This window comes from Stenotrophomonas sp. ZAC14D2_NAIMI4_7, assembly GCF_003086675.1.
Classification (GTDB): domain Bacteria; phylum Pseudomonadota; class Gammaproteobacteria; order Xanthomonadales; family Xanthomonadaceae; genus Stenotrophomonas.
In genome coordinates, this window is sequence record NZ_CP025995.1 from 2,853,706 (window position 1) to 3,082,257 (window position 228,552).

The 228,552-nt window shown below is 67.2% G+C and carries 206 protein-coding genes, 8 tRNA genes, 2 pseudogenes and 2 riboswitches; of the genes and pseudogenes, 89 read left to right on the forward strand and 127 right to left on the reverse strand.

The annotated features are described in order from the left end of the window. Window positions 1-600 precede the first annotated feature (600 nt). Together C1922_RS13140 and C1922_RS13145 are read right to left on the reverse strand one after the other, a co-directional pair. Window positions 601-1,500, reverse strand: coding sequence for a M48 family metallopeptidase (locus tag C1922_RS13140; protein WP_108750164.1), 900 nt, complete (start codon window positions 1,498-1,500; stop codon window positions 601-603). Window positions 1,501-1,586: 86 nt separating this feature from the next. Beyond that, window positions 1,587-3,464 (reverse strand): formylglycine-generating enzyme family protein, encoded by a 1,878-nt coding sequence (locus C1922_RS13145; protein ID WP_108750165.1) that lies wholly within the window; start codon window positions 3,462-3,464, stop codon window positions 1,587-1,589. Window positions 3,465-3,548: 84 nt separating this feature from the next. Here C1922_RS13145 and rnd point away from each other — a divergent pair, with 84 nt between their 5' ends. Continuing rightward, on the forward strand, window positions 3,549-4,625 hold the full coding sequence (gene rnd / locus C1922_RS13150; protein ID WP_108750166.1) for a ribonuclease D: 1,077 nt from the start codon (window positions 3,549-3,551) through the stop codon (window positions 4,623-4,625). A gap of 36 nt (window positions 4,626-4,661) precedes the next feature. Here rnd and C1922_RS13155 read toward each other — a convergent pair whose 3' ends face one another. Next, window positions 4,662-5,798 (reverse strand): hypothetical protein, encoded by a 1,137-nt coding sequence (locus tag C1922_RS13155; RefSeq protein ID WP_108750167.1) that lies wholly within the window; start codon window positions 5,796-5,798, stop codon window positions 4,662-4,664. Here C1922_RS13155 and C1922_RS13160 point away from each other — a divergent pair. Further along, window positions 5,797-6,975: a hypothetical protein gene (locus C1922_RS13160; RefSeq protein WP_159091970.1), complete on the forward strand. Its 1,179-nt coding sequence runs from the start codon at window positions 5,797-5,799 to the stop codon at window positions 6,973-6,975. The genes C1922_RS13155 and C1922_RS13160 overlap by 2 nt on opposite strands. Before the next feature lie 76 nt (window positions 6,976-7,051). Here the strand turns inward: C1922_RS13160 and C1922_RS13165 are convergent, their stop codons facing one another. The 3 genes from C1922_RS13165 to C1922_RS13175 form a co-directional block, all read right to left on the reverse strand. Continuing rightward, window positions 7,052-9,346 (reverse strand): TonB-dependent receptor, encoded by a 2,295-nt coding sequence (locus C1922_RS13165; RefSeq protein WP_312253308.1) that lies wholly within the window; start codon window positions 9,344-9,346, stop codon window positions 7,052-7,054. A gap of 234 nt (window positions 9,347-9,580) precedes the next feature. Further along, on the reverse strand, window positions 9,581-12,139 hold the full coding sequence (locus C1922_RS13170) for a Cache 3/Cache 2 fusion domain-containing protein (RefSeq protein WP_108750170.1): 2,559 nt from the start codon (window positions 12,137-12,139) through the stop codon (window positions 9,581-9,583). Window positions 12,140-12,259: 120 nt separating this feature from the next. Further along, on the reverse strand, window positions 12,260-12,556 hold the full coding sequence (locus C1922_RS13175) for a Rho-binding antiterminator (RefSeq protein WP_108750171.1): 297 nt from the start codon (window positions 12,554-12,556) through the stop codon (window positions 12,260-12,262). Between the two features lie 97 nt (window positions 12,557-12,653). On the opposite strand from C1922_RS13175, the gene C1922_RS13180 reads away from it, so the two are divergent. Then, a tRNA-Ala gene (locus tag C1922_RS13180) sits at window positions 12,654-12,729 on the forward strand. A gap of 120 nt (window positions 12,730-12,849) precedes the next feature. Next, window positions 12,850-13,410: a hypothetical protein gene (locus tag C1922_RS13185; protein ID WP_108750172.1), complete on the forward strand. Its 561-nt coding sequence runs from the start codon at window positions 12,850-12,852 to the stop codon at window positions 13,408-13,410. Between the two features lie 37 nt (window positions 13,411-13,447). Here C1922_RS13185 and C1922_RS20535 read toward each other — a convergent pair whose 3' ends face one another. Further along, a complete protein-coding gene (locus C1922_RS20535) occupies window positions 13,448-13,624 on the reverse strand; it encodes a hypothetical protein (protein ID WP_199912179.1) in 177 nt (58 codons plus the stop codon). Window positions 13,625-13,837: 213 nt separating this feature from the next. On the opposite strand from C1922_RS20535, the gene C1922_RS13190 reads away from it, so the two are divergent. Then, window positions 13,838-14,356 carry a peroxiredoxin gene (locus tag C1922_RS13190; RefSeq protein ID WP_108751595.1) on the forward strand — a complete coding sequence of 173 codons (519 nt, stop codon included), beginning with the start codon at window positions 13,838-13,840 and terminating at the stop codon, window positions 14,354-14,356. After that, a complete protein-coding gene (locus C1922_RS13195) occupies window positions 14,353-14,871 on the forward strand; it encodes a thioredoxin domain-containing protein (RefSeq protein ID WP_108750173.1) in 519 nt (172 codons plus the stop codon). The genes C1922_RS13190 and C1922_RS13195 overlap by 4 nt, the downstream gene beginning before the upstream one ends. Window positions 14,872-14,915: 44 nt before the next feature. Here the strand turns inward: C1922_RS13195 and C1922_RS13200 are convergent, their stop codons facing one another. Further along, entirely contained in the window at window positions 14,916-15,677 is a 762-nt protein-coding gene (locus C1922_RS13200; RefSeq protein WP_108750174.1) for a hypothetical protein, read from the reverse strand. A gap of 128 nt (window positions 15,678-15,805) precedes the next feature. On the opposite strand from C1922_RS13200, the gene C1922_RS13205 reads away from it, so the two are divergent. The 10 genes from C1922_RS13205 to dxs all read left to right on the forward strand — a co-directional run bounded on the left by C1922_RS13205 (window position 15,806) and on the right by dxs (window position 23,992). Continuing rightward, window positions 15,806-16,270, forward strand: a complete 465-nt coding sequence (locus C1922_RS13205; protein ID WP_108750175.1) for a hypothetical protein — start codon at window positions 15,806-15,808, stop codon at window positions 16,268-16,270. Next, a complete protein-coding gene (locus C1922_RS13210) occupies window positions 16,267-16,734 on the forward strand; it encodes a hypothetical protein (RefSeq protein WP_108750176.1) in 468 nt (155 codons plus the stop codon). The genes C1922_RS13205 and C1922_RS13210 overlap by 4 nt, the downstream gene beginning before the upstream one ends. A gap of 247 nt (window positions 16,735-16,981) precedes the next feature. Beyond that, window positions 16,982-17,057, forward strand: a tRNA-Phe gene (locus C1922_RS13215). A gap of 46 nt (window positions 17,058-17,103) precedes the next feature. Further along, a tRNA-Phe gene (locus C1922_RS13220) sits at window positions 17,104-17,179 on the forward strand. 99 nt (window positions 17,180-17,278) lie between these two features. Beyond that, a complete protein-coding gene (locus C1922_RS13225; protein WP_108750177.1) occupies window positions 17,279-17,854 on the forward strand; it encodes a hypothetical protein in 576 nt (191 codons plus the stop codon). An 83-nt stretch (window positions 17,855-17,937) separates the two neighbouring features. Beyond that, a complete protein-coding gene (locus C1922_RS13230) occupies window positions 17,938-18,492 on the forward strand; it encodes a lipocalin family protein (protein ID WP_108750178.1) in 555 nt (184 codons plus the stop codon). A gap of 140 nt (window positions 18,493-18,632) precedes the next feature. Further along, the gene (locus C1922_RS13235) at window positions 18,633-19,109 is read left to right on the forward strand and encodes an LEA type 2 family protein (protein ID WP_108750179.1); all 477 of its coding nucleotides are present in this window, start codon (window positions 18,633-18,635) and stop codon (window positions 19,107-19,109) included. 58 nt (window positions 19,110-19,167) lie between these two features. Then, window positions 19,168-20,958, forward strand: a complete 1,791-nt coding sequence (locus C1922_RS13240) for an acyl-CoA dehydrogenase C-terminal domain-containing protein (protein ID WP_108750180.1) — start codon at window positions 19,168-19,170, stop codon at window positions 20,956-20,958. A gap of 355 nt (window positions 20,959-21,313) precedes the next feature. Then, window positions 21,314-21,979: an HNH endonuclease gene (locus C1922_RS13245; protein ID WP_108750181.1), complete on the forward strand. Its 666-nt coding sequence runs from the start codon at window positions 21,314-21,316 to the stop codon at window positions 21,977-21,979. Window positions 21,980-22,084: 105 nt separating this feature from the next. Next, the gene (gene dxs, locus C1922_RS13250) at window positions 22,085-23,992 is read left to right on the forward strand and encodes a 1-deoxy-D-xylulose-5-phosphate synthase (protein WP_108750182.1); all 1,908 of its coding nucleotides are present in this window, start codon (window positions 22,085-22,087) and stop codon (window positions 23,990-23,992) included. Between the two features lie 110 nt (window positions 23,993-24,102). Here dxs and C1922_RS13255 read toward each other — a convergent pair whose 3' ends face one another. The 3 genes from C1922_RS13255 to C1922_RS13265 form a co-directional block, all read right to left on the reverse strand. Then, window positions 24,103-24,306 (reverse strand): hypothetical protein, encoded by a 204-nt coding sequence (locus tag C1922_RS13255; RefSeq protein ID WP_108750183.1) that lies wholly within the window; start codon window positions 24,304-24,306, stop codon window positions 24,103-24,105. A 172-nt stretch (window positions 24,307-24,478) separates the two neighbouring features. Beyond that, window positions 24,479-25,009, reverse strand: coding sequence for a DUF3011 domain-containing protein (locus C1922_RS13260; RefSeq protein ID WP_108750184.1), 531 nt, complete (start codon window positions 25,007-25,009; stop codon window positions 24,479-24,481). A 130-nt stretch (window positions 25,010-25,139) separates the two neighbouring features. Then, on the reverse strand, window positions 25,140-25,346 hold the full coding sequence (locus C1922_RS13265) for a hypothetical protein (protein WP_108750185.1): 207 nt from the start codon (window positions 25,344-25,346) through the stop codon (window positions 25,140-25,142). Between the two features lie 401 nt (window positions 25,347-25,747). Between C1922_RS13265 and C1922_RS13270 the strand changes: the two genes are divergently transcribed. The 4 genes from C1922_RS13270 (at window position 25,748) to C1922_RS13285 (ending at window position 27,318) form a co-directional block, all read left to right on the forward strand. Then, window positions 25,748-26,029, forward strand: a complete 282-nt coding sequence (locus C1922_RS13270) for a hypothetical protein (protein ID WP_108750186.1) — start codon at window positions 25,748-25,750, stop codon at window positions 26,027-26,029. A gap of 23 nt (window positions 26,030-26,052) precedes the next feature. Further along, window positions 26,053-26,286 (forward strand): DUF1653 domain-containing protein, encoded by a 234-nt coding sequence (locus tag C1922_RS13275; RefSeq protein WP_108750187.1) that lies wholly within the window; start codon window positions 26,053-26,055, stop codon window positions 26,284-26,286. Window positions 26,287-26,360: 74 nt separating this feature from the next. Further along, a complete protein-coding gene (locus C1922_RS13280) occupies window positions 26,361-27,116 on the forward strand; it encodes a transporter (protein WP_108750188.1) in 756 nt (251 codons plus the stop codon). A gap of 19 nt (window positions 27,117-27,135) precedes the next feature. Further along, on the forward strand, window positions 27,136-27,318 hold the full coding sequence (locus C1922_RS13285; protein WP_159091972.1) for a TetR family transcriptional regulator: 183 nt from the start codon (window positions 27,136-27,138) through the stop codon (window positions 27,316-27,318). On the opposite strand, the gene C1922_RS13290 is transcribed toward C1922_RS13285, so the two are convergent. Both C1922_RS13290 and C1922_RS13295 read right to left on the reverse strand, forming a co-directional pair. Continuing rightward, window positions 27,315-27,488, reverse strand: a complete 174-nt coding sequence (locus C1922_RS13290; RefSeq protein ID WP_108750190.1) for a DUF1328 domain-containing protein — start codon at window positions 27,486-27,488, stop codon at window positions 27,315-27,317. The genes C1922_RS13285 and C1922_RS13290 overlap by 4 nt on opposite strands. A gap of 105 nt (window positions 27,489-27,593) precedes the next feature. Continuing rightward, on the reverse strand, window positions 27,594-28,232 hold the full coding sequence (locus tag C1922_RS13295) for a LysE family translocator (protein ID WP_108750191.1): 639 nt from the start codon (window positions 28,230-28,232) through the stop codon (window positions 27,594-27,596). Between the two features lie 150 nt (window positions 28,233-28,382). On the opposite strand from C1922_RS13295, the gene C1922_RS13300 reads away from it, so the two are divergent. Next, window positions 28,383-29,084 carry an aspartate/glutamate racemase family protein gene (locus tag C1922_RS13300; RefSeq protein WP_108750192.1) on the forward strand — a complete coding sequence of 234 codons (702 nt, stop codon included), beginning with the start codon at window positions 28,383-28,385 and terminating at the stop codon, window positions 29,082-29,084. Between the two features lie 18 nt (window positions 29,085-29,102). Here C1922_RS13300 and C1922_RS13305 read toward each other — a convergent pair whose 3' ends face one another. The 12 genes from C1922_RS13305 to thrS form a co-directional block, all read right to left on the reverse strand. Then, window positions 29,103-29,462 (reverse strand): hypothetical protein, encoded by a 360-nt coding sequence (locus C1922_RS13305; protein ID WP_199912180.1) that lies wholly within the window; start codon window positions 29,460-29,462, stop codon window positions 29,103-29,105. Between the two features lie 185 nt (window positions 29,463-29,647). After that, window positions 29,648-29,992, reverse strand: coding sequence for a phosphotyrosine protein phosphatase (locus tag C1922_RS13310; protein ID WP_108750193.1), 345 nt, complete (start codon window positions 29,990-29,992; stop codon window positions 29,648-29,650). After that, complete coding sequence (locus tag C1922_RS13315; protein WP_108750194.1) at window positions 29,989-30,189, reverse strand: hypothetical protein; 201 nt, start codon at window positions 30,187-30,189, stop codon at window positions 29,989-29,991. The genes C1922_RS13310 and C1922_RS13315 overlap by 4 nt, the downstream gene beginning before the upstream one ends. Window positions 30,190-30,309: 120 nt before the next feature. Beyond that, window positions 30,310-30,386: transfer RNA gene (locus C1922_RS13320), tRNA-Pro, on the reverse strand. A 68-nt stretch (window positions 30,387-30,454) separates the two neighbouring features. Beyond that, entirely contained in the window at window positions 30,455-30,811 is a 357-nt protein-coding gene (locus C1922_RS13325) for a MerR family transcriptional regulator (protein ID WP_005410431.1), read from the reverse strand. Beyond that, window positions 30,792-31,091: an integration host factor subunit alpha gene (locus tag C1922_RS13330; protein WP_108750195.1), complete on the reverse strand. Its 300-nt coding sequence runs from the start codon at window positions 31,089-31,091 to the stop codon at window positions 30,792-30,794. The genes C1922_RS13325 and C1922_RS13330 overlap by 20 nt, the downstream gene beginning before the upstream one ends. 27 nt (window positions 31,092-31,118) lie before the next feature. Then, on the reverse strand, window positions 31,119-33,515 hold the full coding sequence (gene pheT, locus C1922_RS13335; RefSeq protein ID WP_108751597.1) for a phenylalanine--tRNA ligase subunit beta: 2,397 nt from the start codon (window positions 33,513-33,515) through the stop codon (window positions 31,119-31,121). Window positions 33,516-33,615: 100 nt separating this feature from the next. Beyond that, complete coding sequence (gene pheS, locus C1922_RS13340) at window positions 33,616-34,611, reverse strand: phenylalanine--tRNA ligase subunit alpha (RefSeq protein WP_108750196.1); 996 nt, start codon at window positions 34,609-34,611, stop codon at window positions 33,616-33,618. A 196-nt stretch (window positions 34,612-34,807) separates the two neighbouring features. Then, complete coding sequence (gene rplT, locus C1922_RS13345) at window positions 34,808-35,167, reverse strand: 50S ribosomal protein L20 (RefSeq protein ID WP_005410435.1); 360 nt, start codon at window positions 35,165-35,167, stop codon at window positions 34,808-34,810. 11 nt (window positions 35,168-35,178) lie between these two features. Beyond that, the gene (gene rpmI, locus C1922_RS13350; protein WP_002811096.1) at window positions 35,179-35,376 is read right to left on the reverse strand and encodes a 50S ribosomal protein L35; all 198 of its coding nucleotides are present in this window, start codon (window positions 35,374-35,376) and stop codon (window positions 35,179-35,181) included. A gap of 254 nt (window positions 35,377-35,630) precedes the next feature. Then, window positions 35,631-36,173 (reverse strand): translation initiation factor IF-3, encoded by a 543-nt coding sequence (gene infC, locus C1922_RS13355; RefSeq protein WP_108750197.1) that lies wholly within the window; start codon window positions 36,171-36,173, stop codon window positions 35,631-35,633. Window positions 36,174-36,221: 48 nt separating this feature from the next. Then, a complete protein-coding gene (gene thrS / locus C1922_RS13360) occupies window positions 36,222-38,123 on the reverse strand; it encodes a threonine--tRNA ligase (RefSeq protein WP_108750198.1) in 1,902 nt (633 codons plus the stop codon). A 423-nt stretch (window positions 38,124-38,546) separates the two neighbouring features. Here thrS and C1922_RS13365 point away from each other — a divergent pair, with 423 nt between their 5' ends. Genes C1922_RS13365 through C1922_RS13375 form a run of 3 tightly spaced genes read left to right on the forward strand, consistent with a single transcriptional unit; the run spans window position 38,547 to window position 40,676 of the window. Continuing rightward, window positions 38,547-38,843: a hypothetical protein gene (locus tag C1922_RS13365; protein ID WP_108750199.1), complete on the forward strand. Its 297-nt coding sequence runs from the start codon at window positions 38,547-38,549 to the stop codon at window positions 38,841-38,843. Then, window positions 38,843-39,106: a hypothetical protein gene (locus C1922_RS13370; RefSeq protein ID WP_108750200.1), complete on the forward strand. Its 264-nt coding sequence runs from the start codon at window positions 38,843-38,845 to the stop codon at window positions 39,104-39,106. Before C1922_RS13365 ends, C1922_RS13370 begins: the two co-directional genes overlap by 1 nt. Window positions 39,107-39,116: 10 nt before the next feature. Further along, window positions 39,117-40,676, forward strand: a complete 1,560-nt coding sequence (locus C1922_RS13375) for a PepSY-associated TM helix domain-containing protein (protein WP_108750201.1) — start codon at window positions 39,117-39,119, stop codon at window positions 40,674-40,676. Window positions 40,677-40,865: 189 nt separating this feature from the next. Here the strand turns inward: C1922_RS13375 and C1922_RS13380 are convergent, their stop codons facing one another. Continuing rightward, window positions 40,866-41,258 (reverse strand): VOC family protein, encoded by a 393-nt coding sequence (locus C1922_RS13380; RefSeq protein ID WP_108750202.1) that lies wholly within the window; start codon window positions 41,256-41,258, stop codon window positions 40,866-40,868. 230 nt (window positions 41,259-41,488) lie between these two features. Further along, the gene (locus C1922_RS13385) at window positions 41,489-42,679 is read right to left on the reverse strand and encodes a glycoside hydrolase family 18 protein (protein WP_108750203.1); all 1,191 of its coding nucleotides are present in this window, start codon (window positions 42,677-42,679) and stop codon (window positions 41,489-41,491) included. Between the two features lie 199 nt (window positions 42,680-42,878). Here C1922_RS13385 and C1922_RS13390 point away from each other — a divergent pair, with 199 nt between their 5' ends. Both C1922_RS13390 and C1922_RS13395 read left to right on the forward strand, forming a co-directional pair. Further along, window positions 42,879-43,862, forward strand: coding sequence for a hypothetical protein (locus C1922_RS13390; RefSeq protein WP_108750204.1), 984 nt, complete (start codon window positions 42,879-42,881; stop codon window positions 43,860-43,862). A 169-nt stretch (window positions 43,863-44,031) separates the two neighbouring features. Then, window positions 44,032-45,084, forward strand: coding sequence for a serine hydrolase (locus tag C1922_RS13395; protein ID WP_108750205.1), 1,053 nt, complete (start codon window positions 44,032-44,034; stop codon window positions 45,082-45,084). Here the strand turns inward: C1922_RS13395 and C1922_RS13400 are convergent. The 3 genes from C1922_RS13400 to rpsO form a co-directional block, all read right to left on the reverse strand. Further along, a complete protein-coding gene (locus C1922_RS13400) occupies window positions 45,053-46,621 on the reverse strand; it encodes a winged helix-turn-helix transcriptional regulator (protein ID WP_108750206.1) in 1,569 nt (522 codons plus the stop codon). The two genes, C1922_RS13395 and C1922_RS13400, sit on opposite strands and share 32 nt — an antisense overlap. 263 nt (window positions 46,622-46,884) lie before the next feature. Continuing rightward, the gene (pnp, locus tag C1922_RS13405) at window positions 46,885-48,993 is read right to left on the reverse strand and encodes a polyribonucleotide nucleotidyltransferase (RefSeq protein ID WP_108750207.1); all 2,109 of its coding nucleotides are present in this window, start codon (window positions 48,991-48,993) and stop codon (window positions 46,885-46,887) included. Between the two features lie 150 nt (window positions 48,994-49,143). Further along, window positions 49,144-49,404, reverse strand: a complete 261-nt coding sequence (rpsO, locus tag C1922_RS13410; protein ID WP_005410445.1) for a 30S ribosomal protein S15 — start codon at window positions 49,402-49,404, stop codon at window positions 49,144-49,146. Here rpsO and C1922_RS20410 point away from each other — a divergent pair. Beyond that, window positions 49,391-49,561 carry a hypothetical protein gene (locus C1922_RS20410; protein ID WP_159091974.1) on the forward strand — a complete coding sequence of 57 codons (171 nt, stop codon included), beginning with the start codon at window positions 49,391-49,393 and terminating at the stop codon, window positions 49,559-49,561. The genes rpsO and C1922_RS20410 overlap by 14 nt on opposite strands. 16 nt (window positions 49,562-49,577) lie before the next feature. Here C1922_RS20410 and truB read toward each other — a convergent pair whose 3' ends face one another. The 25 genes from truB to C1922_RS13535 form a co-directional block, all read right to left on the reverse strand. Further along, a complete protein-coding gene (gene truB, locus C1922_RS13415) occupies window positions 49,578-50,486 on the reverse strand; it encodes a tRNA pseudouridine(55) synthase TruB (protein ID WP_108750208.1) in 909 nt (302 codons plus the stop codon). A gap of 107 nt (window positions 50,487-50,593) precedes the next feature. After that, window positions 50,594-50,977, reverse strand: coding sequence for a 30S ribosome-binding factor RbfA (gene rbfA, locus C1922_RS13420; RefSeq protein ID WP_108750209.1), 384 nt, complete (start codon window positions 50,975-50,977; stop codon window positions 50,594-50,596). A 159-nt stretch (window positions 50,978-51,136) separates the two neighbouring features. Next, window positions 51,137-53,782 (reverse strand): translation initiation factor IF-2, encoded by a 2,646-nt coding sequence (infB, locus tag C1922_RS13425; protein ID WP_108750210.1) that lies wholly within the window; start codon window positions 53,780-53,782, stop codon window positions 51,137-51,139. 92 nt (window positions 53,783-53,874) lie between these two features. Then, the gene (gene nusA, locus C1922_RS13430) at window positions 53,875-55,386 is read right to left on the reverse strand and encodes a transcription termination factor NusA (RefSeq protein ID WP_108750211.1); all 1,512 of its coding nucleotides are present in this window, start codon (window positions 55,384-55,386) and stop codon (window positions 53,875-53,877) included. 4 nt (window positions 55,387-55,390) lie between these two features. After that, window positions 55,391-55,981 carry a ribosome maturation factor RimP gene (gene rimP / locus C1922_RS13435; protein ID WP_108750212.1) on the reverse strand — a complete coding sequence of 197 codons (591 nt, stop codon included), beginning with the start codon at window positions 55,979-55,981 and terminating at the stop codon, window positions 55,391-55,393. A gap of 365 nt (window positions 55,982-56,346) precedes the next feature. Next, a tRNA-Met gene (locus C1922_RS13440) sits at window positions 56,347-56,423 on the reverse strand. Between the two features lie 82 nt (window positions 56,424-56,505). Next, window positions 56,506-56,582 (reverse strand) — tRNA-Met (locus tag C1922_RS13445). 127 nt (window positions 56,583-56,709) lie between these two features. Continuing rightward, complete coding sequence (gene nuoN / locus C1922_RS13450) at window positions 56,710-58,170, reverse strand: NADH-quinone oxidoreductase subunit NuoN (RefSeq protein ID WP_108750213.1); 1,461 nt, start codon at window positions 58,168-58,170, stop codon at window positions 56,710-56,712. A gap of 15 nt (window positions 58,171-58,185) precedes the next feature. After that, entirely contained in the window at window positions 58,186-59,694 is a 1,509-nt protein-coding gene (locus tag C1922_RS13455) for an NADH-quinone oxidoreductase subunit M (RefSeq protein WP_108750214.1), read from the reverse strand. Window positions 59,695-59,717: 23 nt separating this feature from the next. After that, on the reverse strand, window positions 59,718-61,895 hold the full coding sequence (gene nuoL / locus C1922_RS13460; RefSeq protein WP_108750215.1) for an NADH-quinone oxidoreductase subunit L: 2,178 nt from the start codon (window positions 61,893-61,895) through the stop codon (window positions 59,718-59,720). Between the two features lie 7 nt (window positions 61,896-61,902). Beyond that, on the reverse strand, window positions 61,903-62,208 hold the full coding sequence (gene nuoK / locus C1922_RS13465) for an NADH-quinone oxidoreductase subunit NuoK (protein WP_006381125.1): 306 nt from the start codon (window positions 62,206-62,208) through the stop codon (window positions 61,903-61,905). Next, on the reverse strand, window positions 62,205-62,861 hold the full coding sequence (locus C1922_RS13470) for an NADH-quinone oxidoreductase subunit J (RefSeq protein ID WP_108750216.1): 657 nt from the start codon (window positions 62,859-62,861) through the stop codon (window positions 62,205-62,207). Before C1922_RS13470 ends, nuoK begins: the two co-directional genes overlap by 4 nt. Window positions 62,862-62,870: 9 nt before the next feature. Next, window positions 62,871-63,359, reverse strand: a complete 489-nt coding sequence (nuoI, locus tag C1922_RS13475; RefSeq protein ID WP_108750217.1) for an NADH-quinone oxidoreductase subunit NuoI — start codon at window positions 63,357-63,359, stop codon at window positions 62,871-62,873. 3 nt (window positions 63,360-63,362) lie between these two features. After that, window positions 63,363-64,457, reverse strand: a complete 1,095-nt coding sequence (nuoH, locus tag C1922_RS13480) for an NADH-quinone oxidoreductase subunit NuoH (RefSeq protein WP_108750218.1) — start codon at window positions 64,455-64,457, stop codon at window positions 63,363-63,365. Continuing rightward, complete coding sequence (gene nuoG / locus C1922_RS13485) at window positions 64,454-66,688, reverse strand: NADH-quinone oxidoreductase subunit NuoG (protein WP_108750219.1); 2,235 nt, start codon at window positions 66,686-66,688, stop codon at window positions 64,454-64,456. Before nuoG ends, nuoH begins: the two co-directional genes overlap by 4 nt. Then, a complete protein-coding gene (gene nuoF, locus C1922_RS13490) occupies window positions 66,685-68,025 on the reverse strand; it encodes an NADH-quinone oxidoreductase subunit NuoF (protein ID WP_108750220.1) in 1,341 nt (446 codons plus the stop codon). The genes nuoG and nuoF overlap by 4 nt, the downstream gene beginning before the upstream one ends. 4 nt (window positions 68,026-68,029) lie before the next feature. Continuing rightward, window positions 68,030-68,557, reverse strand: a complete 528-nt coding sequence (gene nuoE / locus C1922_RS13495; RefSeq protein ID WP_108750221.1) for an NADH-quinone oxidoreductase subunit NuoE — start codon at window positions 68,555-68,557, stop codon at window positions 68,030-68,032. Window positions 68,558-68,654: 97 nt separating this feature from the next. Continuing rightward, window positions 68,655-69,962, reverse strand: a complete 1,308-nt coding sequence (locus C1922_RS13500; protein ID WP_108750222.1) for an NADH-quinone oxidoreductase subunit D — start codon at window positions 69,960-69,962, stop codon at window positions 68,655-68,657. Continuing rightward, a complete protein-coding gene (locus tag C1922_RS13505) occupies window positions 69,959-70,708 on the reverse strand; it encodes an NADH-quinone oxidoreductase subunit C (protein ID WP_108750223.1) in 750 nt (249 codons plus the stop codon). The genes C1922_RS13500 and C1922_RS13505 overlap by 4 nt, the downstream gene beginning before the upstream one ends. A 34-nt stretch (window positions 70,709-70,742) precedes the next feature. Further along, window positions 70,743-71,297: an NADH-quinone oxidoreductase subunit B gene (locus tag C1922_RS13510; RefSeq protein ID WP_079222612.1), complete on the reverse strand. Its 555-nt coding sequence runs from the start codon at window positions 71,295-71,297 to the stop codon at window positions 70,743-70,745. Then, the gene (locus C1922_RS13515) at window positions 71,288-71,644 is read right to left on the reverse strand and encodes an NADH-quinone oxidoreductase subunit A (RefSeq protein ID WP_079222613.1); all 357 of its coding nucleotides are present in this window, start codon (window positions 71,642-71,644) and stop codon (window positions 71,288-71,290) included. Before C1922_RS13515 ends, C1922_RS13510 begins: the two co-directional genes overlap by 10 nt. 110 nt (window positions 71,645-71,754) lie before the next feature. Continuing rightward, window positions 71,755-71,839, reverse strand: a tRNA-Leu gene (locus tag C1922_RS13520). Between the two features lie 51 nt (window positions 71,840-71,890). Further along, entirely contained in the window at window positions 71,891-72,328 is a 438-nt protein-coding gene (secG, locus tag C1922_RS13525; RefSeq protein WP_108750224.1) for a preprotein translocase subunit SecG, read from the reverse strand. A 50-nt stretch (window positions 72,329-72,378) separates the two neighbouring features. After that, the gene (gene tpiA / locus C1922_RS13530) at window positions 72,379-73,134 is read right to left on the reverse strand and encodes a triose-phosphate isomerase (protein ID WP_108750225.1); all 756 of its coding nucleotides are present in this window, start codon (window positions 73,132-73,134) and stop codon (window positions 72,379-72,381) included. Between the two features lie 677 nt (window positions 73,135-73,811). Next, window positions 73,812-74,747 carry a 2-oxoglutarate and iron-dependent oxygenase domain-containing protein gene (locus tag C1922_RS13535; protein WP_108750226.1) on the reverse strand — a complete coding sequence of 312 codons (936 nt, stop codon included), beginning with the start codon at window positions 74,745-74,747 and terminating at the stop codon, window positions 73,812-73,814. Window positions 74,748-74,932: 185 nt separating this feature from the next. Here C1922_RS13535 and C1922_RS13540 point away from each other — a divergent pair, with 185 nt between their 5' ends. The 3 genes from C1922_RS13540 to C1922_RS13550 are packed head-to-tail and all read left to right on the forward strand — an operon-like array spanning window position 74,933 to window position 78,832. Further along, window positions 74,933-76,816 carry a sulfatase-like hydrolase/transferase gene (locus C1922_RS13540; protein WP_108751598.1) on the forward strand — a complete coding sequence of 628 codons (1,884 nt, stop codon included), beginning with the start codon at window positions 74,933-74,935 and terminating at the stop codon, window positions 76,814-76,816. Window positions 76,817-76,836: 20 nt separating this feature from the next. Then, window positions 76,837-77,982: a glycosyltransferase family 4 protein gene (locus C1922_RS13545; RefSeq protein WP_108750227.1), complete on the forward strand. Its 1,146-nt coding sequence runs from the start codon at window positions 76,837-76,839 to the stop codon at window positions 77,980-77,982. Then, window positions 77,975-78,832, forward strand: coding sequence for a polysaccharide deacetylase family protein (locus C1922_RS13550; protein ID WP_108750228.1), 858 nt, complete (start codon window positions 77,975-77,977; stop codon window positions 78,830-78,832). The genes C1922_RS13545 and C1922_RS13550 overlap by 8 nt, the downstream gene beginning before the upstream one ends. Window positions 78,833-78,914: 82 nt before the next feature. Here C1922_RS13550 and glmM read toward each other — a convergent pair whose 3' ends face one another. The 5 genes from glmM to trpB all read right to left on the reverse strand — a co-directional run bounded on the left by glmM (window position 78,915) and on the right by trpB (window position 84,050). After that, the gene (gene glmM / locus C1922_RS13555; protein ID WP_108750229.1) at window positions 78,915-80,279 is read right to left on the reverse strand and encodes a phosphoglucosamine mutase; all 1,365 of its coding nucleotides are present in this window, start codon (window positions 80,277-80,279) and stop codon (window positions 78,915-78,917) included. After that, a complete protein-coding gene (gene accD / locus C1922_RS13560) occupies window positions 80,279-81,154 on the reverse strand; it encodes an acetyl-CoA carboxylase, carboxyltransferase subunit beta (protein ID WP_108750230.1) in 876 nt (291 codons plus the stop codon). Before accD ends, glmM begins: the two co-directional genes overlap by 1 nt. A gap of 181 nt (window positions 81,155-81,335) precedes the next feature. Beyond that, window positions 81,336-82,145 carry a tryptophan synthase subunit alpha gene (gene trpA / locus C1922_RS13565; RefSeq protein ID WP_108750231.1) on the reverse strand — a complete coding sequence of 270 codons (810 nt, stop codon included), beginning with the start codon at window positions 82,143-82,145 and terminating at the stop codon, window positions 81,336-81,338. 1 nt (window position 82,146) lies between these two features. Further along, window positions 82,147-82,836 (reverse strand): hypothetical protein, encoded by a 690-nt coding sequence (locus C1922_RS13570; protein WP_108750232.1) that lies wholly within the window; start codon window positions 82,834-82,836, stop codon window positions 82,147-82,149. Continuing rightward, the gene (gene trpB / locus C1922_RS13575) at window positions 82,833-84,050 is read right to left on the reverse strand and encodes a tryptophan synthase subunit beta (RefSeq protein WP_108750233.1); all 1,218 of its coding nucleotides are present in this window, start codon (window positions 84,048-84,050) and stop codon (window positions 82,833-82,835) included. The genes C1922_RS13570 and trpB overlap by 4 nt, the downstream gene beginning before the upstream one ends. Before the next feature lie 97 nt (window positions 84,051-84,147). On the opposite strand from trpB, the gene C1922_RS13580 reads away from it, so the two are divergent. Next, window positions 84,148-85,041, forward strand: a complete 894-nt coding sequence (locus C1922_RS13580) for a LysR family transcriptional regulator (protein ID WP_108750234.1) — start codon at window positions 84,148-84,150, stop codon at window positions 85,039-85,041. 40 nt (window positions 85,042-85,081) lie between these two features. Here C1922_RS13580 and C1922_RS13585 read toward each other — a convergent pair whose 3' ends face one another. The 15 genes from C1922_RS13585 to prmB form a co-directional block, all read right to left on the reverse strand. Continuing rightward, complete coding sequence (locus C1922_RS13585) at window positions 85,082-86,935, reverse strand: peptidoglycan-binding protein (protein ID WP_108750235.1); 1,854 nt, start codon at window positions 86,933-86,935, stop codon at window positions 85,082-85,084. Between the two features lie 48 nt (window positions 86,936-86,983). Further along, window positions 86,984-87,664 (reverse strand): hypothetical protein, encoded by a 681-nt coding sequence (locus C1922_RS13590; RefSeq protein WP_199912259.1) that lies wholly within the window; start codon window positions 87,662-87,664, stop codon window positions 86,984-86,986. 227 nt (window positions 87,665-87,891) lie between these two features. Beyond that, on the reverse strand, window positions 87,892-89,001 hold the full coding sequence (locus tag C1922_RS13595) for a toxic anion resistance protein (protein WP_108750237.1): 1,110 nt from the start codon (window positions 88,999-89,001) through the stop codon (window positions 87,892-87,894). Window positions 89,002-89,045: 44 nt separating this feature from the next. After that, on the reverse strand, window positions 89,046-89,747 hold the full coding sequence (locus C1922_RS20765; RefSeq protein WP_199912181.1) for a hypothetical protein: 702 nt from the start codon (window positions 89,745-89,747) through the stop codon (window positions 89,046-89,048). Then, the gene (locus C1922_RS13605) at window positions 89,744-95,116 is read right to left on the reverse strand and encodes a DNA repair ATPase (protein WP_108750238.1); all 5,373 of its coding nucleotides are present in this window, start codon (window positions 95,114-95,116) and stop codon (window positions 89,744-89,746) included. The genes C1922_RS20765 and C1922_RS13605 overlap by 4 nt, the downstream gene beginning before the upstream one ends. An 85-nt stretch (window positions 95,117-95,201) precedes the next feature. Next, window positions 95,202-97,220, reverse strand: a complete 2,019-nt coding sequence (locus C1922_RS13610; protein WP_108750239.1) for a hypothetical protein — start codon at window positions 97,218-97,220, stop codon at window positions 95,202-95,204. Continuing rightward, complete coding sequence (locus C1922_RS13615) at window positions 97,220-97,891, reverse strand: OB-fold-containig protein (protein ID WP_108750240.1); 672 nt, start codon at window positions 97,889-97,891, stop codon at window positions 97,220-97,222. The genes C1922_RS13610 and C1922_RS13615 overlap by 1 nt, the downstream gene beginning before the upstream one ends. Before the next feature lie 185 nt (window positions 97,892-98,076). After that, window positions 98,077-98,733, reverse strand: coding sequence for a phosphoribosylanthranilate isomerase (locus C1922_RS13620; RefSeq protein WP_108750241.1), 657 nt, complete (start codon window positions 98,731-98,733; stop codon window positions 98,077-98,079). After that, window positions 98,730-99,500, reverse strand: coding sequence for a tRNA pseudouridine(38-40) synthase TruA (gene truA, locus C1922_RS13625; RefSeq protein ID WP_108750242.1), 771 nt, complete (start codon window positions 99,498-99,500; stop codon window positions 98,730-98,732). Before truA ends, C1922_RS13620 begins: the two co-directional genes overlap by 4 nt. A 32-nt stretch (window positions 99,501-99,532) precedes the next feature. Further along, window positions 99,533-99,892 (reverse strand): VOC family protein, encoded by a 360-nt coding sequence (locus C1922_RS13630; protein WP_108751599.1) that lies wholly within the window; start codon window positions 99,890-99,892, stop codon window positions 99,533-99,535. A gap of 21 nt (window positions 99,893-99,913) precedes the next feature. Continuing rightward, a complete protein-coding gene (locus C1922_RS13635; RefSeq protein ID WP_108750243.1) occupies window positions 99,914-101,905 on the reverse strand; it encodes a FimV/HubP family polar landmark protein in 1,992 nt (663 codons plus the stop codon). Between the two features lie 155 nt (window positions 101,906-102,060). Further along, window positions 102,061-103,089, reverse strand: a complete 1,029-nt coding sequence (locus C1922_RS13640) for an aspartate-semialdehyde dehydrogenase (RefSeq protein ID WP_108750244.1) — start codon at window positions 103,087-103,089, stop codon at window positions 102,061-102,063. A 91-nt stretch (window positions 103,090-103,180) separates the two neighbouring features. Next, on the reverse strand, window positions 103,181-104,218 hold the full coding sequence (locus C1922_RS13645) for a D-glycerate dehydrogenase (protein ID WP_108750245.1): 1,038 nt from the start codon (window positions 104,216-104,218) through the stop codon (window positions 103,181-103,183). Beyond that, window positions 104,211-105,314 (reverse strand): chorismate synthase, encoded by a 1,104-nt coding sequence (gene aroC / locus C1922_RS13650; RefSeq protein WP_108750246.1) that lies wholly within the window; start codon window positions 105,312-105,314, stop codon window positions 104,211-104,213. The genes C1922_RS13645 and aroC overlap by 8 nt, the downstream gene beginning before the upstream one ends. After that, window positions 105,311-106,240, reverse strand: coding sequence for a 50S ribosomal protein L3 N(5)-glutamine methyltransferase (gene prmB / locus C1922_RS13655; RefSeq protein WP_108751600.1), 930 nt, complete (start codon window positions 106,238-106,240; stop codon window positions 105,311-105,313). The genes aroC and prmB overlap by 4 nt, the downstream gene beginning before the upstream one ends. Window positions 106,241-106,362: 122 nt before the next feature. Between prmB and C1922_RS13660 the strand changes: the two genes are divergently transcribed. Together C1922_RS13660 and asd are read left to right on the forward strand one after the other, a co-directional pair. Beyond that, on the forward strand, window positions 106,363-107,013 hold the full coding sequence (locus C1922_RS13660; protein WP_108750247.1) for an SCO family protein: 651 nt from the start codon (window positions 106,363-106,365) through the stop codon (window positions 107,011-107,013). Further along, the gene (gene asd, locus C1922_RS13665; protein WP_108750248.1) at window positions 107,010-107,852 is read left to right on the forward strand and encodes an archaetidylserine decarboxylase; all 843 of its coding nucleotides are present in this window, start codon (window positions 107,010-107,012) and stop codon (window positions 107,850-107,852) included. Before C1922_RS13660 ends, asd begins: the two co-directional genes overlap by 4 nt. A gap of 84 nt (window positions 107,853-107,936) precedes the next feature. Here the strand turns inward: asd and C1922_RS13670 are convergent, their stop codons facing one another. Beyond that, on the reverse strand, window positions 107,937-108,284 hold the full coding sequence (locus tag C1922_RS13670; protein WP_108750249.1) for a ribonuclease E inhibitor RraB: 348 nt from the start codon (window positions 108,282-108,284) through the stop codon (window positions 107,937-107,939). Between the two features lie 21 nt (window positions 108,285-108,305). Continuing rightward, window positions 108,306-109,916, reverse strand: coding sequence for a transglycosylase SLT domain-containing protein (locus tag C1922_RS13675; protein ID WP_108750250.1), 1,611 nt, complete (start codon window positions 109,914-109,916; stop codon window positions 108,306-108,308). A gap of 123 nt (window positions 109,917-110,039) precedes the next feature. Here C1922_RS13675 and C1922_RS13680 point away from each other — a divergent pair, with 123 nt between their 5' ends. Both C1922_RS13680 and greB read left to right on the forward strand, forming a co-directional pair. Continuing rightward, window positions 110,040-111,545 carry a helicase HerA-like domain-containing protein gene (locus tag C1922_RS13680; protein ID WP_108750251.1) on the forward strand — a complete coding sequence of 502 codons (1,506 nt, stop codon included), beginning with the start codon at window positions 110,040-110,042 and terminating at the stop codon, window positions 111,543-111,545. Window positions 111,546-111,665: 120 nt separating this feature from the next. Then, the gene (gene greB / locus C1922_RS13685; RefSeq protein WP_108750252.1) at window positions 111,666-112,172 is read left to right on the forward strand and encodes a transcription elongation factor GreB; all 507 of its coding nucleotides are present in this window, start codon (window positions 111,666-111,668) and stop codon (window positions 112,170-112,172) included. A 49-nt stretch (window positions 112,173-112,221) separates the two neighbouring features. On the opposite strand, the gene C1922_RS13690 is transcribed toward greB, so the two are convergent. Beyond that, a complete protein-coding gene (locus C1922_RS13690; protein ID WP_108750253.1) occupies window positions 112,222-113,037 on the reverse strand; it encodes a DUF3025 domain-containing protein in 816 nt (271 codons plus the stop codon). An 8-nt stretch (window positions 113,038-113,045) separates the two neighbouring features. After that, window positions 113,046-114,407 carry a 30S ribosomal protein S12 methylthiotransferase RimO gene (rimO, locus tag C1922_RS13695; RefSeq protein WP_108750254.1) on the reverse strand — a complete coding sequence of 454 codons (1,362 nt, stop codon included), beginning with the start codon at window positions 114,405-114,407 and terminating at the stop codon, window positions 113,046-113,048. Window positions 114,408-114,611: 204 nt separating this feature from the next. Between rimO and C1922_RS13700 the strand changes: the two genes are divergently transcribed. From C1922_RS13700 to C1922_RS20545, 3 genes are read left to right on the forward strand one after another with little or no spacing between them, the layout of a single operon-like run. Next, complete coding sequence (locus C1922_RS13700; protein ID WP_108750255.1) at window positions 114,612-115,283, forward strand: dienelactone hydrolase family protein; 672 nt, start codon at window positions 114,612-114,614, stop codon at window positions 115,281-115,283. After that, on the forward strand, window positions 115,280-115,702 hold the full coding sequence (locus C1922_RS13705) for an HIT family protein (RefSeq protein ID WP_108750256.1): 423 nt from the start codon (window positions 115,280-115,282) through the stop codon (window positions 115,700-115,702). The genes C1922_RS13700 and C1922_RS13705 overlap by 4 nt, the downstream gene beginning before the upstream one ends. 15 nt (window positions 115,703-115,717) lie before the next feature. Beyond that, the gene (locus tag C1922_RS20545) at window positions 115,718-115,885 is read left to right on the forward strand and encodes a DUF5668 domain-containing protein (RefSeq protein WP_005410498.1); all 168 of its coding nucleotides are present in this window, start codon (window positions 115,718-115,720) and stop codon (window positions 115,883-115,885) included. 64 nt (window positions 115,886-115,949) lie between these two features. On the opposite strand, the gene dcd is transcribed toward C1922_RS20545, so the two are convergent. Next, a complete protein-coding gene (gene dcd / locus C1922_RS13710) occupies window positions 115,950-116,522 on the reverse strand; it encodes a dCTP deaminase (protein WP_108750257.1) in 573 nt (190 codons plus the stop codon). Window positions 116,523-116,598: 76 nt separating this feature from the next. Continuing rightward, window positions 116,599-117,453, reverse strand: coding sequence for an iron-sulfur cluster carrier protein ApbC (apbC, locus tag C1922_RS13715; RefSeq protein WP_108750258.1), 855 nt, complete (start codon window positions 117,451-117,453; stop codon window positions 116,599-116,601). Between the two features lie 554 nt (window positions 117,454-118,007). On the opposite strand from apbC, the gene C1922_RS13720 reads away from it, so the two are divergent. The 4 genes from C1922_RS13720 (at window position 118,008) to C1922_RS13735 (ending at window position 128,664) form a co-directional block, all read left to right on the forward strand. Further along, the gene (locus tag C1922_RS13720; RefSeq protein ID WP_108750259.1) at window positions 118,008-120,812 is read left to right on the forward strand and encodes a TonB-dependent receptor; all 2,805 of its coding nucleotides are present in this window, start codon (window positions 118,008-118,010) and stop codon (window positions 120,810-120,812) included. 410 nt (window positions 120,813-121,222) lie between these two features. Next, window positions 121,223-124,150, forward strand: a complete 2,928-nt coding sequence (locus tag C1922_RS13725) for a TonB-dependent receptor (RefSeq protein ID WP_234413519.1) — start codon at window positions 121,223-121,225, stop codon at window positions 124,148-124,150. Window positions 124,151-124,308: 158 nt separating this feature from the next. Next, window positions 124,309-126,456, forward strand: a complete 2,148-nt coding sequence (locus C1922_RS13730; protein ID WP_108750260.1) for a M13-type metalloendopeptidase — start codon at window positions 124,309-124,311, stop codon at window positions 126,454-126,456. A 201-nt stretch (window positions 126,457-126,657) separates the two neighbouring features. Next, entirely contained in the window at window positions 126,658-128,664 is a 2,007-nt protein-coding gene (locus C1922_RS13735; RefSeq protein WP_108750261.1) for a M13 family metallopeptidase, read from the forward strand. A 90-nt stretch (window positions 128,665-128,754) separates the two neighbouring features. On the opposite strand, the gene C1922_RS13740 is transcribed toward C1922_RS13735, so the two are convergent. Continuing rightward, window positions 128,755-130,410 carry an SDR family oxidoreductase gene (locus tag C1922_RS13740; RefSeq protein WP_108750262.1) on the reverse strand — a complete coding sequence of 552 codons (1,656 nt, stop codon included), beginning with the start codon at window positions 130,408-130,410 and terminating at the stop codon, window positions 128,755-128,757. 125 nt (window positions 130,411-130,535) lie between these two features. On the opposite strand from C1922_RS13740, the gene C1922_RS13745 reads away from it, so the two are divergent. After that, the gene (locus C1922_RS13745; RefSeq protein ID WP_108750263.1) at window positions 130,536-131,018 is read left to right on the forward strand and encodes a VOC family protein; all 483 of its coding nucleotides are present in this window, start codon (window positions 130,536-130,538) and stop codon (window positions 131,016-131,018) included. Beyond that, complete coding sequence (locus C1922_RS13750) at window positions 131,015-132,601, forward strand: NAD(P)/FAD-dependent oxidoreductase (protein WP_108750264.1); 1,587 nt, start codon at window positions 131,015-131,017, stop codon at window positions 132,599-132,601. Before C1922_RS13745 ends, C1922_RS13750 begins: the two co-directional genes overlap by 4 nt. Window positions 132,602-132,668: 67 nt before the next feature. Here the strand turns inward: C1922_RS13750 and C1922_RS13755 are convergent, their stop codons facing one another. From C1922_RS13755 to C1922_RS13785, 7 genes are all read right to left on the reverse strand, one after another. Then, window positions 132,669-133,259, reverse strand: coding sequence for a DUF1629 domain-containing protein (locus C1922_RS13755; RefSeq protein WP_108750265.1), 591 nt, complete (start codon window positions 133,257-133,259; stop codon window positions 132,669-132,671). A 238-nt stretch (window positions 133,260-133,497) separates the two neighbouring features. Beyond that, window positions 133,498-134,172, reverse strand: a complete 675-nt coding sequence (locus tag C1922_RS13760) for a rhomboid family intramembrane serine protease (protein ID WP_108750266.1) — start codon at window positions 134,170-134,172, stop codon at window positions 133,498-133,500. A gap of 93 nt (window positions 134,173-134,265) precedes the next feature. Beyond that, entirely contained in the window at window positions 134,266-134,694 is a 429-nt protein-coding gene (locus C1922_RS13765; RefSeq protein WP_234413319.1) for an MGMT family protein, read from the reverse strand. Then, window positions 134,601-135,521, reverse strand: coding sequence for a DMT family transporter (locus tag C1922_RS13770; RefSeq protein ID WP_108750267.1), 921 nt, complete (start codon window positions 135,519-135,521; stop codon window positions 134,601-134,603). The genes C1922_RS13765 and C1922_RS13770 overlap by 94 nt, the downstream gene beginning before the upstream one ends. 123 nt (window positions 135,522-135,644) lie before the next feature. Then, window positions 135,645-137,003, reverse strand: a complete 1,359-nt coding sequence (gorA, locus tag C1922_RS13775; RefSeq protein ID WP_108750268.1) for a glutathione-disulfide reductase — start codon at window positions 137,001-137,003, stop codon at window positions 135,645-135,647. A gap of 108 nt (window positions 137,004-137,111) precedes the next feature. After that, window positions 137,112-138,356 (reverse strand): DUF418 domain-containing protein, encoded by a 1,245-nt coding sequence (locus C1922_RS13780; RefSeq protein WP_108750269.1) that lies wholly within the window; start codon window positions 138,354-138,356, stop codon window positions 137,112-137,114. Between the two features lie 101 nt (window positions 138,357-138,457). Continuing rightward, complete coding sequence (locus C1922_RS13785; RefSeq protein ID WP_108750270.1) at window positions 138,458-138,940, reverse strand: peptidylprolyl isomerase; 483 nt, start codon at window positions 138,938-138,940, stop codon at window positions 138,458-138,460. A 111-nt stretch (window positions 138,941-139,051) separates the two neighbouring features. Between C1922_RS13785 and C1922_RS13790 the strand changes: the two genes are divergently transcribed. From C1922_RS13790 to C1922_RS13800, 3 genes are all read left to right on the forward strand, one after another. Then, window positions 139,052-139,591 carry a C40 family peptidase gene (locus tag C1922_RS13790; protein WP_108751603.1) on the forward strand — a complete coding sequence of 180 codons (540 nt, stop codon included), beginning with the start codon at window positions 139,052-139,054 and terminating at the stop codon, window positions 139,589-139,591. Window positions 139,592-139,791: 200 nt separating this feature from the next. After that, window positions 139,792-140,496: a C40 family peptidase gene (locus tag C1922_RS13795; RefSeq protein WP_233614814.1), complete on the forward strand. Its 705-nt coding sequence runs from the start codon at window positions 139,792-139,794 to the stop codon at window positions 140,494-140,496. A gap of 231 nt (window positions 140,497-140,727) precedes the next feature. Further along, window positions 140,728-142,080, forward strand: coding sequence for a sigma 54-interacting transcriptional regulator (locus C1922_RS13800; RefSeq protein ID WP_108750272.1), 1,353 nt, complete (start codon window positions 140,728-140,730; stop codon window positions 142,078-142,080). A 93-nt stretch (window positions 142,081-142,173) separates the two neighbouring features. Here the strand turns inward: C1922_RS13800 and C1922_RS13805 are convergent, their stop codons facing one another. The 7 genes from C1922_RS13805 to C1922_RS13835 form a co-directional block, all read right to left on the reverse strand. Beyond that, the gene (locus tag C1922_RS13805; RefSeq protein ID WP_108750273.1) at window positions 142,174-143,463 is read right to left on the reverse strand and encodes a transporter; all 1,290 of its coding nucleotides are present in this window, start codon (window positions 143,461-143,463) and stop codon (window positions 142,174-142,176) included. A 45-nt stretch (window positions 143,464-143,508) separates the two neighbouring features. Continuing rightward, window positions 143,509-144,261, reverse strand: coding sequence for a hypothetical protein (locus C1922_RS13810; protein WP_108750274.1), 753 nt, complete (start codon window positions 144,259-144,261; stop codon window positions 143,509-143,511). A 13-nt stretch (window positions 144,262-144,274) separates the two neighbouring features. After that, window positions 144,275-144,979, reverse strand: a complete 705-nt coding sequence (locus C1922_RS13815; RefSeq protein WP_108750275.1) for a C39 family peptidase — start codon at window positions 144,977-144,979, stop codon at window positions 144,275-144,277. A gap of 139 nt (window positions 144,980-145,118) precedes the next feature. Then, window positions 145,119-146,501, reverse strand: a complete 1,383-nt coding sequence (locus C1922_RS13820) for an adhesin (RefSeq protein ID WP_108750276.1) — start codon at window positions 146,499-146,501, stop codon at window positions 145,119-145,121. Window positions 146,502-146,544: 43 nt separating this feature from the next. After that, window positions 146,545-147,162 (reverse strand): hypothetical protein, encoded by a 618-nt coding sequence (locus C1922_RS13825; RefSeq protein ID WP_108750277.1) that lies wholly within the window; start codon window positions 147,160-147,162, stop codon window positions 146,545-146,547. Continuing rightward, complete coding sequence (locus tag C1922_RS13830; protein ID WP_234412145.1) at window positions 147,162-147,659, reverse strand: hypothetical protein; 498 nt, start codon at window positions 147,657-147,659, stop codon at window positions 147,162-147,164. Before C1922_RS13830 ends, C1922_RS13825 begins: the two co-directional genes overlap by 1 nt. Window positions 147,660-147,932: 273 nt before the next feature. Then, window positions 147,933-149,267, reverse strand: coding sequence for a dicarboxylate/amino acid:cation symporter (locus tag C1922_RS13835; RefSeq protein ID WP_108750279.1), 1,335 nt, complete (start codon window positions 149,265-149,267; stop codon window positions 147,933-147,935). 154 nt (window positions 149,268-149,421) lie between these two features. Here C1922_RS13835 and C1922_RS13840 point away from each other — a divergent pair, with 154 nt between their 5' ends. The 3 genes and pseudogenes from C1922_RS13840 to C1922_RS13850 all read left to right on the forward strand — a co-directional run. Next, window positions 149,422-151,128, forward strand: coding sequence for an alkaline phosphatase (locus C1922_RS13840; RefSeq protein WP_108750280.1), 1,707 nt, complete (start codon window positions 149,422-149,424; stop codon window positions 151,126-151,128). Further along, window positions 151,125-151,670, forward strand: coding sequence for a WG repeat-containing protein (locus tag C1922_RS13845; protein ID WP_108750281.1), 546 nt, complete (start codon window positions 151,125-151,127; stop codon window positions 151,668-151,670). The genes C1922_RS13840 and C1922_RS13845 overlap by 4 nt, the downstream gene beginning before the upstream one ends. Before the next feature lie 509 nt (window positions 151,671-152,179). Further along, a pseudogene (locus C1922_RS13850) lies at window positions 152,180-152,296 on the forward strand (IS110 family transposase); the annotation flags it as partial. 223 nt (window positions 152,297-152,519) lie between these two features. Here C1922_RS13850 and C1922_RS13855 read toward each other — a convergent pair. The 4 genes from C1922_RS13855 to C1922_RS13870 all read right to left on the reverse strand — a co-directional run bounded on the left by C1922_RS13855 (window position 152,520) and on the right by C1922_RS13870 (window position 157,654). After that, entirely contained in the window at window positions 152,520-153,077 is a 558-nt protein-coding gene (locus C1922_RS13855; protein WP_108750282.1) for a TlpA disulfide reductase family protein, read from the reverse strand. After that, window positions 153,074-155,449, reverse strand: a complete 2,376-nt coding sequence (locus C1922_RS13860) for a protein-disulfide reductase DsbD domain-containing protein (protein WP_108750283.1) — start codon at window positions 155,447-155,449, stop codon at window positions 153,074-153,076. Before C1922_RS13860 ends, C1922_RS13855 begins: the two co-directional genes overlap by 4 nt. Next, window positions 155,446-155,784: a divalent-cation tolerance protein CutA gene (gene cutA / locus C1922_RS13865; protein ID WP_108750284.1), complete on the reverse strand. Its 339-nt coding sequence runs from the start codon at window positions 155,782-155,784 to the stop codon at window positions 155,446-155,448. The genes C1922_RS13860 and cutA overlap by 4 nt, the downstream gene beginning before the upstream one ends. A 67-nt stretch (window positions 155,785-155,851) precedes the next feature. Further along, entirely contained in the window at window positions 155,852-157,654 is a 1,803-nt protein-coding gene (locus C1922_RS13870) for an endonuclease (protein WP_108750285.1), read from the reverse strand. A gap of 311 nt (window positions 157,655-157,965) precedes the next feature. On the opposite strand from C1922_RS13870, the gene C1922_RS13875 reads away from it, so the two are divergent. From C1922_RS13875 to C1922_RS13885, 3 genes are all read left to right on the forward strand, one after another. Continuing rightward, window positions 157,966-158,253 (forward strand): co-chaperone GroES, encoded by a 288-nt coding sequence (locus C1922_RS13875; RefSeq protein ID WP_006396661.1) that lies wholly within the window; start codon window positions 157,966-157,968, stop codon window positions 158,251-158,253. Between the two features lie 81 nt (window positions 158,254-158,334). Continuing rightward, window positions 158,335-159,984 carry a chaperonin GroEL gene (gene groL, locus C1922_RS13880; RefSeq protein ID WP_108750286.1) on the forward strand — a complete coding sequence of 550 codons (1,650 nt, stop codon included), beginning with the start codon at window positions 158,335-158,337 and terminating at the stop codon, window positions 159,982-159,984. A gap of 161 nt (window positions 159,985-160,145) precedes the next feature. Then, a complete protein-coding gene (locus C1922_RS13885; protein WP_108750287.1) occupies window positions 160,146-160,757 on the forward strand; it encodes a DUF6445 family protein in 612 nt (203 codons plus the stop codon). Window positions 160,758-160,785: 28 nt separating this feature from the next. Here the strand turns inward: C1922_RS13885 and C1922_RS13890 are convergent, their stop codons facing one another. Next, complete coding sequence (locus C1922_RS13890; RefSeq protein WP_108750288.1) at window positions 160,786-161,952, reverse strand: serine hydrolase domain-containing protein; 1,167 nt, start codon at window positions 161,950-161,952, stop codon at window positions 160,786-160,788. Window positions 161,953-162,017: 65 nt separating this feature from the next. Further along, the gene (locus tag C1922_RS13895; RefSeq protein ID WP_108750289.1) at window positions 162,018-162,947 is read right to left on the reverse strand and encodes an aspartyl protease family protein; all 930 of its coding nucleotides are present in this window, start codon (window positions 162,945-162,947) and stop codon (window positions 162,018-162,020) included. 103 nt (window positions 162,948-163,050) lie between these two features. Here C1922_RS13895 and C1922_RS13900 point away from each other — a divergent pair, with 103 nt between their 5' ends. The 6 genes from C1922_RS13900 to C1922_RS13925 all read left to right on the forward strand — a co-directional run bounded on the left by C1922_RS13900 (window position 163,051) and on the right by C1922_RS13925 (window position 168,207). Further along, window positions 163,051-163,758 carry a response regulator transcription factor gene (locus C1922_RS13900; RefSeq protein WP_108750290.1) on the forward strand — a complete coding sequence of 236 codons (708 nt, stop codon included), beginning with the start codon at window positions 163,051-163,053 and terminating at the stop codon, window positions 163,756-163,758. A gap of 32 nt (window positions 163,759-163,790) precedes the next feature. Next, window positions 163,791-165,083: a HAMP domain-containing sensor histidine kinase gene (locus tag C1922_RS13905; RefSeq protein ID WP_108751604.1), complete on the forward strand. Its 1,293-nt coding sequence runs from the start codon at window positions 163,791-163,793 to the stop codon at window positions 165,081-165,083. 138 nt (window positions 165,084-165,221) lie between these two features. Next, complete coding sequence (locus tag C1922_RS13910) at window positions 165,222-165,722, forward strand: MarR family transcriptional regulator (protein WP_108750291.1); 501 nt, start codon at window positions 165,222-165,224, stop codon at window positions 165,720-165,722. Continuing rightward, window positions 165,719-166,462 (forward strand): DNA alkylation repair protein, encoded by a 744-nt coding sequence (locus C1922_RS13915; RefSeq protein WP_108750292.1) that lies wholly within the window; start codon window positions 165,719-165,721, stop codon window positions 166,460-166,462. Before C1922_RS13910 ends, C1922_RS13915 begins: the two co-directional genes overlap by 4 nt. 152 nt (window positions 166,463-166,614) lie before the next feature. Further along, window positions 166,615-166,875 (forward strand): hypothetical protein, encoded by a 261-nt coding sequence (locus C1922_RS13920; RefSeq protein ID WP_108750293.1) that lies wholly within the window; start codon window positions 166,615-166,617, stop codon window positions 166,873-166,875. Between the two features lie 258 nt (window positions 166,876-167,133). Further along, entirely contained in the window at window positions 167,134-168,207 is a 1,074-nt protein-coding gene (locus C1922_RS13925) for a 3-deoxy-7-phosphoheptulonate synthase (RefSeq protein WP_108750294.1), read from the forward strand. 236 nt (window positions 168,208-168,443) lie between these two features. Here the strand turns inward: C1922_RS13925 and C1922_RS13935 are convergent, their stop codons facing one another. The 4 genes from C1922_RS13935 to C1922_RS13950 all read right to left on the reverse strand — a co-directional run bounded on the left by C1922_RS13935 (window position 168,444) and on the right by C1922_RS13950 (window position 176,724). Then, a complete protein-coding gene (locus C1922_RS13935) occupies window positions 168,444-171,509 on the reverse strand; it encodes an efflux RND transporter permease subunit (protein WP_108750296.1) in 3,066 nt (1,021 codons plus the stop codon). Then, window positions 171,506-174,652, reverse strand: a complete 3,147-nt coding sequence (locus C1922_RS13940) for a multidrug efflux RND transporter permease subunit (RefSeq protein ID WP_108750297.1) — start codon at window positions 174,650-174,652, stop codon at window positions 171,506-171,508. The genes C1922_RS13935 and C1922_RS13940 overlap by 4 nt, the downstream gene beginning before the upstream one ends. Beyond that, window positions 174,649-175,836 carry an MdtA/MuxA family multidrug efflux RND transporter periplasmic adaptor subunit gene (locus C1922_RS13945; protein ID WP_108750298.1) on the reverse strand — a complete coding sequence of 396 codons (1,188 nt, stop codon included), beginning with the start codon at window positions 175,834-175,836 and terminating at the stop codon, window positions 174,649-174,651. Before C1922_RS13945 ends, C1922_RS13940 begins: the two co-directional genes overlap by 4 nt. A gap of 270 nt (window positions 175,837-176,106) precedes the next feature. Next, window positions 176,107-176,724 (reverse strand): trimeric intracellular cation channel family protein, encoded by a 618-nt coding sequence (locus C1922_RS13950; RefSeq protein WP_108750299.1) that lies wholly within the window; start codon window positions 176,722-176,724, stop codon window positions 176,107-176,109. An 83-nt stretch (window positions 176,725-176,807) separates the two neighbouring features. After that, window positions 176,808-176,913, reverse strand: a riboswitch (glycine riboswitch). 13 nt (window positions 176,914-176,926) lie between these two features. Further along, window positions 176,927-177,016, reverse strand: a riboswitch (glycine riboswitch). 41 nt (window positions 177,017-177,057) lie between these two features. Between C1922_RS13950 and C1922_RS13955 the strand changes: the two genes are divergently transcribed. Genes C1922_RS13955 through C1922_RS13965 form a run of 3 tightly spaced genes read left to right on the forward strand, consistent with a single transcriptional unit; the run spans window position 177,058 to window position 178,271 of the window. Beyond that, entirely contained in the window at window positions 177,058-177,366 is a 309-nt protein-coding gene (locus C1922_RS13955; protein ID WP_108751605.1) for a GIY-YIG nuclease family protein, read from the forward strand. Then, the gene (locus C1922_RS13960) at window positions 177,363-177,776 is read left to right on the forward strand and encodes a hypothetical protein (RefSeq protein WP_108750300.1); all 414 of its coding nucleotides are present in this window, start codon (window positions 177,363-177,365) and stop codon (window positions 177,774-177,776) included. The genes C1922_RS13955 and C1922_RS13960 overlap by 4 nt, the downstream gene beginning before the upstream one ends. Before the next feature lie 39 nt (window positions 177,777-177,815). Continuing rightward, window positions 177,816-178,271, forward strand: a complete 456-nt coding sequence (locus tag C1922_RS13965) for a hypothetical protein (RefSeq protein WP_108751606.1) — start codon at window positions 177,816-177,818, stop codon at window positions 178,269-178,271. Between the two features lie 74 nt (window positions 178,272-178,345). Here C1922_RS13965 and C1922_RS13970 read toward each other — a convergent pair whose 3' ends face one another. Then, window positions 178,346-179,623: an NAD(P)/FAD-dependent oxidoreductase gene (locus C1922_RS13970; RefSeq protein ID WP_108750301.1), complete on the reverse strand. Its 1,278-nt coding sequence runs from the start codon at window positions 179,621-179,623 to the stop codon at window positions 178,346-178,348. A 111-nt stretch (window positions 179,624-179,734) separates the two neighbouring features. Here C1922_RS13970 and C1922_RS13975 point away from each other — a divergent pair, with 111 nt between their 5' ends. Further along, entirely contained in the window at window positions 179,735-180,514 is a 780-nt protein-coding gene (locus C1922_RS13975) for an NYN domain-containing protein (protein WP_108750302.1), read from the forward strand. An 80-nt stretch (window positions 180,515-180,594) separates the two neighbouring features. Then, window positions 180,595-181,215, forward strand: a complete 621-nt coding sequence (locus tag C1922_RS13980; RefSeq protein WP_108750303.1) for a glutathione S-transferase — start codon at window positions 180,595-180,597, stop codon at window positions 181,213-181,215. A gap of 109 nt (window positions 181,216-181,324) precedes the next feature. On the opposite strand, the gene C1922_RS13985 is transcribed toward C1922_RS13980, so the two are convergent. Further along, the gene (locus C1922_RS13985) at window positions 181,325-183,502 is read right to left on the reverse strand and encodes a primosomal protein N' (protein ID WP_108750304.1); all 2,178 of its coding nucleotides are present in this window, start codon (window positions 183,500-183,502) and stop codon (window positions 181,325-181,327) included. 413 nt (window positions 183,503-183,915) lie between these two features. Between C1922_RS13985 and C1922_RS13990 the strand changes: the two genes are divergently transcribed. From C1922_RS13990 to sppA, 4 genes are all read left to right on the forward strand, one after another. Continuing rightward, window positions 183,916-184,917, forward strand: a complete 1,002-nt coding sequence (locus tag C1922_RS13990) for a hypothetical protein (protein WP_108750305.1) — start codon at window positions 183,916-183,918, stop codon at window positions 184,915-184,917. Next, a complete protein-coding gene (locus C1922_RS13995; protein ID WP_108750306.1) occupies window positions 184,910-185,473 on the forward strand; it encodes a DUF3106 domain-containing protein in 564 nt (187 codons plus the stop codon). The genes C1922_RS13990 and C1922_RS13995 overlap by 8 nt, the downstream gene beginning before the upstream one ends. A 299-nt stretch (window positions 185,474-185,772) precedes the next feature. Further along, entirely contained in the window at window positions 185,773-187,137 is a 1,365-nt protein-coding gene (locus C1922_RS14000) for an MATE family efflux transporter (protein ID WP_108750307.1), read from the forward strand. Window positions 187,138-187,252: 115 nt separating this feature from the next. Next, window positions 187,253-189,175, forward strand: coding sequence for a signal peptide peptidase SppA (gene sppA / locus C1922_RS14005; RefSeq protein ID WP_108750308.1), 1,923 nt, complete (start codon window positions 187,253-187,255; stop codon window positions 189,173-189,175). A gap of 51 nt (window positions 189,176-189,226) precedes the next feature. Here the strand turns inward: sppA and C1922_RS14010 are convergent, their stop codons facing one another. Continuing rightward, window positions 189,227-189,433: a hypothetical protein gene (locus C1922_RS14010; protein ID WP_108750309.1), complete on the reverse strand. Its 207-nt coding sequence runs from the start codon at window positions 189,431-189,433 to the stop codon at window positions 189,227-189,229. A gap of 109 nt (window positions 189,434-189,542) precedes the next feature. Between C1922_RS14010 and C1922_RS14015 the strand changes: the two genes are divergently transcribed. Continuing rightward, window positions 189,543-190,319, forward strand: coding sequence for an SDR family oxidoreductase (locus tag C1922_RS14015; RefSeq protein WP_108750310.1), 777 nt, complete (start codon window positions 189,543-189,545; stop codon window positions 190,317-190,319). 58 nt (window positions 190,320-190,377) lie between these two features. On the opposite strand, the gene C1922_RS14020 is transcribed toward C1922_RS14015, so the two are convergent. From C1922_RS14020 to C1922_RS14060, 9 genes are all read right to left on the reverse strand, one after another. Further along, window positions 190,378-191,103, reverse strand: a complete 726-nt coding sequence (locus C1922_RS14020) for a hypothetical protein (RefSeq protein WP_108750311.1) — start codon at window positions 191,101-191,103, stop codon at window positions 190,378-190,380. 720 nt (window positions 191,104-191,823) lie between these two features. Next, window positions 191,824-192,519, reverse strand: coding sequence for a hypothetical protein (locus C1922_RS14025; protein ID WP_108751607.1), 696 nt, complete (start codon window positions 192,517-192,519; stop codon window positions 191,824-191,826). 43 nt (window positions 192,520-192,562) lie between these two features. Next, on the reverse strand, window positions 192,563-193,153 hold the full coding sequence (locus C1922_RS14030; protein ID WP_108750312.1) for a Sua5/YciO/YrdC/YwlC family protein: 591 nt from the start codon (window positions 193,151-193,153) through the stop codon (window positions 192,563-192,565). A 72-nt stretch (window positions 193,154-193,225) separates the two neighbouring features. After that, window positions 193,226-195,700: a DNA topoisomerase I gene (locus C1922_RS14035; protein WP_108750313.1), complete on the reverse strand. Its 2,475-nt coding sequence runs from the start codon at window positions 195,698-195,700 to the stop codon at window positions 193,226-193,228. Between the two features lie 215 nt (window positions 195,701-195,915). Then, on the reverse strand, window positions 195,916-196,845 hold the full coding sequence (locus tag C1922_RS14040) for an RDD family protein (RefSeq protein WP_108750314.1): 930 nt from the start codon (window positions 196,843-196,845) through the stop codon (window positions 195,916-195,918). Between the two features lie 47 nt (window positions 196,846-196,892). Beyond that, complete coding sequence (locus C1922_RS20820) at window positions 196,893-197,639, reverse strand: GYF domain-containing protein (protein ID WP_108750315.1); 747 nt, start codon at window positions 197,637-197,639, stop codon at window positions 196,893-196,895. A 40-nt stretch (window positions 197,640-197,679) separates the two neighbouring features. Then, complete coding sequence (locus tag C1922_RS14050; protein ID WP_108750316.1) at window positions 197,680-198,153, reverse strand: DUF494 family protein; 474 nt, start codon at window positions 198,151-198,153, stop codon at window positions 197,680-197,682. 43 nt (window positions 198,154-198,196) lie between these two features. Further along, the gene (gene dprA, locus C1922_RS14055) at window positions 198,197-199,318 is read right to left on the reverse strand and encodes a DNA-processing protein DprA (protein ID WP_108750317.1); all 1,122 of its coding nucleotides are present in this window, start codon (window positions 199,316-199,318) and stop codon (window positions 198,197-198,199) included. Between the two features lie 89 nt (window positions 199,319-199,407). Then, window positions 199,408-200,535, reverse strand: a complete 1,128-nt coding sequence (locus tag C1922_RS14060) for a LysM peptidoglycan-binding domain-containing protein (protein WP_108750318.1) — start codon at window positions 200,533-200,535, stop codon at window positions 199,408-199,410. A 129-nt stretch (window positions 200,536-200,664) separates the two neighbouring features. On the opposite strand from C1922_RS14060, the gene def reads away from it, so the two are divergent. The 5 genes from def to C1922_RS14085 all read left to right on the forward strand — a co-directional run bounded on the left by def (window position 200,665) and on the right by C1922_RS14085 (window position 206,700). Next, entirely contained in the window at window positions 200,665-201,177 is a 513-nt protein-coding gene (def, locus tag C1922_RS14065; RefSeq protein ID WP_108750319.1) for a peptide deformylase, read from the forward strand. Between the two features lie 121 nt (window positions 201,178-201,298). Then, complete coding sequence (gene fmt, locus C1922_RS14070; RefSeq protein WP_108750320.1) at window positions 201,299-202,222, forward strand: methionyl-tRNA formyltransferase; 924 nt, start codon at window positions 201,299-201,301, stop codon at window positions 202,220-202,222. 3 nt (window positions 202,223-202,225) lie between these two features. Continuing rightward, a complete protein-coding gene (gene rsmB / locus C1922_RS14075) occupies window positions 202,226-203,557 on the forward strand; it encodes a 16S rRNA (cytosine(967)-C(5))-methyltransferase RsmB (protein ID WP_108750321.1) in 1,332 nt (443 codons plus the stop codon). A gap of 22 nt (window positions 203,558-203,579) precedes the next feature. Beyond that, window positions 203,580-205,292, forward strand: a complete 1,713-nt coding sequence (locus C1922_RS14080; RefSeq protein ID WP_108750322.1) for a glycosyltransferase family 39 protein — start codon at window positions 203,580-203,582, stop codon at window positions 205,290-205,292. 232 nt (window positions 205,293-205,524) lie between these two features. Next, window positions 205,525-206,700 carry an O-antigen ligase gene (locus C1922_RS14085; protein WP_108751608.1) on the forward strand — a complete coding sequence of 392 codons (1,176 nt, stop codon included), beginning with the start codon at window positions 205,525-205,527 and terminating at the stop codon, window positions 206,698-206,700. Window positions 206,701-206,721: 21 nt separating this feature from the next. On the opposite strand, the gene C1922_RS14090 is transcribed toward C1922_RS14085, so the two are convergent. After that, on the reverse strand, window positions 206,722-207,528 hold the full coding sequence (locus C1922_RS14090) for a glycosyltransferase family 2 protein (protein WP_108750323.1): 807 nt from the start codon (window positions 207,526-207,528) through the stop codon (window positions 206,722-206,724). On the opposite strand from C1922_RS14090, the gene C1922_RS14095 reads away from it, so the two are divergent. Continuing rightward, a complete protein-coding gene (locus tag C1922_RS14095) occupies window positions 207,527-208,585 on the forward strand; it encodes a CDP-glycerol glycerophosphotransferase family protein (protein WP_108751609.1) in 1,059 nt (352 codons plus the stop codon). The two genes, C1922_RS14090 and C1922_RS14095, sit on opposite strands and share 2 nt — an antisense overlap. A 138-nt stretch (window positions 208,586-208,723) precedes the next feature. Here C1922_RS14095 and C1922_RS14100 read toward each other — a convergent pair whose 3' ends face one another. From C1922_RS14100 to C1922_RS14115, 4 genes are all read right to left on the reverse strand, one after another. Beyond that, complete coding sequence (locus C1922_RS14100; RefSeq protein WP_108750324.1) at window positions 208,724-210,265, reverse strand: PH domain-containing protein; 1,542 nt, start codon at window positions 210,263-210,265, stop codon at window positions 208,724-208,726. Then, a complete protein-coding gene (locus tag C1922_RS14105; protein WP_108750325.1) occupies window positions 210,262-210,768 on the reverse strand; it encodes a PH domain-containing protein in 507 nt (168 codons plus the stop codon). Before C1922_RS14105 ends, C1922_RS14100 begins: the two co-directional genes overlap by 4 nt. Before the next feature lie 76 nt (window positions 210,769-210,844). After that, window positions 210,845-211,978 carry a GTP cyclohydrolase II RibA gene (gene ribA / locus C1922_RS14110; RefSeq protein WP_108750326.1) on the reverse strand — a complete coding sequence of 378 codons (1,134 nt, stop codon included), beginning with the start codon at window positions 211,976-211,978 and terminating at the stop codon, window positions 210,845-210,847. 62 nt (window positions 211,979-212,040) lie between these two features. Continuing rightward, a complete protein-coding gene (locus C1922_RS14115) occupies window positions 212,041-212,961 on the reverse strand; it encodes a lauroyl acyltransferase (protein WP_108750327.1) in 921 nt (306 codons plus the stop codon). Window positions 212,962-213,023: 62 nt separating this feature from the next. Between C1922_RS14115 and dtd the strand changes: the two genes are divergently transcribed. From dtd to C1922_RS14165, 10 genes and pseudogenes are all read left to right on the forward strand, one after another. Continuing rightward, window positions 213,024-213,464: a D-aminoacyl-tRNA deacylase gene (dtd, locus tag C1922_RS14120; protein ID WP_108750328.1), complete on the forward strand. Its 441-nt coding sequence runs from the start codon at window positions 213,024-213,026 to the stop codon at window positions 213,462-213,464. An 89-nt stretch (window positions 213,465-213,553) separates the two neighbouring features. After that, window positions 213,554-215,410, forward strand: coding sequence for an RNA polymerase sigma factor RpoD (gene rpoD, locus C1922_RS14125; RefSeq protein ID WP_108750329.1), 1,857 nt, complete (start codon window positions 213,554-213,556; stop codon window positions 215,408-215,410). Window positions 215,411-215,656: 246 nt separating this feature from the next. Next, window positions 215,657-217,057, forward strand: coding sequence for a type II toxin-antitoxin system HipA family toxin YjjJ (gene yjjJ / locus C1922_RS14130; protein WP_108750330.1), 1,401 nt, complete (start codon window positions 215,657-215,659; stop codon window positions 217,055-217,057). A 523-nt stretch (window positions 217,058-217,580) separates the two neighbouring features. Continuing rightward, window positions 217,581-217,910, forward strand: coding sequence for a hypothetical protein (locus tag C1922_RS14135; RefSeq protein WP_108751610.1), 330 nt, complete (start codon window positions 217,581-217,583; stop codon window positions 217,908-217,910). Window positions 217,911-217,954: 44 nt separating this feature from the next. After that, window positions 217,955-218,030, forward strand: a tRNA-Ile gene (locus tag C1922_RS14140). A gap of 235 nt (window positions 218,031-218,265) precedes the next feature. Continuing rightward, window positions 218,266-218,936, forward strand: a pseudogene (locus tag C1922_RS14145) (transposase); the annotation flags it as partial. 143 nt (window positions 218,937-219,079) lie between these two features. Further along, the gene (locus C1922_RS14150) at window positions 219,080-219,895 is read left to right on the forward strand and encodes a hypothetical protein (protein WP_108750331.1); all 816 of its coding nucleotides are present in this window, start codon (window positions 219,080-219,082) and stop codon (window positions 219,893-219,895) included. Between the two features lie 217 nt (window positions 219,896-220,112). Then, window positions 220,113-220,562: a GNAT family N-acetyltransferase gene (locus C1922_RS14155; RefSeq protein ID WP_108750332.1), complete on the forward strand. Its 450-nt coding sequence runs from the start codon at window positions 220,113-220,115 to the stop codon at window positions 220,560-220,562. A gap of 72 nt (window positions 220,563-220,634) precedes the next feature. Continuing rightward, the gene (locus C1922_RS14160) at window positions 220,635-221,054 is read left to right on the forward strand and encodes an H-NS histone family protein (protein WP_108750333.1); all 420 of its coding nucleotides are present in this window, start codon (window positions 220,635-220,637) and stop codon (window positions 221,052-221,054) included. 101 nt (window positions 221,055-221,155) lie between these two features. Next, on the forward strand, window positions 221,156-222,142 hold the full coding sequence (locus C1922_RS14165) for a glycoside hydrolase family 43 protein (protein WP_108750334.1): 987 nt from the start codon (window positions 221,156-221,158) through the stop codon (window positions 222,140-222,142). Between the two features lie 21 nt (window positions 222,143-222,163). Here C1922_RS14165 and C1922_RS14170 read toward each other — a convergent pair whose 3' ends face one another. Continuing rightward, the gene (locus tag C1922_RS14170) at window positions 222,164-222,805 is read right to left on the reverse strand and encodes a glutathione S-transferase family protein (RefSeq protein ID WP_108750335.1); all 642 of its coding nucleotides are present in this window, start codon (window positions 222,803-222,805) and stop codon (window positions 222,164-222,166) included. 254 nt (window positions 222,806-223,059) lie between these two features. On the opposite strand from C1922_RS14170, the gene C1922_RS14175 reads away from it, so the two are divergent. Together C1922_RS14175 and C1922_RS14180 are read left to right on the forward strand one after the other, a co-directional pair. Beyond that, a complete protein-coding gene (locus C1922_RS14175; protein WP_108750336.1) occupies window positions 223,060-223,980 on the forward strand; it encodes an MBL fold metallo-hydrolase in 921 nt (306 codons plus the stop codon). 123 nt (window positions 223,981-224,103) lie between these two features. After that, window positions 224,104-225,057 carry an alpha/beta hydrolase gene (locus tag C1922_RS14180; RefSeq protein ID WP_108750337.1) on the forward strand — a complete coding sequence of 318 codons (954 nt, stop codon included), beginning with the start codon at window positions 224,104-224,106 and terminating at the stop codon, window positions 225,055-225,057. 47 nt (window positions 225,058-225,104) lie between these two features. Here the strand turns inward: C1922_RS14180 and C1922_RS14185 are convergent, their stop codons facing one another. From C1922_RS14185 to C1922_RS14195, 3 genes are all read right to left on the reverse strand, one after another. Beyond that, on the reverse strand, window positions 225,105-225,986 hold the full coding sequence (locus C1922_RS14185) for an RNA polymerase sigma-70 factor (protein WP_108750338.1): 882 nt from the start codon (window positions 225,984-225,986) through the stop codon (window positions 225,105-225,107). Window positions 225,987-226,061: 75 nt separating this feature from the next. Then, window positions 226,062-226,484 carry a cupin domain-containing protein gene (locus C1922_RS14190; protein ID WP_108750339.1) on the reverse strand — a complete coding sequence of 141 codons (423 nt, stop codon included), beginning with the start codon at window positions 226,482-226,484 and terminating at the stop codon, window positions 226,062-226,064. Window positions 226,485-226,537: 53 nt separating this feature from the next. Then, entirely contained in the window at window positions 226,538-227,017 is a 480-nt protein-coding gene (locus C1922_RS14195) for a carboxymuconolactone decarboxylase family protein (protein ID WP_108750340.1), read from the reverse strand. A 144-nt stretch (window positions 227,018-227,161) separates the two neighbouring features. Between C1922_RS14195 and C1922_RS20695 the strand changes: the two genes are divergently transcribed. Both C1922_RS20695 and C1922_RS14205 read left to right on the forward strand, forming a co-directional pair. After that, complete coding sequence (locus C1922_RS20695) at window positions 227,162-227,410, forward strand: sigma-70 region 4 domain-containing protein (protein WP_234413321.1); 249 nt, start codon at window positions 227,162-227,164, stop codon at window positions 227,408-227,410. Continuing rightward, window positions 227,407-228,441, forward strand: a complete 1,035-nt coding sequence (locus C1922_RS14205) for a LysR family transcriptional regulator (protein ID WP_108750342.1) — start codon at window positions 227,407-227,409, stop codon at window positions 228,439-228,441. The genes C1922_RS20695 and C1922_RS14205 overlap by 4 nt, the downstream gene beginning before the upstream one ends. The last annotated feature ends 111 nt before the right edge of the window (window positions 228,442-228,552 follow it).

A 228,552-nucleotide genomic window follows, 5' to 3' on the forward strand; every position in this document is an offset into this window, starting at 1 on the left:
CAGGCTCATACGGCGGCCCACGCCGGCTCTCGACACCTACGCTGCCAGATTTCCATCAGATAAGGCTCGTAGGCGCCATCCATGGCGCCTGCGGTCCTGCCCACCCACACCGCCCCGCCTCTGACAGATTCCCGCGGCTGTTGGTAGGTGTCGACCTTGGTCGACACAGTAGATCCACGCCATGCGTGGATGAATCTCTGTGGGAATCAAGAATTTCGAATTGAATTCGAAACGCATCCACGCATGGCTGGCTCTATCCGCGCCCCACCTCTGATAGATCCCCGCAGCTGTCGGTAGGTGTCGACCTTGGTCGACACGCCTGTCAGATGCCGAATGAATCATCCACGCGTGGCGTGGATCTACTGTGTCGACCAAGGTCGACACCTACCAGAGCAGAACACCGCCCTGCCATCCCCAGGAAACCCGCCTTTGACGTTGCCGTTGCGCTGGCTTCCAGCAGGTGCAGGGCTACTGTGTCGACCAAGGTCGACACCTACCAGAGCAGAACACCGCCCTGCCATCCCCAGGAAACCCGCCTTTGACGTTGCCGTTGCGCTGGCTTCCAGCAGGTGCAGGGCTGCAAGCCCTGCCGCACATCCCCTACTGCGCCGGCTCGCAGAATTTCTGCCGGTACTCGAGCGCCTTCGGCATCAATGCCTGCAGGTTCTGGATGCGGGTGCCGGGATTGGGATGGGTCGACGAAAACTCCGGCGGCGACTGGCCACCACTGGCCTGGCCCATGCGCTGCCACAGGGGAATCGCCTCGCGCGGGTCGAAGCACGCCGCCGCCGCCAGCATCAGCCCCACTTCGTCGGCCTGCGTCTCGTGGCTGCGCGCGTACGGCAGCAGATAGCCATAGCCCATCGCCGACATCATCATCTGTTGCTGCTGCGCATCCATGCCGCTGGCCGCACCGGCCATCTGCCCGATCTGGGTCAGTTTCTGCTGGGCCATGCGCTGTGCACCATGGCGCAGCAGCGCATGGGCGATCTCGTGCCCCATCACCACCGCCATGGCATCGGTCGTGCGCGCCACCGGTACCAGCCCGGTGTACACCGCCATCTTGCCGCCGGGCAGACAGAAGGCATTGGCCTGCTCACTGGGAATGACATTCACTTCCCACTCGAAATCGCGGGAGAAGTGTCCCGGCTGCAGCCCGTGTTCCTGCGCCAGCGCGGTTTCCACCACGTCCACCTTGGCGATAAGGCGCTGGGCGATGGCGCGGATATCGCGCGAGATCTGCGCATTGGGGTCCAGCGGCCGCTCCTGCGCCAGGATCTGCTGGTAGGCCTGCAAGCCCAGCGCACGTTCTTCGCTGGCATCCAGGCTGCTGTCGATCAGCACCTTCTCGCCGGTGTACGGGTCCACGGTGCGGTTGGAAAACCAGTAGTACGCGGCATAGCCGGCAGCCAGCAGCAGTACCCACCAGCGGATGTTGCCGAACAGGCCGCGCCGTGGCGAGCCCTGTTGCGGAGAGCGGGAAAAGGGATCGTTGCGCATCGGCAGGTCTTCCGGCGGACCCCGCCGGCCGGCGGGCACGCTGCAATCTTAGTGCGGCGCCGCCTGCGCGGGGTGAAACAGGTGCATCAGATGCCGCGCACCAGGCGGAAGCCGATGCGGGCGTTGGTGGTGTCCGAATCCTGGGACTGCCGCCACGCCGCACGGGTCTGCTCGGGCGCGTTGGCCCAGTTGCCACCACGGATCACCCGCGAGCGGCAGCCCGGGTTGTACCAGGCCACGCCATCAGAGGGGGCGCGGCGGTAGCTGGAATGCCAACAATCGGCCACCCACTCACTCAGGTTGCCGCCCATGTCGTGCAGGCCGAAGGCATTGGCCTGGAAGCTGCCCACCAGCGCCGGCCCCCACCAGCCATCGCCATAGCCCACGAAGGCGTTGTGCCAGTGCCGGCCCGACGGGGAAACATCCTGGCTGCCGGTGTAGTTGCCGCTGCCCGCAGGCGGCAGGCCGGCATCCCCCCACGGGTAGCGGCCACTGCCGCCGGCCCGCAGTGCGTACTCGAACTCGGCTTCGCTGGGCAGGCGGTAGCCGCGACCGGTCTGTTCGGACAGCCAGGTGGCGTAGTTTTCCGCATCGCGCACGCTTACATGCATCACCGGCGAATTGCCCATCGCGCGGCTGCCATCGTAGTCCGAACGCCAGTCCACGCCGCTGCGGCGGATGAAGTTGCCGCTGCGCTCGTCGTACACCACCGAGTGGCCGCGGCGGGTCGCGCGCGGGCGCGCGTTGGTGGCCTTCACGAAACGCTCGAAATCGGCCACGGTCACCTCGGTGATCGCCATGGCAAAACCACGCTCAAACCGCACGTAGTGTGACGGTCGCTCGGCGTCGCTGGCACCCGGTTCGGTGTCACCGGCGCCCATCTGGAAGCCGCCATGCGGGACCACGATCATCTGCGGCCCGCGCCCGCCATCCCGCAGGGGGTCGCTGAACACCTGCCCGGGGCGGAAACTGCCGTAGTGGGTGGCCAGGTCGATGCGTTCGCGCAACTGCGCCACCACGGCATCGCCCGGCAATGCGATGCGCAAGGCCTCGGCCAGCTTTTCGCGGGCCGGCTTCAGGCCCTGCGGCGTCTGCAGGTCGCGCAGCCCGCCGTCACGCAACTGCACCAGGGTCGCGGCACGGATCTGCTCGATGCGTTCGAACGCGTCGGCGATGGTCGGCGAGGAATCCCGCACCTTGCTGGCTTCGGCCAGCCAGGCCCCGGCGGAAGCAAAATCGCGGCTGCGCGCGGCGTCTTCGGCGCGCCGGATCAGCGCGCTTTCGGCGGCGGCCAGGCCTTGCCGGGCGCGGCGGTTGTCCACATCCAGCGCCAGCGCCTCACGGAACGCCGGAATGGCCCCGTCGCCGTCCTCGCCCACCCGACCGGCGCGCAGATCCTCCTCGCCCGAGCGGTTGTAGGCCACCACGCGCTGGGCGGTCTCCACCCGGCTCTGCAGCGCGCGTACCTTGGGGTCATTGGGCGCCAGGGTCAGCAGCACCAACGCCTGCCGCCCTGCCTCGGCCAGTGCCTCGCGCTGCTGCAACGGCCGCGCCAGCAGGGCGTCGGCCTGCTGCTGCAGGCGCTGCCGGGCGCGCTGCAGGCCGGCGCGGGCCGCGCGGTCGTCCGGGGCTTCTTCCTGCACCGCCAACCACAGCGGAATGGCCGCCTCGCCGTCCTCGTACAGCCGCCCGTCGCTGAACGCCTTCTCGGCGGCACGGCGCAACTGCGCCAGCGTCCGCCCCTGCCGATCCACCCGTGCCGGGGTCCAGCGCTGCACGTCCTCGCTGGCATCATCGCCGGCAATGGTCACCGTGCCCTTCGCCGCCGCAGCAGCCGTGTCGTCCACCTTGGGCCGCGGCCGTTCCGGTTCGCCGGCCGAGGGACTTGCAGGCGGCGACGGCGTACACGCGGCCAGGGCCAGGCCCAGGGCGGTACACAGCGCAATCGGCAGGGCAAAACGCAAACGGAGGCTCCTTCGGTACGGGTGCGCACCGACGTTAGGCTATTCTCCCCTGCCTGAGCAAACCCGAGTAGCAGGCCCCCACCCGTGGCAATCTGGATCACCACCCCCGCCGAGCTGGACGCCTATCGCCAGCAGCGCCCAGCCCGTATCGGCCTGGACACCGAATTCATCCGCGAACGCACCTTCTGGCCACAGCTGGCCCTGGTGCAGATGGCCGTGGGCAACGACATCCTGTTGATCGATCCGCTGATTCCCGGCATGCCCGAAGCGCTGGCGCCGTGGCTGACCGATGAATCGATCATCAAGGTGATGCACAGCGCCAGCGAAGATCTGGTGGCCTTCAAGTGGACCTGCGGCGTGCTGCCCCGGCCTTTGTTCGACACCCAGATGGGCGCGGCGCTGGCCGGTATAGGCGGCGGCATGGGCTACCAGAAGCTGGTGCAGGAGATCACCGGCGTAACACTGGCCAAGGGTGAAACGCGCTCGGACTGGATGCGCCGCCCCCTGTCTGAATCGCAATTGCAGTATGCCGCCGACGACGTCGAGCATCTGTTTGCCCTGCACGATGCGATCGAAGCCAAGCTGCAGGCGCTGGGCCGCCGCCAGTGGCTGCAGGACGATGCCGAACGCCTGCTGGCCAACGTTGCCAACGATGAAGACCGTTGGCCGCACCTGGGCATGCGCGCGGCACAGTTCCTCGACGCGGCCGCCCAGCACCGCCTGCTGCGCCTGCTGCGCTGGCGCGACGGCCAGGCCCGCAGCAGCGACCGTCCGCGCAGCTGGATCCTGGACAACGAACTGGCCGCTACCCTGGCACGCACGCCCCCGGCCGACCTGGCCGCGCTGGGCAAGCTGTTCGAGCAGTTCCCGAAAGCCCCGCGCAAGCTCACCGCCGCCGTGTGGCAGGCGCTGGAAACGCCGCTGCCCGATGAGGCCGAAGCACCGCTGGCCGTGCAGGCCACCGACGCCGACAAAAAGACCATCAAGAAGCTGCAGGATGCGGTGGCCGAGCGCAGCCGCGAGCTGGGTCTGGCCGATGGCGTGCTGGCCTCGCGCAAGCACCTGGAAAGTTATCTGGAGCGTCGCCTGTGGCCGGCGGCGCTGGCCGGCTGGCGCCAGCAGGAACTGGAAGCACGCCTGCAGGCCCTGCTGCCGGCATGACACGCCGCCGCGCCTGACCAGCGCGGCACTCCCCTATCACACGTAGCCGGCTGCCTTCAGGCGCGCCCAGCGCTGCGCACCGATCGCCTTGCGCATCGCCGGCAGCGGGTCCACCGCGCCGGTGTTGTCGGCCACCGCCACTACGAAGTCTTCGGTGGTGTGCAGCACGGCGCGCTGTTCCGGCGCATCCAGCCATGCGGCGACCCGCGTGAGCAGGCGCATCGCCGAGGTGGTACTGCCGCGCAGCTCCATCAACCGGCCATGGCGCTTGCAGGCGTCCAGCAGGGCCGGATCGTCGAACCAGCACTCATCCTCGTCGCGCTGGCCGGCACGCATCTCGTCCGGTGCCCACAGGTAGTAGGCAACGTCCTCACCGCGTTCAAGCACCGCCTGCCGGTAGGACTGGCGCCCCCAGGTGATGAACGGTGGCCAGGCCGAACTGAAATCGCCATCGGTGAAGCACAGCAGCAGGCAATACAGCGGCTCGTCGCGAGGAATCAGCGGCAACTGCGTGGCGATGGCCTGCATCAGCCGGCGTTCCACATCGGCAGCGGCGGCGGCCAGGGTTTCGCCGCGGCGCGGGCGCTGGTACTGCAGGCGCTGGCTGCCGGTGGGTGTGCCGTCTTCCTGCAGATACTGCAGTTCGATGCGGTCCAGCGCGTCGGCTTCATCGTAGCTGTAGACATCCTGGCACCACCAGGTCGGGCGCCCGTCCTCCCAGTTGCGCACCACCACGCGCAGCAGCACTTCGCCTTCCCAGTGATAGGTGCTGTCATGACCGCGATGGCCAACGGTCAGCTCACTGCGCTGCAGCCGCCCGCCAGGCTCGTGCCAGGTGCGGGCCGAGGCAATGCGTGCGCCACGGTAGAAGCTCAGGCTGTGCCGCTGCTCGGCGCCGTGCAACCACACGGTGGTGCTGGCCCCGTTGTCAGCCACGGCCATCACGATGCGGTCCTGCGCGTCGAACCCATGGTGCACGTGCGCATCCGGGTCCGCCTTCGCATCCTCCAGCCAGCGACTGCGGCGCACGCCGTACTTTTCGGCCGCGAACGGCGCATCGTGCGCCATGTCACCACTGGCCCAGCGCCAGCTCACCACTTGGGCCCGGCATTGTTCGATCAAGGCCTTGGCGGCGCGGCTGTCGGCGTACTGCTGGTACAGCGTCTGGATCATGGTCGAGGTCCGTTCAACACAGCGCGGCAGCCTAGCATGCAAGGGTGCCCTGCACCGCCGTGCCGCAGGCGCCGTGCTAGGGTTGCGCCGTGCAGACAAGGAGACGTCAATGAATCCCCTGAAGATCGCAGCAGCGTGTGCCCTGCTTCTGGCAGTGCCCGCCATGGCCAGCAGCGCGACGCGGCCAACCTACGGGCAGGAGAAGGAAAACAGGGCCAAGCTGGTGGACATCATTGATGGCGCGACCCGCGACGGTCTGGTTGCCATCCTGGTGCCGGCCCCGTATGTCGTGCATACCGGTGGACCCGGTGTCGGCTCTCCCATCACCGGATTCCATCTGGGGCGCCGCTCGACCGACCTGCCCGGTTTCTCCGCGCGCGTGTCTTGGCAGCACAAGGACATTCCCTCGCAGGGCTATGTGCAGCTGTTCAATACCAACGAACTGGAAAACGGCCCGCAGCGCACGGTGCTGATGGACGTCTTTGAAGTCCATCTGATCCCGCCGGGCACCTACCTGCTCAATGGCGCGGAGAACTATCGGTTGAACACCCGGGTGGCCAAGCTGCAGCCATTGGGCGACAAGGACGAGGTCTCCAAGGACATCGGCGCTACCCGCTTGGCCGACGTGGACTATCGCTTCTATTCGTGGAAGAAGGTCTGGGTGCCGCCCTACACGGCGACCGACCAGCACTCCCGGCAGGTGTGCACCTCCGTGCACGTCGCGTCGGGCAACTGCATGTCCTGGGGCACGCAGAACTACCAGACCTCCGAAGCCAGGGAGGGGTTCTGGGAAGACCGGATCGTCCCCGATACCATCCCGGCCGTGCGCATCCAGGCGGTCATCGCCAAGGCCCATGCGCCGCTGGCCTTCACCGCGCGCGAAGGGCAGATCCTGCTGAGCCCGTTCATCGTTGCCGGCGATGGTGATGTCGATTTCAACGGGAGCGACTGCGCGCCCGTCCAGAACGTAACCGGCTGCGCCCTGCGTCGTTTCACCGTGCACTACCAGCCGGCCCCGCTGGACGCCGCACGCAAGCACATCGCGATCACCTCGCAAGGGCTCAACGCGAAGCAACGCAAGGTATTGGAGCGGATGGAAGCGATGCAACTGCAGGTGCTGGGCCCCAGCGCACCGTCCGATCCGGCCCTGGGACTGGGCGTCAGCGCCACGCCCTGAACGGCTGCCGCCAGCCCCTGCAACAGAAAACGGCGCTCCAAAGAGCGCCGTTTTTCGTTACTGGATCAAACAGGCTTTACCAGTTCATGTTCAACGAAACACCCACGGTGCGCGGCTCGTTGTAGACCGCGGCCATGTAGTTCTCGATCACACCCTTCAGGTTCTTCTCGTTGGTGATGTTGCGCGCGAACAGCGCCACTTCGTAGGCACCGTAGTTGCCGGAGTAACCCAGCTTCAGGCCACCTTCGAAATCACCCTTGGAGTTGAACTCCTGGCTGTCATACAGCACGAAGCTGGTGTAGCCCTGCTTGTTCCAGTCGGTGGACACAAACATCGTGCCCGCATCGCTGACCGGCATGTCGTAACGCGCGGCGAAGTTGATGTTGTACTTCGGCGCGTTCGGCAGCGGGTTGCCATCGATCTGGGCGAAGGTGTTGGCGCCGACCTTGATGGTCGGGTCGTTCACCGTGCACACCACCTGGCCGTTCAGGCCGCAGACCTGCGCATACACGCGCTTGTCCTGGATCTCGCTGTGCAGCAGGCTGACACCGGCGCTCAGGGTCAGGTTCGGAACCGGGCGCAGTTCCATGTCCGCTTCGAAGCCGTAGGCCTTGGCCTTGTCGGCGTTGAACAGCACGCCGTTGCCGTCCGAATCGTTGCCGTTGAGCTGGATGTCGTTGACCGTGTAGGTGAACGCGGTGGCATTCAGGCGCAGGCGGTTGTCCCACAGGCTGCTCTTCACGCCGGCCTCCCAGGAAAGGATGGTCTCCGAGTCGGCGGTGGTGAAATCAGCGTTGAACACCGCCGAACGGCCCTGGATGGTCGGGCCGCGGAAGCCGCGTGCAACCTTGGCGTAGACGCTCACGTTCGGGTTGAACTGGTACATCGCGCTGACGTCCCAGCTCGGGGTGGTATCGGACATCTTCACGTCCGTACGGCCCTTGTAGGTCACCACGCCGGCGGCGGTGTCGGCGGTCTTCAGCAGGCGCGTGTGCTTCTCGTCGCGGGTCTGGCGCAGGCCGGCGGTCACGCTGAACTTGTCGGTGAAGGCGTAGCTGAGCTGGCCGAAACCGGCCCACGAGGTGTTCTTGTTGCGCAGGCGCACCCAGTTGTTCGGGTTGCGCGCCGCGCCCTGCAGGAACCATCCGCGCTGGTAGAAATCGGTGGTATCGCTGCCGTTGAAGTAGAACGCACCGGCCTGCCACTGCAGGGCGCTGTCATCGTGGCTGGCCAGGCGGAATTCCTGGGTCCACTGGTCCAGGTCACGGATCTGCCCCATCGACTGACCGTAGCCATTGGCCACGCCATTGAACGGGAAGTCGGCCGCCGCGCCACCGTCGGTGTCGCCACGGCTGTAGCCGGAGGTGGTTTCGTAGGCGGTGATGGAGGTGAAATCGACCGCGCCGAAATCGTAGATCGCCTTCACCGAACCGCCGTAGGTCTTGTAGGCCTGCGGGTTGTTGTCGGCTTCGTCGTAGGCCACCTTGTCGCGCGGCACGTCGGTCTGGTTCGAACCCTTGGTCAGCGCACCGCGCAGGAACAGGGTCGAGGTGCCGTCGTAATCGCGGGCGTGGGCCGAGGCCAGGATCGAGAACTGGTCGCTGGGCTTGAGCAGCAGCTGCGCACGCACGTTGCGGTCATCGAAGCCGCCCATGGCGTTCTTCTTCGGGCTGACCGTGCCGTCGGCGCTGGGGCCACGGTAGGTGTTGTCCACGTAGTCATCGCGGTGCTGGTACAGCGCCGACACGCGGAACGAGGCGATGTCATTGATCGGGCCACCGAAGCCGCCATCGACCGACACGCTGTTGTAGGTAGCGTAGCTGGCGCTGACCCGGCCGGTGTACTCATCGGTTGGCTTCAGGGTGTCGAACTTGACGATGCCGGCGGTGGTGTTGCGGCCGAACAGCGAGCCCTGCGGGCCGCGCAGCACTTCCACCTGGTCCACGTCGTAGACCGGGTTGGACTTCAGCACCACGTGTTCCAGCACTACGTCGTCCTGGATGATCGATACCGGCTGCGAGGCCCCCAGGTAGAAATCGATATTGCCCAGGCCGCGGATGTAGAAGCGCGGGAAAATGCGACCGGTGGTGGTTTCCGCATACAGGCTGGGCACGCGGCCGGACAGCGCCAGCAGGGTGTCATCGCCGCCGGCGGTGAAATCGCGCATGCGCTCGCCCTGCACCACGCCCACCGACACTGGCACTTCCTGTAGGTTCTGCTCGCGGTGTTCGGCGGTCACGGTGATCGTGTCCAGGCCGGTCGGGGTCGGTGCGCTGTCCTGCGCGGCGGCGCCGAAGCTGGCGGCCAGGGCCAGGCCGGCACAGGCCAGGGCCAGCGGGTGGCGGCGGAAGGAAAGCGAGGAAGACGACATGCCCGTCGAACGACGGGAAGCGATATGGGAAGGCATCGAAAGCTCTTGGGAGACGTCCGGGCGGCCTGCGCAAGCCGGGCGGTAGAGGGGAAACCACTGCGCAAGCGCCCATTATCGCCCGAATTGTTACGATTTCGTTGCGCATCCCGTCGCAGTCCGCGTCCCGCCCGCTGCGGCAAAGTACACCGATGGAAAGCGGCAGCCTGCGCCGCCGCCTTCCTGCCATGCCTCCGCTTACGCCGTGGCCAGTGCCGGGCGCCGCTGCAGCACGAAGCGGCCGGCCGCGTCCTGCAACGCGTGCGCCTGTTCGCTCATGGAACGCGCCGAAGCGGACGCCTCTTCCACCAGCGCGGCATTCTGCTGGGTCACCCCATCCATCTGCACGATGCTCTGGTTGACCAGTTCGATGCCTGCCGCCTGTTCCTGGCAGGCATGGGCGATCTCGCCCACCAGCCCGCCCAGTTCGGTCACCGAGGCGACCACGTCCTGGATGGTGCGCCCGGCATCGCCGGCCAGCACGTTGCCTTCGGCCACGCGCGCCACCGATTCTTCGATCAGCCCCTTGATCTCCGCCGCGGCCAGCGTCGAGCGCTGTGCCAGTGCACGCACCTCGCTGGCGACCACCGCGAAGCCGCGGCCGTCCTCACCGGCGCGTGCCGCTTCGACGGCGGCATTCAGCGCCAGGATGTTGGTCTGGAAGGCGATACCATCGATCACCGAGATGATCTCGGCGATGCGCCGCGAGGCGGCATCGATCTGGCCCATCGTCGCTTCCATCTCGGCCATGGCCGCGCCGCCGCGCCCGGCCACCTGGGCCGCCTCGGTCGCCAGGCGATCTGCGCGGCGCGCGTGATCGGCGTTCTGCCGCACGGCCGAGGTCATTTCCTCGATCGAGGCGGCAGACTCTTCCAGGTTGGCAGCCTGCTGTTCGGTACGGCGGGACAGATCATCGTTGCCGGCAGCGATTTCCGCAGCGGCCGTGCTGACCGCAGCGGCGGCCTGCTGGATGCGGCCGACGATGCCGGCCAGCGCCCCCACCGTTGCATTGGCATCCTCGCGCATGCGCGCGAACACCCCCTGCGACTGCCCGTCGATGCGGTGCCGCAGGTCACCTTCGGCCAGGTTGCGCAGCAGGCCCGACAGCGCCAGCAGGTTGTCATCGGCAGTGGCCATCACGCTGTTCAGGCCCTGCACCATCTGCTGGAAGTCGTTGGCGAAGGCCTGTGCATCGCCGCGCACGCTGAAATCACCGGCCGCCGCCGCCGCAACCAGCCGTTTGATCTCGCCGTTGATGCCCTGCAGCTTGCCGCGCACGCCGTTCAGCGCCTGCGTGATCGCCACCTGTTCGCCGGGCAGCACGTCCATGGTCTGCTGCAGATCGCCTTCGGCGTAGCGCTGGACCAGGGCCACCATGCGCTGCTGGGTCTGCAGGTGCGCCGCCACCAGCGCGTTGGTGCCGGCCACCATGGCGCGGAACTCACCCTCGAAGGCCAGCTCGTCGATCCGATGGCTGACCGCGCCCGCCGCATGGCGTTCGCTCATGGTGGCCTGCGCCTGCAGGATCTCGCGCAGCTTGGCACGCATCTGCTGCAACGACCCCAGCAGACGGCCGACCTCATCATCGCGGCCGCTATCGATTTCCCGGTCCAGGCGCCCGCTGGCCACATCGCGGGCGACCTGCGCCGCTGCGGCCAGCGGACGACCCAGCAGGCGCCGCACCACCAGCACGATCAGCACGACCACGGTGGTCAGCGCCAGCATGGAAATCAGCGCGATGCGCAACATCAGGCCGTTCAGCACCTCTGCCAGCACCGATTCCGGTTCCAGGCCGATCACCAGCCATTGCCAGGCGCCGTAGCGCTGCGCCGCCGCGAACCAGGCCTGCTCGGGGCCACCATCGGCCGGGCGCAGATGCAGACGCGCCTGCGTGCTGCGGCCATCCAGCAGGGCCTGCAACGCCGGCAGATCGGCCGCGGCCACGCGTTCCTGCAGCAGGCCACCTTCGCCCTCGGCGGCGGCCAGCACGCGGCCGTGGTCCTTGCCCTGGCGCGTGTCGACCACGATGAAGCGGCCCTCGCGGCCCAGCGTCGCCTCGCGCAGGCGCGTCTTCAGTGCGGCCAGGCCCTGCGAGTAATCCTGCCCCACGAACGCGATGCCCGCCACGCTGCCGTCGGCCGCCGGGATCGGCATGTAATGGGTCATGTAATCGGTGCCGAACAGGTGTGCCGGCCCCGTGTAGCCCTGCCCCGCGCGCACTTGCGCATAGGCCGGGTTGGCGTGGTCGAGCACGGTGCCCAGCACGCGTTCTCCCTGCGCGTTGCGCAACGAAGTCGCCACGCGGACGAAGTCTTCGCCGTCACGCACGAACACGGTGGCAACGCCGCCGGTCGCCTCGGCGAAGCGATCAAGCTCGGTCGATGCCGGGCCGATCGCCTGCGTGCCCAGGCGCAGGGACGGCGCACTGCGGCCGGCCACGTCGATGGGCGCGGTGGCATCGGCCAGCGCCTCGCCCTGCGGCAGCATTGCGCGGAAGGTACCGGCGATGCGCTGGGTGCTTTCGCCCAGGCTGCGGTCATACAGCTGCACCGAATCGCGCATCAGCACCGTGCTGGTATCCAGGCCAGCCGCCACGCGCTGCTGGTAGCTGTCGGCCGTATCGCGGTAGATCAGGATTGCCAACGCGGCGAAGGCCACGGTGGTGATCGCCACCATCAGCAGCGCCAGGCGGGTTGCGATGGTCAGGGTCCGCTTAGGCGGCGAGGCGGAAAATCGGGAGGCAGCCGGGGTCATCATCAGAGGAAATGTCCGTGGAAGGGAGCGCGCGAAACGCTCCCTCTTAACGGCACCGTTCTGGTCCTCTTTACGCCACCTGGGCTAGCCGCTTCAGGTTATTGACAGCGCCAAGCCCTTGATTCACAAACCCTGTTCAGCTTCGCCGGGGCCCGGCACGGCCAGCACGGTACGCGGTCCGGGCAGGCCGTCTGCGCCCAACGTGGTCACCGCCAGCAGATGGTCCAGGCGGATGCACTGCTCCCCGTCATCGGCGTCCAGTAGCAGGAATTCCTCTTTGTCCGCAGTGCTGACGGTGGTCCGCGCGCGGGCCACGAAGGTGCGGCCTTCGGTCAGTTCCACCTGCAGCAGGGCGCGGTGCAGGCAGGCGATTTCCAGTACGTCGTGCAGGTCGCACGCGATGGGACGGTAGTCGGTCATGGGGCGTCTTCCGGCAGTCAAGGCGCCCAGCCTGCCACGACTGCCGCCCACGCGGCTTGGCAAGTCCCCGGCGGCGGCGCTACACTGGCTTCGCCGTGGGGCCATAGCTCAGCTGGGAGAGCGCGTCGTTCGCAATGACGAGGTCAGGAGTTCGATCCTCCTTGGCTCCACCACTTTTCAGGAAAGCCCGCAGATCCCAGTGATCTGCGGGCTTTTTCTTTGGGCACGGGCTTCCGGGACCGATAGGATGAGGGTACCCGCGGCGCGGAGCGCCACATGCAGGAAGGGGTCCCATGGACCATGCCTCGCTATCCGATCCACATCTGATCCCGCTTTCAACCCTCATTCCCGGCTGGAAGGGCCAGTACATTCCCAGCTACGTCGCTGACGTCACTCATGGGCTGGGTCTTGAACAAGCGCGGTTGCAGGGAAGTCAGTTGCTCGTCGTTCTGCGCTTTCGCGAACTGTTTTACGACGGCATCCGGGAGAAGATCAGGATCGTGTCCGGGCATCGGGAGCTGGAAGACGCCGCGCGCGTGGCCAAGGACGCGGCACTCCGCTGGCTTGCACAGCGCAGCAGCGAGGTGCGCCCCTACGGTCGCTGGCGCCCGATGCAAGATCAGCAATCATGGCCGTCAGCAGCTCCGCTGTGGAAAGGCGTCCCGCTCCCCTCCTACCTGGCGGGCCTCTGCGACGGTACGGGGTACTGCGCGATCGAGGTCGCGGGCGCCCTCCTGCCGACTGCACCCGTCGATCCCATCAATCCTGCGCTGATCCAGCAGATCGACATGCACGAACTTGCCGACTGGTTCGCCGAAGTGGCCCGCGCCGCGCAGACGCCGCCACCAGGATGACCCTGGCCAGCGGAGCCTCGACCCGCCCTTTACCGACTCAACCCGGCTCCTGGCCCCCATCCTTGCGTTGTGGTCGCCGCGTGTTCTCGTCATGCACCTTCTGATCGTTCTGGCCAGGGCGGCGCTTGGCCACGTCGTCCTGGTGCTGGTCCTGGCGGCTTTCCTGGGTACCGGCATCCTTTTCGGCGGGTGAAGGCGTGCGGGGAGTAGTCATGGCGGGCTCCGCACCGGCACCGTGCCGGGCTTGCACGACCACGCTAGCGGCGCGGCCGTGAGTCCGTGGTCGCGCTGCCGCGAGCGGCGCGTGCATACCCTGGTATGAGCGGCGGAAACCAAGGCGCAATGGGCAACCCGTCGCTACCGGCCGACGATGGCGCTGCCGATGCAGAACCCACCGCGCGCCATCCCATCCCGCCAGGAGCCCGCCATGTCCTCCCTGCCCCGCCCCGAACCTGCGCACGCCCCGCTGCCGCCGGGAACGCCCGCCCCCGACTTCCGCCTGCCCGCCACGCCCGACCAGACCGTCACCCTGGCAGAGCTGCGTGGCCGCCCAGTCATCCTTGCCTTCTACCCCGCTGACTGGAGCCCGGTCTGCGGCGACCAGATGGCCCTGTACAACCAGTTGCTGCCCGAGTTCCAGCGACAGGGCGCGCAGTTGATCGGTATCTCAGTCGATGGCGTCTGGTGCCACGCCGCGTTCGCCGAACAGCGCCACCTGCACTTCCCGCTGCTGGCCGATTTCGAACCCAAGGGCGCCGTCGCCCGGCAGTTCGGTGCCTATCGCGAGCACGATGGGGTCTGCGAACGTGCGCTGTTCGTGATCGATGCGCAGGGCATCGTGCGCTGGAGCTACCTGTCGCCGCTGGGCATCAATCCCGGTGCCGATGGCATTCTGGATGCGCTGTCACGCCTGCCGCGCACGGCGGCAGCGGAGGTGACCCCATGAGCCGCCTGCACGTTCCCGTCAGCGCCAGCGACCATGCCAGTGGCCTGGCCGATGCGGCGGTCACCCTGGTCGAATATGGCGACTACCAGTGCCCGTACTGCGGCCAGGCCTACCCCATCGTGAAGGCCCTGCAGCAGGCATTGGGCGATTCGCTGCGCCTGGTGTTCCGCAACTTCCCGCTCAGCGAAATGCACCCGGATGCCCTGAATGCCGCGCGCCTGGCCGAAGCCGCGGCCGACGCCGGACACTTCTGGAGCGCCCATGACCTGCTGTACGAACGCCAGGGTGCGCTGGCACCGCATGACCTGCAGCGCTATGGCGAACTGCTGCAGTTGCCGCCGGAACGCGTGCGCGCCGCATTGGCCGGCGCGGACGATGCACGCATCGAGGCCGACTTCATGGGCGGCGTGCGCAGCGGCGTGAATGGCACGCCCTGTTTCTTCATCAACGGCGTGCGCCACGATGACAGCTGGGACTACGACACCCTGCTGCAGGCGCTGCAGCGCGCGATGTGATTCTGCAACAACGGCCCGCCCGCCGCGTGCAGGGCGCCTGCGGCTCAGGCCTGCACGCACTCGCGCACCGCGAACGGATGCCCGCACGCACTGCATACGGAATGACCGAAGGCCAGTTCCAGCAGCTGTTCGGCGCGGATATCGCCATCGCCGCGCACCTGCTGCATCAGCCACTCCTCGGCCACGCCGAGCGGTTCACCGGGCAGCAGCGCAGACGTCGCCGACGGGGCACCGAACACCGGATCCTCATGGCAGACATACGGGCTTTCAACATCCAGCGTGCAGTACAGGTCGGCCGAACAGGCCACGCACTCACCCACGAGCTCGCCCTCGGCAAGCCGGTCCAGGTGCTGCGACCAGGCTTTTTCACCACTCAGCCCCAGCCACGCCTGGCGCAGCCAGCCACGCGGGCCATGTCCATCCCCGGACAGCGGCACTGCCTCCCGGCCACTGCCCTGCAGGCGCTTGAGCACCTTGCTGCGCAGCGCCTGGATGACATCGCCGTGCGGCGCCAGGCCTGGGTCGCCCACGTCCGAGCCGGCAACGATCGCACCGGCCAGCAGCAGCGCATCATCGCCGTCGCTGCGCCCGGTCTGCCGCGCGATTGACAGCAGCACCGGCAGCGCGGCGTGGCTGGCAGGGTAGACCGTGCCCTGGTGGCATAGATGCGACCAGATGTCGTTCCAGTCCTGCTCGTGCTGCGGGTCCATCAGCGCGGCCAGCAGTGCACCCGCTTCAGAGGCGTCGCCATAGGCACACTGCAGCGCGCCCCAATCGATGGCATGAACGTCGGCGGTCCTCGGCATGTCCTTCCCTGGTCAATGTGGTACGCGGGCCAGCATGCCCGATCATCGGGCCGATTGGACAGCGCGCTTGCAGCTGCAATCTACGCGCGGCCACAATCGGCACACCCACCGACGCACAAGGAAGCGCCATGAATCGCCCCGCCCCGTTGGCCTCACTGCTGGTCCCACTGCTGCTGGCGACCGGCTGCGCCCATCGCCTGGCTGCCGCGCCGCCGCCGGTGCCCGGCTACATCGGCAACTACGAAGCCGTGCGTGCCGCGCAGGACGATCCAGCGCGCGGCATTTCCGGCACCTTCGCCATGAGCGTGCAGGCCGTCGGCAGCGACGATGGCCGCATCTACCTCAACAGCGAACGCGACTACCGGCACCCGCTGAACATCACCCTCAGCATGGATGCCGCGCTGCGCCCCGCACTGGAACAAGCGCTGGGCCTGAAGCTGGACTACCTGCAGAACCGCCGCCTGCTGGTGGGCGGCACCGCGCGCCGGGTCCGCATCGACTTCATCAATGCCAGCGGGCAGCCCAGCGGCAAGTACTACTACCAGACGCAGATCAACGTCAGCGATCCACGACAGGTGCGCTTCGCACCGTGAGTGCGCCTGGCAGCGCACCGCGGGCGCTTGATTTCGACGCCGCCGACGGCAGCATCGGCCTGGGTGAGCTGCCGCTGAGGATCGGGCCGACGCTCACGCTGGCAGAGGCATGCGCGGGTTTTGCCCCGCTGCTGCAGCATAGCCGCGACCTCGGCAACGGCTACCGGTGGCTGCACCTGCACGCCCTTCAGCTGCAGGGCGTGCCGGCGGCAGTCGCCCTGTGCTTCCACGGGCAGGCGCTGTCGATGCTGTCCATCGGCGTGCAGCTGCCCGGCGCGCCGATGGAAGACGGCTGGCCCACCCAGGCCGCCATCGATGCCGAAGTCGCGTTCATGCGCCGCGCCTTGGCCAAGGCGCTGGGACGCCCGCTCAACGCCGGTCGCGCCCGTTTCGACTGGGGCGAGGCCTGGGCGGTGTTCGACCCGAAGGGCTTCATGGCCAGCAGTGGGTTGTCCTACCGCTAGTGCATCGCCCTGCCCGGCCGCATCGCCTTGGCAGGCTCAATCAAGCTTCACCACCCCGCCCCTGCAGCAGGCCGAAGCCGGCATCCCCCGCCCACCGGCGGCTTGCATTCCGCCGCGCACGCAGGATCAAGCACTTGCGCGCGCGCAGACGGCAATGTGAAGGTTTTTTGCCAAAACGCTTGCCGAATGCGGTCTACCTCCGTAACATGCGCGTCCTCGGCAGCGACCTCGCTGCAACGAAACAAGTGGCCGAGTAGCTCAGTTGGTAGAGCAGGGGATTGAAAATCCCCGTGTCGGCGGTTCGATTCCGTCCTCGGCCACCACTTTCGAAGGCCTGCAGAAATGCAGGTCTTTTTTTTCCAGATACAGGGCCGAGTAGCTCAGTTGGTAGAGCAGGGGATTGAAAATCCCCGTGTCGGCGGTTCGATTCCGTCCTCGGCCACCATGTATGAAGACCTGCAGAAATGCAGGTCTTTTTTTTGCCCGCGTCGCTGTCGTCGATCTGTAGTAGGTTCATTGACTCACCGCATGGAGCGAGGACGACATGGACGACAGCCCCACCCTGCCCCAGCTGCATCGGGCGCTGCGACGCCTGCATTGGCTGGTCGCCAGCCTGGCACTCCTGCTGGTGCCCATGGCAGCCACCATCGCCTGGCTGGTCATGCAGGGCCATACGCCTATGCACATCGATGAATTGACCACACGCAGACTGCAGGTGCTGGACGATCGCGGCACCGTGCGCGTGGAGATCAGCCAGGACGACATGGATGACGGCAGGCGCAGCCGATCGGCTGGATTGCTCATCTTCGATGCCACCGGAGCTGAACGCGGCGGCATTGCAACGTTCGACGACGGCGCTGCGAGTCTTGCCCTGGACGCGCCGATAGGCCGGGGCGAAGCCCCTGTCCGTGACCGTATTGGCCTGATGGTCGATGCCGAGGGCGCGTCGCAGATTCTGTTGACGGACAACCAGACTCGCGGCGTGGTGCGCCTGCGCGCCAACGGCGAGGGCGGCGGTGGCGTGGACCTGTTCAAGTGGGACATGGGCAAGGGCATGCTGCATACCCGCACCCTGACCCACGACGGCGAGGAATCCAGCCACGCCCCGTTCGGAAAGTAGCCACGAATTGCGTGCCGGGGGTGCCATTCACATCCCGCCTCAGCGACTCGCCTACGCTCGGGGTTCCCTGCCGGAGCCCGCCGATGCACCTTCGCCCTGCCCTGCTTGCCTGCCTGCTGCTGCTCACCACGCCCGCTGTCCTTGCGGCCGAACCGGTGCGCGCGGTCGATGCCCTGGATATCGACCGCTATGCTGGCCAGTGGCACGAAATCGCCCACCTGCCGGTGTCGTTCCAGAAGAAGTGCGTGGCCGACATCACCGCCACCTACGGCCTGCGCCAGGATGGCCGCATCAGCGTGCGCAACCGCTGCCGCACCAGCGACGGCGACTACCTGCAGGCCGATGGCGTTGCACGCCCGGTGGCCGGCCAGCCCGGGCAGCTGGAAGTGCGTTTCGCTCCGGACTGGTTGAGCTGGGTGCCGCTGGTCTGGGCCGATTACTGGGTGATCGCCCTGGACCCGGAGTATCAGTGGGCCGTGGTCGGCGAACCGGACCGCAAGTACCTCTGGATACTGTCGCGCGAGCCGCGCATGGACCGCGCCCTGTTCGAGCAGTTGAAGGCGCGGGCCGAGCAGATGGGCTACGAGTTGGCGCCGCTGCGGACGATGGCGCCGCTGGTCGAGACTGCCTCGCCCTGAGCCACGCAGTGACCGCTGCGCGATGACCGCAGCGCGCCATCTTCACACGCTACCCTTGCGAAGGTCGCCAGCGGCGATCCATTCAACCATACGCCGTAGTATGCTTACTCCACGCACTGCTCTCCAGAGGACCTGCGCCCATGCTCCACCGCTTCCGTACCGCCTTGATCATCCTGTGTACCCTGGCCCTGGCTGCTTGCAGCGATGGCATCGTCAAGCGCGTTTCGGAACCGGCGGCCAGCCTGCAGCAGTTGACCGTGCGCGCCGATGGCGGCTGGACCGTGGCCCTGCGCCTGCAGAACTTCAGCTCCATGCCCATGACCTTCGATGACGTGGCTCTGGCCCTGACCGTCGGCGACACCGAGGCGGGCACCCTGCAGGCCCGCCCGGCCATTTCCATCGGCGGGGTGTCGGCCGATGTGGTCACCCTTGAATTCACCCCCAGCGCCGCCGCGCGCCTGGTGGTGGCCGACGCGCTGGCCGGCAACCGCACCCTGGCCTACGGCCTGAAGGGCACGGTCGCGGCCACGCCCGAAGACAAGAAGCAGCGCAGTTTCGATATTTCCGGCCGCAGCACCCTGAACCAGGCCCCCGGCCTGCCCGGCGTGCTGCGCTGAGTCCTTCTCTGCCGCGGCGCCCGTCGCCGCTCCCCGTTCCCTGATCGAGACGTACCCGATGAGCAGCTATACCGCACCGCTTTCCGACCTCCGTTTCGCCCTGCACGACGTGCTCAAGGTGGAACCGCTGTTCGCCCGCCTGGGCTTCACCGACGCCACCGCCGACGTGGTCGATGCCGTGCTGGAAGAAGCCGGCCGTTTCAGTGCCAGCGTGCTGGCGCCGCTGAACAGCGTGGGCGATGAGATCGGCTGCGTGCTCGACCAGGCCAGCGGCGAAGTGACCACCCCGCCCGGCTTCAAGCAGGCCTATGACCAGTTCGTGGACGGGGGCTGGACCGGCCTGACCGCCGCCCCGGAACTGGGCGGTCAGGGCCTGCCGCACACCCTGAGCGTGCCACTGAACGAAATGATCAATGCTGCCAACCTGGCCTGGGGCAACTTCCCCCTGCTTTCGCACGGCGCCATCGAGGCCCTGAAGCAGCACGGCGAGGCCTGGCAGCACGACGCCTTCCTCAAACCCCTGATCGAAGGCCGCTGGACCGGCACCATGTGCCTGACCGAACCGCATTGCGGCACCGATCTGGGCCTGCTGAAGACCAAGGCCGAGCCGAACGCCGACGGCAGCTACGCGATCACCGGCACCAAGATCTTCATCACCGCCGGCGAGCACGACCTGACCGAGAACATCGTGCATCTGGTGCTGGCCAAGCTGCCCGGCGCACCGGCCGGTGCCAAGGGCATTTCGCTGTTCGTCACCCCCAAGTTCAAGGTCGACCGCGACGGCAACCTCGGCGAGCGCAATGCCCTGCGCTGCGGCTCGATCGAGCACAAGATGGGCATCAAGGGTTCGGTCACCTGCGTGATGAATTTCGACGGCGCGCAGGGCTATCTGGTCGGCCAGCCGCACAAGGGCCTGCAGGCCATGTTCACCATGATGAATACCGCGCGTCTGGGCGTCGGCCTGCAGGGCATCGGCCTGTCCGAGCGCGCCTACCAGAATGCGCTGAAGTACAGCCGCGAGCGCCTGCAATCACGCGCCCTGAGCGGGGCGAAGTTCCCGGACAAGGCCGCCGATCCGATCCTGGTGCACCCGGACGTGCGTCGCATGCTGCTGACCATCAAGTCGCTGGTGGAAGGCAGCCGCCTGCTGGCCCTGCATGCGGCCACCCTGATCGACGTGGCGCACAGCGCCGACGATGCGGCCGAGCGCGAGCGCGCCGACACCCTGGTCAGCTTCCTCACCCCGATCTCGAAGGCCTGCCAGACCGAATGGGGCATCGAGAACACCTACAACGCGCTGCAGTGCTTCGGTGGCCACGGCTACATCCGCGAACACGGCATGGAGCAGCTGGCGCGCGACGCCCGCATCACCACGCTGTATGAAGGCACCACCGGCATCCAGGCGCTGGACCTGATCGGCCGCAAGACCGCCTCCAGCCAGGGCGCCGGCCTGAAGCTGATGCTGGCCGAGATCGAAGCCTTCGCCAAGGAACACGAGGGCAACGAGGCCCTGGCCGAATTCATCGGCCCGCTGCGCGCCAAGGCCGCCGAATGGGGCAAGCTGACGATGGACGTACTGCAGCGCGCGGCCGGCAACCCGGACGAACTGGGCGCGGCCAGCTACGACTACCTGTTCTATTCCGGCTACGTGGTGCTGGCCTACTGGTGGGCGCGCAGCGTAGCGGCCGCCGATGCCAGCGCACACGGCGCCGCCTTCGCCCAGGGCAAGCGCGAAACCGCGCGCTTCTACTTCGCCCGCGTGCTGCCGCGCACCCTCAGCCACGCCGCCGCCATCCAGGCCGGCGCCGCCCCGCTGATGGCCATGGACGACGAACGCTTCGGCGCCTGAGCCCTTGGGGTCAGAGCCCTTTCCCTGCGGGAAAGGGATCCGACCCCGACCGCGCCGCGCGGCGGTTGGAACGGGGTCAGCGCCCTTTCCTGCGGAAAGGGATCCGACCTCCACCTGCCCCCCCCAACCCTGTGTATGGAGGAGAGCCCCCCTTTGTTAAGGGGGGCGCGCCGCTGGGAATCGCAGGAGCGATTCCCAACGCTGCTATGCAACGGCCCGAAGGGCGCATGCCATGGATGGCATGCGTAACGGCGCGGGGGATAGGAGGAATGCGCGGACCCGAATCCTGCGATCTGGATATCGCCCACAGGGCGATATCCAAATCGCAATGATTCGGGTATAAGCTGTTTTCCCGATGGAGACAGACACTACACGCTTGGGTCTGATCGAAACCGGAGCCTCGTTTTCTGCTCCGGGCGCCGAAGCATCGCCCAACGCAGGCACCCTGCACCGCCCCGGAACGGTCCGGCTGCTGTCCCTGGACGCCCACGGCCGTGTACTGGACTGGATCACCTGGCAGGACGCGGCCTGTCTCTACGCCCGCGACGCCGTGGCCTGGACCCTGGGCGATCCCTGCCTGCATATCCACGGTGGCACCAACCGGCTCAGCGGCACGCAGAGCGGCATGGACCTGCACCCGATCATCGCCGCACGTGGCCACGCCCGTTCGCGCGCCATCGACCCCACGCCGAACCTGACCAACCCGGCCCTGTTCGCCCGCGATGCACACCTGTGCCTGTACTGCGGCCAGCAGTTCAACCGCCCCACGCTCACCCGCGACCACGTCATTCCGCTGTCCAAGGGCGGCCTTGATTGCTGGGAAAACGTGGTCACCGCCTGCTTCCACTGCAATTCGCGCAAGAGCGACCGCACCCCGCAGCAGGCCGGCATGCCGCTGCTGGCAGTACCGTACCGGCCCAGCTGGATCGAGCACCTGATCCTGTCCAACCGCAACATCCTGGCCGACCAGATGGCCTTCCTGAAGGCGCAGTTGCCCAAGCGTTCCAAGCTCAGCACCTGAACACCGCCACCGGCAGCCGTCACTGTCCTGTCACGGATAGCGGCGTTTGCTTGCCCCACCCCCGATTGAGGGCGAAAATGGCCGTTCAGAACAAGTGCGAACACGATGATCGACTCTGCCCGCTATCCCCGCCTCGCGCGCATCCGCACCCCGGATGACCTGCGCACGTTCGACGAATCCGAGATGCGCGCGGTCGCCGATGAACTGCGCGCCTACCTGATCGAATCGGTGGGCAAGAGCGGTGGCCACTTCGCCGCCGGCCTGGGCGTGATCGAACTTACCGTGGCGCTGCATTACCTGTACCAGACCCCGCACGACCAGCTGGTCTGGGACGTCGGCCACCAGACCTACCCGCACAAGATCCTCACCGGCCGCCGCGACGACATCCACACGGTCAAGCAGAAGGACGGCGTCGCGCCGTTCCCCAAGCGCGAGGAAAGCGAGTACGACACCTTCGGGGTCGGCCATTCGTCCACCTCCATTTCCGCGGCGCTGGGCATGGCCATCGCGCGCCAGGCCGCCGGCGATGAACGCCAGGTGGTGGCGGTGATCGGCGATGGCGCCATGACCGCCGGCATGGCCTTCGAAGCGCTGATGCACGCCGGTGGCATGGACCCCGAACCGAACCTGCTGGTGATCCTCAACGACAACAACATGTCGATTTCCGAGGCCGTCGGCGGGCTGACCAAGATGCTCGGCCGCGCCACCGGCAGCCGCACCTTGAACGCGCTGCGCGAAGGCGGCAAGAAGATCCTGGGCGACAAGAAAAACAATCCCGCGCGCTTCGTCAAGCGCTGGGAAGAACACTGGAAGGGCATGTTCGTGCCCTCCACGATGTTCGAGGAAATGGGCTTCCACTACACCGGCCCGATCGACGGCCACGACATGCCGGCCCTGCTGTCCACGCTGAAGACGCTGCGCGCCTCCAAGGGGCCGAAGCTGCTGCACGTGATGACCACCAAGGGCAAGGGCTACGAGCCCGCCGAAGGCGACCAGATCGGCTATCACGCCGTGGGGCCATTCGATCCGGACAAGGGCCTGGTGGCCAAGGCCGGCGCCAAGAAGCCCACCTACACCGATGTGTTCAGCGACTGGCTGTGCGATGCCGCCGCCGCCGAACCGCGCCTGTACGGCATCACCCCGGCCATGCGCGAGGGCTCGGGCCTGGTGCGCTTCAGCAAGGAATACCCGCAGCGCTACTTCGACGTGGCCATCGCCGAGCAGCACGCGGTCACCCTGGCCGCTGGCATGGCCACCCAGGGCGGCAAGCCGGTCGTGGCGATCTATTCCACGTTCCTGCAGCGCGCCTACGACCAGTTGGTGCACGACGTGGCCATCCAGGACCTGGACGTGCTGTTCGCCATTGACCGCGCCGGCGTGGTCGGCCCGGACGGTGCCACCCACGCCGGCAACCTGGACCTGAGCTTCCTGCGCTGCGTGCCGAACATGGTGGTGATGGCCCCGTCTGACGAGGCCGAATGCCGGCAGATGCTCAGCACCGGCCTGCAGCACCCGGGCCCGGCCGCGGTGCGCTACCCGCGCGGCAGCGGCACCGGCGTTGCCGCCGGCACCGATCTGTCCACCTTGCCGATCGGCAAGGGCGAACTGCGCGTGCAGGGCAGCCGTATCGCCCTGCTCGCCTTTGGCAGCACGGTGCCAGCCGCCGAGCAGGTGGGCCGCGAACTGGGCCTGAGCGTGGTCAACATGCGCTTCATCAAGCCGCTCGACCGCGAGCTGGTGCTGGCCATCGCCGCCCAGCATGAGGGGCTGGTGACGATTGAGGACAATGTGGTGGCCGGCGGCGCCGGCTCGGCCGTGGGCGAACTGCTGAATGCAGAAGACGTGCTGCGCCCGATCCTGCACCTGGGCCTGCCCGATGCCTTCCAGCACCATGCCAGCCGCGAAGACCTGCTGGCCGAGGCCGGGATCGACGCGGCCGGCATCCGAGCGGCGGTGCTCAAGCGCTGGCCGCAGTTGGCCAATGGCGCAGCGCCGTTGAGCGCGGCCAGCTGAGTAGATCCGCGCCATGCGTGGATAAGGGGTCGGATCCCTTTCCGCAGGAAAGGGCTCTGACCCTAACCTCGACGCCCCGGTAGATCCACGCCATGCGTGGATGGCCGCCCTCAGCCGTAGCTGATCGCCTCGACAAATGCGCCGCTGGCTTCCACGCGCACGGCGGCGCGCTGGCCGGTGTCGGTGAAATGCAGGCGTGCCAGTGTTTCTGCGAAATCGAAGGCGCGTACGCCATCGCGGAACCCGATCGGTTCGGGCCTGTCCGGGTGCAGCACGCGCCACTGGCGCTGCTCGCATTGCAGTCGGATCAACATGCGTTGCTCACTCCTTGGAACAGCGTATGAAACCGCGACGGAGGCGGGCCCTTCCTGGGCCGGGCAGCGACGCGGGCCGGGGCGTCCACGACGCCCCGGTTGCCGACGATACGATGAAAAAACTGTGATCGCTATCAGATTTTTCTGATTCGCACGTGATCCGACACGTGCGTCAGTTCACCTGGAACTGCGCCCGGCAGCCATCGCTCACCCAGACCCCACGACGGTCCCAGCCCCAGCTGCGGCCTTCGATGCAGGCACTGCGCGATTCCTGCCGCACCAGGCGTACGCCACGGCGCACCCGCGCATCGCAGTACTGCTGGCGATGATCGTTGGAATGGCAGGCAATTACCTGGCCGCCGCCGTTACCACCGCCCCAGCCGTGGCCGCCGCCCCATCCCCCCCGTGATTCACCGACGAACTCGGCGCGGCAGCCGCGGGTCACCCACACGCCCGACCGCGACTGGCCCCAGGTATCACCTTCCACGCAGGGCGAGCCGGACAGCTGGCGGATCAAGCGCGCCCGCCCGTCCAGACGGCATTCGTTGCTGCGCCCCTTCACCGACTCGCAGCGCACGATGCCACTGCTGCCGCGATCGTCGTAACGCTCGTCGTAGCCATAGCGCTGGGCCTGCGCCGTGCCGGCCAGCGCCAGCAAGGGCAGCAGAGCGCCCAGCGTCCAACCACGCAGTTCCTTGGCCATCCACCTGTCTCCACCTGAATACGATGGTGCCAAGCATCGGGGATTCGGCCCGGCGCGCACAGAGGGGGATACGGCAGCGGTTCCCGATGCGTTCAAACAACCGAACGCGACCTGACCGCCCGCCCCCTGCTCAGTGCCCGAAGCGCAGAGCGTCCACCGCACTGCCCAGCGCGGCAACGCGCACCGTGCTGCGCTGTCCGGTCTGGTGGTGGTGCTCGCTGGCGTGGGCGGCGGCCGTATCGAAGGCGTCCGCGCCGCTGTCGAAGGCCTGCACTTCCTGCGAGCGGGGATCGATGAACGACCAGCGCTGGGCGTGGCATTGGACGGTGATGACCATCTCGAGCTCCTGCAGTTGGAAAATCCAGGTCGGAGAAGCCCGACCGGTGCTATGGGGGATACGGTAGCCATCGGTTCCGGGGACGCCTATCAGATTTGTCCGAAAAATCCGTACGCAAAGCGCGGGACGGCGGCCTCCTCACATCCCTGAGGACGTTTAGTGAAGAAAATTCGTGACCCTTGTCACGAAGTCGCAGTCGTTTCACACTATCCTCACCAACGGGGGCCCCTTCCACATGCGCACCTTGCTTTCCACCCAGCGTTCCACGCTGCTGAAGTTCTATTTCGTTGCCTGCTACGTCGTGCTGATTGAAGAAGTGCTGCGCGCTTCGTTGACGTAAGCGCTTGCCGATTGGCTTGAAAGCGCCTGAAAATGACGCTTTCAAGCTTAGGGCCATCACCATGCGTCTCGCCTTGCTGATGCCAGTGCTGTGCGCGCTGCTGGCGGCCTGTGCGCCGCCATCGACCACCCCGGCCGAAAGCGCCGCCTCGCCGCCGGCGCCCGCGCAGGTAGGTGGCGATCGCGACGAACACGGCTGCATCGGCTCGGCCGGCTACCAGTGGTGCGCGCGCAGCCAGCGCTGCGAACGCCCGTGGGAACTGGCACAGGCACAGGGTCTGGCCAATACGGCCGACGCCATCGATGCGTGGTGTGCCGCGCCGCCGCGCCCGGCCCGCCCCTGACAGCAGCCCCCACGAGATTCCCGATGGCCGAATTGTCCCCCCTTCCCGCCTTGACCCCGGGCCGCTACCGCCACTTCAAGGGCGGCCTGTACCAGGTCGTGGATATCGTGCGCAGCAGCGAAACCCTGGAACCGATGGTGCTGTACCGCGCGCTGTACGGCGAAGGCGGGCTGTGGGTGCGGCCCTACCCGATGTTCGTCGAGCAGGTACCCGGCGCCGACGGCCCGCAGCCGCGCTTCGCCCGCATCGGCGACTGATCGCACGACCTCACGCGCTGCGCACGGCCCCGCCGCGCATGCTGCAGGCGACTTCCTGCCGGATTGCCCTGCCCATGCGCCGCCTCCTGATTCCGTGCCTGTGGCTGCTGGCCACGCCGGCCGTGGCCGACGAACTGCCGGCCTTTGATCGTCCCGGCCTCGGCTTCGGCACCGATACGGTGCCGCGCGGCGCGTTGGCACTGGAACTGGGCCTGCCCACCTGGCAGCGCGACCGTGACCGCGACGGCGTGCGCACCCGCTCGCTGGCGGGCGACGTACTGTTGCGCACCGGGCTTTCAGAGCAACTGGAACTGCAGCTGTCGACCAGCCCGTGGCAGCGCCAGAGCGTACGCAGCGCAGACCTGCCGACCCAGCGCCAGCACGGCAGCGGCGACACCCAGCTTGCTCTGAAGTGGGCTGGCCCGGGCAGCACCGAGCGCACCGCGTGGGCGTTGCTGGCCAGTGCCGTGGTGGCACGTGGCGATGCCGATTTCAGCGAAGGACGCCAGTACGCGCTCGCGCTCAGCGTGGAACAGGCGCTGGGCGAGCGCTGGACCGCCGCGCTGTATGCCAGCCACCAGCGCGGCGACGGCGAGCGCAGCACCGCCTGGTCACCCAGCCTGTCACTGGCGGCCAGCGACCGCCTTAGCGTGTTCGTCGAAGCCGGGATGACCCACAGCCGCGGCGCGCCCGACCAGCGCGTGGCCGGTGCGGGGATCACCTGGATGCTGCGACCACGCGTGCAGCTGGACGCCTCCTTCGACGCCGGTCTGGATGCCGACAGCCCGGACCTGCAGGTCGGCACCGGCCTGGCGGTCTACTTCGACTGACCGGCACGGCAACGCGGCGATGCGCCAAGCGCTGTTGCTGTGCACCGCCCGCCTGATCGCCCAGCACGGCCTGGCTGCGCTGACCGTGCAGGAGGTGGCAGACGCCGCAGGCGTCAGCATGGGCGCGTTGGCCCTGGCCATGGCGCAGGAAGCACTGAAGCTGTGCCGCTCGCCGTCGGAGACCCTGCCGGCGGCAGCCTAGGCGACCTTCTTGGCCACCTTCATGCCCAGCACGAACAGGATGACGGCGATGATGATGCCGGCCCAGAACAGGAACTTGGCAATACCCACGGCAGCGCCGGCAATGCCGCCAAAGCCAAGCACGCCGGCAATCAGGCCGATGATGGCGAAAATGATGGCCCACTTGATCATGTCAAACCTTTCCCCTGCGGGGCGTTCATTGGTGTGATCAGGCTAGGCAAACGCCGATGCCAGGTACGTGAACAGGCCGCACCTGCAGCGTGAAATAGCTGCTGCTCAGCGCGGCCGGAAACGCAGCAGGGCGACGGCGAACGCCAGGAACACGGTGCCCACCAGGCGCTCGAACCAGCGCTGCGCGAACGGCCTGGCCAGCCAGCGGCGCAGGCCATGGCCACCGGCGGCGTACATCACATACCAGAACAGTTCGCAGCCGGCGAAGGTGGCCACCAGCACCGCGTACTGCATGCCCTGCGCACGTGTGGGATCGATGAACTGCGGCAGGAACGCCGCGGCGAACAGCAGCAGCTTCGGATTGCTCAGGCCTACCAGCAGGCCGCCGCGGAACACCGCCGCGTGGCCGTGCTCCAGCGCCGGCAACGGCGCGTCGCCGGTGCTTTCGGCACTCACCTGCAGGCTGTCACGCCAGGCCCTGATACCCAGCCAGGCCAGGTAGGCCACGCCCAGGTAACGCAGCACATCGAACACCCGCGGCGACGACCGCAGCACCGCACTCAGGCCTGCTGCCGACGCGGCCAGCACCAGAAGCATGGCCAACAGGCAACCGGCCATGGCCGGCACGCTGCGGCGGAAGCCCAGCCCGACACTGCGGCCGAGGATGTGTAGCATGTTCGGACCGGGTGTGCCACACAGCACGAATACGGTGGCCAGGAACCACCACCAGGTTTGCAGGGCCATTGCCGTTCTCGACGCGGGAAGCCCACCAGCTTACGGGTTGTCGCCGCGCGGCAGTACGTACAGCCCGGAGCCTGATCGACGGTTACAGAAGGCAGCCGGCATGCGAGGGCCGGTCTGTGCTGCAATGCGGCCTCACGCACGGAGACACGCATGAAGACCTTGGGCCTGATTGGCGGCATGAGCTGGGAAAGCTCGGCGCAGTACTACCGCCTCATCAACGAGGATGTCCGCCAGCGGCTGGGCGGCGCGCACTCGGCGCAGCTGCTGCTATGGTCAGTGGATTTCGCCCGCATCAAGCAGCTGCAGCACGACGGCGACTGGGACGCGCTGGGCGCGGAGATGATCGATGCCGGCCGCCGGCTGCAGGCAGGGGGCGCCGACCTGCTGGTGGTCTGCACCAACACCATGCACAAGCTGGCCCCACAACTGGAAGCGGCCTGCCAGCTGCCGCTGCTGCATATCGCCGATCCGACCGCCAACGCCATCCGACGCGCCGACCTGCGCACGGTCGGACTGCTGGGCACCGCCTTCACCATGGAAGAAGACTTCTACCGCAAGCGGCTGAGCGAGCGCTTCGGGTTGCAGGTGCTGGTGCCGGACGCCGACGACCGCCGCGATGTGCACGACATCATCTACCGCGAGCTGATTGCCGGTGTGGTGAATGAAGCCTCGCGGCAGCGCTATGTGGACGTGATCGCACGCCTGGTGGCGCGCGGCGCCGAAGCCATCATCCTCGGATGCACCGAGATCATGTTGCTGGTAAGGGAACAGGACAGCCCGGTACCGCTGTTCGATACCACCACCCTGCACGCCCGTGCCGCGGTGGACGCCGCGCTGGCCGACGCTTTGTAGAGTCGAGCGAGCTCGACGCTACGGCGCCTGGATCTCCAGCGCCGTTTCCAGCCAGTCCATCACGGCGGGTGAATCGCACAGGAAGAACAGCGCATCGCCGCTGCGCGCTTCGGTCAACAAGCGATACACGCTGATGGCCACGCCGGACTGGCTGGCAATGAACACTTCGCCGCTGCGCGGGCCTTCCACCTGCCGTGACAGGTGCTGCAGCGCCCGGCGCGCGGCCACGGTGTCGGCCGGCTCTGCCTCTCGGCTCAGCTCGACGCCGCGCAGGCCCCAGGACACGAACACGCGTTTGCCCTTGAACGTGGTGTCCAGAACCTGCACGCCGGCCTTGCCCTCGCCGGCCGAGCGATGAATGACGATACTGCTGATCAACGCAACCCCCTGTGGTCGTCGTGGTCCGCACACCGCCTGCACGCCACTACGCCGCAACCCGGGGCTGGAAGCTCCAGCCCACTGGTGCGGCGAAGAACGCGAAGGACTACCGATGCGATCGGATGTGCGGATGATGATACGGGAAGTACCCGGGCGTATGGGTCTGCACGCTGAACAGCAGGCGGTTACGCGCGCGTGCCTGCGCCCTCGGCCAGGCACGCGCCCACGCGCGTTTCCAGCAGCGCCATCAGTGCCGGGTCCATGCAGGCGTAATCGTCGGGAATGTCCAGGCAGTGCAGCGGCGTGTGCAGCAGCAGACGCGCGAACTGCGCCTGCAGGCGATGCTGGTGCTTGGCTTCCATCACGAAGATCACATCGGCCCAGCGCAGATCCTGCACGCTGATGGGCCGCCGTGCATGCGGGCTGGTGCCGGCCGAGCGCGCATTGAAGCCCGGCCGCCGTCGCCAGATGGCTTCGGCGGTGGGGCTGCGCAACTGGTTGCGGCTGCAGACGAAGAGCAGGTTGATCATGGCTGCTCCAGCTGCTGGCGCACGCTCCGGATGGGATAGACGAAGCCCAGTTGCCGTGCACGCGCCAGCTTTGCGCTGCGCAGGTACATCAGCTTCCAGTTCTTTTCGGGCTTGATCAGCGCCACGCGCGTTGCGCGATCGCCGCCATGCAGGCGCGCCGTGGCACGACGCCAGGCGCGGTTTCGGTGGTGGTACATGCAGTGTTCTCGTAAGGACCGGGGTCAGCAGCCGCGGTGATACGAGTGGCGCGCAGCATACACCGGCGCAACAAAAAAGCCCACGCTGTGATGCGCGGGCTTTTCGGTTCATTGCACTAATGGTCGGGACGGCCGGATTCGAACCGACGACCCTCTGCCCCCCAGGCAGATGCGCTACCAGGCTGCGCTACGCCCCGACTGATGCTGCAATGTTCCCGCCTGTGTGGCGGGCCGTGAAGTATAGCGGATTACTTGGAAAAAAGGTTCAGCGTCGCAGCAGTTGCAGCACTTCTTCCAGTTCCATCCGCACCTGCTTGATGATCTGGTTGCTCAGCGCCGATTCCTCGCGCGCATCCGGACCATCCAGGCGCAGGCGCGCGCCGCCGATGGTGTAACCCTGTTCGTACAGCAGGCTGCGGATCTGCCGCACCATCAGCACGTCGTGGCGCTGGTAGTAGCGGCGGTTGCCGCGGCGCTTGGCCGGCTCAAGGCTGGGAAATTCGGTTTCCCAGTAGCGCAGCACGTGCGGCTTGACGTCGCACAGCTCGCTTACTTCACCAATGGTGAAGTAGCGCTTGGCCGGGATCGGCGGGAGTTCGCGGTTACTGCCCGGATCCAGCATAAGCTTCCACCCTCTCCTTGAGCTTCTGGCCCGGACGGAAGGTGACCACCGTACGGGCGGAAATGGGAATTTCCTCGCCGGTCTTGGGGTTGCGACCCGGGCGCTGGCTCTTGCGCCGCAGATCGAAATTACCGAAGCCCGACAGCTTCACCTGACGTCCCTGTTCCAATGCTTCACGCAGCACATCGAAAAACGCGTCGACGAATTCCTTGGCTTCCCGCTTGTTCAGACCGACTTCGTCGAACAGCTTTTCCGCCATCTCCGCCTTGGTCAATGCCATTGCCTGCTACCCCCGAGTGCTGCCCGCTCAGCCGCGGATCCGGGCGTGATGTTCACGCTCGATGGCAGTGACCGCCTCGGCCACCACCGCTTCCACGTCGCGGTCCGTCAGAGTGCGCGACTTGTCCTGCAAAATCAAGCCCATAGCGAGACTCTTGAACCCCGGCTCGACCCCCTGCCCGACGTAACGGTCGAACAGGTTCAGCTCGCGCAGCAGCGGCCCGGCGGCCTGGCGGATGGTGGCAGCCAGGTCGCTCCAGGCCACCTGTTCAGGCACCAGGAACGCCAGGTCGCGGCGCACCGCCGGGAACCGCGACAGCTCGCCGGCACGCGGCAGTGCACGGGCACTGAGCGGCTCCAGGTCCAGCTCGAACGCATAGACATCCACTTCGATGTCCATGGCCTTGGCCAGGCGCGGGTGGATCTGGCCGATCCAGCCGATCGCCACGCCGTCGCGATGGATCTCCGCCGAACGGACCGGATGGCCGAACGGGCGCTGCGACGGACGGAATTCGAGCACCGCGCCGCTGGCGGCCGCCAGCGATTCCAGGTCGCCCTTCAGATCATGGAAGTCGACCTTGCGGGTCGGCAGGCCCCACTGCACGGCCTGTGCATCGCCGCACACGGCGGCGGCCACGCGCGGGGTTTCCAGCGGTGCCGGCCGGCTTTCGCCGGGCGAGGTCTCGCCATCCTGCTGGGCGAACACCCGGCCGACCTCGAACAAGCGCACGCGCGCGAGCTGACGGGCGGCATTGCGGCCCAGGGTGGCGACCAGGCCCGGCAGCAGCGCCGGGCGCATCACCGCCAGCTCGGCCGACAGCGGGTTGGCCAGCGGCACCAGGTTGTCGCGCAGCTGCCACTGGGTCAGCAGGGCGTCGTCAACGAAAGCGAAATTCAGGGTTTCCTGCAGGTCGCGGGCAATCAGCTGGCGGCGCACGCTCAGCACGTCCAGCTGGGTCTCGGTCGGCATCGCCACGCGTGCAGCGCCGCCCGGCAGGGTGGTCGGAATCTGCTCGTAGCCGTGGATACGGGCCAGCTCCTCGATCAGGTCTTCTTCGATGGCGATGTCGAAGCGGCGGCTCGGCGCGGTCACCTGCCAGCCTTCGCCGGCCGCAGTCACGCCCATTCCCAGCGCGCGCAGGATGCGCTCGACTTCGGCGTCTTCAATCGTGATGCCCAGCACGCGGGTGATGCGGGCGCGGCGCAGGGTGATCGTTGCCGCCTGCGGCAGATCCGCCTGATTGACCGCCTCGCTGACGGGCGCCGGGGTACCGCCGGCCAGATCCAGCACCAGACGGGTGGCGTACTCGATGGCGGTGCGCGGCAGTGCCGGGTCCACGCCACGTTCGAAACGGTGGCCGGCATCGGTGTGCAGGCCCAGCTTGCGGCCGCGGCCCATGATGGCGGCCGGGGCGAAGTGCGCGGCCTCCAGGAACACCGCGGTGGTGTCGTCGGTCACGCGGGTGTCGAAGCCGCCCATCAGGCCGGCCAGGCCGACCGCGCGGTCGGCATCGGTCACCACCAGGAAGCTCTCGTCCAGCACCGCGTCGCGGCCGTCGAGCAGCTTGATGGTTTCATTGGCGCGCGAACGGCGCACGCCGATGCTGCCCTGCAGGGTGCCCAGGTCGTAGGCGTGCATCGGCTGGCCCAGTTCCAGCATCACGTACTGGGTGATGTCGACCAGCAGCGACACCGGGCGCACGCCACTGCGGCGCAGGCGCTCGGCCATCCACAGTGGGGTCTTGGCGGCGGCATTCACGCCTTCGATTACACGGCCCAGGTAGCGCGGCGCTTCGGCGCCGGCAGCAAGGGTGATGGAGAGCTCGCGGCTGCCGACCGGCGCAATGGCCTCGGCAGCGAACGCCAGCACTTCGCTGCGGGTGGCGGCGGCCACGTCGTAGGCGATGCCGCGCACGCTGAAGCAGTCGGCGCGGTTCGGGGTCAGCTTGATCTCGATGCTGGCGTCGGGCAGGCCCAGGTACTCGACCAGGGTCTGGCCAACCGGCGCGTCATCGGGCAGTTCCAGCAGGCCCGAGGCATCGTTGTCCAGGCCCAGTTCCTTGGCCGAGCACAGCATGCCGTTGGATTCCACGCCGCGCAGCTTGGCCGGCTTGATCTTCAGGTCGCCGATCTGCGCACCCACCATCGCCAGCGGCGCGACCAGGCCCGGGCGCGCGTTGGGCGCACCGCAGACGATCTGCAGCAGTTCACCCTGCCCTGCATCGACCTTGCACACCTGCAGGCGATCGGCTTCGGGATGGCGCACGGCCTCGACGATGCGTGCCACGACCACGTGCTGCAGGCCGTTGCCGAGCGCGGTCACCTCTTCCACTTCCAGACCGATGGCGGTCAGCACCGCGCTCAGTTCATCGCGCGAGGCGGAGGTCGGGACGTGGCTGCGCAGCCAGTTTTCGGAGAATTTCATGGTGTCACCCTGGTGGGCCCGGCGCATGCGCCTGGGCCTGCGAATTTAGGAGCAGTCGATTCAGGAACAGTCGAGCAAGCTCGACTCTACGGGCCGACGCTTACGCGAACTGTTTCAGGAACCGCACGTCGTTTTCGAAGAACGCGCGCAGATCGTTCACGCCATAGCGCAGCATCGCAAAGCGCTCCACGCCCAGGCCGAAGGCGAAGCCGGTGTAGCGTTCCGGATCGATGCCGACGTTGCGCAGCACGTTCGGGTGCACCATGCCGCAGCCCAGCACTTCCAGCCAGCGGGTGCTGCCATCGGGCTGCTGCCAGGCGATGTCCACTTCCGCGCCCGGTTCAACGAACGGGAAGTAGCTGGGGCGGAAGCGCATTTCGAAGTCGCGCTCGAAGAACGCGCGCACGAACTCGGCCAGCGTGCCCTTCAGGTCGGCGAAGGTCGAATGCTCGTCCACCAGCAGGCCTTCCACTTGGTGGAACATCGGCGAATGGGTCTGGTCGCTGTCGCTGCGGTACACCTTGCCGGCGGCGATCATGCGCAGCGGCGGCTGGTGCTGGCCCATGTAGCGCACCTGCACACCGGAGGTATGCGTGCGCAGCAGGCGGCCGTCACCGAAGTAGAAGGTGTCGTGCATGGCGCGCGCCGGATGGTGCGGCGGGAAGTTCAGCGCCTCGAAGTTGTGCCAGTCATCCTCGATTTCCGGCCCTTCGGACAGCTCGTAGCCCAACCGGCCGAAAATGCCGGTGATGCGCTCCAGGGTGCGGGTGATCGGGTGCAGGCCGGCACGGTCGCCATTGCGGCCCGGCAGGGTGATGTCGATCGCTTCGGCGGCCAGGCGCGCATCCAGTGCGGCGTTCTCCAGCACGGCCTTGCGCTCGCCCAGCGCGCTGGACAGCGCGTCACGGGCCTGGTTGATGGCTTCACCGGCGGCCTTGCGCTCGTCGGCCGGCAGGGTGCCCAGCTGCTTCAGCTGCGCGGTGATGCTGCCGCTCTTGCCGAGCAGGGCCACGCGCAGCTGTTCCAGCACGTCGGGGCTCTGTGCGGCGGCCACGTCGGCCAGCGCCTGGGTGGTGAGGGATTGGATGTCGCTCATGGGGGGCCGGAACTCCAGTCGGTCTGCCATCGCGATGCGCGAAGGGCCGACCCCTGTCGCCACCGCCGGTCCCTGCAACGCGCGCCTGCGGCATTGCCGGAACCCAAAAAAGAATGGGGAAGGACTTGCGCCCTTCCCCATGCATTGCCTCTACCTGACACCGTTCACCGTGAACGGAAACGGCATCGGGAAGGACTTATGCCGCCAGTGCGCCCTTGGCCTTTTCGGCCAGCGCAGCAAAGCCGGCTGCGTCGTGCACGGCGATATCAGCCAGGACCTTGCGGTCCAGGGTGATGCCGGCCTTCAGCAGGCCGTTCATGAAGCGGCTGTAGCTCAGGCCGTTGATGCGGGCAGCCGCATTGATACGGGTGATCCACAGCGAACGGAAGTTGCGCTTCTTCTGCTTACGGCCAATGTAGGCGTACTGCTGTGCCTTGATGACCGCCTGCTTGGCAACGCGGAAGACCTTGCGACGGGCGTTGTAATAGCCCTTGGCCAGATCCAGAATTTTCTTGTGGCGGCGACGCGCCTGTACGCCACGCTTAACTCGTGCCATTTTTCAGTTCCTCAGAGGTAAGGGAGCATACGATCCAGACGGCCGGCGTCTTCTGCGCGGACGTGGTTCGTCTGACGCAGGTTACGCTTACGCTTGGTCGCTTTCTTCGTGAGGATGTGGCTACGGTTGGCGTGGCCGCACTTGTACTTGCCCGAGGCGGTCTTGCGGAAACGCTTGGCCGCTGCCCGGTTGGTCTTGATCTTGGGCATTGCAATGTCCTTGATGGGGGTGACCCTGGTTTCTGACTGATCTGGCGGTGGCCATTGCCACTCTTTCCGTCCTGCCATGATCGGCGTACGACCCGTCCTGGGTGGGTCGAGCCGGGCATGATACAGGCAAATCCACCCCGCCACCAGCCCTTTCAACCGTTTCCGTACATTGCCGCAAAAGCAAAGGGGCGCCCGTGGCGCCCCTCTACCCTGAACCATTCAGCCAGGCGCCCCTAAGGGCAGCCTGCCAGGCCTCAGGTCTTCTTCTTCGGCGCGATCATCATCACCATCTGGCGCCCTTCCAGACGCGGACGGCTTTCGATGACGATGTCCTCGCCCAGATCGGCTTCGATCCGGTTGGCCATTTCCCGACCCAGTTCCTGGTGGCTCATTTCACGGCCACGGAAACGGATGTTGACCTTGATCTTGTCACCGTCTTCAAGGAAACCACGCATCTTGCGCAGCTTGATCTGGTAGTCGCCCTCGTCCGTGACCGGACGGAACTTGACTTCCTTGATCTCGACCTGCTTGGTCTTCTTCTTGGCCTCGCTGGCCTTCTTCTGCGCTTCGAACTTGAACTTGCCGAAGTCCATGATCTTGCAGACCGGCGGATCGGCCTGCGGCTGGATTTCGACCAGGTCCAGGCCTTCATCTTCGGCCATGGACAGCGCTTCGTCGCGCGACAACACGCCGATCATTTCTCCGTCACTGCCGATCACGCGGACGCGCGGCACACGGATTTCCTGATTCCTGCGGTTCTGTTTGTTGTCAGGGGTGCTGATATTACGTTCTCCCAAGGGTATCGAACCGGCCCGGGTGCCTATGCCCCCGGACCGGACCTTTGCTTACGCGCCCTCGGCCTGCAGCCGTTCGATGAAGGCCTGCAGGCTCATGCTGCCCAGGTCTTCGCCAGAACGCGTACGCACCGCCACAGCCCCATTTTCCTTCTCGCGGTCACCGATGACCAGCAGGTAAGGCACGCGCTGCAACGTATGCTCGCGGATTTTATAGCCGATCTTCTCGTTACGCAAATCCGAGCTGACGCGGAAGCCTTGCTCCGCAAGGGTTTGGGTCACGCCCGTGACGTATTCAGCTTGGGCATCGGTGATATTGGCCACCACCACCTGGGTCGGCGCCAGCCAGGCCGGGAACTGGCCTGCATGGTGCTCGATCAGGATGCCCAGGAAGCGCTCCATCGAGCCGACGATGGCCCGGTGCAGCATGACCGGGTGCTTCTTCTGGCTGTTTTCGTCCACGTACTCGGCACCCAGGCGGCCGGGCATCATGAAATCGACCTGCATCGTGCCCAGCTGCCAGGTGCGGCCGATGGCGTCCTTCAGGTGGTACTCGATCTTCGGGCCGTAGAAGGCACCCTCGCCCGGCAGCTCCTGCCACTCCACGCCGCAGCTGGACAGCGCCGAGCGCAGCGCGCCTTCGGCCTTGTCCCAGGTAGCGTCGTCGCCCAGGCGCGATTCCGGGCGCAGCGCGATCTTGATCTGGATCTCGTCGAAGCCGAAGTGCTGGTACACCGCCAGCGCCTGCTGGTGGAACGCGGTCACTTCCGATTCGATCTGGCTTTCGGTGCAGAACACGTGGCCGTCGTCCTGGGTGAAGCCACGCACGCGCAGGATGCCGTGCAGCGCGCCGGACGGCTCGTTGCGGTGGCAGGAACCGAACTCACCGTAACGGATCGGCAGGTCGCGGTAGCTGTGCAGGCCCTGGTTGAACACCTGCACGTGGCCCGGGCAGTTCATCGGCTTGACCGCGTAGGTGCGCTTCTCCGATTCGGTGAAGAACATGTTGTCCTGGTAGTTGTCCCAGTGGCCGGACTTCTTCCACAGGCTCACGTCCAGGATCTGCGGGCAGCGCACTTCGCCGTAGCCGCTGCTGCGGTAGACCTTGCGCATGTACTGCTCGACCACCTGCCACAGTGCCCAGCCCTTGGGGTGCCAGAACACCAGGCCCGGCGCTTCTTCCTGCAGGTGGAACAGGTCCTGCTGCTTGCCGATGCGGCGGTGGTCGCGCATTTCGGCTTCTTCGATGCGCTTGATGTAGGCCTCGAGCTGCTTCTTGTCGGCCCAGGCGGTGCCGTAGATGCGCTGCAGCTGTTCGTTCTGCGCATCGCCGCGCCAGTACGCGCCGGAAATGCGGGTCAGCTTGAAGGCCTTCAGGAAGCGCGTGTTCGGCACGTGCGGGCCGCGGCACATGTCCACGTATTCCTGGTGGTAATACATGCCCATGGCCTGGATGTCATCGGACATGTCCTCGATCAGGCGCAGCTTGTAGTCCTCGCCACGCGCCTTGAAGATCTCGATCACTTCCGCGCGCGGGGTCATCTTCTTGATGACGTCGTAATCCTGGGCGATCAGTTCACCCATGCGCTTTTCGATGGCGGCCATGTCTTCCGGCGTGAACGGGCGCTCGGAATAGATGTCGTAGTAGAAGCCCTCGGCGATGACCGGGCCGATCACCATCTTCACGTCCGGGTACAGCTGCTTGACGGCGTGGCCGACCAGGTGGGCGCAGGAGTGGCGGATGATTTCCACGCCCTCCTCGTCCTTGGCGGTGATGATGCGCAGGCTGGCGTCCTTGGCGATCACGTCGCTGGCATCAACCAGCACGCCATCGACCGAGCCGGCGATGGTGGCCTTGGCCAGGCCGGCGCCGATCGACTGGGCGACGTCCATGACGCTGACGGGGTTTTCGAATTCGCGGCGGCTGCCGTCGGGAAGGGTGATGTTGATCATCGATAGGGCTTCGTGCGGGGCCCGCGCGGCGGGCTGGAATGCAGTCCCGGGCGGACGCCCGGGCAATAAAAAAGCGCCACGAGGGCGCCTGGAACAGGGCCTTCGGGGGCAGATCAGCGATGGACGGTGGTAGTGCTCATGTCGCACGCTCGGCCGGCGCGTGGGCGCGGGCCACCTTGTTCCAGAGAGTCAGGCACTGATCTTAAACCAGCGCACGACAAAGCCCAAGCGCCCGCGCGCAGGACTGAATGCGGCCTGCTGGCGGCGTGAAATAGCAATGATTACCATGTGCGGTCGGCACAGCCGATGCCCGCCCTCCCCGCTTGCCCAGGACCCCGTGATGCGCCACCCGCCTCGACCGGCCGCCGCCGGCCCCGCCCGTGTCCCGCAGCTGTCGGCTCCGCGCCAGCACGGGAGCCGCCGATGATCACCGTGGCCCTGTCCAGCCTGGGCTTCTGCAGCCTGGGCCTGCTGGCGTCGATGTTCTCTGCCGTGGCCTTCTACGCCGCCTCGCCGCACTGCCGCTGGCCGCGCCTGCGCCGCGCCGGGCGCCTGGGCCGGCAGATCGGCCTGGTGGCGGCCGCTGCCGCGCTGTGGCTGTGGATGGCCGAACTGGGCTTCGCCACCGGGCTGGTGGTGATGCTGTGCGCGTGGATGCTGACCGCCCTGCTGCTGCCGGCGCTGGCCGCCTGGCACCGTCCCGGTGTGGAGCCGCGCTGATGTGGATGCGCGCCTTCGCCGGTCTGCTGGCTGGATTCCTGCTGGCCGCCGCGGCCACCGGCCTGTTGACCTGGCTGCCGCCCGGGCCCTGGACCAGCGCGCTGGTTCCAGGCCTGATCGCCTTCGTGCCCCTGTGGATGCTGGCGGCGTTGTGGGCCTTCAGCTTCCGCTCGCCCACCCGCGCCTGGCTGGTCCTGTCGGCGTGCGCCGCCGTCGGCTTCCTTGCCCTGTGGCTGCTGCGCCTGACCGGCGCGGTGCAGTGAGACTTTCCGCATGAAATTCAGTTCGCAGACCCTGCGCACCTTCACCACGCTGCATACCTGGGTCGGCCTGGTGGCCGGCTTCGGCCTGTTCGTGGCCTTCTACGCTGGCGCACTGACCCTGTTCCACCACGATCTGCCGCTGTGGCAGACACCGGGCGCTGCCTCGGCCCTGCCAGCCGGGCTGGACGATGCGCAGTACCTGCTCGATGACGTGCTGGCCCAGCACGCCGAGGCCCGCCGCCATGTCGGCATGACCTTCCCCGGTGACGACCACCCGCGCCCGCTGGCCTACTGGCAGGCCGGCGATGGCAGCTGGCGCTATGCCTGGCCGGGCCACACCGGCGGCAGCGCCACGCCGCCGCAGACCGGCCTGGCCGAGCTGGTGAACGAGCTGCATTACAGCCTGGGCCTGCCGGTCGCAGGCCTGTACGTAATGGGCATCGTCAGCCTGCTGTACGGCATGGCCCTGCTCAGCGGGCTGGTCATCCACCTGCCCAAGCTGCTGGGCGATCTGTTCGCGCTGCGGCCGGGCCGCAATCTGAAGCAGATGTGGCAGGACGCGCACAACGTGATCGGCGTGCTCAGCCTGCCCTTCCATCTGATGTTCGCGGTGACCGGCGCCCTGCTGTGCCTGGTGTTCATCCAGATTGCCCTGCTCAATCCGCTGATCTACGACGGCAAGGCGCTGCAGGCGGTGCCTGCGGCCATGGATACCGCACCGCTACGCGAGGCCAGCGGCGTGCCGGCCGCGCCGGGCAGCCTGCGCCTGCTGCATGCGCGCGCCGTGGAAGCCGCACGCGCTCAGGGCGTGACCGATTTCGAACCGGCGTACCTGAAGCTGGCTAACGGTGGCGACAGCCGGGCCACCATCGAGATCACCGGCGAATCCAGCGGCACCCTCGGCCCGCTGGGCTCGGTCGCGCTGGACGTGGCCAGCGGCGAGGTGCTGGCCACCCAGTTGCCGGGGCGACGCGATGCCAACCACGCCACCCTGAGCGCGGCCTATGCCCTGCACTTCGGCGAATTCGGCAACGGCGTGGTGGTCTGGCTGTACTTCCTGCTGGGGCTGGGCGGTGCCTTCCTGTTCTATTCGGGCAACCTGCTGTGGATCGAATCGCGGCGCAAGCGGCGCCAGGTCGAGCAGCCGCGTTCGGGGGTGAACATGGCGCGGGCGACCGTGGGCGTGTGCATCGGCCTGTGCGTGGCAATCTCGGTCGCCTTCATCAGCGCGCTGGTGCTGGAACGGGTGGCCCCGGCCAGCGTGGACCACGGCATCCGTTGGGCCTGTTTCGCTACCTGGGCGGCGTGCGCACTGTGGGCGGCACTGCGTCGCCCGGCACAGGCCGCGCGTGAACTGCTGTGGGCAGCGGCGATCAGCACCGTGCTGGTACCGGTGGCGCATGGCGCGCTCAACGGCGATTGGCTGTGGCTGGCTGCGGGGCGCGGGCACTGGCCACTGTTCTGGATCGACGTGGTGGCCCTGGCCATGGCCGCCGGCTTTGCGCGGCTGGCACTGGCCAGCCAACGCCGCGCCCGCAGCGGCGACCCCAACAGCGTCTGGGCGAATTGATGAGACCGCCGGGCATGGCCCGGCGCGCTACGCCTCGCCTGTTAGCGTCGAGCTGGCTCGACTGCTGTTGCATTCGATACACATCGCGCCAAGAGCAGTCGAGCATGGCTCGACTCTACGAAGGTCCGTTCGTGGCCCACACGCATTACACGGCATATCGGGTCCGAGGGCGCGGCCCGGCGCTACCGGTCATCCGGCGTCGGGATAACGACTGACTTCGATCAGGTTGCCGTCCGGATCGCGGAAGTACACCGACTCGATCGGCCCCAGCGCGCCGGTCCGTGCAACCGGCCCCTCCTCCACGACAACGGCCTGTGACTGCAGGTGGGCCAGGACATCGACCGTTGCCGCACGCGTGACCAGGCAGAGGTCGGCACTGCCCGGCATGGGTTGTGCGGCATGTGGCTGCAGTGGCGCACTGGCCGGGTGGAGATTGATCTTCTGCTGGCCGAACTGCAGCGCGGTGCGGCCGGCACCGAAGCGCACGACCTCCATCCCCAGCACGCGCTGGTAGAAATCGCAGCTGTGCTCGATATCGGCAACAGTAATGACCAGATGGTCGAGGCGGTCGATGATGATCATGCCCGCAGCTTAGCGCGACGACCGCGGGCCCGATGTGCGTGGTTGGGCCGCTGGCCTTGCGCCATTCCGCCGGGCATGGCCGGCGGCGCTGCACCTTGCCCTGGTAGCGTCGAGCTGGCTCGACTGCTGTTGCATTCGATACACATCGCGCCAAGAGCAGTCGAGCATGGCTCGACTCTACGAAGGCGGGTGCGTGGCCCAGACGCATCAGACAGCATGTCGGGGCAGGATCAATCGCCAACGCGGGCCTTCTGCCACGGGGCGAGCATGGCATTGAGCAGGCTGGCCTGTTCGTCGTCGCCGGTCAGCTCCCACATGAACACGCCGGCCAGGCCCTGCGCACGCGCGAACTGCGCGCGCAGGCCGATCGAGCGCGGGTCTTCATAGCTGATGAACACCTTCTGTTCGACGTTGTACAACCAGGGGCTCTGTGCCTGCGGCTGCCAATGCACGGTCCACCCGGGCTGGTCCAGATAACGCGCCTTGATCACCCGCCAGTCGCCGGCATCGGCCGGTGCGCTGTAGGGCTGGTACAGGCCCTCGCTGGCGTCGCCTGTGACCTTGAAGCCGCGCCCGTAGAACGGCACCCCCAGTACCAGCTTGTGCGCCGGCACGCCGTGTTCGCGGTAGTACTGCACCGCGCCAGCCACGTTGTTCCAGCGCCGCAGCTCCGGTGCCAGCGGGTCGGCCGGCACTTCATGCAACGGCGCATTGAAGGTGGACACCGCCGAGAAGCCGGTGCCCATGTCATAGCTCATCAGGTTGATGAAATCGAACACCTCGGCCAGCGCCGGCAGGTCATAGCTCGCCGCCGGGTCGTAAGGGCCATCGGTCTGCAGGCGACCGGCGGCCAGCGCCGCAGTCAGCAGCATCGGCTGCCCTGCCTTGCGGCCGCGCGCATCCAGCGCCACGCGGAACGCCTGCGCCAGCAGGGTCAGGTTGGCGCGATCCTGCGGGCGATGGGCCAGCTCCTTCGGTCCACCACTGACCGGGAATTCCCAGTCGATATCCACGCCATCGAAACTGCCTGCGTAACGTTCGAAGAACAGCGCCATGCATGAATCGACCAGGCGCTTGCGACTGGCCGCGGTCAGCGCCGCGTCGGAGAACCCGCCCGCGCCCCAGCCGCCGATCGAGATCAGCGTGCGCAGGTGCGGATGGGCTTTCTTCAGCTCGGCCAGCGCGGCGAAGTTCTGCGGCGCTTCCGCGCCGATCGTGCAGCGCCCGTCCTCGATGGTGGAGAACGCGTAGAACAGGTGGGTCAGCCGCTCGGCCGGAACGCGCGACACCGGGTAGCGCTCGGCCGAGCCTCCGGGATAGTACGCACCGAGAACGGGCGGCTGTACCGGTGCGGCCCGTGCAACCGTGGGCAGTACGCCGGCAATCAGCACGGCAAGGACGGCGACGGACTGGCGGAACATGGGATCTCCCGGATCAATGACGCAGCCACGTTAGCAAACGCTTGGCACTGCAGCGCGGATGTCCGCTGATGTCGTCCGCTGGACATGGGCGGGTTGCCGCGAGCAGCCAGAGGCGGGGCCTGCCCGCGCAGAAAACCGGTCACTGCAGGACAACATGCGACCCGTCTGCGCTATGGTGCCTCTGGAATTTCAACGGCACATGGACATGACCGCAGACCACCCCGCAGACGGCGAACTGCTGGACGACGAAACCCTGGAGAAGCTGCAGGCGCTGGAAGCGCGTGCCTATGCAGCGTTCGACGACGGCGACCTGCGCGACGCCGCCAATCTGTTCGGCGAACTCGTCGAACAGACGCCCGGGATTCCCCATCTGCACTACATGCGCGGATTGGCCCACAAGTACCTGCGCGACTGGCACGCGTCGTTGCGCGACAACCTGCAGTCAGAACAACGCCGCGATGCGTTTGACGAAGCCACTGCGTGGAATGCCGCTATTGCCGCGACCGGCGCCGGCGACTGGGCCGAAGCACGCCGGCAGTGGAACCGCTGTGGCATCACCCTGCCGGAAGGCGAAGGCCCGATCGAAGGCAACTTCGGCGTGGCCTGCGTGCGCCTGGCGCCCTGGTCAGACGCCGAAGTGGTGTACATGACGCGCATCGATCCGGTGCGGGCACGCATCGACAACGTTCCATTGCCCGAAAGCGGCTTCCGCTTCGGCGACATCGTGCTGCATGACGGCGCATCGACCGGCCATCGCACCTACGGCAGACAGGACGTGCCGGTGTTCAACGCGATGCAGCGCCTGCAGTGGTCGGACATGGCGACTTTCACCGTGTTCGTGCGCTGCGATTCAGCCGATGACATCGCTGCCCTGGAGGCGATGACCCTGCCTGGCATCGGCATGGTCGAGGACTGGACTGCCAACATCCGCCGGTTGTGCCGCCGCTGCAGTTACGGCACCCCGCACCAGCACGACAACGAGGCCACGCCAGATGATGACGGCACCTGGAAGCGCGAGCGCGATCTGGGCATCGCCGCCCAGGGCCGGGCTGCGGTGGAGAAGCTGCTGGCAACGTGGGCAGCGGCGGGGCCAGGGCGCGTGCTGGAGGCCATCGAACAGCGCGAGCATCCGCTGAGTGATCCTGAGCCGGGCCAGGTCTGGTGGTTGGGCGAGGACGAGTAGCGTCGAGCTTGCTCGACTGCTGTCGGCGCAATCTCAAGGGCAGTCGAGCAAGCTCGACGCTACCTGCAGAGGCCCGCCACATCAGGCTTTCAGAATTCTTCAGCCGGATTTCCAGCACTTCAGACGGCGCTCTGGCCGAATCAGGGCTCCCTTCAGCGGAGCCTTGCCGATGCGCGCGATCACCCTTCTCATCCTGCTGCTGTGCACCACCCTGCCCTGCACCGCAGCCCCCTTGGATACGGTGCGCCTGAAGGCGCTGGAACAGGCCATCGCCCGCGATGAGCTCAAGCAGGTCCGCAGCGTGCTGCTGCAGGTCGATGGCAAGGTGGTCTACGAGGGGTACTTCAACGGTGCCGACGCGCAGACCCTGCATGACGTCCGTTCGGCCAGCAAGAGCGTGACCGCACTGCTGGTCGGCGCGGCCATCGGCCAGCACCACCTTCCGGGCGTGCAGGCCCGCGTCTACGACTACTTCCCGGCCTACACCGCCAGCCACAGCGTTGACCCCCGCCTGCGCGCCACCACCGTGCAGGACCTGCTGACCATGAGCAGCCTGTGGGAATGCGACGACGAGAATCCATTCTCGGCCGGCAACGAGGAACGCATGTACGTGAGCGAACGCTGGCTGGACTTTGCCCTGGGCCTGCCGGTGAAAGGCTTCGCCCCGTGGATGCAGCGCCCCCAGGACAGCCCGCACGGCCGCGCGTTCGCCTACTGCACCGCCAATTCCTTCGTGCTGGGCGCGGTGCTCGAACAGGCCACCGGGCAGCCGCTGGCCGACTTTGCCGCCACTGCGCTGGAGCGCCCGCTGGGCATCACCGAGCGCCACTGGAACCGTTCGCCGGAAGGCATCGGCATGGGCGGCGGCGGGACCCGCTACCGCAGCCGCGATCTGGCCCGGCTTGGGCAACTGGTGCTCGACCGGGGCCGTTGGCAGGGCCAGCAGCTGGTACCGCAGGACTACATCGAGGCGATGGTGCAGGCGCAGGCGAAGACATCCGATGGCAGCGACTACGGCTACCAGTGGTGGGGTCTGAAACTGGACGTGCGGGGCGCACCGCGCACGGTGTGGGCGATGTCCGGCAACGGCGGCAACTACGTGTTCGTGCTGCCCGAACAACGCGCGGTGGCGGTCGTCACGACACAAGCGTTCAACCGCAGCTTCGCCCACCCGCAATCGCGGCGCATCCTCACTGAGTTCCTGCTGCCGGCGCTGCACTGAGGCTGGCCAGGTCATCTGGCCGCCAGGCGGCGGCCAGAACCTGCGCGCGCTGGCGGGCTATGTCGGTATCCAAGCGCTCCAGCAGCGCCGGCCAGCCCTCTGCGCCGCGCAGGGGCACAAACAGGGGCGTGGTGCGCAGCCAGGCCACGTCGCGGAAACCGTCGTCGACGGCCTGCTGTAGTGCCGCCACCGCGTGGTCGGTCTGGCCCAGGGCCTGCAGCAGCAGCGCCCGCTCGATGGCGGCATCGGGCCAGCCATCCCCGGCGCCTGCCTCGGCACCCAGCTGCTGCAGGCGCTGGCGGATCCACGCCGCCTGCGCCGGGGGCGCGCCATGCAGGGCCGCCAGGGTCTGGCCGAGCGATTGCTGCGGCCGCAGTTGCCGGCCCAGCTCGAAGGCTTGGGCCGCTGCTGCGGGGTCACCGGCCAACAAGGCCAGTTCCCCCTGCAGGCGGCGCAGTTGCGGGTGCGGCGTGCCACGCGCCAGGGCTTCGTCCAGCGCCTGCCGCGCCTGCTGCGGTGCGCCGGCCAGGTACAGGCTGCGCGGCCAGGCGATGTTCGAGAACACATTGTCCGGGTACAGCTGGAAGTTGCGCGCGTGACGCTGCCCCGCCGCCTGGGTGAAGCCGAGCAGTTCCAGTTCGCGCGCGACCTGCACGTCACGGAAGCGCACGCGTTCGGGCGCCTTCAGCGACAGGTTCTGGCGCAGCGCAGTGGCCAGTTCGCCGCGTTCCTGCTGCAGATAGGCCAGAGACGCGCGGCTGCGTTCGTCGCCAGGGTCCAGTTCGATGGCATGGCGGTAGCCGGCCATGGCCTGGCGCATGTCACCCAGGCAATCCTGCGCGTAGCCCCAGAGCGCATGCGTGGCGGCCTCGCGCGGCGCACGCTGGCGCTCCTGCTCTGCCAACGCCAGCGCCTCTCTTATCTGCGCAGGGCTGCCATTGAACAGGCAGCCCTGCGCCGACAGAGCGCGTGACAGGCCGCGCCGTGCCGGTGCGGATTCCGGATCGGCCTGCAGGGCCTGCCGGTACAGGCTGATTGCCCGTTCGTTGTTGCTGGCCTGGCCGATGCCGGCGTAATAGTCGGCACGCTGCAGCAGCGACTGCGCGGCGCCTTGCGGCGCGGGCCGTGACCAGAAGAACAGCCCTGAAGCGACAGCCACCAGCGCGGCCGTCGCGGTAACCAGTGCGGTCCAGTGGCCCCAGCGGGCGCGCGGCGTGGGGGCACGGACTGGCAGCGGCGGTGCACACAGCTGGTAGCCGCGCCCGCGCACCGAGCGGATGTAACGCGGGTTGCGGCCGTCGTCACCGAGCGCCTGGCGGAGCAGCTTCACCCGCTGGCTGATCGCATCTTCGCCGACCACGGCCGGCGCCCAGACCTGGGCAGCCAAGGTGTCGAAATCCACGACGTCGGTGCCATGGGCCAGCAGCACGTCCAACAGGGCCCAGCTCAGGCCGCTGACGGGCAGCACTTCGCCGTCGCGGCTGACCCGTTGCGACGGGCGATCGATCTCCAGGTCGAGCAGGCGCAGGCTGTCCATGGCCGCAGCATAGCGGCAAGACCGGGGCGGAGCGCAGGCAAAGAAAAAGCGGGCCGAAGCCCGCTTTTTCATGACTGCGATGCCAGCGGTGGAGTGTCAACCAAGGTTGACACCTACCGGGGTGGCGGCGGTGGAGTGTCAACCAAGGTTGACACCTACTGGGGTGGCGGCAGTGGAGTGTCAACCAAGGTTGACACCTACCGGGGTGGCGGCAGTGGAGTGTCAACCAAGGTTGACACCTACCGTAATCGACCGGAGGTCGATTACTCGGCGCTGGCGCCTTCGCCTTCTTCCACGGCCTTCATCGACAGGCGGATACGGCCCTGCTTGTCGACTTCCAGCACCTTGACCTTGACCACATCGCCTTCCTTCAGCACGTCGCCGACCTTCTCGACGCGGTCGCTGGAGATCTGCGACACGTGGACCAGACCGTCCTTGCCCGGCAGGATGGTGACGAACGCACCGAAGTCCATGATCTTGGCGACCTTGCCTTCGTAGATGCGGCCCGGCTCGACGTCCGAGGTGATCTGCTCGATGCGGGCCTTGGCGGCCTGGGCAGCGATGGCATTGACCGAGGCGATGACGATGGTGCCGTCGTCCTGGATGTCGATCTGGGTGCCGGTTTCCTTGGTGATGGCCTGGATGGTCGAACCACCCTTGCCGATCACTTCGCGGATCTTGTCCGGGTGGATCTTGATGGTCAGCAGACGCGGCGCGTAGTCCGACAGCTCTTCGCGCGGAGCGGTCAGGCCGTGGGCCATTTCGCCCAGGATGTGCAGACGGCCAGCCTTGGCCTGCTGCAGGGCCTGCTTCATGATCTCTTCGGTGATGCCTTCGATCTTGATGTCCATCTGCAGGGCGGAAATGCCCTCAGCGGTACCGGCCACCTTGAAGTCCATGTCGCCCAGGTGATCTTCGTCACCCAGGATGTCGGACAGGACGACGAAGCGATCGCCTTCCTTGACCAGACCCATGGCGATACCGGCCACCGGCGCCTTCACCGGCACGCCAGCGTCCATCAGGGCCAGCGACGAGCCGCAGACCGAGGCCATCGACGAGGAACCGTTCGACTCGGTGATTTCCGAGACGACGCGGATGGTGTACGGGAAGGCTTCCAGCGACGGCATGACAGCCAGCACGCCGCGCTTGGCCAGGCGACCGTGGCCGATTTCGCGGCGCTTCGGGCCCATCATGCGGCCGCACTCACCCACCGAGAACGGAGGGAAGTTGTAGTGGAACAGGAAGTTTTCCTTGTACTCACCGGCAACGGCGTCGATGACCTGGCCGTCACGGGCGGTGCCCAGGGTGATGGTCACGATGGCCTGGGTTTCGCCGCGGGTGAACAGCGAGGAACCGTGGGTACGCGGCAGCACGCCGGTCTTCACGGCGATCGGGCGGACGGTGTCCAGCGCACGGCCGTCGATACGGACCTTGGTGTCCAGCACCGAGTCACGCATGGTGCGGTATTCCAGCTCGCCGAATTCCTTCGACAGCTCGGCCGGGTTCCAGCCCTCGGCGGCCACGCGGCCAGCCAGGCTTTCGACCACGTCCTTCTTGATCGCCGAGATGGCGTCGCGGCGCTGCAGCTTGTCGCGCACCTGGAAGGCTTCGCCCAGGCGCGGGCCGATGGCTTCCTTCAGGGCGCCGATCAGCACGTCGTTCTTGGCCGGGGCTTCCCAGGTCGACGGCTTGGTGCCGGCTTCGACGGTCAGCTCGTTGATCGCGTTGATGACCTTCTGCATTTCGCGGTGACCGAAGGTCACGGCGCCCAGCATCACTTCTTCGGACAGCAGCGCGGCTTCGGATTCAACCATCAGCACGGCGTTGGAGGTACCGGCGACCACCAGTTCCAGCTGCGAGTCAGCCAGTTCGCTGACGGTCGGGTTCAGGATGTACTCGCCGTTCTTGTAGCCGACCTTGGCAGCGCCGATCGGACCCATGAACGGGGTGCCGGCCAGGGCCAGGGCAGCCGAGGCGCCGATCAGGGCCGGAATGTCGCCGTCCACGTCCGGGTTCAGCGACATGACCGTGGCGATGATCTGCACTTCGTTCTTGTAGTCTTCCGGGAACAGCGGGCGGATCGGACGGTCGATCAGGCGCGAGATCAGGGTTTCCTTCTCGGTCGCACGGCCTTCACGCTTGAAGAAACCACCCGGGATACGGCCGCCGGCGTAGAACTTTTCCTGATAATCGACGGTCAGCGGGAAGAAGTCCTGGCCTTCGCGCGCGCTCTTGGCGGCGACGGCGGTGACCAGCAGTACGGTGTCGTCCATCTTGACGATGACGGCGCCGCTGGCCTGGCGGGCGACTTCGCCGGTCTCAAGCGTGACGGTGTGCTTGCCGTACTGGAAGGTTTTGGTGATTTTTGCCACGGAGGGTGTCCTTGGGGATGCTGTCTGCGAATTGGACCGTCGGCGACCCTTGCCGCCTGCGGGTGGCCGGATCGTTCCGGCCTGAATCGGGGATTGCGGTGCTACAAAACAAAACCGCGGCGCATCGCTGCGCCGCGGGGGATTCGTTGCTTAGCGACGCAGGCCAAGCTTTTCAATCAGGGCCTTGTAACGCTCGACGTCCTTCTTCTTCAGGTAGTCGAGCAGGCTGCGACGGCGGTTGACCATCTGCAGCAGGCCGCGGCGGCTGTGGTGGTCCTTCTTGTGGGTCTTGAAGTGGCCGGTCAGCAGCTCGATACGGGCGGTCAGCAGGGCGACCTGCACTTCCGGGGAGCCGGTGTCAGCCGAGCTGCGCTTGTTGTCTTCAATGACCTTCTGGGTGTCGATCGACATTTCTTTTTTCTCTGTGATGCGTGGCCGGCAGGAACGCGCTTCGCGCACCGCCAGGCTCGCCGTGGACTACGAGGATGAAACCCGCCGGAGCAGGCTGCCGGAAAACGGCCGCGAAATTGTAACGGTCGGGGCCCGGCGGAACAAGGACCGGGGCTGAATGCGCCCCGCCCCGGTTACAGGTTGAAGCGGCGCTGCGGCGCCAGCAGGCCACCGGCATCGACCTGGCCCAGGCCCTGCGGGGTGCCATCGGGCCCGTATACGGCCACCAGGCCCGGGGGCCAGGCGGCATCGCGCTGGCGCTGCCCGACACAGAAGCGGTGGGCCTGTTCGGCATCCAGCTCGACCCGGGGGTACTCGGCCAGGCCGGCCGCCAGCGGCAGCAGCAGCGCCTCCATGCCGGCCTCGTCGCCAGCCTCGACCATGGCGCGCAGCTGGTCCAGGGTCACCATCACCGGATCACGGAACGGTTCGACCCAGAGCCGGCGCAGCGCACTGATATGCGCGCCGCAGCCCAATGCCTCGCCCAGGTCACGGGCCAGGCTGCGGATGTAGGTGCCCGAGCCGCAGGTCACGCGCAGGCGCAGGCGCTCGGGCTGCTGCTCCAGCACCTCGATGGCGTGCACCTGGACCTCACGCTCCGGCGCCTCGATGGCCTCGCCGCGGCGGGCCTTCACATACAACGGCTCGCCGCCCTGCTTCAGCGCCGAATAGATCGGTGCGCGCTGGCGGATGCGGCCGGTCAATGGGGCCAGCGCGGCCTGCAGGGCATCGGCGCTGATGGCCGGCACCGGGCGCTGCAGCAGCACTTGGCCTTCGGCGTCATCGGTGTCGGTGGTCTGGCCGAGCACGATCTCGGCGTCATAGGCCTTGGCAGAGCCCAGCAGCAGGCCGGCGATCTTGGTCGCTTCGCCAAAGCACAGCGGCAGCAGGCCGGTGGCCAGCGGGTCCAGGCTGCCGGTGTGGCCGCCCTTCTCGGCGCGGAACAGGCGGCGCGCCACCTGCAGGGCCGCGTTGGAGCTCATGCCGGTCGACTTGTCGAGCAGCAGGATGCCATCCAGGCGGCGGAACTGAATTCGGGTCATGACAGGATTTCGTAGAGTCGAGCCATGCTCGACTGCCGCAGCGCGATCTGCATCAGACATCGCGCAGCCGGAATGCAACAACGCCGGGCGTGCCCGGCGTCGCGCGGTTATTCTTCGTCGCTCTTGCGACGCTTCTCTGCGGCCAGCGTATCGGGCAGGTCGCGCAGGATGTTGTCGATATGCTCGCCACGATCGACCGAGTCGTCGTAGTGGAAATGCAGTTCGGGCACGTGGCGCAGCTTCATCGCCCTGGCCAGATCCATGCGCAGGCGATAGCCCAGCTCGCGCAGACCCTTCACTGCTTCGGCCGAACGTTCCGGCATCAGCGCGGTGACGAACACCTTGGCATGGGCCATGTCGCGGGTGATTTCCACGTCGGACACGCTCACCGAGGGCAACCCATGCTCGCGCACGGCGTTGTGCACCAGGGTGCCGAGTTCACGGCGCAGCTGGGCGGAGACACGGTCGGTTCGATGGAAGGTTTTGGGCACGCGGTCAGGCTCTTGATTTGAATGTGACCCGACCGAGGTCGGGCCCTACCAGGGATGGTGACCCGACCAGGGTCGGGCCCTACCAGGGGCGGTGACGCGACCAAGGTCGCGCCCCACCGGGGTGGCGGACCGGTCCGTGAGGACCGGCCCCTTGCAGCATTACAGGGTGCGCGGCACTTCGATACGCTCGAAGCACTCGATCTGGTCACCCGGCTTCACGTCGTTGTAGGCCTTCACCGCGATACCGCATTCGGTACCGTTGCGGACTTCCTCGACGTTTTCCTTGAAGCGGCGCAGCGATTCCAGCTCGCCTTCGAAGATGACCACGCTGTCGCGCAGCACGCGGATCGGCTTGTTGCGCTTGACCACGCCCTCGATGACCATCGAGCCGGCAACGGCGCCCAGCTTGGAGCTGCGGAACACGTCGCGCACTTCGGCGATACCGATGATCTCTTCGCGGATTTCCACGCCCAGCAGACCGGAGGCCACCTGCTTCACCTGGTCGATCACGTCATAGATGATCGAGAAGTAACGCAGGTCCACGCCGTTGGATTCGATGATGCGACGGGCCGAAGCATCCGCACGCACATTGAAGCCGATGACGGTGGCCTTCGAAGCAGCCGCCGAGTTGGCGTCCGATTCGGTGATGCCGCCCACACCGGAGTGGATCACGTTGATGCGGATGTCTTCGTTGGACAGCGCGACCAGTGCCTGGCTCAGCGCCTGCACCGAACCCTGCACGTCGGCCTTGATGACCAGGTTGAGGACCTGCTGGCCCTCGCCCTTGCCCAGGGTCGCCATGATGTCTTCCATGCGGCTGCCAGCGGTGGCCACCAGGCGCGATTCACGGCGCTTGGTCTCACGCTGCTGGGCAACGTCCTTGGCGAGGCGCTCGTCCTCGACCACCACGAAGTCGTCACCGGCTTCCGGCACGCCGGACAGGCCCAGGACCTGCACCGGGATGGACGGGCCGGCGAACTCCGGCTGCTTGCCGGTTTCGTCGAACAGCGCACGCACGCGGCCGTACTGGATGCCGCACACCAGGTAGTCGCCCTTCTTCAGGCGGCCCTGCTGCACCAGCACGGTAGCGACCGGGCCACGACCCTTGTCCAGCGACGATTCGATCACCACGCCCGAGGCGCGGCCTTCGTCGACGGCCTTCAGTTCCAGCAGTTCGGCCTGCACCGACACGGCGTCCAGCAGGTCGTCGATGCCCAGGCCGGTCTTGGCCGAGATCTCCACCATCTGGATGTCACCGCCGAACTCTTCGGCCACGACCTGCTCGGACAGCAGCTCGTTCTTGACGCGCATCGGGTCGGCGCCGGACTTGTCGATCTTGTTGATCGCCACGATCAGCGGCACACCGGCCGAGCGGGCGTGCTGGATCGCTTCCTTGGTCTGCGGCATGACGCCGTCGTCGGCCGCCACCACCAGCACCACGATGTCGGTCAGCTTGGCACCGCGGGCGCGCATCGAGGTGAACGCGGCGTGGCCCGGGGTATCCAGGAAGCTGATGACGCCCTTGGGCGTATCAACGTGGTACGCACCGATGTGCTGGGTGATGCCGCCGGCTTCGCCGTGGGCAACCTTGGTACGACGGATGTAATCCAGCAGCGAGGTCTTGCCGTGGTCGACGTGGCCCATGATGGTGACCACCGGCGGACGCTGCACGGCTTCGCCCTGGTTTTCACCGGTCGAGGCCAGCAGTGCGTCTTCGGCGTCGTTGTCATTGGCACGGATCGCCTTGTGGCCGAGTTCTTCGGTCACCAGCGCAGCGGTGTCGTGGTCGATGGACTGGGTGATGGTGGCCATCACGCCCATCTTGAACAGCGCCTTCACCACCTCGCCGCCCTTCAGCGCGAGCTTCTGCGCCAGGTCGGCCACGGTGATGGTCTCGCCGATCGCCACTTCACGCACGACCGGTGCGGTCGGACGCTCGAAGGCGTGCGGACCGGCGTTGTTGCCGCCACGCGACATGTCGCGACGGCCACCACTCTGGTTGCGACCACCCGGACGACCACGGTTGTTGCTGTTGCTGCTGTTGCCACGGCGGGCACGGTCGGCCGCCGACAGGTGCATCTGGCCGGCAAAGCGATCGCCCGGGCCACGCTCGTTGCGCGGCGCGCTGCGGTTGTTGCGGTCGTCGCTGCGCGGCGGCGGCGGCGCACTGCGCGGTGCAGCCGGAGCGGCAGCCGGCGTGCGCGGCGGACGCGGCGCGGTTTCATCGATCGGCGCGCGCTTGGGCTTGGTGGCGGCAGCCGCCTCGGCAGCCTTGGCGGCAGCCGCGGCTTCTTCGGCAGCCTTCTTCTCGGCCTCTGCGCGTTCCTTGGCCGCAATCTCTTCCTCACGGGCACGGACGATGGCTTCGTCGCGCAGACGATCCTTCTCGGCCAGGGCCTGCTGTTCGGCGAGGTTGCGGGCGCGCGACTCTTCCAGCTTGCGCAGGATGTCAGCGCGCTCTTCGTCCGGCGTCATCGGGCGAGCACCATCCTTGACGTAGGTACGCTTCTGGCGCACCTCGACATTCACGGTCGTCTTGCTGCGACCGGAATTGACCGTCACTTCCTGCTGTTTCCGGCGGTTGAGGGTGATCTTCTTTGCAGACTGATCGGTCTCTTCCGGGGCCTGCTCGGGCTTGCCGTGCGAACGACGAAGGAAGCCCAGGAGCTTCACCTTCTCGGTGCTGGTCACGACCTGGTCGGGACCGCTGAACTTCATGCCGGCACCGGCCAGCTGTTCCAGCAGTTTCTCGACCGGTGTGTTGACCAGTTCGGCAAGCTTGCGGATGGTGGTTTGCTGCGACATTCGGATCCTATGATCTTGTGGGCGCCCCCCCGCAGATGGAGGTGGCGCGGATTCTACGCCCTGATCGGCTCAGGGCCCTGTTCATTGCCGGCTCATTCGCCGCGTTCCAGTCGGGCGATCTCCTCGGCACGCGCGGCCAGGATCAGCGCCGCGGCGCGCTCCTGGTCCAGCCCTTCAATGCCGAAGTCCATGACCTCGTCGGCGGCCAGGTCGGAAAGCTCCTCGCTGGTACGCACGCCGTGGCCGGCCAGCGCATACGCGGTGGCTTCGTCCATGCCCTTCAGGGACAGCAGGTCCTGCGCCGGCTGGCCGTCTTCAAGGCCTTCTTCGACTGCCAGGGCCTCATTGAGCAGCGCATCGCGGGCACGAGCGCGCAGCTCTTCGACGATGTCTTCGTCGAAACCTTCCACGGCCAGCAGTTCGCCGACCGGGACATAAGCAATTTCCTCGACCGTGCCGAAGCCTTCGGTCACCAGGATGCCGGCGATTTCCTCGTCCACTTCCAGCTTGTCCATGAACAGCTGGCGGGCCGAAGCCTGCTCGGCTTCCGACTTGGCGGTGACCTGGTCCTGGGTCATCACGTTCAGCTGCCAACCGGTCAGGCGGCTGGCCAGGCGCACGTTCTGGCCGCCCTTGCCGATGGCCTGGGCCAGACGGTCTTCGGCCACGGCCAGGTCCATCGAGTGCTTGTCTTCATCGACGATGATCGACTGCACTTCGGCCGGCGCCATGGCGTTGATGACGAAGTTGGCCGGGCTCTCGTTCCACAGCACGATGTCCACGCGCTCGCCATTGAGCTCGTTGGACACGGCCTGCACGCGCGAACCGCGCATGCCGATGCAGGCACCGATCGGATCGGTGCGGGTATCGTGGGCCAGCACGGCGATCTTGGCGCGGTCGCCCGGATCGCGGGCGCAAGCCTTGATTTCCACCAGACCCTGGCCGACTTCCGGCACTTCCAGCTTGAACAGCTCGATCATGAATTCCGGAGCGGCGCGGCTGATGAACAGCTGCGGGCCACGAGGTTCCGAACGCACTTCGGCCAGGTAACCACGCACGCGGTCGCCGGCGCGCAGCACGTCGCGCGGAATGCCCTTGTCCTTCGGGATGAAGCCTTCGGCGTTGCCGCCCAGGTCCACGTAGATGTTGCCGCGCTCGGCGCGCTTGACCACACCGGTGATCAGCTCACCCACGCGATCCTTCCACGCATCGACCACCTGCTGGCGCTCGGCTTCGCGCACGCGCTGCACGATCACCTGCTTGGCGGCCTGGGCGGCGATGCGGCCGAAATCGGGGTTTTCGATCTGCTCTTCGATGTAGTCGCCGACGTCCACGCCTTCGGCTTCGTCGACGGCGTCCATCAGGCGGATCTGCCGGTCCGGCGATTCCATGACCACGTCATCGGCCACCACTTCCCAGCGGCGGTAGGTTTCGTAGCTGCCATCCTTGTGGTCGATGACCACGCGGGTCAGCACTTCCTCGTCGGGATAGCGCTTCTTCGCTGCCGAAGCCAGGGCGGCCTCGATGGCATCGAAGATCACTTCACGCGGCACGCCCTTTTCGTTGGCGACCGCGTCCACTACCAGCAACAGTTCCTTGCTCATTGGCTCACTCCGCGCGCGGCTTCTTTGCCGCCGGCTCGTTGGAAGAAGAATTCTTGTCCGTCTTCGGACGCTTCGGCGCCGGGCCGGTCGGCTTGCTCGGGGCCAGGCCCAGGGCAACCCAGTCCGGCATGATCCGGGCCTTGTCGATGTTGTCGGCCGAGACCACCACTTCCGCCTTGTCGACGATGAAGGTGATGGTGTCTGCGGCCTCGTCGGTCGCCTCGATGCGGCCCTGCAGGCGACGACGGTTGTCCTGCGGCAGCTTCAGCACGACCTTGGCCATTTCGCCCAGGTGACGGCCGAACTGTTCCAGGTTGAACAGCGGGCGATCGACGCCCGGCGAAGACACTTCCAGCGTGTAATTGCCGCTGATCGGGTCTTCCACGTCCATCTGTGCGGACACTTCACGGCTGACGCGCTCGCAGTCGTCCACGTTGATGATGCGCTCGGGCTGCTCAGCCAGCGGCACGTCGATGTAAAGACGCAGGGTTGCACCGCCGGGGGCCGGCAGATATTCAACGCCCAGCAGCTCCAGGCCCAGCGACACAACGGTCGGGGCGAGCAGATTCGCGATGTCGGTTGCCTTGTCGCTCACAGCCTGCCTTGATCTCTTGGTTGGGTGCCGGCCACGGCCGGCGGGGAAACATGACGCCCCGGAAACGACAAAGGGCCCGCAGGGCCCCTTTTCCGGAAAGACTCCGGTGACTGGATTCCGGTTGCAGCACCGTGTGTAAGCGCGCTGCGGCCCTCCTTCCGGGTCCGGACTCCCGATGGGAGACCGCCTTCAGGGGTAATGCTAGGCCGCTGATGATAGCGGTTGCACCGCGCTGGTGCAAGGCGGGAGACCTGGGGGCAGATCCCTTTTCCGCACCGGCAGTCGAGCATGGCTCGACTCTACAGAAACGCAGACCCCAAAGAAAAACGCCTCCGAAGCAGAACTTCGAAGGCGATTTCTTTACTTGGTAGCGGGGGCAGGATTTGAACCTGCGACCTTCGGGTTATGAGCCCGACGAGCTGCCAGACTGCTCCACCCCGCATCAGAAGCGGAATTATGAGCGATGACTTCAAAAAATGCAAGCCTTCCCTCATTCATCAAACCGGTTGGCGCCGATATGAAGTTGGTAGCGGGGGCAGGATTTGAACCTGCGACCTTCGGGTTATGAGCCCGACGAGCTGCCAGACTGCTCCACCCCGCACCGGAAGTGTTTGAACTGTTGCCCTGCTCTTTCGAGGAGGGCTACCGCAACGATGTTCTGGCTGAACCGCTGCAGTGACAACTCAGGCTGCGCATATTACACGAATCGCGCAGCTTTGTGTCAACTTTTATGCAAGATGCGCAAATGCCTGCTGGCACCAGACCATGATCGGGTTCCAGGCCAAGCCCAGGGCCAGCAGCGCCAGGGCATTCACGCCCAGCACCACGCCCAGCACGCGGTCGTTGTTGCGCGGCATGGCCTCGCCCACCGGCTCATCGAAGTACATGACCTTGATGACACGCAGGTAGTAGAAGCAGCCCACCACGGCGCACAGCACGCCCAGAATGGCCAGCCACAGCAGGCCGCCGTTGATGGCAGCGCCCAGCACGGCCAGCTTGGTCCAGAAGCCCAGGAATGGCGGAATGCCGGCCAGCGACGCCATGATGCACAGCACCAGCCCGGCCATCCACGGGTTGCGGGCGTTCAGGCCCTTGAAGTCTTCGATGTTCTCGGCTTCAAAGCCCGCACGCGACAGCGCGATGATCGCGCCGAAGGCGGCGGTGGACATGATGGCGTAGGCCAGTGCGTAGAACAGCGCGGCGGCATAGCCCTGCGCACCACCACCGGCGATACCCATCAGCAGGAAGCCGATGTGCGAGACGGTGGAGAAGGCCAGCATGCGCTTCAGGTTGCTCTGAGCGATGGCCATCAGGTTGCCCAGCACCAGCGACACCGCGGCCAGGCCGCCGATCAGCAGCTGCAGCTCGGTGGACAGCGGACCCACGCCCATTTCCAGCAGGCGGTAGGCCATGCCGAACGCGGCCAGCTTCGGCGCCGAGCTGATGAACAGCGCGATCGGTGCCGGGGCACCCTGATACACGTCCGGCAGCCACATGTGGAACGGCGCGGCACCGAGCTTGAAGGCGACGCCGGCGATCATGAACACCGCACCGGTGATCAGCAGCACGCGCTCTTCCGAGTGCGGGATGGCGTCACGGATGACGTCCAGGTGCAGGCTGCCGGTGGCGCCGTAGATCAGCGACATGCCGTACAGCAGCAGGCCCGAAGCCAGCGAACCGAGCACGATGTACTTCATCGCCGCTTCCGAGGCCAGGCCGTTGTCGCGGTTGCTGGCCACCAGGGCGTAGGAGCACAGGGCCAGCAGTTCCAGGCCCAGGTAGACCATCAGCAGGCTGCCGGCCGAGACCAGGATCATCATGCCGGCGGTGCCGAACAGGATCAGCACCGGGATCTCGCCCTGGAACAGGTTGCGGTCGCGCAGGTAGCGCCAACCGTAGACCAGGGTCAGGCCGCTGAGCAGCACGATGCCGGTCTTCATGACGTCGGCCGCCGTGTCGCGCACGAACATGCCGTGGAAGACCTCGCCCTGCCCGCCCACGCCGGTAGCCAGCATGAACAGCACCACGGCCAGCGCCGCGAGCGAGAACAGATGGGTGACGATCTTGTTCCGGTTGCTGACGAACAGGTCGAGGATCATCAGGGCGAAGGCGCTGCCGATCAGCACCAGCTCGGGGGCGAGCGGTGGCAGGTCAGCGGCGGTCAATGGCAGCAGCGGCGAGGTGGTCATCATCAAATCCTGGAATTACAGCAGCTTGCTGGATGCGATCTGCATGGCCAGCTTGGCGATCGAGGGCTCCATCAGGTCGGTCAGCGGCTTGGGGTAGATGCCCAGAGCCAGCACGCCGACGGCGAACACGCCCAGCACCAGCCATTCGCGGCCGTTGATGTCCTTCAGTTCGGCCACGTGGCTGTTGGCCACTTCACCGAAGAAGATGCGCTTGTACAGCCACAGGGTGTAAGCCGCACCGATGATCAGGGTGGTGGCCGCGCCCAGGGCAATCCACGGGTTCCGCTGGAAGGCCGACAGGATGACCATGAATTCGCCGACGAAACCGCTGGTGCCCGGCAGGCCGGCATTGGCCATGAAGAACAGCATGGCGAAGGTGGCGAACCAGGGCATGACATTCACCACGCCGCCGTAATCGGCGATGCGGCGGCTGTGCATGCGGTCATACAGCACGCCCACGCAGGAGAACATGGCGCCGGACACGAAGCCGTGCGAGATCATCTGCACCATCGCACCCTGCAGGCCCAGGCGGGCGGCATCGGCGTTGCCGGCCTCACGCACCAGCCACAGGGCAATGAAGGTACCCAGGGTGACAAAGCCCATGTGTGCGATCGACGAATAGGCGATCAGCTTCTTCATGTCGTCCTGCACCAGGGCGACCAGACCGACGTAGATCACCGCGATCAGCGACAGGGCGATGACCAGCCAGGCCCACTCGTTGGAGGCGTCCGGCACGATCGGCAGGTTGAAGCGCAGGAAGCCGTAGCCACCGATCTTCAGGGCGATGGCGGCCAGGATGACCGAACCGGCGGTCGGCGCTTCCACGTGCGCGTCCGGCAGCCAGGTGTGCACCGGGAACATCGGCACCTTCACCGCAAAGGCGATCAGGAAGGCGAAGAAGATCCACGTCTGCTCGGTGGCCGACAGCTGCAGTGCGTACAGGTCGGCCAGCTGGAAGCTGCCACCCTTCATGTACAGGTAGATCAGCGCCACCAGCATCAGCACCGAGCCGAGGAAGGTGTACAGGAAGAACTTCAGCGCTGCGTAGATGCGGCGCGGGCCGCCCCAGACACCGATGATCAGGAACATCGGGATCAGCATCGCTTCGAAGAACACGTAGAACAGCATCGCGTCGGTGGCAGCGAAGATGCCGACGGTGACGCCTTCCAGGATCAGGAAGGCGGCCACGTACTGGTTGACGCGCTTGTTGATCGCGCTCCAGGCACCGATCAGGGCAAGCACGCTGACCAGCGTGGTCAGCAGGATCAGCGCCACGGCAATGCCGTCCACGCCCAGGTTGTAGCCGATGTTGTACGCCGGGATCCACGCGTGGGTCTCGACGAACTGCAGGGCATCGATGCCCGGATCGTAGCCGGCCAGCAGCGGCAGGCTTGCCGCGAAGGTCAGCAGCGCGACGCCCAGCGACGCCCAGCGGGCGGTCTGCGCATCACGGATCGCAAGAATCAGGGCACCGCCGATGATCGGCAGCCAGATGAGGACACTGAGTAGGGGCCAGTTCGACACGTCTTCTTATTCCGTACAGGTCATCAACGCAGGTAATGCATCAGCACGCCCAGCAGGGCAATCAGGCCAATGATCATCGCGAAGGCGTAGTGATAGAGGAAACCGGATTGGGTACGACGCAGCACGCCGGCTGCAACGTCCACAACACGTGCCGAGAGATTGACCACGCCATCGACGATGTTGCTGTCGATCCAGCGCGACACCTTGCCGAGCTTGACGCTGCCGCCGGCAAAGCCATCGATCCACAGCTTGTCGAAGCCGTACTTGTTTTCCAGCACCGACACCAGCGGGGCGAAGGTCTTGCGTGCCTTGCCCGACAGGTCCGGCTTCCACAGGTAGAACAGCGCGGCCAGCAGGAAGCCCGCCAGGGTCAGCCAGAACGGCGGCAGCATCATGCCGTGCAGCGCGAACTTGACCGGACCATGGAAATGCTCGCTGAGGAAGCCGACAGTGTTCTTGGCCGGATCGTAGAAGTCCACGACACCGGTGAAGAACGTCTGTGCCTGGCCCTTGATGGTCGCGTGCGCGTGGTGGCCGGCCCAGTCGGTACCGTGCAGCATCGGACCGATGCTGAAGAAACCGATGGCGATCGAGGGGATGGCCAGCAGGATCAGCGGCAGGGTCACCACCCACGGGGTTTCGTGCGGCTCATGCGGACCGTGGCCATGGCCGTGGTCGTCATGGGCATCGCCGTGGTGCGCATCAGCATGATGGGCATCGGCCGCGTGGTGATCGTCATGGCCGTGGCCATGGTCGTCGTGGTGCGCGTCACGGAAGCGCTCCGGACCATGGAAGGTCAGGAACAGCAGGCGGAAGCTGTAGAAGCTGGTCACCAGCACGCCACCCAGCACTGCCCAGTAGCCGTAGGTGGCCACCCAGGTGTTCTGCATGTGGGCGTGGATCTCGGCTGCCTCGATGATGGTGTCCTTCGAGTAGAAGCCGGAGAAGAACGGCGTACCGACCAGGGCCAGGGTACCGATCCACATGGTGATGAAAGTGATCGGCATGTACTTGCGCAGGCCGCCCATCTTGCGCATGTCCTGCTCGTGGTGCATCGCGATGATGACCGAGCCGGCACCCAGGAACAGCAGCGCCTTGAAGAAGGCGTGGGTCATCAGGTGGAACACGGCCGCCGAGTAGGCCGACACGCCCAGTGCCACGGTCATGTAGCCCAGCTGCGACAGGGTCGAGTACGCGACCACGCGCTTGATGTCGTTCTGCACGATGCCGATCAGGCCGGTGAAGAACGCGGTGGTGGCACCGATGAAGAGGATGAAGTTCAGCGCGGTCTGCGACAGCTCGAACAGCGGCGACATGCGGGTGACCATGAAGATACCGGCGGTGACCATGGTCGCGGCGTGGATCAGTGCCGAGATCGGGGTCGGGCCTTCCATCGAATCGGGCAGCCACACGTGCAGCGGGACCTGGGCCGACTTGCCCATGGCGCCGATGAACAGGCAGATGCAGATGACGGTGGCGATCGACCAGACCACCGGGTCGCTCAGCAGCTGCATGCCGAACAGGGTGCCGTCCCAGATCTGCATCTTGGCTTCGGGGCTGGCCAGGGCGCCGGCCTGCGAGAACACCTGCGAGTAGTCCAGGGTGCCGAACACCCACAGCACGCCGGCGATGCCCAGCAGGAAGCCGAAGTCACCGACGCGGTTGACCAGGAACGCCTTCATGTTGGCGAAGATCGCGGTCGGGCGCTTGAACCAGAAACCGATCAGCAGGTACGACACCAGGCCCACCGCTTCCCAGCCGAAGAACAGCTGCAGGAAGTTGTTGCTCATCACCAGGGTGAGCATCGAGAAAGTGAAAAGCGAGATGTAGCTGAAGAAGCGCTGGTAGCCCGGGTCTTCTTCCATGTAGCCGATGGTGTAGATGTGGACCAGCAGCGACACGAAGGTGACCACCACCATCATCATGGCGGTGAGCTTGTCGACCATGAAACCGACGTGGGCCGAGTACTGGCCGACTTCGAAGAAGGTGTACAGGTTCTGGTTGAACGGCTGCGCGCCGCCCCACAGCAGCTGGTACAGCGTGTACATCGACAGGGCGCAGCTGATGGCCACGCCGAGGATGGTGACGGTCTGCGCGCCGAAGCGCTTGACCTGGCGACCGAACAGGCCGGCGATGATGCTGCCGAACAGCGGTGCAAGCACCACTGCGATCAACAGACTCTTGGAGAGAGTGATTTCCATCTGTGGATCAGCCCTTCAACGAATCGACTTCGCCGACATTGATCGTGCGGCGGGTACGGAACAGGGTCACCAGGATCGCCAGGCCGATGGCGGCCTCGGCAGCGGCGACGGTCAGGATGAAGAACACGAACAGCTGGCCGGACGGATCACCCAGCTGGCGGGAGAACGCAACGAAGTTCACGTTCACCGACAGCAGCATCAGTTCGATCGACATCAGCAGCACGATGACGTTCTTCCGGTTCAGGAAGATGCCGGCCAGGCTGATGGCGAACAGCACCGCGCCCAGCGCAAGCATGTGGCCAAGGGTAATCACGGCTGGGTCTCCTCGCCGGCGGCCGGCTTGCTGTTGCTGTGCACGACCGGCTGTTCTGCGCCCATCTTGACCATGCGCAGGCGGTTGCCGGCCTTGACCATGGTCTGGTCGCCCGGGTTCTGGCTCTTCACGCCGGTACGGCGGCGCAGGGTCAGCATGACGGCGGCCACCACGGCCACGGTCAGGATGACGGCGGCGAACTCGAACGGCAGCAGGTATTCGGTGAACAGCGTGCGTGCCAGCCAGGTGATGTTGGAGCTGTCAGCGGCCAGCGCGGCCGCGTTGTCGGCCGGGAAGGCGTTGACCGCCCTGCCCTTCACCCCGATCAGGATCAGCATCTGCACCAGCATGGCCACGGCCACGATCAGGCCGACCGGCAGGTAACGCACCCAGCCTTCGCGCATCTTCGTGGGGTCGATGTCCAGCATCATCACCACGAACAGGAACAGCACCATCACCGCACCCACGTAGACCAGCACCAGCGCCACGCCGAGGAATTCGGCGCCCACCAGCAGCCACACGCAGGCAATGGAGAAGAAGGTCAACACCAGGCAGAGCACGGCGTGAACCGGGTTGCGCACGCTGATCACCGCACCGGCCGAAACCGTTGCCGCGATGGCGAACACCCAGAAAGCGATATTTACCCAATCCATCTCTCGACCTCAGCGGTAAGCGGCATCGGCGGCACGACGCTCGGCGATCTCGGTTTCGAGACGGTCGCCCAGGGCCAGCAGCTGCGGCTTGGTAACGATGTTTTCGCCACGCTTCTCGAAGTGGTACTCGAGGATGTGCGTTTCGACGATCGAGTCCACCGGGCAGCTTTCTTCGCAGAAGCCGCAGAAGATGCACTTGAACAGATCGATGTCGTAGCGGGTGGTACGGCGGGTGCCGTCTTCGCGCTTGGCCGAGTCGATGGTGATGGCCAGCGCCGGGCAGACCGCCTCACACAGCTTGCAGGCGATGCAGCGCTCTTCGCCGTTGGGGTAACGGCGCAGCGCGTGCAGGCCACGGAAGCGCGGCGACTGCGGGAACTTCTCCATCGGGTACATCATCGTGTACTTCGGCTTGAAGCTGTACTTCAGCGTCAGCCAAAGGCCAGCCAGCAGTTCGAGCAGCAGCAGGCTCTTGAAGTAATGGGTAATCCTGTTCATCACTTAGACGCCCTTTTGAATCACGCCGAAGAACACCATGACGGCGGTAACCGCGATCCACAGAATGGCCAGCGGAATGAAGACCTTCCAGCCCAGGCGCATGATCTGGTCATAGCGGAAGCGCGGGAAGCTGGCACGGAACCAGATGTAGGCACTGGCGAAGAAGAACACCTTGACGAACAGCCACGGTGCACCGCCCTTCCAGATCCAGTCGACCAGCGGCGAGATGTTGCCCAGGTCGACCCAGCCCTGGATCGGGCTCAGCCAGCCGCCGAGGAAGAAGATCGAGATCAGGAAGCTGATCAGGATCATGTTCGCGTATTCGGCCAGGAAGAACAGCGCGAAGGCGCCGCCGGAGTACTCGACCATGTGGCCGGCCACGATTTCCGATTCGCCTTCCACCACGTCGAACGGCGCGCGGTTGGTTTCAGCCACGCCCGACACCCAGTAGATGACGAACAGCGGGAACAGCGGCAGCAGGAACCAGTCGAAGAAGCCGGAGCTGCCGGCCTGCGCCATCACGATGTTGCTCAGGTTCAGGCTGCCCGCCGCGATCATCACGCCGACCAGGGCGAAGCCCATGGCGATTTCGTAGCTGATCATCTGCGCCGAGGCGCGCATGGCACCCAGGAACGCGTACTTCGAGTTCGATGCCCAACCGGCCAGGATGATGCCGTAGATGCCCAGCGAGGTCATCGCCAGCAGGTACAGCAGGCCAGCGTTGGCGTTGGACAGCACGATCTGCGAATCGAAGGGCACCACCGACCAGGCCGCGAAGGCCGGGGCCAGGGTGATCAGCGGCGCCAGCAGGTAGATCGCCTTGTTGGCGCTGCTCGGCTGGACCACTTCCTTGAACAGCAGCTTGAAGACGTCAGCGAAGGCCTGGAAGATGCCCATGCCCACGTACATCGGGCCGTGGCGGACGTGCATCCAGCCGATCAGCTTGCGTTCCCAGACTACGTAGAAGGCCACCGAGACGATCACCGGCACGGTGATCACCAGGATCTTCAGGATGATCCAGATCAGCGCGCCGATATGACCAAGGCCAAGCAGCCACTGGTGCAGCGGGTCGACCGCGTTCAACAGCAATTCGTTCATGCAGCCACCACCGATACGCGAGCGGCACCCAGCGGCGCGGTCGCGCCGTGGCCCGATTCAATCCAGACCGAACCCGCAGCGACGCGGGCGTCGACCACCACCGGCAAGGTGGCCTTGCCGGCATCGGTGCCGACCTTGGCCATCTGCCCTTCCTGCAGCTGCAGGCGCGCGGCATCGTCAGCGTTCAGCACGATGCGCGGGGCGTTGTTCAGCGGATGCGACTGCAGCGCCGGCGCGCGGCGGACCACCGCATCGGTGCGGTAGATCGCAGCGGTCGAAGCCACTTCCAGGCCTTCGCCGGCAACGGCCGGCTGGGCCGAAGCGGCCACGGCGACCGACACCGGGGCCAGGCTGGCGCGCAGGCCGGCCAGGTCGATGAAGTCGAAACCGGCCAGGGCCATGTCACCGCCCAGCGCACGCAGCACGCGCCAGCCTTCACGGGCCTCGCCCGGCAGCTTGCCGCCGGCACGGGCCGACTGCTCGCGACCATCGAGGTTGGTCAGGGTGGCGTCGATTTCCGGCAGTGCACCGATCGGCAGGATGACGTCGGCCACGTCGCGGGTGGAGGCGCAGGCGAACTGGCTGAAGGCCACCACCTTGGCACCGACCAGCGCCTTGCGCGCGGCCGGGGCATCGGCGAAGTCCAGGCCCGGTTCCAGGCCGTACACCACGTACGCCTGGCGCGGCTGCGCCAGCATGGCGGCCACGTCCTTGCCGGCCGGCAGCACGCCGGCGCGGGTCAGGCCCACGGCATTGGCGCCCTGCGGGATGCGGCACAGCCTGGCACCGGTGGCGGCAGCGAAATCACGCGCAGCGGCGCGGATCGCGGCGGCCTGCGGGTGGTTTTCGGCGATGCCACCGACGATCAGCACGGTGTTGCTGCCGCCCTGCACTGCCGAACGCAGCTCGGCGTCGGCCAGCGCTTCGACGAACTTCGACGGGGCCACGATCTGCTTGCCGGCGATGCCGAAGGCGAAGTCGAAATCAACCGGGTTGATGACGTGGATCTTCGCGCCCTTGGTGGTCTGCGCCTTGCGCAGGCGGGCGTGCAGCAGCGGCAGTTCGTGGCGGATGTTGCTGCCCAGAACGACGATGCGGTCGGCGCCTTCGATCTCGGCCAGCGGCAGGCCGAAGACTTCGGCGGTGGCGGCGTCGGAGAAGTCGCGGTTGTTGATGCGGTGGTCGATGTTGTTCGAGCCCAGGCCCTTGGCCAGGCGGGCCAGCAGCGCGCCTTCCTCGTTGGAGGTGGACGGATGCACCAGCACGCCCAGGTGATCACCCTGGTGGGCCTTGAGAATCTCGGCGGCCGCAGCCAGGCCTTCAGCCCAGCTCACTTCCTTCCACTCGCCATTGACCTTGCGCAGCGGCTTGACCGCGCGGTCTTCGCTGTACAGGCCCTGGTGCGAATAGCGGTCGCGGTCGGACAGCCAGCACTCGTTCACCGCTTCGTTGTCGCGCGGCACGGTGCGCAGCACTTCGCCGCGACGCACGTGCAGGAACAGGTTCGAACCCATGGCGTCGTGGTAGCCCAGCGATTCGCGCGCGGTCAGTTCCCACGGGCGGGCGCGGAACTGGAACACCTTGTTGGTCAGCGCGCCGACCGGGCAGACGTCAACCACGTTGCCGGACAGTTCGGTGGTCAGCGGCTTGCCGTCGTAGGTACCGATCTGCAGGTTCTCGCCGCGGTACATGCCACCCAGTTCATAGGTGCCTGCCACGTCGGCGGTGAAGCGCACGCAGCGGGTGCACTGGATGCAGCGGGTCATCTCGGTGGCGACCAGCGGACCCATGTCCTCGTCCGGCACCACGCGCTTGCGCTCGTTGAAGCGGCTGACCGAACGGCCATAGCCCAGCGAAACGTCCTGCAGCTCGCACTCGCCGCCCTGGTCGCAGATCGGGCAGTCCAGCGGGTGGTTGATGAGCAGGAACTCCATCACCGAACGCTGGAACTTGAGCGCCTTCTCACTGCGGGTGGCGACCTTCATGCCGTCCATCACCGGGGTGGCGCAGGCCGGCGCCGGCTTCGGCGACTTCTCCACGTCCACCAGGCACATGCGGCAGTTGGCGGCGATCGGCAGCTTCTCGTGGTAGCAGAAGCGCGGAATGGAGATGCCGGCCTTGTCGGCGGCCTGGATGATCATCGAGCCCTTGGGCACGACCAGCGACTTGCCATCGATCTCGATGGTGACGTGATCGGGTGGGACGCTCGGATTTACGGGTTGCGCGCTCATGCAGCGGCTGCCTCCACCTTCTTGCCGTCAACCATCGAATGACCGTTGACGATGTAGTACTCGAACTCGTCCCAGAACTGGCGCAGGAAGCCCTGGATGGGCCATGCAGCCGCTTCGCCGAACGCACAGATGGTGTGGCCTTCGATCTGGCCGGCCACTGCCTTCAGCTGGTGCAGGTCTTCCATCGTGGCCTTGCCGGCAACGATGCGCTCCAGCACGCGGTGCATCCAGCCGGTGCCTTCACGGCACGGGGTGCACTGGCCGCAGGATTCCTTGTGGAAGAACTGGCTGATGCGGCAGGCGAACTTGACGCAGCACACGCTGTCATCCAGCACCACGACGGCGCCCGAACCCAGGCCGGAGCCCAGCGCACGGATGGTGTCGTAGTCCATCGGCAGGCCCTTCAGCTCGGCCGCGGTCAGCACCGGCATGGACACGCCGCCCGGAATCGCGCCCTTCAGGGTGCGGCCCGGACGCAGGCCACCGGCCATTTCCAGCAGGTCGTCGAAGGTGGTCCCCAGCGGCACTTCGAAGTTGCCGCCGTTCTGCACGCAACCGGACACCGAGAAGCACTTCGGGCCGCCGTTGCCGGTCAGGCTCAGGCCCTTGAACCACTCCGGGCCGTTGCGGATGATCGCCGGCACCGAACCGTAGGTTTCGGTGTTGTTGATGGTGGACGGCTTGCCGTACAGGCCGAAGTTCGCCGGGAACGGCGGCTTGTAGCGCGGCTGGCCCTTCTTGCCTTCCAGCGATTCCATCAGCGCGGTTTCTTCGCCGCAGATGTAGGCGCCGGCGCCCAGGGCACCGTAGATGTCGATGTCCACGCCCGAGCCCATCACGTTCTTGCCCAGCCAGCCATTTGCATAGGCGTCAGCCAGGGCCTGTTCGAAGTGCTCGAACGGCTCGTGGTGGAACTCACCGCGCAGGTAGTTGTAACCCACGGTCGAGCCGGTGGCGTAGCAGGCGATCGCCATGCCTTCCACCACCGAATGCGGGTTGTAGCGCAGGATGTCGCGGTCCTTGCAGGTGCCCGGCTCGGATTCGTCCGAATTGCAGAGGATGTACTTCTGCATGTTGCCCTTGGGCATGAAGGACCACTTCAGGCCGGTCGGGAAGCCAGCGCCACCGCGGCCACGCAGGCCGGAGGCCTTGACCATCTCGATGACCTGCTCCGGCGGGATCTTCTCTTCGAGGATCTTGCGCAGGGCGGCGTAGCCACCGGTCTTCAGGTAGCTTTCGTACGACCACGGGGTGTCGTAATGCAGGGTGGTGTAGACCACCTGGTGCGGCAGCGGCGCGGGGCCGACCGGACCCTTGGATTCGTGGTGATGTGCCATGCCCTTACTCCAGCCCGTCCAGCAGCTCGTCGACCTTTTCCAGGGTCAGACGCTCATGGTAGTGACCGTTGATGACCATCATCGGTGCGCCACCGCAGCCAGCCAGGCACTCTTCCTCGCGCTTGAGGTAGACGCGGCCGTCCGGGGTGGACTGGCCGTGCTTGATGCCCAGCTTCTTTTCGCAATGGCGCACGATGTCTTCGGCGCCATTGAGCCAGCAGCTGATGTTGGTGCAGATGGCCACGTTGTTGCGGCCCACCTTCTCGGTCTCGAACATCGAGTAGAAGCTGGCCACTTCGTAGGCCCACACCGGCGGCAGGTCCAGGTACTTGGCCACGCCGGCGATCAGCTCGTCGGTCAGCCAGCCCTCGTTCTGCTCCTGGGCCGCATGCAGGCCCTGCAGCACGGCAGAGCGCTTGCGGTCCGGCGGGAACTTGGACAGCCAGTGATCGATGTGAGCGCGGGTCTTGTCGCTCAGCACCACCATCGGGTCGACGTCGCGCGCCGCCTCGAAATTACCTGTCGCCTTCATCGGCCGACCTCAGCGAAATGCATAACGTGAAATTCCAGAGACTGCGGCGCCGGCTTGCGCCGGCTGCCTGCAGCGGGCGTTGGCGTGGCGGACGGCATTACCGGTCAACCTCGCCGAACACCAGATCGTAGGTACCGATCATGGCCACCACGTCGGCCAGCATGTGGCCGCGCACGATCGAATCGATCGAGGACAGGTGGGCGAAGCCGGGGGCACGCAGGTGCACGCGGAAGGGCTTGTTGGCGCCGTCGGAGACCAGGTAGCAGCCGAACTCACCCTTCGGGGCTTCCACCGCCGAATAGGTTTCACCGGCCGGCACGCAATAGCCTTCGCTGAACAGCTTGAAGTGGTGGATCAGCGCTTCCATGTCGTCCTTCATGTCCTCGCGCTTGGGCGGAGCGACCTTGAAGTTCTTCACCATCACCGGGCCCGGGTTGGCCTTCAGCCACGCCACGCACTGCTTGATGATGCGGTTGGATTCGCGCATTTCGGCAACGCGGACCAGGTAACGGTCGTAGCAGTCGCCTTCCTTGCCCAGCGGGATGTCGAAATCGACGGCATCGTACTTGGCGTACGGACGCTTCTTGCGCAGGTCCCAGGCAACGCCCGAGCCGCGCAGCATCACGCCGGTCATGCCCCACTGGTGGGCCAGTTCCGGGCTGACCACGCCGATGCCGACCGTACGCTGCTTCCAGATACGGTTGTCGGTCAGCAGGGTCTCGTATTCGTCGACGCGACCCGGGAACTCGTTGGTGAAGTTCTCCAGGAAGTCCAGCAGCGAACCTTCACGCGAAGCGTTGAGCTGCTTCAGCGCCTTGCCCTTGTGCCAGCGCGATTCCTTGTACTTCGGCATGTGGTCCGGCAGGTCGCGGTAGACGCCACCCGGACGGTAGTAGGCCGCGTGCATGCGCGCGCCGGAGACTGCTTCGTAGCAGTCCATCAGCTCTTCGCGTTCGCGGAAGGCGTACAGCATGACCGCCATGGCGCCCAGATCGAGCGCGTTGGAGCCCAGCCACATCAGGTGGTTCAGGATGCGGGTGATTTCGTCGTACATGGTGCGGATGTACTGCGCACGCTCGGGCGCTTCGATACCCATCAGGGTTTCGATCGCGCGCACGTAGGCGTGCTCGTTGCACATCATCGACACGTAGTCCAGGCGATCCATGTAGCCGATCGACTGGTTGAAAGGCTTGGACTCGGCCAGCTTTTCGGTACCACGGTGCAGCAGGCCCACGTGCGGGTCGGCGCGCATGATGGTTTCGCCGTCCATTTCCAGGATCAGGCGCAGCACACCATGGGCGGCCGGATGCTGCGGGCCGAAGTTCATGGTGTAGTTGCGGATTTCCTGCCGGCTTTCGGCGGCGTTGCTGGCGAAGGCTTCGCCGGCCTGGTGTACGTGGCTCACTTCACTGCCTCCTGCGCGCGCTCACCTTCTGCGGTCTGCAGACGGGCGTCGTCGCGGATCACGCGCGGCACGCCGACGCGCGGCTCCACCGAGGTGACCGGTTCGTAGATCACGCGCTTCTTTTCTTCGTCGTAGCGGACTTCGACGTTGCCGATCAGCGGGAAGTCCTTGCGGAACGGATGGCCGACGAAACCGTAGTCGGTCAGGATCCGGCGCAGGTCCGGGTGACCTTCGAAGATCACGCCGTACAGGTCGAACGCTTCGCGCTCGAACCAGTTCAGGCCCGGCCAGATGCCGGTCAGCGAGGACACCACCGGCAGTGCTTCGTCAGGGGCGAAGCAGCGCAGGTGCAACATCAGGTTGTGCTGGTACGAGCGCAGCTGGACGACCACGGCGAAACGCTGGGTCGGCATGTGCTGCGGGCTCGCGCCGTCGGCACCGTTCTCTTCGGTGGGGAACTCGCCCCAGGCGAAACGGCCCTGCGCCTTGCCTTCGACGCCACGGCTGAAGCCCTGCGAGGACACGTCCGCGGTGTCCCATTCGTCGGAGCCGTAGCCCAGGTAATCGACGCCGCAGAGATCCACGGCCTGCTCGAAACCAAACTCGTCACGCAGCGCCAGCGCGGTGGCATGCCACTCGGCGGCAGGCACCTCCAGCGTCACTTCGCCGCGGGGTTCGACCACGATGACCTTCGCACCAGCGAAACGTGCGGAGAGTCGGTCGATGAAGGATGCTTGCTCTGCCATGGGGGCTTGGCGCGCTCTTGTCAGGTGAAAAGGGTCAGCGGGCGATGGTCTGTGTACGCCAGATCTTCTTCTGCAGCTGCAGGATCCCGTACACCAGCGCCTCGGCGGTCGGCGGGCAGCCCGGGACGTAGACGTCCACCGGCACCACGCGATCACAGCCGCGCACGACAGAATAGGAGTAATGGTAGTAGCCGCCGCCATTGGCGCAGCTGCCCATCGAGATGACCCACTTCGGGTCCGGCATCTGGTCGTAGACCTTGCGCAGCGCCGGGGCCATCTTGTTGACCAGGGTGCCAGCCACGATCATCACGTCGGACTGACGCGGCGACGGACGGAACACCACGCCGTAGCGGTCAAGGTCCAGACGCGCCGCACCGGCGTGCATCATTTCCACCGCACAGCAGGCCAGACCAAAGGTCATGGGCCACATGGAGCCGGTGCGCGCCCAGTTCAGCAGGGCATCGACACTGGTGGTGACAAAGCCCTTTTCCAGCAGGGGGTTGTCGCCTTCCGGCCGCAGGATGTCATCCACCCGCCCTTCCGGGACCGGGTTGTTCATGAGGCCATCGAGAGTCTGAATCACTCCCATTCCAGCGCTCCCTTCTTCCAGACGTAAATGAAACCGAGGAACAGCATGCCGACGAACAGGCCCATGGTGACGAGCGAACGCGCGCCCAGCTCCATGAAGACCTGGGTCCACGGCACGATGAAGATGATTTCCAGGTCGAAGACGATGAACTGGATCGCGATCAGGTAGTAGCGCACGTCGAACTTCATGCGCGCGTCTTCGAAGGCCTCGAAGCCGCATTCGTACGGCGACAGCTTTTCCAGATCGGGGCGGCGGGGGCCGAGGAATCGACCAATCAGCATCAGCGTGATGCCGATACCGGTGGCGACGATCAGAAACAGCAGAGACGGCAAATATTCGGCCAGCACAGCGATTCTCTCTTGCCTCTGCCGCCGCGCCTGCAGGCGCTTTGGCATGGGGGAGTGGACGGGAAACGGCTGGCGCATTGCGCGCCAGGAGAACCCGCTTTACTTACAAATGGTGCCCAAGAGGGGACTCGAACCCCTACGACCTAAGTCGCTACCACCTCAAGGTAGTGCGTCTACCAATTCCGCCACCTGGGCAAACGATCACATCAGTCAGATAACCCGATGCGCCGCGTATTGTAACCGGCTTCAGTCTTTCTGGGAGCCTTCGGACGGCTTTTCTTCACCAGAAGTGGAAGTTTCCGCCTGAGCCGGCACAGTCGCGGCCGGAACCGGGGCTGCCGGGACCTCCGCCGCCTTCGGCGCAGCCGGCAGCTCACCGGCCGGAACGGCCGGGGCGCTGGCCGCCGGGGCGGACATCAGGCCCAGGTCCTGGTCGGCCGCCGGACGGGTGCCATGGCCGGCGTACCAGGCCATGAACAGGCTGATGCCGAAGAACACCACGGCCAGCCACTTGGTGGACTTGGACAGGAAGTTGGACGCGCCTCGCGCGCCGAACACAGTCCCCGAGGCGCCGGCACCAAAGCCCGAGCCCGCTGCCGCGCCCGAGCCACGCTGCATCAGGATCAGCGCGATCATGGCTACGGCCACCAGCACGTAGACGACATTGAGGATCAACATCAGCATTGGAAATCCGCCCTCGGACTGTTATGCCGACGCTGAGCCGGCTGTCTTGACTAAATGTGTGCCGCCGCCTGCGCGATGGCCAGGAAATCCGCGGCCACCAGCGAGGCGCCGCCGACCAGCCCACCATCGACATCCGGCTGCGCGAACAGTTCCCCGGCATTGTCGGGCTTCACGCTACCGCCGTAAAGAATGGGCAGTGAATCGGCGATTCTAGCATCCATGCGCGCGACTTCGCCACGAATGAAGGCGTGCACCTGCTGGGCCTGTTCCTTGCTGGCGGTCTTGCCGGTGCCGATGGCCCAGACCGGCTCGTAGGCCACCACGGCGCTGGCAAACCCCTCGGCGCCGACAAGCGCCAGCACCGGTGCCAGCTGGCTGGCAATGACCGCTTCGGTCTGCCCGGCTTCGCGTTGTTCCAGGGTTTCACCCACGCACAGCACCGGCACCAGGCCGGCGTGCAGGGCCGCGGCGAACTTGCGGGCGACCAGTTCACTGCTTTCCTGGTGGTACTGGCGGCGCTCGGAGTGGCCGACCAGGCCGTAGCGGGCGCCGACCTCGTGCAGCATGGCGGCACAGACTTCGCCGGTGTAGGCGCCCTTTTCATTGCTGCTGACGTCCTGGGCCCCGAACACCAGGCCGGTCTCGCCGAAGTCCTCGACCAGTTCGCCCAGGTACGGCAGCGGCGGCAGGATGACCACCTCCACCCCCGCCTGGGGCAGCCCGGCGACCACCTGGCCGAGCAGCTCGGTGGCGAATTGACGGCTGCCGTGCAGCTTCCAGTTTCCGGCGACGATCTTGCGGCGCATGGCGGTGGCTCCTGTATGAACTCAGCCGCCCATGATACCCGCTATGGCAAAAATCCGTTTCCGTGTAAGCGGTTACATGGATTTTCAGCCAACGGCGCAGCCCCTCGTGGCGGGGGTTGGTCGCGGATGGCCCGGTGGGTTTTATTGGGTTGGCCGGGCGGGTGGGCCGCGCAGGGGACGCTGCAAGTACGTACATGTAAGCTCGTAGGCGCCATCCATGGCGCCTGCGCCCCTGCGCAACCCACCCGCCCGGCCCCTGACACATTGCGGCGGTTCCGACCGCCACGGAAAGAAAAAAGAAGAGCAGGAGCAAGAGCAGAAGCGGCATTCCGGGTGGGTTCCGGGGTCAGATCCCTTTCCGGCAGGAAAAGGGATCTGACCCCTGCCCCACGTCGATCTGACAGATGTGTCGACCAAGGTCGACACCTACCAGGAGCCGCCCGTACCCACCGTCACCGGGAAACGGCCGAAGGCGGGGAGGTGTCGGATGGCGGGGTGTCCGCGGTATGGATGCCGCGGCCAAGCCCCCCATGGATGGGTTAACGGCGTCCCCGCCATCCGACGCCTCCCCGCCTCCCCACGGAACACCCCAGAGCCGCGCTGGCTCTGGCTCTGGCCTCTGCGGGTGCGGGGTGCAACCCTGCAAAGAAAAAGGCCGCCTTTCGGCGGCCTTTTCATTACTTCAGCTTGATCTCGCGCAGGCGTTCCTCGAGGAACCCGTGGGCGGTGATCGGCTCCGGATAGCGGCTGGGGTTTTCCGGGGTGATGCACGAGGGCAGCACGTCGATCAGGAAATCCGGGTTCGGGTGCAGGAAGAACGGCACCGAGTAGCGCGGCTGGCGGGCCAGCTCGCCCGGGGGGTTCACCACGCGGTGGATGGTGGACGGGTACACGTGGTTGGTCAGGCGCTGCAGCATGTCGCCAATGTTGACCACGATGGTGTCGGCGTCCGAGGTGAACGGCACCCACTGGCCATCATGCGACTGCACTTCCAGGCCCGCGGCGCTGGCACCGACCAGCAGGGTGATGAAGTTGATGTCGCCATGCGCACCGGCACGCACGTTCGGAATGTCGTCGGTGGTGATCGGCGGGTAATGGATCGGGCGCAGGATCGAATTGCCGAAATTGGTCTTGTCGGCGAAGAAGTCTTCCGGCAGGCCAATGTGCAGGGCCAGCGCCGACAGTACGCGCGAACCCAGGTTGTCCAGCGCCTGGTAAAGGCCGTAGCCGCGCTCACGGAAGCCCTCGACCTCGGTCGGCCACAGGTTCGGCGCCATCACGTCACGGTACTTGGAGTCATCGGCGATCTCGCGACCGATGTGCCAGAACTCCTTCAGGTCGAAGTGCTTGGAGCCCTTGGCGGTTTCCACGCCGAACGGGGTGTAGCCGCGGGCGCCGCCGCTGCCAGCCACGTGGTACTTGCGCTTGACCTCGTCCGGCAGGGCGAAGAAGGCCTTGAAGACATCGTAGGCCGCGTCGATGTCGGCCTGCGGGATGCCGTGGTTGCGGATGCCCGCGAATCCCCATTGGCGGTAGGCCGCGCCCAGCTCGGCCACGAAGGCCTCGCGGTCGCTGTCAAAACGGGTGATGTCGAGGGTGGGGATCTGGCTCACAGCGGTTCCTGGCTTGTCGTGGGTCTGTTCGGCCCGACAGCTGTCTGTGGGCCACCTGAACATTGTGACAGATCGGCCCAATTCCCACACCGATACATTGAAACAAACCGATACAATGCGCCGCCCCGCGCGTCTTGACGTATTCGCCACACGCCCCCCTGCCCCTGCTGAACCCCGCCGTCGCCATGGATGCCGCTCATTTCAACGCCCTCTCCCCGCCCGCCCCGGGCGCTGATCGCCGCTGGCAGCGGCTGGCGTGGTGGTCCTTGTTCATTGCCGGCAACGCCGTGCTGGCGGCGCTGATCGCGCTGGGCAACATTCCCGTGCGCGACAACCCCGGCGGTGCGCTGGGCCTGACCTACCTGTCGGTCGCCCTGCCCGGCCACCTGCTGGCGCTGGGCGCGGTGGTCGGCCTGCTGCCGTTGGCGCTGGGTCTGTGGCCGCGGCGCGCGCGCATTCTGACGGTTTCGGCCATCGTGATGCAGGGCCTGTGGCTGTGCCTGCTGCTGGTGGATGCCAAGGTCTTCGCCCTGTACCGCTTCCACCTCAATGCCATGGTCGCCAACATGGTGTTCGGCGGCGCCCTGCAGGACCAGGTCAGTCTGTCCTGGAAGACCTGGCTGCAGGCGATCGCGATGATCAGCGCCCTGTTCGGCGCGCAGGCCCTGCTGGCCTGGGCCTGCTGGAAGCTGCTGCCGGCGGCGCGACTGCGGCGCCGGGTGCTGCAGGCGTGGGCGCTGGTGGCGCTGTTGATGGCCGGCGGCCAGGTGGCCACGGCCTACTACGACGCGCTGGGCGAACGTGCGGTCATCAGCCAGTGGAATTACCTGCCCTGGGCCCAGCCAATCACTGCCAAGAGCTTCATGCGCCGGCTGGGCGTGGTCAGCCAGCCGCAGGCCGGCCTGCCCGACCCGCGCCATGCGCAGCTGAACTACCCGCTGCAGCCGCTGCGCTGCCAGAGCCACCAGCGCCCGAACGTGCTGATGGTGGTGCTGGAATCGCTGCGCAAGGACGCACTGACGCCGCAGTTCATGCCCAATACGGCTGCGCTGGCGCAGTCTTCGCGCGTGTACCAACAGCACTTCAGCACCGGCAATGCCACCCGCTACGGGCTGTTCGGCCTGATGTACGGGCTGCCCGGCGGCTACTGGCCCACCATGCTGGCCGAGCAGCGCGGGTCGCAGCTGTTCAAGGTGCTGCAGCAGCAGGGTTACGACCTGCATCTGTACGGCAGTGCGCCGCTGTACAGCCCCGAGTTCGACCGCACCGTGTTTTCCGATGTGCGCAGCCAGCTGCACCAGGGCCCGCGCGATCGCGATTCGGCCGGGCGTGACCGTGCCATCGTCGAATCGCTGCAGCAGGACATCGTGGCCAGCCAGGCGGGCAAGCGCCCGTGGTTCGGCTTCGTCTTCCTCGATTCCACCCATGCGCCGTACCACATGCCGGCCGACTACCCAGCGGTCGCCCAGCCCATGGCCGAGGACATCGACTTCCTGAAGTTCGGCCCGGACCACGACCCGACTCCGGAATTGAACCGCTACCACACCGCCGTGCACTACGCCGACAGCCTGGTCGGGCGGCTGCTGGAAACACTGCGCGCGCAGGGGCTGGACGAGCACACGATCGTGCTGGTCACCGGTGACCACGCCGAAGAGTTCAACGACCTGGGCCTGAACTACTGGGGCCACAACGGCAACTTCTCCGACTACCAGCTGCAGGTGCCGTTCGTGCTGTACTGGCCTGGGCAGGCGGCCGCGCAGGACGCCCGCACCAGCTCGCACGAAGACTGGGTACCGACGCTGATGCGTCACGGTCTGGGCTGCGAGAACGCGCTGGCCGACTACAGCACCGGCCAGGACCTGCTGGGCGAACCGCAGGGCACCCGTTCGCTGGTGGTGGAAAGCTGGTCGCAGCGCGCGGTGCGCCACGGCGATGCGATCCACGTGTTCGACAAGTTCGGCAACGCCACCACGCTGGACCGCCGCTACCACCCCTTGCCGCAGCAGGCGCCAGACCCGGCGAGCCTGCGCGCGGCCTGGGAAGCGCTGACCCGCTTCCGCAATCGTTGAACCACAGGACGGCTTCAACCATGACTCGCCCGCTGCGCATCCTGCACACCGAGGCCGCCACCCGAATGGGCGGCCAGGAGATCTACATTTTCCGCCACATGCAGGCCATGCGTGCGCGCGGCCACGAGGTGGCACTGCTGTGCCAGCCCGGTGCGCGCCTGGCCGGCCTGGCCCGCGATGCGGGGTTCACCGTGCATACCCTGCGCATGGGCGGCTTGGCGCGCCTGCTGCGCGGCATCTGGTCGGTGGCACGCCTGGTGCGCCGTGAACGCTACGACGTGGTCAACACCACCAGCCGTCGCGACGCCCTGATCGCCGCCGCCGGCGCGCGCCTGGGCGGCACGCCGCTGGTGGTGCGCTCGCGCCACCTGATGAGTCCGGTCAACTCATTGCTGACCTACACAAGACTGCCGCACCGGGTGCTGACCGTCAGCAGCTTCGTCAAGCAGCTGCTGGCCGAGCGCGGCGTTCCCGCGGCCCGCATCGGCATCGTGCCGCCGATCGCGGTGCCGCCGCAGTGGAGCGACATCCGCAAGCCCGACCCGTGGCAGTGCCTGCAGGACGTGCGCGCCGAGGTGCGTACCGAGCTGGGCTTCAGCGCCGACGATATCGTGGTGGGCTGCGTGGCCGTGCTGCGCGAACCCAAAGGCCATGCCGACCTGCTGCAGGCCATTGCACCGCTGTGCCAGGCCAACCGCAACCTGCACCTGGTGGTGGTGGGTGATGGCGCACCGGTGATGGCCCGCCTGCAGGCCCTGCGCGATGCACTGGGCCTGCAGCAGCAGGTCCACCTGCTGGGCTACCGCGATGGCGCCTGCCGGCTGATGGCCGGCTTCGACATCTTCGCCCTGGCCTCGCACAAGGAAGCGGCCGGCACGGTGTTCCTGGAAGCTGCGTTCGTGGGCGTGCCGATCGTAGCCACGCGCGTGGGTGGTGTTCCGGAAATGGTGGTCGATGGCAGCAACGCGCTGCTGACCCGGCTGGGCGACCGCGCCGCATTGACCGCCGCGCTGCGCCTGCTGGTGGACGACCCCGAACGCCGCCGCCTGATGGGCCGTGCCGGCTGGGACTGGATGCGCAGCGCGCACCGGTTCACCCCGGCCGGCCATGGCGAAACCACCGAATACTATTATCGCCAGTGGCTGAAGGAGCTGGGACATGGCTGACGCACGAACCGTACCGGTGCTGATGCACCATCACGTAAGCCCGTCGCCGGGCATGATCACCGTGTCGCCGGAAAATTTCGAGAGCCAGATTGCCTGGCTCGCACGCGAAGGCTGGACGTCGCTGACGCTGGACCAGTACGCCGGCTTCCTGGCCGGCAAGCCGGTGCCCCGCAAGTCGATCGTGATCACCTTCGATGACGGTTACCTGGACAACTGGGTGTATGCCCACCCGATCCTGCAGAAGTACGGCATGCACGCGGTAGTGTTCGTGGTGACCGGCTGGATGGGCGAAGGCCCGGTGCGCGCACATGCCGGTGTGGCCGGCGCCGTGCTGCCACCGGCGCCGGACCACCGTGGCTGCGAGACGGCGATCTTCCAGGACAACCGCTGCGACGATGTGATGATGCGCTGGAGCGAAGCACGCGCCGCCATCGAGGCCGGCACCTTCGAGGTGCACTGCCATACCCACACCCACACCCGCTGGCTGCAGCGGCAGGACCTGGACCGCGCGCAGCGCCGCGAGGGCATCGACCAGGACCTGGCGCGGGCGCGGCAGGTGCTGCAGGCGCAGCTGGGCGAAGTGTCCGACACCCTGTGCTGGCCGTATGGCGATTTCGACCAGGACCATATCGAGGTCGCCCGCGCGCACGGGTTCCGCTACCTGCACACCACCCATCCGTTCGGCCGCAACGTGGTCGGTGGCGATCCGGAACGCATCTATCGCTTCGCGATCCGCAACCGCCCGGCCAGCTGGCTGCGCAAGCGCATCGCGCAGAGTTACCACCCGCTGCTGGCGCCGCTGTTCAACGGCTTCAAGGCACGCCAGAAGAAGATGGTGCCCGGGCCCTAGGCATTGCCCGCGATCGTGCGCGGTAGAAACGAAAACGCCCCGGTTTCCCGGGGCGTTCTGCATTGTGCAGGCTGGCCGAAGGTCAGGCGGTTGCGGCGGACTTCACCGCGGCCGACAGCCGGTCCAGGGTGTCCTGCATCAGGGTGGCATCGTCGGCTTCCACGGTGACGCGCACCACCGGCTCGGTGCCGGAGGGACGCAGGAACGCACGGCCACGGCCACTGACGGCCTGCTGTGCTTCCACCAGTGCCGACTGCACGCTGTCGGCCTGCACGGTGGCCTTGGCCGAGACATCGCCCAGGCGCACGTTGACGGTCTTCTGCGGCACCTTCGACAACGGCTGCAGCGCCTGGCGCAGGGTCTGCCCGCTGCGCTTGAGCGCCACCAGCACCTGCAGCGCACTGACGATGCCATCGCCGGTGGTGGCGCGGTCCAGACACAGCAGGTGGCCGGAGGCTTCGCCGCCGAGCACGCCGTTGCCTTCGATCAGCGCCTGGTGCACATAGCGGTCGCCCACGTTGCTGCGCTGGAACGGAATCTGCAGCTCGGCCAACGCCTTTTCCAGGCCGTAGTTGCTCATCAGGGTGCCGACCACCGGGCCGCGCAGGCGGCCTTCGGCCTGCCACGCGCGCGCCAGGATGTAGAGCAGGTCGTCACCGTCGACCGGGTTACCCTGGTCGTCGGCCATCAGCACGCGATCGCCGTCGCCGTCGAAGGCGATGCCCAGGTCGGCGCCGGTCTCACGCACCTTGGCGGCAAGGTTGTCGATGTGGGTCGAGCCCACGCCGTCGTTGATGTTCACGCCGTTGGGTTCGGCACCGATGCCGATGACATCGGCACCCAGCTCGCGGAACAGCAGCGGCGCGATCTGGTAGGTGGCGCCGTGTGCGCAGTCCAGTACCAGGCGCACGCCACGCAGATCGAACGAGCGCGGCACGCTGGCCTTGCAGAACTCGATGTAGCGACCCACTGCTTCACGGGCACGCGCGGCCTTGCCCAGCTGCTCCGATTCGGCGGTGGTGAACGGCACGTCCAGCGCTGCCTCCAGCGCCAGTTCGGTGGCGTCATCAAGCTTCTCGCCCTGGGCGGAGAAGAACTTGATGCCGTTGTCGTAATGCGGGTTGTGCGAGGCACTGATGACGATGCCGGCATCCACGCCCAGGGTGCGGGTGAGGAAGGCCACCGCCGGGGTGGGCATCGGGCCCAGCAGCTGCACGTCGGCACCGGCGGCGACCAGGCCCGCTTCCAGCGCGGCCTCGAACATATAACCGGAAATGCGGGTGTCCTTGCCGATCACAACGATCGGGCGACGCCCATGCGCGCCACGCTGGGCCACCAGCACGCGGCCCAGGGCATTACCCAGGCGCAGCACGAAATCGGCCGAAATCGGGCTCTGGCCGACGCGCCCGCGGATGCCGTCGGTACCGAAGTACTTGCGGCCTCCCATCAAGCCACCTCCGGCCGCGGCTGACGGCCGAGCATGGCCAGCAGGTCGGCCAGGCGGTCACGCATTTCGCGGCGGTCGCAGATCTGGTCGATGGCGCCGTGCTCGAGCAGGAACTCCGAGCGCTGGAAGCCTTCGGGCAGCTTTTCGCGCACGGTCTGTTCGATCACGCGCGGGCCGGCGAAGCCGATCAGGGCCTGCGGTTCGGCGATGTTGATGTCGCCCAGCATCGCAAACGAGGCCGACACGCCACCGGTGGTCGGGTGGGTCAGCACCGAGATGTACGGCAGGCCGGCCTCGCGCAGCTTGCCCAGCGCGGCCGAGGTCTTGGCCATCTGCATCAGCGAGAACAGGCCTTCCTGCATGCGCGCGCCGCCACTGGCGGAGAAGCACACGTAGGGGGCGCCGATTTCCAGGGCGGTTTCGGCGGCCAGCGCGAAGCGCTCACCCACCACCGAGCCCATCGAACCGCCCATGAAGGCGAAATCGAACGAAGACGCCACCAGCGGACGGCCCTTGAGCAGGCCGCGCATGGCGATCAGCGCGTCGTACTCGCCGGTGTTCTTCTGCGCGATCTTGATGCGCTCGCTGTACTTCTTCTGGTCCTTGAACTTCAGCAGATCGGTCGGCCCCAGGCGCGCCGCGATCTCGGTGGTGCTGTCGGCGTCAAACAGCGCGGCCAGGCGCGCGCGGGCGCGGATCGCCATGTGATGGCCGCACTTCGGGCAGACCTCCAGGTTTTCTTCCAGCTCGGGGCGGTACAGCGCGCTGCCGCAGCTGCTGCACTTTTCCCACAGGCCCTCGGGGACGCTGCGCTTCTTGCTGGGGGTGTTGTCGGTGCGGATGCCGGACGGCATCAACTTGCTGAGCCAACTCATGCGGGAGGACACTTCCGTTCAGGGCGGCCCGAAGGCCGCAAAGGCCGACAGTCTAGCGCTGCTCCCCCTGCCCGTGCACCCCCGCGTGGTTGCCGGGGGTTCGGGAAAAAACCATGCTGTGACGTACGTTTAGCGCGGCAACGCCGTGCGCGCAACGCCGGGTCCTGCCCGGGCGCTGCCGTCAGGCGTCCAGGGCCTGCCGCAGCGGCGCCAGGAACGCGTGCGCCTGCTGCGCCGCCTGTTCCGGCGAGGCGGCATCGGCCAACGCCGCCACCAGCGCACTGCCGACCACCACGCCGTCGGCCTGCACGGCCATGGCCGCGGCACTGGCGGCATCCTTGATGCCGAAGCCGGCCACCACCGGCACCGTCGCCCCGGCGCGCAGCGCCTGCAGGCGCGCGCTTGCCGCCTGGCTGTCCAGGCGTTCGGAGGCGCCGGTAACCCCGGCGAAGCTGACGTAGTACAGATAGCCGCGTGCCAGCGACAGCAGGGTCTGCGCGCGCGCATCACTGGTGGTGGGCGAGGCCAGAAGCACCAGCGCCAGCCCGGCCGCATCGAAGGCCTGCTTCGCCTCGCCGGCCTCTTCCGGCGGCAGGTCCACCAGCAGCACGCCATCCACGCCGGCCTGCACGGCCGCCTGCGCGAACGCCGCGTAACCGTGGATCTCAACCGGGTTCAGATAGCCCATCAGCACCACCGGCGTCTGCGCGTCACGCTGGCGGAACTCGGCCACCGCCTGCAGCACGTAGCGGCTGCCTGCGCCGCGCGCCAGTGCGCGTTCGGAGCTGCGCTGGATGGTCGGGCCGTCGGCCATCGGGTCGGAGAACGGCACGCCCAGTTCGATCACATCGGCACCGGCCTCGACCAGCGCATGCATGACCGGCACGGTGGCTTCCAGCGACGGGTCGCCGGCGGTAATGAAGGGAATGAGGGCCTTGCGGCCGGCGGCACGCAGGCGGGCAAAGCAGGCATCGATACGTTCAACGGACATTTCAGCTACATCCTTCAATCAATTCAACGGCGCCACTGGCGCCCCAGTACATCCTCGATACCACGCCATCGACGATCTCCACGCGGATCGCCAGGTCCGACCCCGGGTCCTGCCAGAGCAGGCTTTCGCCGGCTTCCGCATCGGCCCCGTGAGGCTGGGCACTGGTGCCGGTGGGCAGCCGCTGCAGGGCCTGCGCACGGGGCATGTCCAGGTGCAGCCCGAACGGGCCGGGCTGCAGCACGACCTGGCCGGAATCATCGATGGGCGCCAGGTCGAAGCGCACCACATCGTTGTCCTGCACCAGCATCGACACACCCTCGGGTAACAGACCGCGCTCGTAGTACTCGCAGCGGCCCTGGGTGGCTTCGTGCAGGCCGGCGGAGTGCCATTCGCTCTCCCCCTGCAGTTCGCTGAAACGCTGGCCGACCAGCACATTGCCGGCATGGTCCAGCGCTACGGACACCACCGCAGGTGCTTCGTCTGCGGCCGGCGCGGAGGCAGGTGCAGGAGCGGGTGCGTCATCGATGGGGCGATGCGCCAGGTCGTCATCGTTGCTGGCCGGGTGCTGCGCGGCGGCGATCGCCGCCGGGGTGGCCGCTGCCGGCGCCAGCACCGGCGGCTCGGGTGGCGCGCAGCCGCCCAGGCCGACGGCCAGCGCCAGCACGCCACCATGGCGCAGCACGCCGTTCACAGCACCAGACCCTCGCGCGCCGCAATGGTGTGCACGTCCTTGTCGCCACGACCGGACAGATTGCACAGCACGATCTGGTCGCGCGGGCGCTCGCGCGCCAGCTTGATCGCCTGCGCCAGCGCATGGCTGGATTCCAGTGCGGGCAGGATGCCTTCGGTGTGCGCCAGCAGGTGGAAGGCCTGCAGCGCTTCTTCATCGGTAATGCCCAGATAGCGCGCGCGGCCACTGTCGGCCAGGAACGCGTGCTCCGGACCGACGCCGGGGTAATCGAGGCCGGCCGACACCGAATGGGTTTCGATGATCTGGCCATCGTCGTCGCACAGCACATAGGTGCGGTTGCCGTGTAGCACGCCTGGGCGGCCGGCAGCGATGGACGCCGCGTGGCGACCGGTATGGATGCCGTCGCCGGCCGCTTCGGCACCGACGATCTCGACCTGACGATCGTTGAGGAACGCATGGAACAGGCCGATGGCATTGCTGCCGCCACCCACGCAGGCGGTGATCGCGTCCGGCAGGCGGCCGTATTCGGCCAGCATCTGCTCGCGCGCCTCGCGGCCGACGATGGCGTTGAAGTCACGCACCATGCGCGGGTACGGATCGGGGCCGGCCACCGTGCCGATGATGTAGAAGGTGTCCTGCACGTTGGTCACCCAGTCGCGCATGGCTTCGTTGAGTGCATCCTTCAGCGTGGCCGAGCCGGAGGTGACCGGCACCACGGTGGCGCCCAGCAGCTTCATGCGGTAGACGTTGATCTTCTGCCGCTCGATGTCGGTGGCCCCCATGTAGACCACGCATTCCAGGCCCAGGCGCGCGGCGACGGTGGCACTGGCAACGCCGTGCTGGCCGGCACCGGTCTCGGCGATGATGCGCTTCTTGCCCATGCGCGCGGCCAGCAGCGCCTGGCCGATGGTGTTGTTGATCTTGTGCGCGCCGGTGTGGTTCAGGTCTTCGCGCTTGAGCAGGATCTGCGCACCGCCGACGTGGTCGCTCAGGCGCTGGGCGTGGTAGATCGGGCTGGGCCGGCCCACGTAATGGGCCAGATCGCGGTCGTAGGCACGCTGGAATTCCGGGTCCTGGCGGGCCTGGTCGTAGGCCTGGGCCAGTTCCTGCAGCGGGCCGACCAGGGTTTCGGCAACGAAACTGCCGCCGTAGCGGCCGAAGTGGCCCTGGGCATCCGGGAAGGCGTGGTAGTCGGCAATGGGGGAGGCAGACATGGAAGCGACCGCTGGTTCGAGACAGGTGGATACTCTAGCGCACGGATCCTGACCGGAATATCGATATTATCTGGCCAGTACTGTCAGGAAATCTCACATGAGTACCTCCATGCTGCCGCCGCTCAACGCCCTCCGCGCCTTCGAAGCCACCGCCCGCCTGGGCGGGGTGGGCCGCGCCGCGCAGGCCCTGCATGTGACCCATGGCGCGGTGAGCCGGCAGTTGAAACTGCTGGAAGACCACCTGGGTCTGGCGCTGTTCCAGCGCTCCGGGCGCGGCCTGCGCCTGACCGACGCCGGGCAGCGCCTGCAGGCGGCGTGCGGCGAGGCGTTTGCCGGCATCGAGCGCTGCGTGCGCGAACTGCGCCGGCCTGCCGCCTCGCCTGCCCTGGTACTCGGCTGCAGCGGCAGCGTGCTGGCGCGCTGGATGATTCCACGGCTGCCCGCGCTGCAGGCGGCGCTGCCCGGGGTGAACCTGCAATGGTCGGCGCTGGATGGGGCCTTCACCGAGGCGCAGGCGGCACTGGACGCGGTGCTGCTGCTGGCCGAAGGGCCTTGGCCGCGCGGCTGGCAGGTGCGCGAACTGGCGCCGGAACGGGTGGGCGTGGTGGTGGCGCCTTCGCACCTGGCCGCGCAGCGCCTGCGCCACGCCGCGCCATCGGCCCTGCTGCTCGAACGCGTGCTGCACACCCATTCGCGCCCGCAGGCGTGGCCGGGCTGGGCGCAGTCACATGGGCTGGACGCGGACCAGTTGCAGTTCGGTACCGGCTTCGAACACCTGTATTACCTGCTGGAAGCAGCGGTGGCTGGGTTGGGCCCGGCGATCGCGCCGGAACCGCTGGTGGCCGAAGACCTGGCCGCCGGGCGACTGATTGCCCCGTGGGGGTTCTCAGCGACCGGCGGGTTCTGGGTGCTGGCCTGGCCGGACGGACCGGTTGACCCGCGCGTGGAAGCGCTGGCCGAGTGGGCCACGGCACGACTACGCGGCGGGTGATGCCGACCGCCAGCGCGGCCGGCACCGTCAGGGCCCGGGCTCAGCGTGCGCCGACCGCGATCTTCTGCTGCTCGTCCTGCACCTGCTGCTGGCGCGGCTGGTCATCCAGCAGCTTCGCACTGGTCTGTTCCAGCGACGGCGGCGGCTGATTCAGGTCCACCGCCGCGCGGAAGCCCGGCGTCGTCCCCATCACGAAGGCCTTTCCGTCCTGCAGGGTGATGCTCTGCAGTTTTTCCGGCGAGTCGATGCCGTTCTGCTTGGCCTGCTGGGTGATGTGAGCCGCGGCGTCCTCGGAGATCATTCTGGGCAGCTTGCCGCGGACCGCGTTGTGCAGCGGGTTGTCCGGGTGCGAGGCATCGTTGAGCGATGGCCCCTTGGCTGCCGCAGCCGGTGCCTCATGGCGCGGGGTCTGCTCGGCCGCCAGCGCGGTGCGCGTATGGCGGCCAACGATGCCGTCGGCGGCGAGGCCCTGCTGCTTCTGGAAGGCGATCACCGCCTCGCGGGTGTGATCGCCGAAGCGGCCGTCCTCGGCCAGGCGATGGCCGTTGCCATCGCGCACACCCAGCTGGTTGAGGCTGTGCTGCAGCGCCTGCACATCGGTGCCGCGCTGGCCGTGCTTGAGCAGATCAGCCGAGACCGCCGGTTCTGCCGCCGCGGGTGCCGGCTGTGCGGCCGTGCGCGCGGGTGCGGGCTCGGCACCGCCATGCAACGGCGCGCGCACCTGGAATTCGGGCTTCGGTGTCAGTGCGCCGACGATCCGCGTGCTGCCGCCATCCCAGTAGCCGCCCGGGCGGATGGTCACTTCGGCCGGACCCGTGCTGCCCTGCGAACCGATGAACTGGATGTTGCCCTGCGCGTCGTAGCCCTTGAAGATGCCGACGTGCTGGCCCTGCGACGAAGAGAACATCAGGATATCGCCCTGCTTCAACGAGCCGTTCGGCTTGCGCGCGTCGGCCGCCGACGTCACGTCGAAGTGCTCCCGCGCGTACGCCGTGGTGTTGGCGCCATTGAACAGCGTGGACGTGGTGAAGGCGGCAGCGTTCTCGCCGCGCACGTCATAGCCGGCGTTTTTCAGGCCGCGCCAGACGAAGGCGGAGCAGTCCACGCCAAAGCGCCCGTCACCATCGAGGTCGCGCTCCAGCCGGCTGCTGTCGCGGCCCGGGCGCGGGTGATCCGGACGGCCGTACTCGTACTGCCGGCCCGACGCCATGAAGTGCTGGTAGGCCTCGTTGTAGACGGCGGCACTGCCGGTAGCGGGCGCGGCTGCGGCAGGTGCCGTCGCAGTGGGGGCCGCGGTCTGTCGCGGCGCCTGGGTCTGCACGGGTGCCGCAGCCTGGGTGCGCGTCGGCGCCTGCTGCGTCATGACCTCGCCGGGGTTCCAGCCTTCGAAACGGCGGATGCCATCGGCCAGGACTTCGCGCTCGCGCACGCTCATCTCGCCGACCGTCTTCGAGCGCAGATCGACACCGTTGCGATCACCTTCGGCGTAAATGGCGGCGGCCTGTTCCCGGTGATGGGTGCTGCCGCTGTAATCGGCCTTGGAATAGCTCGGCAGCATTTCCTCGACGGTCTTGTCGCCGAACCGACGTTCGAGCAGCTGGATCTTTGCTATGCGTCCTGCCTCATAGCTTTCGAATACGGCATTGCCCCACTGGTCCAGGCCGACGACGCCGTCATAGCGCCCCTGCGCGGATTCCAGCGCCTGTTCGCGGGTACGGGTATTGGTGACGGTCTTGTCCGCGCTGCCCGCGAACTCGAACTTGAGATTGCCTGGATTGTTGTTGCGCCATGAGACGCTGCCGCCGGAGCGTTCGATGATGCTGCCATCATCCATTTCCAGCGTACGCGTCGTGCCGACGCTGCTGACCAGGCGGGTGACCTTGGGGTCCGACATGAGCTGCTCCTTTGCCGATGGTTGATTAGGCCGCTGCGTTGGCGGTCCTTACATTCCGTTGGAAAACACGTCGAGCACGTCGGCGCTGACCCAGCCGCGTGCGCAGTTGCCGGCATACTGCCCCGGCGCTGCCGCGTGGCAGGCTTCGCCACTGCTGGCCAGGCCACTTATCGGACGGTCGCCGTAGGTGTCACACAAGGCGTTGCCCTTGCACTTGTCGACCGTCGCCGCGGGAACGGCCACGACGTAATAGAACATCGGGTTCTGCCCCGCGCGGCCGATGCCCTGCACGCACACCAGCTGCCCCTTCGACAGGCGTGCGGTGGCCTTGGCCTTGGTGCCCGTAGTCGGCACGGTGTCCAGGGTTTCCGCGCCCTTGGCATCAGCGACGCCGGCGAAGAAGCCCTGGTCGCCACAGCCCGGCGACAGTTCCACATCGTAGAAATCACCGCTGTCGACATCGCCGGCCGTGCAGCCACGGCCCGCGCTGGCGTCGGTGCACGTCAAGCCGCTGGATTGGATCAGTGCTGCCAGACCGTCGCCGGCCGCAGCGGTCGGCGTCGTTGCCGCCGGCGCGGAGGCAGCCATGGTAGGCGGCGCAGCGGCCGGTGCGGCCGGTGAAGACGGACTCGATGAATCACCTGCCGAACAAGCGCCCAAGGCAAGCAGCAGGCCCGGAATGATCGAGAGGCCGGTCATGCGCGTGCGGCGGGAAGAAAAATGGGGCATATCCGTTGCGTCCTCTTTGAAAAGATTGAACGTACCAGCAGGATTCCATCGACGGCGAGCGCGCGCGGCAAAGCGTCCAGCCATGGTCCGGCTGGGCGCATTGTCGTTGATCAGATGTTGTGCCGATGTCGACTCGGCGCTGATGGGTTCAGAGGCGCATCAGACCAAGACATCGGTCACATTCAGCAACCACCCCGCCTTCACCCGGGGAGCGTCCGCCTGGTCGATCAGGGGGCGGTGGGCGCCGCCAAGCGCTGCTGCAGGTCTTCGCGCAGGCGCGACAGTTCCACTTCGGCCTGCTGGCGCTGCTGCATGCCTTCGCGATGGATGCTGCGCACTTCTTCCACGGTGGCGATCAACTGGTCGTGCACGTGGCGCAGGGTGGCCACGTCGATCACCCCACGCTGGTTGCTGCGCGCGGTATCCACCGAGGCCTGGCGCAGCAGATCGGCATTGCGGCGCATCAGCTCGTTGGTGGCATCGTCGATCGAGGTGGCCAGTTCAGCCGCGTTCTTCTGTTCGCCCAGCGAGAGCTGGATCGCGAACTGGCGCTTCCACGAAGGAATGGTGATCTCGCGCACCGTGTTGAACTTCTCGATCAGCTGCAGCGCGTTGGCCTGGATCAGGCGGATCATCGGCAGCGACTGGTCGGCGGCATGCTGCATCAGCAGCAGGTCGGACACGCGCTTTTCGATCAGGCGGATCGCGTTGTCGATCTCGCTCTGGCGGATGCGCTGCTGCGGGTCATCGCTGCCCTGCCCGGCCAGCTGTTCGGCCTGCAGTTCGGCCAGCCGCTGCTTGCCGGCGGCGGCGTACAGGCCCAGTGCATGGCGTTCTTCGCGCACGATGTCATGCATGCGGTCGAACTCGCCCACGCGCTTGCCCATCAGCGTCTGCTGCGCGCCGACATCGCCCAGCAGCTGTTCAATCTGCGCATTGGTGTCGCTGAACTTCTGCACCAGTTCGCCCTTGGACGCACGCAGGCGGTCGATCAGGCCGCCGATGATCGGCACCTTCGATCGCTGGGCGAAGCCATCCAGCTTCAGGCTGCGCGCGATGCGCACCACTTCGCCCAGCTTCTCGCCACTGGCATCCAGATCGCGGTTGCGCACCTGGTCCAGCAGCTGGCTGGAGAACGCCGCGGTGCGGGTGGCGGCTTCACGACCGAACACCTGCAGGTTGCCGGGGCGCAGGTCGTCCAGTTCCTGGCGGATCTGCGCGATGCGCGGCAGGTCGTCCGCCACCAGGCCCAGGGCCTGCAGCGTGCTTTCATCGATCGTGGCGGGGGTGGCAGCGCTCGGCACGAGGCCGCCGTTGATGTGGCTGTCCTGGGTCATCGGGCAGTCTCCTTGCAGATGGGTAAGCGGCAGCGGCGGCCGGCTCAGCGCAGTCTAGCCTGAGCGGCGGCCACTTCGTGGTCGATCTGGGCCTGCAGGTCGGCGGCCCGTGCGGCCTGCACCGCACGGGCCTGGGCCTGGCCAGCCAACGCGGCCTGCCGCCAGGCCGGCAGCAGGGTGTCGTGGATGTGGGCAAATCGCTGCAGCAGCACCTGGTCCTGTTCGTTCAACAGTTGCCATTGCCCTGCGTCCAGCGCGCGCAGGGCCGACAGTCGCTGCAGGTGGTCCACGCGCGCGGCCAGCCCGGCCTGCGCGTGTGCGGGCAGCGTCGCCAGCAATGGCCGCGCGGCATCGGCCCAGTGCTGCAGTGCCTCGGTAGCAGCCTGGGCGTGGGCGATGGCGGCCTGGCGCTGCTGCAGGTGCGCCTGCAGCCGCTGCGCCTGTTCGCGCGCCTGCAGCACCAGCACCCCCAGCTGCGACTGCAGTGCCTGCGCCTGCGCCTGGCGGGTGACGTCGCGGCCCAGCAGCCGGCCCCACCAGCTTTCCTGGCGCCGCAGCCGCGCCGGATCGGCGCCCTGCACTGCCAGAGCGATGCGCGCCAACGCCTGTACCAGGCCGTGTGCATCACCGGCAGCGGAGGCGGGCTCGCCGGCCTGCAGCGCACGCAGCAGCGGCGCGCCATAGTCGGCCAACGCCGTGGCATCGGCGCTGGCCGGCAGCTGCGGCGTGGGCAGCGGCAGGCTCACGGCAGCGGCGGTGGCCGCGGCGTATCGTCGGCACCGCTTTCCGGTGGCAGCGATTCACCATAGAAGTGGCGCATCAGTGCCTCGTCCAACGCGCGTTCTTCCGGCGTGGACGCGCGGCGTACGCGCGGGCGCCGGCGCAGGTCGGCCACCGGTTCGGCCTGCACCTGCTGCCTCGCCCAACCGGCAAAGGCCGCCAGGGTCTGCGACAGCTGCACCTGCTGTTCCTGCGAGGAGACCAGCACCTGCAGCAGCGGTGCCAGGCCCGCCTGCAGATCTTCAGCCAGCGGTGCGGCCTGCACCACGGTCGCCGCCGTGGTTGGCGCAGGCGCGGGGCGCGCCTCGGCCAGGCGTTGCAGCGCCTCCAGCAAGGCTGGCCACGGCGCGGGATCGGCGGGCGCCGCCGGGGCCTGAGCGGGCGCTGGCGGCGGCAGCTGCAGCGCGCTGGCGATGTCGGCCAACTGCGCCACCACCCGCCCACCCACATCCCCTTCGTCGGCGCCCATGGCCTTGTTGCGCAGGAAATCGCGCTTGATCTGCGCCCAGCGCTGCGCCTGCGTGTCATCCAGCACGCCACGCAGTTCGGCCAGCTTCAACAGGTTCTCTTCGGCACCGGTGGTCAGCAGCTGCGCCTCGCCCAGGTAATGGTCGGAAACCAGCTGCTGCAGCTCGTCCTCGTTCATCACCGGCGAAATCTTTTCGGCCAGCTTGTTCATGTTGCGGTAGCTGCCCTGCAGCCGGAACGGCGGCTCGGTGCGGTAGCGATCATCCTGCGCGGCACTGGCGATGTACTGCTGGTTGACCCGGTAGACCACGTCGCGCACCCGCAGCATGCGCTGCAGGGTGGCGGTGATCTCGTTCACCTCGGCCCCGCTGTAGGCATGGCTGAGACCGTTGGTGGAAACGTCCTTGCCCATCGCGCGATCAACCAGCAGGTACAGATCGGCCATGTCGCGGGTGGCCAGCGGCGCCAGCACTGGATTGGAAGTCAGGCTGTTCTCGATGTAGCTCAGGGTGAACGCCGCTTCCATGCCACCCAGCACATCGCCCAGGTTGTAGATGTCGGCGCGGTTGGCCAGCATGTCCGGAATCTTGAACACTTCGCCCGACTCGGTGTACGGGTTGCCGGCCATCACCACGCAGAACTTCTTGCCGCGCATGTCGTAGGTGCGCGTCCTGCCGCGCCACACGCCTTCGATGCGGCGCGTGCCATCGCACAGCGAAATGAACTTCTGCAGGAACTCGGGATGGGTGTGCTGGATGTCATCGACGTACAGCATGGTGTTGTTGCCCATTTCCAGCGCCAGGTTCAGCTTTTCCAGCTCCTGCCGCGAGGTGGCATCGGGCGCTTGCTGGGGATCCAGCGAGCGCACCTCATGGCCCAGCGCCGGCCCGTTGATCTTCATGAAGACCAGGCCCAGGCGGTGCGCCACGTATTCCATCAACGTGGTCTTGCCGTAGCCGGGGGGCGAAATCATCATCAGCAGGCCCATCAGGTCGCTGCGCTTGTTCTCGCCCACCGTGCCCATCTGCTTGGCCAGGTTGTCGCCGATCACGCCCAGGTAGACATCGTTGATGAGCTTGTTGCGCACGAACGAGGACAGCGGCCGCGGCTTGAATTCAGACAGCCGCAGGGTGTCGCGTTCACGGGTGATGATGCCCTGGCGCACGCTCTGGTAGGCGTGGAAGGACGGCACGAAGCGCTGCAGATGGTGTTGCAGGCGCGACTGGAAATCGTCCAGGGTGAGCACCAGGGTGCCGCCGTGGATGCGCGGATGCTCGCCCAGCAGCCCCTTCACTTCGGCGCGCAGGATGGCCTCGCTGGCGCGGATACGCAGTTGACGCTGTACCAGCAGCAGTGCCGCGGCCTCGTCGACGTAACCGGCATGCGCGGCCTGCGCCGGCAGCCCGGCCAAGGCACGCAGCCACTGCCCGGCCAATGCCCAGCGCGTGGCCAGGGGATCCTGGCTGCGCTGCAGCGCGCGCTCGAACGCATCGCGCTGGCCGGCCTGCTGCAACTGCTGGGACAACGCGTCCAGCAAGGCCTGGGCGTGGCGGCTGATGCTGAACACCGGCTCGCCATCGCGCAGTTCATCGGCCAGGTAGGCCGCGGCATCGGCGGCCATGTCGGCATCGAACGCAAGGCCGTCTGCCTGTGCGTGGTCATGCAGGGCCTGCGCCATTTCCGCGCGCAGCGCCTGCCGTCCTTCCTCCGAACCGAACAGACGGGCAATGGTGTCGGCGCCAGCCTGGCGACTGGGCCACTGCGCCACGGCATCCTCGCGCTGCTGCGCGGCCCAGAACAACAGGGCCAGCGCGCGTGCGCGCGGCGCATGCCGCAGCGGCCCGGCCGCCTGCTGCAGCGGCAACAGGGCACGCAGGATCAGCGCGGCATCATGGTCGTGGATGCCGCGTTCGTAGCCTTCGCGATAGCGCGGTGCAGCGAACGCACGCACGCGCTGGTCCAGCGCGTCCGGTTCGGCGGCATCGTGCAGCAGTTGCGGCAGATCCAGGCCGTCGCGCCCCGCTTCGGCGGCACGCAGCAGGCAGCCAGCCAGATATTCGCCGCGGTAGATCGCGTCGGATTCCGAGTCCAACGTGACCGGCCAGAATGGCTTCAGCGCGTCCAGTCCCGGGTCGTGCAGGGTTTCCAGGAAGTCGGTGCCGGTGAGGTGGATGGCCAGTGTGTCGCCGCGCGGCAGCAGGGTCAGGTCGAGTGCCTGGGTGTTCACGCTGAAGCGATGGCGCGGCCCCAGCCGCACCACATTGCCACCGGCTTCGTACAGGTCGCTGCGGTCACGCAACTGGCGCACGGCCTGGTCGCGCACGCCCTTCAGGCGCGCCTCGATATCGTCGGCCTTCACATTGTCGCGCAGCGCACGCAGGCGCTCGGCCAGTTCGCGCAGCTTGAGGATCAGCGGGTCGCCGGCGAAGAAGGCATTCAGTTCGTCGGCGCTGGCGAAGCGTTCGGTGCGCTTGGCCAGGCCGTCGAGGATGCGGTTGGCCGCATCGAGCACCGAGCGCGCCTTGCGCTGGCGATCATCCAGCAGCGCCTGCTTGTGCGTGTCGAAGGCTTCCACCAGCTCTTCGCGCTTGCTCAGGATGTCGCCGAGGAACTGCTCGTGCTCGCCGAACTGGCTTTCCAGTTCTTCCAGCTGCACCAGCAGGCGCGACAGCTGGTCGTCGGCTTTTTCCGGATCGCTGGCCATGGCCAGCGCGCTGGTGATCGATTGCGAGAACAGGGCGAACTGCGCGGCAAACTGCGCCACCGATTCGGCGCTGCCCAAGGTCTTCCTGCGCTGTTCGGCACGGGCGCGGGCCTGGTTCAAGCGGCCATACAGGGTGGAAATGGCTTCAACCACTCGCGTGCGTGCGGTGGCGTCGTCCACCTTCAGGCCTGCCATCAACTGCGACAGCATGTCCAGGTCTGCGGCCATGTCACGCAGCCCCTGCAGCTGTTCGTCCAGCTGGCGCGCACTGGCGGCCTGCTGGGCCGCTTCATCCAGCGCCTGCAGGCGCGCAGCCAGCGGTGCCAGGGCTGCATCGCCGGCCAGGAAGCTGCCGGTAGCCGCGCCCACCCGCTCATGGGCCTGCACCAGTTCGGCGCCCATCGCTTCGATGCGGTCGGTGTCGATGTAGCGCAGTTCACGCAGGGTCAGCAGGCGGCCGCGCAGCGCCGTGATCGCGTTCAGCGCCTCGACGAAGGCCTGCACTTCGTTCCAGTTCTCCGGCTGCAGGCGGCCCAGCAGGGTCTTGAAGGCGGCTTCCGCCTCGGCCATGGCCTGCGCCGACTGCTGGCGGATCGACTGTACTTTCTCGTATTCGTCCAGCACCGACTCGCCGGTGGCGCTGATCTGCCGAAGGAGGGCCTCGGCGCCGTCGCAGGCCTCGTCACCCAGCCAGTGGTGTGCATCGAACAGGCGGCGGGTATCGGCCACCAAGCGCTGATAGCGCTGCACCGACACGTCCTGGCCGTCGATCTCGCGGGCCAGGTTGAACAGGTTGGAGATGCCACGCACCAGTTCGGCGTTGCCGATGCGGCCCATGAAGGTGTTGCCCGGCGGTCGGCTGGCAGCGAATTCGTCACTGCTGAACGGCGTCTGCCAGACCTGCATTGGATGGATGCGGGTGGGTTCGGTGCCTTCGGCGTTGAACAGCACCATGCGCCCATCCTGCATGAACGCGTAGCCGTGGCCGAACACCGGGTTCTGCAGCACGCGCTGGATGGTGTTGTACACGAACAGGGCCGAGCGGCCGCCTTCGCGCTCGTAGAAGATGTACAGCACGTCTTCGCCGTTGGGCGAGCGGATGCTGCGCTTGAACTGCATGCCGGCCATGGAGGCATCGAAGGCCTTGTGCTCGCCGCCCTGCAGGTAATAGCCGCCGGGGAAGATCACGCCGTGGTCTTCGGGCAGCTGCACGCAGGCCTGCACGATGGCATCGTTGCGCACGATGGCGCCGGTGAGGGTGTTGTAGATCAGGCCGCGCCAGATCGTTTCGCGGTACGGCAGCACCTTCAGCAGCAGCAGCGAGCCGACCCGGGCGAACTCGAACTGCGCATCGTCCAGTGACTGGGTGCTGTCTTCCACCGGCTCGCTGTAGATGCCCTGCCCGGTCTCGGTGTTGTTTTCCACCTTGATGGTCAGGTCGCCACCGGTGGTTTCCACGAACAGGGTATCGAGGATGTTCAGGTGCGAATGGCGGCCGTTCACCGCCAGGTCGCGGGTGGCCTTGGTCCATTCGAAATCGAACGGCGGCGGCAGGGCGATGTCACGCTCGCCGCGCGCATCCAGGTAGGTCAGTTCGCCATCGCGCGACAGCGCCCAGCGGAACACGCGCACATCGCTGCTGCGTTCGCCGATCTGGAACGAGGCCAGCAGCTTGTCGCCCACCACGATCAACTGCAGCAGGCGCGCGTGCTTGTAGTAGGCATACAGCTCGTTGAAATCGTGCACGAAGCCGGGCTGGTCGAGGAAGCTGCCCTTCAGCTCCAGCGCAGCCACGTCGTAGCCATCGGGGCCCTGCAGCAGGCGGTACAGGCCGAACACATCCTCGATGCGGGTCTGGGTCTTCAGCCCGATGAACACGTTATAGCCGAACAGCAGGCGATCGGGGCCGACCTGCACGATGTCGCGGCCGACGCAGTTGTTCTCACTGCGGATGCGGAAGCGACCGACCACCTCCAGGCGGCTGTCGCCGAACTCGGCCAGGCGCTGCCGGTTCAGGGTGTCGGCCAGGGCCTGCAGGCGCTGGCCCTGTTCCACCAGACGGCGGCGCAGCACTTCGTAGGCACCGCCCTGGGCGACGGCCTGGTCGACGGTGTCGGCCGCCGCCGCGGTGGCGCTGTCGGCGGTTGAATTCGTTTCGGACATCAGCAGGCTTCCCGCTCACGGATGGACGGCCGCTGCGGCGGCCGTCGTGGACGTGCGGTGGCCATGACGGCCACCGCGCGGTGCATCAACGGGCGCTGTCGACCACGGTGGCCGACACGGTCGGCACCGCCTCGGCGTCCTCGGCGATCTGCCGCGCTGCCGGTTCGGCCACGGCCACGCCCAGGTAGCGCTGCATCAGCTCCTGCACGATCGGGCTCTTGCCGGCGAAGCCTTCGATCGACTTGCCCAGCGAGACCGCCTTGACCAGGTTCTCGAACATGCCGCCGTCGCCGCCGACCAGATCGATGTCGGCATTGCGCAGGGCGCTGGCGATGACGTTGGCGTTCTCGCGCGAGACTTCCTTGCCTGCCTCGATCGACGCCAGCGCCTGCTTCAGGCTGTTGTCCAGCATCATGCGGAACTCCTCGTGGCCACGTGCCTGGTCGCTGAGCGAAGCGATGGCTTCGAATTTGCGCACCAGGCCTTCAGCCTCGGCCAGCAGCTTCTTCTGCACCACGCCGGCTTCGGCATTGCCCAACGACTCGGTGGCGGTGGCACGGGCCAGGCCCATCTTCTCTTCGCCCTGCGCCTGTGCCTGCAGCGTCTCGGCCAGCACGCGTGCCTCGTTGCTGCCCTGCTTCAGGGTGGCATCGGCCTTGGCTTCGATCACGCGGGCCTCGGCAATGCCGACCTTCTCGATGGCCAGCGCCGAGGCTTCACGCACCTGCGCTTCGGCCAGGCCCGGCGCAGCCTGTTCGGCGCGCAACGCATCGGCCAGCAAGCGCTTGGCCTCGGCCTGCTTGCCGGCCGCTTCGTGCTCGGCCTGGGCCAGGGTGGTCAGTTCCACCGCACGATGCTTGGAGGCGGTTTCGCGCGCCTGCGCTTCCTTCACTTCGCGCACCAGCGCTTCCTGCGCCTTGGCTTCGGCTTCCAGGATCAGCACCTGCTTCTGGCGGTCGGCTTCGGAGACTTCGCGCACTTCCTTGATGCGTTCTTCTTCCTGGGCCACGGTCTTGTCGATGGAGATGCGTTCGCGGGTGATGTTGGCCACGTCCATCTTGCCCTGCTCGACCACCTTGTCACGCTCCACGCCCTGCAGCTGCACTTCGCGGTCGGTGGTGACCTGCTCCAGCTGGCGGGCGCGCTCCACGCGCTCGGCTTCGATGGCCACTGCGCGCTGGCGGTTCTGCTCGGCCACTTCCACTTCACGCAGGCGGTTCTGGTCGCGGATCTCGATCAGCTGCTGCGCTTCGATGCGGGCGTTCTCGGACAGCTGGCGCTGCTCTTCCTGCACCTTGGCCGTCTCGGCTTCCTCGCGCGCACGGATGGTTTCGATCTCGCGCTTCTGCCGCGCCTCGGCCTCGGCCTGCTGGCGTTCCAGGGCCAGCAGTGCTTCGCGCGCTTCCACGTTCTTCTTGGTGATGGCGAGCTTCTCGTTCTGCTCCAGCTCGTTGGTCACCACGTTCTGCGCGGCGGTCAGCTCGGTGATCTTGCGGATGCCCTGCGCGTCGAGGATGTTGAACTGGTCCAGCAGCGCCTTCGGGGTCTGCTCCAGGTAGTCGATGGCCACGTCTTCCAGCACGTAGCCGTTGAGATCGTTGCCGATGACCGCGATGATCTCGTCGCGGAATTCCTGGCGCTTCTCGAACAGTTCGGTGAAGTCGAACTTCTTGCCGACCGTCTTCAGCGCCTCGGAGAACTTGGCGTTGAACAGCTCATCGACCGCGTGCTTGTCCGAGGCACGGTCGGCGCCGATGGCCTTGGCCACGCGCAGCACGTCGGCCTGGGTCTCGTTCACCCGCAGGTAGAAGGCCACGGCGATATCGGCGCGCATGTTGTCGCGGCAGATCAAGCCTTCCTTGCCACGACGGTCGATCTGGAGGGTGATCAGGCTGATGCGCATCAGCTCGGCGCGGTACAGCACCGGAATGATGAGCGCGCCGGTGAAGTGCACCTTGGGCGTGGAGCTCATGTCGTTGACGATCAGGGCCACGCCCTGGTCAACCTTGCGGTAGAACGCCTTGAACAGTCCGGCCAGGCCCAGCAACAGGCCTACGACGACGATGATCCCGATCAGGAAGGGGGCCGCGCCAGCGAAACTCATCAGTGATTCTCCTTGTTGCCCGGAAGCAGGTTGTCCTGGAAATCGAGGGCGACCGCGTCGGCGCGGACCACCCGGTAGTAGTGCTGTTCGGCCACGTGCTCGACCAGCACGATGCGCTCGCCACGCTGCAGTTCGGTGTCGCTGCGCACCTGCAGGATCAGCCCGGCGCCGCCATCATCGACAGTGGCATGGCCGCTGCGGGCGTCCACCCGCGGCGAGGCGACCACGCCCACCCGGCCCAGCAGGGAGGCCTGCGCAACCGGCTGCAGGCGCTGCAGGAAACTGCGGATGGGCCGCAGCAGCAGTGCGGTGATCGGCACGGCCGGCAGCGGCGCGAGCACGGCCACCAGCGTGCCGAAGCCCCAGCGCAGCACGTCCGGCAGCGGCAGCAGGATGAAAAGATGGATGAAATAGGTCAACGCCCAGCCGAAGAACCCCAGCAGGGTGACCACCACCATAACCGGCACCCCGCCCAGGCCGAAGCGCTGCAGCAGGGCCGACAGGCCGTGCAGATCGGTGCCACCGTCGAGCGCGCCATCGGCGCCGAGATCGCCGAACCCGTCATCGACCAGGCCAAAGGCGGCAAGCCCCCAATACACCAGCGCCACCGACAGCACCACGCTGTACGGCAGGGTCGGGTAACCGAACACTACGGTCAGGAACTCCTGCATCGCTTGCCTTCCAGGGCTGTGGGCGCGATACGCCCGTTCGGACACCGCCGGTGGCGGCCCCGTCGATCCCCGCCGCGGCCCTCATGGCCGCAGCGTTCCCTTTTATCCTATGTGAAGAGGACGTGCAGGGACAAATGTGAAGACGCGGGGCAGCGACCATTGCAGCCGGCCCCGCCCCGTGGCCGTCAATCCAGCACGGTGCAGTCGGCGCTGCGGACTTCTTCCACGAAGGTGCGCATCTTGTAGCCGTCCTTGATGCCCGGCTCGACTTCGATGCCGCTGGATACGTCCACGCCCCAAGGCAGGGTCGCCAGCACGGCTTCCTTCACGTTGTCCGGGGTCAGGCCGCCGGCCAGCAGGAACGGACGGTGCAGGCCGGTGGGAATGCGCGCCCAGTCGAAGGCCACGCCGGTACCGCCGCCGCCACCAGGCGCATGGCTGTCGAACAGAAAGCCGGCCGCGCTGGGGTAACGCAGTTGCAGCGTGCGTGCGTTGACTTCCTCGCGCCCGCCCATGGCAATGGCCTTCAGATAGGGCATGTTGAAGCTGCGGCAGAAGCTTTCGTCTTCTTCGCCGTGGAACTGCAGCAGGGTCGGTCGCACGGTGCGCAGCACCTCGCGCACTTCTTCCTTGCTGTTGTTGCGGAACAAGGCCACCACGTCGACCATCGGCGCGATCGCCTGGCGCATCGCCCGGGCTTCGGCCGGGGCCACGCGGCGGCTGCTTTCACGGGCGAAGATGAACCCCACCGCATCGACGCCCAGTTCACCGGCCAGGCGCACGTCGCCGGCGCGGGTCATGCCACAGAACTTGATGCGGGTGCGGTAGTACGAGCGGCTCATAGAGTGACCTCGGCGGGCAGGTGCCAGTTGTCGGGGTACAGTGGTCCCAGGAACACCAGTCCCTGCGGGGGAGCAGTGGGCCCGGCCACGGTGCGGTCGCGTCCGGCGAGCAGTTCGGCGATCCATTCCACTGGTTTTTCGCCGCTGCCAACCAGGATCAGCGAACCGACGATATTGCGAACCATGTGATGAAGGAATGCATTGCCCTGCACCGCCACCTCGATCACCTCGCCCTGGCGGCTGACCTGCAGCGACTGCAGCTCGCGCCGCGCATGCAGGGCCTGGCACTGCACCGAACGGAAGGCGCTGAAGTCGTTCTCGCCCAACAGGGCCTGGCCGGCCTGGTGCATCAGGCCGGCATCCAGCGCGCGCCGCTCCCAGCTCAGGGTCTGCCGGTCCAGCGCGGGGCGCACCTCACGGTTCAGCAGACGGTAGCGGTAACGCCGTGCCCGCGCCGAAAAGCGGGCGTGGAAATCGTCGGCCACCGGCACGCACCAGCGCACCGCAATGGACCGCGGCAGACGGGTGGTGGTGCCCAGCATCCACGCGCGCGGGTCGCGCACGACATCGGTATCGAAATGGACGACCTGGCACTGGCCGTGTACGCCGGCGTCGGTACGCCCGGCACAGACCACCTGCAGCGGCGCATCGGCAACCGATGACAGGGCCTGTTCCAGGCTGGCCTGCACGCTGGGACCGCCTTCGCCCAGGTTCTGCCAGCCCCTGAAATCGCTGCCGTCATATTCGACGCCAAGCGCGTAACGCATGTGCTACCTCGATCTTGCCTTGGGGGGTGCGGTCAGGCCGGATCGCGTTCGGACCAGACCGCCAGTTCGTTGCCACCGGGTTCGATGAACTGGAAGCGGCTGCCACCCGGGAACGAGAACACCTCGCGCACGATGCGGCCACCGGCCTGCTGGACCGCGCTCTGCACCGGCAGCAACTGGTCGGCGTAGAGCACCAGCAGCGGCGCGCCGGTGCTGGCCTGCTGCGGCGTTGCGCGGTAGAAGCCGCCCTGCAGGCGGCCATCATCGAACGCGGTGTAATCACTGCCGTAATCGACGAACGACCAGCCGAACACGGCTTCGAAGAACGCACGGCTGGCGGCGGGATCGCTGGAGGCGAATTCAACATAGTCGATGCGGCGTTCGCGGGTCATGGCAGTGTCCGTCATGGGGAATCAATCCAGGCGTGCCAGCAGTTCACGTGCCTGCGCCTGGCAGTGCACATCGCCCTGCTCGGCCACTTCCTGCAACAGGGTGCGCGCGGTCTGCGCATCGCCCAGGTCCAGATAGGCGATGGCCAGTTCCAGCCGCTCCTGGCCGGGGCGCGGCGCCCAGTCGTGTGCATCGGGCTGTGCGGCAACCGGCACTTCCTCGACGGACTCAGCGGCGTCGGACGCTGCGACCGCGGGGTCTTCGTGCGGCTCGGCCGGCAGGTCGAACACGCCGCGGAACTGCGGCTGCTGCTCGGCGTGCAGGGCGTAGTCGGGTACGCCCACGGCCTGGGTTTCCGCAGGGGCCGCATCGACCGGCACGGCCTCGGCTTGCGCTTCCGGTTCCGGTTCCGGTTCCGGTTCCGGCGCATCCCATTGCGACGGCGCGGCCACGGCGGCCTGCAGTTCGCCTTCGGTGCCCTCAAGCGTCGTGCTCGCGTCGGACGGGTCGGCCTGCTCGGAGGCGGTGTCCTCCGCGTTCTGGTGGGTGTCGGCCGCGATGGCCCATTCCGGCATCGCCGGCTCCTGGCGTCCGTCGTCAGACGCCGGGGAGGCCCACGCCGACTGCTCGGCCAGGGTGTCCAGCGCCGCACCGGCCGGTACCGCTGCGGCCAGGGCAGCCGCATCGCTCTCGTCGCGCAGCGGCGGCAGGGGCGAAGGCTTGCGCCGGCGCATCAGCCAGGCCGCACCTGCAATGAGCAGCAGCAGCGGCAGCCCCAACCAGTACCACGGGGTGCCGGCACTGGTTGCGCCCGCCGGCTGTTCCAGGCGTTGCTGCGCAGCAGCCAGGTCGTTGTCTTTCAGGGCGATCAGCGACTGCTGCTGGTCCTTCAGCTTTTCCAGTTCGGCCACGCGTTGCTTCAGCTCGCCGATCTCGGCGTCGCGGGTGGCGATGTCTTCCTTGGCCTGTCGCAGTTGTTCATTGCCCAGCATGTCACCCTCGCTGCCGGCAGCGGTGCCGGTGGTTGTGCCCGCGTGGGCGGCGTCGGCCGCCAGCGCTGGAGCAATCTCAAGACGTGCCCCGGTGGCGGGGGCTGGTGCAGCCGATGCCGTAGTGGCGACCGCCGCCGGTGCGCCGGCCGGTTGTGGCACGGTGCGTGCCTGCCGCCATTGCGCGGCGTGTTCGCGCAGCATGGCCGCCGCTTCGGCCGCATCGACGGCAGCCAGCGCGGCCTGGTCCGGCACCCGCAGCACCGCGCCCTGCTTGAGCAGGTTGGCGTTGCCGCGGATGAAGGCTTCGGGGTTGGCGCGCAGCAGGGCGATCATCGCCCGGTCACGGCTGACCTGGTTGCCACGCGCGACCGCGTCGGCAATCTGCGAAAGCGTCTGCCCGTGCTGCACGGTCACGCTGCCACTGGCGGCCGGCGCCACGGCGCGCGGTGCCGCCGCGGCCGTTGCACGCGCCGGGGCGTTGGCTGGCGTCGACGGTGCAGACGGCGCAGCGGCAGGCGGCGTGGGTGCCGGGGTGTCGCGGACGATGGTGTCCGGCAACATACCCGCCGGCGCCACGATTTCCGGTTCGGCCACGGCCAGGGCACTGGCCGGTGCATCCACCAGGGCGGAGTATTCGCGCACCAGGCGCCCTTGGCCCCAGTCGGCTTCGATCAGGAAACTCAGCGACGGGGTCTCGACCGGCGTCTGCGAGGTCACCCGCACCACCGCCCTGCCCTGCGCATTGGTGGTCAGTTCGAACTGCAGTTCACTGACCAGCCCGGTCGGCCGTTGCAGGCCCACGCGTTCGAAGGTGACCGGCGAGGCCAGCGCCACCCGCAGGTTTTCCAGTTCGGCGGGATCGGCCGAAACGACGGGGATCTCGGCCAGCAAGGGCTGGCCGGGGCGCGACAGCACGCGGATGTCGCCCAGACCCAGGGCCATGGCCGAACTGCTGGCCAGGGCCAGCAGCGCTGCGGAAAGATAGGTGAGCGGGCGGCGCGCGCCCTTGGCCCGTTTGTTCATGGGCGACACTATAAAGCGTGCGGACCAAGGTCCGCACCCACCGATTGAGGCGGTCCACACCCACCGGATGGCGGCGATGCCCCGTAGAGTCGAGCATGGCGCGACTGCCTTCAGCAGAAGCAGTCGAGCATGGCTCGACTCTACAGAAGCGGGATTCAGCGCCGTTCGGCGGCGACCAGCTCGGCCAGCTGCACGGCATTCAATGCCGCGCCCTTGCGCACGTTGTCCGAGACGATCCACAGGTTCAGGCCGCGCGGGTGCGACAGGTCTTCGCGGATGCGGCCGACGTACACCGCGTCGGTGCCCGAGGCATGGGTGACCGGGGTCGGGTAACCGCCGGCTTCATGGCGGTCCACCACTTCCACGCCCGGCGCCTGTTCCAGCAGCGCACGCGCTTCAGCCACGGTGACCTTGTCGCGGGTTTCGATCGCCACCGATTCGGAATGACCATAGAACACCGGCACGCGCACTGCGGTCGGGTTCACCAGGATGCTGTCGTCGCCGAGGATCTTGCGGGTTTCCCAGACCAGCTTCATTTCTTCCTTGGTGAAGCCGTTGTCCTGGAAATCGTCGATGTGCGGAATCAGGTTGAAGGCGATCTGCACCGGGAAGCGCTGCGGGTCGATGTCCTGGAAGCTGAGCAGCTGGCCGGTCTGCTTGCCCAGCTCTTCCATCGCCGAACGGCCACCGCCGGACACCGACTGGTAGGTGGACACGTTGATGCGCTCGATGCCGTACTTGCGGTGCAGCGGCGCCAGCGCCACCAGCATCTGCATGGTCGAGCAGTTCGGGTTGGCGATGATGCCGCGCGGACGGTTGCCGATCTGGTCCGGGTTGACCTCGGACACCACCAGCGGCACGTCGTCGTCGTAACGGAAGGCCGAGGAGTTGTCGATCACCACCGCACCGGCGGCGGCGAACTTCGGTGCGTATTCCTTGGACACGCTGCCGCCGGCCGAGAACAGGGCGATTTCAACGCCGCTGGGATCGAAGGTGGCCAGGTCCTGGATCTTGATCTTCTGGCCTTCGTAGTCGACTTCGCCACCGGCCGAGCGCTCGGACGCGAGCAGGCTCAGGGTGCCGACGGGGAAGCCGCGCTCGGCCAGGATGGACAGCATGGTCTCACCGACCGCACCGGTGGCGCCGACGATGGCGACGTGGAAGCTGCGTTGTGCATTGCTCATGGGGGAACTCTCACGAAAAACGGGAAGGGGAAAACTCACGCACGACAGCTGGGTTCGGGGAACCTCCTCGGACGGGGCGCGTGGAGGTTCCCTATCGTTTCCCGCTTTTTTTAACCAGCACGGCACGCGCGGCCAGGGCCGCGTCGGCATTGATCGCGCTCGGCATGGCGGTCGGGCTGCCCGACACACCCAGGCCGGCCAGCAGGTTGTCCACCGCCAGCTGCACCATGGCCGTGCGCGTGCCCAGCGAGGCGCTGCCGATATGCGGGGTCAGCACCACGTTGCGCAGCGCCAGCAGTTCCGGGCGCACCTTCGGCTCGCCTTCGTAGACATCCAGGCCGGCCGCGGCCAGCCGGCCGTTGGCGAGCGCATCGACCAGGGCCAGTTCATCGACGATGCCGCCGCGGGCGATGTTCACCAGGGTGGCCGACGGCTTCATCTTCGCCAGCGCGGCCGCATCGATGATGTGGTGCGAGGCCGGGGTGTACGGCAGCACGGTGACCAGGTGGTCGGACTGCGCCAGCAGCGTGTCCAGGTCCACGTAGGTGGCGCCGAGCGCGGCTTCGGTCTCGGCCGGCAGGCGCGAACGGTTGTGGTACAGCACTTTCATGCCGAACCCGTGCGCACCACGGCGGGCGATGCCCTGGCCGATGCGGCCCATGCCGAGGATGCCCAGCGTGCTGCCATGGATGTCGGCGCCGAGCATGGTCTGGAACGACCACTGCCCCCACCGGCCTTCACGCAGCCAGCGCTCGGATTCGGTGATCCGGCGCGCGGTGGCCATCAGCAGGGCGAAACCGAGGTCGGCCGTGGTCTCGGTGAGCACGTCCGGGGTGTTGCTGGCCAGGATGCCGGCCGCGCTGAGCGCGTCCACGTCCAGATTGTTGTAGCCCACGCCGACGTTGGCGATCACCTGCAGCTGCGCGGCATCGGCCAGCTGGGCCGCGCCGATGCGCTCGTTGAGGGTGATGATGGCGCCGTCGACCGAGGCCAGGCGCTCGGCGATCTGCTGCGGCGACCAGGCGGTGACGGTTTCGGTGGCGAGCAGCCGCACGCGATCGCGCAGCGGCGCGATGGCCGCGTCGATCAGCGGCTGGCTCACCCATACCGTCGGCCGGGTATCAGCCATCGATCTGCCCGGGAATGCGCGGGGTGATGGTACCGACGTCGCCACACTGGGCGCGGTGGCGCAGGGCCTGGTCCATCAGCACCAGGGCCATCATGGCCTCGGCGATGGGGGTGGCGCGGATGCCCACGCAGGGGTCGTGACGGCCGGTGGTGACCACTTCCACCACATTGCCTTCGGTATCCAGTGACGGACCCGGCAGGCGCAGGCTGGAGGTGGGCTTCAGCACGATGGAGGCGACCACCGGCTGGCCGGTGGAAATGCCGCCGAGGATGCCGCCGGCATGGTTGCTGGCAAAGCCCTGCGGGGTCAGCAGATCGCGGTGTTCGGTGCCCTTCTGCGCGGCGCTGGCGAAGCCGTCGCCGATCTCCACGCCCTTGACCGCGTTGATGCTCATCAGCGCGGCGGCCAGGTCGCCATCGAGCTTGCCGTAGATGGGTTCACCCCAGCCCGGCGGCACGTTGTCGGCCACTACGTCCACGCGCGCACCGACCGAATCACCGGACTTGCGCAGCGCATCCATGTACGCCTCCAGCTGCGGCACCTGTTCGGCGTGCGGCCAGAAGAACGGATTTTCTTCCACCGCCGACCAGTCGAAACCGGCCGGACGGATCTCGCCCAGCTGCGACAGGTAGCCACGCACGGTCACCCCGAAGCGCTCGGCCAGCCACTTCTTGGCGACCACGCCGGCAGCCACGCGCATGGTGGTTTCGCGGGCAGAGGAACGGCCGCCACCGCGCGGATCGCGGATGCCGTACTTGTGCCAGTAGCTGTAGTCGGCATGGCCCGGACGGAACTGCTGGCCGATGTTGGCGTAATCCTTGCTGCGCTGGTCGGTGTTGCGGATCAGCAGCGCAATGGGGGTGCCGGTGGTCAGGCCCTGGTACACGCCGGACAGGATCTCGACCTCGTCGGCCTCGCGCCGCGCGGAAGTGTGCCGGCTTTTGCCGGTGGCGCGGCGCTGCAGGTCGTGGGTGAATTCGGCCGCATCCAGCGCCAGCCCCGGCGGACAGCCATCGATCACGCAGCCGATGGCCGGCCCGTGCGACTCGCCGAACGTGGTGACGGTGAACAGCTTGCCGAACGAATTGGAACTCACGGGCGCTGCGCCGCCAGTTCGGTGATGCGGGCGCTGTGGGCGATCAGTTCACGGCATTCGACTGCGAAGATGCCCATCTGGCCGACCTTGAATTCGATCCAGGCGAAGTCGACTTCCGGCAGCAGCTTGATCAGGTGCTGTTCGGATTCGCCCACTTCGCAGATCAGCAGGCCGTCCTCGCTCAGGTGCAGCGGAGCGTCGCGCAGGATCTTCAGCACCAGGTCCAGGCCATCGTCGCCGGCGCGCAGGCCCATTTCCGGCTCGTAGGAGTATTCCTGCGGCAGGGCATCGGTCTCGTCGTTGGTGACGTAGGGCGGGTTGGTGACGATCAGGTCGTAGTGGCGACCGGTCAGGCCGTTGAACAGGTCCGACTTCAGCAGGGTGACGTTGTGCGCCTGCAGGCGCTCCTTGTTCTCTTCGGCCAGCGACAGCGCTTCATCGCTCAGGTCCACGCCATCCACTTCCCAGTTCGGGTAGTAATGGCCCATGGCAATGGCGATGCAGCCCGAGCCGGTGCACAGGTCCAGCGCGCGGCTGACATCGCGGCCGGCCAGCCACGGTTCGAACCCGCACTCGATCAGCTCGGCGATGGGCGAGCGCGGCACCAGGGCGCGCTTGTCACTCTTGAAGCTGAGCCCGGCAAACCACGCTTCGCCGGTCAGGTAGGCGGCGGGGATGCGTTCGTCGATGCGGCGCTGGAACAGTTCCAGCACGCGCAGCTTTTCTTCCTGCAGCAGGCGCGCCTGCCCGTAGGCCGGGCCGAGGTCGTGCGGCAGGTGCAGGCTGTGCAGCACCAGCTGGGTGGCCTCGTCCAGGGCGTTGTCGTAGCTGTGCCCGAAGGTCAGCCCAGCTTCGTTGAAACGGCTGGTGCCGTAGCGGATCAGGTCGATGATCGTGTGGAGTTCGGCGGCCGTTTCAGCGGTCATGGCGGTACTGCGGGCAAAGTGGCCCACGATTATAGGGCTTGCGGCCAACGCCGGCATCCGTTGCGACAGAAACGATCCGGCCACAGCCGGTATGATGGGGCCCACTTCGCGCGGGAGCCCCCATGTTCAATCGCAACGTCGGCATCATCCTGCTGATCGCCCTGGCCGCGGGCCTGGGCCTGCTGGCCGCGCAGCAGGTGTTCGCACCGAAGCCGGCGGCCAACCAGCCGGCCACCGAGGCGATCACCCTGTACCCACAGGCGCGCCCCCTGCCCGACTTCAACCTGGCCCAGTCCGACGGCACCCGCCTGATTCCGGGCGAGCTGAAGGGCCACTGGACGCTGGTGTTCCTGGGCTTCACCTTCTGCCCGGACGTGTGCCCGACCACCCTGGCCGAGCTGGCCGGCGCGCAGAACCAATGGGAGAACCTGCCGGACACGCTGCGCCCGCGCGTGCTGTTCGTGTCGGTCGACCCGGACCGTGACAATGCCACCCGCCTGGGCGAGTACGTGCACGGGTTCCACAAGGACACCCTGGCCGCCAGCGCCGACATTCCTTCGCTGGAGCGCTTTGCCACCTCGCTGGGCTTCGTGTTCCAGAAGGTGCCCGGCAAGCACTTCGACGAGAATCCCGAGGATTACACCGTCGAGCATTCGGCCAGTCTGGCCGTGCTTGACCCGCAGGGCCGGCTTGCCGGCCTGGTGCGCCCCCCGTTCAACGCGCCGGCCATCGCCCGCGACCTGCAGAAGCTGACCGAGAAATCCGCCCCATGAGCCTGACCACTGCCCTGACGTACGCCCTGCCCCACCGCCTGCTGTCCTCGATGGCGCGCTCGCTGGCGTACTCGGACCATCCGCGCGTATCGCGCTGGTTGATCGACACGGTCACCCGCAAGTTCGACGTCAACCTGGACGAAGCGGCCAACCCCGACCCGCGCAGCTACGCCACGTTCAACCAGTTCTTCACCCGCGCGCTGAAGCCGGGTGCACGCGTGGTCGATGCCGACCCGCGCCGACTGGTGATGCCCGCCGACGGCCGCATCAGCCAGCTGGGGAAAATCGAGGCCGGTCGCATTTTCCAGGCCAAGGGCCAGTCGTTCACCGCCGCCGAGCTGCTGGGCAGCGCTGAGGACGCCAAGCCGTACAACGATGGCCTGTTCGCCACGGTGTACCTGTCGCCGCGCGACTACCACCGCGTGCACATGCCCTGGACGGGCACCCTGCGCGAAACGGTGCACGTGCCGGGCCGTCTGTTCAGCGTGGGCCCGGCAGCGGTGAACGGCGTGCCGCGCCTGTTTGCCCGCAACGAGCGCCTGGCCTGCCATTTCGACACCAGCTTCGGCCCGATGGTGAGCGTGATGGTCGGCGCACTGCTGGTGTCGGGCGTGGAAACGGTATGGGGTGGTGAAGAGATTCCCGCCTACGGCGACCGCATCACCCGCAAGGATTACCGCGGCCAGGGGATCGTGCTGGAGCGCTTCGCCGAGATGGCACGCTTCAACTACGGATCGACGGTGATCGTGCTGTTGCCGCCAGGTGTGGCCGAGTTCGCCCCGCAGCTGGGCGCTGAAAGCCCGGTGCAGCTGGGCCAGGCGCTGGCAACGCTGCGCTGAGGCTGCGGGGCGTCGGGGATTCCCCGGATTCTCGGCATGCCGGGAATGCCGGGAATGTCATCGTAGAGTCAAGCTTGCTCGACGCTACTGGAGGGTCGGGGCCGGGCCGACGTCCACGCCGTCGTAGTCTTCAACGCCCAGCTGGCTGGCCAGTGCGGCCAGTTCCTGGTTGCGCAGGTCCAGCGAGGCTTCGTCGTGGATCTCGACGCGCTCCACGTGCAGCACGTGGAAGGGCGCATCGCCCTCTTCCGGCTCCTGCTCGAACTGGTCCACCACCGTGTAGCCCTGCTCCTGCAGGCTGGCAGCCAGCGCCTGCAGGCGCTCAGGGGTGGAATGCACGAAGTAGTAGCCCCACAGCAGGGGCGCGCTGAGATCCCAGTCGGTGTTCTCGCGCAGGTTCTCGAACAGGTCGCGGGTGGCTTGCAGGTCCATGCGGGGGGGGTCTCCGGGCAGTTACTTGTCGCAGCCCTGCAGCTTCAGGGTCTGGCCCTGGCGCAGGCTGTAGGAAGGAGCCTTCAGGCCATTGGCGCGCGCCAGCACCGGCACATCGCACTGGAACTTGGCCGCAATACGGCCCAGGGTCTCGCCCTTGCCGACCTTGTAGCTGCGTGCCGGCTTGGCGCGCGGCGCGGGGGCCGGACGCGGTGCAGCCACCGGCGCGCTCGGGGTCGTAGCCACCGGGCTGGCCGCGTTCGGATCGGCCACCGGCACCAGCCCGCCCACCGCGACGCTGCCGGTGTAGGTGGTCGCGCTGGGGCGCACGATGGCCGCGTTCAGATCGGCGGTGATGAGCGTGCGCGCCAGGTCCGCGCGCGGGCCGCTGACGCAGTTGCGCTGGTACAGGCTGGCGATGCGCGTGGTGGCATTGATGAGGGTGCCGGCCGGAATCCAGCCATCGGCTTCATAGCGCGGGTTGAGGTTGCGCAGCGCGCGCATGTAGCCATCGCGAGTGCCGTGGCTGCCCAGGCAGATGGTCAATTCATAGATGGTGGTCGAACGGGCAAGTCGCACCGTGGCCGGCTGCGCGTTGATCTTCGGGAATTCCACGCCGTACTGCTGCGGGTGCAGGTAGATCCACGCCGCGGCGATCACCATCGGCACGTAGTCCTTGGTTTCCCCCGGGAACTGGTTGTAGACGCGGTCCACCCAGAAGCTCTGCCCCGGGTTTTCGCGGGCCACGCGTGCGGCACGGCCTTCACCGCCGTTGTAACCGGCCAGCGAAAGCTCAACGCTGTTGTTCAGTTCGCGCATGCGCTCGTTGATGTAGGTGGCGCTGGCTTCGGCCGCGCTGCGTGCGTCGAAACGGGTATCGAAGCCGGTGCCATCCGGGCCCAGGCCGAAGCGGCGGCCAGTGGCCGGCATGAACTGCATCAGCCCGGCCGCACCGGCACGCGAGGAGGCGTGCACGCGGCCATTGGATTCCTTGGCCATGATGCCGAACAGCAGGGCCTCGGGCAGGCCACGCTTTTCCCACTCGGGCCACATCACCGCGCGCAGGTTCTGGTAGTTCTCGTAGGTGGTCATCAGCGCCGGGCGCATGTCGGTCAGCCAGCGGCGGATACCTGCCTGCACCGCCGGGTTGTACTCGACCATGTTGTCGAAGGCATGGCGCTTGTCGTTCAGCAGCGCAGCGGCGCGCGCCGCCTCGGGCACGTCGGCGGCCAGCGGGCCCACGTGGTCCGGGTCTGCCTCCAGGCGGTCGCCGGCGTCGGCGCTGGCGTCATCGTCGCTGGCGGCGTCGGCGTCACGCTTCAGCAGGCGCTTGTAGGTGGCCAGCATGCTGCCCATCTGGCAGCCCTTCTGCTTCACGCATTCGCTGATGACATCTTCCATGTCCTCCAGCGCGGCATCGGCCTCGTTGCTGCCCTTGGGATCGGCATTGGCCACCAGCAGCAGGGCGTCGCCATAGCGCTTCTCGGCCGCGGCCATGCGCTGCTGCAGCGCGTCCACTTTCACCTTGTCCCGCGCCGACACCCGCTGCGCATGGGCGTCGGGCGCCAGGGAAACCAGGCCAACCAGGGCCAGCAGCGGCCAGGTGCGGGAAATCAGGACAGGAACGGGCATTGGTGGCACTGTGTGCGAAACAGGCAGGCAGAGTAGCGGTGCCGCCAAGGTCCGGGCAACCCGGCCGGCGACCGGCTGCCGCTGCCGGTTAACATTGACCGCATTCACCACAAGGGCTGGACCATGGATCCGATTCTGCTCGGCAAAGGCATGACCGACGATGTGGCCGTTACCCTGCTGCCGAAACTGGGCAACCGCCACGGCCTGGTGGCCGGCGCCACCGGCACCGGCAAGACGGTCACTCTGATGACCCTGGCCGAGGGCTTCTCGCGGCGCGGGGTGCCGGTGTTCCTGGCCGATGTGAAGGGCGATGTCTCCGGCCTGGCCGTGCCCGGCACGGGCAGCGACAGCCTGCTGCAGCGCGCCGCGCAGATCGGCGTGGCCGACTACGCCCCGGAAGGCAGCCCCACCGTGTTCTGGGACCTGTACGGCAAGCTGGGGCACCCGGTGCGCACCACCGTCAGCGAAATGGGCCCGACCCTGCTGGCGCGCATCCTGGAATTGAACGATACCCAGTCCGGCGTGCTGGACATCGTGTTCAAGCTGGCCGACGACCGCGGCCTGCTGCTGCTGGACATGGACGACCTGCGCGCCCTGCTGGCCCTGGTGGCCGAAGAGCGCAAGGACATTTCCACCGAGTACGGCCTGGTCAGCGCGCAGTCGATCGCCGCCATCCAGCGCGCACTGCTGCGCCTGGCCCAGGACGGCGGCGAAGGCTTCTTCGGTGAGCCGGCGCTGGAGCTGGCCGACATCATGCGGGTCAATCACGACGGGCGCGGCGTGATCGGCATCCTGGCCGCCGACCAGCTGGTGCTCAAGCCCAAGCTGTATTCCACTTTCCTGCTGTGGCTGCTGTCCGAGCTGTTCGAACAGCTGCCCGAAGTGGGCGACCTGGAAAAGCCCAAGCTGGTCTTCATCTTCGACGAGGCGCACCTGCTGTTCGACGACGCACCGGCCTCGCTGGTGCAGCGCATCGAACAGGTGGTGCGACTGATCCGCTCCAAGGGCGTGGGCGTGTATTTCTGCTCGCAGTTCCCCGACGACGTGCCGGCCAACATCCTGGGCCAGCTGGGCAACCGGGTGCAGCATGCGCTGCGCGCGTTCACCCCGCGCGACCAGAAGGCGGTGAAGACCGCCGCCGAAACCTTCGTGCCGAACCCGAAGCTGGACGTGGCCAAGGCGCTGGGCCAGCTCGGCACCGGCGAGGCGCTGGTGTCCACGCTGCAGGACAAGGGCGTGCCGATGCCGGTGCAGCAGACGATGATCGCCCCGCCCCGCTGCCGGATGGGGCCAGTGACCGAGGCCGAACGCGCGCAGGTGCGCGCCGGCAGCCCGGTGGGCACCCGCTACGACACGGCGGTGAACCGCGAATCGGCCGCCGAACTGCTGGCCCAGCGCGCGCAGAAGGCGGTGGAGAAGGCCGAGGCCCCGGCCGCACGCAGTCGCGAGCAGGACGAGGCGCAGGAAGGCGGCTTCGGCCAGGCGATCAAGGATGCGATCTTCGGCACCAAGCGCCGCCAGGGCATGATTGAAACCATGGCCAAGCAGACCACCCGGACCGTGGGCACCAAGCTGGGCAACCAGATCGTGCGCGGATTGCTGGGCGGCATCTTCGGCGGCAAGCGCTGAGCGTTCGCTGCCGGGGTCAGAGCCCTTTCCGTGGGAAAGGGATCTGACCCCGGGGTCGGATCCCTCCTGCCAGGGAGGGCTCCGACCCCATTCCTTACTCCTGAAAAGAATACGTACTGCATGTCCCGTTGGCGCCCCCCCGCAGAAAAAAGCACTGCCCTGATCACCGCCGCCGGCCATGCCCGGCTGAAAGCCGAACTGGATGAGCTGTGGCGCGTGCACCGCCCCGAGGTGGTGAAGGCGCTGGCCGCGGCCGCGGCCGAGGGTGATCGTTCCGAGAACGCCGAATACACCTACCGCAAGAAGCAGCTGGGCGAGATCGACCGCCGGGTGCGCTATCTGACCAAGCGCCTGGACGCACTGCGCGTGGTGGACACCACCCCGACCGACCCGCAGGCGGTGTTCTTCGGCGCCTGGGTGGAGCTGGAAAACGTGGACAACGGGCAGACCAGCCGTTATCGCATCGTCGGCCCGGACGAAACCGATGCCGGACTGGGCTGGATCAGCATTGATTCGCCACTGGCGCGGGCGCTGCTGAAGAAGCGCATCGACGATGAGTTTTCGGTGGAACTGCCTGGTGGGCAGTTCACCTTTGCGGTGATCGGCGTGGAGTACCCGCCGCTGTAGAGTCGAGCCATGCTCGACTGATCTCAAAAGCAGTCGAGCAAGCTCGACTCTACCTGGCGGTGTGCAGCGGCAGCGGGTACTGGCGCCCTTCGCGCAGCGGGCGGAAGTAGACGGCATCCGCGTAGAAGGCCGCATCCTGTACCTCGTGCCAACCGGGAATGCCGGCCAGCGGCAACGGTCGCAGCTGCAATGGATCTGTCAGCGCCCGGTCCTGTTCAATGGCCTGCACCACCGTTTCGATGCAGGCCGTGTCTTCATCGCCGCGCACCACCACGCATTTGCCCACCAGTCGCCGCCCGGGCAGCAGCCCCTGCTCCATCAGAGCGTGGCCAAACACGGTCGCCACCGCGATGCGCCCCTCCTTCCAGGGCGCGGGCGCGAACAGTGCAGACCAATCATGCGCGTCCCACGCAGCAAGCAACGCAGGGTCGCGCACCCGCACCACCACGCCGGTTTCATCGAACTGGGTCAGCGCGGCCTGCGCGCGGTTGCGCTGGCCGGGCGCCATCGCGGCGATGTGCCGGCATTGCTGCCCATTGAGCGCACGCTTCAGCGGCGGCAGGCAGGCCCAGACCAGCGCATTGAACAGGTCGTGCCAGTTGTCGGCGCGGGTCGCGAGGCGGCCCTGGGCAATGCGGGTTTCATAGTGCAGGCCATCGGCCAGGAGCGCGGCATCCTGCTCCACCAGCCGCAGGCCCGGCACGGCCAGACGCGCATCCAGCGCGGACACGCTGGGCCAGCCGGGTGTTGCCAGCAGGTCACGGAAGCCCGCCACACCGGCAAACAGCGGATGGTCGAACACCGCTGCCGGCACCGCCGCACGCGGCGGCGGCACGAAGCGTCGATGGCCGGCGTCGGCGGCCATCGCTGTTGTCACAGAACCTTGAGGTCGAACGCCGGGCGCGTGCTCGGCGGCAGCGCATCGCCGTACAGATCGTGGTCGTCGCTTTCGGTGATCTCCACGTCGACGAACTCGCCCACGCGCAGCGCCACCTGGTCGGCGTTCTGGATATGCACCAGGCCGTCGATTTCCGGCGCGTCGGCGCGCGAACGGGCCACGGCGATATCGCCTTCGATGGCATCGACCAGGCACTGCTGCACGGTGCCGATCTTGGCTTCCAGGCGCGAAGCGGAAATCTGCGCCTGCTTTTCCATGAAGCGCGCCAGGCGCTCCTGTTTCACTTCTTCCGGCACCGGATCCGGCAGCGCGTTGGCGGTGGCGCCTTCCACCGGCGAATAGGCGAAGGCACCCACGCGGTCCAGCTGTGCCTCGTCCAGGAACGACAGCAGCTCTTCGAACTCGGCCTCGGTCTCGCCCGGGAAGCCGACGATGAAGGTCGAACGCACGGTGATGTCCGGGGCGATGCGGCGCCAGTTCTGCACGCGCTCGAGGGTCTTCTCGACCGCTCCCGGGCGCTTCATCAGGCGCAGGATGCGCGGGCTGGCGTGCTGGAACGGGATGTCCAGGTACGGCAGGATGCGGTTCTCCGCCATCAGCGGCACCACCTCGTCCACGTGCGGGTACGGGTAGACGTAGTGCATGCGCACCCAGGCATCGAGCTCGGACAGGCCTTCGCACAGCGCCTTCAGGCGGGTCTGGTAGGCCTTGTCGCGCCACATCTTCTCGGCGTATTTCACGTCCACGCCGTAAGCCGAGGTGTCCTGCGAAACCACCAGCAGCTCCTTCACCCCGCCACGCACCAGCCGCTCGGCTTCGCGCAGCACGTCATCCACCGGGCGCGAGACCAGCTTGCCCCGCATCGAGGGAATGATGCAGAAGCTGCAATGGTGGTTGCAGCCTTCGGAAATCTTCAGGTAGGCGTAGTGGCGCGGGGTCAGCTTGATGCCGTAGTCGGGCACCAGGTCCACGAACGGGTCGTGCTTGGGCGGCAGCGCTTCATGCACCGCTTCCATCACGCTCTGGTAATCCTGCGGGCCGGACACCGCCAGCACGTTCGGGTAGGCCTCGCGGATCTGCTCCGGGCGCTTGCCCAGGCAGCCGGTGACGATCACCTTGCCGTTCTGGTTCATCGCCTCGCCGATCGCATCCAGCGATTCGGTCACTGCCGAATCGATGAAGCCGCAGGTGTTGACCACCACCACGTCGGCCGAATCGTAGGACGGGACGATGTCGTAGCCTTCCGAGCGGAGCTGGGTGAGGATGCGCTCGGAATCGACAAGGGCCTTCGGGCAGCCAAGGCTGACGAAGCCGACTTTGGGGTTCAGCTGGGACATGGAAATTGCGGGACTCTGGGGGCCTGGGCCCCTGCCGGCATGGCAGGGGGACCTGGGGGCCGGGGCCTGAAAGGGCGCCAGTATACCGGGGTTGGCGCCTGCGCCTGAACGGCCAGCCGCCTGATCGGGCACAGCCGCTGACGCGCCGCTAACCCGGCCAGCACCGACAATGCAGGCCTGTCCCCTGCAACGAGGTTCCCGACGATGTCCGAATGGATCACCCTGGATACGCACCACGGCCCGGTTCGCGCCTGGCAGGCCCTGCCCGAGGGCAAGCCCCGCGCCGGCCTGGTGGTGGTGCAGGAGATCTTCGGCGCCAACCCGCATATCCGCAGCGTGGCCGAGCGCTTCGCCGCCCAGGGCTATGCGGTGCTGGCGCCGTCGTTCTTCGATCTGGTCGATGGCGCCGAGGCCGACACCGACGCCCTGCCCTACACCGCCGAAGGCGTGAAGGACGGGCTGGAACGGGTCAATACGCTGGGCATGGAAAAGGCGCTGGAAGTGGTACGCGCCGCCGCTACCCGGCTGGCTCCGTACGGCAAGGTCGGCACGGTCGGCTACTGCTGGGGCGGCAGCGTGGCCCTGCTGGCGGCCATGCGCCTGGGCCTGCCCTCGGTGAGCTACTACGGCGGCCGCAACGTGAACTACCTGGACGAAACGCCCAAGGCGCCGGTGATCTTCCACTTCGGCGCGCAGGACAAGAGCATTCCGCCGGAGGCGGTGCAGGCCCACCGCGAAAAGCTGCCGCAGATGGCCACGTACGTCTATCCGGCCGACCATGCCTTCAACCGCGACGTCGGACATGCGTATGATCCAGACAGCGCCGCCCTGGCGCTGCAACGCACCCTGGACTTCTTCACGGAGCATCTTGGATGAGCGAGTTCGAACTGGATACACGCCTGGCCACCGACAGCGTGCTGGTCGCCGAAGGCCCGTTGTCGCAAGTGCGGTTGATGAACGATGAGCGCTTCCCCTGGCTGGTGCTGGTACCGCGCCTGGCCGGGGTGACCGAGTGGATCGAGCTGGACGGCGAGCAGCAGGACAAGCTGCGCACCGAACTCAACCGCGCCTGCAAGGCCCTGAAGGGCTCGGACGGGGTGGAGAAGATCAACATCGGCGCGCTGGGCAACATCGTGCGCCAGTTGCATTTCCATGTGATCGGCCGCCACGACGGTGATCCGGCCTGGCCCGGCCCGGTCTGGGGCAGCGGCCCGGCCCACCGCTACGACCCGGCGGCACTGGACCAGCATGTCGCCTACTGGAAGGAACGGCTAGGATATCCGGCCCACTCCTGAGACAGTGCCGACCCGATGCGATTCAACCTCGTCGCCGCCATCCTGCTGATTTTGATCGGCCTGTTCATGCTTGCCAGCAATCTGGGCTGGACGCATCTGAACCTGTCCAAGCTGCTGCTGACCTGGTGGCCGGTGGCACTGGTGGGCGTGGGCATCGCCATGCTGTTCGGGCGCGGCAAATAACAAGGGCGGCGCAAGCGCCGCCCTCGCCCATGGAGAGCCGAGCCATGCTCGGCTCCATGACAGCTCAGGTGCGCGGCAGAGTCACGCCGGTCTGGCCCTGGTACTTGCCACCACGGTCCTTGTAGGACGTCTCGCAGACGTCATCGGCAGCGGCCTGGAAGAACAGCATCTGCGCCACGCCTTCGTTGGCATAGATGCGCGCCGGCAGCGGCGTGGTGTTGCTGAATTCCAGGGTCACGTGCCCTTCCCATTCCGGCTCCAGCGGGGTGACGTTGACGATGATGCCGCAGCGCGCGTAGGTGCTCTTGCCCAGGCACACCACCAGGGTGTCGCGCGGAATGCGGAAGTACTCGACGGTGCGCGCCAGCGCGAAGCTGTTGGGCGGAATGATGCACTCATCGCCGACGATGTCCACGAAGCTGCCCGGGTCGAAGTGCTTGGGATCGACAATGGTGGAGTTGATGTTGGTGAACACCTTGAACTCGCGCGAGCAGCGCACGTCGTAGCCGTAGCTGGACGTACCGTAGCTGACGATGCGCTCGCCGTTGGCCTGCTTCACCTGCCCGGCCTCGAAGGGCTCGATCATGCCGTGCTGCTCGGACATGCGGCGGATCCAACGGTCACTCTTGATGCTCATGCTTTGTCCTGGGTGCGAGGGGCGCGGGGATTCTAGCAGGGGGCCGGGCGCGCCCGGTGGGGCGCCGCCGCGGCGGTCACAGCAGCGAAGACAGGATCGGAATGGAACCGCGCGGACGCTTGCCCACTTCCTCGATCAGCCGCTGCGCGGCCTGGCGATAAGCCTTGGCGGTGGCCGAATCGGGCTGTGCGGCGGTGATCGGCGTACCGGCATCGCCCTGTTCGCGGATATCGATCTGCAGCGGCAGCGAGCCGAGCAGCGGCACGCCGTACTGCGCGGCCATGCGCTCGCCGCCGCCTTCACCGAACAGATGTTCCACATGCCCGCAGTTGCTGCAGGTGTGCACGGCCATGTTCTCGACCACGCCCAGCACCGGCACCTCCACCTTCTCGAACATCTTCAGGGCCTTCTTCGCATCCAGCGTGGCGATGTCCTGCGGGGTGGTGACGATCACCGCACCGGCCAGCGGAATCTTCTGCACCAGGGTCAGCTGGATGTCGCCGGTGCCCGGCGGCAGGTCGATCAGCAGGTAGTCCAGGTCATCCCACAGCGTGTCCTCGAACAGCTGGGTGAGCGCTGCGGTTGCACGCGGCGCGCGCATGATCAGCGGCGTCTCGTCTTCGACCAGGTAGCCGATGGACATGGTGTCCACGCCGAACGCGCGCATCGGTTCGATGCTCTTGTTGTCCGGGCTTTCCGGGCGACCGGACAGGCCGAGCATGGCCGGCACGCTGGGGCCGTAGATATCGGCATCGAGCACACCTACCCGCGCGCCCAGCTGCTGCAGGGCCACGGCCAGGTTCACCGAGGTAGTGGACTTGCCCACCCCGCCCTTGCCCGAGCCCACCGCGATCACGTTGCGCACGCGCGCATGCGGGGTCAGGCCCTTCTGGACCTGGCTGGCGTGGGGACGGCGGGTCGAACTGTTCACTGCGGGCTCCGAAGAGATCTGATTCAAGAGCCCGCCATCATACAAGCTGGGCGAAAACCGGCCGGACGCCGGCATCTGCCAGCGGGCGCGCGGTTCTGCCACAGACCGGCGCAGACGCTCAAGTCTTGACGGCATCCCGCCGCGCCCGAGCGGCAGTCTTGTCCCTTCTGCGCCAGATGTCCCATTCGGCCACCCAAGGGTCGACACAGCGTTCGATTCCGGCCCATGACTGAGATACAGGCCGCGATCAAATCCCAGTTGTAAACGACGATGGCGCACCGCAACAATGTAGTTTCAAGTTGTTGAAATTGCTCACTTATATCGCGACTGAAACAGGCCTTTTCGCAACGCAACACATTGACACATTTCAAAACAATCCGGTTAGCCGTTTGATTCATAAAACGTTTTCAGCCCGCCCACGCTCGACGGTCGTGACAACGATGTGTTGACCAGGTTAAAGCCGTGTTACGGTCGAAATGAATGGAAAGCAACTGAACGCACCATAAAGCCGTCACGGACGACACCGCCTTGATCTGTTCCGATGGGGATCCTTCATGCACAGCCACCGCAATGCGTTTTCGCGTCACCCACTGACTCTCGCCCTGATCGGCACCCTGCTGGCCAGCGGCGCCGCCGCGGCGCAGGACGGCGCCACCACCCAGCTGGACCGCGTGACGGTTACCGGCTCGCTGATTCCGCAGACCGAAATCGAGAACCACACGCCGGTCCTGACGGTCACTGCCGAAGACATCCAGACCCGCGGCTTCACCAGCGTGGCCGATGTGCTGCAGCAGTCCTCGCTGTCCACCGGCGGCCTGCAGGGTGGCCAGACCTCGGCCTCGTTCACCCAGGGCGCTGAAGCGGCTGGCATGTTCGGCCTCAGCCCGGGCTACACCAAGTACCTGATCAACGGCCGCCCGATGCTTTCGTATCCAGCGCTGTACAACGGCAGCGATACGTTCAACAACATCAGCGGCATTCCGATCGACATCGTCGAGCGCATCGAGATCCTGCCGGGCGGCCAGTCCTCGCTGTACGGTTCGGACGCCATCGCCGGCGTGGTCAACATCATCCTGAAGGAGCGCATGGACGGCGGCACGCTGAGCGTGCGCGGCGGTGCCTACAGCGAAGGCGGTGGCAACAGCTTCCGCTTCAGCGCGGCACGCGGCTTCAATTCCAAGGATGACCGATTCAACGCGCTGGTGAACGTGCAGTACGAAAAGACCAGCCCGATCTGGGGTTACCAGCGTGACCTGACCAAGGTCAACAACCCCGACGGCTACAGCCCGCAGTACGTGTCCAATGACTTCCTGGTGCTGCTGCCGGCCAACGGCAACCGCTACGCGATGATGGACCCGGACCTGTGCGCCGACGTGGCCGGCCAGTTCGGTGGCACCACCGTGCTGGGCACCCGCCCCACCGGCCAGGCCTGCGGCTCGGTCTACGGCACCGGTTACAAGACCATCAAGAACGGCAAGGAAAGCGGGCAGATCTACAGCTCGGCCACCTTCGATGTGACTGACAACTTCCAGCTGTTCGGCGACGCGCTGTACAGCCTGGAAGAAGTGAAGTACGCCACCGGCTCGAGCTACACCTGGTGGGGCACCTCCTCCGGCTGGGGTCGCTTCTACGACCAGGACAGCGGCCAGTACATGAACCTGCAGCGCGTGTTCGCGCCGGAAGACATCGGCGGCGCCGGCTACCGCGACATCATGAACACCGACCGCAACAAGGCCTACCAGGTCACCCTGGGCGGTCGTGGCACGGCGGGCAACTGGGATTACAGCGCCAGCTTCACCCGTGGCGAATACAAGCTGACCGAGCGCAACTTCGTGCGCTGGAACGACCCGATCAACGATTACTTCGAAGACCGTGTGCTGGGCCCGGTGCTGGGCACCACCAGCACCGGCTACAACATCTACAGCCCGGACTGGGATGCGTTCTACTCGCCGCTGCCGTCGGGCGATTTCCAGAGTTTCACCGGCTACACCTACAGCCAGAGCCGCACCTGGCAGAACCTGCTGCGCGCGCAGGTCACCAACGGCTCGCTGTTCAGCCTGCCCGGCGGTGATGCCGGCTTCGCGGTGGTGGTGGAAGGCGGCAGCGAAGGTTGGGATTACACCCCCGATGCCCGCCTGGTCGATGGCAGCGTGTGGGGCACCACGGCGGTGTCCGGTGCCGGCCACCGCAGCAGCTACGCGGTGACCAGCGAACTGCGCCTGCCGCTGCTCGACTCGCTCACCGTCACCGGCTCGGGCCGCTATGACGCCTTCAAGATCGGTAGCAACACCATCGACAAGGCCACCTACAGCGTGGGCCTGGAGTTCCGCCCGATCGAGAGCCTGCTGTTCCGCGGCAAGTACGGTACCGCCTTCCGCGCGCCGACCCTGTCCGACGCCTTCCAGGGCGAGAGCGGCTACTACGCCAACGGTTCGACCGACTACTACCGCTGCGGCGAGCTGGGCTTCAACCCGGTCGACACCACCGGCTGCCCGTACGACAGCGTGTCGGTGTTCGGCACCCAGTCCGGCAACCCGGACCTGGAACCGATCACCGCCGACGTCTGGAACGCGGGCGTGGTCTGGGCACCGATCAACAACCTGTCGGTGTCGCTGGACTACTACAACTGGAAGATCGAGAACGAGGTCAACACCCTCAGCTCCGACCAGTTGCTGCTGGCTGAGTACTACTGCCGCAACGGCCAGACCAACAACACCTCGGCCAGCTGCCAGAATGTGAACGACTGGATCACCCGCGATGCCTCGGGCGTGCTGGATGAAATCTACACGCCGAAGATGAACGTCGCCCGGCAGAACCTGCAGGCGCTGACGGCCAGCTTCAAGTACGTGCAGGACGTTGGTCGCTTCGGCTCGCTGCAGTTCTCGGGCAACTACACCAACATGCTCAAGCGCGAACTGCAGCCGCAGCCGGGCGACGAGTACCTGGACCTGCTGCGCGACCCGTACGCGATGTGGGTCTACGATTCCTACGCCAAGGTGCGCGCCGATGGCTCTATCGCCTGGGCCAAGGACAAGTGGACCACCACCCTGTATGCCAACTACATCGGCAAGACGCCGAACTACATGGCCTACGCGGGCAACGGCTACGACTACGTGCACAGCTCGGGCTACAAGGCTGGCAAGTGGGGTTCCTACACCACCTACAACCTGAGCGTGAACTACCGCGCGATGGACAACCTGACCCTGTCGCTGATGGTCAACAACGTGTTCAACAAGCTGCCTGACAACCAGCGCTTCAGCTACGCCGGCACCAGCGGCCAGCCGTACAACAACTACCTGTACAGCGCCTACGGACGTGCGATCTACGTACAGGCCAAGTACGACTTCGGCGCGAAGTAAGCCACGCCCACAACGCGTTGACTGGAGACCCCGCTTCGGCGGGGTCTTTTTTTGCCTGGCAACAGGGCCAGCTGAGCGCAGGACCGGTTGTGCTGCGCATTGTTAAGCGAACACCCCCATTCATCGAACACTCAGGCCGCCAGAAGTTGCAAAGGAAACTGAGACTAAGACGCTGTATTTGTTGCAGTTTTGTGTATCGAACCGACTGATTTAGCAAACTCTTGTGACACAACCGTACATTTCCCGTTAAGACCGTGTTAGGTTCCGGTGACGTCAGGATGACGCATGAACATTTGCAGAACGTCGGCAAGGAAGTCCGGCGTTTCACACTTCTTAGGGGGATTCACTTGATGACGCACCACCGCTTGCCCGGTCGCCACCCGCTGACCAATGCACTGCTGGCCGGCCTGATGTTCGCCGCCGCCGCACCCGTCCTGGCACAGGAAGCCACCCCGGGCTCCAACCCGGTCGATCTGGATCGCATCAGCGTGACCGGCTCGCGTATTGCGCGCACCGGCTTCGTCACCCCCTCACCGGTGACGGCCATCACCGCCGAAGAAATCCGCGCCACCGGCGCGAACAACATCGGCGACCTGATGACCCGCATGCCGGCGCTGACCCCGAGCTACACGCTGGGCAACTCCACCCGCTTTATCGGTACCGCCGGCGTGGGCCTGCTGGACCTGCGCGGCATGGGCACCTCGCGCACGCTGGTGCTGGTCAATGGCCGCCGCCACGTGGGTTCGACCTCCGGCTCCACTTCGGTGGACGTGAACACCATTCCGGTGGAATGGATCGAGCGCGTGGAAGTCATCACCGGCGGCGCCTCGGCCGTGTACGGCGCCGACGCCGTGGCCGGCGTGGTCAACTTCATCATGAAGAAGTCCTTCGACGGCGCGGAAATCCGTGGCCAGACCGGCATGGCCGACGAAGGCGGCTTCAACCGCTCGTTCGTCAGCGTGTCGGCCGGTACCGATTTCGCCGGTGGCCGCGGTAACGCGGCGATCGCGCTGGAATACAGCAAGCAGGACCGCTTCGTGCGCACCGACCGTGCCATCGGTCGCGAGTACCTGGTCTCGGTTCCGAACCCGAACTACGACTCGTCCAAGCCGCCGAGCGAAAGCAACCCGCAGACCGTGCTGAGCGGCCCGGGCGGCAACCACTCGATCTCCTACGGCGGTACGTTCACCCTGGGCACCTTCAGTGCCACCAATCCGGCCACCTGGGGCAACCGCTACCAGTTCAACCCGGATGGCACGTTCCGCAAGCAGCGCTACGACGGCATCGTCGTCAGCAACAGCAGCTGCACCAATTGCGACTTCGCCGATCTGAACGCCGTGGCTGACCTGCAGCCGGAGTTCGATCGCAAGAGCGTGAACACGATCGTCAACTTCGATCTGACCGACAACCACCGCCTGTACTTCGAAGGCAAGTACACCGAGACCGAGTCGGACTTCCTGGCGCAGCCGTCGTTCGATACCACCATCCGCATCCAGCGTGACAACGCGTTCGTTTCGCCGGAACTGCGTGCGCTGATGCTGGCCAACGGCGCCTCGTCGCTCACGCTGAACCGTTTCAACGTCGATGCCGGCCAGCGCGGCGAACACGTGGAGCGCAACACCCAGCGCTTCGTGTTCGGCATGGAAGGCAACCTGAGCGAAAACTGGACCTACGATGTGTACGGCAATTGGGGCCAGAGCGAGGTCAAGCGCTGGAACCTGAACAACCGCATCAACGAGCGTTGGCAGGCGGGTCTGGATGCGGTGATCGACCCGGCCACCGGCCAGGTCACCTGCCGCACCACGCTGAATCCGAACGCCATCAATCCGCACACCGGCCGCGTCTACTCCGCGTTCGGCCGTGACGGATGCGTTCCGTTCAGCGTGCTGGGCAATGGCCAGGTCACCCAGGCCGCACGCGACTGGATGAACGTCAATTCGTACAACTTCTCGCGCATCCAGCAGAGCGTGTTCAGCGCATCGGTTGCCAATGGCTCGCTGTTCAGCCTGCCGGCCGGTGACGTGGGCGTGGCCGGTGGCGTGGAATACCGCCGCGAGAAGAGCCGCGAAATCACCGATCCGCTGGCCGCACAGGGCCTGACCTTCCTCAACGCCATTCCCAACCGCGCCGGCAAGTACGACGTGCGCGAAGCGTTCGTGGAAACCACCGTGCCGCTGCTGGCCGACATCCCGGGTATCTACAACCTGACCATGGATGCCGCCGGTCGCTGGTCCGACTACAGCAGCATCGGCAAGACCACCACCTGGAAGGTCGGCCTGGACTGGACCATCATTCCGTCCCTGCGTGCCCGCGGCACCCTGTCGCAGGCCGTGCGTGCACCGAGCATCGGTGAACTGTACAACCCGCAGAGCGAGAACTTCGCCACCGTCGCCGATCCCTGCAACTACCTGGTGACCAACAGCAACCGTCCGTCCACCGCCAAGGACCCGGCGCTGCGCCAGGCCAACTGCTCGGCGCTGGGCATTCCAGTGGGTTGGGTCGACACCTACACTGCCAGCCGCCCCGGCGTGAGCGGCGGCAACCCGGACCTGAAGCCCGAGCGCGCTCGCAGCTTCACCTACGGTCTGGTGTGGCAGCCGGAGTTCCTGGAAGGGTTCGGCATGTCGATCGACTACTGGAACATCAACCTGAAGGACGCCATCGGTGCAGTGAATGCGCAGACCAACGCGACCCGCTGCGTCGATTCGCCGGGGGGCGTGGGCAACGCGTTCTGTGACCAGATCGTGCGTGCGCCGGTTGGCGGCTTCACCGATGCCACGGGCCGGGCCTTCCCCGAGTACTCGATCACCCGCTGGACCGCGCTGAACGAGAACCTGGCCCGCTCGCGCCGTATCGGTGTCGACCTGGAAATGGACTACCGCTTCAAGCTGGCCGGTGGCGATACCGTGGTGCGCTTCGTCGGTACCCGTCTGCTGCAGTCCCGCGAATGGGCCTTCCAGGACTTCCCGGATGAATACACCGAGTACGTCACCTACGTGACCGATCCGCGCTGGCGCGCCCAGTTGCAGACCAAGTACTCGCTGGGCCAGTGGCGTGCGTCGTGGGACATGACCTACGTGGACGGCAACCTGCGCGTGACCCCGGACAGCTACAACAGCAACCCCGGTTCGCAGAGCCCGATCCGCAACGGTTCCTACGTGTACAACAACTTCCAGTTCGGCTATCGCTTCCCGGGCGACAAGATCGACGTGTACCTGGGCATCGACAACGCCTTCGACAAGGATCCGCCGGTGAACTACTTCGGTGCGGACGTGGGTTCGGCGCTGTATGACAACGTGGGCCGCTACTTCTACATGGGCGCCTCGTACAAGTTCTGATAGCGCTTCAGGCAGTACCCGGAAAGGGCGGCGCAAGCCGCCCTTTCCTTTTCCATATCTGGCGGTCCGGCCAACGGCTGGGGGGTTTGCAATCGGCCATGACCTTCGACACCCTTGCAGGCCGGGCCGCAGGCGTATTGTTCGGCCCACGGCCGTCCATGCGGCCTTTCCCTGACTCACTCGGCCTGGAGGCCATTCAAGTGACCCGTACTCCCAAGATCGTGCTGCTGACCCTGGCCGTTTCGGCCGCGCTGGTCGGCTGCGGCAAGACTGATACCCCGGCAAAGGACGCCACCGCCTCCACGCCGGCTGCCACCGAAGCCGCCACCGCCTACAAGCTGGACGAAAGCAAGCTGCCGGCCTACAACGCCTTCCAGCCCGGTGACCTGGACACCAGCAAGGACGCCTGCACCGCCTTCGGCGACTACGTGAACAGCAAGTGGCTGGCTGCCAACGAGATTCCGGGCGACCGCACCAGCTGGGGCGCCTTCACCATCCTGGACGAGCGTTCGGTGGCCGTGCAGCACCAGCTGGTCGAGCAGGTGGCGCAGGTGAAGAACCCCGACCACATTGAAAAGGTGGTCGGTGACCTGTGGGCCACCGGCATGGATGAGGCCAAGATCAACGCCCAGGGCATCGAGCCGCTGAAGGCCGACCTGGCCGCCATCGATGGCCTGCAGGACAAGGCCGCCATCGCCGATTACCTGCGCAGCAGCGCGGCCAAGGGCGAGAACGTGCTGTTCGGCTTCGGTGCCGAAGCGGACTTCAAGAACTCGGCCATGAACATGGCCTACGCCAGCCAGGGCGGCCTGGGCCTGCCCGACACCACCTACTACACCGACGCCAAGAACGCCGACAAGCTGAAGGCCTACCAGGCCCACGTGGCCAAGGTGCTGGAACTGTCCGGCGTGGCAGCGGCCGATGCGGCCAAGCAGGCCGAGGACGTGGTGAAATTCGAAACCCGCCTGGCCAAGGCCTCCAAGTCGAGCGAAGAACTGTCGCGCGACGTGTCCCTGTTCTACCACCCGGTCACCCTGGCCGAGGCCGACGCACTGACCCCGAACTTCAGCTGGACCGAGTTCTTCAAGTCGCAGAACGTCGCCGCGCCGGAGAAGTTCTCGCTGGCCATCCCGACCTTCCACCAGGAAGTGAGCAAGGCCCTGGCCGATACCGATCCGTCGATCTGGCGCGCCTACCTGCGCTTCCACACCGTTGATGGCGCCTCGCCGTACCTGTCCGAAGCCTTCGTGCAGGAAAGCTACAACTTCTACGGCAAGACCCTGAACGGCCAGAAGGAACAGAAGCCGCGCTGGAAGCGCGTGCTGGGCACCATTGAAAGCGACGCCGGCGAAGCCTTCGGCCAGTTGTACGTAAAGGTAGCCTTCTCGCCGGAAGCCAAGGCGAAGATGGAAGACCTGGTGAAGAATCTGGCCGCCTCGCTGAAGGACCGCATCCAGGGCCTGTCCTGGATGAGCGATGAAACCAAGGCCAAGGCCATCGCCAAGTGGGAAACCTTCACCCCGAAGATCGGCTACCCGGACAAGTGGCGCGACTGGTCGGGCCTGCAGACCAACCGTGACAGCTACCTGGGCAACGTGCGCGCGGCCACTGCGTTCAACTACCAGTACAACCTGTCCAAGATCGGCAAGCCGGTGGACAAGACCGAGTGGGGCATGACCCCGCAGACGGTCAACGCCTACTACAACCCGCTGCAGAACGAGATCGTGTTCCCGGCCGCCATCCTGCAGCCGCCGTTCTTCGACCCGAAGGCCGACGACGCCCTGAACTACGGCGGCATCGGCGCGGTCATCGGCCATGAAATGACCCACGGTTACGACGACCAGGGCAGCCGCTTCGGGCCGACCGGCAACTTCGAGAACTGGTGGACCGAAGGCGATTCGAAGAACTTCGCGGGCCTGACCGGCAAGCTGGTCAAGCAGTTCGACCAGTACAAGGTGGACGGCCAGGCGGTGAACGGCAAGCTGACCCTGGGCGAGAACATCGCCGACCTGGGCGGCCTGGCCACAGCCTACGACGCCCTGCAGAAGGCCAGCGCCGGCAAGGAAGACCCGAAGGTTGATGGCTTCAGCCGCGACCAGCGCTTCTTCTTCAACTGGGCCACCGTGTGGCGCACCAAGTACACCCCGGAAAACGCCAAGGTCCGCCTGGCCACCGACCCGCACGCCCCGGCGCAGTTCCGCGCCATGGGTGCGCCGTCGAACCTGCCGACCTTCGCAGCGGCGTTCCAGTGCAAGGCCGGTTCGCCGATGGCCCGCAGCGGCGACCAGCAGGTGGTGATCTGGTAAGCCACGGCTGAAGCTGCGGTAGACCTGCAAAGGCCCGGGACGTCCCGGGCCTTTGTTTTTCCGGGGTCGGATCCCTTGCGCGCAGCGCGAGGGCTCCGACCCCATGCGGGTAAACCCAGCACCGCGTGAGGCGTGCATGCCGCGCCCATGCACGGCTTGCTATAGTTCGCCCGCCCTCAATCCATCACGGATTCGTTCTACATGCCCAACTTCCGTCCGCTTGCCGTCGCCCTGGGCATCAGCCTGGCGACCCTGGTCCCGACCCACGATGCATTCGCCGCCAAGAAAAAGGCCGCGCGCGCGCCTGCCGTGAGCGTCCAGTGCAGCGATTTCTACGACGCCACCAACGCCGGCTGGCTGAAGGCCAACCCGGCCCCGCAGACCGGCGCTGCGACCGCGCTGGGCCAGCTGGTCGACCGCAGCCGCCAGCAGCAGCGTGAACTGCTGGACGCCTCGATGAAGGCGCCGCAGGGCAACGTGCAGAAGCTGCTGGGCGACTTCTGGGCCAGCGGCCTGGACGAAGCCGCCGTGGAAGCGGACGGCTCGAACCCGATCGCCCCGCTGCTGACCCGCATCAATGCCATCAAAAAGGCCAAGGATGTACCGGCGTCGATTGCCGCGCTGCACCAGGTCGGTATCCCGGTGGCCTTCAACTTCGGCCCGGACGTGGACCTGAAGGCGCTGGACCGCCACATCGGCTACTTCATGCAGGGCGGCATGGGCCTGCCTGATCCGGCCTTCTACACCCGCTCCGATGCCGACACCGTCGCCCTGATGGGCCGCTACCGCAACTACGTGAAGCAGATCCTGGCGCTGACCGGCACCCCGGCCGCCAAGCTGGATGCCGAAGCGCAGTCGGTCATCGCGCTGGAAACCGAACTGGCGCGCAACGCGCAGTCGCTGGCCGGCATCAACAATCCGTTCAACAACTACGCGCCGATCTCCACCAAGGACCTGAACAGCCGCTACCGCAACCTGCAGCTGGATGCCTTCCTGAAGGCGCAGGGCGTGAACGACGACCTGGTCTCGCTGGCCGACCCGCAGCTGTTCAAGCAGCTCGACGGCATGGTCACCAAGCTCAAGCCGGACCAGTGGAAGGCCTACCTGCGCTGGCGCGTGGGTGATTCGATGGCGCCGTACCTGTCCAAGGCCTACCGCGATGCGGAATTCGAATTCCGCGGCCGCGTGCTGCGCGGTGAAACCCTGCCGCCGCAGCGCTGGGAAAGCGTGCTGGACGCCATCAACGTGGCCGCCGGCCCGATGGTCGGCCGCGAATATGCCGCGCGTTACCTGTCGGCTGAAGACCGCCGCCAGGCGGCGTGGATCGTCGACAAGGTGCGTGAAGTGCAGATCGACGCGGTGAAGAACAGCACCTGGATGAGCGCCGAGGCCAAGACCGAAGCGCAGGCCAAGCTGGCCGCGCTGAAGATCGAGATCGGCACTCCGCTGCGCGACCTGGACTACAGCGTGCAGCCGATGGGCCGTGGCTCGTTCGGCGGCAACATGCTGATCGCCTCGACCTGGCGCCACCGCGAAGAAATGAAGCGCATCGGCAAGGGCAACGCCGACCGCCGCTGGGACGTGCTGCCGCAGCAGCCGTCGCTGGCCTACGATCTGGCCCAGAACCGCCTGATCGTCACCGCCGCCATCCTGCAGGGCCCGGTGTTCAACGCCAAGGCCGACGCCGCCGACAAGTTCGGCAGCTTCGGCGGTCTGGTCGGGCACGAACTGAACCGCGCCATCGATGCCAAGGGCGCTCTGGTGGATGCCAAGGGCGAACTGCGCAGCTGGTGGACGCCGGCCGACAAGACCGCCTGGACCCTGCTGGGCAACCGCGTGGCCGCGCAGTACGGCGCCTACGAATTCCCCGGCGTGAAGGGTGCCAAGGTGAACGGCACGCTGACCCAGGAAGAGAACCTGGCCGACATCGCCGGCCTGGAGCTGGCCTGGGCGGCCTACACCGCGCAGGAACCGAAGGCCAAGCCGGCCCAGCAGCAGGGCTTCTTCCGCGCCTGGGCTGCGCTGTGGCCGCAGCAGCTTTCGCCGAACGAAGCCGCGCGCCGCCTGACCGCCGACATTCGTGCACCGGGCCGCTGGCGCACCAACGGTCCGCTGTCGAACCTGCCGGCCTTCGGCGCGACCTTCAGCTGCAAGGCCGGCCAGCCGATGCAGCGCACCGACGCCGAGCAGATCAAGGTCTGGCGCTGAATGCAGCGGTGATGCAGTAAAGGAAAAGGCGCCTTCGGGCGCCTTTTTCGCATGTTCCAAAGGTGGATCCACGCCACGCGAGGATGCCCGTCAACCGGGCTGCAGCGTCCCCCGGTAGTGCACGATGCGCCCGACCAGCGGCGCACCGATCTCCACGTCGAAGACGAACCGTCCGTCTTCTTCGTACTCGAAACTCTGGTCACCCGGCAGCAGCGCGCGCGGCAGCGGGATCCCCAGCAGAGACCAGCGACGCGGCACCAGCTGCAGCCGCCCCCCCTCGACCACCACGGCCAGCGCAACCGACACGGCGCCGAAGCGCTCGACCAGCAGTTCCTCGTCGCGGCCGCGGCCTTCGGTCTGCAGCGAGGAGAATCGACGGCTGGCAAAGGTGCGCGTCCAGCGCTCACCACCGGCTTCGGGGGCGAACTCGACGCTGACCGGCACCTGCTCGCCCTCAGCAGGAAAGCCAAACAGCGCGCCCAGCAGCCGCGACAGCAGTCCCCTGCCCCGTTGCACCAGCGCCTGCCCCACCCAGCGCTGCGCCGCACCCGGTGCATGCAGCGCCTGCACGGTGGCAGGCAATCGTGCATACGCATCGCCCAGCACGCGCTGGTACAGGCTGGCACCGGGCATGTCGCGGCGGAAACCGGTGTGGATGGTGCGGCCGGCAAACAGCTGGTCGTAGTCGGTCAGTTCCAGCGCGTGCGTTGCCGGGCGCGCGCCCGGTGTCGGCCGCTCACCGGCCAGTTGCTTGCGGATCACCGCTTCGATCGCCATCGACGGAATGTACGGACCGTCGTCGGCTTCGGCCAGCAGGTGCCAACTCTGTTCCACCGGCACCCCATTGCAGGTGCCCTGCGCACGTACGATCATGCCGCCGCGATGTTCGCCGAACTTCATCAGGTTCAGCACGGTGTAGAACAGGCGCGAACACGGCTCCAGCGACGGCAGCTTGAAGCGCCAGCGCGCCCTGGCCAGCAGGTTCAGCACCCGGTGCAGCACTTCCGGCACCGGGCCGGCGCCCATCCAGATATCGGTCATGGTCGGGTGTTCGGGCGGCAGCACCTGCAGGTCGGGCACATCCACCAACGAGAAATGCAGGTTGCGCAGCGGCAGGCGCCCCGGCACCGCGACGGTGAAACGGCGGCTCTCGGCCAGGCCGATGCCGTGGCCATCGCGGCCGTGCCGGCGCAGTTTCACCGGCGAACCGGCGTACCCCACCACCGCGCGCATCACGTTCAGGCCGATGCCTGCGAACGGCGACGGCGCGATACCGCCTTCCACCCGCACAATGTCCATGCGCGTGGCCATCTGCCGCAGCACCGCAGCGGTCAGCACCGGAAAACTGCTGACCCCGGACAGCACGTACACGCCGGCCGCGCGGGCCTGTGCATCGTAGGCGGACACACCGGACACGAAGTCGGCGGCATCGGCGAAATCCAGGTAATCGATGCCGGCAGCGATGCACGCTTCCACCGCGCTGTAGCGGTGTTCGCCGTAGTCCTGGAAGGGCCCGGAGGCGTCGACCACCAGGTCGGGGCACTTGGCCCGCAGTACCGGGGCCAGTTGGCGCCGGTCCACCTGCAGCGGGCGTACCTGCGGCTGCCCCTGATGGGCCGCGCAGAACGCCTGCGCCGCCGCCAGGTTGCGGCCCGCGATCAACAGCTCCAGTTGCGGCAGATCCGCCAGCAACCGCACCAGGCGCCCACCGAACACACCGTACCCACCCAGAACCAGGATCTTCACGCGCCTTCCCTGTCGTGTCGTTGCGCCATGGTAGCGCGCCGCTTGGCGCTCCTGCAGCGCAGCACGATCCGGTGTTAACGGGCGCCGTGCTATCGCTGCGCCACCGTCCACTGCGGAGCCCGACCATGGCCCACAGGAACACCATCTGCGTGTGGTACGACAAGGACGCCCTGGCGGCGGCCACCTTCTATGCGCAGACCTTTGCCGACAGCGCGGTGACCGCTGTGCATGCCGCGCCCAGTGACTACCCCGACGGCCGCGAGGGCGATGTGCTGATGGTGGAATTCACCGTATACGGCATTCCCTGCGTGGGCCTCAATGGCGGCCCGGCGTTCAAGCACAGCGAAGCGTTTTCCTTCCAGATCCAGACCGAGGACCAGGCCGAAACCGACCGGCTGTGGAACGCCATCGTCGGCAACGGCGGCCAGGAAAGCGAATGTGGCTGGTGCAAGGACCGCTGGGGCGTGTCCTGGCAGATAAGCCCGCGGGTGTTGATGGACGCGGTGACCAGCAGCGACAAGGCGCTGGCGCGACGCGCGTTCAATGCCATGATGCCGATGAAGAAGATCGACATCGCCACCATCGAAGCGGCCATCGCGCAGGCATGAACCACTGGGACGCGATCATCGTCGGCGGCGGCCACAATGGCTTGGTGTGCGCCGCCTATCTGGCCCGCGCCGGGCACAAGGTGCTGGTGCTGGAACGACGCTCGGCGCTGGGCGGGGCCGCCGTCACCGAAGAGTTCCACCCGGGTTTCCGCAACTCGGTGGCCTCGTACACGGTATCGCTGCTGCAGCCGAAGGTGATCGACGACCTGCAGCTGCACCGGCACGGGCTGCGCATCGTTGCGCGGCCGGTGAACAACTTCCTGCCGCTGGCCGATGGCCGCTATCTGCTGGCAGCACCGGGGCGCACCCAGGCCGAGGTGGCGAAGTTTTCCGCGCGCGATGCGCAGGCCCTGCCCGCCTATGAAGCCCGCCTGGAAATCTTCGCCGACGTGCTGCGCGCCTGGGCGCTGCGCGCGCCGCCCGACCTGGGCGTGGACGCCGGCTGGCGTGCGCTGCCGGCGCTGTGGCAGATGGGCCGGCTGGGCCGCGAGCTGGCGGCGCTGGACCCGGCGCTGCGGCAGGAACTGCTGGACCTGTTCACCCTGTCGGCCGCCGAGTACCTGGACCGCTGGTTCGAGAGCGAACCGATCAAGGCGCTGTTCGGCTTCGACGGCATCGTCGGTAATTACGCCAGCCCCTACACGCCGGGCAGCGCCTACGTGCTGCTGCACCATGTGTTCGGCCAGTGCAACGGGGTGAAGGGTGCCTGGGGCCATGCGATCGGTGGCATGGGCGCGATCAGCCAGGCCATTGCCGCGGCCGCACGCGGTGCCGGCGCCGAACTGCGGGTCGATGCCGGCGTGCGCCAGTTGCAGGTCGAGCACGGGCGCGTGGTCGGCGTGGTGCTGGCCGACGGCAGCAGCGAGCGCGCCCACGCGGTGGTGGCCAACGTCAACCCGAAACTGCTGTACGAACAGTTGCTGGAGCCGCAGCAGGTACCGGCACCCACCCGCGAACGCATGGCGCAGTGGCGCTGCGGTTCGGGCACCTTCCGCATGAACGTGGCGCTGTCTGCGCTGCCCGATTTCCGAGCCCTGCCCGGCCCCGGCCCACACCTGAGCGCGGGCATCATCCTGGCCCCCAGCCTGGACCACATGGATCGCGCGTGGCTGGATGCGCGCCGCGACGGCTGGTCGCGCGAGCCGATCGTGGAGATGCTGATTCCCAGCACCCTGGATGATTCGCTGGCACCAACGGGGCAGCATGTGGCCAGCCTGTTCTGCCAGCACGTGGCGCCGGTGCTGCCGGACGGCATGCACTGGGATGACCACCGTGACACCGTGGCCGACCTGATGATCGCCACCGTCGATCGCCATGCACCGGGATTCGCGGCAAGCGTGCTGGGCCGGCAGGTGCTGTCGCCGCTGGATCTGGAGCGCACGTTCGGGCTGATCGGCGGCGACATCTTCCATGGCGCGCTCAGTGCCAACCAGTTGTTTTCAGCGCGCCCGATGGTGGGCCAGGCCGGGTATCGCGGAGCGCTGCCAGGTTTGTATCTATGTGGGTCGGGCACCCATCCCGGTGGCGGCGTCACGGGTGCACCGGGGCACAATGCCGCGCAGGTGGTGTTGCAGGATGGGTAGGGCCGGCCTGTTTGTGAATGTGGTGTTCGACCGACGATTGCATGGATCGTCGGAAGACCAAAGACGCCTAGCAGAATTCGTAAATGGTTCTGTCTCGCGGGGTTAGATCCAGCGAGCGGCAGAAGGCCAACCCCGACAAGCCGCTCTTCATCAATTGCTCTTTAATGCGGTTGCTTACGACGATGGAAGAAGGCTGTTCACGACACCCGACAACATCGAAACCGTCGGGCGACTCTTCCTTGATCACTGTGTACAGGAACATATAGGTCGGGTTAACAGGGTCAAAATTCGTAAGTTCGTACTCGCTCGCCGCCATATCGCAGCAATTGGAGCGATTTGGAATATTGATTGCGCTGTAGCCATCTACGACATCGCCACCGCAGATGACCGTGACGTCGAAAAACTCGACATCAGAAGGCGCCAAGGCTTCCAAGGCTGTCCTAAGGTCTCTGCTGACCAGGTCAGGTCCAGTGCTTGAGACAATATGGTGCTTCCTTAGGCGCTTCAGAGCCGCCCGACTCCTAACTTGATATAGAAGCGTAGGCTTAAGCCCTTCAAGTCGAATGCCCGCCCTGAACAGGAGGTGGTCCTCCGACTGTTCATGAGCGTAATTCAACAGCCCGAACGAATTTTCGGTGGTTGTCAGCAGGTAGCCCATGCCAAATCTCTACTGGATGCAAGAAACATCATTCGAAGCTAAGAGATTCAAAGTCAATCGGCGGATTGCCTGCACAACATCCACGCTCACCTCCATCAAACGGTGATCGGGAACGGCGAATCATCCTCGTCTTGTTCTCATCAGGAAGTGCCAACCAAGGTTGGCACCCACCCGCGTGGGACAAGGTGTGCCGACCGACGGTGGGCACCTACCCGCGTGAAGTGATGCGCGGCGCGCCTCACTTCACGCTGCGCAGGTGGTTCGGGCGCTTGGGCGGGCCGGGCGGGCGGCGCTTGTTGAACGGTGGCTGGCCGCGCCAGTAGCGGATCAGCAGCCAGCCGAACAGCATGCCGCCCAGGTGTGCGAAATGGGCCACGCCCGGCTGCCAGCCGGTCATGCCCAGCACCAGTTCACCCACGCCGAACAGGATCACGAAGGTGCGTGCCTTCATCGGAATGGGCGGGAACAGCAGCATCACCCGCTGGTTCGGGAACAGCATGCCGTAGGCCAGCAGCAGGCCGAACACACCGCCGGATGCGCCCAGCACCGGTGCCGGGTTTTCCAGCAGCGAGCCGACCAGCAACTGGCACAGGCCGGCGCCGACCACGCACACCAGGTAATAGATCAGGAACCGCTTCTCGCCCCAGGTCTGTTCCAGCGGCGCGCCGAACATGAAAACGGCCAGCATGTTGAAGAACAGGTGGCCGAAGCTGCCGTGCAGGAAACCATAGGTCAGCAGCTGCCAGGGCTGGAAGTTGCCGCCCGGCGAGAAGGCGTCGAAGCCCTGCTGCAACGGCTGCAGCATGAACGGGGCAAAGGTCTGCATGCCGAGCAGGAACGGCTGCTGCAGCAGGAACAGGATCGCGTTGGCGATCAGCAGGGCCTTGGTAACGGTAGGCAGTCGCGGGAACATGGGATGACCGGCATGGAACGAACTCCATCATAGCCGGTGCAGGGTGTGGGTTTGACGACGACGCCGCCGTGCCGGTTCAGCCGGCGGCGATGATCAGGCCGGGCCCCACAGCGCCGCGTCCAGGGCGGCGGCCGGGTCGATCGTCGGCATGCGCACGCGGCCGTTGGTGACCACCACGCCTTCGGCACGCAGGCGCTGCACCTGTTCGCGCCAGCCCGCCGAGCCTTCGGCCATGGCGATACGGCCGTCCGAACGCAGCACGCGGTGCCAGGGCAGGCTGGGATCGTCGTTCTGGCCGAGCACGCGTGCGGTCAGGCGGGCACGACCGGGCAGACCGGCACGCATGGCGACCTGGCCGTAGCCCATCACCTGGCCTGGCGGAATGGCATGGATCACCTGCAGGATGCGCGCGCGCGCCTGTTCCGGGGTCAGCGCCGCAGGCGCGTCACCAGCAGCACGCCGAGCAGGACCAGCACGGTGCCGGCGATCTGCGCCGGCCCCATCGGTTCGTCGAGCAGCCATAGGCTCATCACGATGGTGGAAACAGGGCCCAGCATACCCACCTGCGCGGCCAGCGACGAACCCACGCGCTGCACCGCCAGCATGATCGCCAGCACTGGCAGCACCGTGCATACGGTGGCATTGACCAGCGACAACCACTGCACCGGCGCCGGTGCCTGCCACAGCAGCGGCAGTGGGTGGGTTACCGTGAAATGCAGCAGCACCAGCACGCTGGCCACGCAGCTGGCATAGGCGGTCAGCCGTACCGCGCCCACGCGCGCCACCACCTGCCCGCTGCCGAACAGGTACAGCGCATAGCTGAGCGCACTGCCCAGCACCAGCAGGCTGCCGATGATGATCTGCCCGCCCTCGCGCTGCAGGTCATGGCCGAAGGCCAGCAGCACGCCCAGGTAGCTGAGCACCAGCGCGGCGATCTGCCAGCGCCCCGGCCGCTGCCGTGCCAGCAGCACGTTGATCAGCAGCACCAGGGTCGGGTTCAAGTACAGGATCAGCCGTTCCAGGGTCACGCTGATGTACTGCAGCCCCTGGAAATCGAGCAGGCTGGACAGGTAGTAGCCGGTGAAGCCGAGCCACAGCACGCGCGCACGGTCCGCCCAGGACAGCGGTTCGGCGCGGCGTGCGGCCCACAGCGCCATCAGTACGAACAGCGGCAGCGCCATCAGCATGCGCAGGGCCAGCAGCGTGGTCGCATCCACGCCATGGCGCAGGCCCAGCTTGACGATGATTGCCTTGCCCGAAGCCGCAACGGCACCGATCGCGGCCAGGCCGATGCCACCCAGCGCGATGCGCGGGGAGGCAGTAGCGATGCGGGGGGAAGGGTTGGACATCAGGACGACAGCAGGCCGCAGGGCGCGGCCACGGGGTATGTGGGGGACGCGCATTGTCGCATGCGGGGAGCGCCCGCCCGCCTTGTAGCGTCGAGCATGGCTCGACTCTACAAAAACCGCGGGTCAGCGCATCAGCACCACTTCTTCCGACGAGGTGGGATGGATCGCCACGGTGGCGTCGAACTGCGCCTTGGTCGCCCCCATCTTCACCGCCACCGCAAAGCCCTGCAGGATCTCATCGGCGGCCTCACCCAGCAGATGGATGCCGACCACGCGTTCTTCCGGGCCCGCACACACCATCTTGAACAGGCTGCGCTGGGTGCCGTTGGCCAGTGCCTGCAGCATCGGCCGGAACCGGCTGTGGTAGACCGTCACCTGATCAAAGCACTCGCGCGCCTGCTGTTCGCTCAGGCCGACCGCGCCCAGCGGCGGGTGCGAGAACACCACGCTGGGCACCGTTTCGTAATCCATCTTCGATTCCGGCTTGCCGCCGAACAAGCGGTCCATCAGGCGCCGCGATGCGGCCACTGCCACCGGAGTCAGCCCGACCTTGCCGGCAATATCGCCCACCGCGTGCACGCTCGGCACCGCCGTGGTCTGCCATTCATCGACCTGCACCTGGCGGTGCTCACCGATGCCGATGCCCAGCGCTTCCAGGCCCAGATCCGCACTGTTGCCGCGGCGGCCGGTAGCGAAGAACACTGCATCGAACGCGCATTCCAGCGCGCCCTGCGCGCCCACCACGCGCACCTGCTGGCGCTCGCGCTGCAGTGCCTTCAGGTCAAATTCGAAGCAGATGCGCACGCCCTGCTGGCGCAGGTTCTCGGCCAGCTGTTCGGTCAGTTCGTGGTCGAAACGGTCCAACAGGCGCTGCCCGCGCACCAGCAGGCTGACCCGGCTGCCCAGTGCCTGCAGCAGGCCGGCCAGTTCCACGGCAATGTAGCCGCCGCCGACGATGGCGACCTCGGCCGGCGCCGCGCGCAGATCGAAGAAATCATCCGATACCAGGCCCAGCTCGGCGCCGTGCACGTCGGGCCGCTGCGGGTGTGCGCCGGTGGCGATCAGGATGTGCTGGGCGCTGTAGCGCACGCCATCGGCGCAGGCCACGGTGTGCGCATCCAGCAGGTGGCCGCGCGCGGGAATGCGCACCACGCCGGTCTCGTCCAGGCGCGCGTGGTAGCTCTTGTGGATGTTGGTGATGTAGGCCTGGCGGTGGATCACCAGCTCCTTCCAGGACAGCGCCGGGCGTGCCGGCACGTCGAAGCCCATCGCATGGGCCAGGCCGATGCGTTCGGCCAGATCGGCCGCCAGCCACATCGCCTTCTTCGGCACGCAGCCGATATTCACGCAGGTACCGCCCAGCTCGCCCGGTTCCAGCAGCGCCACCCGCTTGCCGTACTGCGCGGCGCGGATCGCACCGGCCAGGCCGGCAGAACCGCCGCCGAGCACGATCAGGTCATAGTCGAAGGGCGCAGTACTCATGGCAATCGCTCGCAGTCAGGGGAAACAACAACATCATCGGGGTACGCCACGCGCACGCGGCCAGCATGCCATGGCAGGCCGGCGGTTCAGCGTGAGCGATACGGCACGTCAGTCGGCCGCGCGGGCCTGGCGCATGGCCGGCCACTGCCGGTAGGTCATCGCCCGCCACAGCCACTCCACCGGCCCGAAGCGGAAACGACGCAGCCACACGTGGCTGACCGCCACCTGCGCCGCGAACAGTGCCAGCGCCAGCAGCAGCTGCCAGGCGCGCGGCACCTGCTCGAACGCCCCCAGCCCATAGGAGTAGAACAGCAGCGTGCACAGCAGTGACTGCAGCAGGTAGTGGCTCAGCGCCATGCGCCCCACCACGGCCAGGCCGCGCAGGGCCATGCGCCAGCGCACGATCCACGCCAGGTAGCCCAGGCACATGGGCACAGCGCCGATCGCCACCAGGGCCATGGCGGCGGTGGTGGGCAGATCGTAGGCGCCCGGCTGCAGATAGGGCTTCCAGTACGTGCCGGCCAGCGTCAGCAGCAGGCCCAGCGGCAGTGCGACCCAGCGCAGCAGCGCGTACAGGCGCGGGAAACGTTCCGGTGCGGCCAGCGCTCCGCTGCTGGTAAACCAGCTGCCGAGCAGGAACATGCCCAGTACCTGCGGCCCGGAAATGATCATGCCGCCCAGCGCCACGCCGAACTCGTGCAGGCGCTGGCCGTTGGCCTGCAGCCAGCTGCCCTGCCCATACACCAGGCGCTGCTGGTCGATGCTCTGCTGGGCGTCGGCCAGCATCTTCTGCAGGTCCTGCGGCATAGCCATCGATACCATGGCCCCGACCAGCAGCATCAGCAGCACCCCGCCCAGATAGACCGTGGCCCCCATCCAGGGCAGCCAGCTGCGCGGCGCTTCACGGCAGGCCAGCAGCGGCAGCGAGGCCAGCGCATACAGCACCAGGATGTCGCCGGACCAGACCAGCAGCGCATGGCACAGCCCGATCAGCAGCAGGCCCGCACTGCGGCGCAGGTAGAACGGGGCGAAGTCACGGCCGGCCGCTTCGGCGCGCTGGGCCATGACCGCGAAGCCGGCACCGAACAGCAGCGAGAACAGGGTGAAGAATTTGCCCTGCACGAACACGTAGACAAAGGCATCGGCCCAGTAGTCGATGCCCTGCCAGTGCGTGTCGATGCCGGTGAAGGCCAGCTCCAGCGGGCCGGCGAAGGCCTCGATGTTCATCAGCAGGATGCCCAGCAGGGCCACCCCGCGCAGCACATCCAGCACGGCGATGCGTTCGCCGGAAGTGACCGGCTGCAAGGTAGGAAGTGCGGCGTTCACGGAACATCCGGTGGGCAGGTCCGTCATTATGCCGCTGCCGGGCGCACTGCGGGCCTGCCCGCATCATGGCCCGGAAACACAACGGCCCGCCGAAGCGGGCCGTTGCTGGCATCACGTTCGCGCAGCGATCAGTGCTGGTGACCGCCGTCGCCGTGCACGTGGCCGTGTTCGATCTCTTCCTTGCCGGCTTCGCGCACTTCGACGATTTCCACGTCGAAATGCAGGTCCTTGCCGGCCATCGGGTGGTTCAGGTCAACGTCGACCACGCTCATGCCGACCTTCTGCACGGTGACCGCGCGCGGGCCGAAGTTGGTCTGCAGCACCACCTGCTGGCCCGGGGCCAGCTTGGCATTGCCGAAATGCTTCTTCGGCACGCGCTGGGACAGCCCTTCGCGGCGTTCGCCGTAGGCGTCTGCAGCGGTGACGTCGACGCTGAAGGTCGCACCGGCTTCCTGGTCCATCATGGCGTTTTCCAGGCCCGGGATGATGTTGCCGTGGCCGATCAGGATCCCCAGCGGCTCGCCGCGGTCCTTGGACGACTCGATCGGCGCCTGGCCGACTTCGGAAACGGTGTAGTGGAAGCGGACAACGCGGTCTTTTTCGATCTTCATGCGCAACTCTGTCTGGATCTGCCGGAGGCAGGCGGGTTGGGGCGGGTTGTCGCCCGGCGGGGACGCCGCCATCATGACGGCCAATCCAAGGTGGCGCATTATCCGGAGATCATGCACATCACGCCAGTTTCGTCCGGCCCGCGCCGGCTCTTCGCGCCCGCCCTGCTGCTGGCCCTGCCCCTGTTGCTGCCCGCCTGCGGTGGCGGCAAGGCCACCCGGCCCGCCCCGCCGCCGCCCTCGGCGCACTGGCCGGCGACCACGCCGGACAACCCCGAGGCCGCCAATTCGGTGCTGATGCGCGCGATCAGCCTGGTCGGCACGCCCTACCGCTATGGCGGCAACACGCCTGATTCGGGCTTCGACTGCAGCGGCCTGGTCACCTATGTGTACCGGGAAATGGTCGACCTGAAGCTGCCGCGCACCTCGCGCGACCTGGCCGCCGTACAGGGCCCGAAGATCGACCCGCAGCGCCTGGCCACCGGCGATCTGGTGTTCTTCGGCAGTCGCGGCAACGTGACCCACGTGGGCATCTACGTCGGCGAAGGCCGCTTCGTGCACGCGCCCAGCACCGGCGGCACGGTGCGCCTGGATTCGCTTAGTGGCGCCTATTGGAAAGACCACTACACAGGAGCGAAACGCGTCCTTCGCTAAACTGAACAGGCGATATATTCAAAAATGTGACGCGCATCACTATGAGAATAACGTTTTTATAACGGAATTTTTAACTTATCGCGGCTTTTACAGGGCATGATGCCCCATCGTTTTTTTTCTGTGACTGACGCGTGACGACTGACGACCTGCAAGGCCAAGGCCAGACCGCCGTTCCTTCACATCGTGTCCGCCCGCTGCTGCTGGGCCTGGCACTCTGCCTCTCCAGCCTTCCGGCCTGGGCGCAGACCGCTCCGAACCGTTCCGACGCACCGGCACCGGCTTCCGTGGAAGCCACCGCCAAGCCGGCCGCCAAGGCCGAACCGGCCGCCCAGCGCAGCCGCGCCGATGCCGCCGCCAGCGCCACCCTGGCCGCCCTGCTGCCGCACCTGGCCGCCAACGACACCATTCCGCTGATGGACCGCTCGGCCATGGTGGCCGGTGACCTCAGCCGCCTGCTTGCCAACTACGACACCAGCAGCGCCGCCAATGGCAGCGTGGTGGTCGGCAGCGAAGCCGACAACGGCAAGGTGCAGTCGCTGCTGCGCCGCGCGATGACCCTGCTGGGCACCCCGTACCGCTGGGGCGGCAGCAATCCGGACAGCGGCTTCGACTGCAGCGGTCTGGTGGGTTACGTGTTCCGTTCGGCACTGGGCATCGAACTGCCGCGCGTCTCGCGCGAAATGGCCCACGACAACAACGCCCAGCTGATCAACGACCGCGCCTCGCTGGCCGCCGGCGATCTGGTGTTCTTCGGCCGCAAGGGCCGGGTCGACCACGTCGGCATCTACGTGGGCGAAGGTCGCTTCCTGCACGCACCGAGCACCGGCAAGGACGTGCGCGTGGACACCCTGCTCAGCGGCTACTGGGGCAACAAGTTCATGCAGGCGCGCCGGGTCGATCTCTGACCGCCGCCCGCCCCGTCACCGCCTGAACGACCAAGCCGCTGCCCTGCAGCGGCTTTTTCGTTGTTGTGCCGCTGGCCGCTGGCCGCCGTCCCGTGCGTTGGTGCTTGATGTCACGGTCCGTTGGGCCGCGGCCGGCCGCCAGCCCGCGGCCAGCGTAACCCGGCGTGGGGCGGCATGCCGGGATACCCAGCCAGACCCCGCCCGCGCTGTCTGCGTGCCGGGGGGAAAGGAATGGCAGCAAGCCTGGAAGTTCCATCACGTTGCGTGATCTGGTTCGGACAGCCGCAGGCATCCGAGCGTGGCGCGCTGGCCGCCGCCGGCTGGCAGCTGCGCTGCGTGGCGCCCGGGCCGGCGATGGCGGTCGGCCTGCGCGGTCGTGACCACCTGGTGGCGGTGATCGACCTGCGCCACCTCGATCTGGACGCGCTGCAGGCACTGCTGCCCTGGGTGCAGCAGCACCAGCACCTGCCCTGGCTGGCGGTGCTGCCGGCGGACGTGCACAGCCCTCCCCCTGCCTGGGCAGACGTGCTGCTGGCCTGCCAGAACCAGTTCACCCTGCCGCTGGAACTGGGCGCGATGGTGTCCACCATGCAGCGCCAGGCCGACGGTGACACGACCGACCCGGCACGCGCCTGCGATGGCGGCGGCCTGCCCGCCCTGATCGGTGACAGCCCGCGCGTGCTGGCGGTACGCGCGGCCCTGCACAAGTTCGCGCCGGTGGATCTGCCGGTCCTGGTCACCGGCGAAACCGGCACCGGCAAGGAATTGGCGGCGCAGGCCCTGCATGCGCTCTCTGGCCGGGCCGGCAAACCGTTCCTGGCGGTGAACTGCGGCGCCATTCCCGCCAACCTGGTGCAGTCGGAGCTGTTCGGCCATGAGCGCGGCGCGTTCACCGGCGCCGCCCAGCGCCGCATCGGCCTGTTCGAATCGGCCCATGGCGGCACCGTGTTCCTGGACGAGGTGGGCGACCTGCCCGGCGATGCGCAGACCAGCCTGCTGCGCGTGCTGCAGGAAGGCACGCTCGAACGCGTGGGCAGCAACCAGCCGCTGCGGGTGGATGTACGCGTGCTGGCCGCCACCCATGTGGAACTGGAACAGGCGGTGGCCCAGGGCCGCTTCCGGCGCGACCTGTATTACCGCCTGAACGTGCTGCGTCTGCCGATGCCCCCATTGCGCGAGCGTGGCAGCGATGTGCTGCTGCTGGCCGATCATTTCCTGCGCGGCTTCCGCCAGCGCCATCCCGGCCGCGCGCGGGGTTTCGACACCGCTGCCCGACAAGCGATGCGTGGTTTCGGCTGGCCCGGCAATGTGCGCGAACTGCTGAACCGCGTGCAGCGCGCGGCGATCGTGGCCGAAGGCGAACTGATCACCGCCGCCGACCTCGAACTTGCCGACGACGCACTGCCCGAACCCCGCGCACTGCTGCAGGATGCCCGTGGCCAGGTGGAACGCGATCTGCTGCTGCAGGCATTGCGCCAGCACGGCTACAACGTATCCGCCTGCGCCCGGCACATGCAGGTATCACGCGTGACCGTCTACCGGCTGTGCCGCAAGCACCGCCTGGAACTGCCCCCGGAGCGCTGATCCACAAGCAAAGAAAGTGCCACCCCTCCGCGGTCGCGGATACGAAACGCCGGGCATGGCCCGGCGCTACCCGTGCATGACATCGGCGCTGCGCTACAACATGTACGGTACCTTGAACGCCAGGGTGAAGTCCGGCGCGTCGGGGGTCAGGCCGATACCCAGCAGGGTGACCAGCGTGGTGTTCTGGTTCAGCGCATAGGTCACGCCCAGATTCAGCGAGGCGGCATTGGCATCACTGCCGATCACCTTCACCCATTGCCCGCCCTTGAACCGCGTCGAGGCGCGCGCAGTGATCTTGTCACTGAAGGAAATGCTCAGGCTGGTGCGCTCGTTGAAGGCAAACGCCACGCCTGCGCCGAAGTACACCGATCCGCCCAGCTTCACATCACCCGGGTTGGTGGTGTCCGGGTTGCTGTCGATATCGCTGAAACCACGCGGGAACGAATGGATGTAACCGGCGTTGGCGAACAGGATCGCCGGGTCGGCGGTCTTGACCATCGACACACCCAGGTTGGCCTGCCACACGCCATTGCCGGTGGGCTGTTCGCGCGGCACCGCAAAGCGGATGTAGTCATCGTCGTCGCGCTCGATCACCTTCCAGTCCAGACCGTAGGGCGCGCGCCCGGTCGGCGCGGTCACTCCGCCGGTCAGCACGGTTTCCGGCCGCCAGCCACGTTCGCCGAACAGCCGGTAATTGGCACTCACGCTCACATCGCCCAGGCCATTGCCGTTGGTTTCTTCCTGCGCGATCGCGGCAGCGGCACCGCCGGCACCGCCCTTCTGGTACACCGTGCGCCGTGCCAGGTAGGGCACGTCGGCGTTCAGGGTCAGGTTCGGGCTGACGCCCCAGCGCGCGGCCAGGTTGTAGGTGAGCGAATCGGATTCGACGTTCTCGATGGCGATGTTGCCCAGGAAGATCGCATCCAGCGCCAGGAAGCCATTGAGGGTCAGCTGCTTGCGGTCGTAGCGGGCATAGGTGAGGCTGTTTTCCAGGGTAAACCTGCGCGAGAACAGCGCCGCCTGCTGCTGCTTCACGTCGTCCACGCTGCGTCGCGCTTCCTGCTTGGCCTGTTGCGCCTCGGCGGCGGTGCTGGCATAGCCCTCGCTGCTGGGCGGTACTGCGGCCGCGGCCGCCGGGGCCAGTGGCGCCGCCGGTGTGGATGCCGCGCCGGCACGACCGTTCAGGCGGGCCTGCATGGCCTGCACCTGCATGTCCAGTTCGCGCAGGCGCCGTACCTCCTGGGCGTAGTTGGCTTTCAGTTGTTCCAGTTGACCGATCAGTGCCTGCACGTCGGCCGTATCGTTGGCAGCCGGCTGCTGGGCGAAGGCGTTGGCCGCCAGCGCCGCCAGCGCCAGCGGGGTAAGCCGCAAATAGGTATGCATGTCAGTGACCTGCGTTGAACGTTCGTCCCCCTTGACCGGACCGGTTTACTGGCCCGGGCCCATGCCGCGGTTCAGCGCGATTGCCTGGGCCACGTTCTGGCTCAGCGGCAGGTTGCCGGCCACGGAATTACGTACCAGCTCCAACTGCAGCCGGTTGCTGGCGTTCTGGCCGTCGCCGCTCAGGGCAATGCCCTGGCCGACGCTGCCATTGCGGATCCACTGCTGCACCATGCCCTGGCCATCGACCTGCAACAGCAGGCGTGCCTGGTTGCCGTCCAGTACCGCGCTGGCGCTGGCGCCACCCTGCTGTACCTGGGCGATGCGCGTGCCGTCGTCACTGCCGGCCACAGGCACGGCACCATCACGGATGGTGAGCGAGGTGACGTTGCGCGCGGTGTTGCCATCGCCCGCCACCTGCACGCTCTGCACCAGGCCACTGGCATTGGCCAGGCCGGTGCTGTCGATGCTGCGGCCACTGGTATCGGGCAGCGGTGCATCGGCGGCGGTGACCTGCACGCTGGGCTGGAACGTCAGCTTGGGCGTGCTGCCCTGGCGGAAATCCATGCCCAGGGTGAGCGCCCCCTGCACCGCGCCGCCGTCATTGCCCTTCCACTGCGAAATCATGGTGACGCCGAACCAGGCCACGTTGTTGCCGCCCACGGTGTAGCGGCCACGCATCAGGTTCAGCTCCGGATCGGGGATTTCCTTCAGGCCGCGCCCCGGCGCACCGTCTGCGGCCCAGGCGGGCAACGCAGGAAGTACCAGCAGCGCAGCAATCAGTACACGTTGGCAAAACATGATCGTGCCTCCTTCAGAACAGGTCGGCATGGCTGAAGCCGAAGTCGACCAGCTCGGCATCGGTGATCGGTCCCTGCCGCGCATACAGGGCGCGTGCACTGGGCCGTTCGCTCGGTTGCAGCAGGACCGTATTGCGATCGAAGTCGCTGCCGATGACGACGAAAACGGCGCGCGACGGCCAGGCTTCCAGGAATTCCGGCAGCGGCAGCGCACGGTTGCCCAGGATCGGGTCGGCCACTTCCACCACGCCGCCCCGCACCTGCTTGAGCACCACGAAGTGGCGGAAGCCGCGCACATCCATCAGCACCAGCCCCGGCACCCGCAGGGTGCGCAGGCGCGTTTCGTCAATGCGGTAGCCGCGGCCGCGCATGCCCAGCGATTCGACATAGCGCTTGATGTCCAGCAAAGAGAAACCGCGCTCCTTGACCAGTTGTGGATCGGAAACCCCCATCATTCCCTCGATCACCGTGGCTTCGGTGGTATCCAGGTGGTAGGCGTAGCGCAGGATCGTGGCCAGCGCGGCGGCCCCACAGCTGTAGTCGGTGTGTTGCCGCACCAGGTTGCGGTAGCGCCGCTCCTGCATGCTTTCCACCTTCTGCTGCATCAGCGCACCGTTGGGCAGCACGCCGCTGAAGGCGACGTCCCCCGCCCAGGCACCGGCGCTGCCCAGCAACAGCAGACAGGTCAGAACACGCAACCACCAACGGGAACCGGCCATGGTGCTCTCCACGGAAAGGAAGGAGCCCCTGCCCCAAGGGGGAGGAGGGACAGGGGCTCCCGGGGAACCCGGCCATTGGCGGACGGCCGGGCTTGTTGCGCTCAACGCAGGTCAGCTGCGAAAGCGGTCACGCGCGGTGTTACTCGCCGCCACCGGTACCGCCGCCACCGCCGGTGCTGGGCTGGGCCACGGCCAGGGCCAGGCTGTTGGCCTGCAGGTTGCCGGTGCCGGACGCCACGTTCACGCCGATGTTGCCCGACGCCCCGGAGAAGGCACTGCCGGACAGCGCCGAGGTGTTGGTGGCGTTGACGTTCACCCAACGGGTGGTGGTGACGGTGCCGCTCAGGCTGGCGTACAGGTCGGCAATGCCCAGTTCGACGAACTGGCTGGTGCCGCTTTCACGCGTGTCGAAGCCCAGGCCACCCACGCCCTGACGGTACGGGTTCATCGTTGCGTTCTGGATCTCGTTGTCCAGATCGATGTGCCCGGTGCTGTTGCCGTCCGGATGCGGCAGGTCGCCATCCCAGCTGTCGAGGTAGTAGTTCGCCATCTGGTAAGCGTTGCCACGGCCGCTGTAGGTGCCGGCGCCGTAGGCCAGGGTCAGGCCGCCCACGCCACCGCTCATGCCCACTTCCACGGTGTCGGTGTAGGACTGCACATAGCCAGCGTTGGATACCGCGTTGCCGCTGGACACCTGGTTGGAGCTGATGCTGGACTGGGCCATGGCACTGGTGGCCACCGAAGCAGCGAGCGCGTTCTTCTGCTCGTTGTTGTTGCCCGAAGCGATGTTCACGCCGATGTTGCCCGACGCACCACCGAAGGCATTGCCACCGAGGCTGGCGGCGTTGGTCACGCCCGAGTTCATGGTGGTGTTGTTGAAGCCGGCCTGGTTGACGAACACTTCCGCATCGGCCATGCCGAAGCTGAAGGATGCGTCGGCCGCCGACAGCGAGGCCGCGTTGTCCTGCGCGTTGTTGTCACCGGCCACCACGTTGAAGCCGAGGTTGCCCGATGCACCGGCGCCGACATCATCGGCAATGGACGCGCTGTTGGTGACCAGGCTGTTGGAGCCCAGGTTGTTGCTGATCGACTGACGGTTGTCGATGACCGCGATGGCGGCCGAATCCAGATCGATCGTGCCGGTCACTTCCGGATCACCCGAGAAGCTGATGTCCGAGCTCAGGCGCAGGTCCTTTTCCAGGTTCACGTCGACGCCGTGGTTGTTCTTTTCCTTGCGCTCGTCGGCCTGGATGTTGCTGTTCTTCTGTACCTGCTCGTTCACCGTGCGGTTGCGGGTGATGTTGGAGCTGTCGGTGTTGCTGCGTACCGTGGTGCTGGTACGGGTCCAGTTGCGGACCTCGTTGTCGGTGTGGTTGTGGGTGTCGTTGCGGGTTTCGGTCACGACATGGTTGTGGTTGATGTTGGCGTTGGCGTTCTGGTTGTCCCAGCCGTTGGCCGCAGCCGCAGTGGAGGCCGTGGCAATCGCCATCGCAAGCACGGTCCTTTTCAGGTTCGCGTTCATGGTGCCCTCTCTCTCATCAGGTGATACATCGGGTGGTTGTTGCTCACGGGTTGCCCTGCACGGCCATGGTCAGCACGTTGGCCGTGTCATTGCGCGCTCCCGCGATCTGATTGAGTTGCAGGACACCGTCGAAGCCCCGCAGTGCCGTCGAAGCGACGCCGACACTGCGGATACCCGCCGCAACACCGTCACCGGTGTCGCCCTGCCCCCCTGCTGACGCGATATCCGCTGCGGCCAACGCCGCGTCATCGGATTCGCGTATCCCTTGCCGGGCCAGCGTCGCGCTGACGACGTTGAGCGTCGTGTTGGCGATGCCGCTGGCCTGGTTGATCGATGCGATACCACTGGCGCCGGCCAATGCTTCCCCGGCGATATGTGCGCTGGCCTGCAACGGTGCCGACAGCACCACGTTGCCGCCGCGCTGCTGGCGTGCGGCCACGGCCACGTTGGCCTGGTCGCCGCTGGCCATGCCCTGCAGATTGGCCTGGATGTTCAGATCGCCCGCGGCCTGGTTCACCGCGATGGCGCCGCTGGCCCCGGCCAGGGCGCGGCCGTCGATGCGGGCGATATCCAGGTAGGCCAGCATGCCGCTGTAGTCGTCGGCCAGCGCCGTGGCCGGCAGCAGCAGCACCACCAGCAGCAGGCCCCGCGTGCGCCGCATCATTTGCCACCGCCCGGCGCCGGTGCACCCAGCGGGAACTGCGACAGCGCGCCGCGCACCGTATCGCCGATGCCGCGGGTGGTGTTGCCCACCGCACCCAGCGGGCCGCTCATCGCCCCGCTCAGGTTGCTGCCGCTCATCATGCTGTCGCCGGAACGCCCGAGCGTGCCCCCCAGCGCCTGGTGGGTCACCCGTTCCACCGTGGTGCCACCGGGCGCGGCCAGCTGCTGGGTCTGCCCAGCGCCCAGCCCGGCGTAGTCATCGTCGCTGAGTTCGTCCATGCCACCGTGCGCGCCGCTGCTGCCGAGTGCACCGGCGATTTCGCGCTGTGGCTTGGGGTCGGCGATCAACGCCACGCCGGGCGGGGCCATGCGGTAGGCCGGGCGCGTGGACACATCGCGCAGCAGCACGATTTCGCCAGGCTGCGCCTTGACGCCCTGGCGCGCACCGGAAGCGGCGGCGGCCAGCGGGCAGGCCAAGGCCAGCAGCAGTGCCATCTGCCGGACCGGGCTACCAAAGAGGATGCTGCTGCCGTCCATGCCGCTCTCCCGTTGCGTATGCGCAGGGAGGGAGCAGTTTCCGTGCCAACTTCTGCAGGCCCGTTGCACAAGGCCTGCGCGAGCGCTCAAGGGCGCCGGTTGATGCCGCGGTGTTACAGCCGCGTTGGGATTTCGTTGGGCTTAACGCGCGCGAAACGCAGGATTCACGGGCTGCGCGGGGGCTGTATCAGTCCTGTTACAGGGGCTGATACAGCCCGTTGCAGCCCCGCTTCAGCTGCGCGGCGGGGTCGGGTCGGGATCGTCGATACCGACATTGGTGCTGGGGTTGTCGTACACGCTCTGGTCCAGCAGCCCGGTTTCCTTGGCCACCAGCACCGGCACCAGCATCTGCCCCGTCACATTCGTCATCGTGCGCATCATGTCCAGGATGCGATCGATGGCATACAGGTAGCCGATGGTTTCCAGCGGCAGGTTGGCCGCGCTCAACACCACGGTGGCCATGATCACCGCGGTGCCCGGAACGCCGGCGGTACCGAAGCTGCCCAGCACCGAAGCGATCAGCACCACCACGTACTGTTCCGGGGTGAGCGGCACGCCGCTGTACTGGGCAATGAACACCGCACACAGCGCCGGGTAGATCGCACCGCAGCCATCCATCTTGATGCTGGCGCCCAGCGGCACTGCGAACGAACCGTAGTCCTTGTTCACCCCCAGGTTGTGGGTGATCGAGCGCAGCGCCACCGGCATCGCCGCGAAGCTGGACGAGCTGACGAAGGCCACCTGCATGCCCGGCGCCGCGCCGCGGAAGAACTTCAGCGGGTTCAGGCCGTGCGACAGCAGCAGCGCGCTGTACACCACCACGATGTGCAGCGCGCAGGCCACGTACAGGGCCAGCACGAAATGGCCCAGCGGCAGCAGCTTCTCGAAACCGTAGCTGCCGACCAGGCCGGCGATCAGGCCGAACGTACCGATCGGGGTGACTTCCAGCACGAAGCGGGTCACCTGGATCATGATGTCGCTCATCTGCCCGACCAGCTTGCGCGCCTCGGTCACCTTCTCGCCCAGCTTGACGATGGCAAAGCCGATCAGGCCGGCGAAGAAGATGACCGGCAGGATCGAACCGCGACCGGCCGCCAGCACGGTCTCGCCGGCCGCGTTGACCTTGGTGCCGATGCCCGACAGCGCGTAGAACACATTGGCCGGCACCACGTCCAGCAGCACCTGCACCACGCTGGGCACTTCGCGCGGCACGTAGTTGCTGGCCATCGACAGTTGCAGGCCACCGGCACCGGGCTGCAGCACCGTGCCCACGCCCAGGCCCACGCAGACGGCCAACGCCGCGGTGATCACGAACCACAGGAACGTACGGCCACTGAGCGCGGCGACCGATTTCTGGCCGTGCAGCGAAGAGATCGCATTGATGACCGCGAAAAACACCAGCGGCACCGCAATCATCTTGATCAGGGTGACGTACAGCTCGCCCAGCGGGCCGAACCAGGTTTCAGCAGCCGGGCCGAGCGCCCAGCCGGCCAGCGCGCCGAACACGAAGCCACCGACCACGCGCTGCCAGAATGGAATCCGCAGCCAGGCAGAGACCAGCTTCATAGGCAATCCAGAGGGGAAGGAAGGGATGGTTCCACGATAGCCCAAGCCTGCCCTGGGAACGACCGCCGCACCGGCAAATCAGTGTGTCATCGGCGTGCCTTGCTGGGCCGGGCATAATGAACGTCCCGTTACAGTTTGTGAGATCCCAGCGTCCATGCGTCGTTCCGTCTCCCTGTTGGCCGCCTGCGCCACCACCCTGCTGCTTGGCGCCTGCGCCAGCACCGCCCCCGCCACTGCCCCGGCCGGCCTGAAGGTCGCCGTCGATCCGGTCGCCCATCCGGCTGGCGAAACCCCGCAGTGGTGGTACCGCAGTGGCGCCGCACAGGCCGCGGCCAACGGTGCGATGGCCGGCAAGGCCAAAAACGTCATTCTGTTCCTGGGTGATGGCATGAGCCTGACCACCGTGGCCGCCGCGCGCATCTATGAAGGCCAGCGCAAGGGCAGCGCCGGCGAAGAGAACCTGCTGTCGTGGGAGCGCTTCCCGGCCACGGCATTCAGCAAGACCTACAACACCGATTCGCAGACGCCGGATTCGGCCGGCACCATGACCGCCATCACCACCGGCGTGAAGACCCACATGGGCGCCATCGGCGTCAGCGCTGGGAGCCGCACCGACTGCGCCGACAGCCTGTCCAAAGGCCTGCTGACCTGGCTGCAGCTGGCCGACAGCGCCGGCCTGGCCACCGGCATCGTCTCCACCGCACGCCTGACCCACGCCACCCCGGCCGCCACCTACGCCCATTCGCCCGAGCGCAACTGGGAAAACGACACCGACCTGACCGAGGAAGCCAAGGCCGCCGGGTGCCGGGACATCGCCCAGCAGTTGCTGTCGACCTCGCGCTATGGGCGCGGCCCGCTGGTCGCCCTGGGCGGTGGTCGCGGTGAGTTCACCACCGTGGAAGAGCGCGACCCGGAGTATGACGACAAGGTCGGCCAGCGCCTGGACGGACGCAGCCTGGTGCAGGAATGGCAGCAGGCGCATCCGCAGGGTGCGTACGTGTGGAACAGCCAGCAGCTGGCCGCCGCCGCCAACGCCCCGGCTCTGCTCGGCCTGTTCGAACCGGACCACATGCGATACGAGTATGAGCGCCCGCAGGATCCGTCCGGCGAGCCGAGCCTGGCCGAACTGACCGCTGCGGCGATCAAGAACCTGGCCCAGCACAAGGAAGGCTACGTGCTGATGATCGAAGGCGCGCGCATCGACCATGCCAACCACAGTGGCAACGCCTACCGCGCGCTGACCGAAACCGTGGCGCTGTCCGATGCGGTGCGCGTGGCCAACGAACTGACCTCGGCCGATGACACGCTGATCATCGTCACCGCTGACCACTCGCACACCCTCAACTTCGTCGGCTACCCGGCGCGCGGCAACCCGATCCTGGGCAAGGTGAAGGACAAGGGCGGCGAAGACGGTGCCGGCAAGCTGGACAACGCCCTGGACGGCAATGGCCAGCCCTACACCACGCTGAGCTATGCCAACGGCCCCGGCCACACCGGCGCCACCAACCAGCAGCCGGCCGGACCGAAGCGCTACCCGCACAACCCCAGCACGTTCGAGCAGGCCAAGGGCCGCCCCGACCTGCACGCGGTGGACACCGAGCACCCCGATTACATGCAGGAAGCGCTGGTGCCGATGAAGTCCGAATCGCACGGCGGCGAAGACGTGGGCATCTGGGCCCGTGGCCCGGGCAGCCAGGCGATCCGCGGCACGCTGGAACAGAACGCGATCTACCACATGATCGTGCAGGCGGCCCCGGCCCTGCGCGCACGCCTGTGCCAGGCCGGCACCTGCGATGCGCAGGGCGTGCCGGTGCAACTGCCGGCGCCGAACGCCTTCGAACGCAAGGCCGAGGCCAAGTGAGGCCGCAGCCTGCCCCTGCCGTTTGGGCCGGCCGCCGCGTTGCGCGGTGGCTGGCCCTGCTGGGCGTGCTGGCCAGTACCGGTGCGCAGGCACAGCCGCCTGCGTGCCAGCTGCTGACCGAAAGCGAAGGGCTGGTGCCATTGCCGGGCTGCACCGTGGCCGAAGGCCAGCCGCAGCTGGACGCCACCGCACTGGCCGCCCTGCCTTACGACGCGCAGGGGCTGGCGGTAGTTCATGCCGGCGGCAGTTTCCATTACGTGGAGCGCACTGGCCGCAGCCTGGCGGTCATCACCTGGGACAACGGCCCGGACACGCTGCAGGAAGGTCTGCTGCGTGGCCGCGTGGGTGAGCGCATCGGTTACTTCGACGTGACGTTGCGGCAAGTGATCGAACCGACGTTCGATTTCGCCTGGCCATTCCACGACGGTGTGGCCGAAGTGTGCAACGGCTGCCAACGCGGCACGCCCGATGCTGACGGGCACACCCCGATGGAAGGCGGCGACTGGTTCCGCATCGACCGCCGCGGCCGTCGGGTGAGGTAGGGTTTTCGGCAGGGCTGCGCCCTGCACCTGCTCAATGCAACGGCAACGGCAACGGCAACGGCAACGTCAAAAGCGGCATTCCGTGGGATGGCGGGGCGGTGTCGGATTGCGGGGACGCCGCAAGTACGTCCGTGTAGGCTTGGCAGCCGCATCCATGCGGCTGACACCCCGCAATCCGACACCGCCCCACCTCTGACAGATTCCCGCGATCTGTCGGAATGGTAGGGGGTCGGATCCTGTTGCTGCGCAACGGGCTCTGACCCCGCATTCTTTTCGATATCTGACAGATTCATCCACGCATGGCGTGGATCTTATCTCTTGCCGATCTGGCACTTTAGGTGCCGAGAGCCCGGCGTGGGCGACCGTGTGGATCCAGGTCTTGCGACCGTGAAGTAGCTTGGGTCCCCACGCCGGATTCTCCCTGAATCGCCCGAACAGTTGGTTGAGTTGGCGCTCGAACTGATAAGACTGGGCAAGCAGGGAGAGCTCTCGACCCTGTCAGCCTCTGGTCGCTGCGGGCCCGCGGCAAGGAAGGGAAAGTGGCCATCGTGGCCGTGATGCGGAAGATGCTGGTCATTCTCAACGCCCGCGTGCGCGACGCCTCAAGCGGACCGATCCCCGCTTGAGGCACGCCCAGGGCGCACGGCAGCGGCTGCCGGCCGGCAGCCGGCTTTGCCGTGCCTGTCTGCCAGACGGCCAAAATCCCATCCCACAACACAGTTGCTACATGGACGTACTTGCGGCGTGTCCTGCGCACCCACACCGCCCCGCCATCCCACGGATAGCGCGCTTTTGACGTTGACGTTGACATTGCTTCGGCAGGTGCAGGGCGCAGCCCTGCAGAAAAACCTACTTCACCCAGCCGGCAATCTCGCCGTGCGCGAACGGGCCCAGCTTGGCCTTGACCATGCGCCCGTCCGCATCGAACAGCACGCTGTAGGGCAGCAGGCCCTGTGCGTTGCCCAGCCGTACGCTGGCATCGCGTGGGCCCGGCGTGTCCAGCACGATGGGGTAGTGCACCGGCACCTGCTGCAGGAACGCGGCCACGCCCTCGGGGGTATCCAGCGCCAGCCCCAGCACCTGCACACCCGTGCTCCCCTGGGCCTGGGCGAAGCGCTGCAGTTCGGGCATTTCTTCCACGCAGGGACCACACCAGCTGGCCCAGACATTGACCAGCAATGGGCGCCCGGCGAAGCGCTGGCGGATGTCCAGCGGCTGCCCCGATGGGTCGGGCAGTACCAGCGCGGGCAGGGCATCACCGGGCCGCAACGTGGGCGCGCTTGCCAAAGCAGCATCGGAAGGCGCGCGCGGCGCCGTCGGTGCCGGCGTCAGCCGGTGCCCGGCCCACAGGCCCAGGCCGGCGGCCAGCACCGCTGTCCACAGCAGTGCGGGCCGCTGCCACTTCACCGCGCGGTGCGCAGCAGGGCTTCTTCCACCACTGCCTGGGTCAGCAGGGTGGGCAGCACGGTGGGCGGGGCGCCGGGGCCGTACACCACGTACAGCGGCACGCCTACGGCCTTGTGCTCTTCCAGGAAATCGGTGATCTGCGGATCGACGTTGGTGTAGTCACCGCGCATGTACACCGCATTGGTGCGGCGGAGCAGGTCCTTGAACTCCGGACGCGACAGCACCGCGCGTTCGTTGGCCTTGCAGCTTACGCACCAGTCGGCGGTCATGTTCACGAACACCACGCGGTTGTCGGCGCGCAGGCGGTCCAGCAACTGCGGCGAATACTCCACCACGTTGTCGGTGCTGGCCTGGGCGGCACGCGCCGGCAGTGCCAGCTGGGTCACGCCCCACACCGGCACCAGCGCGGTCAGCACCAGCAGCACGCCCAGCAGGATGCCACCGCGCTTGCTGCGCCAGCGGCTGGTTTCGAACAGCCACAGGCCGCCGGTCAGCAGCAGCAGCCCGCCCAGCGCCAGCGCCATGCCATCCACGCCGCGCTGCTTGCCCAGCACCCACAGCAGCCACAGCGCGGCGGCGTACATCGGGAAAGCCAGCACGTGCTTCAGGGTTTCCATCCACGGGCCGGGCTTGGGCAGGCGCCGTGCCAGCGCCGGCACGAAGCCGATCAGCAGGAACGGCAGGGCCAGGCCCAGGCCCAGGAACAGGAACACCAGCATGGCCGCCACCGGCGGTGCCACGAAGGCGTAGGCCACGGCCGGGCCGAAGAACGGACCCACGCAGGCACTGCCGACCACGCAGGCCAGCACGCCGGTGAAGAAGTCGCCGGCCGGGCCGCTGCGGCTGGCCAGCGACTGGCCGAAGTTGCCCACGCCACCGCCCATGGTGAACACCCCGGACAGGCTCAGGCCGACGGCGAACATCACGTAGGCCAGCGCGGCCACCACGGCCGGGTGCTGCAGCTGGAAGCCGATGCCCACGGCGTTGCCCAGCATGCGCAGGCCCACCATCGAGGCGCCGATCACCGCGAAGGCCACCAGCACGCCCAGCGTGTACCACATGGCATGGCTGCGGGCGCGCTCGGCGCTTTCACCGCTCTGCGCCAGGCTCAGCACCTTCAGCGACAGGATCGGCAGCACGCACGGCATCAGGTTGAGTACCAGGCCGCCGCCCAGCGCCAGCAGCAGCACCCACAACAGCGAACTATCGGTCTTCGGCACGGTGCCTGGCGGCTTGGTGCGCAGCGCGTTGTCCGGACGCGCGTCGGCAGCGAAGGCGGTCGCGCCGGGCGCGGAGTCTGCGGCAGTGGGCGCCGGATCGTTCGGGACGGTCGGCAGCAGGCGGCGCAGCGCGCCGTCGCCGCCTTCGCGCGCGGCATCGGCCGCAGAGCCGGGCAGCGGCTGGATCACTTCGCTGCGTGCGGCGGTGGCCGACGCACTGGCGTTGACCTTGCCGGCAGGAATGGCCAGCTTCACCCGGCGGGTCATCGGCGGGTAGCAGATGCCGTCGGTCTGGCAGCCCTGGAAGGTGACCACCAGGGTGCCGTCCACCGCATCGGCGCGGCTGCGGCGCAGCGGCAGCGGCACTTCCACCTGGTTGAAGTAGACCGAGACATCGCCGAAGTGCTCATCGCGGTGCGACTGCGCCTTCGGCCAGCGCGGGGTATCGGCCAGCACGCCGCTGCTGCCTTCCAGCTTCAGCGAGGTGCGGTCGCGGTACAGGTAGTAGCCCGGCGCCGGGCTGAAGCGCAGCAGCAGGGTGTTGCCGTCGCTGGCGATGGCATCGAAGGCGAACGCCTGTTCCGACGGCAGCGGCAGGGCCTGGGCCGTGCTGGCGCCGGGCAGCTGCAGGCCGCGCGCGGTGCCGGCCCCGGCCAGCGGGTTGTTGAAGGCAGGCGTGTTGCCGCTGCGCGCGGCCGGCGCTGCCGCCGCATCGCCACCGGGCAGGGTGACCTGCACCACGCGCTTCTGCGGCGGGTAGCACACGCCGGCGTCGGCGCAGCCCTGGTAGCGCACTTCCAGGCTGATCGTGCCGGCGCCATCGGTGGGCGCGCCGGGCAGTGTCGCTACCAGGCGCTGGCGGTAGGTTTCCACCTCACCGAAGAAATCGTCGTGGTGCTTGTCACCGGCCGGCATCTGCAGCGCGCCGGCATTGAAGGCGGTGTCGGCCTTCACGCTGGTGCGGTGGCGGTACAGGTAGTAGCCGGGAGCGATCTTGAACTGCAGTTGGATCTGCCCCCTTTCGGGCGCGGTGGCGGTCAGCGCGAACGCCTGGTCCACCGGCAGCAGGTCCTTCTCGTCCAGGGCGAAGGCCGGCAGGGAAAGCCACAACAGGGCGCACAGGGCGGCGCCACGCGCAAACAGAGTCTTCAAACGGTGTCCTCCCGGGTCTGCGCCCGGATCCAGTCCAGATACGCCGGCAGGCCGGCCCGGCTTTCGACCGCAATGCATTCCGGGAGTTCATACGGATGCAGGGCGACGATCCGGGCGATGGCGGCATCGACCCGGCTGGCCGTGGTCTTCACCAGCAGCTGCAGTTCGGTATCGGTGGTCACCTGGCCTTGCCAGCGGTAGGTCGAACGCGCGCCGTCCAGGCGGGTCACGCAGGCGGCCAGCTGTTCGCCCACCAGTGCGTGGGCGATGCGTTCGGCACTGGCCGCGTCGGGACAGGTGGTGAACAGCAGCAGGACGGGATCGGCGATCGACATGACCGCCGAGTATAGGGCCGCCGCCGGGTCAGGGCCCGGCGGCGGCATGGACCGCTGCGTTGCGCGGTCAGTTGGCCAGCTGGCAGGTGGCCGGCTTGGCCGAGGTGAACAGGGCCGGGGTGGCCCACTCGGGGTGGTCGATGAACGGGTTGCGGTTGCCCTGGAACGAGTAGATCACGTCATTTCGCGCACGCTCGGCATCATCCGGCGGATCGGACAGGTGCCAGTCGATCAGGGTGGACAGCAGGCCCATGTAGGCCGGCGAGCTGCTGGTCTTGACGATCTTGCTGCGGTCGTCGGTCAGTTCCAGGTCCGGCTCGGACTGGCCGGTGGCCGCATCCTTGCCGCCCTCATAACGGATGGCCATGTACATCACCGCACGCGCCATGTCGCCCTTGCGCTTGCCCCACACCTCGAAGGTGCCGGTGTTGCCGTCCGGGGTGCGCACCCAGTTGGAATTGCCCGGATAGCCGCCGCTGCCGCCGCCCTGGCCGTTGTTGGCCTCGGTAGCGCGCTCGCCGCAGTTGCTGTCGCACTTGCCGAAGGGCTTATTGCCGCGGTCGGCATTCCACTGCGCGTCGGTCAGGTACAGCATGTGGGTGTCGGTGTACGGGGCGTACGGCAGGCCCTTGTCGCCAGTGGTGCTGGCAAAGCCCAGCGAGTTCGGCCAGGTGTGTTCGCGGTTGTACTTCAGGCCGCTGCCACTGCCGGCACGGTCGGTCACCTTGGTATAGCTGCGGTTGCGGTAGGCATCCAGGATCCTGCCGCTGTTGTTCGGGTCTTCGTCGGCGATTTCCAGGATGGTCCAGGTGCTGGTGCCCGAGCCGCTGTACGGATAGGCGGTGTGGCCCTTGATGGTTTCATGCAGCGAGCAGCGCAGCTGGCTGGGGCTGCTGGTGTTCACCTTGGAGTAGTAGCCCTCCGGGGTGCCGGGATTGCCGGGGTTGCCCGGATCCGGGTTGCCGGTGGTGCTGGCCACGGTGAAGGCGATGCGGCTGTCGGCGGCCGGGTGCGCGCCCTGGCTGTCGGTGATCCGCGCGGCGCGGATGTCGAAGCGGCAGGCTTCGCCGGCCACCAGCGCGGTGTTGGTGGACAGCTTCACGGTGCGGCCGCTGGTCGGCCAGGTCAGCGGCACGCTGCCCGAACTGCCGCAGCTCAGGCTGAAGGCGCCGCTGGCAAGGGTCACCGTTTCGCTGAACACCACTTCCAGATCGGCCGCGGCCGGGAAGGTGCTGCTGCCCTGCGCCGGGGTGGTGGTGCTGACCGACGGCGGGGTGTTCGGGCCCGGGGTGCCGCCACCGCCGGTGAAGGTCTGGCTGGTGTTGCAGCGGCCGAAGGTCTGGGCGGCCGATTCGGCCCAGGTGAAGTGCGCGTACTGGCTGCCGCTGCCGGTCAGCTGCAGCGAGGTGCCCGGCGCGGTGCTGTTGGTTTCCGCCACCGGAATGTTCTGGCTGGTCATGCCGGCCGCCGGGCCACCGGCCGCGGTGATCGCGCCCTCGTAGCTCAGGAACTGCACGACCTTGCCGCTGGCGTCGACCAGGGCGATGCCGTCATTCGGGCCGTTCTGCAGGCCATTGGTCGGGTAGGTGACCACCGCGATGGTGGCACTGCCGCAACTGGCCGCGGTGCCGGTCGGCACCGGGTTGTTGGCGTAGACCGCCGCGGCCGAGGGGTTGCTGCCGTTGTACAGGTACAGCCGGTAGCCGGACAGATCCTCACCGGCGGTGGCGACCACCTCAATGGCCTCGCCCACGTCGCCGGCAGCGGTGCTGTCGTCATAGTGCAGTTCGTTGATGAAGACCTCGGCCTGGGCCGGCGCGGCGGCCAGCGCCAGCAGGCAGGCGGCGGCGAGCGGGGACAGCAATCGCATCGACTACTCCTTGTGATTGGGAATGCCGGGCGAGACTAAGGCCGATCACGTGACACTTTGTCGTAACTGAACGCCAGATATCTGACACTGCGACGCCCGTCACCAAAAATCCGGGAACTTCGCCGGATCTGCGCCGCAGCGCACCCTCGAAAAATTTTGCCGCGGTGCCCTTGAAAGGTCCCCAGCGAGCTCCATCTCTGTCCTGCTCCCGACTTGTCGGGCTTTTTCGCGAGCAATGCTGGCAGTCACCAGGGGTGAGTGCTAACATCGCCGGACTTTTTTAGACCAATCAATAACTTAAGAGGTCTCTCATGAGCATCAAGCCGCTGCACGACCGCGTTGTGGTCAAGCCGATCGAAGCCGACGAAATCTCCGCCGGTGGCATCGTCATTCCGGATTCGGCCAAGGAAAAGTCCACCAAGGGTGAAGTCGTGGCCGTCGGCCCGGGCAAGCCGCTGGACAACGGCAGCGTGCGCGCGCCGTCGCTGAAGGTCGGCGACAAGGTCATCTACGGCCAGTACGCCGGCAGCTCGTACAAGAGCGAAGGCGTCGAATACAAGGTCCTGCGCGAAGACGACGTGCTCGCCGTCATCGGCTGAGCCCCGGCGCGACCTGCTTTCCTGTAAGACATCCCTTTTCGTCGCCGGGCCCGGCCCGGCGCAAACATCGAGGTAATCGCAATGGCTGCCAAGGATATTCGTTTCGGTGAAGACGCCCGTTCGCGCATGGTGCGCGGCGTCAACGTTCTCGCCAATGCCGTCAAGGCCACCCTGGGCCCGAAGGGCCGCAACGTCGTGCTGGAAAAGAGCTTCGGCGCCCCGACCATCACCAAGGACGGCGTCTCCGTCGCCAAGGAAATCGAACTGGCTGACAAGTTCGAGAACATGGGCGCGCAGATGGTGAAGGAAGTGGCTTCGCGCACCAACGACGACGCTGGCGACGGCACCACCACCGCCACCGTGCTGGCCCAGGCCCTGATCCGCGAAGGCGCCAAGGCTGTTGCCGCCGGCATGAACCCGATGGACCTCAAGCGTGGTATCGACAAGGCCGTCGTGGCCGCCGTTGCCGAGCTGAAGAACATCTCCAAGCCGACCGCCGACGACAAGGCCATCGCCCAGGTCGGCACCATCTCGGCCAACTCGGACGAGTCGATCGGCCAGATCATCGCCGATGCGATGAAGGAAGTCGGCAAGGAAGGCGTGATCACCGTTGAAGAAGGCTCGGGCCTGGACAACGAGCTGGACGTGGTCAAGGGCATGCAGTTCGACCGCGGCTACCTGTCCCCGTACTTCATCAACAACCAGCAGTCGCAGACCGCCGACCTGGATGACCCGTTCATCCTGCTGCACGACAAGAAGATCTCCAACGTGCGTGACCTGCTGCCGGTGCTGGAAGGCGTCGCCAAGGCTGGCAAGCCGCTGCTGATCGTCGCCGAAGAAGTCGAAGGCGAAGCGCTGGCCACTCTGGTGGTCAACACCATCCGTGGCATCGTCAAGGTCGTGGCCGTGAAGGCTCCGGGCTTCGGCGACCGTCGCAAGGCGATGCTGGAAGACATGGCCGTGCTGACCGGCGGCACCGTGATTTCCGAAGAAGTGGGCCTGTCGCTGGAAAAGGCCACCATCAAGGACCTGGGCCGCGCCAAGAAGGTGCAGGTTTCCAAGGAAAACACCACCATCATCGACGGCGTGGGCGACAAGGCCAACGTTGATGCACGCGTGGGCCAGATCAAGACCCAGATCCAGGACACCTCCTCCGATTACGATCGCGAGAAGCTGCAGGAACGCGTGGCCAAGCTGGCCGGCGGCGTTGCCGTGATCAAGGTCGGTGCGTCGACCGAAATCGAAATGAAGGAAAAGAAGGATCGCGTCGACGACGCCCTGCACGCTACCCGTGCAGCCGTTGAAGAAGGCGTGGTTCCGGGCGGCGGCGTGGCCCTGGTCCGTGCGGTCACCGCGCTGGCTGGCCTGAAGGGTGCCAACGAAGACCAGAACCACGGCATCCAGATCGCCCTGCGCGCGATGGAAGCCCCGCTGCGCGAAATCGTCTCCAACGCCGGTGAAGAGCCGTCGGTCATCATCAACAAGGTGAAGGAAGGCAGCGGCAGCTTCGGCTACAACGCCGCCACCGGTGAGTTCGGCGACATGCTGCAGTTCGGCATCCTGGACCCGACCAAGGTGACCCGTTCGGCCCTGCAGAACGCCGCGTCCATCGCTGGCCTGATGATCACCACCGAAGCCATGGTTGCCGAAGCTCCGAAGAAGGACGAGCCGGCCATGGGCGGCGCCGGTGGCATGGGCGGCATGGGTGGCATGGGCGGCATGGACTTCTAAGTCCACGCCTTCCCGACGTACTGAAAAACCCCGCCGCAAGGCGGGGTTTTTTTGTGCGCGCACGGCAGGCGTGGAGACGCGCGCGTCGGCAGGTTCGCGCCGGCCGGTTTCATGCTGCACGCTGCCTTGCCGCCGCAACCTGCCGGCACTAGCCTCCGCGCATGCCTACTTCGTTCCTCGTCGTCGACGACTTTCTTTCCCCGGCCGATGCGCAGGGCCTGCGCCGTGCCGGCTTGGGCCTGGACTACCCCGAGCAGGACGGCGCGTTCCCGGGCCGCAATTCGCTGCAGCGCCTGGAAATGCAGGGGTTGGCCGGTGCCGCCTCGCGCCTGTTGAACGAGCCGCTGCGGCCGGTGCAGCCGCTGCAGTCGCATGGGAAATTCCGCCTGACCCTGGCCAACGACGTGGGTCGGGCGCGGGTGCATACCGACCATTCGCACTGGTCGGGCATCCTCTATCTCAGCGCGCCCGAACATTGCCAGGGGGGCACCGAATTCTTCCGCCACCGCCGCACCAACACCGACCGCCTGGCACTGAACCCGGCCGAGCTGGCTGCACTGGGCTACGCCGATGGCGCGGCCATGCACCGCGACATCATCGAGCGCGACAGCAACGATGAAAGCGCCTGGGAACCGACCATGACCATTCCCATGCGTTTCAACCGCCTGGTGCTGCTGCGCCCGTGGTTCTGGCACACGGCCGGGCCTGCCTTCGGCGACTGCGCGGAGAACGGGCGCCTGGTCTACCTGATGTTCTTCGAACAGGCCGGTTGAGGCCGCGCTCATCCGGCGTGGCGCCGATCTACTTCACGAACGCCTTGGACGCACCGTATTCCCACTGCCAGGGCACGCCGGTGTCGCCCAGTACGAATGCCACCAATGCAGGGAAGGTGGCTTCGGCACGTACATCGTTGCCCAGGATCACCACGCAGCGCTGGCGCTGTTCAAGGCAGACCAGCGTATTGCCGACGGCATCATCGTGGCCGCCCTTGTAGAAGCCCGGCCCCTGCGGGCCCCGGAAGGTCACCACGCCCAGGCCGGCCGCCAGATCGCTGCGCTGCTGCGCTGCGGGCAGCTCCGGCTGCAGCGTGGGGAACTGGCTGGCGGTGGTGATCGGCAGCTGCGGGCGCACCAGCTCCCTGCGCATCGCCGTCGACAGACCCTGGCCGCGCACGTAGCCGGCGGCGAAATGGGCCATGTCGTTGATGGTGGTGTCCATCGACCCGGCCGCACGCACGCGGCTGCGCTCATCGTGCGGTTCGGCGCTGCCCTGCTGGGTCCAGCCATCGGCCAGGTTGCCGGCAAAATCATTGCGCCACATCATGCTCGTGCGTGGCATGCCGAAGCGATCGAACACGCGCTGCTGCATCAGCGTGCCCACGTCCAGACCCGGGCGCCCGCGCTCGAGCACGAACTGCAGCAGGATCAACCCCTCGCCGGAATAGCCATAGCGGCTGCCGGGATCGAAGTGGAACTTCAAGCGGCCGTCAGGTTCAAGGAAAGCGAAGTTGGCAAATCCGCTGGCATGGTTCAGCAGCAGGCGCGGTGTCAGCTGGCGCCAGCGTGGGTCGTCGGCCAACACGGTGTAGTCGGCATACTTCCCTGGTTCGGCAGGGTAGTCCGGCAGCGGCATGTCCAATGCCGTGGCAATGCTGGCATCCAGATCGATCACCTTCTGTTGCGCCAACTGGGCCAACAGATGGCCGAAGGCCATCTTGGTCAGCGATGCCGCATACATCACGGTGTCGGTGCGCAGCGGCTCTCCGGCGGCGTTGCGTTCGCCATAGGCGGCCACGTGCACCACCTTGCCGCCATCAATGACCGCCACGGCCATGCCGCGTGCATGCGCGGCCCGCATCAAGCGCTGGGCTTCGGCGTCGATGCGCTCCGGCGTTGGAACCGGCAGAGCGGGCGCAGCCAGTCCGGCCAGTGGCAGCAGCGTCAGCAACAGCAGGAAAACACGGCACATGCGCGGAACTCCTGATGGGACCGGGCGATCCTACCCCCGCCCGGCGCCGCCGTCATCGCCAACGGTCATCCCTGCGGCGGCCGCCGCAGGCAGATCCGCTCGGCGTCGGCGCTGATATCCACCTGGCCGCCCTGCATCACGTCTGCGCCCAGGATCACCGCCGGGCGCTGGTCCAGGCCGATGGCGCGGAACACGGGCAGTTCGCTGATGCGCACTTCCACCGCGGGATGCTGCCAGCCTGCACTGGCCAGCGCCGGCAGGGTGTACAGCCACGTGGGCGTCGGCTTGCCGCCCAGCCCTTCGCTGCCCTTGCGACGCGCCCGCACGCGCGCATCGCGGCCATCGGTGCGCAACCCCAGCGCGCCGGCCGCCGCGTTGTTGAGGATGGTCTGCGCGGCACCGGTATCGACCACGCCGATCGCCTCCACACCCTCCGCGCCCAGCTGCAGGCGGACGAAGCCGAAGCCTTTCAGCACGCCGCTGCGATCGGGCAGGGCGTTGTCTTGGCAGTGGGCATCAGGGCTTGGCAGTGAGCGGGCCGGCCACAGCAGCAGGCGCGATTGGGCGAAATCCCAGCGCGTATCGAAGCGAGCGGTGATGTCCTGGCCGATGATGCCGTGCAACGGCGCGCCGCCGGCAGAGGACAGGCCGGCCAGATCGGCCTGCAGTGCGGTCATCTGCAACTGCAGGCTGCCCAATGCCATCGCCACGCTGCGCGTGCTGCGCAGGGCCAGGCCGCCGGCACTGGCGCCCTGCGCATCATGATCGCGCGCGTTCGGGTCCTGCAGCCCGAAGCGCTGCACCACGGCGGTATCCAGCAGGGTCGCGCTGGCGGCGCTGTCCACCACCAGGTGCAGCGGCTCGTCGCGGCCGTCCAGCGTGCCCAGCACGGTGGGGTGGCTGGCCTGCATCGTCATCGGCAGGCTGTGCAGCGCAGGGGGTTCTGCCACCGCGGGCAGGGCGGTCAATAGCAGGGGCAGCAGTGCCAGACGCATCGGTGTACTCCTCGGGAACGAGTGGCCATTTCGCCGCAGGCGCGTGTTGCCGGTATGTCGCTGCTGATACCTGGCTGATACACAGCGCCGTCATACTGGCTGCATGAATGCTACCGCCACCCTTTTCGTCGTGGATGACGATGCCAGCATCCGCGATGCCATCGCCGACCATCTGCTGCTGCACGGCTACCGCGTGCGCCTGGCGGCCGATGCCGCGGCCATGGACGTGCTGCTGCAGGCCGAACGCCCCGACGCCATCATCCTGGATTGGATGATGCCGGGCGAAGACGGACTGTCGGTGTGCCGTCGCCTGCAGTCGCGGGCCATTCCGATCCTGATGCTGTCGGCCATGGGCAGTGCGCCGGACCGCGTGATCGGGCTGGAAATGGGCGCCGATGATTACCTGGGCAAACCGTTCGACCCACGCGAACTGCTGGCGCGGGTGCGCGCGCTGCTGCGCCGGCAGGAAAAAATGCACGCACAGACCCCCATCGAGCTGCGCTTTGCTGGCTGGCGCCTGCTGCCCGAGCAGCGCCGCCTGCTGGCACCGGACGGCGCCGAGGTCGCGCTCAGCCGCGGCGAGTTCTCCCTGCTGCAGGCGCTGGCTGAGCGGCCCGGCCGCGTGCTGGACCGCGAGCAATTGATGCAGCTGACCCGTGGCGATGACAGCGACAGCGTTGACCGCGCCGTCGATCTGGCGATCAGCCGCCTGCGCCGCAAACTGGCCCAGGCCGCCGGCGATGCCGAAGGATTGGTGCAGACCCTGCGCGGTGAGGGCTATCGCTTCGGTGCGACGGTGCAACGGCTGTGAGGCCGAGATGGAGCACCGCGCGCTGGATCGCCCTGCTGGCGCTCAGCAGCTTGCTGCTGGCAACGGCGGTCAGCATGGCGGTGGTCGGCTGGTTGCCGCGCCCGGCGGCGCCACAGATGCGGCTGGACCAGGCCATGCAGGTGCTGCGCGGCGAGCGTGCGGCTGCCAGCGTGGGGCTGCGCGTGGACCTGCGCAGGCAGGCACCAAAGGGAACCGCCCATGCGCGATTGCTGGCACTGGCCGCCGACGGGCTGCAGCAATCGGCCCAGCAGGTGCGGCTGGTGTGGACGGGCAACAGCCGTCCGCCGGATATCCATGTCGTGGCGGCCGAAAGCGGGCAGGGTAGTGCAGGCGATGCGGCGGTGGTGCGCGCCGCGCAGCAGGTGCTGGCCAGTCTGCCCTGGCCCCCGTTTGAACTGGCCGTGCAGCAGGCCGACGGGCGCTGGCGCGTAGTCAGCAGCGCCTACAGCGATCTGGCTGCGTGGCGCAGGCAGGTACTGCTGGCCCTGCTCGGCGGCACCGTGCTCCTGGCGCCGCTGGCCGCCTGGGCGGCGGTGCGGCTGGGCCGTCCGCTACGCCGGCTGGCCGAGGCCAGCGCCACGCTGGACCTGCATGCGCAGGCGCCGCTGCCCGACGATGGGCCGCGCGAAGTGCAGATGCTGGCCATCGCGCTGGATGCAGGGCGCACCCGCTTGCGCGAGCAGGCGCAGCAGATGACCCGCATGCTGGCCGCGGTGGCACACGATCTGCGTACGCCACTGACCGGCCTGCGCCTGCGCGCGGACTTCGCACCGCCCGCACAGGCCGAACGCATGGTGGCCGACATCGAGCGCATGAATGCCATGATCGAGCAGGTGCTGGACTACGCCCGCGGCGAGTTGCAGCCATCGCAGCTGCAGCTGATGGACGTCGCGCCGCTGCTGGACGACTGCGTGCAGGCGGCGCGGCTGCGCGGTGTCGACCTGACGGCAGTGCTGCCCGCGACCTTGCCGTGCCGGGCCGACGCCCTGCTGCTGCTGCGCGCGCTGGATAACCTGATCGACAATGCCAGCCGCTACGCGGGCGCAGTGGAACTGCGCGCCGCGCAATGCGAGCAAACGCTGCAACTGGATGTGATGGATCGCGGCCCCGGCATTCCTGCGGAAGATCGTCAGCGCCTGCTGCAGCCCTTCCAGCGCAGCGAAAGCTCGCGCAGCCGCGCCACCGGCGGCACCGGCCTGGGCTTGGCCGTTGCTGCCAATGCCGCCCGCCACCACGGCGGTTCCCTGCAGCTGCTGGACCGCGAAGGCGGCGGCCTGATCGCCCGCCTGCACCTGCCCCGGTAGCGTCGAGCAAGCTCGACTGCTTTGCTCCTGCCGACTCTACCGGCCAGGTCGTGGATCCACGCCATGGGTGGATGATTCCCTTGCATTCACCATTCCTGCATCAATATGATTAGCCGCCTAATCAAATGGAAATGCAAGGTGCTGGAAGCAAAACACACCGCGCTGATCGAAGAAGCCACCCGGCGCAGCCACGCCAACGTGGCCCAACTGAGCCTGTGCTTCCAGCTGCTCTCCGTATCCGCCGCGATCGACCGCGACTGCGCCACGCGGCTCGCCCCGCATGGTCTCAGTGAGGGGCGCTTCATCGTGCTGTTCCTGCTGCACGGCGCCGGCGGCACGCTGCCGCCGCATGAACTGGCCGAACGCGCAGGGGTCAGCCGCGCCACCATCAGTGGCCTGTTGGACGGGTTGCAGCGCGAGGGGCTGCTGCAGCGACGCAACGACGCCGAAGATGGGCGCCGCCTGCAGATCGTGCTGACCGCGCGCGGCAAGCGCCTGGCTGAAGACCTGTTCAACCAGCACACGCAATGGATAGGCGGTCTGTTCGATGGCCTGGATGGCGCGGAGCAGGTGCAGCTTTCGCGGTTGTTGGCCAAGGTCTGGCAGCACACCGACAGTGGCCGCTCGTCTCAGCCATGAGCACGGTGATCATCCCCACGCGGCAACGTGAGCTGGATACCGGCGCCGCGGCCAGTACGCACCTGGCCGAATGCCTTGCGGTGGATTTTGCAGCACTGCTGCGCGCCGTTGCGGATGTTCCGCAACACGCGCTGCAGCGCATGCGCGATGCCGCCAGCAAGGGCATCACCCAGCGCATGGCGCTGGCCGCAGTGCTGCTGCGCGAAGCCGGGCAGGGCGCAGTCGTGCCATGGCAGTCGCATCCCTCGGACACCGTGCGTGGCTGGGCCTGCTACCTGATTGGCAGTGATCACACGCTTACCTTGCCCGACAAGCTGCAGACCCTGCGCCCGCTGGCCGACGACCCGCATTTTGGCGTGCGCGAATGGGCATGGCTGGCGGTGCGTGCCGATATTGTCGCGGCCCCGTTGCAGGCGCTGCAGCTGTTGCTGCCGTGGTCCCGGGACGCCTCTCCATTCCTGCGCCGCTATGCCTGCGAAGCACTGCGACCACGCGGGGTGTGGGCCACGCATATCGCGGTATTCAAACAGGAACCAGAACATGCGCTGCCGCTGCTGGAAGCGTTGGCCAACGACCCCGAACGCTACGTGCAGGACTCGGTAGGCAACTGGCTGAACGATGCCGGCAAGACCCAGCCGCACTGGCTGCGCGAACTGTGCGACCGCTGGCAGCGCGAACACGCCAGCAGCGCCAATGCTTACATCCGCACCCGCGCCCAACGCTCCCTCACGAAGTTGTAGAGTCGAGCTTGCTCGACTGCTGTCCACCTCACTCGAGCAAGCTCGACTCTATCCAGCCCACCGACCCGCCCGCACCATCGCGGCACATGCGCATGTCATCGATTCGGGGTAAACATGGCGACTGCCCATGTCCACCCGCAGGGAAGTCGATCATGCAGAGCAAGCTCCAGGTCACGCTGTACGGAACCCTTGGCGACAGCCCGGCGTTGCAGTTGCCGGGCGCGGAGGGTCCATCGGTGGCCATCCTGGAATCCACCCTGCGCCGGCTGGTGTCTGATCTCTACACCGCGCGCTCGCTGCTCAATCCGGAGCAACTGGACGAAGCCCGGCAGGAACTGGACCGCGTGGTGGAGCGCTGGGTGGACATCCACGAAGGCCTGCTGCTGGATCTGGAAGTCCACGGCAAGCGTTGATGCCAGCAGGGCTGAACCGCAGCCCCAGTTGCGAATGAAACAGTTGGCACCCGCCAAAACCCTGTGTTATCAATACATCCCATGAACGCAGCCCACGCCAGCTTTTATTGGTATTACTTTCCGAAGCCCCAGGCGGAGGAAGGACTGCGCTCACCCTGAAGAAACCTTCAGACGCATTCCCGAAAGCCGCCAGCGAACCTGGCGGCTTTTTTCTTGTCGCCACGCTGCGGACCCCCACCTTCCGTAGAGACCCCCGCCATGCCCCCGCACACCGACGACCTGCGTATCCGCACCATCGAACCGCTGACACCGCCTGCCCAGCTGCTGGCGATGCTGCCCTGCGACGATGAAGCCTCCGACACCGTCAGCGCCTCGCGCGCGGCCCTGCATCAGATCCTGCACGGCCGCGACGACCGCCTGGCCGTGGTGGTCGGCCCGTGCTCGATCCACGATCCGCACGCGGCCATCGAGTACGCCCAGCGCTTGAAGCCCCTGCGCGATGCGCTGGCCGGCGAACTGGAGATCGTCATGCGCGTGTACTTCGAGAAGCCGCGCACCACGGTGGGCTGGAAGGGCCTGATCAACGACCCGGACCTGGATGGCAGCTTCAAGATCGACAAGGGCCTGCGCATTGCCCGCGGCCTGCTGCGCGACATCAACAAGCTGGGTCTGCCGGCCGGCGTCGAGTTCCTCGATGTGATTTCGCCGCAGTACATCGCCGATCTGGTCGCTTGGGGCGCCATTGGCGCGCGCACCACCGAAAGCCAGGTACACCGTGAACTGGCCTCGGGCCTTTCCTGCCCGGTCGGCTTCAAGAACGGCACCGATGGCAACGTGAAGATTGCGGCCGATGCAGTGGGCGCAGCGTCCAACCCGCACCACTTCCTGTCGGTGACCAAGCAGGGCGGCACCGCCATCGTGTCGACCACCGGCAACCCGGATTGCCATGTGATCCTGCGCGGCGGCAAGCAGCCGAACTACGACGCGGCCAGCGTGGGCGAGGCCTGCCAGGCACTGGCCAAGGCCAAGCTGCCGACCCGTCTGATGATCGATGCCAGCCACGCCAACAGCCTCAAGAACCCCGAAAACCAGCCGAAGGTGATCGAGGACATCGCCACCCAGCTGGAAGACGGCGAACAGCGCATCGTCGGGGTGATGGTGGAAAGTCACCTGGTCGGCGGCCGCCAGGAACTGGTGGAGGGCCAGCCGCTGGTCTACGGGCAGAGCATCACCGATGGCTGCATTGATTGGGACACCACCGTGCAGGTGCTGGAGCGCTTGGCCGCTGCCGTACGCGCCCGCCGTGAAGTGAAGGTGTCCGAAGCCGCTTGAGTGCGGCACGTGTGTGGATGGCGGCCAGCGCCTGCGGGGGTGCGGCCGCGATCAGGGTCAGTCGGAGTTGGAGACCGACCCGTCCGCACCGGCGATGCGCCTGGCGCTGCGTAAGTGCGACAGCGCCAGGTACATCGCCGGGGTGGTGATGTTGGTTCTTGTAGAATCGAGCCATGCTCGACTTGCGCGCGAAGCGCGTTGGTTTCATGCAAACAGCAGTCGAGCATGGCTCGACTCTACATGGCCTTTTTTTTCCGCACTCTCGCCAACGCCAGATACATCGCCGGGGTCGTGTACAGCGTCAGCCACTGGCTGACCAGCAACCCGCCCACAATCGCGATGCCCAGCGGTTGCCGCAGTTCCCAGCCCTCGCCATTGGCCAGCATCAGCGGCAGCGTGCCCAGCAGCGCCGCCAGCGAGGTCATCAGGATCGGCCGCAGGCGAAGCCGTGCTGCGTCCATCACCGCGTCGTGCGCGCTCAGTCCACGCCGCTCGCCGGCCAGGGCGAAGTCCACCAACAGAATCGTGTTCTTCATCACCACGCCCACCAGCAGGAACAACCCCAGCAACGCGATCAGGTTCAATTCGTTGCCGAACAGCCACAGCGCCAGCAGCGCACCGATGCCGGCCGAGGGCAGGGTGGACAGGATCACCAGCGGCTGCAGGAAGCTCTCGTAGAGGATGCCCAGCACCAGGTAGACCGCCAACGTGGCGCCCAGCACCAGCCACAGCTGCCGTGCGCGCAGGCTGTCCAGCCCACCGGCCTCACCGGACAGCTTGGCCTGCACGGTGCGCGGCAGCATCAGCTTGGCCATCGCGGCGTTGATCGCCTGCGTGGCCTGTTCCAGGCCGACGCCCGGCGCCAGTGCGAATTCGATCCAGATCGAGGCGAACTGTTCGCTGTGGTAGATGCGGTCCGGCGCCATGCCATAGCGCCAGCTGGCGATGGTCGACAGCGGAATGCGCTGGCCGCTGCCATCGATCACCTGCAGCCGCGCCAGCGTGCCCGGGTCCTGGGTGTGCTTCGGGTCCAGTTCCATCACTACCCGGTACTGGTTCAGGCTGTCATACAGGGTGGCGACCTGGCGCTGGCTGAAGGAGTTGTTGAGCATGTTGGCGACGGTGCGCAGGTCCACGCCGTGGCGTGCAGCCGCTTCGCGGTCGATGTCCAGCACTACCTGGCGCATGCCGGCCTCGCCCTGCGCTTCCACGTCCACCAGCTCGGGCAGGGCGCGCAGCGCGGCGCCGACCTTCGGCGCCCACTCGCGCAGCGGCGCCATGTCCGCCGACAGCAGCTGGAACTCGTACTGGCCGCTGCTGCCGCCGCCTTCCAGGCGGATGTCCTGGTCGACCCACAGGTACAGGTTGCCGCCGGGCAGCTTGGGCAGGCGCGCGCGCAGGCGATCGATCACCTCCTGGCTGGACACCTTGCGCTCGGCCAGCGGCTTCATCTTGATCATCATGAAGGCGTTGTTGACCCCGTTGCTGCCACCGATATAGCCAATGATGTCCTCGATGGCCGGGTCGGACAGCAGCAGCTTGCGGTAGGCATCGATCTTCGGCTGCATGGCCTGGAACGAGAGGCCATCGTCGCCACGGGCGAAGCCGCGCAGCTGTGCGGTGTCCTGCTTGGGCACCACGCCCTTGGGCACTTGCTGGAACAACCAGGCGTTGAGCGCGATGACCGCCACGAAGGCCAGCAGCGGCCAGCGCAGCCGGCGCAGGCAGGCCTGCAGCGTGCGCAGGTAGGCGGTGCGCACGCGCTCGAACAGCGCGTTGCTGCCGCGCTGCCAGCGTGAGGCGTGCTGCGCGTCATCGACGAACAGGCGCGCGCACAGCATCGGCACCAGGCTGAGCGCAACCACCACCGACACGCTCATCGCCGCCACCAGGGTCAGCGAGAATTCGCGGAACAGGCGCTCGACGAAGTCATCCAGGAACAGGATGGAGACGAACACCACGGCCAGCGCCACGTTCATCGACAGCAGGGTGGCGCCCACTTCAGCCGCGCCACGCACGGCGGCCTGCCAGCGGTCGGCGCCCAGCTCGCGATGGCGGGCGATGTTTTCCAGCACCACGATGGCATCGTCCACCACCAGCACCGCGGCCACGATCAGCGCCATCAGCGAAAGCGTGTTGAGCGAAAAGCCCATCAGCGCCACCAGCGCCAGCGTGCCGAACAGCACCACCGGGATGGCCACGCTGGGCACCAGCGCCGCGCGCCAGTGGCCGAGGAAGCCAAGCACCACCAGCACCACCAGGGCGATGGCCAGCACCAGGGTCAGTTCGGCTTCGTGCAGGGTCGCGCGGATGACCGGCGAGCGGTCCATCACCAGCCGCATGTCCACGCTGGGTGGCAGCAGCGCATGCAGCTGCGGCAGCTGCGCCTGGATGGCATCGACGGTAGCGATGATGTTCGCGCCGGGCTGGCGGCTGACGATCAGCAGCACCGCCGGGCGCTCGTTGTGGAAGCCGCTGGCGTAGCGGTCTTCCACGCCATCGGCCACCACCGCCACATCGCCCAGGCGCAGGGTGCGGTCGTCGCTCACCTTCAGCGCCAGCGCGCGGTACTGCGCGGCCTGGCGCAGCTGCAGCGGCGCTTCCAGCTGCCACTGCTGGCGGTCGTCGCCCACCGCACCCAACGGGCGCACCGCGTTGGCGCGGCTGATGACCTGGGCCACGTCTTCCAGTGCCAGGCCGGCGTGGTTCAGCGCATTCGGGTCCAGCGATACGCGCACGGCCGGCAGCGCACTGCCGCCCACCTGCACTTCGCCCACGCCCGGTACCTGCGACAGCTTCTGCGCCAGCACGGTGGAGGCCAGGTCGTACAGCTGGCCCGGCGGCAGCGTGTCCGAGGTCAGTGCCAGCGCCAGGATCGGCGCCTGCGAGGGGTTCACCTTGCGGTACTGCGGCATGCCGGGCATGCCACTGGGCAGCTGACCGCGTGCGAGATTGATCGCCGCCTGCACCTCGCGCGCGGCCTCGTCGATATCGCGGCCGAGCACGAACTTCAGCTCCACCGAGGTCTGGCCCTGGGTGCTGGCCGAATCGATGCGCGAGATGCCGGGCAGGCTGCCGAGGGCGCGTTCCAGCGGCGTGGCCACGGTGGCGGCCATCGATTCGGGCGAGGCACCGGGCAGGCTGGCGCTCACTTCGATGGCCGGGTAATCCACCTGCGGCAGCGGCGCCACCGGCAGCAGGCGCAGCGCCAGCAGACCGGCCAGCACCAATGCCACCGCCAGCAGGATCGTCGCTACCGGTCGCTGCACGCAGGCCTGGGCCAGGCGTGCGATGGGGCTCATGCGCGCGCCTCTTCAGGCGTGGCGAGGGTGGCCGAGCGCCGGCGCTGCAGGCGATCAAAGGCCAGATAGATCACCGGCGTGGTGAACAGGGTCAGCACCTGGCTGACCAGCAGGCCACCGACCATCACCCAGCCCAGCGGCTGCCGCAGTTCCGCGCCCGAGCCACTGGCCAGCATCAACGGCACCGCGCCGAACAACGCGGCCAGCGTGGTCATCAGGATCGGACGGAAGCGCAGCAGCGCCGCCTGGTGGATCGCCTCGCGCGGGGTCATGCCACGCGTGCGCTGCGCGTCCAGCGCGAAGTCGATCATCATGATCGCGTTCTTCTTCACCAGGCCGATCAGCAGCACGATGCCGATCACCGCGATCAGGTCGAGGCTGCGCCCGCTCACCCACAGCGCGGCCAGCGCACCGACCGTGGCCGAGGGCAGGGTGGAGAGGATGGTGATGGGGTGCACGAAGCTCTCATAGAGCACGCCCAGCACGATGTACATCACCACCACCGCGGCGAGGATCAGCCACAGCGTGGACGACAGCGAACTGCTGAACGCCGCCGCCGCACCCTGCAGGCGCAGTTCGATGCTTTCGGGCAGGGCGACCTGCGTGCGCGCCGCTTCCACGGCGGCGGTGGCTTCGCCCAGCGAGGCGCCCGGTGCCAGGTTGAACGACAGCGTGGCCGCCGGGAACTGGCCGACATGGTTGCGCAGCAGGGCCGCCGGCCCCAGTTCCACCCGCGCCACCGCGCCCAGCGGCACGGTCTGCCCGTCGCTGTTGCGCACGCGCAGGCCGCTGATGGCATCGGGGCCGGGCTGGCGCGAGGGATCGGCTTCCAGCACCACGCGGTACTGGCTGGCCTGGGTGAAGATGGTGGAAATCTGCCGCTGCCCGTAGGCGTCGTACAGCGCATCGGCCACGGCTTCCACGCTCACGTTCAGGCGCGCGGCGGCATCGCGGTCGATGTTCACCCGCGCCTGCCGGCCCTGCATCTGCAGATCGCTGGCCACATCGCGCAGTGCCGGCTGCTGGCGCAGCGCCTGCAGCAGCTTCGGCGTCCACGTTTCCAGCGTCTGCTGCTCCGGCGTGGTCAGGGTGAACTGGTACTGGTTGCGGCTGATGCGGTCTTCGATGCCCAGCTCCTGCACCGGCTGCAGGTACAGGGTGATGCCGGGAATCTTCGATACGCGCTGCTGCAGCCGTTCCATCACCACGGCGGCGCCGTCGCGGTCGCCATGTGGCTTCAGTTCGATCAGCAGGCGGCCGGTGTTGAGCGTGGCATTGTTGCCGTCCACGCCGATGTAGGACGACACGCTGGCCACCGCCTCGTCGGCTTCGATGGCTGCCGCCAGCGCCTGCTGGCGCTCGCGCATGGCCTGGAACGAGATCGCCTGCGGGGCCTCGCTGATGCCCTGCACCAGGCCGGCATCCTGCACCGGGAAGAAGCCCTTGGGCACGGCGAAATACAGCGCCACGGTCAGCGCCAGCGTGGCAACGGTGGCCAGCAGCATCAGCGGCTGGCGCTGCAGCACCCAACTCAGCTGGCGGTCGTAGATGGCGATGATGCGGTCGAAGACATCGCGCTTGGGGGCGGATGGGGTCGGAGCCCCAAGGGGATCCGACCCCTCAGCCACCGGGGTCAGATCCCCGTGGGGCTCTGACCCCTTCGCATGCGGCTTCAGGAAGCGCGCACACAGCATCGGCGTCAGCGTCAGCGACACCAGCAGCGAGATGCCGATCGCCACCGCCAGCGTCACCGCGAACTCATGGAACAGCGCGCCCACCAGGTCGGCCATGAACAGCAGCGGGATCAGCACCGCGATCAGCGAAACAGTGAGCGAGACCAGGGTGAAGCCGATCTCGGCAGCACCCTTCAGCGCCGCCTCGCGCGGGCTCTCGCCTTCTTCCAGGTGGCGGGCGATGTTCTCCAGCATCACGATGGCATCGTCCACCACGAAGCCGGTGGCGATGGTCAGCGCCATCAGCGTGAGGTTGTTGAGCGAATAGCCGGCCAGCAGCATCACCGCGAATGTGCCGATCAGTGACAGCGGCACCGCCACGCTGGGAATGAGCGTGGCCGGCAGGTTGCGCAGGAACACCCAGGTGACCAGCACCACCAGGCCGATGGCCAGCACCAGTTCCTTCTGCACGCCGCGCACGGAGGCGCGGATCGATTCGGTGCGGTCGCTCAGCACGTTCATCTGCACGCCGGCCGGCAGCGTGGCCTGCAGCTGCGGCAGCAGCGTGCGCACCTGCTCGACCACGGCGATCACGTTCGCACCGGGCTGGCGCTGGATGTTCACCAGCACCGCCGGCGTGGTGCCGCTCCAGGCGGCCAGCTGGCGGTTCTCGGCGCCATCGGTGATGGTCGCCACGTCGCCCAGGCGCAGCGGCGCGCCCTCGCGCCAGGCCAGCACCAGCGCGCGGTACTCATCGACGCTGCGCATCTGGTCGTTGGCATCGAGCATCACCGCACGGATCGGGCCGTCGAAGCTGCCCTTGGGCAGGTTCACATTCGCGGCCGCAATGGCCGTGCGGATGTGGTCCATGCCCAGCCCATTGGCCGCCAGCGCGGCAGCATTGACCTGGATGCGCACCGCAGGCCGCTGGCCACCGGCCAGGCTGACCAGGCCGACGCCGGGCAGCTGCGCCAGGCGCTGGGCGATGCGCGTATCCACCATGTCGTGCACCTGTGGCAGCGCCAGCGCCTGCGAGGTCACCGCCAGGGTGAGGATGGGCGTGTCGGCCGGGTTGACCTTGCGGTACACCGGCGGCACCGGCAGATCGCCGGGCAGGAAGCTGCCGGCGGCGTTGATGGCTGCCTGCACGTCCTGCTCGGCCACCCCCAGCGACACGTCCAGGCCGAACTGCAGGGTGATGACCGAGGCCCCGCCGGAGCTGGTGGACGACAGCTGCTTCAGGCCGGGAATCTGCCCCAGCTGGCGTTCCAGCGGCGCGGTGATGGTGCGCGTGGTCAGTTCCGGGCTGGCGCCTGGGTACAGCGTGGTGATCTGGATGATCGGGTAATCGACCTGCGGCAGCGCCGCCACTGGCAGCAGCCGGTAGGCCAGCACGCCGGACAGCAGCAGGGCCACCATCAGCAGCGTTGTTGCGACCGGGCGCAGGATGAAGGGGCGCGACAGGTTCATGCGCCGGCCTTGGCCGCCTTCGCTGCAGCTGCGGGCTGTTCGGCCACGATCTCCACGGCGGTGCCGTCTTCCAGGCCATCGATGCCTTCGATCACCACCTGGTCACCGGCCTGCAGGCCGGAGCGCACGGCCACGCGGCCCTCATCGGCCGGGCCCAGCACCACGGTGCGGCGCTGCGCCTTGTTGTCCTTGTCGACGATGTGCACGTAGTTGCCCTGGCTGCCGAACTGCACGGCGGCATCGGGAATCAGCAGCGCCGGTTGTTCGCCCAGCTGCAGGCGCACGTTGACGAACTGGTTGGGGAACAGCCCCTGGTCTGCGTTGTCGAACTGCGCGCGCAGCTTCAACGTGCCGGTGGCGGTGTCGATGCGGTTGTCCACGCTGGACAGCGCGCCGTGCGCCAGCTGCGTGTGTTCTTCGCGGTCCCAGGCTTCCACGGCCAGCGCCGGCTGTGCCTGTACCGCGTCCAGCAGCGCCGGCAGTTCCGGTTCGGGCACGGTGAACAGTACGCTGATCGGCGCGGTCTGGGCCAGGGTGACCAGGCCTTCGGCATCGCTGGCCTGCACCAGGTTGCCCACGTCCAGCCGGCGCAGGCCCACGCGGCCGCCTACCGGGGCGATGATGCGGGTGTACTGCAGCTGCAGGCGCGCTTCGTCCACGGCGGCCTGGTCGCTGATGCGACGGCCCTGCAGCTGGCGCACCTTGCTCTGCTGGTCGCTCAGTTCCTGCGCTGAAACGAAGTGCTGGCGCTGCAGTTCGCGGTAGCGCTGCAACTGGCGTTCGGCGTTTTCCAGCTCCGCCAGGTTCTGCTGCTGGGTGCCCTGTGCCTGCGCCAGCTTCACTTCGTACGGGCGCGGGTCGATCTGCGCCAGCAGATCGCCGGCCTTCACCTGCTGTCCTTCCTGGAAGTGCAGGCGCATCAGCTCGCCGTCCACGCGGCTGCGCACCACCACGCTGTGCAGCGGGGTGACCGTGCCCACCGCTTTCAGGCGCAGTACCAGCGGCTCGGCGCTGGCCCGCGCCACGCGCACCGGCACGGTCTTGCCCGGGCCCGCGGCCACGGTTGCCTCGGCGCGCGGCCATGCCCACCAGGCCACCAGACCGGCCACGATGATGACGACGGGAATCGCCCACCAGCGGCGGGAACGGGGAGGGGTGCTACGGGACGGCTCAACAGCGGACATGGGGCATCCTGCGCCCTGCGCACGCGCAGGGACATGTACGCCCGGTCGCGCATCACGCGCAGCGGGCAACGGGGGAGGGGAGTGTCTGGCGGGACCGCGACGCGGTGTGGCTGGATGCCGTCGCGCGTGCGACGGGGCGCCCATGGTAGCCAATCAGCCCGCCGATTGCCGCATGACCAAGGTCATGCCCGACCGCTCTTGTAGAGTCGAGCCATGCTCGACTGCTTCTGCCAGGAACAGTCGAGCATGGCTCGACTCTACGAAGCGCAATCAATGCACTTCGTCGTGGTACACGAACTTGGGCATTTCCCAGCGGTAATGGATCGCCAAAAGCCGCAGCGCGAAGCCACCGCCCAGGCAGCACAGGATCGCCGTGGCATCGGCCACGCCCCAGTGCAGCAACAGCAGATACACCGCACCGGTCAGCAGCGAGATGATCGCGTACAGCTCCTTCTGGAAGATCAGCGGCACTTCGTTGCAGAGGATGTCGCGCAGCACGCCACCGAAGGCGCCGGTCAGCATGCCGGCAATCAGCACGATCGGCATCGCGTGGCCGGCCTCGCGCGCGATCGAGCAGCCAATCAGGGTAAAGGCGATCAGACCCAGGCCATCAAGCACCAGGAAGGTCCGGCGGAAGTGGTGCATCCAGCGCGCCACCCAGGTGGCGATCAGCGCCGCACACACGGTGAAGGCCAGGTACTCGGGATGCTTCACCCAGCCCAGCGGGTAATGGCCCAGCAGGATGTCGCGCAGCGAACCGCCGCCGAGGGCGGTCACACAGGCAATCATGACCACGCCGAACAGATCCATGCGGCGGCGGCCTGCAGACAGGGCGCCGGTCATGGCTTCGGCGGAAATGGCGATCAGGTAGATGATGGACAACAGCATGGGGTCAGGCTCCGGGCGCGGTGGGGCCGGCCATGCGCGTATACCGCCACTGCCTGCGCAATGACGGAATGACGATGACCGGTGCCGCTCCCGCTGTCCTTTTGCCTGAGAGTTCAGCGGAATGAACCGCGTGCCCCTTCGGCGGATCGCGGCGGGCGTGCCCGGCGACCTCTCTCCAGCTCGGCGTGTCGAATGCATGGTTGGTGGGATTCCAGCCCACCGGCCTGAGCGATCATGGGAGCCTGCGCCTTCGGCGGGCGCCAGCGTGGCGCCTCTCTCCTGCATTCGGGCGCCAGTATATCCGCTGCAGTGCAGCACGGCATAATCGGCGGCATGGCCCCTTCCCCCCGCCCGTGGTTCCTGTACCTGCTTGAATGCCGCGACGGCAGTTACTACGCCGGCATCAGCACCGACGTGGCGGCCCGTTTCGCCGCCCACCAGGCCGGCAAGGGTGCGCGCTATACCCGGGCGCGACCGCCGCTGCAGATCCTGGCCGTGCGCGAGTACCCCGACCGCGCGGCCGCCTCGCGCGCCGAATGGCAGCTCAAGCAGCAGCCGCGCGAACGCAAGCTGGCCTGGCTGCAGGCCGACGCCGCCCATGCCATGATCGCCACACCCATCGACACAGGGACCGTCCGATGAAGACCTGCTGGATGCTGCTGTTCACCACCGGCATGGCCTTGCCGGCCTGCGCCCAGACCCCGCCGCCGCTGCAGCACGGGCAGATCGGCACCGCCGCAGAGCTGGCCACGCAACGTGGGCCGACCCCGCCCGAGCCCATCCACCTGCACCGCGACCGGGTGCCGCCCGATCTGGTTGACCTGATTCCGCTCGCTGAAATGTGGGGCATCAGCGATGACGTGCTGCGCGACGAGATGCAGGAGCGTGCAACCGCAGCGGAGAAGCAGGCCTTGGGGGATGCGTTGAAGGATCGCCATGCACGCATCACCGCGTGGCTCGACAGTTTTCCGCAGGGTCAGTTGATGTCCGACGAAGCCGCCGCCTTCATGTACATGCAGTTGAGCGCCGACGAAATGGGCTTGATGCAGTAGAACCACGCCATGCGTGGATGCAGTTGGGGAGTGATCGCCATGGGTGCTGCCGGTAAAGCGTGGATTTCAATCATTGTGCTGGTGGCCGGCATCGCGCTGCTGCCCGGCCTGCTCTACCTGCTCGGGCTGGCGCTGGTGGACGGTCGGCCGAAGCCGGCCGACCGCGCGCCCAGTGGTGTGGCGGCATGCAGCAGTGAACCGCGCACGGGCTACCAGCAGATGAATCCCTGGGGCTTCGTCGTGCAGCTCTTCGACGAGGATGCGAGGAAAGCGAACGTGCCCGTGTTCGAGCAGGAGGCCTACTGGGTTGCCCGCCGCCACCTGATGCAGCAGCCTCGGCACGGCATGCTGCGCTGGCAGTTGAGCAGCACGGCACTGACGATCTGGATCACCCGGCATTGGAGTGCCGGGCAGATTGCCGACACCGCGAGGAAGGAAGACTTCTGCCACGTGTGGCCGAGCCCTCCCGGCTCCGGCGGCCCGATGAACCGGTAGATCCACGCCATGCGTGGATGGCGCCGCCGGGGTCAGAGCCCTTTCCTGCGCAAAGGGATCTGACGCTGCCTCCGTTACCTCGGCCGGCGATCTTCCTGGTCATCACCAAAAATGATGCGCGCGCTGCGCTGGTAGCTCCAGTAAGCCACTGCCCAGTTCAACAGCACCACGATGCGGTTGCGGAAGCCGATCAGGAAGAACACGTGCGCGGCCAGCCAGAACCACCAGGCCAGGATGCCCGACAGCTGCAGCTTGCCCAGGTGCACGATCGCGGCCATGCGACCGATGGTGGCCAGGTTGCCGTAATCGGCGTACTTGAATGCCCCGGGCTCGGCCTTGCCGTGCAGGCGCGCGCGGATCGTTTCGGCCACGTGCTTGCCCATCTGCTTGGCAGCCGGTGCCACGCCTGGCACGGGGCGGCCATCGGCTTGGCTGACGGCGGCCAGATCGCCGGCCACGAACAGTTCGGGGTGGCCGGGCAGGGTCAGGTCCGGCTGCACCTGCACCCGGCCGGCGCGATCGAGCGGCACGTCCAGGGTTTTTGCCAGCGGTGAGGCGGCCACGCCAGCGGCCCACACCACCGTGCGCGCAGGCACGAACTGGTCGCCCAGCTTGAACCCCTGGCTGTCGATATCACTGACCGGGGTACCGGTCAGCACTTCCACGCCCAGCTTTTCCAGCTGCCGGCGTGCCTTCAGCGAAAGCACTTCCGGGAACGAGGACAGTACGCGCGGGCCGGCTTCCACCAGCCGCACCTTGGCGCTGGCCGGGTCGATGTGGCGGAACTCGTTGCGCAGGGTGTGGCGGGCGATCTCGGCCAGCGTACCGGCCAGTTCCACACCGGTGGGACCACCACCCACCACGGCGAAGCTCAGCCAGGCGGCCTTCTTTTCCGGGTCCGGCTCGGCTTCGGCGCGCTCGAACGCCAGCAGCAGCTTGCGGCGTAGCGCGATCGCATCGTCCAGGGTTTTCAGGCCCGGTGCATCGGCGGCCCACTGGTCGTTGCCGAAGTAGGCGTGGGTGGCGCCGGTGGCCAGCAACAGGCTGTCATAGCCCAGCGTGCTGCCATCGGCCAGGGTGAGCTGGCGGGCCTGTTTTTCAATGCCCACCACTTCACCCAGGCGCACTTCCACGTTGCGCTGGTGGCCCAGGATATGCCGCAGCGGCGCGGCGATATCGGGTGCGGACAGGCCTGCGGTGGCGACCTGGTACAGCAGGGGTTGGAACAGGTGGTGGTTGCGGCGGTCGACCAGGGTGATCCTGATCCGTTCGCGTGCCAGGGCACGGGTGGCCCAGAGGCCCGCGAAACCGCCGCCGATGATGACCAGGTGGGGGACTGGTTCGCGGCTCATCGACGTACTCCGGAAGGGGTGGATGTCGCCCGGCATCATCGCACGTCACATGCCCGCCCAACGGGATCGGCGATACTCGGTTCAGGCCGCAGCCCCTTCGCCGAGGAACCCATGTCCGAACCGGAAAAGCGCATTGCCCTGCTGATCGACGCCGACAACGCGCCGGCATCGAAGATTGATGAAGTGCTGGCCGAAGTGGCCCGCCACGGCGTGGCCAACGTGCGCCGCGCCTACGGCAACTGGAAGAGCCCGCGCTTGAAGGGCTGGGAGGCGGTGCTGCACGAGTACGCCATCCGCCCCATCCAGCAGTTCGCCTACAGCAAGGGCAAGAATGCATCGGACATGGCCATGGTGATCGATGCCATGGACCTGCTGTACGCACGCAACCTGGATGGCTTCGCCATCGTGTCCAGCGATGCCGACTTCACCCCGATGGTGATGCGCCTGCTGACCGACGGGGTGAAGGTCTATGGCTTCGGCGAAAAGAAGACGCCCGAGCCGTTCGTCAACGCCTGTTCCAAGTTCACCTATCTGGAAGCCCTGGGCCAGGCCCATGCCAGCGTGCCCGATGCCGACGCATCCGAAGTGGAGCGGACCGCCAGCGAACAGGCCGCCAGCGATGAAGCCCGCCCGCGCAAGAGCGGCGCCGAAATGCGCAGTGATACCCGCCTGGTGAAGATGCTGCGCCGCGCGGTGTCGTCGGCCGAAGGCGAAGACGGTTGGTCGCACCTGGGGCCGGTGGGCAGCCAGATCGGCAACCAGGCCTCGTTCGACCCGCGCAACTATGGCTATGGAAAGCTCAGCGACCTGCTGGCGGCGATCGGTCTGTTCGAGCTGAAGAAGGACGGCAAATCGTCCTATGTGCGCGCGCTGCCAAAGAAGAACCGGTAGCGCAGCACAGCGCGTTTGATCGGCGTATCGTAGCGGCTCCGCGCCAGCGTGGCGCACCGCTGCAGGCAAGGAACAAACGCATGTTGAAGATCTGGGGCCGCCGCAATTCCAGCAACGTCCGCAAGGTGCTGTGGTGTGCCGAGGAAATCGGGCTGCCGTATGAATCCATCGAAGTGGGCGGCAGCCACGGCGGCACGCAGTCGGCCGAATACCTGGCAATGAATCCCAACAGCCTGGTGCCGGTCATCGAAGACCACGGCCTGCCGCTGTGGGAATCGAACACCATCGTGCGCTACCTGAGCGCGCGCTACGCGCTGGGCACGCTGTATGCCGAAGACGCGATGGAACGGGCCCAGGCCGAGAAGTGGATGGACTGGAGCACCTCGCGCATGGCGCCGCTGTACTCCGAACTGATCTGGGGCATCATGCGCACCGCCCCGGCCGACCGCGACGAAGCGCGCATCAATGCGGCCATCGTGCGTGCCGGCGAATACCTGGCCATGGCCGATGCCACCCTGGCCAAGCAGCCGTGGCTGTCCGGCGACCGCTTCGCGATGGGCGACATCCCGCTGGGATCGCTGGTCTATGCCTGGTTCGAACTGCCGATCCAGCGCCCGGACCTGCCGCATGTAGCACAGTGGTACGCGCGACTGCGCGAGCGCCCGGCGTACCAGCGCGGCGTGATGTCGCCGCTGACGTAAGCGCGCGTCGCCCGGGGTCGGAGCCCACCCGACGGGTGGGGTCTGACCCCACACCGGCGGCCACCGCGGTAGCGCCGGGCCATGCCCGGCGGAGGCCACCCCGCAACCTTCAATACAGATCCGTCGGGTCCACATCCAGCGACCAGCGCACCTTGCGTGCTTCCGGCAGCGCGTACAGCTGCGGCACCAGCTGCGCCAGCACCCCATGCAGGGGCGGCCGCTGCGGCGCCGACAGCAGCAGCTGCGTGCGCTGGTAACCGGCACGGCGCGGCATCGGCGCCGGCATCGGCCCGTACGCTTCCACCACGTTCTGTTCGCCCAGCAGGTGCCGCGCCGCCAGCAGGAAGGCGTTGGCATGCTCGACCTGCTGCGCCTCGGCACGCATCAGTGCCAGGTGCGCGAAAGGCGGGAAGCCGGCGGCCTGGCGCTGGTTCAGTTCGGCCTGTGCGAAGGGGTGGTAGCCACCGTTCACCAGGGTTTCCAGCAGCGGGTGCCCCGGGTGATGGGTCTGCAGCCAGACCTCGCCGGGATCGCGCGCGCGGCCGGCGCGGCCGGCCACCTGGATCAACTGCTGGGCCAGCTTCTCGCTGGCGCGGAAATCGGCGGAGAACAGCCCTTCGTCGATGCCCACCACCACCACCAGGGTCAGCTTGGGCAGGTCGTGGCCCTTGGCCAGGATCTGCGTGCCGACCAGGATGCCGGGCTGGTCCCCCAGTTTCGCCAGCTGCTGTTCCAGCGCATCGCGGCGTGAGGTGGTGCCGCGATCGATGCGCACCACGGGGTAGTCGGCGAAGGCGCTGACCAGATGTTCTTCCAGCCGCTCGGTACCGATGCCCTGCGGCTGCAGGGCCAGGCTGGCACAGGCCGGGCAGGCCAGCGGCGCCGGTTGGCGTGCGCCGCAGTGGTGGCACTGCAGGCGGCGGCCGCCCCCATGCACGGTCATCGGCGCATCGCAGCGTTGGCACGGTGCGGTCCAGCCGCAGTCGTGGCACAGCAGCACCGGGGCGTAGCCGCGGCGGTTCTTGAATACCAGCACCTGCTGCCCGCGCTGCAGGTGTTCGCCGATGCCGGCCAGCACTTCGTCGCTCAAGCCATCGCGCAGCGGCCGCTTGCGCACATCCAGGATGCGCACGCGCGGTGGCCGTGCATCGCCGGCGCGCTGCTTCAGGCGCAGGTGCGCGTAGCGGCCGGCGTAGGTGTTGTGCAGGGTTTCCAGTGACGGCGTGGCGCTGCCCAGCAGCACGGGAATGCCCAGGGCCTTGGCCCGCACCAGGGCGAAGTCGCGCGCGTGGTAGCGGATGCCGTCCTGCTGCTTGTAGCTGCCGTCGTGTTCCTCGTCCACGATCAACAGACCGGCCTGCGGCAGCGGGGTGAACACGGCCGAACGGGTGCCGACGATCACCCGTGCTTCGCCGCGCGATGCTGCTGCCCACACGCGTGCGCGCTCGTTGTCGTTCAGCCCCGAATGCAGCGCATGCACGGGAATGCCCAGGCGGCCACGGAAGCGCGCCAGGGTCTGCGGGGTCAGGCCGATTTCCGGCACCAGCACCAGCGCCTGCCGGCCCTGCGCCAGGCAATGGATGATGGCCTGCAGGTAGACCTCGGTCTTGCCGCTGCCGGTCACTCCATCCAGCAGGAACGGCTGGAAGCCATCGGCTGCGGTGATCGCGGCCACGGCATCGGCCTGGTCGGGGTTCAATGTCGGGCCGGGCAACGGGTGCGCGTGGCGCGGGGCCACCGCCAACGCCACCCGCTCGGCCAGGCCGCGCTTGGCCAGGCTGCGGGCCGCCGTGCGCCAATCGGGCATGCGGGCGCCCAGCACGTCTTCGTCCACCACGGCCTCGGCCAGGTGTTCGGCCAGTTGCCGCGGTCGGCTGCCGGCGCGAAGTTTTTCGCGCTGGGTGCGGCCATCGTCGGTCAGCTGCCAGCCCCAGTGATGGGTGTCGGGCAGCGGCTCGCCGTGCCGCAGCGGGCCGGGCAGGGCGGTGCTGACCACTTCACCCAAGGGCGCGTGGGTGTAGCGGGCCAGCCATTGCAGGCTGTGCCACAGCTCGCCCTGCAGCAGGGGGTGCGGGTCCACCCAGGCCAGCGCCTGGCGCAGCCCCTGCGTGTCCTCTGCCTGGCCCAGGCCGGCCACCATGCCCACCAGTTCACGGTTGCCGAAGGGCACCCTCAACCGGCAGCCCACCGCGTCGGCCGGCGCCTGGCCGTCGGGGGCCAGGTAGTCGAACAGGCGGGGCAGGGGAACGGGCAGCGCGACCTGCAGGGTCGGAATCAGTGCGGGCATGGGCGCAGTTTACCGGCCCATGCGCGCCCGCATGGCAGGTTGCTGCCCGGCGGCGATCCATCGCGGCATTCATAAATGTCACCTAAATGCAGGCGGCTATTAGAGATTCAGTCTTATCCACATCTTCTGTGGATAAGTTTGTGCGTTACCCGTCGGCGATGACGCGGGAAGCCGATGGCGACGGCCTCGCGGTTGCGTTGGTCAAAAAATAGCCACATAAAAAAGTGCTTGAATATCAACAACATTGATGTGAAACATTGCTGAAACACGCTGAATTCAGGGCTCCATGCCCGGCGCCCCAAGTCAGGTCTTGATGCTGTGCACAACCTGCAGCACGAAGTGCCCATGGGCGCAAGCCCTGCCGGCGGCCAAGGGCCTGCCGCTATCATGCCGGCAGACCTTTGGAGTGACCGATGACGGCTGTGCCCGCCCCTGTTTCCTCGACCGCGGCCGGCGCGCTGTCGGCGTTCCTGCGTGGCGTCGAGCGCCGCGCGCTGGTGGTTGCCGAGCTGCAGTGCGGCGACCCCGTCCGTGCCGAGCAGACCCTGGTGGCGGTCATGCGTGCTTTCGCCGCGGTGGCCAGCGACCTGCCCATGGCGCAGTGGCCCACCCGCTTCTGGACCCTGTTGGGCCAGCGCCAGGCGCTGCGTGAGCCGTCCGCCGGGCAGTGGCCGCCGTCGCTGGCCGCGCTGGGCGACATGGACCCCGTGCCGCGCCTGGCCCTGCTGCTGCGGGTGGGCGGCAGCCTGGACGAAAGCATTGCCACGCGGGTGCTGGACACCGACGAGAGCGGCTACCAGCAGCTGCTGGCCGCGGCCTGTCCTCGCGATGCCAGCGGCCAGCCCGATGCCGCCGCCTGGCGCGGCCTGGCCGAGCAGGTGCAGCTGCGCATCCGCGACCTGCCGGCCAAGCGCCTGCAGCAGTTGCAGCAGCCGGCCGCACCGGGCAGCAGCACGCAGGGCCCGACCCCCGGCTGGCGCGCGCCCGAACGCGACGAGCGCACGCCGGCGCCCGGCAAGCGCCGCCGCCCGAATGCGCGCCCGCGCTGGCGCGGCCCGCTGATCCTGCTGGTCACCGTGGCCGTGCTGTTGGCCGCCGCGCTGGGCTGGCGCCACTGGCAGGGCCTGCGCACGGCCAACGATGCCCCGCTGCCGGAAGGCGTGGTGGGCGAGGCGGGGCCGGTGACGGTGGAATCGCTGCCGCCGACCGACGTGCAGGCATCGGCCGCGGTCGACAGCCACGCCGCCGAGGATGCCGCGATGCTGGCCGACCGTGACTACCCGCTGGTGGCCGACGCCGATCTGTATGCCTGGAGCGCCGCCGGTGGCCCGCTGCCGGTGGATGAATCCGAACCCAAACCGACCCACCCCGAACCGGTGGGTGCCGCGCTGGAAACCTCTGCTGCCGATGAATAAGTTCCCGCTGGCCGGCCTGCTGCTGGCCCTGCCGATGTGCGCCGCCGCCGCGCCGAATGCGCTGGACCTGCCTCCGCCCACGGCGGTGCCGGCCAGTGCGGTTGATGCCGCGTCGCCGGCCGGGTTCGCCCATCTGGATGGGGCCACCCAGCGCCAACGGCGGGCCGATTACGCGGCCTGGCGCGCGCTGCCGGAAGGCGAGCGAGAGCGCATCCGCGTGGCCGCCTCGCGCTTTGCCGCCCTGCCGGCCGCCCAGCAACAGCAGCTGCGCGAGCAGTTCCAGGCGCAGGACCAGGCCTTCCGCGAGGGCTGGCGGCTGGGCCCGCAGCTGGGCCAGCAGTTCCCCAAGCTGCACGGCCTGTTCGGCTTCGTGCCGCCGGAACAGCGTGAAGCCGCGCTGGTAGTGCTGCGCCAGCTCAGCCCCGCACAATTGTCGCAATTGACTTTGGTGGCGCAGCGCACGCCGCCGCAGGAACGCGATGCGGTGCGCAGCGCATTCCTGGCCCTGCCGGCGGCCGAGCGTGACAGCTGGCTGAAGCGCCAGGCCGGGCAGTAGCGGCGGGGGATCTGATGGGGAATGGGCGGGGTAGAGTCGACCGTTGGTCGACTACCGCGCGCAGCGCGGGGGGTTCCGGCAAAGAGCAGTCGACCAAGGTCGACTCTACGGGCGCACAGCGCGGGGGGTTACGCGAAGCGCAGTCGACTGACAGTCGACTCTACCCCGTCGCCCGCACCCATTCGCCCGCACCCAGCCGACGTTCGCGCCCATGCAGGGTCGTTTGGCCGTAAGATGGCGGCCCGCAACCCGGTGCCTGTGCCCTTCGCGCGCAACCGTAGTTGGCGTTCTGTACTTCCATGTCTACCGCAACCTCCACGCCGCGCTTCAGCAAGGAAGTCGGCGCGACCGGTCTGCTTGCCCTGCCGTTGGTGCTGGGCCATGTCTCCACCGGCCTGATCTCCTTCGTCGACAACGTCATTGCCGGCCACCACGCCACCGCCACGCTGGCGGCGGTCACCATCGGCACCGCGCTGCTGTGGCTGCCCATGCTGATTCCGATCGGCACCCTGATCTCACTCACCGCCTCGGTGTCGCAGCTGCATGGCGCCGGCCGCGAGCGCGAGATCGGCCCGCTGTTCCGCCAGGCCCTGTGGCTGGCGCTGGGCCTGGGGCTGATCATGTTCGCCTTCCTCACGCTGGTGCCGCCGCTGCTGCCGGCCTTCGGCATCGCGCCGGACATCGTGCCGGGGGCCACCGCCTTCCTGCACGCGGTGCGCTGGGGCGGGCCCGCGCTCACCCTGTACTTCTGCATGCGCTATCTCAGCGAGGGCATGCACTGGACCCTGCCGACCATGCTGCTCGGCTTCGGCGGCCTGCTGGTGCTGGCGCCGATGGGCTACGTGCTGGCCAACGGCAAGCTGGGCTTTCCGGAAATGGGCGCCGAAGGGCTGGGCATCGCCTCGGCGGTGATGATGTGGCTGCAGGCGATCGCCTTCGCCACCTACCTGTGGTTCACCAAGCGCTTCGCCCACCTGCAGCTGTTCTCGCACTTCGAAGGCCCGCGCCTGGCGGCGATCTGGGACCTGCTGCGCACCGGCCTGCCGATCGGCATCACCGTGCTGATGGAAGGCGGTCTGTTCATCGTCACCGCCCTGCTGATCGGTCGCCTGGGCGCCAATGAGGCGGCCGCGCACCAGATCGCGATCAACGTGGCGCAACTGTGCTTCATGATCCCGATGGGCGTGGCCGAAGCGACCACCGTGCGTGTCGGCCATGCGGTCGGCCGTGGCGATGGCTTCGGCGTGCGTCGCGCGGCCTGGGCCGGCTACGCCATCATCATGGGCACCCAGACCCTGTCGGCGGCAGTGCTGCTGTTCGGCCACGATGCCATCGTCGGGGTCTACACCAACGATCTGGCCGTGGCTGGGCTGGCGTCCACCCTGCTGCTGTACGCGGCCACCTTCCAGTTCCCCGATGGCATCCAGGTGCTGTCGGCTGGTGCCCTGCGCGGCCTGAAGGACACCCGCGTGCCGATGTTCATCGCCATGTTCGCGTACTGGGGCCTGGGCATGCCGCTCGGCGCCGGGCTCGGCCTGGGCCTGGGCATGGGCCCGCAGGGCATGTGGATCGGCCTGATCGTCGGCCTGACCGCCGCGGCCATCCTGATGGGCTGGCGCCTGCGCCGCAGCAGCCTGCGCATTGGCCAGTCGGCCCTGGAATGATCCTCGCGCCCGTCAGCGCAGACCGTGACGGGCGATCCCCTGACTTGTGTCCGATGCCGCCTCACACGGCACCGGCTATGCTGTTACCACGGCAAGAAGCCATCCGGAGCGCTCCATGAACCAAACCGTGCCCCCGCTGCCCCCGGCACGTCGCAACCCTGTCGCCAGTTTCTTCATCGGCCTGTGGGACGTGATGAATTTCACCCGCCGGCTGATCCTGAACCTGGTGTTCTTCGGCCTGTTGCTGCTGTTCGTGGTGATGTTCATCGTCGCCGCCGGCATGGGCGCCGGTGCCAGCAAATCGCTGCAGGACCGCACCACCCTGGTGATCGCGCCGGAAGGCCGGCTGGTCGAGCAGTTCAGCGCCGATCCGGTCAGCCGCGCGCTGGCCAAGGCCGTGGGCGACAACAGCGCCGAGGAAGTGCAGCTGCGCGATCTGATCCGGGCCATTGAAGCGGCCAAGGACGACAAGAAGATTGAACGCGTGGTGCTGGAACTGGACAAGCTGCAACCGTCCGGCTTCGCCTCGCTGCGTGAAGTGGCCGCCGCGCTGCAGGACCTGCGCGCGTCGGGCAAGCAGGTGGTGGCCTTCAGCCAGAGCATGGGGCAGTCGCAGTACCTGCTGGCCGCGCAGGCCGACGAGGTCTACCTGGACCCGATGGGCTCGGTCGTGCTGGAAGGCCTGGGTCGCTACCGCCAGTATTTCCGCACCGGCCTGCAGGACAAGCTGGGCGTGGACGTGCACCTGTTCAAGGTGGGCGAATACAAGTCGGCCGCCGAACCCTACGTGCTGGATGCCGCATCGCCGGCGTCCAAGGAAGCCGATCTGTTCTGGATGAACGATGTCTGGCAGCGCTACCTGGGCGACATCGCCAAGGCACGCCGCCTGGACCCGGCGCAGCTGGCCGCCGGCATCGATACCCTGCCTGAAGGCGTGGCCGCCGCCGGTGGCGACCTGGCCAAGTTCGCCCTGCAGCAGAAGCTGGTGACCGCGCTGAAGACCCGCGAAGAATTCGAGGATCTGATGATCGACCGCGGCGTGGCCGATGAAGATGCCGACGGTGGCTTCCGCAGCATCGACTTCGGCGGTTACCTGACCCAGCTCGATGCACGCCGCAACCCGGTGGACAGCCGTCCGCAGGTGGCCGTGGTGGTGGCCTCGGGCGAGATCAGTGGCGGCGACCTGCCGGCCGGCCGCATCGGTGGCGAATCGACCTCGGCCCTGCTGCGCGCCGCGCGCGACGACGAACACGTGAAGGCCGTGGTGCTGCGCGTGGATTCGCCCGGCGGTGAAGTGTTCGCCTCCGAGCAGATCCGTCGCGAAGTGGTGGCCCTGCAGGCCGCCGGCAAGCCGGTGGTGGTATCGATGGGCGACCTGGCGGCATCGGGTGGTTACTGGATCAGCATGAATGCCGACCGCATCTATGCCGACCCGTCCACCATCACCGGGTCGATCGGCATCTTCGGCATGATCCCGAACTTCAGCCGCGCGCTGGACAAGATCGGCGTGCACACCGACGGCGTGGGCACCACCCGCTTCGCCGGCGCGTTCGATGTCACCCGCGAAATGGACCCGGCCGTGGGCCAGGTCATCCAGTCGGTCATCAACAAGGGCTATGCCGATTTCACCGGCCGTGTGGCCGAAGCGCGCAAGAAGCCGGTGGAAGCCATCGATGAAGTGGCTCGTGGCCGCGTGTGGAGCGGTGCCCAGGCCAAGGAACGCGGTCTGGTCGATGCCTTCGGCGGCCTGAAGGATGCGGTGGCCGATGCCGCCGGCCGCGCCAAGCTTGGCAACGCCGACAAGTATCGCGTGCGCTACATCGAAAAGGCCGCCACGCCGTTCGCGCAGTTCGTCAGCGGTTTCGCTGGCAGCCGCGCTGGCGCCTGGATGCTGTCCGATTCGGGCATGGCGCGCATGATGCTGGCACGCACGATGCCGGAAGTGGACACGCAGCTGCGCTTCGTCGAAAACGCCGCCCGCGAGAAGGGCAACGGCGCCCCGGTGAAGGCACTGGCCTACTGCTTCTGCGGTTTCTGAGCAGACCGGGGTCAGATCCCTTTGCGCAGCAAAGGGCTCTGACCCCACCCATTACCGCGTCGCGTCAGCCTCGGCCTGGCGCTCGCGTTCGGCGCCCTCGTCCACCGTCTGCTGCACGCCCTTGGCGCGGTCCAGGGGTTGGTTGATCGCCTTGGCCAGCGCCTGCGGCTCCGGCGGCTTTTCAGGGTTGGGTGGGGCAGGGCGCTGGCAACCGGCCAGCAGCGCAGCCGACAGGCACAGTGGAATCAGCAGACGCATCGCGGCTCTCCAGGGTAGGCGATGGCGCAGTGTCGCACCGTCGGCAGGCGCGTGCTGTGACGCGTATCCTTTACGCATCGAAATACAGCGGCTGCGGCCCGGAGGACACATGACCCAGCAACGATGGCGCCTGGACGGGCAGACCGCGCTGATCACCGGCGCCAGCGCCGGTATCGGCCTGGCCATCGCCCATGAACTGGCCGGATTCGGCGCCGACCTGATGATCGTGGGCCGCGACATCGACATGCTGGAAACCGCCCGCGACGAACTGCTGGATGTGCACCCGCAGATGCAGGTGCACGCGCTGGCGGCCGATGTGTCCGACGACGAAGACCGCCGGCAGATCCTGGACTGGGTGGAAGACCACAGCGATGGCCTGCACATCCTGGTGAACAACGCCGGCGGCAACATCACCAGGCCGGCCACCGAGTATTCCGAAGACGAGTGGCGCGGCATCTTCGAAACCAACCTGTTTTCCGCCTTCGAGCTTTCGCGCTATGCGCACCCGCTGCTGGCGCGGCATGCAGCATCGTCCATCGTCAACGTCGGCAGTGTTTCCGGCCTGACCCATGTGCGCAGCGGCGTTGTGTATGGCATGACCAAGGCGGCCATGCACCAGATGACCCGCAACCTGGCGGTGGAGTGGGCCGAAGACGGCATCCGGGTGAACGCGGTGGCGCCGTGGTACATCCGCACGCGCCGCACGTCCGGGCCGCTGTCCGACCCCGATTACTACGAAGAAGTGATCGCGCGCACGCCCATGGGCCGCATTGGCGAACCGGAGGAAGTGGCCGCCGCAGTGGGCTTCCTGTGCCTGCCGGCATCGAGCTATGTCACCGGCGAATGCATCGCCGTGGATGGCGGCTTCCTGCGCTACGGGTTCTGATGGGTTCGCCGGGGTCGGATCCCTTTCTAAACGAAAGGGCTCCGACCCCCTCAGCGGCTCACTCGGGCACGGCGCAATCACTTGCGGCCAGCACTGCCTGCAGCCGCTCGCGTTCGCTCCGTGCGGCATCGCGGTTGTCCGGCGTAGCGAAGCGCTCGCGACCGCGTGCGTTGCGGAAGCGCTGCTGCCAACTGCCGCAGCGCTGCGCTTCACTGACTTCGCTGCAGCGGTCGGTCACCACTTCACAGCTGGCCGCATTGGCCGGGGTGACCCCGCCCAGCCCCTGCACCTGCAGCAGTTCGCACCGGCCCGGTGCGGCCTCGTATTCGTGCAGGTAGCCGCCGCCCTGAGCATCGGTGCACTGGAAGATGGGCGGCAGCGGCGGCTTGGGCGGCGCATTGCCGTCGGCCTGCGCCTGCGCGTTTGCCCGGGGCAACTGCGCGCTGTCCAGGATCAGGTTGTCATCGGGGCGCTCGACCATGCGCGCTTCGCTGATGATGCGTTCTTCGCCGGCCTGTGCCGGTTCCGGCGCCGCTGTGGCCGCAGGCTCGGCCACGGGCGGTGCGCTGGGCAGCGTCGGCGAGGGTGGTGGCTCGGCTGGCGGTGTGGGCGCCGCAGGTACGGACCCGGGAAGACGCACGATCTCCTGCCGCAGGCCCTGCGCGCAGGGCACGCGCTGCACGGTCGGAACGTCGCTGCTGCCAGTGCAGCGATAGATCACCTGTGCCTCGGCCGCGGCTGCGGTGGGCAACAGGCACAGGGCCAGCCAGAACAGTTTCTTCATGCGAGCAGCCTACAGCGACTGCCCACCAAGGTGGGCAGCTACCAGAGCAGGGCCCCCGGTAGTGGCCAACCTTGGTTGGCCGCAGGGCAGATCGTTGCCGCAGCAGCGCCCCCGGTGGTGGCCAACCTTGGTTGGCCGCAGGGCAGATCGTTGCCGCAGCAGCGTCCCCGGTAGTGGCCAACCTTGGTTGGCCGCAGGGCAGATCGTTGCCGCAGCAGCGACCCCGGTAGTGGCCAACCTTGGTTGGCCGCAGGGCAGATCGTTGCCGCAGCAGCGTCCCCGGTAGTGGCCAACCTTGGTTGGCCGCAGGGCAGATCGTTGCCGCAGCAGCGTCCCCGGTGGTGACCAACCTTGGTTGGCCGCAGGGCAGATCGTTGCCGCAGCAGCGCCCCCGGTGGTGGCCAACCTTGGTTGGCCGCAGGGCAGATCGTTGCCGCAGCAGCGCCCCCGGTGGTGGCCAACCTTGGTTGGCCGCAGGGCAGATCGTTGCCGCAGCAGCGTCCCCGGTAGTGGCCAACCTTGGTTGGCCGCAGGGCAGATCGTTGCCGCAGCAGCGCCCCCGGTGGCGGCCAACCTTGGTTGGCCGCAGGGCAGATCGTTGCCGCAGCAGCGCCCCCGGTGGTGGCGAACCTTGGTTGGCCGCAGGGCAGATCGTTGCCGCAGCAGCGTCCCCGGTAGTGGCCAACCTTGGTTGGCCGCATGACGCCGGCGCGGGGGGCTTCAGCCGCCGCAGTCGCGGCCCAGGCGCGCGTCAATGCCACGCTGTTCGGTGGTGATGGCCGTGCGTTCGCTCTGCAGCGCGCTGTTGTAGCGGCGGTCCAGCTCCCAGCGCCGATCGCGCAGGCGCGAACAGACTTCCTGCGCCGGCAACGGAGTGCAGGTATCGCGCACCAGCACGTTGCCGGCCGGCAGGCTGAAGCCGACCGGTGGCGGGCGGCGGTCGGGCACGATGCCGCCGATCGGCGGGCCGATGCTGTTGCCGGCGGCCGGGCGCGGGCCGGGGTGCGGGCTGTAGCCAGGGCCGGGCCGGCCACGCGGATACCAGACGTTGCCCCACACCGTCACCCAGCGCGGGTTGCCCTCGTTGCTGTCGCTGGTATAGCGGCTGCCATCCTCGGCCACGCATTCGTACATCGGCTGCGGCGGCTGCACGTACACATGGCGCACTTCGCGTTCACGCAGGGCGGGGGTATCGGTGCGCTCCAGCGGCGCGGCGTCGGTGCTGACCACGCGCGCGGGCGGGTCCCTGGGGCGCTGCATGTCGCGCACTTCCTGGCGGCCGCTGCTGCACGGCTTGTCCTGCAGGGCGACGGCACCGTTGCTGCCCACGCAGCGATAGATGCGCACGTCATCGGCTGCCAGCGCGCTCAGCGGCAGCAGCAGGGCCAGGCACAGGGTGGAACGTAGCAGGTGCATGTGCGCAGCGTGCGCCAAGCCGGGCGCCGCTGCAATCATCGGCTCAGGAGCGCAGCACGTTTCCACTGAGTGCGTCCCGGATCGGGGTGGGCTGGGCCAGCCCGCCGGTCTCGCCGTCCAGCACGCCGTCCAGCAGGCGCAGCAGGCGCGGGTCCAGCTCCTGGCGGGTACGCGCGGGCGGTTCGCCGGCCAGGTTGGCGCTGGTGGACACCAGCGGGCCACCCCAGGCCTGGCACAACGCGGCCACCAGCGGGTGCGCGCTGATGCGCACGGCAATGCCGCTGTGGTCACCGGTGATCCACGGCTGGGCACGCGCCCCGGCCGGCAGGATCCAGGTGTTGGCGCCGGGCCAGCTGGCCAGCACCGCGCGCTGCCGTGCGTCGGGCAGGGCGTCCAGCCGCACCCAACCCTGCAGCTGGGCCAGGTCGGCGGCGACCAGGATCATGCCTTTCTCGATCGGGCGCTGCTTCAGGCGCAGCACCATGTGCACCGCCGCCTCGTGCGAGGGGTCGCAGCCCAGCCCCCACACCGCTTCGGTGGGGTAGGCAATCACGCCGCCGGCACGCAGGGTGGCGACAGCGGAGTCCAGAGTGAGTTCTTTCATGGCGGCAACCGGGCCGGCGTGGGAGTTCATTATCCCCCCACTGCGTGCAGATGGGGTGGAACCTGCCACCCCTCTGCATAATCATCCACGCATGGCGTGGAACTACTTTGCGGCCTTCTTCACTGCTTTCTTGGTGGCCTTCTTGGCCGCTTTCTTGGCCGGGGCCTTTTTCGCCGTTGCCTTCTTCGCAGCGGCCTTCTTCGGCGCGGCTTCCTTCTTCACCGCCGCCTTCTTGGCCGGGGCCTTCTTCGCGGCGGCCTTCTTGGCGCCGAAGCCCTTGCGCACCGGCTTGCCGGTTTCTTCCATCAGCTGCTGCACTTCGGCCAGGGTCAGCGATGCCGGCTCGCGATCCTTGGGGATCTTGCCGTTCATCTTGCCGTCGCTGATGTACGGGCCGAAACGGCCGTTCAGCACCTGGATGTCGCTGCCCTCGAACTCCTTGATGATCCGGTTGCGCGCGATCTCTTCCTTCTCTTCCACCAGGAACACGGCGCGGGCCAGGTCGATGGTGTACGGATCGTCTTCCTTCTTCAGCGAGGCATAGGTGCTGCCACGCTTGGCGAACGGACCGAAGCGGCCGATGCCGACGCTGACCGGTTCGCCCTTGTCCTCACCCAGCGCGCGCGGCATCAGGAACAGTTCCAGCGCGTCTTCCAGAGAAATGGTGTGCATCGACTGGCCGGGGCGCAGCGAGGCGAACTTGGGCTTCTCTTCGGCGTCCTCGGCGGTGCTGCCGATGGCCGCATACGGCCCGAAACGGCCCAGGCGCACGCTCACCGGCTTGCCGGTCTTGGGGTCGGTGCCGAGCTCGCGCGCACCACTGGCCTCGGCGCGGTCGACCGATTCCTTCTTGTCTTCCACCAGTTCCTTGAACGGCTCCCAGAAGCGGGCCATCAGCGGAATCCACTCTTCCTCGCCGCGTGAGACGGCGTCGAGCTCGTCCTCAAGCTTTGCGGTGAAGTCGTAGTCCACGTACTGGGTGAAGTGGCTGGACAGGAACTTGGACACGGCACGGCCGACGTCGGACGGGCGGAAGCTGCGACCTTCCATTTCCACGTACTTGCGGAACAGCAGGGTCTGGATGATCGAGGCGTAGGTCGAGGGACGGCCGATGCCGTACTCTTCCAGCGCCTTCACCAGCGCCGCTTCGGTGTAGCGCGGCGGCGGCTGGGTGAAATGCTGTTCGGCCAGGATGCGTTCCAGCGGGATGCGGTCGCCGGGCTTCATCGCCGGCAGCTTGCGGCCTTCGTCCTCGTCCTCGGCGCTCTTGTTGTCCTTGCCTTCCTCGTACACGGCCAGGAAGCCGGGCACCACCACGGTGGTGCCGCTGGCGCGGAACACGTGCTCGCTGCCGGCGGACAGGTCCACGCTGACGGTGTTGAGCGTGGCCGGAATCATCTGGCAGGCCACCGCACGCTTCCAGATCAGCTCGTAGAGCTTGCGCTCGTCGTCGGTCAGGAAGCGCGACACCTGCGCCGGCGTGCGCAGGGCCGAGGTGGGGCGCACCGCTTCGTGCGCTTCCTGGGCGTTCTTCGACTTGGTCTGGTAGGTGTTGGGCTGGTCGGGCAGCGAGGCGATGCCGTAATCACGGGCGATCACGTCGCGGATCTCGGCCAGCGCATCCTGCGACAGGTTCACCGAGTCGGTACGCATGTAGGAAATCAGGCCGACGGTGCCTTCGTCGCCGATGGCCACGCCTTCATACAGCTTCTGCGCCACCTGCATGGTCTTGCGGGTGGTGAAGCCGAGCTTGCGCGAGGCTTCCTGCTGCAGGGTGGAGGTCGTGAACGGCGGGGCCGGGCGGCGCTTGCGCTCCTTGCTGGCCACGTCGGTCACGTGCAGCGAACCCTGCGCGGCCTGCTGGATACGCAGGCGCGCGGCCTCGGCGGTGTCGCCGTCGGTCACGGTGAACTGTTCGAACTTCTGCCCGTCCAGCTTGATCAGCTTGGCGTTGAAGTGCTGCGACGGGTGCGCGCACTCGGCGCCGATGGACCAGTATTCGCGGGCGATGAAGGCTTCGATCTCTTCCTCGCGCTCGACGATCATGCGCAGCGCCGGGCTCTGCACGCGGCCGGCGGACAGGCCGCGCTGCACCTTGCGCCACAGCACCGGCGACAGGTTGAAACCGACCAGGTAATCCAGCGCGCGGCGCGCCTGCTGCGCATCCACCAGGTCACTGGCGATGGCGCGCGGCTGGTTGATCGCTTCCTTGATGGCGCGCGGGGTGATCTCGGTGAACACCACCCGCTGCATCGGCTTGTCCTTGACCAGCCCGCGTTCCTTCAGGATCTCGGCAATATGCCAGCTGATCGCCTCGCCTTCGCGATCCGGGTCGGTCGCCAGCAGGATGTCATCGGCGCCCTTGGCGGCCTTGGCGATGGCATCGACGTGCTTTTCGTTCTTGTCGATCACGTCGTAGTGCATGGCGAACCCGTTGTCCGGGTCGACCGCGCCTTCCTTCGGAATCAGGTCGCGCACATGCCCATACGAGGCCAGGACGGTGTAGTCCTTGCCGAGGTATTTGTTGATCGTCTTGGCCTTGGCCGGCGATTCGACGATGAGCAGGTGCTTGGGCATGTCGGGAGAGGTCTGTGGGCGGACCGGGGGAAGGGGCCGCTAGGGTGGAGCAAACGGCCGCATTAGTGAAGCGGCCACGGGAAATTCCATAAACTGAACGCCCGGTAGTGTGCCGGGCGTTCAGGTTTCCTTATTAGAGGAATCATGTCCGGGCGGCCGGTGTCAAGCAGCACGGCGTGATGACCGCCGCCTGCAGGCCGCCCGGGCAGGGCCGGTCAGCCGGCCATCTTGGCGATCATGCCGATGGCGAAGATCATCACCGCAAAGCCGGCCAGCATCAGCAGGCCGCCGATCACCAGCACCACCACGGTCACCGTGCCCAGCTCGTGGCGCTGCAGGTGCGGCTGGTCGCTGAAGGCCCAGCGGTCCACCACCACGGTGTCGCAGATCAGGTCATGCAGGGCCTGCTTGCGGTCGGTGAAGGCGGCCATCAGGTAGCCGATCATCAGGGTCAGGCTGCTGAGGATGGTGGCGAAGTAGCGGCCGATACTGCGGCCCAGGGTCAGGCGTTCGCCGTTGCCGCGCACCACCTTGATGCCGATGGCCATCTTGCCCAGGGTAGCGCCGCCACGCGAGGCGTGGAACCAGCCGTAGTAGGCCAGGGAAATGACCAGGCCGGCCAAGCCGCTGACCAGCTGCGCGGTCACTTCCGCCGCCGTGCCGCCGCTGCCGGCCGCGCCCATGCCCGCGCCGATGCCCACGCCCAGGATGGCGCCGACGATCCAGCTGGGGATCAGCAGCACGAAGTAGTCGATCAGGTAGGCGGCAAAGCGCTTCCAGAAGCCGGCATAGACGATCTCGCCGCCCTGTACGGGCTGGCTGTAGTCGCCACCGCCTGCGCCGGGGGCGGCGTAGGGCGAGCTGCTGAGCACGCCGGTGCCGGGCAGCGGCGCGGTGCCGTTGTCGATGGCCGCGTAGTCGCTACGCAGGTCGAAACCGCCGCTGGCGGTGGCCGTGCTGGCATCGGCCAGGGTCTGCAGGCCCAGCTCGTCCACCACCTGGCGCAGGGCGGCCCACTGGCCCATGCCCTCGCGCCAGACCAGGGTGTCCAGGGTCAGCTGGCCGCGCTGGAAGCGCTGGCGGATCTCGGCTACCGGCAGCGGCCCCTGCCGCTGCTGTCCTTCTGCGTAGTACCACTCGGTCATTGCATGTCCCCTGTTGGGTCGTCCTTGGTTGTGGAGGCCTGTGCCGTTCAGCCGCGGCAGGCGACGGGCAGGTACTTGTCGTCGCTCTCGCCGCTGCATTCCCAACGGCCGCTGTCGCGGTCGTATTCCTGCCACAGCAGATCGCCGTCGATGGTCTTGCCCGGCACCGACAACGTGGCTTCGATGCCGCAGTGGCCATTGTTGAAGCGGCCGATATGCACGGCCGACAGGCCCTGCGCGGCGAAATCGCCTGCGCCGGGGAAGCCGGCATCATTGGCACCGGGGCAGCGCCCCTCGTCGTCGGCGAAGTGCTGTACCTGGTCCTTCAGCGGCTGCAGCGCGGTGATCGCACCGGCCACCTTGGCCTTGAGCGTGTAGTCGTTGTAGGCCGGCAGTGCGATCGCGGCCAGGATGGCGCAGATCGGCACCAGGATCAGCAGCAGGCCGCCGCCGATGATGGCGGTGATGGCGCAGCCGGAAAGGCCCTTCTTCGGCGGCGGTGCGGCCATGGCCGGAGCGGCGGCGTAGGGCGTGGCCGGTGGCAGGGTAGGCGGCAGCGGAACTTCCGGCGGTGCCGGCGGGAGCGGCGGTTCGACCGATGCCGGTGCATCCATCGCCGGCACGATCAGGCCCAGCTCATCGACCACGCTGCGCAGCGGCTGCCATTGCGGCAAGCCATCGCGCCACACCAGGGTGTCCAGGTTGATCTGGTTGCTGCGGAACAGCGCGATCAACTGTTCCGCAGGCAACGGGCCTTGCTGGCGATTGCCTTCTGCATGGAACCACTCACTCACGGGGGACGCTCCTGAATGCGCACGGCCCCCAAGTGTACGGTCAGTGCAGCGGTTCTGGCTCGTCCACGAACATCTGGGTTTCCATCCAGGCGTAGGCCGCCTCGGCGCCGGGCTGGTTGAACAGCACCATCAGCACCACCCATTTCAGGTCATCCAGGTCCAGTTCGTCCTGGTCCAGGGCCATGGCACGGTCCAGCACCAGCTCGCGCTGGTCGGCATCGAGGATGCCGTGCTGTTCCAGATAAAGCAGGAAACCGCGGCATTCCACGTCCAGTTTGTCCAGCTCGGGGCCGTGGTAGATGCGCACGGGGCCATCGACCCGGGCCTGCGCCACGCTGGGCCGCTGGGCGGCCAACGCGTCGAGCCAGTCGAACGCCTTGTTGATCTCGGTAGGGCTGAAACCGGCCTGTATCAGGCCATTCTGCAGCGAGTCGCGATCACGGATCAGGTCAGCATCTTCGCTGAAATAGTGTTCAAACAGGTACAGCAGTACGTCCAGGATGCTCTCTTTCATTGCCCCTCGGCCTGCGTCGGGCGACGCTGTGGAGGTGAAGAAACTAGGGAGTTCGACAGTAGCGGCCGTGTACGCACACCACGATTCCCGCCAGTTCCATGGCCAGCAGCATGGAGGACACCTCCGGCGCCGTCAATCCACAGCGCGTGATCAATGAATCCATACTGATTGGGTCGTGGTCCAGCGCGCGCCACAAGGTCTGGTAGTTGCGGTCACCGGCCCAGTGCGCCGGCAAGGCTGTCGAGACTGCCTGTTCAGTGGGGGCCGCCAGCCGGCTTTGCAAGTCCGGCAGCTGCTGGCGCAGGGCCGGGGCCAGCAGCTCCAGCACCTCCTCGGGGCGCTCGACCAGGGCGGCGCCGTCGCGGATCAGCCGGTGGCAGCCGGCCGCGCGCGGGTTCAGCACCGAACCGGGCACCGCGCAGACCTCGCGCCCGGCCTCGGCCGCCAGCCGGGCGGTGATCAGCGCGCCGGAGCGGTGCGCCGCCTCGACCACCACCGTGGCCAGGGCCAGCCCGGCCACCAGCCGGTTGCGCGCCGGGAACTGGCCGGGCCGCGCCGGCATGCCGGGTGGGTACTCGCTCAGGACCACGCCTTCGGCGGCAATGCGGGCCTGCAGCCGGGCGTTGCCGGGCGGATAGGCCAGGTCCGGCCCGGTGGCGATCACCGCCACGGTGCAGCCGCCGGCATCCAGCGCTGCGGTGTGGGCGGCCGCGTCGATGCCGGCGGCCAGGCCGCTGCTGACGGCCAGGCCGGCCTCGGCGAAACAGCTGGCGAACCGCGCGGCCAGTGCGCGTCCGCCGGGCGTGGGCGAGCGGCTGCCGACCACCGCCACCGAGGGCCGCCACGCCAGGCTGGGGTCACCGGCCACGAACAGCGCCAGTGGCGGATTCGGCAGGTCCTGCAGCAACGGCGGTAGAACCGGGTCGGTGCAGGCCAGCAGGCGCTGCGCCGGCGCCTGCAGCCAGTGCTGGGCGGTGGCCAGCGCGCGGGGATCCGGGCCCTGCAGCGCGGCACACTGTGCGGGCGTGCAGCCGTGGGCGCGCCAGCCGGCAACGCCCAGCGCCAGCGCGGCACGGGCCGTTCCGGCGCTGCGCAGCAACGCGCGGCGCGGCGCCAGCGGCCCTTCGGCCAGCACCAGGGTCAACAATGCGAGGGTTTCATCCATCGGCCGACTATCGGCCACATACAGCAACGGCGCCCTAGGGCGCCGTCGCGTGTGCGTGTCAGGGGATGCCGGGCGTGCCCGGCGCGCCCTTACTTCGCGTCCGGGTGCAGCGCGCTGTAGCCGACCTTCACCGGCTTCACGCCCTGCATCACCAGCGCATAGCTGACGTTGTCGAAGGTGCGGAACACCATGGCATGCGCGGCGTACTCGTCCGGCAGCGTGACCCGGCCAGCGCCGGTGCTGCGCGAATCGTCCATGCGCGAGGAGTTCGGGTACTTCATGCGGTGGGCCACATGGCTGCCCTGACGCCACAGCGAGAACACCGTGCCGTTGTCCACGCCCTGTGCCTTGCCGGCGGAAATGGCGATGACATCGCGCGGGCCGCCGGCATCGAACATGTCGGTGACCGCCAGCACGCGCACGTCCACGCCTTCCACGCTGGCCGCCGGCACGTGCGGGAAGAACTGCAGGTCGTACGGCTGCGCTTCCACCGGCACCAGGCGGTCGCCGGCACGCACTTCGCGGCCGTTGGCGTTGCTGTCCAGCACCAGGGTAGAGGCTTCGGTCTTCTCGCCGGCCACCTGGGTGATGGTGCCCAGGCCGACCTGGGCCAGTTCGTAACCCAGCACGCCGCGGCGGTGGTTGGGCGCATTGAAGGCCTTCCACAGGTTGCCGCTGCCCGGGGTCACGTCGCCGTTGGCGGTCAGGTCCTCGGTGGGCTTGGGCTGGGCGTAGCGCACGGTCGGGCGGACCACGGCCCAGCGCTGGCCCGGCTGGGCGTCGGCCAGGCGGACATAGGCGGTCTGGCCGCCGGTGGCACGCAGGCGGTTGTCTTCCAGGCCAACCACGTAGGGCAGGCCTTCAATGCTGTCCACCACGCTGAGCTGCTTCAGGAACGGCTCGACCTGGGCCAGCGGTACGCCGGTCACGGGCGCTTCCTGGCGCGGGCCGGGCTTGGCCGTCACGCGGTCCAGGTAGGCCAGGCTGAGCACGTCACCCGGATAGATCAGGTGCGGATTGGCAATCTGCGGATTGGCTTGCCAGATCTCGGGCCAGAGCCAGGGCTTCTGCAGGAATCTGCCTGCAATGTCCCACAGCGTGTCCCCTTTGCGGACTACATAGGTGTCCGGGTGCCCGCCATTCACTTCAACGGCGGTAGCATAGGCAGCCACGGTCAGCATCGCCGCGGCGACGACCGTACGAAAACGAAGCAACATAGGTGCGAAGCCCTGATTCCCCAACAGGTTGGCGCACTATAGTCCAGAAACCGGGGCGCAAGGCAAGCGTTGCAGATAGAATCTGCGACGTATGCCGGCGTTGCCCCGGCCCCCAACCCGGAAACTGCCATGGCACTGCTCCCCATTCTTGAGTTCCCCGACCCGCGCCTGCGCACCAAGGCGGCCCTGATCGAGGCCACCGAGGTCACCACGCCGGCCTTCCAGGAACTGATCGACAACATGTTCCATACCATGTACGAAGCCCCCGGCATCGGCCTGGCCGCCAGCCAGGTGGACGTGCACAAGCGCTTCATGGTCATTGACGTGAGCGAAGAGAAGAACGAACCGCGGGTGTTCATCAACCCGGAAATCGTCGCCAAGGACGGGGGCCAGGTGTACCAGGAAGGCTGCCTGTCGGTGCCGGGCATCTTCGCCGACGTCACCCGTGCCGACTCCATCACCGTGAAGTTCCTGGACCGCCAGGGCCAGCCGCAGGAGCTGACCACCGACGGCCTGCTGGCGGTCTGCGTGCAGCACGAGATGGACCACCTGGACGGCAAGCTGTTCATCGACTATCTGTCGCCGCTGAAGCGCGAGATGGTGCGCAAGAAGCTGGCCAAACAGCGCAAGCACGTGGCGTGATCGCCACGCCGGGCCGGCCGCTGCGCCGGTCCGTGCCTGCGCACTGCGCGCGGGCCGCACGGCGCCGGATATGGGCGCCGTTCTTTTTTCTGCATGAAATCATCCTGCAAGTGGGGTCGCCATGAGGATTGTCTTTGCCGGTACGCCGGAATTCGCAGTGTCGTCGCTGCGCGCCGCTGCCCGTCACCATGAAGTCGTGGCGGTATACACCCAGCCGGACCGCCCGGCCGGCCGCGGCCGCGGCCTGGCACCGTCGCCGGTGAAGCTGGAAGCGGTGGCCCGCGGCATTCCGGTGTACCAGCCGGAAACCCTGAAGGATGCAGCGGCCCAGCAGCAGTTGCGCGATCTGCAGCCGGACCTGATGGTGGTGGTGGCCTATGGCCTGATCCTGCCCAAGGCGGTGCTGACCATTCCGACGCACGGCTGCTGGAACGTGCATGCCTCGCTGCTGCCCCGCTGGCGCGGTGCCGCGCCGATCCAGCGCGCGATCCAGGCCGGCGATGCCAGCACCGGCGTGTGCCTGATGCAGATGGAAGCCGGCCTGGATACCGGCCCGGTGCTGCTGCACCAGGAACTGCCGATCGCCGCCACCGATACCGGCGGCCAGCTGCACGACAAGCTGGCCGAACTGGGCGCACAGGTGCTGTCCGATGGGCTGGGCCTGCTGCGTGCCGGCATCAAGCCGGTGGCGCGGCCGCAGCCGGAACAGGGCGTGACCTACGCGCACAAGCTGGACAAGGCCGAGGCCAAGCTGGACTGGGCGCAGCCGGCCGACGTGCTGGCGCGTACCGTGCGGGCCTTCAACCCGTGGCCGATTGCCGAGGCCACGCTGGCCGGCGAGCGCGTGCGCATCCACGGCGCGGTGGCGCTGGACCTGGCCCATGGCCAGGCCCCGGGCACGGTGCTGGCGGCGGGCCGGGAAGGCATCGACATCGCCTGCGGCCAGAGCGCGCTGCGCCTGCGCGTGCTGCAGCGCGAGGGCGGCAAGGCGATCACCGCCGCCGATTACCTCAACGCGCGCCGCGATCTGCGCGCAGGGGTGTAATCGGTGGGCAAGCAGAACGATTTTTCGGTAGCCAAGGCCGCCCCGGGCGCGGCCACCCGCATGCTGGCAGCGCGCGTGCTGGCCCAGGTGTTCACCCGCGGCCGTTCGCTGAAGGCCGAGCTGGCCTGGGCGCTGCCCAAGCTGGCCGACACCCGCGACCGCGCCCTGCTGGAAGCCCTGTGCTTTGCCGTGCTGCGCCGTCGCAGCACCTACGATGCCGCCCTGCAGGGCTGGATGCAGAAGCCGCTGTCGGCACGCGATGCCGATCTGCGCACGCTGCTGATGGTGGGCTTTGCCCAGCTGGACGTGCTGGAGCTGCCGGCCCATGCTGCGCTGTCGGCCACGGTGGACGCCGCGCGCGCACTGGGCCGCGAGCGCCAGGCCGGGCTGGTCAACGCCATCCTGCGCCGCGCCCAGCGCGAAGGCTTCCCGCAGCAGCCGGCCCGCGACGCGTTCCCGGACTGGCTGGCACAGGCCATCGAGCGCGACTGGCCGGAACAGGCCGGCGCCATCTTCGACGCCAGCCTGCAGCCGGCGCCGCTGTGGCTGCGCGCCAACCGCCAGCAGGGCGGGCGTGACAAGGCACTGGCCGCGCTGGCCGAGGCCGGCATTGCCGCCGAACCCAGCGCCCTGTGCAGCGACGCCCTGCGCCTGGCCGCGCCGGTGCCGGTGAACCAGCTTCCGGGATTTGCCGACGGCGCGCTGTCGGTGCAGGACCTGTCGGCGCAATGCGCCGCCGACGCGCTGGCGCCGCCGCCGGGTGCGCGGGTGCTCGACGCCTGCGCGGCGCCGGGCGGCAAGTCCGCCCACCTGCTGGAACGCGACCCCAGCCTGCGCCTGCTGGCGCTGGACATCGATGCCCGGCGCCTGGCGCGCGCGCGCGATACCTACGCCCGCACAGGGGTAGGCGAGGGCGCGCAGACCCAGGTGGCCGACGCCAGCGATACCGCCGCCTGGTGGGATGGCACGCTGTTCGACGCCATCCTGCTGGATGCCCCGTGCTCGGCCACCGGTGTGATCCGCCGCCAGCCGGACGTGATGTTCCACCGCCGGGCCGAGGACATCGAGGCGCTGGTGGGGGTGCAGGCCCGCCTGCTGGAGGCCTGCTGGTCGATGCTGCGCCCCGGCGGCGTGCTGCTGTACGCCACCTGCTCGATCCTGCGGGCCGAGAACGTGGACCAGGTTCGTGCCTTCCTGAAGTGGCACCCGGACGCACAGGCCGCGCCGCTGGGTGACGCTTTCGGACTGGATTGTGAGGGCATTGCCCGCCAGCGCCTGCCCGGAAGCGATGACGCTGACGGATTTTTCTACGCGCGTCTGTTAAAAACAGCCTGACTTTTTCAATCGCCGAGTTCCCATGTTGAAAACCCGCGCATCACGCGAGACGTGGCTGTTCGTAGTGATGGCGCTGCTGGTGCTGGGCGCCGGCCTGGGCCTGCGCGATCCGTGGCCCTCGGACGAACCGCGCTTTGCCCTGGTGGCCAAGCAGATGGTGGAAAGCGGCGACTGGCTGTTCCCGCACCGGGGCCTGGAGCTGTATTCGGACAAGCCGCCGATGCTGATGTGGTGGCAGGCCACCCTGTACAGCGTGATCGGCAACTGGCGGGTCGCCTTCCTGCTGCCCTCGCTGATCGCTGCGCTGGGCACGCTGTGGTGCGTGGTCGACCTGGGCCGCCGGCTGTGGACGCGGCGCGTGGGCCTGTACGCGGGCTGGGCGCTGCTGTTCGCGCTGCAGTTCACCTTCCAGTCGAAGAAAGCGCAGATCGACCCGCTGGTGGTGCTGTTCATCACCCTGGCCAACTACGGCCTGCTGCGCCACCTGCTGCTGGGCCCGGCCTGGCGCTGGTGGTGGCTGGGCTGGTTCTTCGCCGGCATCGGGGTGATCACCAAGGGCGTGGGGGTGATCGCCCTGCTGATGATCGTGCCGGCGGCCATCGCCTCGGCGCTGGATTGGCCGCGAGTGCGCCTGCATGTGCGTGATGTGCGGTTCTGGCTGGCGCCGCTGGCGTTCCTGCTGGCCGTGGCGCTGTGGCTGCTGCCGATGGTGCTGACCGCGCTGGCCACAAAGTCGGGCGAGTACCAGGCGTACATGAACGACATCCTCTTCCGGCAGACGGCCAAGCGTTACGCCCAGTCCTGGGACCACCACCAGCCCTGGTGGTACTTCCTGGGCACCATGCCGTCGATGTGGATCCCGGCGTTCCTGCTGGTGCCGTGGGCGATTCCGGCCTGGCGCCGGCGCCTGCAGCGGCGTGATGCGCGGTACCTGCTGCTGCTGGGCTGGTGGGCGCTGATCGTGCTGTTCTTCTCCATTCCCAACGGCAAGCGCGATGTCTACATCCTGCCGTCGCTGCCGATGTTCTGCCTGGCGCTGGCGCCGCTGCTGCCCGGCCTGCTGCGCCGGCGCGATGTGCAGTGGCTGCTGGGCGCCTTCACCCTGCTGCTGGCCGTGGTCACCCTGGGCGGCGGCATCGCCGCGCTGCTGGGCGAGCCCGGCTTCGAAGTGCGCCTGCAGCAGGCGCGTGGCATGGCGCCGGGGGTGATGGACCAGTTGGCCTGGGCCGCATTGGCCATGGGCGGTTGGGCCGTGGCCAGCCTGCTGCTGTTCGGCCGCCGCCGCTGGCACATGGCGCTGGTCTCCACGCTCACCGTGATCTGGGTGCTGTACAGCCTGGTGGGCTACCCGCTGTTGAACGATTCCAGCTCGGCGCGGGGCCTGATGCAGGCCGCCGGCCAGCGCATTGGCCCGCAGGCCGAGCTGGGCCTGGTGGCGTGGAAGGAGCAGAACCTGCTGATGGCCGATCGCCCGGCGGCGACGTTCGGCTTCAAGGTGCATTGGGACGAACAGCTGGGGGCCGGCGTGCGCTGGCAGCAGTTGGCCCCGGAACGACGCTGGCTGCTGGTACTGGAAGACGCCCTGCTGCCCTGTATCGACCGCAGCCAGGCCGAACTGGCCGGTATCGCCAACCGCCGGCGTTGGTGGTTGGTGCCGGCCACGGCAGTGCAGGGGCGCTGTGTGTCCAATGCCGCCGAGCGCGAACGTGAACGGCAGATGCAGGATGATGAGTAGGCGTTCGCAGTCTGCTGTGTCCAGACTGCCCAGCAGGCTGCAAACACAGTAAAAGGTAAGGGCGGGGGTGGCTTGGCCACGCTTCCGGAATTTCCGCAGGAACGCAGTGATCGCTCTGAACGTGGCAGCTTCACCAGACAACAAGGACGCGCGGGCCGGTACCGTGCTGGCAGCTCCCAGCGGGGGGCGCCACGGCGTGGCCCATTGGCTGGCCCAGGTCGGCCTGTTCTGCATGCCGGCGCTGGTGCTCACCCTGCCCAGCAACCTGCTGGGCTACGGCGTGCTGCTGCTGGTCAGTACCCTGCTGGCGCCGGAACTGCTGTGGCGGGCCCGGCGCATCGACCCGACCACCCTGAAGGTGATGACCGCGCTGATGCTGGCGGTGGTGGCACTGGGCGTGTTCTCCATCCTGCTGTTCCAGCAGGGCCTGCGCGATGTCGACAACCGTTCGCGCTTCCTGGTCATTCCCTGGCTGGTGCTGTGGGTGTGTGCACTGCGGCCGGACATGCGCTGGCTGTGGCGCGGCGCCTTGGCCGGGTTGCTGGGCACCTTCGTGCTGGCCCTGGTGCAGGTGCTGCAGGGCGCGCCCCGCGCCGAGCTGTCGACCAATGCGATCGTGCTGGCCGATATCGTGGCCATGCTCATGGTGCTGCTGGTGTTCTGCCGCCCATCACGGCGCTGGTCGCTGGTGATCGTGGGCATGGCGGCCGGCTGCGGTACCATCGTGCTGACCGGCAGCCGCGGGGTGTTTGCCGCGCTGCTGGCGCTGCTGGTGGTGCTGGCACTGAGCCTGCGCTGGCGTACCGGTGTGGCGCGCTTGTCGGTGCTGGGGGTGATGCTGGCGCTGGGCGCCACGCTGATGCTGTCGGTGCCCGAACTGCGCCACCAGCTGCGCCTGACCGAACTGCACAGCGACGTGCAGCGGCTGGAGCAGGGCGATGCCGATTCGTCGGCCGGCGCCCGCGTGGAACGCCTGCAGGTGGCCTGGGAAACCTTCAAGGACCACCCGTTCACCGGGGTGGGCATCGGCCAGTTCGACAACGCCATGCAGCGCCTGCCTGTCTGCCGCACCGACCCGGGCGAGCTGCGCTGCCACCTGGGCCATGCGCACAACGATCTGGCCGAATGGACCGCGACCCAGGGGCTGCCGGGCCTGTTGCTGCTGCTGGCGGTGTACGGGGTGCCGCTGTGGGTGTTCGTGCGCCTGCACCGTCGCAGTGGCCGCGCCACGTTCCGCGGGCCGGCGGCGGCCGGCATCATGATCGGGGTGGCCTATGTGCTGTGCGGCCTGACCCAGTCGATGTTCGCCCACCAGATGACGGCCAGCTTCTACGTGACCATCGTCGGCCTGCTGGCCGGTCTTTCCATGGTGGAAGGCGCGCGGCACCGGGCGGCCATCGGACGGTAGCGCCGGGCCACGCCCGGCGGGTCAATCGGTCGGCGGATCGGCCACGGCCTGGCCGTTGCCCAGCATCCACAGCATGATGGTCTTCTGCCGCACGTAGTTGGCGCGCACGTAGGCGTAGACCAGGCCATGCCAGCCATCGCGGAAGCCGCCACGGAACACGAAGCCACGCCAGAACCGCCAGGCCGGCGCCAGCACCAGCTTGCCCAGGGTGGCCCGCTTGCCGCGCGCGAACTCGTGCTCGGCCATCATCCGCGCGTACTTTTCGGTCTTGGCCAACTGCTGCTGCAGGGACCGGTACGGGTAGTGGATCAGGTCGCCGCGCAGGGTGCCGACGCTGCCGTCCACGCTGGCCGCCTCATGGATCTCGCGCTTGCCGCGCCAGCCACCGTGGCGGCGGTCGAACAGGCGCAGCACGCGGTCCGGATAGGCATTGCCATGGCGCAGGAACTTGCCGAAGTACTCGGACAGGCGGGCGAAGCGGTAGCCGGCGTGGCCGCTGAAGCCACCGTCGCGGGCCGTTTCGATGGCCGTGCGCAGTTCCGGGCTGATGCGCTCGTCGGCGTCCAGGCATAGCACCCAGTCGTGCTGCGCCTGCGCCACGCAGAAGGCCTTCTGGCTGCGGAAGCCATCGAACGGCCGCTGCAGCACGCGGGCGCCGGCGGCCTCGGCGATGGCCACGGTGGCATCGGTCGAATACGAGTCCACCACCACGATCTCATCGCAGAAGGCCAGCGAGGCCAGGCAGTCGCCGATGCGGCCGGCCTCGTTGAACGCGATAATGCAGGCCGAGATGCGAGGCCGTTCGATGGGAGCGGTCGTGGAGGACATGATGGCCGGGTACCTGTTGTTTGCGACGGAGCGCTATGCGCTGCCTATTCTCGCCCCGTTGGCGCAGGCGTTGCACGCCTCGGGCCAGCAGGTCAGTGCCTGGTTCGAGGGTGGCGCCGCTGGCAGCCAGCTTCCCGGGGTGCCCACGGTGGGCCCGAAGCAGGCCCTGGCGCTGCGCCCGCGCGCGGTGTTCAGCGCGGCCAACTGGGTGCCGACCTTCCTGTCCGGGGCCAAGGTGCAGCTGTTCCACGGCTTCAACGTGGAAAAGCGCGACAGTGCGCGCGGCCACTTCCGGGTGCGCGGCATGTTCGATCTGTACTGCACCCAGGGCCCGGCCACCACCGCGCCATTCCGGCAGATTGCCGAACAGCAGGGGCATTTCGCCGTGGCCGAGACTGGCTGGCCGAAGCTGGACCCGCTGTTCCGCGACGATGGCGGCGAGAGTGCCGCGCTGCGTGCACCGGCCGGCAGGCGTCCGGTCATCCTGTTCGGGTCGACATTCACCGAACGCCTGAGCGCAGCCCCGCACCTGCATGCGCAGATCGCAGCCGACATCGCCGCCGGAGAACGCTACTGGCTGCTGACCCTGCACCCCAAGTGCCCGCCGCAGCTGTTCGAGCAGTACCGCGCGCTGGCTGGCGCCAATGCGCGCTTCATCGAGCCGGAGCAGGTGATGGCCGCGCAGCGTGCCGCCGACGTGCTGGTGTCGGACACCTCGTCGATCGTTTCGGAGTTCATCGTGCAGCACAAGCCGGTGGTGACCTTCCGCAACCGGGTGCCGAAGCCGCACATGATCGACTTCGATGCGCCCGAGCAGCTGCCGGCCATGCTGCAGCGCGCGCTGCATCCCGATGCGGCGCTGACGGCGGAGATCGTGCGCTACGCCGATGCCATCCACCCTTATCGCGATGGGCGTTCCAGCGAGCGGGTGATCGCCGCCACCGAGGATTTCCTGGCCGGCGAAATGGGCGCACTGCGGCGCAAGCCGTTCGGCACCTGGCTGCGCGATCTGCAGATCCGCAAGGACCTGGGCTACTGGGGCCCGGCGCAGCGCTGACGGGGGGGGGCGATCAGGGTAGAGTCGACCGTTGGTCGACTGCTCTTCATGAATTGCCCGAAAACCCCGCGCTGCGCGCGATAGTCGACCAACGGTCGACTCTACCGTCGAGTTTCCACGATCCCGCCCAGCCTGGCGTCACCAGCGCAGCTTGCGCCGGGCCAGGGCGTGGGCCAGTTGTTCCATCAGCTGCTGCGCTTGTGCCTGCGGCAGGTAGTTCAGGGTCAGCGCTACATCGCCGTGTGCGCCGGCCGTATCCAGCTGCAGGCTGGCGGTGCCCAGCAGCTTGTCCAGCGGCGTGCGGCGCAGGCGTAGCGCCTGCACCTTGTCCAGTTCGGCCCAGCGCCACCAGCGCTTCCACCAGCCGCCGCGCACGGCCACGAAGTGGTCGTCCAGGTACCAGCCCATGCGCGCCATCTGCCGGTGCGCACCCAGCAGGGCGACCGGCAACCAGGCCAGTACGGTCAGCCCGAATGTGCCCCAGCGCCAGTACGCCGCGGCCGCCAGCAGCGGCACCAGCAGCAGGCTGCCCAGCGCCAGCCGCCACCAGCCGCGCTGGCGCACCGGCTGCCACTGTGGGGGTGGCCACTGCAGCTGCGGCAACAGGTGCTGCACCAGGCCGTCGCAGGTTGCCGCCGGCGCCAGCGGCGCCAGTTCGCGCAGGGCGCGGTCATCGTCGCGCGAGGGCCCACCGGCGGCGCTGTCGATGCGCAGCTGGCGCAGCCCGAACCAGCGGTGCAAGGTGCTTTCGCGCAGGGTCCAGGCCTGGATGCGGCGCCGCGCTACGCTGCTGCGGGTGCGGCTGAGCAGGCCGGTGGCCACGGTCAGGCGGCGCTCGCGCTCGCTCAGGGTGAAGCCGTGGTAACGCAGCAGGGTCAGCGCCACCGACAGCACGCGCAGCGCCAGCCAGCCCAGCAGCAACACGCTGGCGGCCAGCAGCAACGCACCGGTGGTGCCCGGGTGCAGGTGGCTGACGAAGCCGAAGGCCTGGCGGCCACCGCGCTGGATCGCATCGTCCATCACCGGCCGTGGCACGGTCTGGAACAGCAGACCGAAGGCGGCCACCGCCAGCGCCCAGCCGCGGTTGGACAACAACCCCATGCGCAGCACGTCCCAGCTGGACAGGCGCAGCAGCACGTGGTCCTGCGCATCGTCCGGCGCGACCGCCTGCGGTTGATCCTCGGCCACGGCCTGTGGCGCCTGGCCGCGCTGGCGCACCAGTTGTTCCAGCGCCAGCGCCTGGTCCAGCCGCAGCACGCGCATTTCCGCTTCCGGGCGTACGCCGCCGGCCGATTCCAGGCGCAGTTCGGCCACCCCGAACAGACGGTGCAGCGGGTTCTGCCGCACTTCCACGTTGTGGATGCGGGCGAAGGGGATTTCGCGCCGGTTGCGCGCGAGCAGGCCGCTGCGCACGGTGATCGCATCAGCGCCGATCTGGTAGCGGTAGCTGAGGTACTGCAGCACCGACACCAGCACCAGCGCGACGATGGCACCCAGCGGAATCAGCTGCGCCCACATCGGGTCGCGGTCGCCGCGCTGGCCGAACACCAGCAGCGCCACCAGCGGCAGGAAGTAATGGCGCAGCTGCATCAGCAGCACGAACAGCCACGACCAGGGGTGCAGGCGCTGGTCCTGGCCACCCGTGGGCAGCGCGGCAGGCAGGGGCGGTGGCTGGCTCACAGGGCGTCGGCGTCCTGGTCCAGCTGATGGGCCAGGGTGTCGCGCAGGCGTTCTGCATCGGCCTGATCCAGACCGTTCACGGTCACCGCGCTCATGCGCGTACCGGCGGTGTGCACGATCAGCGTGGCCAACCCGGCGCGCCGCTCCAGCGGGCCACGGCGCAGATCCAGGTGCTGCACGCGTGACACCGGCACCCGTGTTTCCAGCTGCCACATCAGGTCGCGGCGCAGGCCCAGGCCCTGTGCGTCCAGGCGCCAGCGCGTGCGCCGGGTGCGGCGGTGGCCGATCCATGCGCCGAACAGCACGCCGGCCAGCAGGGCCGCACCGGCACTCCACAGGCCACCGGGGGCGTCGAAGAACCAGCAGGCCGCGGCCAGCGGGGCGCCGGGAATGAACACGCCGCCAAACGCGCCTTCCAATGCGGCCAGCACTGCCGCACGTGGGGGCAGCGGCTGCCAGTGGTCCAGGGGCGGCGCAGGGTCGGCAATCGGCAGGTCGGTCACGCAGGCATCCGTCGGGCAGCAGGGCGGGCGGTGGCGGCCGCAGCCGCACCGCGCTGACGGTAGCAAATCGGCCGCGTTACTGGGCGGCCTGGATCAACGCATCCACATCCAGCAGGTGGCCGGCGCGGTCGGCCTTGGTGCGCAGGTACTGCTCGTTCTCGGCGGTGATCTCGCCGGTGACCGGAATGCAGTCCAGCACTTCAATGCCGGCATTGCGCAGGCGCTGCGCCTTGGTCGGGTTGTTGCTGAGCAGGGCCACGCGGGTGATGCCCAGGCCGTGCAGCATGGCCACCGCGCTGCCGTAGCGGCGCTCGTCGGCACCGAAGCCCAGCTGCGCATCGGCATCGATGGTGTCCAGGCCGTCGTGCTGATAGCCGTAGGCGCGCATCTTGGCGGCAATGCCGGTGCCGCGGCCTTCCTGGTCCAGGTACAGCAGCACGCCGCCGCCCAGTTCCTTCAGCTTGCGCAGGCCGCGCCGCAGCTGGTCGCCACAGTCGCACTTGAGCGAACCGAACAGATCGCCGGTCAGGCAGGAGGAATGCACGCGCACCGGCACCACGGCCGACAGATCGGGTTCGCCGACGATGATCGCCACCTGGTCGCGCTGGGCCACGCCACCGCGGAACACGGCGAATGTGGTCATGCCCACATCGCGTAGCGGCACCGGCGAACGCGCCACCAGTTCGTAATCGTGGGCGGCATGGGCAGCGCCTTCGGCCAGATCGCACAGGGCCACTTCGGCGGCGCCGTCGAAGGTGCGGTCCTCGGCGGCCAGGCGCACCGCCACCATGGCCGGCAGCAGCAGGCCCAGGCGGGCCAGTTCGACCGCGCCGGCGTCGAAGGCATCGCCCGCGCTCCAGCCGTCGGGCATCGGGCCGGGTTCGCGCAGGTAGCCCAGCGACGGCAGCGCATCGAAGGCGATGCCGGCCAGCGGCAGGCGCGCGCCGTGCGCGGCCTCCACGCCCAGCACGCGGGCACGGGTGGCGGTCAGGAACAGGTAATGGCGTTGCTGGGCGGCGTTGGCGAAGGCGGCAAAGCTGCTGGCGGTGGCGCTGTCCAGCGCGATCACCGCCAGGCGCTGGCCCTGGCCGTCGTGCAGCAGGACCGGGCGACCGGCACGCAGTTCGGCCACCGCGCGTTCGCAGCGGATCGCGGCAGGGTCGCCGAACAGGGAAGAAGCAGGCATGGCAGGACCGGGGGAGGCGGACATCGCAGTCTCTATGGGGGCGCCGGCGTCGTATTCAACATAGCGCGATCACCGGCGTCCGGCCGTCAGTGCGGGTGTTTTTCGGTGGCGTAGGGGTCGTCTTCGCCACTGCCCGGCGGCCGTAGCGTGTAACGCTTGTAGGTCCACTGGTACTGCGAAGGGTCGCGGCGGGCGATGCGTTCAATGCCCGCATTGAGCGCGGCCACGGCCACCTGCGGGTCCGGGTCGGCCACGGCCGGGTCGGTCGGTTCGATGTGCAGGGCGAATTCCATGTCCGGACCGATGCGTTCGCACCAGCCGTACAGCACGGTGGCGCCGGTACGCTCGGCCAGCCGGTTGACCAGGGTCATGGTCAGCGCCTGCACGCCGAAGAACGGCACGAACACGCCATCGCCGGCCTTGGGCTGCTGGTCGGGCAGGATGCCGGTGGCGCCGCCGTCCTTCAGTACCTTGAACAACTGGCGCACCGCCGGGCCTTCGGCGCGCACCTGCTGTACGTTCTGGCCGCCGCGCACCAGCTGCAGGAAGGCATCGCCGGCCTCGTCCTCCGGTGGCTTGTAGACGATGGCGATCTGCCCGCGCGAGGCCAGCCACTGGTTCAACAGCTCCCAGTTGCCGAAGTGCGGGGCGGCCACGATCACGCCCTTGCCGCTGGCCAGGGCGGCGTCGTACAGAGCCTGGCCGTGGCGTTCCTTCAGGTGCAGCCGCAGGTTGTCGGCCGGGCTCTGGCTCCACAGGCGCAGGGTTTCGATGGCCTGCAGCGCGGTCGAGCGCAGCACCTGGCGGTGCAGGGCGGTGCGCGCGGCCGCGTCCAGTTCCGGGTAGGCCAGTTCCAGGTTGCGGCGGGTCACCCGGCTTTCGCGGGCGTCCAGGCGGATCCACGCCCAGGCCAGGGCGTGCGCGAACCCCCGCAGCAGCGGCCAGGGCAGGCGGGCGAACAGGGTGGTGGCGCGGTAGACCAGCCGGGCTTTGCGTTGCGGATTCATCGCCCCCAGTTTAGCCAAGGGCGCTGCTATCGTGGCCGGCCGTGTTCAATGGAAGCTCCCGCATGCTCGTCCTGATCCAGCGCGTCAGCCAGGCCGCCGTCCACGTAGAGGGCGAAGCGATGGGGCAGATCGGCCCGGGCCTGCTGGCCCTGGTGGGCATGGAGCCGGGCGACACCGAGGCGCAGCTGCAGCGGATGGCCGAACGCCTGCTTGGCTACCGTGTATTCGCAGATGAGGCCGGGCGCATGAACCGTTCGCTGCGCGATACCGGCGGCGGCCTGTTGCTGGTCAGCCAGTTCACCCTGGCCGCGGACACCCGTTCGGGCATGCGGCCCAGCTTCACCAGCGCCGCCCCGCCGGACGAGGCTGAACGCGGGTTCAATCGATTTGTCGATATCTGCCGTGAAAATCACGCCCCGGGGGTGGAAACGGGCCGATTTGGTGCCCATATGGTCGTCAGCCTGGTCAATGACGGTCCCGTGACCTTCCTCCTCAGGCCCTAGGCCGCCGGGACCACCGCCCGGCAGGCCGGGCCCCGGGCTGGTATAATGCTACGTTCCCTATTTCTCCCTGCCGGTGGCGCGAGCACTACATGGCCAACGAACGTCCTGCCCAATCCGAAATCAAGCAACTGATCAGCAAGGGCCTGGAACAGGGCTACCTGACCTACGCCGAAGTCAATGACCATCTGCCGGACGACATGGTCGACCCGGAACAGATCGAAGACATCATCGGCATGATCAACGGCATGGGCATTGATGTCCATGAAGTTGCGCCGGATGTGGAAACCCTGCTTCTGAACGACGGCAACACGGGCAACCGTGAGGTCGACGACACCGCGGCCGAAGAAGCCGCCGCAGCGCTGAGCGCGCTGGACACCGAAGGTGGCCGCACCACCGACCCGGTGCGCATGTACATGCGCGAAATGGGCACCGTCGAGCTGCTGACCCGCGAAGGCGAAATCGCCATCGCCAAGCGCATCGAGGAAGGCCTTTCGCAGGTGCAGGCCGCGCTGGGCCAGTTCCCGGTGTCGGTCGAATCGCTGCTGAGCGATTACGAAGCCCACAAGGAAGGCAAGAAGCGCCTGGCCGAGGTGATCGTCGGCTTCAACGACCTGGCCGACGAAGAGCCGGCGCCGCCGGCTGCCGCCGCCACCGATGACAGCGACGACGCTGACGCCGATGGCGACGAGGACGAGGACGATGATGTCGACGGTGGCGATGAAGAAGCCGCACCGACCGGTCCGGACCCGGAAGAAGTCGCTGCGCGCATGCAGGCGCTGAGCGATGCCTTCAACGCCTTCAAGAAGGCCGCCGGCAAGAACGACAAGAAGAACCTGCCGCGCCTGCGCGAAGAAATGTCGGCCGTGTTCGTCACCCTGAAGCTGCCGCTGCCGCTGACCGACGTGCTGACCAAGCAGCTGCGCGACACCATGGCCAGCATCAAGGGCCACGAGCGCCGCGTGCTGAACCTGGCCACCGTCACGGCCCGCATGCCGCGCAAGGACTTCATCCGTTCCTGGGAAGGCAACCAGACCAACCTGGAATGGGTGGAAGATGCACTGAAGCGCAAGCAGAAGTGGTCCTCGGCCCTGCGTGAAGTGAAGGACCAGATCATTGCCGAGCAGCAGGCGACGATCGACATCGAGAAGCTGACCCAGCTGGACCTGGAAGAGCTGAAGGAAATCAGCCGTGCCATGGCCTACGGCGAAGCCAAGGCGCGCAAGGCCAAGAAGGAAATGGTCGAGGCCAACCTGCGCCTGGTCATCTCCATTGCCAAGAAGTACACCAACCGTGGCCTGCAGTTCCTCGACCTGATCCAGGAAGGCAACATCGGCCTGATGAAGGCCGTGGACAAGTTCGAGTACCGCCGCGGTTACAAGTTCTCGACCTACGCCACCTGGTGGATCCGCCAGGCGATCACCCGCTCGATTGCCGACCAGGCACGCACCATCCGTATTCCGGTGCACATGATCGAGACGATCAACAAGTTGAACCGCATTTCCCGCCAGATGCTCCAGCAGTACGGCCGCGAGGCTACGCCGGAAGAGCTGGCCAAGGAAATGGACATGCCGGAAGACAAGATCCGCAAGGTGATGAAGATCGCCAAGGAGCCGATCTCGATGGAAACCCCGATCGGCGACGACGAGGATTCCCATCTGGGCGACTTCATCGAGGACACCAACGTGGAGTCCCCGATCGAGAACACCACCAACATCAACTTGTCTGAAACCGTGCGCGACGTGCTGGCCGGCCTCACCCCGAGGGAAGCCAAGGTGCTGCGCATGCGCTTCGGCATCGACATGAACACCGATCACACGCTGGAAGAAGTCGGCAAGCAGTTCGACGTGACCCGCGAGCGCATCCGCCAGATCGAAGCGAAGGCCCTGCGCAAGCTGCGCCACCCGAGCCGTTCGGAACAGCTGCGCAGCTTCCTGGATATCGACTGATTTCCGGGTTGCGCTGATGTGTTGAAGGAACCCCGCTTCGGCGGGGTTTTTTTTGGGGTAGCGCCGAGTCGCGCCAGGCGAATTCGTAAAGAGATTCGTACTGGTTACGTAACACTATTCGCGTTTATGTCTGCCGCGGCTCTCATCTAATTCCTTGTAAAACAACGGATTGCGAATGGTTGGCTGCTTGCGGAGCCTGAACATTTGCGCTAAATACGTAACACTATTCTATCGACAACCCCCGTCATGGCCCGCCCGCCGCTGCTTCAGCCCCAGGACCTGATCGCCCAGCTCCCCCCCGGCCAGCCACTGTCGGCGGCGGTGCTGGCCGAGCGGCTGGGCGTGAACCGCATGACCCTGAGTCGTTTGGTTGCCGCTAGTGGCGACCAGGTGGTGCGGCTGGGCCAGACCCGCGCGACTGCTTACGCGCTGCGGCAACCCTCGCGCGTGGGCAGCGAATGGCCGCTGTACCGGCTGCGCGAAGACGCCACGCTGGAAGAGCTGGGCCGGCTGGTCGCGCTCAGTGGCGACACCTTCCATGTGGACGCCAGCCGCTCGCGATCGAACCTGCTGCGTGCGCCCGAGGGCGACCTGGCCGGGTTTTTCCCGGGGCTGCCCTGGTACCTGGACGACCTGCGTCCGCAAGGCTTCCTGGGCCGCAGCTTCGCCCATGGGCGCGGCCGCGCGCTTGGCCTGCCGACCGACCTAAACCGATGGCAGCGCGATGACGTGCTGACCGCGCTGGTGCAAGGCGGTGGCACCGAAATCGGCGATCTGCTGCTGGGCGGCGACGCAGTGCAGGCAGCCCTGGCTGCACTGGACGCCCCCCCGGACCGCGTGGACACCGCCGACCGCACGCGCCAGTACCCCGAGCGCGCGCTTGCTGCGTTGGCCGGCGAAGACGTGGGCTCATCACCGGGTGGCGAGCAGCCCAAGTTCACCGCCACCGTGGAAGGCGCGGGCGGCCGACGCGCGGTGATCGTGAAGTTTGCCCAGCCCGATGGCAGCGAGGCCGCGCAGCGCTGGGCCGACCTGCTTGTCTGCGAACACCTGGCCCTGCAGACCCTGCGCGGCGCCGGCATGAATGCCGCCCACAGCGAGCTGCTGCAGACGCCCACGCATACGTTCCTGGAAGTGGAGCGGTTCGACCGCACCGCCGATCTGCTGGGGCGGCGTGGCTTCGTCTCGCTGCTGGCGCTGTCGGCCGCGTTCACCGGCGAAGCAACGCTGGATTGGCCCTCTGCCGGTGCGCAACTGCAGGCGATGGGCTGGCTGTCGGCGCGCACCGTGCAGGCCATGGCGCGGCTGCATGCGTTCGGGCGCTTGATCGGCAACAGCGACATGCACCAGGGCAACGTCGGCTTCCATTTGGTGGACCGCGGCGCGCTGCCCTTGGCCCCGGCGTACGACATGCTGCCGATGTCGTTGGCGCCATCGCGGCTGGGCGTGCTGCGGCAGGATGCGCCGCTGGAAGCCGTGGCACCGCGTGGCAGCGGCGAGCTGGAACACCTGCGCTGGGCAGCGCCGCTGGCGGCGGAGTTCTGGGAGCGCGTGGCGGGGGAGGGGCGCGTGGGCTCGGCCGGGCTGCGTGCGTTGGCTGCGGTGAATGCCGAGCGCGTGCGGGCGATGGGCGCGCGGTTTGGGTGATCCGGTCTGGTAGCGCCGGGGCATGCCCGGCGGATTGGTCTGGTGTCGCGTTTGCGCCGATCGCGCGCTGTGCGGCTTAGCCCAGGCCGCCGATAGCGGCGCGTAATGTCGTGTCTGTCTTGAGGATTGTTTGAAGCTGCGCACGCGGAGCGTGACGCGAGTGGCGCCCGATTGGCCGGATTTCCAGTCCGCTCAATGCATTGGCTGTTTCGGGCGCAGGGCGCGTTGCCCGAGCCTGTCGCAATCAGCAATTGAGCGGCCTACGCTTCATTTCCCACAGTCCTCCGCAGGTGCTCAACACACCTTCGTAGGCGGATGGCAGGCCGAAACAGCAGGCTGTCCAAGGTCAAATCGCATCACTCGCCATCCCGGTGAGCTGGAAGGTTTCTGGCCGGGTGGCGCGCAGCCATAGAAGACCCCGAAAGGGGGAAAGCTGCGGGCGGCCCTACGACCGTGTTGAAGCGCCCGGTCGCCTCTCTCAACAGGAGGCGGAACAGGTTCGACGAATCGTAGGAGAGTGGAGATGGCCAAGAAGGAAACGCCCGTTGAAGGGGCTGGGCTAGGTATCGGTCAGGTGACGTGCGATTTCCCGCCGCTGCTGGACTGGAATGACGTGATGCGGGACGAGCTTGAGGATCGCTGGGGCTTTGCCCGACGAGCGACGTTCGCTTTGCTGACACAGTCTGGCGCGGGATTGGTTGAGGGGTTTGGTGGGGAGAACCGATTGGGGTTGGCGGGGGCGGGAAGCGCTGTGGCCTTGTTTCGTGCGCATCTGCGGCAGATGCAGGTGTGCGCAGAGGCGGCTGAAGATCGGCTGCGGCAGGTGGCGCAGGTGCTGGCGGTTGATGACTGAGTAGCGAGGGAAGGGCGGGCTCCACTACACTGTGGCGCTGCGCAGGGCCTATAGCTCAACGGTTAGAGCAGGGGACTCATAATCCCTTGGTTCCAGGTTCGAATCCTGGTGGGCCCACCAATTGGACGTCTGAGGACGTCCAGATCAGTCCAATGAATCCTCATAAGCGCTGAAGCATAAGGACCTTGATGCCACTGGGGTCTCTCTCGATTCGCTTGCATCCAAGAAGAAAAGGGACTCAGTGTGTGAGTCTTGGCCCTGGCGCATCGGCACTATCGCTACGGCGTTGGAAGGGGTTCTACCCCGTTTTCACGGACACTTACAAGAATGCCGATCCAAGCCTTGAGAAGTGTTCATGTCAAAGCGTAGGAAGTTCACTGCCGAGTTCAATCGTGGCGCGGATAAGTAGGCCAGCCAGCCCGGCTTCAGTTGTGCCCAAGTCTCCCGGGAGCTGGGGATTCGCGACACCTTGCTGACCCGCTGGAAGCGCGAGGCGCAAAGCCCGGAATCCACCGCCTTCTGCGGCACCGCGACACCGATGGATGAAGAGCTGGCTCGCGTCAAGCGCGAACTGGCGCGGGTAAAGAAGGAACGGAATTTTTTGCGAGAAGTGGCGACGTTCTTTGTAAAGGGATCGTCCTGAGGTATCAGGTGATCGAACGTTGCCGCGTTTCCGATTCGTCTGATGTGCCGTTACCTGAAGGTTTCGGCCAGCGATTATTACGATTGGAGCAGGCGTCCTGTCAGCGCCCGACAGCTCGACAATGAGCGCTTGGCATTGCGAACGCGTGACTTTACGAGCATAGCCGGGGCACGCTGGGAGCTGGCCGCATGCGCGAGGACCAGCTGAGGAGGGCGACTGCCAGCTTGAACCGGGTAGCACGCCTGATGGTGGCCGATGGCCTGAAGGGTTGGCCTCGGTGCAAACGCCGAGGGCAGCGTGGCAGTCAGGCCGTGACGCCACCGGGCGTGGTCAACCTGCTCGGACGCGATTTCGTCGCGCTGGAGCCGGAGACCAAGTGGGTGAAATTTTATGCGTCAGAACGATGAGAGGCTTTAGACCATAGGGTGTGGGCCTTCCTTGTGGAAAATCACCAAGGACTTGTCGCTAGAAGTGACAGGAATGAACGAGTAATGTATCCCAGTCACTCTAAAATGCACTCCGTCCCATGAAATACCACTCGTCTTGCCCTGCATGTTCCCAAGGCAAGGAAGACTTTGATATCGCGCCTATCACGGTCGAGTACTTCGATACTCTTGGAGGGACCTACAAGTGCCGCAATGGCCATGAGCGGTATGCCGTAATTCAAGGGCCAAAGTTCCAAGTTCTAATGGCATCGGGCGCCGAGGCGCTCTTTGCGGGATTCACGCTAGAGGCGTGCACCACGTTCAGTGCCGCAACGGAACGCTTTTACGAATGCATGTTGAAGGCGATGCTTTTGAAGGCTGGACTGAAAGAAGAGCTAATCGAGCTTCAGTTCAAGGAGATGTCTCGTCAATCTGAGCGACAGTTAGGGGCATTTATGTCCCAGTACGCAATTCTTACTGGAACCGCGTTCGCACCTTCGAAAAAGTTGACAGAACGGCGAAATGAGTATGTGCACAAGGCCGTAGTGCCCAATCCCGAGGCGGCGATGGGATACTGTTCTGACGTCTACGATCAAATCCTGAAGTGCGTATTGATCCTGAAGCCACTATTGCTCGAGGAGCTGCAGAAAGTGGTGGTTTGGGAAACCCGGCAAAGTCGATCCAAGGCGCCACTAGGATCCGAGATTGAGCTGGTGGCTTCCCCTGGAATCTTCTCGCTGCTGTCGGATTCCTTCCCGTCCTTCAAGGAATCGATGGAGCACTACCAGACCGTGCAAGGCTTCGCGACCTCCTTAGGAGCGATCCCGCAGGAAACCGTTGCCATGATCCGTGAGCAGCGGCTCGCCCAAGAAAGGTGGGATTCCGGTCTGTCGGAAGGGATCTCGCCGAAGTTGTGAAATTGTTCACTACTTCTTGCCTCCCCAGCCCCGACGAGAAGTGAGTCGTTTTGCGAGTCATTACGATGTGTGATTTCTGAATACTTCTCTAAGAACTTTGGCTTGGACAATTCTTGCAGTGGCTGGTGGGCCCACCAACGCCTCCATCGCGAGCCGGCTTTCAACACCGCGCTCACACCCCCAGCGCCACGCTCAGGCCTCTGCAAGGAGGCTCCCCATGGCACCCACCATCCGCATCGCGTCCTCTTCCGACCTTCCGCAGGTCGCTGCGCTCTTCAACGACTACCGGCAGTTCTACGAACAGCCCGCCGACCTTGAACTAGCCACCACCTTCATGCGCGCACGGTTGCAGGCCGGCGATTCACTGGTGCTGGTAATCGAATCCGAAGAACACGGAATCGTAGGCTTTACCCAGCTGTACCCGCTGTTCGATTCAGTAAGCGCGCGGCGCAGCTTTATTTTGTACGACCTGTATATCGCGCAGTCAGCACGTCGCCAGGGCCTGGCCCGTGCGCTGATGATCGCCGCAACCGACGAGGCTCGTCGGCGTGGCGCGGGGCGCCTGGAACTGCAGACCGGCCGCAGCAACCTGCCTGCGCAGCAGCTGTATGAAGGCCTGGGATGGGAGCGTGACGACGCCTTCTTCGTCTACGCCATTCACCCATAGGGCGCGCCGGGCGTCGGGTGTCCTGTAAACCCAGCTTGACACCCACCCCGCCACAGTAGACCTTTCCCCCCCATGACTATCGATATCGAATCGCTCAGCCTGCGCGAGCTGGGCGCCCTGGTGGCGGCCGCTGAACAGCGCAAGGCCCTGATCACCTCCCGTCGCCCGGCTGCCGCCGTGCGCCGTCTGCTGAAGGCCGCTGCCGCCGAAGCCGGTTACACCATCGAAGAGCTGTTCGGTGACGATGCCGAGACCGCGCCCGCACCGGCCCGCAAGACCACTCGCCGCAAGTCCGGCAAGGTGGCGCCCAAGTATCGCGATCCCGAATACAAGCGCCTGACCTGGACCGGCCGCGGGCGCATGCCGCGTTGGCTGGCAGCCAAGGTGTCCAAGGGCCACAAGGCCACCGATTTCCTGATTCCCGGTCTGGCCAAGCCGACCGCGGGCAAGACCAGCACCATCGGCAAGCGCACCGTCATCAAGAAAGCCTGAGGCCTGCGTCCCACTCCCGCGAATGGGGTGGGGCTGCCTTCGCATTCCTTATCTGGATCGATCTAATATGCTCCCATCTATCCAGCACGGGAGCGCACGGCATGGCGTTGGGGAAGTGGATGATGGCCGCCTGCATGGCGGTGGCACTGGCGTCGGGCGCGCAGGCCGCGCCGCCGGCCACGTCGGGTAATCCGATCCTGCAGGGCTGGTACGCCGACCCGGAGGCGGCCGTGTTCGGCAGCCGCTACTGGATCTTCCCGACCACCTCGGCCGTGTACGAAGCGCAGACCACCTTCGATGCGTTCTCGTCGCCCGATCTGCTGCACTGGACCAGGCATGCCGACGTCCTGAACGCCAAGGCGGTGCCCTGGGCCAAGCGCGCCATGTGGGCGCCGTCGGTGGTGGAGAACAAGGGCAAGTACTACTTCTTCTTCGCCGCCAACGACATCAAGAACGATAGCGAGCTGGGTGGCATCGGCGTGGCCGTGGCCGACCGCCCGGAAGGCCCCTACAAGGATCTGCTGGGCAAGCCGCTGGTGGGCGCCTTCCACAATGGCGCCCAGCCCATCGACCAGTTCGTGTTCAAGGATGACGATGGCGCCTGGTACATGATCTACGGCGGCTGGAAGCACGCCAATATCGTGCGCCTGAAGGACGATTTCACCGGCGTGCTGCCGCTGGCCGATGGCACGGTGTTCAAGGAAATCACCCCGGCCCCGGAATACGTGGAGGGCCCGCTGATGTTCAAGCGCGGCGGCCGCTATTACTTCATGTGGTCCGAAGGCGGCTGGGGCAGCCCGGATTATTCGGTGGCCTATGCCATTGCCGATGCACCGACCGGGCCGTTCAAGCGCGTGGGAAAGATCCTGCAGCAGGATGAAGCCATCGCCACCAGCGCCGGCCACAACTCGGTGATCCAGGTGCCGGGCACCGACCGCTGGTACATCGTCTACCACCGTCGCCCCCACGGTGACAGCGCCCGCGACCACCGGGTGACCGCCATCGAGCGCATGCAATTCGATGCGCAGGGCCACATCCTGCCGGTGAAGATCACCCATGAGGGCGTGGCGGCTGATCCGCTGCGCTGAGGCGGGCGGAGCGGCGCGCCATCAGGCGTTCTGGAACACTGCCAGCTGCGCGGCGAACGCGCGCTGGTAGGCCGGCCGTGCCGTCGCGCGCGCCACGTAGGCGGCCAGCAGCGGGAATTCATCGACGATGCCGCTGCTCTTCAGGCGCAGCAGCACCGACACCATCAACAGATCGGCGGCGCTGAAGCCGCCGTCCAGCCACGCGCCATCGCCCAGCCGTGCCGACAGCTCGCCCAGTCGACGCCGCACGCGCTCATCCAGCATCACCAGCCGCTGTGCATACCAGGGTTGTTCGCGTTCCAGCACCGACGCCATAGAGCGTTCGACGATCGGCGGCTCCACCGTGTTCAATGCGGCGAACATCCACATGATCGCGCGCATGCGCGCGTTGCCCTCGGTGGGCAGCAGGCCGGCATGCTGCTCGGCCAAGTGCAGGATGATCGCGCCGGATTCGAACAGCGCCAGGTCGCCGTCTTCATAGGTGGGAATCTGCCCGAACGGGTGGCGCGCGCGGTGCGCCGGTTCCTTCATTTCGGCGAAGCTCAACAAGCGCACGTGATAGGCCAGGCCCAGTTCTTCCAGTGCCCAGCGCACCCGCATATCGCGGGCCAGGCCCTGGCCACGGTCGGGGGAGGTGGCAAAGGCGGTGATGGTCGGTTGCATGCTGCTGCTCCTGCAGGGAAACGGGCTGCGTTATGTGTTCCGACGAACGACGGGGCCGGCAATCGACAGGCCAGCCCCATCGGCTGGACGTGCATCGGCAGCAACTGCTTCCGTGCAGGCAACACGGCGTCCCCGCCGACGGGTCTACTGGCACATCCACGGGTTTCCTACGCTGGTTTCGCACGGCTCCCTGCCGTGTTGCGCGCCAGCTCGCTGCTGTTGCCCGCCAGCCAACCCTTCGTGGAGATCCGCTCATGTTCAGTCTGGAAAATACCGTCGCACCCATCGCCCCCGCACTCGATGAACTGGTGCCCTCCCGCTACGCCCTGAACGTAGGCGACGTTGAAGTGCTGGTGATCAGCGATGGCGTCCTGCCCCTGCCCACGCAGATGCTGGGCCACAACGTGCCTGCAGCGGACCGCGCCGAATGGTTCGACGAGATGTACCTGCCACACGATGCCTTCGATTGGGCGTTGAACGTGATGGTGGTGCACAGCGGTGATCGCACCATCCTGATCGATGCCGGCCTGGGCATGGACCCGGACCTGCAGTTGCCGCGTGCCGGCCAGTTGATCCGCCGCCTGGGTGCCGCCGGCATTGATCTGGGCCGGATCACCGATGTGGTGATCACCCACATGCATATGGACCACATCGGCGGCCTGCTGGTGGACGGAGTGAAAGAACAGCTTCGCCCGGATCTGAAGATCCACATTGCAGCGGCCGAAGTGGAATTCTGGAAGTCGCCGGACTTTGCCCGCACCAACATGCCGCAGGGGTTCCCCGATGCACTGCGGGCCACGGCCAAGCAGTTCTGGGCCGAGTACAGCGGCCAGGTGCACACCTTCCAGGACGAGCAGCAGATCGCGCCGGGTGTGGTGGCGCGCCGCACCGGCGGGCACACGCCGGGGCATTGCGTGGTGCGCGTGGCATCGGCTGGCCAGGCGCTGACCTTTGCCGGCGATGCGGTGTTTGCCGTGGGCTTCGATCAGCCGAACTGGCACAACGGCTTCGAGCACGATCCGGAAGAATCGGCGCGCGTGCGCATTGCCCTGCTGGACCAGTTGGCCGGCAGTGGCGAAATGCTGGTGGCCACCCACCTGCCGTTCCCGTCGGTGGGCCGGGTTTCGCGCGATGGCCAGGCCTACCGCTGGGTGCCGGTGTTCTGGGATTTCTGAGCGGCCACCGCAGCACATCGATCCAATACGGTCGATCAAGTTTTACGGACCATTCGTCACCGATGCGCCCGGTTCCGGGCGCACAGTAGCGCCTGTCCAACCACCCAAGACGAGGTTCCCCCCATGAAATTTGCTACCCGTACCCTGGCCGCCGCCGTGCTGGCCCTGTCCGTGCAGGCCGGCGTGTCCGCCCAGGCGGCCGAGCCGGCCAAGCCGGCCGCGGTTACCAGCATTGCCCGCACCGCCAGCTACATCACCACCGCCGACGGCGTGCAGCTGTACTACAAGGATTGGGGCCCGAAGGACGGCCCGGTCGTCACCTTCAGCCACGGCTGGCCGCTGAACTCGGACAGCTGGGAATCGCAGATGATCTTCCTGGCCAACCACGGTTACCGCGTGATCGCGCACGACCGTCGTGGCCACGGCCGGTCCAGCCAGCCCTGGGATGGCAACGACATGGACCATTACGCCGATGACCTGGCCACGGTGATCAACACCCTGGACCTGCACGAGGTGACCCTGGTGGGCTTCTCCACCGGCGGCGGCGAAGTGGCGCGCTACATCGGCCGCCATGGCACCGGCCGGGTGAAGAAGGCCGTGCTGATCAGCTCGGTGCCGCCGTTCATGCTGAAGACCGCCGACAACCCCAACGGTCTGCCGATCGAAGTGTTCGACGGTATCCGCAAGGCGCAGATGGAAAACCGGGCGCAGCTTTACAAGGACATTCCGTCGGGCCCGTTCTACGGCTTCAACCGCCCGGGCGCGAAGGTTTCCCAGGGCCTGATCGACGCCTGGTGGGCGCAGGGCATGCAGGGTGGTCACAAGAACACATACGATTCGATCGCTGCGTTCTCGGCCACCGACTTCCGCGCCGACCTGAAGAAGTTCGATGTGCCGACCCTGGTCATCCACGGCGATGACGACCAGATCGTGCCGATCGACATCTCTGGTCGCCAGTCGGCCAAGCTGATCAAGGGCGCCAAGCTGATCGTGTACCCGGGTGCGCCGCACGGCCTGACCGACACCCACAAGGACAAGGTCAACCAGGACCTGCTGGCCTTCCTGCAGCAGAAGTAAGTGCGAAGACGAAGGCCCCGGCAATGCCGGGGCCTTCTGCGTTGCGGCTACTGGATGGCCAACTGCCGGTGCAGATGCTGCAGTTTGTGCGGATTGCGCTGCACCAGGATCTGGATGATCTGTTCGCCATCGGTATCGAAGGCCATGGCCGATTCCAGCACGCCGTCGAAGTAGCGCAGCAGGCCCAGCCGACCATTGATCATGGTCGGCACCATGCGCAGCTGGTCCTTGCGGCGCAGGTGCGGCGCATACAGCAGCTGGGCGATGCGCGCGCCACCCACCATCGGCCTGGGGAAACTGGTGACGATGCCGCCGCCGTCTCCGATCAGCTCGGCCGACTCGGCCATCAGTGCCTTCATGCTGGCAAAATCACCGCTGGAAACTGCATCGGCAAAGCGTTGCATCAGCTTCTGGTGGACATGCTGCGGCACGTTGTAGCGGGGCCGCGCCTGGCGCAGCTGCAGCCGTGCACGGTGCACGATCTGCCGGCACGCCGCTTCGGTCTTGTCCAGGGTGCGGGCGACCACGGCGTAGTCCTGCTCGAACACATCGTGCAGCAGGAACGCGGCGCGCGCGTCCGGTGCCAATCGCTCAAGCACGTTCAGGAAGGCCACGGACAGATCGCTGGCGGTTTCCAGCATGTGTTCCGGGGTGGTCGATTCGTTGGTCAGCAGCGGCTCGGGCAGCCACATGCCCACGTAGTGTTCGCGACGGTGCCGGGCCAGGCGCAGGCCATCGATGGCGCGGCGGGTGGTGGTGGCCACCAGCCAGGCCTCGGCATTGCCGATCTGGGCTCTGTCGGCGCCATGCCAGCGCAGCCAGACATCCTGCACCACGTCCTCGGCTTCATGCGCCGAGCCGAGCATGCGGTAGGCCACGCCGAACAGACGCGGGCGAAGTTGGGTGAAAAGGGCGGTCGAGTCGTCCATGCCAGCGCAGACGGGACAGTTCCCCGGATTGTGACACCCGGGGAACTGCGCAGGGGGCTGGTTGGCTGGGCGCGCTCAGTGCGGCGGCAGCACCGCCGGAGTGCCGATGTCCTTCAGCAGGAAGACCACGAACCTGGCCGGCTCGGTCTGGCTGGCGTTGCGGCCCACGGTGTGCAGGTCCTGCGGACCTTCATGGAAGGCCTCGCCGGGGCCGAGGGTGACTTCGCGGCCGCCGGCAACGCCCATCACGATGCGTCCCTGCAGCACGTAAACGAAGCCGTGGGCATCGTGCCGGTGCACCGGGTCGGCGCCGCCGGGCGGGTATTCCACGGTCAGGATCAGCGCTTCCTTGCCGGGGTAGTCAGGCAGGGGCTGGGTCATGACCTCGCGCACGACAGGTTCCGGTGCCGCCGCCTGGGCAGTGGGCGCGGCGGGGGCCGCCTGTGCCGAGGTCATCGACAGCAGGCCGCACAGTGCCAGGGCAATAGGGGTTCGCATGGGGTTTCTCCTGGGAAGGAGGTGGCGCCGTGCCGGAGCGCGGCGCAGACGAATCAGGCCAGTCCGGCCCGGGACAGGCCGAAGGCCTGGTCGAGGACACCCGGCACGGTGCCGAATGCCACGTTGGCGCGGTTCCAGGCGTTGATCGCCATCACCGCGTAGGTCAGGTCCACCAGCTCCTGTTCGGACAGCTGCCCGCGAACCTGGTCGTACAGCGCATCCGCCACGCCCTGGGCAGGCAGATGGGTCAGGGCATCGGTCCATGCCAGGCAGGCGCGCTCGCGCGGGCTGAACAGGTTCGACTCGCGCCATGCCGCAACGTGGTGCAGTCGCAATGGGCGCTCGCCACGGATGGTGGCTTCCTTCACATGCATGTCCAGGCAGAACCCGCAGCCATTGAGCTGCGAGGCGCGGATGTTGACCAGGTCGATGATGGCCGGTTCGATGCTGGCGTGGTGGGCGGCGTGCGAGAACGTGCCGAGTTTCTTGAACAGCTCGGGGGACAGTGCGGCGTAGTCCAGACGATGGGTCATGGCAGGGGGCCTGTAGGCGGGGAAGTTGCTGCGCAGGCTACGAACGCGGCGGCGGTGGCGGTAGGCCGCGCCGGGGATGCATCGCGTTGCACGAAAAACACCAATGGCCTGTCACAGCGGCAGGCGCCCGCACGTCTGCCGGGCATGGACACCCCGAACGCCCATGCCTTGCGCCCTGCCAGCGAACGTGTCTGGCAGTCCTTCCTTGCCGCGCTGGCGCAGCTTCCTGCCGACGCCCGCGCCGTGCTGTTGCTGCACGACGTGCTGGGCGCCGACATGGACGACATCGTGCCGCTGCTGGGCCTGAGCACCGTAGCGTGCCACCAGCGCCTGCTGCAGGCGCGTGCCCACCTGCACCAGCATCCCAACGCTGTGGAGCCCCCGACCCCATGAATGCATCGTCCCCTGCGACCGCCGCCACGGCCGCGCGCGATCCGCTCAATGCCTCGTTTTCCACCAGCTACGCGGGCGTGCTGGCGTTCATCGCTGTGGCCAGCGAGGGCAGCTTCGCCCGCGCCGGTGACCGCTTGGGCATCGGCAGGTCGGCGGTCAGCCGCAGCGTGCAGAAGCTGGAAACCCAGCTGGGTGTGCGCCTGTTCCTGCGCACCACGCGATCCACCTCGCTCACCCGCGAGGGGGAACTGTTCCTTGAAGGCTGCAGCCCTGGCGTGGAGTGCATCCTGCAGGCGCTGGATGAAATGCAGGACCTGCGCGAAGGACCGCCGCGCGGGCATCTGCGCATCAGCGCCACGCATGGTTTCGGCCGCCGCGTGATCGCGCCGTTGCTGGCAGCCTTCCGCAGGGAACATCCGCAGGTGACCGTGGAGCTGCTGCTGGACGAACAGGCGCCGGATCTGGCTGGCGATCGCATCGACATCGCCTTCCGCGAAGGCGTGCTGGAAGACAGCCAGGTCATCGCCAAGCAACTGGTGCCGATGCAACTGGTGGCCTGCGTGTCGCCGGCCTATGTGCAGGCCCATGGTGCGCCGCAGAGTGTGGACGCGCTGGCCACCCATGCCTGTATTGGTCGCCGGCTGCCTGCCGGGCGCATGCAACGCTGGGAGTTCCGGGTGGACGGCCAGGAGATGCACCCGCAGTTCACCGCGGCGCTGGTGTTCAACGATGCCGAGCTGGTGCTGCAGGCCGTGGTCGATGGCCTGGGCATCGCGCAGCTGCCCAGCTACCAGGTCCGCGACGCGTTGCGCGCCGGTACCGTAGTGACCTGCCTGGACCGCTATGCGCCGCACGACCGCGGCCACTACCTGTGCTACCTCAGCCGTCGGCAACTGCCCAAGCGCATCCGCGCGTTCATCGACTTCAGTACCCAGCGTGTGCGCGCGATGGACCTGGACGCCGTTTCGCACTGGGAAGCACGCCACCAGGCCGCCGTGGCGGCGACCGCCGAAACGCCGGCATGGGCCTGAGCGATTGGTGCACGGCAGGCAACAGCGTGGGGCCGCCGCCGGATCTACTGCCCGTCCAGCGATGTTCCTAGCATGGCAGCGAAACGGCTATTCCCCTTCCGCATTCCTGGA

Coding starts and splice junctions, on each gene's coding strand:
- C1922_RS13140 (WP_108750164.1), bottom strand. CDS start 1,500: ATGCGCAACGATCCCTTTTCCCGCTCTCCGCAACAGGGCTCGCCACGG.
- C1922_RS13160 (WP_159091970.1), top strand. CDS start 5,797: ATGGTCGAGGTCCGTTCAACACAGCGCGGCAGCCTAGCATGCAAGGGT.
- C1922_RS13155 (WP_108750167.1), bottom strand. CDS start 5,798: ATGATCCAGACGCTGTACCAGCAGTACGCCGACAGCCGCGCCGCCAAG.
- C1922_RS13165 (WP_312253308.1), bottom strand. CDS start 9,346: ATGTCGTCTTCCTCGCTTTCCTTCCGCCGCCACCCGCTGGCCCTGGCC.
- C1922_RS13170 (WP_108750170.1), bottom strand. CDS start 12,139: ATGATGACCCCGGCTGCCTCCCGATTTTCCGCCTCGCCGCCTAAGCGG.
- C1922_RS13175 (WP_108750171.1), bottom strand. CDS start 12,556: ATGACCGACTACCGTCCCATCGCGTGCGACCTGCACGACGTACTGGAA.
- C1922_RS13185 (WP_108750172.1), top strand. CDS start 12,850: ATGGACCATGCCTCGCTATCCGATCCACATCTGATCCCGCTTTCAACC.
- C1922_RS20535 (WP_199912179.1), bottom strand. CDS start 13,624: ATGACTACTCCCCGCACGCCTTCACCCGCCGAAAAGGATGCCGGTACC.
- C1922_RS13190 (WP_108751595.1), top strand. CDS start 13,838: ATGTCCTCCCTGCCCCGCCCCGAACCTGCGCACGCCCCGCTGCCGCCG.
- C1922_RS13195 (WP_108750173.1), top strand. CDS start 14,353: ATGAGCCGCCTGCACGTTCCCGTCAGCGCCAGCGACCATGCCAGTGGC.
- C1922_RS13200 (WP_108750174.1), bottom strand. CDS start 15,677: ATGCCGAGGACCGCCGACGTTCATGCCATCGATTGGGGCGCGCTGCAG.
- C1922_RS13205 (WP_108750175.1), top strand. CDS start 15,806: ATGAATCGCCCCGCCCCGTTGGCCTCACTGCTGGTCCCACTGCTGCTG.
- C1922_RS13225 (WP_108750177.1), top strand. CDS start 17,279: ATGGACGACAGCCCCACCCTGCCCCAGCTGCATCGGGCGCTGCGACGC.
- C1922_RS13230 (WP_108750178.1), top strand. CDS start 17,938: ATGCACCTTCGCCCTGCCCTGCTTGCCTGCCTGCTGCTGCTCACCACG.
- C1922_RS13235 (WP_108750179.1), top strand. CDS start 18,633: ATGCTCCACCGCTTCCGTACCGCCTTGATCATCCTGTGTACCCTGGCC.
- C1922_RS13240 (WP_108750180.1), top strand. CDS start 19,168: ATGAGCAGCTATACCGCACCGCTTTCCGACCTCCGTTTCGCCCTGCAC.
- C1922_RS13245 (WP_108750181.1), top strand. CDS start 21,314: ATGGAGACAGACACTACACGCTTGGGTCTGATCGAAACCGGAGCCTCG.
- dxs (WP_108750182.1), top strand. CDS start 22,085: ATGATCGACTCTGCCCGCTATCCCCGCCTCGCGCGCATCCGCACCCCG.
- C1922_RS13255 (WP_108750183.1), bottom strand. CDS start 24,306: ATGTTGATCCGACTGCAATGCGAGCAGCGCCAGTGGCGCGTGCTGCAC.
- C1922_RS13260 (WP_108750184.1), bottom strand. CDS start 25,009: ATGGCCAAGGAACTGCGTGGTTGGACGCTGGGCGCTCTGCTGCCCTTG.
- C1922_RS13265 (WP_108750185.1), bottom strand. CDS start 25,346: ATGGTCATCACCGTCCAATGCCACGCCCAGCGCTGGTCGTTCATCGAT.
- C1922_RS13270 (WP_108750186.1), top strand. CDS start 25,748: ATGCGTCTCGCCTTGCTGATGCCAGTGCTGTGCGCGCTGCTGGCGGCC.
- C1922_RS13275 (WP_108750187.1), top strand. CDS start 26,053: ATGGCCGAATTGTCCCCCCTTCCCGCCTTGACCCCGGGCCGCTACCGC.
- C1922_RS13280 (WP_108750188.1), top strand. CDS start 26,361: ATGCGCCGCCTCCTGATTCCGTGCCTGTGGCTGCTGGCCACGCCGGCC.
- C1922_RS13285 (WP_159091972.1), top strand. CDS start 27,136: ATGCGCCAAGCGCTGTTGCTGTGCACCGCCCGCCTGATCGCCCAGCAC.
- C1922_RS13290 (WP_108750190.1), bottom strand. CDS start 27,488: ATGATCAAGTGGGCCATCATTTTCGCCATCATCGGCCTGATTGCCGGC.
- C1922_RS13295 (WP_108750191.1), bottom strand. CDS start 28,232: ATGGCCCTGCAAACCTGGTGGTGGTTCCTGGCCACCGTATTCGTGCTG.
- C1922_RS13300 (WP_108750192.1), top strand. CDS start 28,383: ATGAAGACCTTGGGCCTGATTGGCGGCATGAGCTGGGAAAGCTCGGCG.
- C1922_RS13310 (WP_108750193.1), bottom strand. CDS start 29,992: ATGATCAACCTGCTCTTCGTCTGCAGCCGCAACCAGTTGCGCAGCCCC.
- C1922_RS13315 (WP_108750194.1), bottom strand. CDS start 30,189: ATGTACCACCACCGAAACCGCGCCTGGCGTCGTGCCACGGCGCGCCTG.
- C1922_RS13325 (WP_005410431.1), bottom strand. CDS start 30,811: ATGCTGGATCCGGGCAGTAACCGCGAACTCCCGCCGATCCCGGCCAAG.
- C1922_RS13330 (WP_108750195.1), bottom strand. CDS start 31,091: ATGGCATTGACCAAGGCGGAGATGGCGGAAAAGCTGTTCGACGAAGTC.
- pheT (WP_108751597.1), bottom strand. CDS start 33,515: ATGAAATTCTCCGAAAACTGGCTGCGCAGCCACGTCCCGACCTCCGCC.
- pheS (WP_108750196.1), bottom strand. CDS start 34,611: ATGAGCGACATCCAATCCCTCACCACCCAGGCGCTGGCCGACGTGGCC.
- rplT (WP_005410435.1), bottom strand. CDS start 35,167: ATGGCACGAGTTAAGCGTGGCGTACAGGCGCGTCGCCGCCACAAGAAA.
- rpmI (WP_002811096.1), bottom strand. CDS start 35,376: ATGCCCAAGATCAAGACCAACCGGGCAGCGGCCAAGCGTTTCCGCAAG.
- thrS (WP_108750198.1), bottom strand. CDS start 38,123: ATGATCAACATCACCCTTCCCGACGGCAGCCGCCGCGAATTCGAAAAC.
- C1922_RS13365 (WP_108750199.1), top strand. CDS start 38,547: ATGATCACCGTGGCCCTGTCCAGCCTGGGCTTCTGCAGCCTGGGCCTG.
- C1922_RS13370 (WP_108750200.1), top strand. CDS start 38,843: ATGTGGATGCGCGCCTTCGCCGGTCTGCTGGCTGGATTCCTGCTGGCC.
- C1922_RS13375 (WP_108750201.1), top strand. CDS start 39,117: ATGAAATTCAGTTCGCAGACCCTGCGCACCTTCACCACGCTGCATACC.
- C1922_RS13380 (WP_108750202.1), bottom strand. CDS start 41,258: ATGATCATCATCGACCGCCTCGACCATCTGGTCATTACTGTTGCCGAT.
- C1922_RS13385 (WP_108750203.1), bottom strand. CDS start 42,679: ATGTTCCGCCAGTCCGTCGCCGTCCTTGCCGTGCTGATTGCCGGCGTA.
- C1922_RS13390 (WP_108750204.1), top strand. CDS start 42,879: ATGGACATGACCGCAGACCACCCCGCAGACGGCGAACTGCTGGACGAC.
- C1922_RS13395 (WP_108750205.1), top strand. CDS start 44,032: ATGCGCGCGATCACCCTTCTCATCCTGCTGCTGTGCACCACCCTGCCC.
- C1922_RS13400 (WP_108750206.1), bottom strand. CDS start 46,621: ATGGACAGCCTGCGCCTGCTCGACCTGGAGATCGATCGCCCGTCGCAA.
- rpsO (WP_005410445.1), bottom strand. CDS start 49,404: ATGTCGATCGACACCCAGAAGGTCATTGAAGACAACAAGCGCAGCTCG.
- truB (WP_108750208.1), bottom strand. CDS start 50,486: ATGACCCGAATTCAGTTCCGCCGCCTGGATGGCATCCTGCTGCTCGAC.
- infB (WP_108750210.1), bottom strand. CDS start 53,782: ATGTCGCAGCAAACCACCATCCGCAAGCTTGCCGAACTGGTCAACACA.
- nusA (WP_108750211.1), bottom strand. CDS start 55,386: ATGAGCAAGGAACTGTTGCTGGTAGTGGACGCGGTCGCCAACGAAAAG.
- nuoN (WP_108750213.1), bottom strand. CDS start 58,170: ATGACCACCTCGCCGCTGCTGCCATTGACCGCCGCTGACCTGCCACCG.
- nuoL (WP_108750215.1), bottom strand. CDS start 61,895: ATGGAAATCACTCTCTCCAAGAGTCTGTTGATCGCAGTGGTGCTTGCA.
- C1922_RS13470 (WP_108750216.1), bottom strand. CDS start 62,861: ATGGATTGGGTAAATATCGCTTTCTGGGTGTTCGCCATCGCGGCAACG.
- nuoI (WP_108750217.1), bottom strand. CDS start 63,359: ATGAACAGGATTACCCATTACTTCAAGAGCCTGCTGCTGCTCGAACTG.
- nuoH (WP_108750218.1), bottom strand. CDS start 64,457: ATGAACGAATTGCTGTTGAACGCGGTCGACCCGCTGCACCAGTGGCTG.
- nuoG (WP_108750219.1), bottom strand. CDS start 66,688: ATGAGCGCGCAACCCGTAAATCCGAGCGTCCCACCCGATCACGTCACC.
- nuoF (WP_108750220.1), bottom strand. CDS start 68,025: ATGGCACATCACCACGAATCCAAGGGTCCGGTCGGCCCCGCGCCGCTG.
- nuoE (WP_108750221.1), bottom strand. CDS start 68,557: ATGAAGGCGACAGGTAATTTCGAGGCGGCGCGCGACGTCGACCCGATG.
- C1922_RS13505 (WP_108750223.1), bottom strand. CDS start 70,708: ATGGCAGAGCAAGCATCCTTCATCGACCGACTCTCCGCACGTTTCGCT.
- C1922_RS13510 (WP_079222612.1), bottom strand. CDS start 71,297: ATGGGAGTGATTCAGACTCTCGATGGCCTCATGAACAACCCGGTCCCG.
- secG (WP_108750224.1), bottom strand. CDS start 72,328: ATGCTGATGTTGATCCTCAATGTCGTCTACGTGCTGGTGGCCGTAGCC.
- tpiA (WP_108750225.1), bottom strand. CDS start 73,134: ATGCGCCGCAAGATCGTCGCCGGAAACTGGAAGCTGCACGGCAGCCGT.
- C1922_RS13540 (WP_108751598.1), top strand. CDS start 74,933: ATGGATGCCGCTCATTTCAACGCCCTCTCCCCGCCCGCCCCGGGCGCT.
- C1922_RS13545 (WP_108750227.1), top strand. CDS start 76,837: ATGACTCGCCCGCTGCGCATCCTGCACACCGAGGCCGCCACCCGAATG.
- C1922_RS13550 (WP_108750228.1), top strand. CDS start 77,975: ATGGCTGACGCACGAACCGTACCGGTGCTGATGCACCATCACGTAAGC.
- glmM (WP_108750229.1), bottom strand. CDS start 80,279: ATGGGAGGCCGCAAGTACTTCGGTACCGACGGCATCCGCGGGCGCGTC.
- accD (WP_108750230.1), bottom strand. CDS start 81,154: ATGAGTTGGCTCAGCAAGTTGATGCCGTCCGGCATCCGCACCGACAAC.
- trpA (WP_108750231.1), bottom strand. CDS start 82,145: ATGTCCGTTGAACGTATCGATGCCTGCTTTGCCCGCCTGCGTGCCGCC.
- trpB (WP_108750233.1), bottom strand. CDS start 84,050: ATGTCTGCCTCCCCCATTGCCGACTACCACGCCTTCCCGGATGCCCAG.
- C1922_RS13580 (WP_108750234.1), top strand. CDS start 84,148: ATGAGTACCTCCATGCTGCCGCCGCTCAACGCCCTCCGCGCCTTCGAA.
- C1922_RS13585 (WP_108750235.1), bottom strand. CDS start 86,935: ATGTCGGACCCCAAGGTCACCCGCCTGGTCAGCAGCGTCGGCACGACG.
- C1922_RS13590 (WP_199912259.1), bottom strand. CDS start 87,664: ATGCCCCATTTTTCTTCCCGCCGCACGCGCATGACCGGCCTCTCGATC.
- C1922_RS13595 (WP_108750237.1), bottom strand. CDS start 89,001: ATGACCCAGGACAGCCACATCAACGGCGGCCTCGTGCCGAGCGCTGCC.
- C1922_RS13605 (WP_108750238.1), bottom strand. CDS start 95,116: ATGTCCGAAACGAATTCAACCGCCGACAGCGCCACCGCGGCGGCGGCC.
- C1922_RS13610 (WP_108750239.1), bottom strand. CDS start 97,220: ATGAGTTTCGCTGGCGCGGCCCCCTTCCTGATCGGGATCATCGTCGTC.
- C1922_RS13615 (WP_108750240.1), bottom strand. CDS start 97,891: ATGCAGGAGTTCCTGACCGTAGTGTTCGGTTACCCGACCCTGCCGTAC.
- C1922_RS13620 (WP_108750241.1), bottom strand. CDS start 98,733: ATGAGCCGCTCGTACTACCGCACCCGCATCAAGTTCTGTGGCATGACC.
- truA (WP_108750242.1), bottom strand. CDS start 99,500: ATGCGTTACGCGCTTGGCGTCGAATATGACGGCAGCGATTTCAGGGGC.
- C1922_RS13630 (WP_108751599.1), bottom strand. CDS start 99,892: ATGACCCGCGAACGCCGCATCGACTATGTTGAATTCGCCTCCAGCGAT.
- C1922_RS13635 (WP_108750243.1), bottom strand. CDS start 101,905: ATGAACAAACGGGCCAAGGGCGCGCGCCGCCCGCTCACCTATCTTTCC.
- C1922_RS13640 (WP_108750244.1), bottom strand. CDS start 103,089: ATGAGCAATGCACAACGCAGCTTCCACGTCGCCATCGTCGGCGCCACC.
- C1922_RS13645 (WP_108750245.1), bottom strand. CDS start 104,218: ATGGCTGATACCCGGCCGACGGTATGGGTGAGCCAGCCGCTGATCGAC.
- prmB (WP_108751600.1), bottom strand. CDS start 106,240: ATGACCGCTGAAACGGCCGCCGAACTCCACACGATCATCGACCTGATC.
- C1922_RS13660 (WP_108750247.1), top strand. CDS start 106,363: ATGTTCAATCGCAACGTCGGCATCATCCTGCTGATCGCCCTGGCCGCG.
- asd (WP_108750248.1), top strand. CDS start 107,010: ATGAGCCTGACCACTGCCCTGACGTACGCCCTGCCCCACCGCCTGCTG.
- C1922_RS13670 (WP_108750249.1), bottom strand. CDS start 108,284: ATGGACCTGCAAGCCACCCGCGACCTGTTCGAGAACCTGCGCGAGAAC.
- C1922_RS13675 (WP_108750250.1), bottom strand. CDS start 109,916: ATGCCCGTTCCTGTCCTGATTTCCCGCACCTGGCCGCTGCTGGCCCTG.
- C1922_RS13680 (WP_108750251.1), top strand. CDS start 110,040: ATGGATCCGATTCTGCTCGGCAAAGGCATGACCGACGATGTGGCCGTT.
- greB (WP_108750252.1), top strand. CDS start 111,666: ATGTCCCGTTGGCGCCCCCCCGCAGAAAAAAGCACTGCCCTGATCACC.
- C1922_RS13690 (WP_108750253.1), bottom strand. CDS start 113,037: ATGGCCGCCGACGCCGGCCATCGACGCTTCGTGCCGCCGCCGCGTGCG.
- rimO (WP_108750254.1), bottom strand. CDS start 114,407: ATGTCCCAGCTGAACCCCAAAGTCGGCTTCGTCAGCCTTGGCTGCCCG.
- C1922_RS13700 (WP_108750255.1), top strand. CDS start 114,612: ATGTCCGAATGGATCACCCTGGATACGCACCACGGCCCGGTTCGCGCC.
- C1922_RS13705 (WP_108750256.1), top strand. CDS start 115,280: ATGAGCGAGTTCGAACTGGATACACGCCTGGCCACCGACAGCGTGCTG.
- C1922_RS20545 (WP_005410498.1), top strand. CDS start 115,718: ATGCGATTCAACCTCGTCGCCGCCATCCTGCTGATTTTGATCGGCCTG.
- dcd (WP_108750257.1), bottom strand. CDS start 116,522: ATGAGCATCAAGAGTGACCGTTGGATCCGCCGCATGTCCGAGCAGCAC.
- C1922_RS13720 (WP_108750259.1), top strand. CDS start 118,008: ATGCACAGCCACCGCAATGCGTTTTCGCGTCACCCACTGACTCTCGCC.
- C1922_RS13725 (WP_234413519.1), top strand. CDS start 121,223: ATGTTCGCCGCCGCCGCACCCGTCCTGGCACAGGAAGCCACCCCGGGC.
- C1922_RS13730 (WP_108750260.1), top strand. CDS start 124,309: ATGCGGCCTTTCCCTGACTCACTCGGCCTGGAGGCCATTCAAGTGACC.
- C1922_RS13735 (WP_108750261.1), top strand. CDS start 126,658: ATGCCCAACTTCCGTCCGCTTGCCGTCGCCCTGGGCATCAGCCTGGCG.
- C1922_RS13745 (WP_108750263.1), top strand. CDS start 130,536: ATGGCCCACAGGAACACCATCTGCGTGTGGTACGACAAGGACGCCCTG.
- C1922_RS13750 (WP_108750264.1), top strand. CDS start 131,015: ATGAACCACTGGGACGCGATCATCGTCGGCGGCGGCCACAATGGCTTG.
- C1922_RS13755 (WP_108750265.1), bottom strand. CDS start 133,259: ATGGGCTACCTGCTGACAACCACCGAAAATTCGTTCGGGCTGTTGAAT.
- C1922_RS13760 (WP_108750266.1), bottom strand. CDS start 134,172: ATGTTCCCGCGACTGCCTACCGTTACCAAGGCCCTGCTGATCGCCAAC.
- C1922_RS13765 (WP_234413319.1), bottom strand. CDS start 134,694: ATGGCTGCTCGACGAACCGATGGGGCCGGCGCAGATCGCCGGCACCGT.
- C1922_RS13770 (WP_108750267.1), bottom strand. CDS start 135,521: ATGTCCAACCCTTCCCCCCGCATCGCTACTGCCTCCCCGCGCATCGCG.
- gorA (WP_108750268.1), bottom strand. CDS start 137,003: ATGAGTACTGCGCCCTTCGACTATGACCTGATCGTGCTCGGCGGCGGT.
- C1922_RS13780 (WP_108750269.1), bottom strand. CDS start 138,356: ATGACGGACCTGCCCACCGGATGTTCCGTGAACGCCGCACTTCCTACC.
- C1922_RS13785 (WP_108750270.1), bottom strand. CDS start 138,940: ATGAAGATCGAAAAAGACCGCGTTGTCCGCTTCCACTACACCGTTTCC.
- C1922_RS13790 (WP_108751603.1), top strand. CDS start 139,052: ATGCACATCACGCCAGTTTCGTCCGGCCCGCGCCGGCTCTTCGCGCCC.
- C1922_RS13800 (WP_108750272.1), top strand. CDS start 140,728: ATGGCAGCAAGCCTGGAAGTTCCATCACGTTGCGTGATCTGGTTCGGA.
- C1922_RS13805 (WP_108750273.1), bottom strand. CDS start 143,463: ATGCATACCTATTTGCGGCTTACCCCGCTGGCGCTGGCGGCGCTGGCG.
- C1922_RS13810 (WP_108750274.1), bottom strand. CDS start 144,261: ATGTTTTGCCAACGTGTACTGATTGCTGCGCTGCTGGTACTTCCTGCG.
- C1922_RS13815 (WP_108750275.1), bottom strand. CDS start 144,979: ATGGCCGGTTCCCGTTGGTGGTTGCGTGTTCTGACCTGTCTGCTGTTG.
- C1922_RS13820 (WP_108750276.1), bottom strand. CDS start 146,501: ATGAACGCGAACCTGAAAAGGACCGTGCTTGCGATGGCGATTGCCACG.
- C1922_RS13825 (WP_108750277.1), bottom strand. CDS start 147,162: ATGCGGCGCACGCGGGGCCTGCTGCTGGTGGTGCTGCTGCTGCCGGCC.
- C1922_RS13830 (WP_234412145.1), bottom strand. CDS start 147,659: ATGGCACTGCTGCTGGCCTTGGCCTGCCCGCTGGCCGCCGCCGCTTCC.
- C1922_RS13835 (WP_108750279.1), bottom strand. CDS start 149,267: ATGAAGCTGGTCTCTGCCTGGCTGCGGATTCCATTCTGGCAGCGCGTG.
- C1922_RS13840 (WP_108750280.1), top strand. CDS start 149,422: ATGCGTCGTTCCGTCTCCCTGTTGGCCGCCTGCGCCACCACCCTGCTG.
- cutA (WP_108750284.1), bottom strand. CDS start 155,784: ATGTCGATCGCCGATCCCGTCCTGCTGCTGTTCACCACCTGTCCCGAC.
- C1922_RS13870 (WP_108750285.1), bottom strand. CDS start 157,654: ATGCGATTGCTGTCCCCGCTCGCCGCCGCCTGCCTGCTGGCGCTGGCC.
- C1922_RS13875 (WP_006396661.1), top strand. CDS start 157,966: ATGAGCATCAAGCCGCTGCACGACCGCGTTGTGGTCAAGCCGATCGAA.
- groL (WP_108750286.1), top strand. CDS start 158,335: ATGGCTGCCAAGGATATTCGTTTCGGTGAAGACGCCCGTTCGCGCATG.
- C1922_RS13885 (WP_108750287.1), top strand. CDS start 160,146: ATGCCTACTTCGTTCCTCGTCGTCGACGACTTTCTTTCCCCGGCCGAT.
- C1922_RS13890 (WP_108750288.1), bottom strand. CDS start 161,952: ATGTGCCGTGTTTTCCTGCTGTTGCTGACGCTGCTGCCACTGGCCGGA.
- C1922_RS13895 (WP_108750289.1), bottom strand. CDS start 162,947: ATGCGTCTGGCACTGCTGCCCCTGCTATTGACCGCCCTGCCCGCGGTG.
- C1922_RS13900 (WP_108750290.1), top strand. CDS start 163,051: ATGAATGCTACCGCCACCCTTTTCGTCGTGGATGACGATGCCAGCATC.
- C1922_RS13915 (WP_108750292.1), top strand. CDS start 165,719: ATGAGCACGGTGATCATCCCCACGCGGCAACGTGAGCTGGATACCGGC.
- C1922_RS13920 (WP_108750293.1), top strand. CDS start 166,615: ATGCAGAGCAAGCTCCAGGTCACGCTGTACGGAACCCTTGGCGACAGC.
- C1922_RS13925 (WP_108750294.1), top strand. CDS start 167,134: ATGCCCCCGCACACCGACGACCTGCGTATCCGCACCATCGAACCGCTG.
- C1922_RS13935 (WP_108750296.1), bottom strand. CDS start 171,509: ATGAGCCCCATCGCACGCCTGGCCCAGGCCTGCGTGCAGCGACCGGTA.
- C1922_RS13940 (WP_108750297.1), bottom strand. CDS start 174,652: ATGAACCTGTCGCGCCCCTTCATCCTGCGCCCGGTCGCAACAACGCTG.
- C1922_RS13945 (WP_108750298.1), bottom strand. CDS start 175,836: ATGTCCGCTGTTGAGCCGTCCCGTAGCACCCCTCCCCGTTCCCGCCGC.
- C1922_RS13950 (WP_108750299.1), bottom strand. CDS start 176,724: ATGCTGTTGTCCATCATCTACCTGATCGCCATTTCCGCCGAAGCCATG.
- C1922_RS13955 (WP_108751605.1), top strand. CDS start 177,058: ATGGCCCCTTCCCCCCGCCCGTGGTTCCTGTACCTGCTTGAATGCCGC.
- C1922_RS13960 (WP_108750300.1), top strand. CDS start 177,363: ATGAAGACCTGCTGGATGCTGCTGTTCACCACCGGCATGGCCTTGCCG.
- C1922_RS13965 (WP_108751606.1), top strand. CDS start 177,816: ATGGGTGCTGCCGGTAAAGCGTGGATTTCAATCATTGTGCTGGTGGCC.
- C1922_RS13970 (WP_108750301.1), bottom strand. CDS start 179,623: ATGAGCCGCGAACCAGTCCCCCACCTGGTCATCATCGGCGGCGGTTTC.
- C1922_RS13975 (WP_108750302.1), top strand. CDS start 179,735: ATGTCCGAACCGGAAAAGCGCATTGCCCTGCTGATCGACGCCGACAAC.
- C1922_RS13980 (WP_108750303.1), top strand. CDS start 180,595: ATGTTGAAGATCTGGGGCCGCCGCAATTCCAGCAACGTCCGCAAGGTG.
- C1922_RS13985 (WP_108750304.1), bottom strand. CDS start 183,502: ATGCCCGCACTGATTCCGACCCTGCAGGTCGCGCTGCCCGTTCCCCTG.
- C1922_RS13990 (WP_108750305.1), top strand. CDS start 183,916: ATGACGGCTGTGCCCGCCCCTGTTTCCTCGACCGCGGCCGGCGCGCTG.
- C1922_RS13995 (WP_108750306.1), top strand. CDS start 184,910: ATGAATAAGTTCCCGCTGGCCGGCCTGCTGCTGGCCCTGCCGATGTGC.
- C1922_RS14000 (WP_108750307.1), top strand. CDS start 185,773: ATGTCTACCGCAACCTCCACGCCGCGCTTCAGCAAGGAAGTCGGCGCG.
- sppA (WP_108750308.1), top strand. CDS start 187,253: ATGAACCAAACCGTGCCCCCGCTGCCCCCGGCACGTCGCAACCCTGTC.
- C1922_RS14010 (WP_108750309.1), bottom strand. CDS start 189,433: ATGCGTCTGCTGATTCCACTGTGCCTGTCGGCTGCGCTGCTGGCCGGT.
- C1922_RS14015 (WP_108750310.1), top strand. CDS start 189,543: ATGACCCAGCAACGATGGCGCCTGGACGGGCAGACCGCGCTGATCACC.
- C1922_RS14020 (WP_108750311.1), bottom strand. CDS start 191,103: ATGAAGAAACTGTTCTGGCTGGCCCTGTGCCTGTTGCCCACCGCAGCC.
- C1922_RS14025 (WP_108751607.1), bottom strand. CDS start 192,519: ATGCACCTGCTACGTTCCACCCTGTGCCTGGCCCTGCTGCTGCCGCTG.
- C1922_RS14030 (WP_108750312.1), bottom strand. CDS start 193,153: ATGAACTCCCACGCCGGCCCGGTTGCCGCCATGAAAGAACTCACTCTG.
- C1922_RS14035 (WP_108750313.1), bottom strand. CDS start 195,700: ATGCCCAAGCACCTGCTCATCGTCGAATCGCCGGCCAAGGCCAAGACG.
- C1922_RS14040 (WP_108750314.1), bottom strand. CDS start 196,845: ATGACCGAGTGGTACTACGCAGAAGGACAGCAGCGGCAGGGGCCGCTG.
- C1922_RS14050 (WP_108750316.1), bottom strand. CDS start 198,153: ATGAAAGAGAGCATCCTGGACGTACTGCTGTACCTGTTTGAACACTAT.
- dprA (WP_108750317.1), bottom strand. CDS start 199,318: ATGGATGAAACCCTCGCATTGTTGACCCTGGTGCTGGCCGAAGGGCCG.
- C1922_RS14060 (WP_108750318.1), bottom strand. CDS start 200,535: ATGTTGCTTCGTTTTCGTACGGTCGTCGCCGCGGCGATGCTGACCGTG.
- def (WP_108750319.1), top strand. CDS start 200,665: ATGGCACTGCTCCCCATTCTTGAGTTCCCCGACCCGCGCCTGCGCACC.
- fmt (WP_108750320.1), top strand. CDS start 201,299: ATGAGGATTGTCTTTGCCGGTACGCCGGAATTCGCAGTGTCGTCGCTG.
- C1922_RS14080 (WP_108750322.1), top strand. CDS start 203,580: ATGTTGAAAACCCGCGCATCACGCGAGACGTGGCTGTTCGTAGTGATG.
- C1922_RS14085 (WP_108751608.1), top strand. CDS start 205,525: ATGCCGGCGCTGGTGCTCACCCTGCCCAGCAACCTGCTGGGCTACGGC.
- C1922_RS14095 (WP_108751609.1), top strand. CDS start 207,527: ATGATGGCCGGGTACCTGTTGTTTGCGACGGAGCGCTATGCGCTGCCT.
- C1922_RS14090 (WP_108750323.1), bottom strand. CDS start 207,528: ATGTCCTCCACGACCGCTCCCATCGAACGGCCTCGCATCTCGGCCTGC.
- ribA (WP_108750326.1), bottom strand. CDS start 211,978: ATGTCCGCCTCCCCCGGTCCTGCCATGCCTGCTTCTTCCCTGTTCGGC.
- C1922_RS14115 (WP_108750327.1), bottom strand. CDS start 212,961: ATGAATCCGCAACGCAAAGCCCGGCTGGTCTACCGCGCCACCACCCTG.
- dtd (WP_108750328.1), top strand. CDS start 213,024: ATGCTCGTCCTGATCCAGCGCGTCAGCCAGGCCGCCGTCCACGTAGAG.
- rpoD (WP_108750329.1), top strand. CDS start 213,554: ATGGCCAACGAACGTCCTGCCCAATCCGAAATCAAGCAACTGATCAGC.
- yjjJ (WP_108750330.1), top strand. CDS start 215,657: ATGGCCCGCCCGCCGCTGCTTCAGCCCCAGGACCTGATCGCCCAGCTC.
- C1922_RS14135 (WP_108751610.1), top strand. CDS start 217,581: ATGGCCAAGAAGGAAACGCCCGTTGAAGGGGCTGGGCTAGGTATCGGT.
- C1922_RS14150 (WP_108750331.1), top strand. CDS start 219,080: ATGAAATACCACTCGTCTTGCCCTGCATGTTCCCAAGGCAAGGAAGAC.
- C1922_RS14155 (WP_108750332.1), top strand. CDS start 220,113: ATGGCACCCACCATCCGCATCGCGTCCTCTTCCGACCTTCCGCAGGTC.
- C1922_RS14160 (WP_108750333.1), top strand. CDS start 220,635: ATGACTATCGATATCGAATCGCTCAGCCTGCGCGAGCTGGGCGCCCTG.
- C1922_RS14165 (WP_108750334.1), top strand. CDS start 221,156: ATGGCGTTGGGGAAGTGGATGATGGCCGCCTGCATGGCGGTGGCACTG.
- C1922_RS14170 (WP_108750335.1), bottom strand. CDS start 222,805: ATGCAACCGACCATCACCGCCTTTGCCACCTCCCCCGACCGTGGCCAG.
- C1922_RS14175 (WP_108750336.1), top strand. CDS start 223,060: ATGTTCAGTCTGGAAAATACCGTCGCACCCATCGCCCCCGCACTCGAT.
- C1922_RS14180 (WP_108750337.1), top strand. CDS start 224,104: ATGAAATTTGCTACCCGTACCCTGGCCGCCGCCGTGCTGGCCCTGTCC.
- C1922_RS14185 (WP_108750338.1), bottom strand. CDS start 225,986: ATGGACGACTCGACCGCCCTTTTCACCCAACTTCGCCCGCGTCTGTTC.
- C1922_RS14190 (WP_108750339.1), bottom strand. CDS start 226,484: ATGCGAACCCCTATTGCCCTGGCACTGTGCGGCCTGCTGTCGATGACC.
- C1922_RS14195 (WP_108750340.1), bottom strand. CDS start 227,017: ATGACCCATCGTCTGGACTACGCCGCACTGTCCCCCGAGCTGTTCAAG.
- C1922_RS20695 (WP_234413321.1), top strand. CDS start 227,162: ATGGACACCCCGAACGCCCATGCCTTGCGCCCTGCCAGCGAACGTGTC.
- C1922_RS14205 (WP_108750342.1), top strand. CDS start 227,407: ATGAATGCATCGTCCCCTGCGACCGCCGCCACGGCCGCGCGCGATCCG.